Below are 229431 nucleotides of genomic sequence, written 5' to 3'. Positions count from 1 at the left end.
GTAGAGGCGCGCGATGCCGGGGTGGACGAGCCCGGCCAGGATGTTGCGCTCCGCCTCGAACCGGGCCGCCACCGTGGGTGCCAGGTCGGCGCGGACGCGCTTCAGGGCGACCGTCCGCTCGAAGAGCCCGTCGGCGCGCTCGGCGAGGTAGACCTCGCCCATGCCGCCGCGGCCCAGCAGCCGGACCACCCGGTACGGTCCGACGCGCGTGCCGGACGGTGCGGCCTCCGTCGTCTCGGCCTCGGCGCCGTCGCCACCGAGGCTGTCGAGCAGCACGGTTAGCGGCGCAGCGTCGAGGAAGCCACTGTCCGTGTCCGATTCCGCCTCCGCCTCGGCGTCGGCCTGGAGAAGGGCCCGGACCGCGTCGCGGAGGTCTGTGTCCACCGTGCCTTGCGAAGTGCGACAGGCGCGGTCGAGAAAGGTCGTTCGGTCACCGGGCGGCAGGTCCACCGCCGCGTCGAAGAGGCGCTTGATCTCGGACCAGCGGGCGGGATCAGCGGGTGGAGTCATGGGGCGGCCTGCGATCGGGGCGGACGGCGGGGATCACACCACCTCGTCGCCGTTGAGGGCGGCGAAGAGCCAGGCGCGCGCCATCCGCCAGTCGCGCTTGGCCGTCACCGCCGACACGCCGAGGGCCTCGGCTGTCTCCTCGAACGTGAGCCCCCCGAAGTAGCGGCACTCCACGACGGCGGCTTGCCGCGGGTCGAGTTCGGCCAGCCGGTCGAGCGCCGCGTCGAGGTCGAGGAGATCGATGGTGCGCCCGCCCGGCGCTGCGATCTCTGCCACCTCGGTGAGTGCGAGCGCCCGCTCGCCGCCTCCGCGCTTGAGCCGGTTGCGCTGGCGGGCGCGGTCGACCAGGATCTGGCGCATGGCCCGGGAGGCCGCGCCGAAGAAGTGGCCGCGGCCGTCGTAGGTCGGGCTCGGGCCGAGGGCCTTCTCGTAGGCCTCGTGGACCAGCTCGGTGGTCACGAGGGTCCGGGCCTGCTCCTTGCGGAGGTACGCCCGCGCGATGTCGCGAAGCTCGTCGTAGACGGCCGACACGAGGCGCTCGCGCGCGGCCTGGTCGCCGTCGCGGAGGGCGTCGAGCGCCTCGGTAACGCCAGGGGAGGACACGAGAGGCATACTGCGGGGAATGAGGATGTGGCGGGGGGCAGGTCCACAAGGGGGGCCGCCGATGCCTCCGAGGTTCTGTGTGGAGGGGGGTCACGAGATGGCTGAAAAAAGGCTCCGCGGCAGGGAGGCGGTCACGCGTCCTCACCCTGCAGCCTGGGTTGTCGGCGGTCCGGCGCCTCGCCACCGGCCTACCTTTGCACGTCTCACCGCCCCGCCCATGCTCGACAGGAGCGACATCCTCGCCCGTTCGCACCTCCTCCTCGGACCTGCCGAGGCAGCCCTCCGCGCACGCCTTGCGAGCGCGCCCGAGGACCTCGCCGCGCTGTGGCGCCTCGCCGGGGTCCTCCGCCAGCGCGGGGACCTCGCCGGAGCCGCCGAGGCGGCCCGCGCCGTCCTCGCCGCCGAGCCCGCTCACGCCGACGCCGCCCGCCTGCTCGCCCTGCTCGACGGGCGGCCGGTCGAACCCGCCGACGGCATCCAGCCCTCCCCGTTCGCTCTCGCCGAGTCCTTCCTCGACACCGCCGAGCAGGCCACGCTCTGGGCCGAGATCGAGGCCCACGCGGCGTCGTTCGCCGACGCGAAGGTGGGGACGGCGAAGGACCAGGGGGCCCAGGTCCGCACCGACCGGCGCGAGTCGAAGGTGCTCCTCGAAGACGCCTTCCCGGCCACCGCCGAGCGGTTTCGCACACGCGTTCCCGCCCTGGCACGCTCGGCCTGGGAGGCCCGCGGCCTCGACCCCGTGGACGTGAGCCGCGTCGAGTTTCTGCTCTCGGTCCACCTCGACGGCGGCTTCTTCAAGGTCCACCAGGATCACTCGCGCGAGGGCAAGCCGTCGACGCGCCTCGTCACGTTCGTGTACTACCTCCACCGCCACCCGAAGCGGTTCGAAGGTGGCGACCTGCTGCTGCTCGACACCGACCTGGCGCGCGGTCGGTTCGGCTCGGAGTACACGCGCATCACGCCCGATGACGGCCGGCTGGTCCTCTTCCCGAGCCCGTACTACCACCAGGTCACGCCGGTCACCTCGAAGGCGGACGACCTCATGGACGGACGCTTCGCGGTCACGGGCTGGCTCCACGGGCCTGCGTCGGACGCGTGAGGAGCGGTGCCGGGTCTCACTCTGGGGCGCTCGACATACCCGTCGAGCGCCCAGAGGTCTGCCGTGTGCGGATGGAACGATGGCATGACAAGAACGGAAGTTGAAGCGCTTCCAGGGAGGCTGGTAACGGGCGTTGCAAGGGGTCGGGCACGCATCACTTACACACCCGATCCCGCCCGCTTCATGTCACGCCCGTCCAAGTCCCCCGCCTACGTCGAGGCGATGATCCGTGAGGCCGTGGCCCACGTCGAGGCCTGCATCCGCACGCCCCTCGCCGACCTCGGCTACGCCGGTCCCGCCTCGGGGCTGACGCTCACCGACGGGCAACACGACTTCCTGGCGGGCTACGTCTGGGGCGGGCTCCAGCGACTCCTCGAGATGGGGGAGCTGACCTCCGAGGAGGACGTCGAGCGCGCCGCGAACCGCCTCTACGCGCGGCTCATCGGGCCGTTCGACCGCGACCTGCGGCCGTGGCACACGTGGATCGTCCGCGAGGGCCTGCAGCACATGCAGCGGCCGCACGCGCTGCTGGGCTACTGCGCGGGCCGCGGCGACGTGATGGAGCGGATGCGGGCCCACCAGTTCCGCACGGCCCTCGGTCCGGCACTCGCCAACCTGACCGGCGCCGACCTCGGGCCGGAGGACACGGACACCCAGATGAACCGGTAGCGAGCGCCGACAGGCTGGAAGAGGGAACGCGAACCGGCGTTCGCGGCTACGCGCCCGATGCCCGCCCCGCCCGCCTCGGTGTCCCCGTCGGCCCTCGCCGCCGCCCTCCGCCAGACCGGCACCGTCCTGCTGGACGGCCCGCGCCCCGACGCCGACTCCGGCCGCCGGGGCGCACGGCTGTTCGCCGACCCGGTCCGCACGCTGACCGCGCGGACGCTCGCCGAGGTCGGCCCGCTGCTCGGCGCCCTCGACGCGGCGCTCGCCGACGGCCTCCACGTGGCGGGGATGCTGGCCTACGAGGCGGGCTACGCGCTGGAGCCGACGCGCTTCGCGGATGTCCCCATCGACCCGACCGTGCCGCTCGGCTGGTTCGGCGTCTACCGTGCGCCCCTCGACGTGCCGACCGAGGTGGTGGAGGCCGCGCTGGCCGACGCGGGGCCGGCGCGCATCGAGGCGCCCACCTTCACGCTGTCCGAGGCAGCGTACCGCACACGGGTCGCGGCCGTCCGCGCCCACATCCGCGCGGGCGATGTGTACCAGATCAACCTGACCGCGCCCTTCCGGTTCGCGACCCAGGCGGATCCGCTCGCGCTGTTCGCCGCGCTCCGCCGCCGCCAGCAGGTCGCGTACGGCGCGTTCCTCCGCCTGCCCGATCTCGCGGTCGCCTCGGTCTCGCCCGAACTGTTCTTCCGCGTCGACGCCGAGGGCGAAGGGCGAACGATCACGGCGCGGCCGATGAAGGGAACGGCCCCGCGTGGCGCCACGCCCGACGCCGACGACGCCCTGGCCGATGCCCTCCGCGCCAGCCCGAAGGACCGCGCCGAGAACCTGATGATCGTGGACCTGTTGCGCAATGACCTCTCGCGGGTGACCGCGCCCGGCAGCGTCCGCGTGCCCGCGCTGTTCGATGCCGAGCGTTACGAGACGGTCACCCAGATGACCTCCACCGTCACCGGCGACCTCCGGGCGGACGCCGGGCTGGGCGACGTGCTCCGGGCGCTCTTCCCGTGCGGCTCCATCACGGGCGCCCCGAAGCTGCGCGCGATGGGCATCATCCGCGACCTGGAGATCGGGCCGCGGGGTGCGTACTGCGGCGCTATCGGCCACGCCGCGCCGGGCGGGACGGCCGCGTTCAGCGTGGCCATCCGCACCGCCGTCGTCGCCAACGGCGTGGGGCGGTACGACGTGGGCAGCGGGATCGTGTGGGACAGCGATGCCGACGCCGAGTTCGCCGAGTGCCTGCTCAAGGCGCGCGTCCTGACCGACCTCGCTGGGTGATGCGACTCCTGGAAACGATGCGCGCCGAAGGGGGAGAGGTGGGCCTGCTGCCCCGCCACCTCGCCCGGCTCGCGGCCAGCGCCGAGGCGTTCGGCATCCCCCTGGACGTACAGTCTGTGCGCGACCGCGTGGCGTCGGCCATCGGAACGGGCGTCGAGGGCGTCCGGCTGACGGTCGGGCGGTCGGGGGACGCGGCGGTCACGACGTGGCCCCTGGACGACGCGCCGTTCCGGACCGTGTGGATCGACCCCGAGCCGTTCGAAGACGCGGGGACGTGGCGCTGCACGCACAAGACCACGGACCGCGACCACTACCGCCGCCGGTTCGACCGCGCCCGCGCCCACGGCGCCGACGAGGCGCTTCTGGTGGACCTCCACGGGGAGGTCGTGGAGGGCACGCGGACGAGCGTGTGGATCCGAGACGGGGACCGCCTCTGGACGCCGCACCTCGCGGCGGGCGGGCTGCCCGGGGTCATGCGGGCGCACCTCCTCGCCACGCGCACGGACACGGGCGAGGACGCGCTGAGGCCGGACGACCTGCGTGCGGCCGACGCGATCTACCTGTCGAACGCCCTCCGCGGCTGGATGCCGGTCCGACTCGTCGAGTGACCGGTCCCGTACGTCCCTCTGGGCCGCGGGCACTGCGTCGGGCCGCGTGCGTACCCTGCCCGCCTCACCCTCTCACCCGTCTTTCCCTCATGAACAGCATCCTCGACCTCCTCGCCGACTCCATCGGCGGTGACAACATCGGCCAGATCGCGGGCGCCATCGGCGCCGACCCCCAGCAGACGCAGACGGCCGTGTCGGCCGCGCTCCCGGCCATCCTGGCGGCCCTCAACCAGAACACCAACACGGTCTCCGGCGCGCAGGGCCTCGCCAGTGCCCTCGACCGCGACCACGACGGCTCGCTGCTCGACCAGCTCGGCGGCTTCCTCGGCGGTCAGCTCTCGGGCAAGGCGGCGGACGGCGGGGGGATCCTCGGCCACATCCTCGGTGGTCAGCAGCAGGCGGTCGAGCAGGGCGTCGCGAAGGCGTCCGGCCTGAACATGCAGCAGGTGATGAAGCTGTTGCCCATCCTCGCGCCCATCGTGATGGCGGCGCTCGGGCGGCGGAAGCGCCAGTCCGGGCTGGACGAGGCCGGGCTCTCCGGTGTCCTCGCCGAAGACGCCACGCGTGCCCGCGAGGCGGCGCCGTCGAGCGTCCTGGACGCACTCTCGGGCGTCCTCGGCCAGGGCGGAAGCGGCGGCTCGCTCCAAAACCAGCTCATCGCGCAGGCGGGCAAGGCCGTTCTCGGCAAGCTGTTCGGCCGATAGCGAGTGACAAGGACAGAGTGATGGGTGACGCACGCTCACCCATTACTCGTCACCCCTGACCCTGTACCCATGACCGACCGCTACCGCATCGCGCCCGGCGCCTCCGTCTCTCTGGCCGACCGCACGACCGACGACGACGGCGGCCTCGATAAGGACGAGGGCGAGGACCGGCTGCGCGACAACATCGACCGTGCCCGCGACCTCCAGGAGCGTCTCTACGCCGAGGGCGAGCAGTCCATCCTGTTCGTCTTCCAGGCCATGGATGCCGGGGGCAAGGACTCGACGACGGAGCACGTGTTCGGGCCGATGAACCCGCAGGGCGTCCGCGTGGCCAGCTTCAAGGCGCCCTCGACGCTGGAGAAGAGCCACGACTTCCTGTGGCGCGTCCACGCGAAGGCGCCGCAAAAGGGCATGATCCGCGTCTTCAACCGGTCCCACTACGAGGACGTGCTGATCGTGAAGGTCCACGGCTGGGCCGAGGCGGACGTGATCGAGCGCCGCTACGACCACATCCGGCACTTTGAGGCGCTGCTGGCGGACGCCGGGACGCGCGTGGTCAAGGTGATGCTCAACATCTCCAAGGACTACCAGCTGGAGCGCTTCCGTCGCCGCCTGGAGCGGCCCGACAAGCACTGGAAGTTCAACCCGGGCGACCTCAAGGAGCGCGACCACTGGGAGGACTACATGCGGGCCTTCGAGGTCGCCATGGAGCGGACCTCGACGGAGGCCGCACCCTGGTACGTGGTGCCCGCCGAGACGCGCTGGTACCGCGACCTCGTCGTCAGCCAGATCCTGGTGGACACGCTGGAGGCGATGGACCCGCAGTACCCGGAGCCGGAGTTCGACCCGGCCGACTACCCACCGGGGAGCCTGAGCTAGCAGGTCGCGTCGGTCGTCCCGCCTCGGCGCCGAGGTGGGGCGCATCGCATTGGCCGTCCCAGTCACGCAGTGCGCTCCCGGAACAGGCGGCGCCAGTCCTCTGCGAACGTCGCCAGGTCGCCGCCGTCCACGTCGAGCGTCGCGCGCAGTTCGAGCGTTGCGTCTCCTCCCGTGGCGAGGTGACGGAGGCGGAGCAGGGAGACGGTGAGCCGGGCGTGTCCGCGGGAGCGGGCCTCGAGCGTCAGGGTGACCTCGTTGGTGGCGCCGGGGACACCGGTGTTGCAGATGAATGCAGTCCCGGAGCGCGTCTGCTCCAGCGCGCGCAGATCGGCCTCGAACCGGTCCAACGCCGCGCGCTGGAACCACACCGAGGAGACGCGGCCAGTGAATGCCTCCACGGCGACCTGGACGTCCACCGCCACGGCGCCCGTCACCGACTCCGCACCGGCGAAGGCGAACCCGAGGCGGTCCAGGCCACGCTCGGCGCGCAGGGTGAAGGCGTCGGACAGAGTGCGATCAGGTGGTTCGCCCGAGCGTCTGCGCCATCGCGAGCGCGCCGTCGGCGGGGGCAATCTCGCACCGAGCGACGGTCCAGCCCGGCAGGTGCCGGTCGAGGGCGGCCTCCAGCGCTCTCCGGTAGGTCGGCTCACCAGAGAGGCCCCCGACGGTCGCGAGGCGGTGGCGGAGGTTGTCTCCGGCGCGCGTGGCGAGCCAGCCCGCCTGCTTGGCGAGCCCGTTGGTCTCGGCGAGGAGGGCTGCCTCGGCGATCCAGTCGCCCGCGTCGACGGCGGCGAGCAGGAGCGGGGCGAACGTGCTCAGAGGGCGCTGGTCGGTGTAGATGGCCTCCAGCACGTCGGCGGCGGAGGTGAGGGCGAAGTGCTCCGCGGCGAGGTCGGGGAGGGCGGACGGCGGGCCACCGTCGAGCGCGGCCAGCAGCGCCCGGAGTGCGGCCCGGCCGAGCGCAGCTCCGCTGCCGTCGTCGCCGAGCGCGGTGCCCCAGCCGCCGGCGCGGACTGTCTCGCCCGTCTCGGTCCGCCCGAACACGAGCGACCCCGTGCCCGCGATCAGCAGGACGCCGCTCTCGGCGCCCCAGGCGGCGTGGTAGGCCACGTCGGCGTCGTGGGTGACGGTCAGGGGCACGTCGCCGAGCGCGGGCCGCAACGCCTCGGCGACCGCCTCGCGGACCGTGTCGCGCCCGGCGCCTGCGAGGCCGACCACCACGCCTGCCAGCGGGGCGTCGTCGAGCGAGGTGCGCGCCTCCCCCACGAGCGTCGCGACCACGCTGGCCGCAGCCTGTGGACCGTCACGGAGCGCCTGCGCCGCCGGGCCGACGAAGCGCTGGGTCTGGGTGCCCGAGGCGGCTACGGCGGCCGTCTTGGAGCCGCCGGCGTCGATGCCGATGAAGAGGGGGGTGGTCACGAAGAGGCGGGCGTCAGGGAGAGGAGGGCGGAGGGCATCGGCCCAGACGGGTCGACCTCGATCAGGAGGCTTCCGGGGCCGTCATCCGGGTCGGTGATGTCGGCGATGCGCGGCCGGAGCGCAGGCGAGCGGACGGCCACGCGGCCGGTCTGCAGATCGGTGCGGAGGGTCCAGACGGCGCGTCCGGGTCGGGGGCCCTCGAACACGACCGACGGGCCGGGGCGGAGCGCGGTCGGGTGCCCGCCGGGCGCCCCGAGGCCGTCGTGGAACCGCCGCGCCGCCGCGCCGCCGCGGTGCCCGAGCACCGGGTACTGGGGGCCGCCCTGGAGGCGTCCCCATCGCCAGTCCATGGGCCGCGCGCCGTAGCGGTCGCGCAACTCCGCGCGTGCGATCCGCAGCGACGATGGCAGGAGCGCCACGTCGAGCGAGTCCGAGGGGTCGGGCAGGTGACCGGTCAGGTCGCGGTGCGACGCGAGCCACCACTCGAACACGGACGGGGCGATGGCGTCGGCGCGGTAGCTGCCGTCCCAGCCGTTGAGGTAGGCGTAGGGGACCTGCAGCACGTCGTCGAGGGAGTCGCGGGCGCCGAGGCGGGCGAGGAGGGTGGGCAGTTGCTCGCGGGCCCAGGTGCTCGTGACCTCACGGTCGGCCGGGTCGCTCGCGCGGATCTCGCGGACCGCGCCGGAGTCGGGCGCAGCGGGCGGGGGCGTCCGGACGAGGAGGGAGGCGGCGAAGCGCGCGAGTGTGTCCTGAGCCGTCAGCGCTGCTGTGCCGTTCGTCATCGCGACGCGCGGGCGCCCGAGGACGCGCGTCTCGCTCGCCGTCGCGACCACGCCGTCGCCCGAGACGAGCGTGAACCGCGACGGCACGCGCCCGTCGCGGAGAGACTGGAACGCGCCCAGGTCGGTCCCCAGCGCGAAGCCCTGCCAGCGGACGCGCCAGCCGGTGTCGAGCGTGTCGGCGGGGGGGCCTACCGTCTGGGTGCCCTCTGCCTGCACCGGCGCGTCGCGGCCGGCACGGAGCACGAGGCCGGTGCTGTCGCGCGTGACCGCCAGCAGGGTCTCGTCGCCGTCGCGCTCGACGATGCGGCTGTAGAGGGCCGGAGGCGCCACGCCGCCATAGGGTTCGAGGCGGAGGGGCGAGCCCATCAGCAGGCCCCAGCCCGTTCCGCCACTCCACCCGCCGGGCGAGACGAGCGTGCCGGGAATCGTGAGAGCGACAGTCGAGCGGCCAGGGGTCTTGAGAACGGCGGGGGCGAGCAGGGCGAGCGCCGAGTTTCCTGCAGAGACCTGCTGCATCAGGTCGCGGCCAGCGGCCGTGGGCGCGACGTAGGCGCGGTCGAACCCGCCGCCCGGCATCCCCAGGAAGGCCCGGAACATGGAGTCGGCGGCGACGAACTGCGCGACGACCGTGTCGGCCATCGCGGCGCGGCGCCAGGTGGCGTCGGCAGTCAGCGCGGGCGCGGCGAGGTAGGCGTGGAGGCGCTCGATGGCGAGGGCGTCCCAGGGGTCCCACGGGGCCGGCACCACGTCGGCGACGATGAAGGCGTCACTCTGCGCCACGCCGGGCTGGGCGAAGGCCGCAGAGGTGCCGCGAGCGTAGGCGTCGAGGATCTCGCGGTCCGCCTCGGGGAGCGCCTCGTAGGTGCGGCGGCCGAGCGACGCGAATCCGAGCGTGCGGGCGTGGAGGTCGAGGTCGCGGGCCTCGTCGCCGAACCACTCGGCCAGGGTCCCGCGCGCGGCCTGCCGCCACAGGGCCGTGGCCCAGCCGTGGTCGGCGCTGTGGGCGTAGCCGAGACCCGCGGCGAGGGCTTCCGCGTCGGCGCCCTCGACCCAGACGGTGCCGTCGGCGCCCCATCCGAGGCGGACGGGCTCGGCGAGCCCGGCGACCTCGAGCGTCCCGTCACGGGGCGGCTCGGTGCCGTACGCGAGCACGCCCACCGCGGCGGCCAGCCCGGCGGCGAGCACGAGGAGGACGCCGATCGTCAGGAGTACGCGGACCACAGAGAAGAGGAGGGAGGAGCAAAGCTAGCGAGTCGCGGGGCTACTCGGTTGGGCCATTGGGGCTCCATCGGAGGAGTTCAGGGTTCACGGAGCCGAGGTCGGAGCTGACGAGGGGGAGCGCCTGGCCTTTATCCCGGCCGCCTCGCCGTCAGCCAGGCCCCGAGGTCATCGGCCGACTTGGAGGTGAGCGAGTCCGCCGCCGTCAGCCCACCCTTTTGCGCGCTGGCGACGCCCCAGCGCGTGTCGTCGAGGCCGTCGGTGGCGTGGGCGTCGGGGTTGATGGAGACCGGCACGCCGCGCTCGGTGGCGGCGCGCACGAAGCGCCAGTCGAGGTCGAGGCGGAACGGGTGGGCGTTCAACTCGACGGCCACGCCGTGCTCGGCGCAGGCGTCCAGCACGGCCTCGTGGTCGAGCGGGTAGCCCTCGCGGCGGAGCAGGAGTCGCCCCGTCGGGTGCCCCAGCACATCCACGTAGGGGTTCGAGACCGCGGCCACGACACGCGCCGTCGCCTCGTCCTCGGTCATGTTGAACCCGGTATGGACGCTCGCCACGACGAGGTCGAGGCGGGCCAGGAGGTCGTCCGGGTAGTCCATCGCGCCGTCCGAGAGGATGTCGACCTCGGAGCCCGCGAAGACGCGGAAGTCGACGCCCTCGTCGGCGTAGGCCGCGTTGAGCGCGTCGACGCGCGCGATCTGCTCCTCCATCTCGTCGAGGCTGAGGCCGTGCGCGATCTGGAGGCTCCGGCTGTGATCGCAGACGCCGAAGTACGTCAGCCCCCGTTCGCGGGCTGCGTCACACATCTCCCGGAGCGTGTGCGCGCCGTCCGAGGCCGTGGTGTGGTTGTGGATCGTGCCCCGCAGGTCGCCGGTGCGGACGAGCGTCGGCAGCGGCTCGCGGGCCACGGTCAGCCAGTGGGGATCGTCGCGGAGGGGCGCCGGGATCGGGTGGAGCCCGGCGGCGGTGTAGACCTCTTGTTCCTCGTCCACGTCCGTCGGGGCGCCGTGCGCCTCGGTGAACGCGTCGACGTGCTCGCGCGGGCCGGTACGCTCCCAGAGGACGCGCCCGTAGGTCTCCGCCGTCGCCGCGAAGACCGTCAGGGGGAGGCCTAGCGGGATCGCGCCCTCGACGCGGTCCGCCTCGGCCCGGCCCCCACCCAGCGCCTCGGCGATCTGCGCGGGCGTGCCCACGGCGACGAGGTCGAGTGCGTCGGCCACGTTGCACTGGCGACGAACCGCGCCCGCGAGGTCGGCCCGGAGTCCGGCGGCGCGCAGCCTCTGGCGGACGGCGAGCGCGGGCCCAACCGCGTCGCGGAGGTGAGCCTTTCCCCGGTAGGCCTTCAGGTGCTCGATCGCGTCGAGAAGGTTCTGGACCGTCTTCGCCCCGAAGCCGGGCAGTTCCGCCAGCCGCCCCGAGACGGCCGCGCCCTCCAGTTGGTCCAGCGAGGTCACCCCCGCGTCCTGCCACAGCGTCCGCACTTTCTTGACACCGAGCCCCTTGACCCGCATCACCTCCGGCAGCCCCGGCGGGAGCGACTGGAGCAGCGCGTCGGTGCTCGCCAGCGTGCCGGACGCCAGCAGTTCCTCGATGTCGGCCACGAGGCCCTTCCCGATGCCCTTGACCCCGGACAGCTCGCCCGAGGCGGCCAGGGTGGCGACAGGCGCCTCCAGCCGCTCGACCGTGCGGGCGCCCGATGCATAGGCGCGTGCGCGGAACGGGTTGCCGCCCGTCAGCTCGATCAGGTCGGCGGTGAGCGCCAGCTGGCGGGCGACGGCTTTGTTGGTCATGGACGACGGGGCGAGGGGGAGACGGGTTCAACGGAGGGCCGGGAAAGGTTCCGGTCCGCGATCCTGTTCCACACCTCCGCACCCGTCGCCGATGCCCTCCCCTCGGGGGTTCCGCCCGCGCGCCTATTTTGTGGACGAACGACGAACCGCCTCCGTGTTCCACCGTACTCGCACCAACGCCAGCCTCCGTCCGTTGGGCAGGCATTCGCACTCGCCGCACGCTATGCCCCGCATCCGCCTGACTCCCTTCCTCGGCGCCGGTCTACTGGCCGTCGGTCTTCTCGTCGGCGTCCAGGTCCAGGACGCCGTTTCCGGCTCCGAGGAGATGGAGCAACTCCGCAAGATCGAGGAGGCCTACGAGTACATCACCCGGGCCTACGTCGAGCAGGTCGACTCGTCGGAGCTGGCCGAGGATGCCATCGAGGGCATGCTCGCCGGACTCGACCCCCACTCGATCTACATCTCGTCCGACGAGATGCGCCGCGTGCGTGAGAGCTTCGACGCCAGCTTCGAGGGCGTCGGCATCTACTACGAGTTCGTCGAAGGCCGCGCGGAAGCCGACACGCTGGTCGTGCTAATGCCCATCGCGGGCGGACCGAGCGACGAGGCGGGCCTCCAGCCGGGCGACCGCATCATCGAGATCGACGGCGAGACCGCGGTCGGCATCGACGCCGACGGCGTGCAGAGCCGCCTCAAGGGGCCGCGCGGCACGTCCGTGGACATCGTCGTGAAGCGACCCGGCTACCGGGAGACGCTCGACTACAGCATCATCCGCGACCGGATTCCGCTGAACACGGTCATCGCGTCCTACATGGTCGATGACGAGACGGGCCTGATCAAGCTGCAGCGCTTCGCGCGGACCAGCCACGACGAGGTCCGCGACGCCATCCGCGACCTGCAGGGCCAGGGCATGACGCGCCTCGTGCTCGACCTCCGCGGCAACGCGGGCGGCCTGCTCGACCAGGCCTACGAGATCGCCGACGAGTTCCTGGGCGCGGGCGAGATGATCGTCTACACCGAGAGCCGCCACCCATCCAACCGCCGTCAGTACCGCGCCACCGCGGGCGGCATCTACGAGGGCGGCCCGGTGATCGTGCTGATCGACGAGAACTCGGCGAGTGCCAGCGAGATCGTCGCGGGCGCGCTGCAGGACCATGACCGCGCCTACCTGATCGGCCGCCGGTCGTTCGGCAAGGGCCTCGTCCAGCAGCAGTTCCCGATGACCGACGGCAGCGTCCTCCAGATGACCGTGTCGAGGTACTACACGCCGTCGGGACGCCTCATCCAGACGCCCTACGAGGTCGGCGAGAGCGACGAGGACTACTTCGCGTCCAAGGTCGAGCTCCGGGAAGGCATCGAGGGCGACCTGGTCGCGTCGGGCGGACGCGTGGATGCCGCCGTCTTCGGGGCGCAAGTCCCGGACTCGCTCACCTTCGCGACCGCCAACGGCCGCACCGTCTTCGGCGGTGGCGGCATCCTTCCGGACTACATCGTTGCCGTGGACACGCTCTCGGCGGCGCTCCGCACGGTGATCGGCAAGAACCTCGACAACAACTTCGCACGCGTGGACCTGGAGCGTCGCGGCGACGCGTTCCGGTCGCAGTGGGAGGGCCGCGAGGCCGAGTTCGTCCGCAACTACCGTCTGTCGGACGCCGACTTCAATCGCTTCCTGGACTTCGTCGAGCGCGAAGGGACGCCCGTCGTCGCCTCCCGGCCGGACGAGGAGGAGGAGGACGTGCTCGTGCGCAGCGAGGCGCTGGCTGCGCGCGTCGACATCGAGACCCGCATCCGGGCCTTCATGGCACGCCGTCTGTTCGACGCCGAGGCGTTCTACCCGGTTGTCGGCCAGATCGACCCGGCGATCCGCGAGGCGATGGCCCACTGGCGCGACGCGGACCAGCTCGCGCAGGTCTCGCGGTAGGGGATTCCATTGGTTGTCAGGTCTCGGGCCCCGGGAGAGCAACTCCTCCGGGGCCCGTGTGTCTGGGGTTTCGAGCGCGTCTGGGGTCTCTCTCGGAAGCGCCACCGACAGAGAGCCTTCGTGGCGCGTTGACATTCCAGGAGGGCGGAGGGATATTGCCGTCCACGTCTGGCGCCATCGCGTCGCCCTTTCCCGATCGTTCCGGGGCCAGCACCCGGCGGCCCTCCTGACCCCACCCGTTTCCCCACCCGAGGTACTCACCCATGACGCTTTCCGCCCTGCTCCTTCTGCAGGAGGCCGCCTCCAACGGCTTCGCCAACGACCTCGTCTACCGCTTCAACGAGGGCGGTAACTACATGTGGCCCGTGCTGATCTCGCTGATCATCGGCCTCGCCATCGCTTTCGAGCGCATCCTGTCGCTCAACCGTTCGGACATCAACGCGCCGAAGTTCATGGCGCGCGTCAAGGAGGCCCTCGACAGCGGGCCGCAGGGCGTCGCTGCAGCCGAGGAGATCTGCGCCAACACCCGCGGCCCGGTCGCGTCCGTCGTCCAAGCGGGCCTGACGCGCTTCGACGAGGGCATGGACGCCGTCGAGAAGGCGGTCGTCTCGTACGGCTCCATCGAGATGAGCTTCCTGGAGCGCGGCCTCGTGTGGCTCTCGCTCTTCATCTCCCTGGCGCCGATGTTCGGCTTCCTCGGGACGGTCGTCGGCATGGTCGAGGCGTTCGACGCCATCGAGGCGGCGGGCGACATCTCGCCGTCGCTCGTGGCCCGAGGCATCAAGATCGCCCTCCTCACGACCGTCTTCGGCCTCATCGCCGCCATCATCCTGCAGGTGTTCTACAACTACTGTGTCTCCAAGATCGACCGCATCACGGCCGACATGGAGGAGGCCTCGGTCGAGCTGATCGACTCGCTGGCGATGATGTCGGTCGGCCGCCCGGCCCTCTCGGGCCGCTCCGCCCGCGGCACGCTCCCGCGCGCCGGTGGCGAGCTGGGCACCGGCCCCGACATGACGGGCGCCGACCTCTCGTAAGCAAGCGGCTCTGCTCGCCTCGGCGGTGTCCCCGCCGAGGCCGAGCGGCCGCCTCCTCCAGCCCCTCCTTTCCTGATGGCTACTGCCCTCATCTATCTCGTCCTCGTCCTCATCGCGGTCTCGCTGCTGATGATGGTCGGGTTCGGGCTCAAGAACGCCGGCACCGTGCTCAGCCAGAGCAAGCTCGGCCTCGCTGCCTTCGCCCTCCCGGTCCTGATCTTCGTCATCGCGTACGCGGTCGACGGGACGGCCACCGGCGCCGCGGTTGCGACCGCGCTCTCGCTGACGCTCTCGGGCTTCCTCGCGCTCATCATCTCGGGCGCCCGGAGCCTGTTCTCGTAACCGATCGCGTGGAGGCACGTCGCTGCGCTCCACGCGACCGGCCCCGGCCCGCCGTTCTCTCCGCGGACTTCTCTCTTCGACCCCATGCCGCTCCTCAAGCCCCGCAAGAAGCGCGACGCTGAGATCCCATCGTCCTCGATGGCCGACATCGCGTTCCTGCTGCTGATCTTCTTCCTCGTCACGACGACGATCAACGCAGACAAGGGGATCTACATGCAGCTCCCGCCGAAGCTCGACGAGCAGGAGCCGCCGGAGATCAACCAGCGCAACCTCCTCAACGTCCTCGTCAACGCCAACGGCGTCGTGCTGATCGACAACGAGGTGACGAACGTCGCGGCCATCCGCGACATCGTGAAGCGCCACATCCTGAACAACGGGCGCGAGCCCCAGCTCTCGACCTCCCCCGACAAGGCGGTCACGTCGTTCAAGACCAAGCGTGGCCTCCCGTACGAGACCTACATCGCGGTCCTCGACGAGATCAAGTCGGCGTACAACGATGTCCGCGATCAGGCGGCGCAGCAGGAGTTCGGCATGCCGTACGGCGAGTACAAGGCCCGACTGGCCGAGGACCCGGACACCGGGGAGACCGAGCCGGACGTGATCGCGGAGCGCTACCCGCTCAAGATCTCCCTCGCCGAGCCGGATCCCGATTGAGTGAGGGGTGAAGGGATCGGGTGACTCGACGTCGCCTCGGCCCTTCATCGCTCCAACCCCGTCACTCATCACCTTTCACGCATCCCCTCTATGTCCGCCCACTTCAAGAAGAAGAGCGCCAACACGAAGCAGGAGATCCCGACAGCATCGCTGCCGGACATCATCTTCATGCTGCTGATCTTCTTCATGGTGACGACGGTGCTCCGCGAGACGGAGCTGCTCGTCAACGTCTCGATCCCTGCGGCCGAGGCCATCGAGAAGATCGACCAGAAGCGACTCATTCAGTACGTCTACATCGGGCCCGAGAAGCTGGAGTCCGGCCTCGGCGACCCAGCGGTGCAGATCGACGACGCCATCGTCCGCGAGCTGCCCCAGATTCGCCAGGCGATGTACGCCGCCCTCCGCACCGAGCCGCGGACCATCGTCTCGATGCGCGTCGACCGTGACGTGGAGACGGGTCTTCTCTACGATGTGCAGCAGGAGTTGCGCGAGGCCGAGGCGCTCCGCGTCAACTACTCGACCTCTCGCGAGGCCGAGTAGCACTCGACTCCGACCGATCCCGACCGGGGCGCTCCACGCGGGGCGTCCCGGTTTTCGTTTGTGGCTTCATGCTGCCGCTCGCCTCAGCAGGGGAGGCTGGCGACGAGCGCCTTCCCCGGCGAAGTCCGCGCACAGATGCTCGGGGCCGGGCACCGGAACTGGGACGCTGCGTTTCGCCCGGACTCCATGCCGAGGCCCCACAGGCCCCGTCTAGCTTCCTGTCTCCTCGTCTCGCATCCTATGGCCTACTCCGCAACTCTCATTCCTGGCGACGGCATCGGGCCTGAAGTCATTGACGCGGCCGTGAAGGTCATCGAGGCGACCGGGGTTGTCTTCGACTGGGACCGGCAGGAGGCGGGCATGGGAGCCTTCGAGGACGGTGGCGACCCGCTGCCTCAGGCCACGATCGACTCCATCGACCGGACGCGCCTCGCCTTCAAGGGGCCGCTCACGACGCCGGTCGGCACAGGATTCCGGAGCATCAACGTCCGCATCCGGCAGCACTTCGACCTGTACGCCAACATCCGTCCCTGCGAGACGCTGCCCAACACGCACGGGCCGTTCGAGGGCGTCGACTTGATGCTCTACCGTGAGAACACGGAGGGCCTCTACGCAGGCATCGAGTACTTCGACAAGAAGAACCAGATTGCCGACTCCATCGCGCGGGCGACGCGCGGCGGCTGCGAGCGCATCATCCGGTTCGCCTTCGAGGATGCCCAGCGGCGCGGCCGGAAGCGGCTCACGCTGGTCCACAAGGCCAACATCCTGAAGGAGACCGGCGGCATGTTCCTCTCCATCGGCAAGGAGATCGCGTCGGACTTCCCGGACATCGCTTTCGACGACCGCATCGTGGACAACATGGCGATGCAACTCGTGATCCATCCGCAGGACTTCGACTCGATCGTCACCACGAACCTGTTCGGCGACATCCTCTCCGACCTGATGTCCGGCCTCGTCGGCGGGCTCGGCGTGACCGGCTCGGCCAACATCGGTGCGGACTGCGCCGTGTTCGAGGCCGTCCACGGCTCCGCGCCCGACATCGCGGGGCAGGGAATCGCCAACCCGACTGCCGTCATCCGCTCCGGCGAGATGATGCTCAAGCACCTCGGCGAGGACGCCGCTGCCGAGGCGGTCCGTCTCGCCCTCCACGACGTGTATTCCGATCCGTCCAAGCTGACGGGCGACCTCGGCGGCACGGCCACGACGGCCGCGTTCGGCGACGCCGTAGCCGAGCGGGTCCGCGCCCACGTCGCGGCGTAGCCCGCCGCTCCTTCCCGCACGCTCTCCGCACATCGGCATGATCCAGCGCATCCAGACCCTCTATCTCGTCGCCGGCGCGCTCCTGCTGGCGCTCTTCGTCGGCCTCGGGGAGACCTGGGCCGCGGCCATCGCGGCCGAACGGGCGTGGCTCGGTGTGGTCGGATACGCCCTGGCGGGCGTGACCGCGCTCGTCGCCCTGGTGTCGGTCGCCCTCTACAAGAACCGCGAGCTGCAGCGCAAGGTGATCTACGCCGCGCAGTGGCTCGACCTCGTGTTGGTCGTGGTGGTGCTGGTGGGGCTCTACCTCGCCTTCGACAGCGGAGACTTCCAGGCCCCGGTGGGCTACTACCTCGTCGCCATGCAGCCGATCGTGGCCTACGTGCTGCTGCGGATGGCGCGGCAGGGCGTGACCAAGGACATCGAGAAGATCCGGTCGATGGACCGTCTCCGCTAGTGGCGAAGGCTCCGGCGCATGTCTGGATCCTGGTGGGGCTCGGACTGCTGGCCGTCGGCTCGTCGCCCATCCTGATCCGGCTCGCGGGCGACGTGCCGGCGCTGACGCTCGCCGCGTGGCGCACCATGGCCGTCACGGCGGTCTTCGCGCCAGTCGCGTTGGCCCAGTCGCGCGCCGAGGTGGCTGCGTTCTCGCTGCGCGAGTGGGCCCTGGTGCTCGGCGCGGGCGTCCTGCTGGGGCTCCACTTCATGGCCTGGATCGTGTCGGTCCAGCTGACGAGCGTCGCCAGCGCGTCGGTGCTGGTCACCACGAGTCCGGTCTTCATCGCGGTGTTGGGCGCCGTCTTCCTGTCGGAGCGTCCATCGCGGCGCACGGCGGCGGCCATCGGCGTCGCCGTGGTCGGTGCGGTGATGATCGGGCTCAGCGAAGGCTCCGGGTCCGGCATGTACCCGAACCCGGCGCTCGGCAACAGCCTCGCTCTCGGCGCGGCGGTGCTGGTGTCGGTCTACCTCCTCATCGGCCGTTCGGTCCGCCAGCGGACCTCATTCGTGGCTTACTTCGCGCTCCTCAACGGCGCCGCCGCGGTGACGTGTCTGGTGGGGGTGTGGGTGGCGGGCGTGCCGCTCGGGCTGCCCTGGCCCATCGCCTTGCTGGCCATCGCGATGGGAATTGGGCCGGGACTCCTCGGCCACGGGTCGTTCGCCTACGCGCTCAAGTACCTGCCCGCCGCGCTGATCGGCCTGCTGAGCCTCTCTGAGCCCGTGTTCGCGTCGACCGTCGCCCTGGTCGTCTTCAGTGAGGTGCCGACGTCGCTCGGCGTGGTCGGGATGGTGGTGGTGCTCGCGGCCATCGCGGCAGTGGTCACGTCGAAGGACGCCTGAGGACGCTGGTCCCGGTCGGGGCCTCCTGCCTCGTGAGGTGACCGGAGCGTGGGCGCTCTACCGTCGCCAGCCAGACGCGAACCGGCTTCCTGGAAGGTCCGAGAACCGCCGGAGTCCCCGCACGAACGCATCCAGCACGATGCTGCCTCGGTAGGGGGGGAGGACCGGCACCTCGTCTCTGGGGGGAGCGACCTGGGCGATGCGGGCGAGGGCCTCGCGGCGACCTCTGCGGATGGCGTCTGCCTCGGCGCGGTTGCCGCCGACCCACGCGCGTGTTGTGGCGACGGCGTCCAGCACGCGCCGGGCGCGGAAGACGCGCCGGGCCTCGGCGGCCGGGAGGTTCTTGGCCAGCATCACGAGCCCGTTGCGGATGTTGTAGAACATCTTCCGGGGATCGCCCTGCGGCAGCGAGGCACCGCCGAGGTGGTAAACCTCCGACGCGGGCTCGACGCGGATCCTCCCGCCTGCGCGCTGGAGGCGCCAGCACAGGTCGATCTCCTCCATGTGCATCCCGAACGATTCGTCGAACCCCCCCGCCGATTCGAACGCCTCGCGGCGAACCAGGAGCGCGGCGCCGGTCGCCCAGAAGACATCCCGCGCGTCGTCGTACTGGCCGATGTCGGGCTCCAGGGTGTCGAAGATGCGTCCGCGCGTGAACGGGTAGCCGAACGCGTCCAGGAAGCCGCCTGACGCGCCCGCGTACTCGAACCGGGTGCGGTCGCCGTGCTGGAGCAGCTTCGGCTGCACGGCGACGACCTCGGGGTCGTCCAGCGCAGCGACGAGGGGCGTCAGCCAGCTTGGCGGGACCTCCACGTCGTTGTTGAGGAAGCACAGCACGTCGCCCGAGGCGGACGGAACGGCGTCGTTGTTGCCCTTCGCGAACAGTCCGTTCTCTGCGTGGCGGACCACCACCACGTCGGGATACGTTTCGGCGAGCCAGGCTGCCGTCCCGTCCTCCGAGGCGTTGTCCGCCACTACCACTTCGAGGGCGGGGTAGTCCGTCGCGAGGACGCTGGGAAGGAAGCGCTCCAGCAGCGGCCGTCCATTCCAGGTGACGATGACGACCGAGACGAGGGGAGGAGACACGGAGGAGGGGGTCACCTCGAAAGGTACCCCCTCCCTCCGCCGTGCCGTCCCAAAACAAAACCGGCGCGACCCATCGACCCCACCACGGATCCAGGTCGCGCCGGCCACCACCATCAAGCCCGCGTGTCGCGATGCCCAACAGGCACGCACATAGACCCGGCACGGTCGTAGACGTAACCTCTCGTCTCGACTTTTTTTCTCGACCCCCTCCAGACCCGTCGAGAGCGGGGAGCCGAACGGGAGGAGCGCCGCCGCTAGCTTGGGCGCATGGCACCCGCGACCCCTGCGCCCGCGATCCCCGACGAGGTTCTCCGCACCCTCAACGAGGTGTGGGGCTATCCGGCGTTTCGTCCGGGCCAGGATGCGGCGGTGGCCGCCGTGCTCGCAGACCGCGACGTGCTCGCAGTCCTGCCGACGGGCGGAGGCAAGTCGCTCGTGTACCAGGTCCCGCCGGTTTCGCGGCGTGGCCTCGCGCTCGTCGTCTCGCCACTGGTGGCGCTGATGCAGGACCAGGTGGACGCGCTCGCACGGCGGGGCGTCCGCACGGCGGCGCTACACGGCGGCCTCAGCCGCCGCCAGTCGGATCAGGTGTGGACCGACGCCGAGCACGGCCTCTACCGGCTCGTCTACCTCACCCCGGAGCGTCTCCAGACGGAGCTGTTCGCCGCCCGCGCGCCCCGGCTGGATGTGACGTTGCTCGCCATCGACGAGGCGCACTGCATCTCGGAGTGGGGCCACGATTTCCGCCCCGCCTACCGCCAGATCGCCGCGGCCCGGCCTCTGATGACCACCGCCGAGGGCAACCCGGTCCCCGTCGTGGCGGTGACGGCGACCGCGACGCCCGAGGTCCGGCGTGACATCCTCGACCAACTCGCGCTTCGCGACCCGGCGGTCATCGTGCGCGGCTTCGACCGCCCGAACCTCGTGTGGAGCGTCCACCACGTGCAGGACCCGGTGCGGCAGGCGCTGGACGTGTTCCAGGCGGTGCCGGGCGCGGGGCTCGTGTACGCCGGGACGCGGCGTGCGACCGAGGCCGTCGCCGGGCGCCTCCGACGGGAGGGCATCTCCGCGGAGCCCTACCATGCCGGGCTCGACCGCGGCCTCCGCGACGCCACCCAGCGGCGGTGGCTGGCGGGCGAGACGCGCGTCGTCGCCGCCACGAGCGCGTTCGGGATGGGTATCGACAAGGCCGACGTGCGGGCCGTGGTCCACACAGCGCTGCCGCCGACGCTGGAGGCGTACTACCAGGAGGCTGGTCGGGCAGGGCGCGATGGGGACCGGAGCTACGCCGTCCTCGCCGTCGGCCCCGACGCGGAGTCGCTGCCACGCGACTTCGCCGATCGCGGCCACCCGACACCGGCGGACGTGCAGGCGGTCTACGCGGCGGCGGGAAGCCTCGGGCAGGTCGCGCTGGGAAGCGAGCCCGACGGGCTCGTCACGCTCGACCTGACGACGCTGGCGTCCGTCGCGGAGCGGCCGGTCGGCATCGTCCGTGCTGCCGTGGACCGGCTCGCGGCGGACGGTGCATGGTCGGTGGTCCGGCCGCGGCCGGGCGAGGTGCGGGTCCGCCTGCCTCGGGGGCGCGACGGGCTGATGCGGGCCGTCGAGTCGGAAGGGCTGGCCGTGCAGACGTTCGCCGACGCGCTGGTGCGTCGCCTGCCGGCCGAGGCGGGCGAGGGCGCGACGCTCCGGCTGGCGCCGCTGGCGGAGGCGCTGGGGTTGCCCGAAGCCCGCCTCGACGCGGGGCTCGACTACCTCGCCGCGCGTCGCCTGCTGGAAGTCAGTCGCCCCGAGGCTGGACTCACTCTCGCCTGGCACCACGCGCGCACACGCACCGTGCCTGTCGACGCGGCCGCGCTCGACCGGGGCCGCCAGCGCGCCCACGCCCGCCTGGACGACGTGGTCCGCTACGCCAACGCGCTCGGGTGCCGCCGCCAGCACCTGCTGGCCTACTTCGGCGAGCCCGCGCCGCCCCGCTGCGGACGTTGCGACGTGTGCCTCGGACGCCATCGCCCGGAGGTGATCACCCCGGCCGACGAGCCGCTCCTGCGCCGCATCCTCGACGCCGTCGACCGCGGCGACCAGCCCGCCGGGCCGGACGCGCCCCGGCGCACCCGCGTGCTGGCCGACTGGCTCGTGGAGGAAGGCCTGCTCCGACTGGTCGACCCGCTCGCGGTCCGGTTCGAGTTGACGCCTGCGGGTCAGCGGTACCTCACCCGGTAAGGCCTGCGGACGCGATCCGCCGTGCCCCTACGCGTCGTGGGTCACCGCGTCAGCACGAGGCGTCGCGAGGCCTGGAACGTCTCGCCGGCGACGCGGACCACGTAGACGCCCGCCGGGAGGCCTGCGCCGGAAACCGACAGCGTCAGGTCCGCGCCGGGGCTGGCTGTGCCGTCGTACACCGACGCCACGCGACGCCCGGCCACGTCGAACAACTCCGCACACACCGTCTGAACCGCGTCGACACGGAGCGTCAGTTGCGCGCCGCCGGACGTGGGGTTCGGGCGCGGCTCCGAGAGACGCGCCGTCGTCTCGGTCGGCGCCTCGCCTGAGGCGGAGGTGGCAAGCAGCGGGTCCACCTGGAGGACGAAGAAGCCCGTCTCGCCGTCGTTGGCGATCACGAGGCCGTCGCCGAAGTACGGGTAGTTGCTCCACTGGCCGGCGAAGTTGATCGATGTGTCGAGCGGGTACGTGTCGAACCACGCCACCTCCTCCAACTCACCGTCCGCGATGCGTGACAGGTCGAGGACCCGCAGGCCCGCCTCGTAGTTGCTCTCGTAGGCGAGGTTGCCGAGCACATAGAGGTTGTGGTCGATGGTCTGCATCCCCGAGTCGTAGATGAAGTCGAGTCCGGGGTCATCGAGATCCGCCACGTCCAGCACCAGCGTTCGCTGGGTGGCGACGCGGCCGTAGTACTCGTCCAGTTCGTCGTTGGCGAGGAAGTAGCGCCCATCCTCGGTGAGCCAGCCCTGGTGCGTGTACGCCGAGTTCGGGTAGGCGACCTTCGAGATCAGCACAGCGCGGGCCGGGTCGGTCGCGTCGAAGATCGAGACCGTGTTCTCGTTCGAGGCGAAGCAGATCTCGCGGCCCGTGTAGTCGGCATCCGGCCCGTCGTACGTGACGCACTGCGCGTCGTGCGTGTAGCCGGAGTCGCCGCCGTCGACGGCGTCGCTGAAGCACCCTGCAAATACCGGGTTGAGCGGGTCCGAGAAGTCGACGGCGTGGAGCCCGCGCGACGAGCACGCGGCTGGGAACGAGGTGCCGGCCACGCGCGAGCCGACGGCGTAGGCCATCTGGCTGCTCTCGTTGACCACCAGGTTGTGCGCCGAGCGGACGCCGGTGTAGCGCGCGTCGGCGGCGAACCGCCGGGCGGGGTCCTCGGAGAGGCCGCGGAGGCGCGTCAGGTCGAACACCTGGATGCCGTGGTCGCTCGCCTCGGCCACGACGAGGGCGACATCGCCCAGGGCCTTCACGTCGCGCCAGCTGGAGGGCACGGTGGCCGTCGGCAGCATGCCGAGGCGGACCGGCGCGCTCGGGGTAGTCACGTCCACGAACGCCGTCCCGACGGCCAGCCCGACGATGGCGTATCGCCGCCCGGTCTCTGAGTCCTCCCAGCCCCAGATATCGTTGGCGCACAGGCCGGGATAGGGACTGGGGCAGGCACCCTCGGGCGGGGCGCCCAACTCCTGGGGCGTGAAGTGGGCCACGAGGTCGATCCGGTCGCAAGCGTAGCCGCCTGCGGTCCCGTCCACGCAGGCGGCCGACTGGGCGACCGAGGCGGGTGCGGTCAGGGTGGCAATCAGGGCGAAGACGAGGACGGCGAGCGCGCGCAGCATCGGGCAGGGGAAGGGGAGACCGGAGCAACGTACGCCGCGCCGGGACCGTGCCTTCTCGTCCGTCGTCTTACCGCGTGAGCACGACTCGCTGGGACGCCTCGAACGCCTCGCCGACCACGCGGACCACGTAGACGCCCGCCGGGAGGTTCGTCCCGGAGACCGCTAGCGTGAGGCGCGTGCCCGGCGTCGCTGGACCAGAGTACAGCGAGGCCATGCGGCGGCCCGCCACGTCGAACAGCTCGGCGCGGACCTGCTGCGCGGTGTCGACCTGGAGCGTCAGCCGGGTGTCGCCGGCAGAGGGGTTCGGGCGCGGCGCGGAGAGCGAGAACCCGGACCGCGGCACGGGGCCGCCTGCGTTGGTAACGTCCAACGAGGCGTCAGGGCGGAGCACGAAGAGGCCGTAGTCGCCGTCGTTGGCGATCACCAGCCCGCTCTCGAAGTACGGGTAGTTGCTCCACTGGCCGTTGAACGAGACCGTGTTCGCGTCCGGGTACGTGTCGAAGAAGGCGGCCTCGGTGAGCGTCCCCTGGGCCACCTGGCTCAGGTCGAGAATCCGCAGCCCCGTCTCGTAGTTGCTCTGGAAGCTGTACCGGCCCCGGACGTACTGGTTGTGGTCGATCGACGGCAGGCCGGAGTCGTAGACGTAGGCGAACTCCGGATCGTCCAGGTCGAGGAAGTCCAGCACGATGGTCCGCTGGGTGGGCACGAGCCCGTTCCGCTCATCCAACTCGTCGTCGGTGAGGAAGAACCGCTGGTCGGCCGTGAGCCAGCCCTGGTGCGTGTACGAGGTGGACGGGTAGAACGCCTGCGAGACGATCGTGATGTCGCTCTTGTCGGTCACGTCGAAGACCGTCACCACGTCCTCGTTGGCGGCGAAGCACAGCTCGTGGTCCGTGTAGTCGGCGTCCGGTCCGTCGTAGACGACGCACTGCGCGTCGTGCGTGTAGCCGGGCGTGCGGGGGCCGACCTCGATGTCGGCGTCGGAGAAGCACGTCACGAAGGCCGGCGCGGCGGGGTCGGCGAGGTCGAGCACGTGGAAGCCGGGCAGGTCGCAGGAGGCAGGCAGCCCCAGCGCCTCCCGCTCGCCTGCCGGGTACCGAAACCCGACGACGTATGCGAAGCCGGTGTCCTCGTTGATCACGATGTTGTGCGCCGAGCGGATGCCCGGGTACACCGCGTCCGGGGCGAACGTGACCGGGTCGCCGGTGAGGCCGCGGAGGCGCGTCAGGTCGAACACCTGCACCCCGTGGTCGCGCGCATTGTCGGCCACGACGTAGGCGTGGTTGCGGTAGACCTTGATGTCGCGCCAGACCGGCGTCAGCTCGTTGCTGGTCGGCAGCTTGCCTACGAGGCGAGGGAACTGGGGCGTGGAGAGGTCCACGAAGGCCGTCCCGTTGGTCGTGCCCACCAGTGCGTATTCGGTGCCCGTCAGCGGGTCGGTCCAGCCCCAGATGTCGTTGTTGCCGGTGGCCGCCGGCGAGCCCGGGCTGCTGAACGAGCCGACAGAGAGGTACCCCACCAGGTCGACGCCGAGGCAGGGGAACGCGCCCACGTCCGGCAGCGCAGCCACGCCGCCGACGCAGTCGGCGCGGGCGTCCTGTGCGCCCGCCTCGGGGGGGGCGACAACGAGGCCGAGGGCGAGCAGGAGTGAGAGGCGGAGACGCATGGTCGGGCAGGAGGGGCGCGGCCAACCTACGCGCGCTCGGGCTCGTTCCTCGGGTCCCGGAAGGGCACAAACGAAGCGGGGGACCCGGCGCGATGCCGAGTCCCCCGCGGAGCCTGCACGAGCCCGAAGGCCGTCGGCTTACATGGTGATCGAGATGTTCGGGCGGAGCACGAAGAAGCCCGTGTTCGAGTCGCTCGCGATCACGAGGCCGCTCGGGAAGTACGGGTAGTTGCTCCACTGGCCGCCGAAGCTGATCTCCGTCGCTGCCGGGTAGGTGTCGAAGTAGCCGACCTCGACGAGGTTGCCGTTCAGCACGTCCGAGTGGTCGATGATCCGGAGGCCGGAGTGGTAGTTGCTCTGGTAGCTCAGGTCGCCCTTGACGTAGAGGTTGTGGTCGATCGTCGTGATGCCGGAGTCGTAGATGCCGATGAACTCGGGCTCGTCGAGGTTCTCGACGTTGAACAGCAGCGTCCGCTGGGTGCTGACGTAGCCGTTCGTCTCGTCGAGCTCGTCGTTGGCCATGAACGCGCGGCGGTCCTCGGTAAACCAGCCCTGGTGCGTGTAGGCGTCCTGCGGGTACTCGGCCATCGAGATGATGCGGACGTTCATCTTGTCGGTCACGTCGAAGAACGTCACGACGTCCTCGTTGGAGGCGGCGCAGATCTCACGGCCGGTGTAGTCCGCGTCCGGCCCGTCGTAGTTGATGCACTGGGCGTCGTGGGTGTAGCCCGGCGCCGAGACCGGCGACGTGTCCTTGGAGGCGTCCGAGAAGCAGTTCACGAACGTCGGGTTGGTCGGGTCCTGGATGTTGATCACGTGGAAGCCCGGCGCGCCGCACTCGGCGGGCAGGTCGTCGCCCTGGGAGCCCGAGCCGACCGCGTACGCGAAGCCCGAGTCCTCGTTGATCACGATGTTGTGGACGTTCGTGACCTTGTCGTAGTGGGCATCAGCCGTGAACTCCCCCTGGTCGGAGGTCAGGCCCCGGAGGCGCGTCAGGTCGAAGACCTGCATGCCGTGGTTGCGGGCCTCGGACACGATGAAGGCGTGGTCGCGGTAGACCTTGATGTCGCGCCAGACCGTCGAGACGGTCTGCGTGGGCAGCTTGCCCAGCAGGATCGGGTTGGTCGGGTTGGAGATGTCGATGAACTCCGTGCCGTTGGCGAGGCCAACGATCGCGTACTCCTTGCCGGTCTCCGAGTCGGTCCAGCCCCAGATGTCGTTGAGCTGGTCCGCGTCGAAGGCCTCGAGCGGGACGTAGGCGACGAGGTCGACGTTGGAGCACTCGAACGTGCTGCCTTCGGCCGAGGCCGCGCCGTCGACGCACTCCGAGACCATCGCCATGTCACCGGGCGTCGGCGCCGGGTCGGGCATGTCGTCCACCATGGTGACCGTGGTGGTCGAGCAGCCGGTGGCGAAAAGAGCGAGCGCGAGCGCGCCAGAGAGGGACAAACGGGTCATGGATCAGGGAGGTGGGGAGCAGGAAGAGGCCCCTACGGGGTCAGGCCGTCGGGGTGACAGGTTCGAACCGGTTGCGTTCCCGGTCCTTGCGTACGTGGTACGGGTCGAAGACGCGGCCGTTCATGGCAACGTACGCACCAGGCGGAAGCGTCTGTACAGCGGCCGACGCGAAGCCCACGTTGAACTCGGCGTCGCTGGCCTTGAACCGGGCCGGCGCGAGCGAGCCGACGAACACGACCGTGTGCTCAGCCTCCGCCTCGGCGAGCGCGTCGGCGACCACGCGGGCGGTGGCGGCCATCGTGTCGGTGCCGTGGGTCACGATCACGCAGCGGTGCGGGGAGGCCGCGACTCGCTCGGCGATGACCTGGCGGTCGGCCTCGGTGATGTCGAGCGAGTCCTTGCGCATGAGCGTCTCGACGGCGATCTCGAACGAGACCCCCGCCTCGCGGAGCAGCTCCACGATCTGCGGCTCGCCGATCTCGTAGGCGCTCTTCGCGTCGAAGTACTCCTTGTCGATGGTGCCGCCGGTGGTGAACACCTGCAAGGTTTCGATGAGGGCGGGGACGGGCATGCGGAGGGGGGAGGGCGAGCCGCTACGGCTGGAAGAAGGTGGCCCCGGAGTCCGGCGGCGGCCCCTGCCGCTCGCGGACGAGCCACGCGTCGACGGAATCATACGTCGCGCGGGCAACATCGGGGTCTGCCGCGAGCTGGTCGAGGCGGGCGGCGAGCGCCGCCGAGTCGAGGCCGTGGGCCGCCAGCGCGACCCGGCGGAGGCTGTCGGCCAGCGCCGGGCGACGAGCGTCCACGGTGTCGAGCGCCGCGCGGGCGTCGGCGAGGTGCAGTTCGGCGAGTGCGTCCACCAGCGCCGGGTCGACGCGAGGGGTGGACTCGCCGCAGCCCGCCAGCACGGCGAGCGCCACCAGTCCCAACGCTCGCCGAACGATCACGCGGCCACGGGCGGGGCCTCGACCTCCATCCGGAGCAGGTGCGCAGCGTACGTCTTGCCCTGCGCGTCGAGCTTCAGCGACACCGTGCCGCCGCCGCCGAGCGCGCCGTGCAGCATGAAGTTCAGCGCCGACAGGTTCGGCAGCTCGAACCGCTCCACCTCGCCGGTGCAGCGCGGGCCGAAGTGGGCTTTGACCACCTCCGCCGTGACGGTCTCGCGGAGCCAGTCGTAGTGCGCCGGGTCGCGAGCGATCAGGCCGACGTTGACGGCGTCGCCTTTGTCGCCGGAGCGGCCGAAGCAGAGGTCGAGGAGTTGCATAGCGTGGGTGGGTGTGCGTGGAGCGTGGGAAAGATCGCCTCCCCACGTCCTACGCCCGACGAACTAGGGAATCATCTTGTTGAGCGGGTACTCGATGATTCCCTCGGCGCCGAGGCGCTTCAGCTCGGGGATCAGCTTGCGGACCTGCCGTTCCTCGATGATCGTCTCGACGGCCACCCACTCGTCCGAAAAGAGTGGCGAGATGGTCGGGTTGCGGAGCGCCGGGAGCCGCTCCACGATCGAGGCGAGGTCGTCGCGGCGGACGTTCAGCTTCAGGCCCACCTTGCCCTCGGCGCGGATGGCGCCCTCCAAGAGCAGGGCAAGGTTCTCGATCTTCTCCCGCTTCCACGGGTCCTGCCACGCGTCGTGGTTGGCGACGAGCTGGGTGTTGGACGAGAGCAGCACGTCCACGATGCGAAGCTTGTTGGCGCGGAGCGAGTTGCCGGTCTCGGTTACCTCGACGATGGCGTCGACCAAGTCGGGGGCCTTCACCTCGGTGGCGCCCCACGAGAACTCGACGTCGGCGGTGACGCCGTGCTCGGCGAGCCAGCGCTCCGTGAGGCCGACCACCTCGGTCGCGATCCGCTTGCCCTCCAGGTCCTTCACCGAGTGGATGTCGGAGTCTTCGGGCACGGCGAGCACCCAGCGGACGGGTCGCATGGAGGCCTTCGAGTACACCAGGTCGGCGACCACGTGGACGTCGGCGCCGGTCTCGGCGATCCAGTCGAGGCCGGTGATGCCGGCGTCGAACACGCCGTCGGCGACGTACTTGCCCATCTCCTGGGCGCGGACGAGCATCGCCGTCAGCTCGTCGTCGTCGATGGACGGGAAGTAGCTCCGCGAGCGGACGGAGAAGCCGTAGCCAGCTTTCTCCAGCAGGTCGAACGTGGACTCTTGGAGGCTGCCCTTCGGCAGGCCGAGGCGGAGGATCTGGCCCTCGCCCTCGGGGGTGTCGGCGGGGGAAGGGGCGGTCTGGGTGGACATCAGGGGAAACGGTCTAGGCGAGAAAGGAAACGGTCAGGGAGATGCGGCAGCGGCATCCTGAGGCACGTCCGCAGCGGGGCGCAGGGTGTAGCCGATGGCTTCCATCTGGCGGAGGAACGCGCGCTTGTCGAGCGTGCGGTCGGGCGCGAACGTCATGCCGTAGTACAGGTAGAGCCGGTCGGCGGCCTCGTCGACGAAGGCGTAGCGGACGTACGAGCCGCCCATCGGGACGACGGTCGTCTGCCAGAAGCCGCGCTGCTCGACGGCGGCGCGCCCACCGATCGCGGTCGTGTCGCGGGTCTCGGCGCGGCTCTTCTCCAACTGGACGTACGAGCTGTCGATGGAGCCCTGTGCGAACTGGCGGAGGAGGTCGTTCGTGATCCCGTCCAACGCATCCTGCGACGGGAGCTGCTCCACGCCGTCCTGGGTGAACACGAAGAAGTCGCGCCAGGTGTCCGACAGGACGCGGCGGTAGCGGACGAAGGTGCCCTCGCGCCCGGCGGCCGTCGCGGTGGTGTCCTGCACCTGGACGTAGTCGTACTGGATGCGGATCTTGAAGCCGTGGTCGTCGAGGAGCTGCTGCTCCAGGTCGGTCTGCTCCAGGCGGGAGAACATCTCCTCGGTGGTCCGGTCCCGGGCGAGCCGCTCGTAGGCCGCCCGGATCTCGGCGCCGCGGCGGCGGATGTCGGTGGCGAGCGCGCTGTCAGAGGCTGCCGTCGCGATGGTCACGAGCTGGCGGTTCGACCACAGGTTCTCGCGCAGGTTGACCGCCGTGACGGTGCCCGACCGGACGGCGTCGAGGTTGTCGTCGCCGACGCGGGCCCGGAGGAAGTCGCCGATGTCGCCTTCGGCGTCGATGGGCGCCGCGAACACGAGGTTCGGCTGGACCTTCAGGCTTTCGAAGAAGCGCGACTGGAGGGGCTGGAAGCGGACCTGAAACGCTCCCTGGTTGCTCGGCAGCGTCGGGATGGGGCGGCCCAGTTCTTCTCGGAGCGCCTCGCCGACGGGGCCGGCCCAGGTCACGCTGTCGGTGATCACGATGATCTCCTCGGTGTTGCCACGGGCCTCAGCCTGCGGCATCTCCACCGTCTCGCAGCCGGTCACGGCGACGAGGGCGAGCAGGGCAACGAACGGAAGAAAGCGCGTCATGAGGTCGGGGCGTCACCGGTCTTCAACGTCCGCGCCCACTCGCCGACCCGCTCGCGACGTGCGGAATCGGTGAGATCCCGGTCGTCCCAGAGGCGCGCGGCCTCGCGGATGAGCGCGGACCCGACGATGAAGCCGTCGGTGTGGCGCGTCAGCCGCTCGGCGTCGGCGTGGGTCGAGATCCCGAAGCCGACGAGCAGCGGCTGCTCGACGAGGCCGCGGGCGCGGGCCAGGTAGGCGTCGGTCGCGTCGGTGTCGCCGAGCCCGGAGCCCGTCAGGCCCGTCACGCTGACGGCGTAGACGAAGCCGGTCGAGCGAGCGTCGACGAGGCGGACGCGGTCGTCGGAGGTGTTGGGTGCGATGAGGTGGGTGATGGAGAGGCCGTGGCGGGCGGCGGCCTCCTCCACCTCGGCGGCCTCCTCGGGAGGCACGTCGGGCAGGATGAGGCCGTCTACGCCGGAAGACGCGGCGTCGGCGCAAAAGTCGCCCACGCCGTAGCGCATCACGGGGTTGGCGTAGCCCATCAGCAGGAGCGGCGTGTCGGAGGTCTGCCGAAAGGCGGCGGCCGTCTCGAACGTGTGCGCCATCGTCGCGCCCTGCGCGAGCGCCCGCTCGGACGCTTGCTGGATGGGCAGCCCCTCGGCGACGGGGTCCGAGAACGGCATCCCCAACTCGATGAAGTCGGCCCCGGCGGTGTCGACGGCCTGGAGGATGGGCAGGGTCGCGGCGGGCGACGGGAAGCCGGCCGTGAGGAAGAGCCCCATGGCGGTCTCGCCGCGCTGGCGGAGGCCGTCGAGGTGGGCGCGAAGTCGAGTCATGGGGCGTCGGGGGTGCCTGCCTCGGTGCCGAGGCGGTACAGGTCGGGACGGTCGATGGTCATGAACCGCTCGGGGAAGGGGCAGCGTGCGAAGCCGAGGCGCTCGTAGAAGGCATGGGCGTCCTGCGTGGTGAGCAGCCAGCGGCGGAGGCCCTGGAGGTCGGGGTGGGCGCGGACGCAGCGCATCAGCCACGCGCCGAGGCCGCGGCCCTGGAGCGCGTCGAGGACGTACACGTCGCAGACGTAGGCGAACGTGGCGCGGTCGGTGACGACGCGGGCGTAGCCGACCTGCGCCCCCTCGGCGTCGTAGAGTCCGACCGGCAGCGACCCTGCCGCGGCCTGCTCGACCACCTCGCGCGGCACGCCGGGCGACCAGTAGGACTGGCTCAGGTAGCCGTGGACGGCGTCGAGGTCGAGCCGGGCTCGGTCGTCGGAGGCGGTGAAGCCGTCGGGGTGCGTCCAGGTCATCCCGCCTCGGGGCCGAGGGGGAGCGAGGGGACGTCGGCACGGGCGAGGCCGAGGATCGTGCGGGACACAGCGTTCATCCCTCGTCGCCGAAGAGGTGCGCCGAGATCGTCGCCATGTCCTTGTCGCCGCGGCCGGAGCAGTTGAACACGAGCGTCCCGCCCGCGCCGATCTCCTCGGCCACCGCGGCGAGGGCGTGGACCGCGTGGGCGGTCTCCAGCGCCGGGATGATGCCCTCGGTCTCGCTCAGCAGGCGCACGCCCGCCAGCGCCTCGGCGTCGGTCGCCGTGCGGACCTCGACGCGGCCCGTGCTCGCGCGGTAGGCGTGCTCCGGCCCGACGCCGGGGTAGTCGAGGCCCGCGGAGATCGAGTGCGCGATCTCGACCTGTCCGTCGGCGTCCTGCAGCAGGTAGGTCATGGTGCCGTGGAAGACGGCGGGCTCGCCCTTGGTCAGCGTCGCCGCGTGACGCCCGTCCAGCCCCTCGCCGCTCGCCTCGACTCCGATCAGGCGGACACCCTCGTCCTCGAAGAACGGTGCCCAGATGCCGATGGCGTTGGAGCCGCCGCCGACGCACGCCACGACGGCGTCGGGAAGCTCCGAGCCGGTCTGCTCCAGCAGTTGCGCCCGCGTCTCCTCACCGATGACGCGGTGCAGGTCGCGCACCATCATCGGGTACGGGTGCGGGCCGATCGCGGAGCCGATGATGTAGTACGTCGAGGTCGGGTTGGAGACCCAGTCGCGGAAGGCCTCGTTGGTCGCGTCCTTGAGCGTTTGGCTGCCGGACGTGGCCGAGCGCACCTCGGCGCCGAGCAGCCGCATCCGCTTCACGTTGAGGCTCTGCCGCTCGATGTCCTCGGCGCCCATGTACACGACGCACTCGATGCCGAACAGCGCGCACGCGGTCGCTGTGGCGACGCCGTGCTGGCCCGCGCCGGTCTCGGCGATGATCCGTTCTTTGCCCATCCGCCGCGCCAGCAGCACCTGGCCGATGGCGTTGTTGATCTTGTGCGCGCCGGTGTGGCAGAGGTCCTCGCGCTTGGCGTAGATCGTCGCCCCGCCGAGGCGCTCGGTGAGCCGGTCCAGCCGCGTCAGCGGGGTCGGCCGGCCGACGTAGTCGCGCAACAGGCGCCGGTACTCGGTCTGGTACTCGGGGTCGTCCCTGGCCGCTTCCCATGCCTCGCGCACGTCGGCGAGGACAGGGTGCAGGATCTCGGGAACGAACGCGCCGCCGAACGCGCCGAAGCGACCGTGAGCGTCAGGAAGGTCGGTACCGAGGACGGGGGACGCGGTAGGGGAGGCGAGAGTCGGCATGGGAGGAGGGGGACGGGTCGAGGTGGACGGGGGCGGACCTCGACCCTCTCGGAGTGGGCGCGTGCGGGGGCAGGGGCGCCGAGGCGGGCCTACCCGGCGGTGGCAGCGTGGAAGGCGTCGAAGAATGCGGCCATCTCGTCGAGGTCCTTGACGCCGGGCTCCGACTCGATGGAGGACGACAGGTCGACGGCGTACGGCTGCATCGTCTGGATGGCCTCGGCGACGTTGGCGGCCGAGATGCCACCTGCGAGGAACAGGTCCACGTCGGCCGAGAGGTCGCGGGCGACGCGCCAGTTGAAGCTCTCGCCGGTGCCGCCCCAGAGGCTCGTGTGGTGGGTGTCGAGGAGCACGAAGTCCACCACGTCGAGGTAGGGCTCGACCATCGCGCGGACCTGCTCCGAAGAGGCGTCGTGCTGGACGGAGATCGCCTTGATGACCGGCACGTCGACGGCCGCGCACGTCTCGGGCGACTCGTGGCCGTGGAGCTGGGCCAGCGTAAAGCCGACCCGCGTGCACGTCGCGTTGATCTCGTCGGCGTCGCGGTTGACGAACACGCCGACGGGCTCGGGGCCGCGGACCCACTCGATGATCTCCTTCGCCACGTCGGGCTTGACGTAGCGGGGGCTCTCCTCGTGCTGGATGAACCCCAGGAAGTCGGCCCCGGCGGCGGCGGCCGTGCGGGCGTCGTGGAGGCGTGTGAGGCCGCAGATTTTGACCTTCGTCATGGGGTGGCAGGCTGGCGGGAAGCGTCGGCGAGCGCGAGGGCCGTCTCGCGTCGGAACGCGGCGAGCGCGCGGCCGGGGTCGGGCTGGCGCATGAAGTGGGTGCCCACGAGGAAGGCGTCGGCGCCGTAGCCGCGGAGGCGGGCCGCGTCGTCGGCGGTCCGGATGCCGCTCTCGGCGACGCGGACGATGCGCTCCGGGAGGCGCGCGAAGATGCGCTCCGCCCGCCCGAGGTCCACCTCGAACGTCTGGAGGTCGCGACTGTTGACGCCGAGCACGCCGACGCGGTCGAGGTCGAAGCCGTCCACCTCGGCGTCGGCATGGACCTCCACCAAGACGCCCAGGCCGAGGTCGCGGGCGGCGTCCAGCAGGTCGGTCATCTCGGCCGGGTCGAGGGCGGCCGCGATCAGCAAGACCGCGTCGGCCCCGTACGCGCGGGCCTCGATAAGCTGGTAGGCGTCGACGACGAAGTCCTTCCGCAGCAGCGGCAGGTCGACGGCGGCGCGCACCTGGGCGAGGTGGTCGAGCGAGCCCTGGAAGTGGGTCGGCTCGGTGAGCACGGAGAGCGCGGCGGCGGCGGCCTGCTTGTAGCTCCGCGCGATGTCCGCCGGGGCGTACTCGCGCCGGATGACGCCCTCCGACGGGCTGGCGCGCTTGCACTCGGCGATGGTGGCCGGTCCGTCGGGGCGGCGCAGCGCACGGGCGAGCGACAGCGTCGGCGCGCGGAACGCGGAGCGGCGCTCCAGCGCGGCGGTCGGCGTGAGGGCCTTCCGCTCGGCGACGAGGGCGCGCGTGTCGGCGAGGATCTGGTCGAGGATGGTCGCCATCAGGCTGCCTCGGAGAGTTCGGTGGAGACGGCCACCAGCGCGTCCAGCTTGGCGAGGGCTCCTCCGCTGGCGACGCTCTCGCGCGCCGCCTCCAGGCAGGCGTCGAGGTCGTCGTACTCGCCGGATGCGAGCAGCGCGTAGGCTGCGTTGAGGAGTACCACGTCCGCCTGCGGACCGGCCTGGCCGCTCAGCACGCCGCGCACGATCTCGGCATTCTCATCCGGCGTGCCGCCCTGGAGCGCCGCCGCCGAGACGCGGGCCAGCCCGAACTTCTCGGGCACCACCTCCTGCTCCAGCAGGCCGCCGTCGAAGGCATGGCTGCCGGTCTGGTAGATCGTCGTCGGGCTCGTGGTCGAGAGCTCGTCCAGCCCGTCGTGGGCGTAGACCACCACGACGTGCTCGCTGCCGAGGCGCATCAGGATCTGCGCCATCTGCCGCGCCACCGGGTCCGAGAACGCGCCGATGAGCTGGCGCTTGACGCGCGCCGGGTTGCAGAGTGGCCCCAGGATGTTGAAGAAGGTCCGCACCCCCAGCGACCTCCGCACCGGGCCAACGTGCCGCAGGGCGGGGTGGAACTGGGGCGCGAACAGGAACGCGATGCCCGCCTCCTCCAGGCACCGCGACACGCCCTCGGCGTCGAGGTCGGCGCGGACGCCGAGCGCGGACAGCACGTCGGCCGAGCCGCTGGACGACGAGACGCCCTTGTTGCCGTGCTTGGCGACGGGCACGCCCGCGCCTGCGGCCACGAAGCTGGCCGCCGTCGAGATGTTGAACGTGCCGGAGTGGTCGCCACCCGTGCCGCACAGGTCGATCGGGTCGAGGTCGGTCTCGACCGGGATCGCGTACTCACGCATCACCTTCGTGAAGCCGACCAGCTCGTCGAGGGTCTCGCCGCGAGACCGGAGCCCCATCAGCAGCCCTGCGATCTGCGCGGGGTCGGCCTCGCCGGAGAGCATCACGTGCATCGCCGACTCGGCCTGCGCCTGCGTCAGCGTCTCACCTTCGGCGATGGCGGTCAGAATGGGTTTGAGAGTGGTCAATGGTTCGAGGTTCAGGGTTCAGGGTTCGTGTCCTGGAACGCCCACGATGCGTCGGGCTCGCGGACGGCGGGTGGGCTCGACGAGCGGAGGTAGCGGATCAGCGCGCTGCAGGAGCCGCCGATGCGCTGGGCGAGGCGATAGAGCCGGTCGAAGTCGTCTTGGCTGAGGTAGTTGAGGTCGAGCGCGAGGTAGAGCTGGGAGCAGACCTCGGCGGTGGACGCGCGGGCGATGGTTAGGAAGCGCGCGAAGTCGGCCGGGGAACGACGGGCGAAGCCCTCGGCGATATTCGAGGTGACGGATACTGAGGCTCTGCGGATCTGATCGCGCAGTCCGAAATCTTGGCCGAATGCACCGTGTCCTGAGACCGCATACACATCCCGGTTCAGCTCGCGGCCGAGCTTCCAGGCCTCGATCTCCTCGAATCGCTTGAACGACGGCATTAGCGCTCCTCTGTGGCCTCCGTTTCTGCGTCGCGTCCCTGCGAACCCTGAACCCTGAACCCTGAACCCTCCAGCGCCGCAGCCACCCAGTTCTGCACGATCCGCGGCCCCTCCGTCGTCAGGATCGACTCGGGGTGGAACTGGACGCCCTCGATGGGGAAGGACCGGTGGCGCAGGCCCATGACGACGCCGTCGGTGGTCTCAGCGGAGACCTCCAGCACGTCCGGCAGGGAGGCGCGGTCGACGACCAGCGAGTGGTAGCGGGTCGCGGTGAAGTCCTGCGTGACGCCCTCGAACACGGAGCTGCCGTCGTGGTGCACGGTTGACGTCTTGCCGTGCATCAGCGTCGGCGCGTGGACGACGCGCCCGCCGAAGACCTCCCCGATGGCCTGGTGCCCCAGGCAGACGCCGAAGATGGGGGTGGTCTCGCCGAACTGGCGGATGACGGCCTCGCTCACGCCCGCCTCGTCCGGTCGTCCGGGGCCGGGGGAGATCAGCACGCCCGCCGGGTCCAGCGCCGCGATCTCGTCGAGCCCGATCTGGTCGTTGCGCACGACCCGGTAGTCCATCGTCACCCCGCCGACGAGGTGGACGAGGTTGTACGTGAACGAGTCGTAGTTGTCGATGATCAGGATCATGGGGGGGACCGGGCTAGGCGTTCAGGAAGCCGACGGCGTCGCGGACCTCGGCCATCACCTCGGACGCCCGCGCGCGGGCCGCCTCGGCGCCCGCCTGGAGGATGTCGCGGACGTGCTCGGGGCGCTCAGCCAGCGCGCGGCGGCGCTCGCGGGCCTCGCCGAAGTGCCGGTCGATCATGCCCAGGAGCGCCTTCTTGGCGTGGCCGTAGCCGTAGCCGCCCGCGCGGTAGGCGGCGGCGATCTCCGCCCGCTCGTCGTCCGTCGCGAAGTGACGGATGAGCGCGAACGTGTGGTCGGCGTCGGGGTCCTTGGGGGCCTCCAGCGGCGTCGAGTCCGAGAGGATCGACATGACCTTCTTCTTGAGCGCCTTGCCCTCGTCGAAGATGCCGATCGTGTTGTCGTAGCTCTTCGACATCTTGCGCCCGTCGAGGCCGGGGATCACCGACACCTCGTCCAGGATGTGCGGGTCGGGGAGCGGGAAGAGCGGGGCGTCCTCGGGCCGGTAGGCCTGGTTGAAGCGCCCGGCGGTGTCGCGCGAGATCTCCAGGTTCTGCTTCTGGTCCGCGCCGACGGGCACCTTCAGGCCGCGGCCCGGCGCCGTGTAGGCCAGGATGTCGGCCGCCTGGAGGATCGGGTAGGTGAGCAGGCCACCGTTTGCCGTCAGCCCCTGCGCCACCTTGTCCTTGTACGAGACGCCCTTCTCCAGCTGCGACGAGGGCGTCAGGCAGAGGAAGATCCACGTCAGCTCGGTGAGCTGAGGGATGTCCGACTGGACGAACAGGCTCGCCTTGTCGGGGTCGAGGCCGAGCGCGAGGTAGTCCAGCGCCACGTCCATCGTGTAGCGCCGCAGCGCCTCTGGGTCGCGGAGCGTCGTCAGCGCGTGGTAGTCGACGATGAACAGGAACGCCTCGCTGCGCGCCGCCTCGTCGTTGGCGAGGGCGATGTTCTGACGGATGGCGCCGAGGTAGTTGCCCAGATGGAGCGTCCCCGACGGCTGGATGCCGGAGACGATGACGGGCAGGGAAGACGGAGAGTCAGGCATGTCGTAGCGCCGTCGCAGGCGACGGCGTCTCGGAGTCGGGGCGGGGTCTCGAGCGCGTGCCCGAGGCGGGCGCGGTCAGCGGGAGAGGTCGGCGGCGATCTCACGGAGGCGCTCGGTCCGCTTGTCGGAAACCTCGATGTTGAAGCCGAGGATGGCGCGCGACCGCTCCTGGTGGTGGACCGCGTCGGTCTCCTCACGGAGGGCGGCGCTGAAGTCGCGCTCGGCGTCCAGCAGGCTCTGGATGCGCTCGCGGTCCGAGTCGTGGGCGTCGGGCGCGAGGGCGCCCATCCCGGCGCCGGTCGGCGTGACGCCGCCGAGGCTGAGGATGGTCTCCGAGATCTTGGCCATCTCGGTCCGCAGGTTGGCCATCATGGCGTCCACCTGGGCGCGGATGCCCGCGTCGGCGATGGAGGCGCGCGTGGCGTCGTAGGTCCGCAGGAGGCGGAGCTGGCGCTCGGCGATGGGGATCAGGCGCTGGACGCTCTCCTCGCGGGAGATGTAGCGGCCGGCGCCACCCTTGTTGAGGATCGGTCGGAGGGCGGGGAACATGCGGAAGGAGGGATGGGGAGGGAGGCGAGGTGGAGGGATGGAATGCGCATGCCGCATCCCGTGTCCCTTCTACAGCAGGTCGGACGTGGCGGAGCGCATGGCGGCGAACAGGGCGGCGGCCTTGGCCTTCGTCTCGTCGTACTCGGCGGCCGGGTCCGAGTCGGCGACGACGCCCGCGCCCGCCTGGACGTAGGCCACGTCGTCCTTCACGATCATGGTGCGGATGGCGATGCAGGTGTCGAGCGCGCCGTCGAAGCCCGCGTAGCCGACCGCGCCCGCGTAGGGGCCGCGCTTGATCGGCTCCAGTTCGTCGATGATCTCCATCGCCCGCACCTTGGGGGCGCCGGAGACGGTGCCTGCCGGGAAGCAGGCCGCCAGCACGTCGGTCGCCGGGCGCTCGCCGACGGCGCCGGAGACCGACGAGACCAGGTGCATGACGTGGCTGAAGCGCTCCACCTCGGCGAAGCGGTCGACGGAGACGGTGCCCACGTCCGAGACGCGGCCCATGTCGTTGCGGCCGAGGTCGACCAGCATCAGGTGCTCGGCGCGCTCCTTGGGGTCGGCCAGGAGGTCGGCTTCGTTGTCGGCGTCCTCGGCGGGCGTCTCGCCGCGGCGGCGCGTTCCCGCGATGGGCAGCACGAGGGCGCGGCGCTCCGGCCCGCGGGGCTCGACGCGCGTCAGCACCTCGGGCGAGGAGCCGATCAGCGAGAAGCCCTCGCCGGGTGCGTCGAGGCCGTCCACGTCCAGGTAGAAGAGGTAGGGGCTCGGGTTGACCTGCCGGAGCGCGCGGTACAGGTTGAACTTGTCGCCCGCGAACGGCATCGCGAAGCGCTGGCTCAGGACCACCTGGAAGATGTCGCCCTCGACGATGTACTCCTTGCCGGTGCGGACGGCCGCCTCGTAGGTCGCCCGTTCCACCGAGGCGGCGGGCTCGGCGGCCAGCAGGCGCACCGGCTCGCCGGGGACGCCGCCCTGCAGCAGGTCGTCCTCCAACTCCACCAGCCGCTCGGTCGCCTCCGCGTAGGCGCCGTGCAGGTCGGTGTCGGCGTCGACGAAGACGGTCGCCATCAGGATCAGCTGGTGCTTGACCCGGTCGAAGGCGGCGACGGTGTCGTAGAAGCCCCAGACGGCGTCAGGCAGGCCGAGGAGGTCGGGCGGGCCCGGCGGGAGCGTCTCCAACTGGCGCACGGCGTCGTAGCCGACGTAGCCGACCGCGCCCGCGGTCAGGCGTGGCAGGCCCGGCACGACGGCCTGCTCGGTCTGGGCCAGGATCTCGCCGAGCGCCTCGAAGACGGTCCCCGAGAGCGGCTCCACCTCGTGCGGCGCACCGTCGCCCTCGTAGGTGCCCGCCGGACGGTGCGCCCAGACGCGGCTGCCGCGGTTCTCGATCACCAGGTACGGGCTCTTGCCGATGAACGAGTAGCGCCCCAGCCGCTCGCCGCCCTCGACCGACTCCAGCAGGAAGCCGAACTGCCCCTCGTCGCGGAGCGCGAGGAACGCCGAGACCGGCGTCAGCAAGTCGGCCGAGCGGCGGACGTAGACGGGCACCGCCAGCCGCCGCCCGTCGGTCGGGAGCTGCTCGCGGACGGTCGTCTCGAACTCGGTGAGGGTCATGGGAGCATCGGGGGGCGGAGGGCAGTTTCCGGTACGAGCGGGGCGCGGTGGGGGCGAGGGGATGAAAACGAGGCCGTCGACCGAAAACAAAAAAGCCCCCTGCTCGATCTGAACAGTGGGCTCGCGGAGGGATGCGCGTTCGCGTCAGGCCACAGTCCGTCTGCCCACTGAGGTCAGGGGGTGCCACCAGGGCCAGACGGAATGGGGCGCGCGGTGCGTCATGGGGCCAAGCTACTCGCGATCGTCCGGTGGGGCAACCGGCGAGGGGGAGCCGGACGATGTCGCTGCGAACGGGTCGCGCTCGAAGACGTCCGCCGGGATTGCCGGTGGAGGCTCCAGCCCGCGGTCGTCTGCGATGCCCTGGAGGGCCTCGGTGGTCAGGAAGAGCAACTCGCGCTCCAGGCTCGTGAACTCGCGCATCAGCGTCAGGAAGCGGGTGACCTGCCCGGGGTCCGTGCTGTTGAACTGGTCGAGCGCGATGGCGCGCATCCGGTCCTGCTCGTCGTCGATCTGCCGCTGGGCGTCGTAGAGCCGCCAGAGCAGGCTCGCGGTGTCGAAGTCCAGCAGGGCGATGTCGCCGGTCGCCGTGGCCGTCTGCCAGGCGGTGCCCGAGAGCGAGAGCGGGTTGAAGCCGGATACGTTCTCGATCTGGAACACGTCCGACAGCACGCGGACCCGCCCTGCCTCGGCCTCGGCACCGACCTCGCGGACGAGCCAGTGATGGTAGCTCCCCTTGCCGACCAGCCCGTCGCGGTTGGCGGCGATCTCCTGCGCAAAGGCCTCCAGCAGGTCGGCGCGGCGTCCCGCCTCGGCCCGCGCGTCACGCCACTCCGTGACCCCGAAGCCGAGCAGGACGCTCAGGAAGATGGCGAACGCCTCGACGCCCAACACGCCCCAGTCGATCCGACGCGGGGCGGTGGGCTCAGGCATCTGGGGTCGCGGTGGTCGGCAGGGGCGCCCCGAGGCCGAGCGCCTCGGCCAGACGAGCGTCGTAGTTGTACGGGTCGCTGTAGACCCGGAGCGAGCCGTCGGTCTCGGCCCAGGTCGTGAAGTAGGTGAACTGCGACAGGAACGGGCGGTCCAGCCGGACGCCCCGTCGCGGCCCGCGCTGCCACGCCGCGCGGGCCTGCCCTTCCTCCCAGCCGTTGACCGTCGTCAGCAGGTACTCGGCCAGCACGTCCGGGGCGCCGGCCTGCACGCAGCCGCTCGACATGGACGAGCCCGCCCCATCGTCGAACGTGTAGCGCTTGTTGGTGTCGTGGATGAGGATCGCGTACGGGTTGTGCATCAGGAATTTGACGCGTCCGAGCGGGTTGGCCGGGCCGGGTCGCTGCACGAACCGGAACTGGCCGACCGAGACCGAATCCCACGGCACCAGCCGCGAGTCGACCGCGGCGCCGTTCTGGTACACCTCGAAGCCCTGCCGCCACAGCGCGAGGCTGTCGCGGACCGCCATCGGAAACACGTTGGACGCCGCCAGCGAGCGCGGCACGTACCACACCGGCTGGAACTCGACGGTGTGGACCGAATCCGTGATCACGGGCGTCGTCCACCCGGCCGTCTGCGCGTTGCCGATGTTGACGGGCATCCGCAGCTTCTCGGCGTACGGCTCGTCCGGGCTGCCGGTCGAGTCGCGCTGGAGGACGCGGAGTTCGAAGGCGGGCAGGTTGACCCAGATGAAGTGGTCGCCGAGGTCGTCGGGCAGCCAGCGCCACCGCTCCAGGTTGAGGGCGATCTGGCGGCGCAGCGGCGCGAGGTCGGCGTTGAGCGCCTCGGTCGCGGTCGCGTCCAGCACGCTGTCGACCGGGAGCCGCTCGGCGGCCTCGAAGCGGCCGAGCGCGGCGGCCAGCGAATCGTCGAAGACGTAGGCGTCGGGGCGACTCCACGCGTCGAGCGTGTCGGCGGCGAGGTAGCCCCACGCCGTCAGCCGGTCGCGGAGGTGGGGCACGCGGACCGACCGCTGACCGGGCGCCAGGTCGGCGCCCTCGGGGACGGGCGCGAGGTCGCCCTGGAGGGCCGCAAGGCGGGCGCGGAGGCGCGCATAGCCGTCATGCGGCGGGCGCAGCGCGTCGAGGGCGCGGTCCACGCCCCGCACGTCGGACCGGCGGACGGCCTCGGCGAGAGCGGCGAACTGGGCGCCCGTCGAGTCGCGAACGGTCGGAAACCAGGAGTGCCGGTAGAGCTGCGTCGGGTCGGTGCGGCGCCCGCGAAGGGCGTCGCCGAAGCGCAGCAGGCCGTCGGTGATGGCGAGGTCGAGCGCGGCGAGGCGGGCCGGGCGCGGGTCGGCGAGCGTGTCGCGGGCCTCGCCGTCGAGGGCCGCCCACTCGCGCTCGGCGTCGGCCAGCGCCCGGCGGAGCGCAGGCAGCGCGTCGGCGTGGACCTCGATGTCGCGGACGCCGTCGGACGGGGCGGCGTCCAGCACGCGGACGAGCGCGGCGCGGGCGCGGGCATCGGCCCAGCGGAGGCCGGGCTCGGCGTAGAGATCGGCGGTCGCCGGGTGCAGGCTTCGCGCGCCGTCGATACGGGCGGCGACGGCCTCGGCGACGGCGTCGGGCGCGGGCGGCGCGACGGTCTCCGGACCGAACAGGTCGCCGAGGAAGCCCCAGCCGAGCAGGGCGGCCAGGGCGAGGGGAAGCAGAGGGGTGGGCACGAGGCTCAGTAGCGGGGACGGGGCGCCAACGGCGCGGGGGACCTCGAAAGTACCTCTCCCTCTCGGGTTCCCAGCGTATCCGATGGGCCGACGAGGCGACGGTCCGGTGCGGCCGTGCGGGCCTCCGGCGGCGGTGCCGGGGACGGCGCGGGGGCCTCTGTCTCCGCCTCCACGTCGGCGACGTCTTCGTCGGGGCCTGCTTCCTCTTCCTCCACCTCGTGTTCGTCCCCGATGGTGTCCGCGATGAGCGTCGCGAGGACCCGGCCGCGGGCGTCAGGCCGCTCCAGGCCGAGGGCGTCGGCGAGGCGGGCGTCGCGGCGGTACACGTCGTCGTAGACGCGAAGGCGGCCATCGGGGTCGACCTCGGCCGTGAAGTAGACGAGGTGGACCGGGACGGTCGCCTCGACGGTGACCGACTGGGTCGGTCCCCAAGGACCCTGGAAGATGGCGCGGACGCGCTCGGCGGTCCAGCCGTTGGTCCGCGTCAGCAGCTCGCGGGCCAGCGCCTCCGGGTTTCCGGCGCGGACGCAGCCGTGGGAGCGCGCCCGGTCGTCCACGCCGAAGGCCCACTTCGAGGGCGTGTCGTGGACGTAGACGGCGTGGTCGTTGGGAAAGAGAAATTTGACGCGCCCCATCGCATTGCCCGGCCCCGGCTGACGCTCGACGAAGCCGCGGACCTCGCCGTAGGACTCGCGCTGGATGGAGGCGGGCACGATCCACGTCGGGTTGAACACGATCGTCTCCATCGTGTCGGTGAAGGCCGGCGTTTCCCAGTCGTGGGCGCCGACGACGGTCACGAAGCGCGCCGCGTCGGACCAGTCGTCGCCCGCGCGCTCGCGGAGGGCCAGCTCGAAGCGGGGCACGTTGACCCAGACATGGAGGTCGCCGAGGTCACGCGGCAGCCAGCGCCACTTCTCCAGGTTGAGCGCGAGGAGCGGGATGAGCTCGGCGCGGCGCTCGTTCAACGCAGTCCGCGTCGGCGCGTCGAGGCGGCCGGTGGGGGAGAGGGCCCGGGCGCGCTGCACCCTCCGAAGCGCGTCGGCGAGGCTGCCGTCGAAGACGCGCGGCATGTCGGACGCCGGAGCCTCTCGCTCCAGGGCGAGCCGCTCGCGGAGGCGCACGACGGCAGCGCCGGAGTCGCCGGGGGCGAGGTCGGCGTCGAGGGCGAGGTCGGGGCGGTCGCGGAGGTCCAGCTCGCGGGCCAGCGCGGCGCGGAGACGACGGTAGCCGGGGTGCGGCGGACGCAGCCCATCCGCCCAGGCATCGAGCGCGGCGGGCGTGTCGGCGGCGGTCGCGAGCGCGGTGGCGAGGGGCGCGGCCAGGTCGGGTGGCGCCGAGGGCGCGGGCGTCCAGTTGATGCCGTAGAGCGCCCGCGCGTCGACGCGTGGCGAGGCGAGGGCGGCGCCGAACCGCATCAGGGCGTCCGTCAGCGCCACGTCGAGGTGGGCGAGGCCCGCCGAGGTCGCGGCGGTGTCGGCGAGCGCGCCGAGGTCGGCCAGGGCCGAGTCGAGCGGCAGCGCGTCGCGGTCGGCACGGCGGAGGGTGGCGAGGGCCGCCCCGCGGGCGGCCGGGGCGAACCAGACGGGTCGGCGCCCGAGCGAGTCGTAGAGGGCGTGCGTGGCCGGGTGCAGCGCGAGGCTGTCGGTCGTGAGCCGCTCGGCGACGAAAGGCGCGACGGTCGCAGGCGTGACGCGCTGGCTGCGCTGGTGGACGTAGGTCGCGGAGGCGCCTCCGGCGACGAGCACGAGCCCGGCGAAGAGCACCAGGCCGAGCGGGCGACGATAGGGTCGTTCGCTCATGGGGTCAGGGAGTGTGTGTCGGGCGGACCTGTGGGGGCGGGGCGTCGTTCTCCCCCGTCTCTTTCCCAGATCGCCTCCGCAAGATCGGGGGGCGGTCGTTCCCGAACAAGGACTTCCGTGGTCCTTTTTCGTGCCCTCCCTTCGCTCAGGTATGCCCTCACCGGTTTCGTTTCCTCGCCGCGTCGTCCTGGCCTTCGACCCCGCGCGAGACGGGTTTTCGTTCCGCAACCAGTACACCTGGACCGACGCCGACCTCGACGTCCTGTCGAAGCGTCTCCGTGCCGCGACCTCGGTCCCCGTCGCCCTCGGGGCCGGGCTAGGCGGTGCCGTCAGCGGACCCGTTGGCGGGGCGGTGGGGGTGGCCGTCGGCGCCGTGCTCGGGCGGTTCGGGCTGGGCGATGGGATCGTTCGGTCGGTGGCGCGGCGGTGGTCGTCGTTTGGCCTGTGCGGGGGCATGGCACTGGCCGCCATCGAGCGCTGGCCGCAGCGCGACGGCGGCACGCCGACCGCTGACCTTCAGCCCGGCCCGTTGCGCGCCCTCCTCCGCAAGCGCCAGGAGCGGACGCTCCGCGCCTCGCTGCCGCGGTTCGCCGGGTGGTGGCTCCGTGCCCTCGCCTCCCGCGACCCCGACAGTCCCTTCGCCGATGCGCTCGCGTCCGAGTTGGACCGGATCGAAGCCCGCCTCGGCGCTGGACGACCCGTGCTGCTGGGCCTCGTCGGCGACTCGCCGGACCCGTTTGCGCTCCATCAGGTGGTGGGCTTCGGGATCGAGCGGCGAGGGCCGCTCGCGGCGACGATCTCGGTCTACGATCCCAACGCGCCCGGTCAGACGCGGACCGTCACCACGGCGCCCTCCCCGAGGCCGGGGCGGACGGCCGTCTCGACGACGCTACCGACGGGCCGACGGGCGAGTGGGGGCGCCCACATCTCGACGCGTCCGAACCACCTCTCGCACGTGTTCGTGATCGACGCGGAGGGCTGAGCACGCGACCCGGTCGTCCTCGGTGCCGAGGCGGACGGGGCTAGGCGTCCCGGTCGTCCTCGCGAGACACGACCGGCGGCGGGTCGGTGGTGCCGTCGCCCCGGAGCGTGTCGGAGCCGAGCAGCGGGCGGGCGTCGCCCGTTTCCTCGCCGCGGCGTTCGCGGACGGTGGCGGCCCAGGAGACGGCGGCGGCGACCGTGATGCACGACACCACCACGAGCAGCGAGACCCACGTCGGGATCTCCAGCCCGCGCGGCTCCAGGAACGGCTCGGCGAGCATCTTGCCGCCGATGAACACCAGCACCGCCGCCAGACCGATGTGGAGGTACCGAATTCGCTCAATGACGCCGGCCAGCAGGAAGTAGAGCGCACGGAGCCCCACCACCGCCAGAATGTTGGACGCGTAGGCCAGGAACGGGTCCGTCGTGATCCCCAGGATGGCCGGGATCGAGTCGACCGCGAACACCACGTCGGTCAGTTCGATCATCACGAGCACGAGGAACAGCGGTGTGACCAGCGTCCGCCCCAGCTTGCGGACGAAGAAGTGCTCCTCGTGGTAGTTCTTGGTCACGGGCAGGACGCGCCGGAGCAGGCCGAGCACCCGGTTGTCCGTCAGGTCAGTCTCCTCGTCGGTGTCCCGGAACATCTTCAGGCCCGTCAGCACGAGGAAGGCGCCGAAGATGTAGAGCACCCAGTGGAAGCGGTCCACCAGCGCCACGCCGACGAGGATCATCACGGCCCGCATCACGATGGCGCCGAAGATGCCCCAGAACAACACGCGGTGCTGGTAGCGCGGCGGGACCGAGAAGTACCCGAACAGCACCGCGATCACGAACAGGTTGTCGACCGAGAGCGACTTCTCGACGAGGTAGGCGGTCAGGAACGTGACGCCCGCCGCGTGCCCGTAGGCCACCCAGACGACCGCGTTGACGGCCAGCGAGGCACCCACGAAGAAGGCCGACAGCCACGCCGCCTCCCGCCAGTGGATCTCGTGGGCCTTCTTGTTGAACCCGTACAGGTCGAGCAGCAGCAACCCCACGACGTACGCGTTGAACGCGATCCAGGCCCACGGGGGGACATCGAGGTGCGGCATGGTGGGGTCGTGGGGAGCCGCCTCAAAACGCGCCGGCCGCTCCGGGGTTCACGCGTCGCGCAGCTTCACGGGCTATCCCGACGGTCCCCCGGCAGCGGGTTAGTTCCGCCCCGATGCCTCACTCGCTCAGGTCGCGGTGGCCGAAGTAGTAGAGGCAAAACTTCAGCTTCGCCGCCTTCTGCGGGCCGAAGCCCGGGAGGGCCTTGACGCGCTTCTCGACCGTCGCGCAGTTGCCGTCGGCCCAGAGCCCGGCGGCGTCGCCGTCGTACTCGTCTGCGATCCTCCGGGCGACGGCCCGCGTCGTGTCGACCATCTTGTTGGTGAACCGGTGGACGGCGGGCGTCGTGGCGAAGACCTCGGCGAAGGCCTCCCGGTCCATGTCCGCGATCCGGCCCATGTCGAGGTGGCCGAGGCGCTCGCGGAGCTTGTACGGCCCGGCGAAGGCCGTCTCGGCGAGGACGCGCTGATCGTAGAGCAGCCCCAGCAGGACCGCGTTGGCGTCGTCGCGGAGGAACTGGTCGACGTCGCGGTCCTTGGTGGCGGTGCCTTCGGTCTGGAGCCGGTCCAGCATGCGGACGAGCCCGCCTTCGAGGGCGGAATAGTCGGAGGCGTCGAGGGGCATGGGATGGGGGAGAGAGCGGGGGAGGGGCGCGAGGGCAGACGCAAAGATCTCCACGCGCCACGCGCTGCGCCCGGTCCGCGTCTCGGTACCGAGGCGGGGAGACCTACGGTTCGTACCCCGCGTCTTCCGGGTGCTGGGGCCGGACGAGCGCCAGCAGCGCGCCGTGTGGCACGATCAGGTAGCTCGCGTCGTCGTACTCCACCTCGACGGCCTTCTCGCGCAGGAACAGGGCCAGATCGCCCACGCGCGCCTGGAGCGGCAGGTAGCGGACCGGTTCGCCGTCGCTCGTCCACGGCTCCGAGGCCGAGTAGTCCGGGTTGGGCACCGCGTGGCCTGGCCCGACGCGCACCACCCGGCCCGTCCGCACGGTCTCCTTCGAGCGGACGCTCGCGGGCAGGTAGAGACCCCCCGACGACCGCTCGGCGTCGTCGCTCGGTCGGATCAGCACACGGTCGCCGACCACGTGGACGGCGTCGAGGGAGGGAAACGGGTCCATCACGGGGATTGAGGCGGGAGCGGCATCCTTTTGCGGGAGGTGGCGTAGGATAGCGCTCTCCTCTGACCCTCCCTGGCTCCCACCATGCGAAGCACCGGCGCGATTGTCCTCCTCGTCCTCGTCCTCCTCGTCGGCTTCGCCGGCTGTGCGGGCTGCGGCACCTACAACAGCCTCGTCCAGCAGGACGAGCGGGTCACCGAGGCCTGGGCCAACGTCGAGACCCAGTACCAGCGCCGGGCCGACCTGATCGATCAGGTGGTCTCCACCGTCCAGGGCCAGGCTGACTTCGAGTCGGAGACCCTCCAGAACGTCATCGAGGCGCGCAGCCGCGCGACCAGCATCCAGGTCTCGGCCGACGACCTCGACGACCCGCAGGCGCTCGCGCGCTACCAGGAGGCGCAGTCGGCGCTCGGCGCCTCGCTCGGCCGCCTGCTCGCCGTCTCCGAGGCGTACCCGACGCTCGGCACCAACGAGGGCTTCCTGAACCTGCAGACGCAGATCGAGGGCAACGAGAACCGCATCGCGACGGCCCGCCGGGACTACAACGGCGCTGTCGCGGGTCTCAACGGCCGCATCCGCACGTTCCCGACCGCGCTCATCGCACCGATCGCGGGCGTCACGCCCCGTGCGCCCTTCGAGGCCGAGGCGGGCGCGGAGCAGGCCCCGGAGATCACGTTCGACTGAGCGGCAAGGCGTGAGGTGTGAGGCGTGGGGTCTGAGGGCCCTGCGCAGCGTTTCCGTCGTGTCCATCCTGTTCCCGCCTCGTCTCGTGCGCCTCCGTTCCGTCTTCGTCGCCGCCGTCCTGTTCGCCACCGCCGTCGGCGCGGCCGCGCAGAACGGCCAGCCTTACGAGTCGCGGTTCGACATCCCGGCGCGGCCCAGCCCGGCGCGTCTCGTCAACGACTTCACGGGCACGCTCTCCCCGGCGGAGCGCGACGCGCTGGAGCGCAAGCTGGTCGCCTTCGACGACTCGACGGGGGCCCAGGTGGCCGTCGTCCTCGTGGCGACCACGGATGGCGTCGCGCCGGTCGACTATGCCACCGAGATCCTTCGCGAGTGGGGCGTCGGCCGGGCAGGCATTGACGACGGCGTCGTGCTGCTCGTCGCCACGGCCGACCGGGAGGTGTTCATCACGACCGGCTTCGGCGCCGAGGGGGCGTTGCCGGACGCGACAGCGGGCACGATCATCCGGCAGATCATCGTGCCCCGGTTCCGCGAGGGCGCCTTCTACGCCGGCATCGACGAGGCGACAGACGCCATCACGGCATCTCTGTCCGGTGAGTTCGTGGCCCCGTCCGCCTCGGGGGGTGGGGGGGAAGATGCCATCGGCTCCGTGCTGTGCTTCCTGCTGCTGATCTTCGTCGTGCTGGTCGTGCTCGCGTCCCGTCACCAGGCGCCCCCGTCGTCGGGGTCCGGGGGAGGGGGCCGTCGTCGTCGTCGGAGCGGACCGGGCGTGATTGTGATCCCCGGCGGCGGCTGGGGCGGCGGCGGCGGCTTCGGGGGGGGCGGCTTCGGCGGCTTCGGGGGTGGTTTCGGCGGTGGCGGTGGCGCAGGGGGAAGCTGGTAGGCCCGCCGTACCGGTGGGAGGCGGGGGCGGGCCGATGGCCTGTCCCACCTCGGTGCCGAGGCGGGGAGGCGCCGCTCGCGCCGCACGTCTCGTGCCCCGGCTATCTTCCCGTCATGGACCGACTCGCCACCCTCCAGGAGTTCCTCCGCGACGACCCCGACGACCCGTTCACGCGGTTCGCCCTCGCGCAGGAGCACGCCAAGCGCGGCGAGGCAGAGGTGGCCCGGACGTACTACGAGGGCCTCGTCCGCGACCGCCCCGACTACGTGGGGACGTATTTCCACCTCGGCGCGTTGTACCGCACCCTCGGCCGCGACGCCGATGCCCTGGCGACCTACCGCGCCGGCATCGCCGCAGCCACCGCCGCGGGCGACACGCACGCCCGCGCCGAGCTTCAGAGCGCCCTCCTCGAGGCCGACGGCCTCGGCTTCGACGACTAGACTGCCATGATCCGCCGCCTCGTCCTTCTCGTCGCGCTGACGCCCCTCGTGGCGCTCGCCCAGTCGGCCACGACCTACGTCGTGCAGCCCGGCGACACGCTCTACCGGATCTCCCGCGCCCACGACCTCACCGTCGACCGGCTGCGTGCGCTCAACGGCATCGACGGGACCTACATCTCGGTCGGGCAGACGCTCCGCCTCACCGACCGTGTGCCGATGCCTGCGCAGACGGCCCCGCCGCCCGGGCCCGTCGAGGGCGTCGGCGAGTCGATCCCGACGCTGCCCCGCCCCGAGACGCCTCGCCCGCCCGTCGTGACGCCCGTCACCCCGGCCCCGCCGCCCGCGCGCGGCCCAGCGGCCGGAGGCGTCGTCCACGTGGTGACGGCCGGGGAGACGCTCTTCCGTATCGCGCTCCGCTACGACACCTCGGTTGAGGAGCTGCGGCGTCTCAACGGCATCTCCGGCGACACCATCGAGGTCGGGCAGCGGCTCGTGGTCGGCGGCGGCGGCACCGGCCCGGCGACGGCGGGGGCCCCGGTCCCCCTCGGCCCCCCGCGCGCGTGGTCCATCACCGACACCACCGTCCCGGCCGATCTCGTCCACTTCGTCGAGCCCGGCGAGACGCTCTACTCGATCGCGTTCGGCCTCGGGCTGAGCGTCGACGAACTCGCTCGCATCAACTCCCTCTCGACCGCGCCCTTGCAGCCCGGGACGCTGCTGCGCCTGCCCGCCGCGGTCAACCCGGCCATCGCCTCGCGCATGGAGATGGGCCCGGCCGACGAGGACGGCCTCGCGCTCGTCTACCCCGACGTGATGCGTGGGCGCCCGACCGAGAGTGGCGAGCCCTACGACCCGCTCGCGTTCACCCTGAGCCATCGCACGTTGCCCTTCGGGACGGTCGTGCTGGTGACCAACCCGGCCTCCGGGCGGAGCACGTTCGCACGCGTCACCGACCGCGGCCCCGTGAGCCGGTCCTACCTCGTCGAACTGTCGGCCGCCGCCGCGACCGCGCTGTCGCTCGATCCGAATGCGGCCCGCCGCGTCGAGATCCGGAGCCTGCCCTGACCCCGTCCGCCTCGGCGCGACGCCCGAGGCAGGACACCCCAGGGCGTCCGCGGTGAACCGAGAAGTCTCCCGGAGGCCCGTCGCAGCGGGGTAGAGGCGTCAGGGGCCGTTCGCATCCTCGCGCCTGCCCCGCGCGTAGGTCGGCTTTCCCCGCCCCGCCATGGAGTCCCCCGCCGACGCCGTCGCCCGGCTCGCCGCCGAGATGGACGCCCTCGCGTCCCCGTCCGCCGCGGCCCCCGCGCCGTCGCCCCGCCCGACCGGCTACTTCGACGCCACGAAGACGGCCACGTACGGCTTCCTCGCCGCGCTCCCTCTCTTCGTGCTCTACGAGGTCGGCGTCTTGCTCGCCAACCCCGGCAGCGGCGGCCAGATCCGCGTCGGGGCGGACGTGTGGCTGAAGACGCTCCTGGCGGCCCTCGGCGGCGTCGGGTGGGCGGCCGTCGGTGCGGTCGTGCTCGCCATCGGAGGCTACGTGTACTGGCGCGAGCGCGAGCGGCGTCCGCCGCTCGTGCCCCGCTACTTCGGACTCCTCCTCGTTGAGTCCCTGGTGTACGCCGTCGTGCTGGCGTTCCTCGTCGGCGGGACCGTCGGCGCCTTGTTCGGCGGCTGGCTGCTCCCGGACCTCGCGCTGGCCCAGCTCTCGCAACTTGGCCTCGGGCTCCAGCTGGCCCTCAGCATTGGCGCGGGGCTGTACGAGGAACTCGTCTTCCGCGTGATCCTCGTCGGCGGTCTGTTCTGGGCGATCCAGCGCATCGGGACGCCGGACCGGCGGCGAGCCTACATCATCGCCGCGGTCGTCGGCGCGGTCGTGTTCAGCGCCGTGCATCACATCGGGGCGTTCGGCGACCCGTTCACGCTGCCCGTGTTCACGTTCCGGTTCCTGTTCGGGCTCGCGCTCAACGCCGTCTTCCTGCTGCGCGGCTTCGCCCTCGCGGCGTGGACGCACGCCCTCTATGACGTGCTCGTGGTCACCGGCGGCCTGTAGGGCGCAGCGTCGGCTGTGGGGAAGGGGATGCCACGCCGCGCCCTACCGATCCGCTACCCGATGGTCCAGCGCCAGCTCGAGTCGGTGATGTTGGCGTTGCGGCGCACCACGTCCGTGTCGTCGGAGAAGACAGCCTTGAAGTCCCAGCAGCCGGTCGTCATCGTGAACGCGACCGTCTGGCCGGACGAGATGACCTGGTCCGAGTCGAGACGGTCCGAGCCCCACGACGTGCTGGAGCACGGGGAGGCGTAGAGGTAGTAGATCGTCTTGGGAGAGTTGTTGACGACCACCAGCGAGGCGCGGCCGTCGCTGGCGCGGGCCGACCGGGACGAGCCGCTGGAGAAGCAGCCCGAGAACAGGACGATGGCGAGGAGCGGGAGGGCAAAGCGGACGAGAGTCTTCATCGTCTGGTTGGGTGGAGGAGGTACAGGAGCCTAAAACCCAACGGGTTGAGTCGCCATCCCCTGTTCCGGGGAGGTGCCCGGAGCCGGATTCGTGGAAAAGGGAGCGAGGGGCGCACGACTCCCCTCCACAGGGAGACCTTGCGGACGCGCTCTCTCTCCGCCCATGTCCGACTCTCTCCACCCCGACAGCCTCGCCGTCCACGCCGGTCGAGACGACCTCCGCCGCCTCGGCGTCCACGCGCCCCCCATCGACCTCTCCACGACGTACCCGTTCGAGTCGCTCGACGCGGCCGTCGGCAGCCTGGACGCGATGATGGCCGGCGGCGGCCCCACCGAGGCGGGCGGGGCCATCTACTCGCGCCTCTACAACCCGACCGTGGGTCGCTTCGAGGAGGGGCTGGCCGCGCTCGAAGGCGCCGACGCGGCGGTCGCGTTCGCCAGCGGCATGGCGGCGCTCACGGCGATCTTCCTCGCCGCCAAGGCGGACCACAAGCGGCACGTCGTCGGCGTCCGGCCCATCTATGGCACCACCGACCGGCTCCTGACTTCCGGCCTGCTGGGCCTGACGGTGACCTGGACCGACGAGTCGGGCGTGGCCGACGCGATCCAGGACGACACCTGCCTCGTGATGATCGAGACGCCCGTCAACCCGACCCTCGACCTGATCGACATCGCCGCCGTCGCCGCCGTCGCCGCTGTGGCGGGCGAGATCCCCGTCGCCGTCGACGCGACGTTCGGGACGCCGGTGCTCCAGCAGCCGCTCAGGCTCGGCGCGGCGCTGGTCATGCACAGCGCCACCAAGTTCATCGGCGGCCACGGCGACGTGCTGGCAGGCGTCGTGGCGTGCTCCGAGGCGTGGGCCGAGCGGCTCCGGCAGGTCCGCATCCTGACCGGCGCCAACCTCCACCCGGAGGCCGCCTACGCGCTCCACCGCGGGCTGGCGACGCTGCCCCTGCGCGTCCGCCGCGCCCAGGAGACGGCGTCGGCGCTCGCGACGCACCTCGTCGCGCACCCCGGCGTCGGCGCGGTGTACCACCCCAGCGTGGCCGGTCGCGACCCGCGCGGGCTCGTCGGCACCCAGATGGCCGGGCCGGGCGCGATGCTGTCGTTCGAGGTCCTCGGCGCCGACGGGGCGGCCGACGGCCCCGAAGCGTTCGCCGCTGCCGACGGCTTCCTCCGCTCGCTCCGCCTCGCGACGCCCGCCGTCAGCCTCGGCTCCACCGACACGCTCGCGCAGCATCCGGCCGGCCTCACCCAGCGCGTCTCGACCGGCGAGGCCCGCTCGAAGGGCGGCATCACCACCGGGCTTGTCCGCGTCTCCGTCGGCCTCGAAGATGCCGACGACCTTTGGGCCGACCTCCGCCAGGCCATCGAGCAGGGACGGCGTCAGGACTGAGACGGCGCGGCCCGCCTCGGCGCCGAGGCGGGCCGTGTCACCAACGCTGGGAGCCGACGACTCCATCCCCGTGTCACGCCACCATTCCCCTCAGGCGGGGTGAGGCCCGGTGAAGAGGCCGTGGCGCAGAGACTGGAGGCGAGCGGTCCTCGTTCTCTCGCCCGCTCACCGCGTCCTCGTGCCGACCGTAGTCCTTCACCGGTTCGGAACGTAGAGGGGGCGCGAAAACCGAACTGTTAAGGAACTCCGCCCCGGAGTGCCGATAGGACGGTGGTTCGCCTGATGCCGGCCCGAGGCGAATCCTTACACTCCCAAGCTTGTGACCGCGCCCCGGAGGGCGGCCGGTCGGCCGAGGGCCGCCACTTTTGTACCGCTAACCCACGAACCGCCGATGTACGTCCCCCGCAGTCAGCGGATGCTGGACCAGTATCTCCAGGAGATCGGGCAGGTCCCGCTCCTGACCCCCGACCAGGAGGTCGACCTCGCGCAGAAGATCAAGCAGGGTGACCAGCTCGCGCTGCACCAGCTCGTGCGCGCGAACCTTCGGTTCGTGGTCTCCGTCGCCAAGAAGTATCAGGGCCAGGGCCTGTCCCTCGCCGACCTCATCTCCGAGGGCAACTACGGCCTCGTGAAGGCCGCCCAGCGCTTCGACGAGACGCGCGGGTTCAAGTTCATCTCGTACGCCGTCTGGTGGGTTCGCCAGTCGATCCTGAAGGCACTCTCCGATCAGGTCCGCACGGTGCGCCTGCCGCTCAACCGCGTCGGCACGCTGTCGAAGATGCGGAAGGCCTCGGCGCGGCTCGCGCAGCAGCTCGGCCGCCAGCCCACCCCCGACGAGATCGCGCAGGAGCTCGACCTCAAGGAGGAGAAGGTGGTCGAGGGCCTGCAGCACTCGCGCCACTCCCTCTCGATGGACGCCCCGTTCGACGACGACGACGGCAACAGCCTCCTCGACGTCCTCGCCGACGACAACTTCGAGCAGCCGGACGAGGACCTCACCAACGAGAGCCTCAACATCGACATCGAGCGCGCGCTCGCCACGCTGCACCCGCGCGAGGCCGAGATTACGCGCCTCTACTTCGGCATCGGCCACGAGCAGCCGCTCACGCTCGTCGAGGTCGGCCAGCGGTTCGGGCTCACCCGTGAGCGCGTCCGCCAGATCAAGGAGAAGGCGCTCCGCAAGCTCCGTCAGAAGCACCGCCGCGAGGAGCTGGTCGCCCACCTCAACTAGGTGGCCCGCACCGTCCCGTTCGCGGGACGAGCAGACCCCGGGGCCCGGCCGACGCAGTTCGGCCGGGCCTCGCTGCGTCAGAAGCCGAACCGGGCGAGCGCGTTGGCCGCGCCGCGCGTGGGCCGGAGCCCCTCCGTCCAGTTGGCGCGCTCGCCGTCCGGCAGCAGACCGGACGACTGCCCTGGCACCTGGGGACCGTACGGCCGGACGTCGTAGACGCGTGGCGGGTTCTTATTGCGCAGAACCACCACGACGACCTCGCCGCCCAGCTGATCGAGAACGAGGCGTCCGGGCGTCTCGTCGGCGACCCAGAAGTCGCCCACCCGGCGGGCCTGTACCCACTCGGAGAGCGTGCGATCGGGGTCGTCAGTGACTAGGACGGAACGGATGCCGAGGCGGTTGATGGTCTCGACCCATCCGTCGGCGCCCGTCGTGAACACCTCATTGGCGACGGAGATATGGGACACGGGCCGGTTCGGAGCGCCGGGCGTCGGGGCAATCAGCCCTCGGAAGAGGTCGAAATCGCGGTACTGGGCGAACTCGCCAATCTGCCGGCTCCGCCCGTCGGGGTACGAGCCGAACGAGAACACGTCCGGGTCGTCGGGGAGGGCTCCCACATCCAGGTCCACGAGCGGGACGCCGCTGAGGCTCTCCAGCACCACCGGCCCACGTTGCAGAGTCGCCGCGACGCGCACCACCGTAAACCCGAACCCCGCGATGGACTGCCCGGCCGGAATCGTCGCCCGGTCCGCCCCGACGGCGACCCGGTAGCCGCCGATCGGCAACGTCTCGGGCGTCGGGTTGTAGAGCTCGACCCAGCCCCCGCCGCTCACCTCATTGATCGTCAGCACCGAGGCGGGGTCGGCCTCTACCAGGAAGCCCGCGCGGGACTGCGTGGCCAGCGACGGCGTCCAGCGCGTCGAGGCCCAGAACCCGGAGCCGACGAAGCCGAAGCCGCCCATTACGTTCGAGAACGTCCCCGGTTCGATGATGCGGTCCTCGTCGAGCCCCGCGGGCGGTACGGCCCACTGGGGGCCGGTGACGAACACCTGCGCGGTCACGTCCACCAGGCGTGGCGTCGCGCCACGGACCTGCGGCGACGCGAGGAAGGCCCGCGCCGTCGGCAGAAAGTCGAGGTCGAGGGCCCACACGCCGCCCCCGACGTCGGCGAACGGTGCGACGTCGGCGAAGGGCACGGCGACGGTGTCGAGGGGCGCCTCCGCAAGGCCGACGACGCGGAACACCAACTCGGTCGTCAGCACGCGCGGAGCCTGGATCTGGATCGGGTAGGTCACGGCCGCACCGGTCGTGAGGACCGTGCCCAGCACCGGCCGCTGAAGCGGGGCCACCTCGACCTCGACACGCGTGACCCGGCGCTCGCCGGTGGTCTCCTCGACGCGCACCTCGACCGTCTCGCCCGGCGTCGGCGTGTAGTCCGCCACGAAGACGTGCCCCGTGGAGCCGTCGCGGAAGGTGAACGCCGAGTCGCGCCACGAGGCGGTCCGCCCGGTGCCACGCTCCACCGAGGTGACCTCGACGGGCAGCGCGCTCAGCGTGTCGCCGTCGATGGCACCGACGATGGGCACCACGCGGAGGGCCTGCCGGCTGGCCGTCGGGTCGAGGAAGCCGTAGAGCGAGAACGCCTGCTCGGTACCGAGCGTCGGGTCGACGGAGTCCGCGCACGCCCCGAGGTGGAGGGCCATGAGCAGGAGAACCGCGACGACGCGCATGCGTGCCCTAGAAGCTGACGAAGCGTGCGGCGGCGTTGGGCGCGGCGCGGGTGGGCAGGAGGCCCTCGCTCCAGGTGCCGCCCGGACCGTCGGGCAGGTAGCCCAGCGAACGGCTCAGGGCCTGCGGGCCGAACGTGCGGACGTCCACGACGCGGTAGCCAGACGGCTCGGTGGGGGTCTCCGAGCTGCCGTAGTCCACCAGCAGGTAGACCGTCCCGCCGGTCTGCTCCAGCGTGAGCGTCCCGCCTTCGTCGGCCACGACGTAGCGGCCCTCGCGGGACGCGTCGACTCCGTTGAAGGCGAGCTCGCGCGAGACGGAGGAGAGCCGCGCCGAGTTGAAGCCCAGGTCAGTCGGCAGCACCTCCACGAAGCCGTCGCCGGAGGTCGAGATCTCGTTGATCACCGCGGGCCGGAAGAGCGGCTGGTTCGGGCCGCCCGGCGACGGCTGGAGGGGGCCGCGGAAGATGTCCGGGCCGCCCTGCGGGAGGACGAACGAGAGGCCGTCCGGGTACGCGCCCCAGACCTGGGCGTCCGCCTCGGGGTAGTTGCGGGCGATCAGGCGGCCGGAGGAACTGAGGAACTGGACGGGCTTGTCCACGACCACCGAGAACGGGCCATCCACCACCAGGAAACCCCCCGGAGGCACGGTGCTGGGGTTGGGGATGATGACGCCCTCCTGCGGCGCGCCCATCGTGAGCACGTAGCCTCCCACCTCGACGGCCTCTGCCGACGGGTTGTACAGTTCGGTGTAGCCCGGCCCGACCTCGTTGACGGCGATGAGGGCCGCCGGGTCGCCGCTGATCGCCAGCCCCGCCCGCGACTGGGTCCCCGGCGACGGCAGCCAGCGGACCGGCGCCTCGTAGCCCGCGCCCACGAAGCCGAAGCCGCCCGTGACGTTTGAGAACGTCCCCGGCTCGATGATGGCATCCTCGTCCAGGCCGCCCGGCGGGACGTTCCACACGTCGTTGGCGATGAAGGCACCGAACTCCGCCTCGACGAGCGTCAGCCCGACGCCGAACAGGTTGCGGGCGCGCAGAAACGACTGGGTGGCCTCCACGAACGGGACCACCACCACCCAGTCCGGCCCGCTCTGCTGGATGTCATAGGCGCGGACCGGGATCTCCAACTCCGTCGTGTCGGCGGGCGCCGTCGGCAAGCCGGTCACGCGGAGTCGGAGCGTGCCGCCGATCACGCGCGGCACGTCGCGCACCGTCACCGGGAAGGTGGTGAAGCCGTTGACGTTCTCGGGGGCTCCGACGGTGGCGGACGAGAGCGGCGGCACCGCGATGCTCACCGTCGCCGCTCGGCCGTCGCTGGCGGTGGCTGTGAGCGTCACCTGCGCGTTGGGCGTCGGTGTGTAGTCGGCCAGGAAGACGTGCCCTGTGGCGCCGTTGGCGAACGTCACCAGCGAATCGCGCCACGTCGTGGTGACGGCCGAGCCGGCCTCGGTCGAGGTGACGACCGCGTCGATGGTGCTCAGCGTATCCGATCCGATGGTGCGCCCGATCTCGATGATGCGGAGCGCCTGGCGGTCGGAGGACGGGTCGAGGTACCCGTACATCGAGAACACCTGGTCCGTGCCGACCGTCGGGTCGACGCTGTCAGAGCAGCCGGCGGCCGAGGCCAGGGCCGCCAGGACGACGGCGGAGAGGACGAGGCGGCGCCCGGCGAGCAGGGTCGAGGACATGGAGGCGAGAGCGTGCATCGAGAGAGGCTAGCGAGATGCGAGCCGAGAGGGAGCGGCGTTGGGTGACGCTCGGGTCGGGAGAAGGTCGAGCCTCCACGCGTCGCGGTCGCCGTCGGGCAGCGTGCCCGAGGACCGTTCTGGCGTCTGCGGGCCGTACGTCCGGGTATCATAGACTCGCGGGGGCACATCCCGCACGAGCACGGCCACGTACACCTCGCCGCCCGTCTGCGGAAGATCGAACCGCCCGGGGGTCTCGTTCGCGATCCACCGGTCGCCCTCCCGAACGGCGGGCACCCACATCGAAAGGGGGCGCTCGGGGTCGTCGGTGACCAAGATGGCCGTCACGCCGGGAGGCGCCAGGATCTCCGCCCACCCGTCGGTGCCAGCGGAGAAGACCTCGTTGATCATCGCCAGGAACGACAGGGGGCGGTTCGGCGCGCCGGGCGTCGCGACGAGGCGGTTCTGGAACAGGTTGAAGCCGCGGAACTCCGGGAACTCTCCGATGAGCCGGGTGCGGCCGTCGGGGAACGACCCGATGGTGATCGAGGTGATCTCAGAGAGGCCCCGGATCCCTGTCTCCACGATCTCGACGGCAGCGGGGCTTTCGAGCACCACGCGTCCGTCGGCGAGGGACGGCGCGACCTGCAAGACCTGGAAGCCGAGCGGGGGGACGGCCGTTCCGCTCGGGAAGGCATTCGCCTGGCCCTCCGAGGAGATCCGGTAGCCCCCGATGGGGACGAACTCCAGCGTCGGGTTGTAGAGTTCGACCCACCCCTGGGCGCTGACTTCGTTGATCCGGAGCACCGAGGCCGGGTCGGTGTCGACGAGGAAGCCGGCTCGCGATTGTGTGGTGAGTGACGGCGTCCAGCGCGACTCGGTCCAGTAGCCGGACCCCACGAAGCCGAAGCCCCCAGTCACGTTGGAGAACGTCCCCGGCTCCACGATCCGGTCCTCGTCGAGCCCGCCCGCCGGGATGTCCCACTCGGGCCCGGTCACGAACGCCCGGACGGCGACGTCCACCAGGCGGAGCGTCGCGCCTTCGGCCGCGGGCGAGGACAGGAACGCGCGACTCGTGGCGACAAAGGGGAGGTCCAGGCCCCACGTCCCACCCCCTGCGTCCTCGAACGGCGCGAAGTCGGAGAAGGAGACGGCCACGGTGTCCATCGGCGCCGAGCGCAACCCGACGACCCGGTAGACGAGGCTGGTGGTGAGCACGCGCGGGGCGCGGACTCGGATCGGGTACGTCACCTCGGCACTCGTCCCGAGGAACGAGCCGATTTCCGGACGGTCGAGCGTCGGCACGGAGATCCGCACCGCGGTGACCCGTTCCTCGCCGGTGGTCTCGGCGACGCGGACCTCGACCGTCGCGCCTGGCGTCGGCGTGTAGTCGGCCACGAAGACGTGCCCCGTCGAGCCGTCGCGGTAGGTCACGAACGAGTCGCGCCAGGCGACCGTCCGGCCTGTGCCCAGCTCCTCCGAGGTGACCGTCGCCGCGAGCGTGCGCGCGGTGTCGGCCACGATGGTGCCCACGATCGGGGCGACGCGGAGGGCCTGCCGGTCGGCGCTGGGGTCGAGGTAGCCGTAGAGCGAGAACGCCTGCTCGGTGCCGAGCGTCGGGTCCACGGAGTCCGAGCACGCTCCGAGGGCGAGCATCGCCAGGAGGAGAAGCGGCGTCAGGCGTGTCATTCGGAGCGGGTCGCGAGCCGCCCGCTTGCAGCGTTGGGGCGGCCACGGGTGGGGAAAAGGTCCACCTGCCAGCCGCGGTCTGAATCCCGCGGGTCGGCGAGACCGTCGGGCACGAAGCCGACCGAGCGCCCTGGGCTCTGCGGACCGTAAGCGCGTGCGTCCACCACCCGTCGCGGTCGGGTCTGGCCGGGGTCGGGGCGCGGGCCGTAGGTCGCGAGCAGGTACAGCGTGCCTCCGGTCTGTTCCAACTCGAAGTGCTCCGTCTCGTCGGCCACGAAGAAGTCGCCTTCGACCTGCGTGGCTTCGGCGAGCCCGAGGTTGCGGGGGGTCGTTCCCAGCGAGACGCGGGCGAGCAGGGAGCTCTGGCGCAGCACCTCGACGAAGCCGTCGCCGGAGGTCGAGATCTCGTTGATCACGGCCGGGACGGTATACGGTCGGTTCGGCGCGCCGGGAGTGAGCAGCAGGGGGCCATGGAACAGGTCGTGGCCGTCGTCGCCCGGGAAGGCGCCGCGGATCGGGGCCGAGAGACCGTCCGGGTACGACCCCCAGGCGGGGCCGCGCGGCTCGGCATTGATGTCCTGGTCGATGTAGAGCCGGTGCACCTCCTGTCCCGACAGGTTGGTGAGCGTGATGGTGGTGCTGGCGGTGACCGAAAAGGGGCCCTCGATCACGAGGAAGGCCTTGCCGTCGAGGATGGTCGGCGGCAGCCGGACGCCCGCCTCGGGGGCCCCGGCCGAGACCGCATAGCCACCGAGGCTGACCGGCTCGATCGACGAGTTGTACAGCTCCACGAACCCTGTGCCGACCTCGTTCACCACCACGAGACCCGCCGGATCGCCCTCGACGGCGAACCCGGCGCGAGCCTGCGTGCCCGGCGAGGGCACCCACCGCACGGGCGCCTCGAAGCCGGACCCCACGAAGCCGAAGCCGCCGACCACGTTCGAGAACGTCCCCGGCTCCACGATGGCGTCGTCGTCGAGGCCGTCGGGAGGGATGGCCCAGGCGGTGCTCGTGACGAATGGTGCGAACTCGGCCTCGACCAGCGTCAGCCCGACGCCGAAGAGATCCTCGGCCTCGAGGAAGTCGCGTGTGGCTTCGAGAAACGGGACGCGGGCGGTCCATTCGCCGCCGCGGTCGGTGAGTTCCAGCTCCCCGGGCTCGATCGGCACCACGAGCGCGCTCGTGTCGGCCGGCGCCGAGGGGAGGCCTGTCACGAAGAGCCGGAGCGTGCCCCCGATCACGCGCGGCGCGCGGACGGTCACCGTGTAGGTCGTCATGCCCGCGACGACCGTCGGCTCGCCGATGGCGGACTGGGTCAGGGGCGGGACTTCGACGGTGGCCGTGGTGACGCGTCCCTCGCCGGTGGTCTCGGCGACGCGGACCTCGACCGTCGCGCCCGGCGTCGGCGTGTAGTCGGCCACGAAGACATGCCCCGTCGAGCCGTCGCGGTAGGTCACGAACGAGTCGCGCCAGGCGACCGTCCGGCCCGTGCCCAGCTCCTCCGAGGTGACCGTCGCCGCGAGCGTGCGCGCGGTGTCGGCCACGATGGTGCCCACGATCGGGGCGACGCGGAGGGCCTGCCGGTCGGCGCTGGGGTCGAGGTAGCCGTAGAGCGAGAACGCCTGCTCGGTGCCGAGCGTCGGGTCCACGGAGTCCGAGCACGCTCCGAGGAAGGCGAGCGCAGCCAGGCCGAGCAGCAGGCGAGGGGCGGTGCGCAGCATCTAGTCGTTGACGGCGATTTTGAGGCCGAAGGACGGGATGAGCGGCAGCTGGTCGACGCGCTGGAGCGTGAACGTGTCGTAGTAGAACACGTTGGCCCGGTCGTAGGCATTGATCAGCGCCAGCTGGGCCGTCAGGTCGAGGCCCGAGCGGAGCGTGAACGTGCGGTCCGCCGAGAGGTCCAGCCGGTGGAAGGTGGGCAGGCGGCCGTTGTAGGGGCGCTCGTAGATCACGCGGGAGGTGCCCGGCGTCTCGAACACGTCCGGGGGCGTGTTGGGCGAGATGAAGCGGTCGAAGCCGAGCGCCCGCGTGAACGGAAGCCCTGAGCCGAACTGGAAGCGGGCCGACAGGTCCACGCCTGCGACGGTCGTGCTGACGAGCGCGTTGAGCTGGTGGCGGCGGTCGTGCGGCGGGTTGAAGCGGAGCGACTCGCTGCCGTACCACAGCTCCAGGTTCGGGCCCTGCGCGTCGTAGGTGACCTCCGAGAGGCCGTAGCTGACGTACGCGTAGAGGGCGTCCCCGGCGCGGACCTCCACGCGGGTGTCGAGGCCGTAGACCTCGCCGTCGGCGGGCTGGGTGCCGGTCGAGAAGCGCGGGAAGGCGGTCCACTCGGCCACCTGCAGGTTCTGGAGGTACTTGTAGTAGCCCTCCGCGACGAGCTCCAGCCACGGGGTCGGCGTGACGCGGTAGCCCACGATGCCGTGCCAGGCCGACGGCACCTCCTCGGAGCGGGCGCGCGTCCACGCCGTGAACACGTTGGCCACGTCGCGGCGGTCGTTGACGCCGATCACCTCCTGGTGGTAGAGGCCGCCCGCCGCCGAGATCTCCTGGCCGCGGCCCGACCACACGATCCGCGCGCGGGGCTCCAGGTACGTCCGGCCGTCGTTGGGGTAGCTCTGCACGCGAACGCCGCCCTGCACCGAGAGCCCGCCCAGCCGGAGCTCCGGCTCGATGTAGGCGCCCGCCTCGGTGTAGAACTCCCGCAGGTTGTCGCCGCCGACCAGCCGCAGGTCGCTCGTGAGGCGGTTCGTGCGGACGAAGACACCCGTCTTCAGGTCCACCGACGGGAGGTAGAACGTCAGGTTGGTCTCGGCGTTGATCCGGCCGATGCTGGACGCCCGCAGCGGCACGTTGCGCAGCGTGTCCAGCCCCTGGTCGCTCTCCAGGCTCGACGCGTTGACCAGGATCTCGGCGCGCAGCGCGGACACGTTCGGCAGGTACAGGAAGCGGAGCCCGGCCGCCGTGTTGCGGTAGCTCACCTCCTCGGGGACCGTCCCGCCGACGTCTTCGCCGATGGTACCGCGGTCGTACGTGTGGATGCCCTGCACCGAGAGCTGCGCGTTGGGCGTCAGCACGGAGTGGACCTTGCCAAACACGTCGCCGAAGTCGAACGGCAGGTCACGGTCGACGAGCCGAGCGGCGCCCTCCTCAACCACGCTCACGCGGCCCGACGCCACGAAGGAGGTGGTCCCCTGTACGATCGGGCCCTCGACGCGGGCCGCGCTCACGAACGGCGCCACCGAGGCCGCCGCGGCCAGCTGGCGCTTGTTGCCGTTGCGCGTCTGGATGTCCAGCACCGACGAGACCTGCCCGCCGTAGCGCGCCGGGAAGCCACCCGCGTAGAGGTCCGCCCCGGCCAGGATGTCCGATGGGAACGCCGAGTAGAAGCCGAGCACGTGGAACGGCTGGTAGAGCGCCATGCCGTCGAGCAGGACGAGGTTCTGGCTTGGCTCGCCGCCGCGAACGAACAACTGCCCGCCGCGGTCGCCGGTCGTGACGACGCCCGGCGAGGTGGTGAGGTAGCTCGCGAGGTCGCCCGAGACATCCGGCGCGGGCACGATGTCGATGTCGCGCGGGTCGATGGCCTGCACACCCGCCGTGACACGCGCGCCGCCCGTCGAGCGCTCGCTCTCCACCACGACCTCCAGGCCGCCCGTCTCCACGCGGAGCGCGACGTCGTACGACCGCAGCGGGCCCGCGTCGATGGTGAGCGTGTCGATCTCCGTCTCGTAGCCGACGTAGCTCACGCGGACGAGGTAGCGCCCCACCGACAGGCGCGGGATCACGTAGAGGCCGTCGACATCGGCGGCGGCGCCACGGGGCTCCCCATCCAGCGAGCCGTCTGCGGCGAGAGGCGCGGCGAGCACCGTCGCACCGATGAGGGGCTGGCCGTCGTCGGCGCCGGTGACGAAGCCGCGCAGGCCGCCCGTCTGGGCCCAGGCGCTGCTAGTGGCAAGGAGGAGCGCAGTGAGTGCGACGAGCGAGCGGAGCGAAGGGGCCATCGAGCGGGAGGGGACAGGCGGTCGGGGACAGCGGCGGTGAAGCTAGCCGCTGGCCCTCGCGGAAATCAGGTCGGTTCCCGTGCCCTGCCCGCCTACCCGGCCTCCAGACCGTGGGCTGCCGCAGTCGTCTGGAGGAGGGCCCGCTCGTCCTCCGTGAGAGACCGCTCCCGCCGGGCCATCACCGCCTCCGCTACCCGAAAGGCCTTTTCCGTGCGGTATGGCACCAGACCGTCAGCACCGCCCCAGGCGAAGCTCGGCACGTGGCGGGGGGGGAAGCCTGCCCCGAAGAGGTTGCAGGACACCCCCACCACGGTCCCCGTGTTAAACATGGTACCGATGGCGCATTTGGAGTGATCCCCCATGACTAGCCCCATGAACTGGCGTCCCGTGGGCCGGAAGGCGCCTGCCTCGGGGTCCCAGAGGGAGACCTCGCCGTAGTCATTGCGCAGGTTGGACGTGTTGGTGTCGGCGCCGAGGTTGCACCACCGGCCCAGCGTGCTGTTGCCCAGGTAGCCGTCGTGGCCCTTCGAGGACAGGCTGTGGAGGACGCTCGCATGGACCTGGCCGCCCACCTTGGACCAGTACCCGAGCGCGCTCTCGTCCACCCGTGCAGCAGCGTGCACGACGGCCTTCGGTCCCAGGTACACCGGCCCCTTTACGACCGCATTCTCGCCCACCTCGGCGTCGGCCCCGATCCACACCGGTCCGTCGTCGGCGCGGACGATCGCCCCTGCGCGGACGACGGCGCCCGCGGCCAGGTGGATCCGGTCGGGCTCGATCAGGATCGCGCCGTCCTCGACCGTGCCCGCGTGCGTCCCGAGGCCGCCCATCGCCTCGGCGTCGTGGGCGATGCGAGCCCCGAGGTCAGTGATCATGTCCTCCAGTTCGCCGACCAGCACCTCGCCCTCGACGCGCTCCTCCGGGACCCCCGCCGCCTGTTCGATGCCGATCGCGTCGCGGCTCAGGAGGGCGGCGGGCGGGTCGGGGTGGACGAGGGCCAGCAGTACGCCGTCCTGCACGAAGGCCCGCGCCTCCCCCGTCCGCTCGGCGGCTTTCACGGCGTCCGCGACCTCGCCTCTGCGAACGAGCCACCGGCCGTTGACGAACAGCGTTCCCCCGAGCGTCGCCTCGCGGACCGCCGTCTCGGGATGCTCCTGCGCCGTTACGCCCGCGAGCAGGGTTCGCGTCTGCAGCACGAGGCGGCTCGGCTGGAATACGTCGACGGCGCTCTCCAGAAGCGTCCGCGCCCCGACGCGGAGGTCGAACACCGCGCGGGTCAGCGTGAGCGGGGCGAGGCGGCCGACGCGGTCGTCCTCGAAGAGACGGAGAGGCATGGCGGAGAGAGGAGGGAATGGAGGGATGGAGGGAGGGGGAGAAAAGATCCTGCAACCCGGATCGGTGGCGGTGGGTGCTGCGGGGGCATCGCGTTCCTGACTCCCACGCCCTCGTCCATGGATTCTCTCACGCAGGCCGTGCTCGGTGCCACCGTCGGCGAGGCGGTGGCCGGGCCGCGTATCGGGCGCCGAGCGGCGCTCTGGGGTGCCGTGGCGGGAACGCTTCCCGACCTCGACATCCTCACGTACCCGTTTCTCGACACGGCCGGCCAACTGCTCGTGCATCGCGGCGTGACGCACGGGCTGGCGTTCGGGCTCGTCGGCGGGGCGGTGCTCGGGTGGGCGGGCTGGCGGCTCTCGCGATGGCGGGCGGAGCGGACCGGGCGGGACCCCGGAACGCCCGGCCTCTGGATCGCGCTGTGGATCCTCGCTCTCGTGACGCACCCGTTGCTGGACGTGTTCACGATCTACGGCACCCAACTGCTGGCACCGTTCTCGACGCACCCGTTCGCCGTCGGGAGCGTGTTCATCATCGACCCGCTGGTGACGATCTCGCTGGCCGTCGCGCTCGGCGTGGCGCTGTGGGCAGGCGCCCGGGCACTGGCGCGGCGCGCGGCGCTGGTGGGGCTGGTCGCGGCGGTCGCCTATCTGGCGCTGGGCGTCGGGATGCAGGCGCACGCGCGCGAGACCGTCGACGTGGCGCTGGCCGACCGCGGCATCGCCGCCCAGCGCGTCCTGGTGGTGGCCGGCCCCCTCTCCTCGTTCGCGTGGCGCGGCGTCGCAGAGGCCGACGGCCAGATCCACCCGTTCGCGCTGCACGTCTTCGATCCGTCGTGGGACGTGCGGTTCGCCGCGCCGCTGCCCGTGGCCGGTCTCCCGCCGGACCTCGCCGCCAGCCGCACCGGCGAGACGCTGGCCTGGTTCTCGCGCGGCTGGCTCGCCCGCGTCCCCGAGGCGGACGGGCTCGTCGTGGCCGACACCCGGTTCGGCCGCCTCGGGCTCGGCGCCGACGCGCCGTGGGTCTTTCGGTGGCGCATCGACCCGGCCCCGCCGTACGCGTTCTCGCAGCTCCCGTCCGAGGTCGCGTTCGAGGAGGGCGAGCTGCTCCGCGTCGTCCGCAACGCGTACCGCCTGACGCGGTCCGTCCGCGACGATTGAGGGCGGAGCGGCCGGACCCGCTCCCCTACAGGTTCGTATCACGCCTCCCTCTCCCGACTCACCCCCCGCCATGAAGTTCTTCATCGACACCGCCGTCCTCGACGAGATCCAGGAAGCCGCCGACATGGGCGTGCTCGACGGCGTCACCACCAACCCGTCCCTGATGAAGAAGGTCGGGGTGAAGGACTTCCACGGCCACATCGCCAAGATCTGCGAGATCGTCGACGGCGACGTGTCGGCGGAGGTCACGGCGACCGACTACGAGGGCATCCTGGCCGAGGGCCGCGAGGTCGCGCAGATCGCCGACAACGTGGTCGTCAAGGTGCCGCTCATCCTCGACGGCATCAAGGCCATCAAGACGTTCTCGCAGGAGGGCATCAAGACCAACTGCACGCTCTGCTTCAGCCCGACGCAGGCGCTCGTGGCCGCCAAGGCGGGCGCGACCTACATCAGCCCCTTCATCGGTCGCCTGGACGACATCTCGTCCAACGGCATGGACCTGATCCGCCAGATCGTCGAGATCTACGCCATCTACGGCTTCGAGACCGAGGTGCTGGCCGCCTCCATCCGCCACCCGATGCACGTCGTCGAGTGCGCGATGGCGGGCGCCGACGTGGGCACGATGCCGCTGGACGTGATCAAGAAGCTCATCCAGCACCCGCTGACGGACAACGGCCTCGCCAAATTCCTGGCCGACTGGGAGGCGCTGCAGAACTCGTAGGCCTGTGATGTGACCCCGCCCGCCTCGGCACCGAGGCGCGCGGAGCGAGGTCGCCCCGCCGATGCGGCCCGTCGGCGGGGCGAACTCATTGAAAGCACAGAACACGAGAGGCCGTCGCGCGGGTAGCCTCCGGGACCAGATCTCCCCGGAATGAAATACCTCTCCCTCGGCGATACCGACGACATCGCCGCGTCCTGCCACTACCTCACGTTTGGCGGCACGGGCCTGATTCTCGACGCGGGCATGGACCCCGACCAGGACGGATACGCCGCGCTGCCGCCCTTCGAACTGCTCAAGGACCGCCCCGTGGACCACATCGTGGTGACGCACGCGCACCACGACCACCTGGGCGCGCTGCCGGTGCTCTCGCGCGAGGTCCCGCACGCCCAGATCCACATGTCGCGGCCGACCGCCATGCTGGCCGAGATGCTGCTCCCGTCGTCCGCGCGGCTCCAGAAGCGGCGCAACCGGGAGGGCTCGTCGAGCGCCGCGCCGGTGTTCGACGTCGAGACGGCCGAGGCGCTCAGCTACGTCTACGACACACACGTGCTGGACGCGCCCTTCAGCCTGGCCGGCCGCAAGGCCGAGGGGCCGCTCGCGGGCACCTTCTACCATGCCAGCCACGTGCTCGGCGCGGTCGGGCTGATGGTGGAGGGCTACGAGAACGGCCAGCGCCGCCGCCTCTTCTACACGTCCGACACGAGCCTCCAGCCGCAGACCATCCTCCCCGAGGCGGACTACCCCGACGGCCCCGTCGACGTGCTCCTGCTGGAGTCGACGCTCGGCGCCGACGAGGACGCGGAGACGACCTCCCGCAAGGCCGAGGAGAAGCGTCTCGGGCAGGCCATGGCGGACGTGCTGAACGGCGGCGGGGCGGTCCTGCTGCCCGTCTTCGCGCTCGGCCGTAGCCAGGACATGCTGGCGCTCATCGACCGCTTCAAGCGGCGCGGCCTCATCGACGCCGACGTGCCGGTCTACACGGCGGGCTCCATGCGCGGCGTGTCCGAGATCTACGACAAGACCCGCGAGTCCACGCCGCGGCTCGACGCCGACTTCGAGGTCTACGGCGTCGACCAGGAGCGCTACCCGCGCTCGCAGAAGCGCAAGACCGAGGCGCTCGCCAAGCCGGGCATCTTCGTCCTCACGTCCGGCATGCTCTTCGAGCGGACGCCGTCGTTCGACCTCGCCCGCCAGATCGTCTCCGACGAGCGCCACGGCATCTTCTTCGTCGGCTACTCCAAGGAGGGCTCCCCAGGCGACCGCCTCCAGATCGCAGCGGCGGCGGGCGAGAAGATGACCTTCGACCCCGACGAGGGGCCGGTCACGGTCAACGCCCGCGTCGAGCGCTTCCGCTTCTCGGGACACAGCCACCGCCGCGACCTCATCGAGGTCGTCGACCGCATCAAGCCGCGCACCGTCGTGCTGGTCCACGGCGAGACGGCGGCCAAGACCTGGATGAAGGAGAACATCGAGTTCTTCCACCCGGACGTGCGGGTCATCATCCCGGAGCAGGGCCAGGAGATCGAACTCTGACGATGACGCCGCTCACCCCGGAGCCCGGCTGGAAGCCCCTGACGCCATTCTGGGAGTCGATGGGCACGCGCTCCTTCGTCTCGTCGGACGACGACCCCGACCGCATCCGCGTCCGCTACTTCGCCGCCGACGCCGGGACGGTCTGGGCGCGGGCGGTCTTCGGGCCTGGCGCGGAGGGGCCGCCCGGGCACGCCCACGGGGGGGCGCTCGCGGCGCTCCTCGACGAGGCGATGGGCATGGCAGCCCTCGCCACCGGTCGCATCGTGGTCGCCGCGCGCATCGAGGTCGACTTCCGCGCGCTCGTGCCGCTGGGCGACGTCGTCACGGTCGAACTCGTCGCCGAGGCGGGGGAGGGGGCGAAGGTGCCGGTCCGCGCCACGCTCCGCCTGTCCGACGGCCGCACGGCCACCGAGGCCGCGGGCCTGTTCGTCGACATCGGCGCCGAGCGGATGGGCCGCGCGGCCGAGCAGGCCAGAGCCTGACCGTCCCGGCCGCTGGCCGCGCGCCTCGGTGAAGCTCTGGAGGGAGCCGGAGATGCAGGAGACCCAACGCAGGTCGCGGCGTAAGAGCGCGCCCCGACGACCCCGTCTGTCCGCCCCCACCCGCCGACCGCATGCCCGCGAGCACCCACTTCGACCCCGCCACCCGAGGCACCGACCGCACCGCCGACTGGGACGCTGCCGTCCCCTTCGAGCCCTGGCTCGCCGCCGCCGAGGACCTCGTCGAACTCTGGACCTCAGCCTACGGCCGCGCCTCTGCGGACCCGGCGATGGTCGCCCGCGCCGAGGACGTGGTGGGCGAGTGGAAGCTGATCGTGCTCACCGAGGACTGGTGCCTCGACGCGACCGCCACCGTGCCGCCCGTCGCCCGGCTGGCGGAGGCGGCCCGCAACGTGGAGTTGCGTGTGCTCGACCGCGACGACCACCTCGACCTGATGGACGCGCATCTCACCAACGGCCGTGCGCGCTCTATCCCCGTCGTCATCCTGCTGGACGCCTCCGGCGCCGAGCGGGCCTGGTGGGGGCCGCGCCCGTCCGATCTCCAGGCGTGGTTCGAGGGTGCGGGGCAGGAGGTCGAAAAGGAGGCGCGCTACCGCGAACTCCGCAAGTGGTACGCCCGAGACCGCGGCGCCTCGACCGTCCGCGAGGTCGTCGAGATGATCGAGCGCGCGGGCGGCGGCGGAGCCATCGGATAGGGGCAGACGGCGAGTGCAGGGGAGTCCGGTGGTCTCCACAGCGTACTCGCGTCGTCGTCCCTCACACACTCGCCCCTCCAACGATGCCTCTCGACCCGCCCCTTTCGTCTGCCGACCACATCGCTGGCCCAGACGACGCCCTCGTCACGCTCGTCCACTACGGCGACTTCGAGTGTCCGTACTCGAAGGACGTCCACGACCTCGTGGCCGACATCCGGGAGCACCATCCGATGGGCATCCGGTTCGTGTTCCGGCACTTTCCCCTGCGTCCGCACCCGAACGCGCTCGCCGCGGCGCTGGCGTCCGAGGAGGCCGCGCGGCAGGGTGGTTTCTGGCTTCTCCACGACCGGATGTACGCCCACCAGATGGCGCTGCGCCCGGCGCAGCTCGCCGAGCACGCCGAGGCGGTCGGCCTCGACGGCGCCGCCGTCCTGAAGGCGGTCGAGAGCGGCGACGACACGGCGGCCATCCTGGCGCAGAAGCGCGCGGGCGTGAGGTCCGGGGTTCGGTCGACGCTCGGGCTGTGGATCGACGGCGAGTGGATCGAGGAGGACGCGCTGGAGGAGGCCGTCATCCAGCGGGTGATCTACCCGCTCCGCGACGCGGGGGTGTAGCTAGTCCGACCGGACCAGACGGACGGGGCGGGGGAGGGCGAGGTTGGAGGTCTCACTGCCTCCGACCAATGCGTCTCGCCCTGATCCTTTCGGTGCTCGCCCTGCTCTCCTCCGCACAGGCGCAGGGCGGGCCAGAGCCTGGCCGCCTCACTGTGTCGCCTGCCGCCATCGTTCCGCTGTTCGGCATGGCGGACGCCTACGCCGTTGGCACAGGCGTGCGGGTGGGGCGGAGCTTCGGGAGCGACGCCCGGCGGGTTCGCTGGGCGGTCGGCCTCGAAGGGGCATGGTTCGACGACGTTCCGCCTCGATTCGGCTCCCCCTCGGGAGCCGGGCTGAGTGTCGGCGCGACCCTGGACGCGAGGATCCGGGTGCGGTCCGGAGAGGCCCCGGCCCATGCGTCCGTGGGCATCGGCGCCTTCCACGAGCGTGCGGGCGACCACGCTCCGTACGCCGTCGTTCCGGAGGTCCACCTGCGGTCGGGCATCGTCGTCCCTGCGGGGCGCGTCCACTTCGTGCCCGAGGTGAGCCTCCAGGTCGTCCTGTCAGACCTCCTGTCCGGAGGGGAATTCCAGCCGTCGGTCCGCCTGCCCGTCTCCGTCGGCGTCCGCTTCTAGCCGCCGTCCCTCGCCTCGGTGGACCTACCGGGGTGGAGAGACCCGAGGCGTCGTCACGCTCGCCGCGCGGGCAACACCCGCCGCCAGCGGGCGTGCAGCGCGGGCTGCGACGCGGCGACCTCCCGCAGCGTCCGCCGGACCCCCGCGTCCGTCTCCCGAAGCGCCTCCCAGTCCGGGTTGGCGAGCAGCCAGGGCGCGTTGTGGTTGCCCAGGTGGACTGCCGTCCGGAGCCAGTGGAGCGCCGCCTCGGGGTCCTCGGCGACCGCGAAGTACGTCCCGACGCGGTAGGCCATCTCGCAGTCGGCCGCGGCCATCGCCAGCAGGTCGTCGGTCATGAGCGATCGGGCGCGCTCGGGGTCGCCGGTGCGGTGGGCGGCGATGGCGAGCGTCGGGTGCGCCAGCCGCAGCAGCGGGTCGTCGGCCACGACCGACGCGAGCCGCTCCACGGCGTCGCCGAGGTGGCCGTGGCGGAGGTGCCAGACGGCGTCGGTCGTCCGCAGCAGCGTGTGCGCCGGGGCCACCGAGAGGCCGCGGTCGATCTCGACCCGCGCCGCCTCGGGCCGCTGCTGGTACAGGTGGACGCGCGCCCGCAGGTTGTAGACCCGCGGCCCGATGCCGGGCGCCAGCCGGAGCGCCGTGCCGAGCGCGTCGAGCGCCTCGTCCAGCAGGCCGTCCAACTGGAGAACGACGCCCGCGCCGACCTGCACCTCGGCGTCGTCGGGGGCCGTGTGGAGGAGGTGCTGCACGTCCTGGCGGGCCCGTTCGGTCTCGCCGCTCCACAGGCGCGTGTAGGCGCGGTACAGGGTCGCCTCGATGTGGGACGGGTCCAGCGCGAGCGCCCGGTCCAGGTGCCGCTGCGCCGCCAGCAGGTGCCCCACGCCCCCGTAGCCGAAGCGGACGCCCCGCGTGAGCGCGATGCCCAGCCCCGCCTGCGCCGGGGCGAAGTCGGGCGCCTCCGCGACCACCCGCTCGAACGCCTCCGTCGCCCGGATCAGGTCCGCGTGCAGGCCCGACCGCGACGCCTGTCCGTCCATCAGCGATCGGGCGCCGAGGTAGTCCTCCACGAGCGCGTCCGGCAGCGCCGCCTCGTCCACCGCGTCGACCGGGCGAAACTGGGGCGCCGGAGCGATGGGGAGCGCGCCCGACGCCGCGAGCGACGCGAACACATCGTCCCCGAGTCGCCGCTGGGCCTCGATGAGGTCACCCGCCACCTCGACCGTCCCGCCCTGCACGACCGCCTCGGTGGCGACGGCGACGAGCGTCCAGCCGAGGTGGAAGCCGTCGGGCGTCCGCGCGAACTGGCCCGTCAGCACGAATGCCGCTGCGGCCTGCCGCCCGGCCTCGACGGGTGTGTCGGCTCCCCGGAGCGCACGGGGAGGGCGGACCCTCAGGGTCGGCGCGCCGGCCAGTCGCGTCGCCACAGCGTCCGCCAGTGCGAAGCCGACGTAGGCCGGGCCCGGCGCCTCGCTCGCGTCTGCGAACGGCACCACCGCGACCGCGTTGTCGGGCGCCGTGCCGCGCGCGGGCAGGAGGCGGTCGGCGAGCGCGCCCAGCAGGCCGCGGCGCGGCGCGGCGTCCTCGGACGGGGGGAGGGGGACCGGCGGCGCGATCCCGACCGCCGCCACGCCCGGCTCCGGGACGAGCGCCTGCGCCACCGTCCGCAGCGCGTCCCGCACCTCGCTCGCATGGTGGTACCGGTCGTCCGGCAACCGCGCGAGCGCCTTCGCGATCACCGCGCCGAACGCCGGGTCCAGATCTGGCCGGACGCCTGTCGGCGACGGCACCGGGTACGACTGGATCGCGCTCGGCAACTGCGCCGGGTTCATCGACCGCATCCAGAACGGGTGCTGCCCGGTCGCCATCTGGAACAGGATCACCCCCAGCGCCCATACGTCGCTCTGCTCGGTGCTCCGGCGCGTCGCGAACTGCTCGGGCGCCATGTAGGCCGTCGTGCCGAAGCGCGACGACATCGCCGTGTCGGCACGGTCTGCAGCATCGGCGCGGTCTGCAGGCGGCAGGTCCTCCGGCGCGGCGCCGGGAGCCGTCCGCCGCGCCAGCCCGAAGTCCAGCACCTTCGCCACGCCCTCGTCGGTCACCATCACGTTGGACGGTTTCAGGTCGCGGTGGAGGACCCCGTAGCGGTGCGCTGCCGCCAGCCCGTCGGCGATCTGGATGCCGAGCGAGAGCGCCAACGCGTCGTCCAGGCGGCCGTCCTCCAGCAGCGCGTCGAGCGTCCGGCCGGGGACGTACTGCATGACGAGGAACGACTGCCCGTCGGCCTCGCCCGCCTCGTAGACCGCGCACACGTTGGGGTGGTCCACCGCCGATGCGAGACGGGCCTCCTCCAGGAGCCGCGCCGTCTGTGCTGCCGGGTCGCCTGCGGTGTGGAGCAGCTTCACCACCACCGTCCGCAGCAGATGCGTGTCGACGGCCCGGTAGACCGTGCCCCACGATCCCTTGCCGAGCGTGGCCTCCAGTCGGTACTGGCGGAGCGTGTGTGGGAGAGAGAGAGGAGGGGGCATCGGCAGGGAGGGGGCCTCGCGTGAATCGTCCCCGCTCCGGAGGGTTTCCGCCGCGTCCGTTCGCAAGCGCTTTCGCCGCGGTGTCTTAACGCATCCCCCTCTCCATCCGCCCTGCTCGCCTCGGGCCCGAGGCGGGATCAGAAAAAGCGCCCGGCCTCCACGCGGAGACCGGGCGCTCAGTCTGTCGACCGATGGCCGTGCTACTGCACCGCCACCTCTGCCGTCGTCGGGACGACCTCTGCCACCGGGGCGGCCTCCGGCTCCACGGTCTCGGTCACGACCGTCTCCGACGGGACCAGCTCCACCACGTCCGCGTCGGGGGCGGCCACGCCGAGGTCGATCTCCTCGATCTGGAGCGTCTCGTCGACTTCCGTCGTGCCGGCGTCGCCCGTGCCCGCGATCAGCGGCGCGATGACGAGCGCCACCACCGAGATCAGCTTGACGAGGATGTTGAGCGACGGGCCCGAGGTGTCCTTGAGCGGGTCGCCGACCGTGTCACCCACGACCGCCGCCTTGTGGACGTCCGAGCCCTTGCCGTAGGTCACGCCGTCGAACGTGACGCCGCTCTCGATGCGCTTCTTCGCATTGTCCCACGCGCCACCGGCGTTGGACTGGAAGATGGCCATCAGGACGCCCGTCACCGTCACGCCCACCAGCAGGCCGCCGAGCATGTTCTTGTCGTAGAAGCCGATCGCGACCGGCACCACCACCGCGAGGACGCCCGGCAGGATCATCTCCCGCAGCGCCGCCTTCGTCGAGATGTCCACGCAGCGCGCGTGGTCGGCCTTGGCCGTGCCCTCGCGCAGGCCCGGGATCTCGGCGAACTGGCGCCCGACCTCCTTGATCATGTCCGCCGCGGCGCGACCGACCGCGTTCATGGCCATCGCCGAGAACACGAACGGCAGCATGCCGCCGATCAGGACGCCCGCCAGGATGCGCGGGTCGGCCACGTTGATCGCCTCGATGCCCGCCTGCTGCATGAACGCCGCGAACAGCGCCAGCGCCGTCAGCGCCGCCGAGCCGATCGCGAAGCCCTTGCCGATGGCCGCCGTCGTGTTGCCGACCGCGTCCAGCAGGTCGGTCCGCTCGCGGACCTCCGGCGGAAGCTCCGCCATCTCCGCGATGCCGCCCGCGTTGTCCGAGATCGGACCGTAGGCATCGACGGCGAGCTGGATGCCCGTCACCGACAGCATGCCGAGGGCCGCGATCGCGATGCCGTACAGGCCTGCGAACGTGAACGCGCCGATGATGGCCAGCGCCAGCACGATCGTCGGGAGGCCCGTCGAGTACATCCCGACGCCGAGGCCCGAGATGATGTTGGTCGCCGCGCCCGTCACCGAGGCCTTCGCGATGCCGGTCACCGGCGCCGTGTGGGTCGCCGTGTAGTACTCCGTGATGAGGCCGATCGCCGTGCCCGAGGCGAGGCCGATCAGCACCGCCCAGAAGACGCCCAGCGACGAGTACGTGAACGTGCCCACGATGGGGGTCGTCGCCGTGAACTCGCTCGGCAGCATGAACGCGATGATGAAGTACGCCAGCACCGCCATCAGGCCGGCCGCGCCGAACTCGCCGATGTTGAGCGCCCGCTGCGGGTTGCCGCCCTCCTTCACCTTGACGAAGAACGAGCCCAGGATGGAGACCACGATGCCGACCGCCGCGATGACCAGCGGGAGCAGGACTGCGCCCAGCTCCATGCCGCCCGCGTCGACCAGGGCCGCCGCGAACGCCGCGCCGAGCACCATCGCGCCGATGATCGAGCCGACGTACGACTCGAACAGGTCCGCGCCCATGCCTGCCACGTCACCGACGTTGTCGCCCACGTTGTCGGCGATGGTGGCCGGGTTGCGCGGGTCGTCCTCCGGGATGCCCTCGTAGACCTTGCCCGCGAGGTCGGCGCCCACGTCGGCCGCCTTCGTGTAGATGCCGCCGCCGACGCGCGCGAACAGCGCGATCGAGGAGGCGCCCAGCGAGAAGCCCGCCAGCACGTTCAGCACGCGCGTGACCTCCAGCGGCTGCAGCACGCCGTCGGTGCCGTCGAACATGCCCGAGTAGACGACGAACAGCGTGCCCAGCCCGAGCAGGCCCAGTCCGACGACCGAGAGGCCCATCACGAGGCCGCCCGAGAAGGCGACGTTGAGGGCGCTGCCGAGCGACGTCCGCGCCGCGTTCGTCGTCCGCACGTTGGCCTTCGTCGCCACGCGCATGCCGAAGAAGCCCGCCAGCGCCGAGCAGAGCGCGCCGACGGTGAACGACAGCGCGATCAGCGGGCTCGAGTCCGCACGGCCGAGGTTGGCCAGCAGCAGCAGCGCCGCCACCACGATGACGAAGAGGGCCAGCACGCGGTACTCGCGGCGGAGGAAGGCGTTGGCGCCCTCCTGAATGTCGGCGGCGATCTCCGCCATGCGCTCGGTGCCGACCGGCTGTGCGGTGACCCAGCGGGAGCGGAGGAAGGCGTATCCCAGCGCGAGAATCCCCGCGATGGGGACGAGCAGGGCGAGAGTGGATTCCATGATGTGGGGGTGAGCGAGTCGGTGCCCTGGCGGGCGGTTCGTCGGGTGAGGGGCCGTCGGGCGCCTAGCGGCGGTTGTGCCGGTTCATGGCGGCCGTCAGGCCATCGCGGGCGAAGGTGAGCGCGGCGTCGGCCGCGTCGTCGAGGGCGGCCGAGACCGCCTCTTCCTCCGCATCGTCGAAAGGCGACAGGACGAAATCGACCTGCCTGCCGGGGGGGAAACTATTCCCCACCCCTACGCGCAACCGGGGAAACTCGGTGGAGCCGAGGGTCTGGATGAGGTCGCGGATGCCGTTGTGGCCGCCGTGGGAGCCCTTTCCGCGCAGTCGCAGCCCGCCGACGGGCAGCGCGAGGTCGTCGTAGACGATCAGCAGGTCGTCCACGTCGAGGCCGTACCGGTCGAGCAGGGCCGTCACCGCGCGCGCGCTCCGGTTCATGAACGTGAGCGGCTTCGCCAGCGCGAGCACCACCGCCTCGGCGTCGCCCTCGGCGGGCACCGTCACCTCGCCGACGAACGCGTGGGCGGCCTCCGTGGACAGGTCCGCGCCCAGGCGCTCGGCGAGACGGTCGACGACCATGAAGCCCGCGTTGTGGCGCGTGCCCACGTAGTCGGGGCCGGGGTTGCCGAGCCCCACGATCAGTCGCGACGGGGCCAGGGCGGGCGGTGGCGGGCCGCCGAAGAGGCGAGAGAGCCAGGACATCGCAGGGGGGCTGAAACGAACGCAGGGGCACGGCGCCGGGCCGTGCCCCTACGGGGATCGTGCGTGCCGACGAGACGCCTACGCGTCCTCGGTCGCCTCGGGTGCCTCCTCGGCGCCCTCGAGGTCGGCCTCCAGGGCCTCGGCCTCCTCGTCGTCGGTCGCGACCACCTTCGGCGCGGTGACCGACGCGATGGTGCGCTCGGGGTCGGTGAGGACCGTGATGGCGTCGCCGAGGGCGAGGTCCGAGACGTGGAGCGACTCGCCCATCTCCAGGGCGGTCACGTCGATGGAGACGTGGCCCGGGATGTCCTTCGGGAGGGCCCGGATCTGGAGGTCGTTGAGCGGCTGCGACAGCGCGCCGCCGGCCTTGACGCCGCGCGCGGTGCCCTCCAGATGGATCGGAATCGTCATCGTCAGGTCCTCGCCCGGCGTCAGCGCCAGGAAGTCGACGTGGAGCGGCTGGTCGGTGACCGGGTGGAAGTCGACCTGCTTGAGGATCGCCTCGTAGTCCTCGCCGCCGACCGACACCGCCACGCGGTACGTCTCGGTGGTGAAGATGAGCGGGCGGAGGCTCAGCGTCTCCGTGGCGAAGTGGACGGGCTCCGTGTGGGTGCCGTAGAGGACGCACGGGACGAGGCCCTCGCGGCGGACGGCCTTCGTGGCGACCTTGCCGGTCTCGCGCGGCTGGACGTCGAGCGTGATGGACTGCATGATTCGGTTCGGATGCGGGGGTCGGGGACCGAGGACCGTCCCGGGGTCGGGCCTGTCTCGCGGATCGAACCCGAAGCCTACGGCGGGGCACGGGGGGCGTACCGCGACAAATCGGCGAAGAGCCGCCGCGCAGGCTACCCTCCGATCCCCGCCAGCGCAGCCTTGTCGATGCGGGCTGAGACGCTGATCCAGGGCTGCACGAGGTCGGGGATGTCGTACCGAAGCGCGGTGCCCATCACGAGTGCGGTCTCGGTGTCCGTCAGCCCGTAGGCCTCCCCCAGCCAGCGCACGAGGTCGGAGGTCGCCTGTTCGACCGCCCGGTCCAGCGAGCCCGCGATGCCGACGCTCACCAGCGCGTCCTCGGTCTCGACGCGCGGCACCTGGTAGAACCGGTACCGCAACACCTCGACCGAGAAGGTCACGTCGAGGCTCGTCTCCAGCGCGTCGCCGGTCAGCTCGCCGTCCCCCTGGGCGGCGTGGCCGTCGCCGAGGTAGAGGTAGGCGCCCTCCTCGCCGACGGGCAGGTACACGGTCGCCCCCTCGCGCACGGCCGACAGCTCCATGTTGCCGCCGTACGGGCCCGAGTCGCGCGAACTCGGCGTCACGCCGCCTCCAGGCGCGACCGCGATGCTCCCCAAGAACGGCGTCAGCGGGGTCTCGTACGCGCCCAGCGTCGGCAGGGGCTCGGCCAGCCGGGCGACGCCCGCGTCGGGGTCGAGCACCCACTGGACGAGGGTGCCCCCTACCTCGCGGTCGGCGAGGGCCTGCGGGTCGAGGACGCTCGACAGGATCGCGTCGCCGCTGTAGGCCCAGTCGCGGTTGAGGCGGACCCGGTGGAGCGTCACCGCCAGCACGTCGCCGGGAAGCGTCCCCTCCACCACGAACGGTCCCGTGAGGGGATTCCCGCCGCGCGTGACGCGGTTGCCGGGCTCCCGGTAGCCGCCCGTGCTCCAGCCCGCCGCGTCGACGGTCGTGGTGCGGACGGTGTCGCCCGCGTAGAGGCGGAGCGCGGGCTCAGCGTCGGAGCCGACGAGCCGGTGGTACGTGGTGGGCGTCACCTCGAACGTGCGCGGCGAGGCCGGGGCGCGGAAGCGGTCGCCCGACCACCGACTGGAGTCTCCGTCTGACACGATCCAGCCCTCCAGGCGGTCGCCGTCCTGCGTGCCGCTCCACGCGTACCCGCTGACGTCGAAGGCCAGCATGGCGCCTGTCATCGTGCCTTCGAAGGGCGAGCCGTAAACGCGTCCACGGATCAGATCGCCGTCGGCCGTCAGGGCGACGCGCTGGGGCGTCGGGTCGCCCTCCATCCGGAAGACCCAGTCGCCCGCGATGGAAGACGGCGGCCCGGCCTGAGCGAGGGCGAGGACGGGAACGGCCAGGACGAGGACGAGGAGACGACGCATCGGATCGCGAGGGCCAAAGCACCATGATGGCGACCGCTCCTCAATCCAGGCAACCCCGAGCCGCCGAGCGGAGGCACGCGCGGCCGCCCGGCGGCCCCATCCGAGCGGGGGCCGTCACTCCACGAACAGCGTCGAGATGGACTCGTCGGAGCCGATGCGGTGGATCGACTCGGCGAAGAGCGGCGCCACCGAGATGACCTCGATCTTGTCGGACGTGCGCGCCAGCGGCACCGAGTCGGTCACGATGACGCGGCTGAGCGGGCTCGCCTCGATGCGGTCGACGGCCGGGCCGGAGAGCAGTGGGTGGGAGCAGAACGCCTGCACGCTCAGCGCGCCCGCGTCGGAGAGCGCCTTCGCGCCCGACGTGAGCGTGCCCGCCGTATCGCACAGGTCGTCGATCACCAGGCAGTTCTTGCCCTTCACGTCGCCGATGATGTTCATCACCTCGGCCACGTTGGCCTCCGGCCGCCGCTTGTCGATGAGCGCCAGCCCGGCCTTGAAGCGCTTGGCGTAGGCCCGCGCGATCTTCGACGCGCCCACGTCCGGGGCGACCACCACGAGGTTCTGACGGAAGTCCTCGACCGTCTGGCCGTTGGAGCCCGCCAGCATCAGCGTGTTCTCGTCGAGCCACGTCTCGAACACCGCCGAGCCATAGAGGTGGTCGACCGGGATGTCGAAGAAGCCCTGGATCTGGGCCGCGTGGAGGTCCATCGTCAGCACCCGGTCCACGCCCGCGTCCTGGAGCATCTTCGCGATCATGCGGGCCGCGATGGACACGCGGGGCTGGTCCTTTCGGTCCTGCCGCGCGTAGCCGAAGTACGGCAGCACCGCCGTGATGCGCGCCGCCGAGGCCCGCCGCGCGGCGTCGATCATCAGGAAGAGCTCCATCCAGTGCTCCGCTGGCGGCGGGGTCGACTGGATGATGAACAGGTCGGTGCCCCGGATCGACTCCTCGTAGCGAACGTAGATCTCGCCATCGGAGAAGTCCTTGAGGGTCACCTCGCCCAGGGTCCAACCGCCTTCCTCGGCGATCCGTTGGGCCAGCGCAGGGTTGGAGCGCCCGGCAAAGATCGAGACAGGCAGCGTCGAGGCGGGCACGAGGAGGGCCACGGTCGGGGAGGGGAGGGAGGACCGGCAGTCGCCCCGGGGGAGCGACCAGGAGTTGCCCCAGGAGGATTCGAACCTCCACAACCACTTCCAAAGAGTGGTGTGCTGCCATTACACCATGGGGCAGGCGGCACCGGTCGCGACAGGCGGCGTAGGCTGTCGTCCCGGCCGGGCACGCCCCAAGCTAGGCGGATCCGGCCGCGCGGACCACGACTCTCTCCGCTCCCGCCCCTCCCTCGCCGGTCGTCAGCGGGTCTTGCTTCTCTTTTCACCCGATCCCGTGCCCTCGACGCTCGACCCCGCCCTCTCCGCTCTCAACGGCGCGCCCTCTGCCGACGAGCGCTCTGCCATCGGCGTCCTGGGCGGCCTCGGTCCGTACGCCGGCCTCGACCTCGTCCGCGCGATTTTCGACGAGACCGAGGCGCACGCCGACCAGGAGCACCTGCCGGTGGCGCTCATCTCGTACTCCAACCGCATCCCCGACCGGGCGGCATGGCTGGCCGACGAGACGGCGCCGAGCCCGATCCCGGCCATGATGGAGGTCCTCCGTCGGCTCGACGATGCGGGGTGCGCCGTCGCGGGCATCCCCTGCAACACGGCCCACGCTCCGGCCATCTACGACCGCCTGCACGAGGGGCTGCTCGCCGACGGCCGGGAGATACGCCTGCTCCATATCGTGGACGCGATCGTGCAGAACGTGTCCGAGGTGGCGCCCGGCGCGTCGCACATCGGGGTGCTGGCGACCTCGTCGTCCGTCTCGAACCGGCTCCACCAGATCGGGCTGGAGGCGGCCGGCCTCCAGGCGGTCGTGCCCGACACCGCCCACCAGACGGCCGTCCAGGAGACCATCTACGGCCCGTGGGGGCTGAAGGCGCAGAGCGCGCCGCCCGATCCGCGCTCCCGCGAGGCGCTGCTGGCCGCCACCGAGCACCTCGCCGCCCGTGGGGCGGACGCCGTGATCCTGGGCTGCACCGAACTCCCGCTGGCGATCCCGGAGCGGCGCCACGAGGGAACGCCCTTCGTCAACTCGACGCGGGCGCTGGCGCGGGCGCTCATCCGGGCGACGCACCCGGAGAAGCTGCGCTTCGCTCGCACCGTCGCTGCCTGACCCCGCCTCGGTCCCTCCGCGGACGCGCCGAGGCGGACCGGGCTACGGCTCGACGATCTCAGTCTGGTTGCTCACCCGCGCGTACGACCCGAACAGGCCCAGCCCGCCCACGACGTTGGTGGTCACGTTGGGGATCTCGCCCGGCGAGAGGGTGCTGCCGCCGAGCTGGACGGCCTGTGTCTGGACGAACGCCTGGAGCGCCGCGTCGAGCGACACCAGCGACACCCGACTGGGGCCGTAGTAGCCGAACGCGAGGAACGGCACCTGCACCAGCAGCGACCCGTCGCCGAGGTCGATGTAGCTGGCCTCGTTGATGACGGGCGACGTGCCGGAGCGGATGCCGTCGTCGCGCGGGTCCTCGGCGCACAGGATCGTGCCGCCCTCCTCGTCCTCGCAGTCAAGGATGCGCGCGTAGATGGGCGTCAGGAGGAAGCCGGACCCGGGGACGCTCCGGTAGAACGTCTCGCCGTCCACGTCCACCTCGACGAAGTCGGCCGGGTCGAGGGCGCGCGTGGTGGCGACGAACGTGGCCTGTCGCTCCGCCGTCGAGGTCCGGTTGACGCGCACCTCGGGTCCCTGGCCGACGCCGTAGACGACCGACACCTGCGGCTCGCCGACGGTGAGCAGCGTCGGCGGCACCGTGGTCTCGGCGGTGACCGTCTCGCCGTCGGCCTCGACGCGGAGCCGGTACGTCGTCCCGGCGGTCACGGTCACGGACGCGTCGGCGGGCGCGTAGACGCCCGGCGTCTGGGTGGGGACGTAGGCGTAGACCGCCTCGTCGGCTCCGGTGCGCGTCACCGTGACCGTAGCCCCGACGATGCCGAGGTCGGTCGGGTCGTACACGTCGAGGAAGGGCGACGTGCGTGTCAGGCGAACCGACGGCAGCGGCTCGCCCGCGCCCAACTGGGCCGCGACCACGAGCTGCGGCGTGAAGCCGTCGTCGGTGGTGCCGTCGCACGCGCCGAGGGCGAGCGCCAGGACGGCGAGGAGGAGGGAGATGCGCATATGAGTTCGTGGTTCAGGGTTCGGGGTTCAGGGTTCGCCAGGACCCGCACCTCTGCGAACCCAGAACCCCGAACCCTGAACTCAAAACGCCAGCGAGATGGACACGTTGGGGAGGATCGGGAGCTGACGCACCTCGGTCACCCCGATGGGGTTCTCGCCGCGGTCGTAGTTCAAAAACCACAGGTTGCGGCGGTTGTAGACGTTGACGAGCTGGAGCTGCAACTCGTAGTCCGCCCAGGACCAGGCGCCGGTCTTGGTGAAGCCGAGGTCGGCGCGGTGGTAGGGCTCCAGGCGCGCGCTGTTGAGCGCGTTCGTCTGCGAGACCACCAGGTCCGGGTCCTCGAACGGCAACCCGTCGATGACGTAGAGGCCCGACGGCGAGGTGTAGGCCTGCCCGGTCGCGTAGGCGCCGACGGCGGTCGCCTTCCAGCCGCGGCCCAGGTCGTAGTTGGCGACCAGCGTCAGGTCGTGGAGGCGGTCGTACTTGGGCGGGAAGTACACGTCGAACTGCTGCTCGGCCGGGTAGCGCCGCCGCGTCACGCCGATGGTGTAGCTGACCAGGCCCGTCAGGCGTCCGAGGCCGCGCTCCAGCAGGACCTCGGCGCCGTAGGCGTAGCCGCGGCCGAAGCGGAACAGGTCCTGGTAGTCCAGCCCTGCCACGTCCTGCACCTCGGGGCGCGTGTCGAACAGGTCGCGTAGCGTCCGGCCGTAGACCTCCACGTCGAGCCGGTAGGCCGGGCCGAGGTTCGTCTTGACGCCGAGCACCAGCTGGTCCGACTCCTGCGGCGGCACGCCCACGCCCGTCGTCACCCAGGTGTCGAAGCCCGAGAAGGCCTCGTTGGTGATGAGCGACAGGAACTGGTGGTAGCGCCCGGCCGCGGCCTGCAGCACGAGGTTCTCGCCCATCGTCTTCTCGACCTGCACCTGCGGCGAGACCCGCACGTAGCTCGCCGGCACCGACGGATCGTCGTCGAGGAGGTCGTCAGTCTCGCTCCGGAAGTACTCCGCGCGGACGCCGCCGGTCAGGATCCAGCCGTTGCCGGGCTTCAGGCGACCCTGCACGTAGCCCGAGGCGTAGCGCGACGGGTTGCGGTAGTCGGTCTGCGTGGAGCCGTTGAAGGAACTCGACAAGCCGAGGTCGAGGAGCCCGGCCCAGGCGCCCGTCTTGAGCTCCACGCCGCCCGTCGGGAACCACTCCACGTCGGAGCGGACCGAGTAGTCGGTGATCGTGTTGGGCCGCTCGAAGCCCGTCTCGCCGAACTCGCCGGTGGGGTAGCTGAAGTAGCGGCTCGCGGTCAGGCGTGTCTGCGCGAACGCCGTCCCCGAGAGGACGCGGTTGTAGGCGATCGAGCCGGTCCGGTTGCCGTAGTCGAGGTCGAAGCGGGCATCGTCGCCGAAGGGCACCACCACCTGATCGCGGCCCGCGTACGACGCGACGCTGATGCGGTCGTTGGGCGAGAGGTCCACCGAGACCTTGCCGTTGAGGTCGTAGAAGTAGAAGCTCTCCGGGATGCCGTCCTCGTCGAGCTGCTCGCGCAGGACCGCCAGCAGCGGCTCCAGCGTGCTCCGCCGCGCGTTGAACGAGTAGGAGCCCGGCACGCCCGGAATCGGCCCCTCCACGCCGACCCGGCTCGCCAGCAGCCCGAGGCTGAGCGACCCGTGCGTTTCGTTGCGGTTGCCGTCGCGGTTGTAGACATCCACCACCGACCCCAGCCGCCCGCCGTAGGTGCTCGGGTAGGCGCCCTTGTAGAGGCGCACGTCCTTGATGGCCTCGGTGTTGAACGTCGAGAAGAAGCCGAAGAAGTGGGTCGGGTTGTAGACCGTCGTGCCGTCGAGCAGGATGAGCGTCTGGTCCGGCGAGCCGCCGCGGATGTAGAGGGCCGACGAGAAGTCGCTCGACGCCTTGACGCCCGGCAGCAACTGGATGGACCGGAAGAGGTCGGCCTCGAAGACGGTCGGCAGCGCCTCCACCAGGTCGATGGAGACCGTGGTCGTACCCGGCGCGCGCTCCTCCTCGATGGGTTCCTCCGCCTCCACGACCACCTCGTCGGTGGTGACGCCCTCGGGCGCCAGGTCGATGTCGAGGCGCGTCGTCTCGCCCGCCGTCAGCGTGACCGTCCGCCGGACGGGCTGGTAGCCGAGGTAGCTGGCCGTGATGGTGGCCTCGCCGGGCGGCAGGTCGCCGAGGGTGTAGAAGCCGGATACGTTGGTGGCCGCGCCGCGTGCGGTGCCCTCCACGCGGACCGTCGCCTGGAGCAGCGTCTCGCCGGACTGGGCATCGCGCACGAACCCATTGAGAGCCGCCGTCTGCGCCGAGGCGGAGCCAGCGAGGGACGCCAGGAGGGCGAGGAGAAGCAGTCGGCGGGCCATCGGCAGGGGGGAAGACCGGCGGTGGATGCGGAAGGGGCGGCGGGGTTCGGTCTCCGGCGTGGGGAACCCGCGAAATGCCCGAGACTCAGGTCGTTCCCATGCCGCCGCTGGCCCCGACGGGGCAACAGCCGACGAGGTTGCGCTTCCGTGCCGGGCGGCCTCTCGCCATCGACGCGCGGACCGGTCGCCTTACCGCACCCGGTCCAGCCACGGTCGCTCGCCCAGGCAGAACGTCGACGAGTCGGCCTCCAGGCGGCGCGGGTCCGCGCTGGCAGGGTAGCGCGAGGTGGCGCTGCCCAGGTTCCACCGCAACAGCAGCTCGCCGTCCTCGACGGCCCACGAGTGGACGGTGTCGCGGCGCACCGAGTCGGGGTGGGCGTAGCTCCAGGCCATCTGCCCGTCGGCGTCGAGGCGGACGTAGGCGGTCGCGATCTCGGGCGCGGGGCAGACCTCCCGCCACGTGGTGCCCACGAGGTCGGCGCGGGAGAGGCGAGCCGCACCGGCGCATCCGGCCACGACGGCAGCGGACAGGAGGAGGGCGCGGCGCATGGAGAAAGCTAGACCCGGACGCAGCGGACTCGTTGCCCGGCGGCGAGCGTGGACAGGAGCGCGAGTGTGCAAAGGCATGTGGGGGCATTCGAGCGCTCTCCCTCCCCTGTGCGGCCCGGCCCGGCTAATTTGCTCGTCCGCCCCCCTGGTTTCCATGTCCGTGCGTCAGGTTTTCGCCCTCTGCGCCGTGGTGTGCGCGCTCCTCGCGCCGGCCGTCGCCCAGCCCAACGTGGTCCTCATCGTGGCCGATGACATGGGTTTCGGGGATGTGGGCTACAACGGCTCCGAGATCGCCACGCCCCACCTCGACCAACTCGCGGCCGAGGGCGTCGTGCTGGACCGCTTCTACACGTCGCCGCTGTGCTCGCCGTCGCGCGCGGGCCTGCTGACGGGCCGCTACCCGATCCGGATGGGCATCAACGAGCCCGTCACGCGCGCCGACACGGTCGGTCTGCCGCAGGCCGAGACGACGCTCGCGGAGGCGCTCAAGGCCTCCGGCTACGAGACCTCGATGGTGGGCAAGTGGCACCTCGGCGACGATTGCCCCTACCACCCCGGCCTCCACGGCTTCGACGCCTTCCTCGGCATGCTCGGCGGCGGGGCCAACTACTACAACCGGCTCACGATCGTCGGCCCGGACTGGTGGCGAGGCGTGGCGCCCGTGGACACGGGCGGCTACACCACCGACCTGATCGCCGACGAGGCCGTGGAGGTGCTCTCGGTCCCCAGGCTGAAACCGCTCTTCCTGTACCTGCCCTTCACGGCGCCCCACACGCCGCTGCAGGCCCCCGAGGAGGACATCGCGCTGTACGCGTCGCTGCCCGAGCCGCGCCGCACGTACGCGGCGATGGTCACCAACCTCGACCGGTCCATCGGGCGGATCATGGAGACCATCCGGGCGTCGAGTTCCGAGCGCGAGACGGTCGTGTGGTTCCTCTCCGACAACGGCGGGGCCGCCGAGCTGGGGGGCGACAACGGGCCCCTGCGGGGGAAGAAGGGCCAGTCGTGGGAGGGGGGGATCCGTGTGCCGTCGGTCGTGTGGGCGCCCCAGCGGTTCGAGCCGCGCGTCATCGACCACCCGGTGTGGTACCTCGACGTGTTTCCGACCGTGATGGGGCTCGTGCCTGGCGCCTCGCCGCCGCTCCTTCCGCTCGACGGAGCCAACCAGGGGCCTCAACTCGCGGGCGAGCGGCCGACCGACACCCTCCTGGAGCGCCTGCTGTACTCGTACCGGCGCACGGGCAGCGACGGCTCGTGGCTCGGCGTCCAGAACGCCACCTGGAAGTACACGTCGCGCCGTACCTCCGAGAACGTCGCCCAGGGGTTCTTCCGCATCGACCTCGACCCCTCCGAGCAGAGCGACAGCCTCTCCACGTATCGGCCGATGGCCCAGGCGTTCCAGGAGGCCGGGCTCGCGTTCGCCGATCTGACCCTGCCCGGTGCGTCCAGCGACATCACGCTGGAGACGGAGCAGCCCGCGGACCTCTCGGACTGCCCCGGCATCCTCTCGGTGCCATCGCCTCCGGGAGCCTCTGACCTGGGGCTGAGGGTCGGGCCGAACCCGTTCTCGACCTCGGCGACGATCGAGGTGACGAGCAAGGAGACGCGCTTCGTGATCGTCGAGCTGATGGACGTCGTGGGCCGACGCGTGCGGACGCTCTACGAGGGCGCGGTCACGGCGAACGTGCCGCGCGGCGTCGCGCTCCGGCGCGGCGGACTGCCGAGCGGCACCTACTTCGTCCGCGTGACGGGCGGAGGCGGGTCGGCGCTGGCGCAGGTGACGCTGGCGCGGTAGCGGCTACTCGCCGTGGGGCAGCCGCTCGGGCATCTCCGCGGCCACGTAGAGCAGGATGGCCGTCATGGCGACGGCCCGCTGGACGTGGTTCGCGTCCAGCTTGTCGAGCGTGTCGGCGGGCGTGTGGTGGTAGACGAAGTAGTCGCCGTTGTCGGTGCGGAGGCTGAGGCCGGGCACGCCGTCGCGCATCATCGGCCCGATGTCGGCCCCGCCGCCGCCGAGCGTGACGCCGGGCGGCCCCGCCTCGGCGTCGTGGGCGACCACCCCGGCGATGAGCGGGTCGACGCGTGCCGCGAGCATCGCCTGTCCCTCGGCCGAGCCGCCGTAGCCGAAGCCGACCGGCTCGAAGACGCCGCTGTCGCTCTCCAGTGCGAGCTGGATGTGCGACACGTCCGTCCCGAGGGAGTCGCGGAAGGTGGTGGCGCCGCGGAGGCCGTTCTCCTCGTTGGTCCAGAGGGCCACCTGGACCGTCCGCCGCGGGCGGAGGCCGAGGCGGTTCAGCAGCCGCACGGCCTCCCAGGTGACGACGCACCCGGCCAGGTCGTCGTGGACCCCCTGGCCCACGTCCCACGAGTCGATGTGGCCGCCCGCGATCACCACCTCGTCGGGCATCTCGCGCCCGCGCAGCTCACCGATCACGTTGCGCGAGAGGCGGTCCTCCAGGGTCTGGGCGGCCATCTCCAGGCGGACCACCGGCCGGTCGCCGCGGTCCTGGATGCGGCGCAGGATCTCGGCCGCCTCGATGGTGACGGCGGCATGCGGGATCTCGGGGAGGCCCTCGCCATAGCGCATCGTGCCCGTGTGGGGCGTGCTCAGGCCCGTCGGCCCGACCGAGCGGACCAGGCTGGCGACGGCCCCGACCTCGGCGGCCGCGGCGGCGCCCCCGACGCGGTAGGCGACCGTCGCGCCGTAGGTCGTGAACGGCACGTCGAACAGCACGATGCGGCCCTGCGCCTCGTCGGCGCGGTTGGTCAGCTCCTCGAACGAGCCGACGACCAGCACCTCCGCCTCGACGGTCCCGCCGACGCTCCCGCCCAAGCCGAGCATGGGGAGGTCTACGCCGCCGGAGGGCGTCACCAGCGTGGCCGACTCGGCGCCGCGCACCCAGGTGGGCACCCTCGCGGGCTGGCCGCGGACGTTCTCCAGGCCGTCGGCTCGCATGGCGTCGAGGATCCAGTCGATGGAGGCCTCCAGCGCGTCGGAGCCGCTCAGGCGCGGGCCGAACGTGTCGGCGAGATAGGCGACGCGGTCGTAGCCGGCGCTGTCGGCCAGGGCGGCCTGGACGATGCGCGCGGCGGCGGCGGCGTACGGCTCGGCGGGAGACGGCGCCTGGGCCCGGGCAGCGCTTGCGGTGACGAGGAGGGCGAGGAGAAGGGAGGCGGCGCGCATCGGGAGAGGGGAGCGGGACGGCAAGCTAGCGTCCGGCCCCCGCTCCCCGGGTACGGCCTCAGCCGCCGAAGGCGCGGAGCTTGTAGGAGAGGTTGAGCAGCACGTACCGGCCGAGGGCCGTCGCCTGGGCGTCCTCGATGTACGCCTCGGTCACCGTCCGCTCCACGTCGCGCTGCTGGTCGAGCAGGTCGAAGACGCTCAGGCTGACCTCCGCGAGATCGCCCGGCAGGAACTTGTAGCCGACGCGCCCGCCGAGCAGCACCTGGGTCGGGTCCACGCTGGCGTCGAGGCCGGCGTAGTGGAGCGCGCTCAGGTCGCCGCTCACCACGAGCCCGTGCCAGGGCAGCCAGGTCAGCTTGGCGCCCGCGAGGTGGCGCACGTAGGTGTCGTCCAGCGTCGGCGCGGCCGAGTTGGTGACGGCCGTGTAGCGGGCGCCGTACTCCAGCGACAGGTCGAAGCGCGGGCTGAGCGCGCTGCCCAGGAAGACGCGCCCGTCGACGCCGAGCTGGTCGGACGTGTTGTCGACGCCGTCGACCAGGCCGGGCGTCCGCGTGAAGCTGGTCCCGAGCGAGGCGTTGGCGTTGCTGCCCAAGAACGGCACCGGCCGGCCGTAGGACACGAGCGCCCGCGTGTTCCACGCGCCGTCCACGTTGACGGGCGTGATCAGCTGCGACCCGGCCGGGAGCACGACGCCCGACGGCAGCGGCGTGTCGACGGTCGCCGTCGTGGTGGACGTGCCGATGGCGTTGACGCCGTACGAGGCACTCAGGAAGCCCGCCAGCACCGAGCCGCCCTCGGCGTCCGTCCCGTTGAAGCGGGCGCGGACCGAGTGGGTCGTGGCCGGGTCGAGGTCGGGGTTGCCGGACGTGAGCCGGAGCGGGTTCGTGTTGTCGACCACGTTCTGAAGCTGCGTCGCCGACGGCGTCTGCGTCCGCGCGCGGTAGTCGAGGTCGAGCCGCTGGCCCTCGGCGAGCGGGACTCGTAGGCGGGCCGAGGGGAGGACCGACCAGAACGTCCGGTCGACCTCGAAAGCCGTCGCGGCGGTCTGCTCGCCCTGGAGCCTCTCGTGCTGGAGGTCGACGCCGAGTTGCGCCGAGAGCGCGTCGCGGCCCCGCCCGCCGTACCGGTAGGAGACGCCGCCCCGTTGGATCACGGACTGCTGGCTGAACAGGCTCGTGTAGGCTGCGTCCGGGACCGTGTAGGCGCCCGCGTCGTCGGCCAGGAAGGCGCGCTGGTCGGACGTGCTCCGCGACACCTGCGGACGGTAGCTGACCTGGAGCTGCCCGTTCTCGCCGATCGGCTCGGTGTAGCGGACCGACGCGCCGAGCGACCGCGTGACGGCGTCGGTGTCGAAGAGCTGGTCGGCCGCGTCGGCCGCGATGCCGTCCGAGAACGAGTCGAGCGTGTAGGCCTGCCGGCTCTCGCCCGTCTGGTCCTCCACCCCGCCGTCGATGCCGAACGAGAGCGTCCGGCCCCGCGTCTCGAAGCGGTGCTGGAGGCGGACGCTCGTCTGGCCCGAGAGCGCCGACGCGTCCGAGTCGGTCGTCGTCAGGCTCTGGGCGAGGGCGTCGCCGGACGGGAGGGCGGTGAGCCCGAGGAGCGTACCGGTGGAGGCGTTGCTCTGGACCGTCAGCCGGGGCTGGACGACGAGCTGCGTCCGCTCCGTGACGTCGTACTGGGCCCGGAGCGAGAGCTGGTGGTTCGCGTTGGTGCCGTCGGCCTGGTCCGCCTCGGTGTAGCGCTGGGAGACCGTGCCGCCGGACGTGTACTCGCGCGTGAGCGCCGCGTCGAGGTCGGTGTCGGTGGTGTTGAAGACGTAGCTGCCGGTCAGGCGGAGGTCGCCGCCCAGGAGCACGTCCGAGTAGTTGACGCCGAGGGCGTTGGTCGTGGAGAGGCCGTCCTGGTCGGGGACGAGCAGCGAGCTCACGTCGGAGCTGCCGCCGCCGCGCCGTCCGCCGCCACCGCCGCCGCGCCCTCCGCGGCGACCCGTGCTGCTGCCGACGACGCCGAGCAGGTCCTCAGTCGCGAAGTTCTGCTGGTCGACGTTGTTGGACAGCCCCACGATGGTGATCCGGCGGTCGCCGTTGAGCAGGCTGACGTTGCCACCCGCGAGGTACTCGCCCTCGGGGCCCGCCCCGGCGTAGGCCCGCCCGAACTGCCCGTTCTGCATGCCCGGTCGCGTGACGATGTTGATCGTCTTCTCCGCGTCGCCGTCGTCGAAGCCCGAGAAGCGCGACGCTTCGCTGGCGCGGTCGAACACCTGGATCTCCTGGATCATCTCGGCGGGGAGGCTGTTGAGCGCGCCCTGCACGTCGGTCCCGAAGAACTCGCGGCCGTCGACGAGCACGCGCTGGACGGTCTCGCCCTGGGCCGTGACGGTGCCGTCCTCGACGGTGACGCCGGGCAGCTTCGTGAGCAGGTCCTGCGCGCTGGCGTCCGGGTTGACGGCGAACGCGTCGGCGTTGAAGGCCGTCGTGTCGCCGCGGACCTCGACGCGCTGGCGGGTGGCGGCCACCTCGACCTCGCCGAGCGCCTCGTTGTCCGGCTGGAGCGCGAGCGTCCCCAGCGCCAGCGTCCCCCGGCCGACCGTCACGTCGCGGTCGAGCGTCTGGTAGCCGACGAACGAGACGCGGAGGCGGTAGGCGCCCGCCTCGGCTGCGATCTGGAACGACCCGTCGAGGCCCGCCGCGGCTCCCGCGCGGGCGCTGTCGGGCGCCGCGCTCACCAGGAACACCGTGGCGCCGGGGAGCGGCTGCCCGTCGGCGGCGTCGAGCACGGTGCCGGTCACGGCCGACGACTGGGCCGAGGCGGACGGGGCCAGGGCCAGGAGCAGGGCGAGGAGGAGAGGGGCGCGTGACATGGAAGGAGGGGATGGGCTTCGGCGGCGGGGCGGGCGAGAAGAGCGGTCAGTCGGAGCCGCCGCGGCGTCCGCGGCTCCGGCGCTCGGGCTGCGAGGCGCGCCACGCGCGGTAGCGCTCCACCTGGGCGGGCGTCAGGATGGCTTCGATCTGGCGCTCGGTCTCGGCGCGGCGCTGCTGCGTCTGGGCGCGGCGGGCGTCGCGGTCGGCCGGGCCGCCGCTGCGTCGCTCGCCCCGGGCCGGACGGTCGGCGGCCTGGGCCTGGAAGACGGCCCGGAGCTCGGCCGTCTGGGCGTCCGTCAGGTCGAGGGTCTGGCGGAGCTCGTCGAGGCGCTGCTCGGCGCGGTCGCCGCCGTCGCGGGTCGGCTGGGACTGGGCGCAGGCGGAGACCGACAGCGAGAGCGTGGCGAGGAGCGCGAGGGTGCGGAAGGGAGAGGCGGTCAGAGCATTCATGGGGAGGGGGAGGCGATGGGCGTCCGGGGAGGGGGGAAGCGGATGGTCCACAGGTTCGGGGATTTCCGGGCCGGGTTCATGGCAGAGCCGTCACGGCCGCTCGAAGAGTCACGAGATGCCGCCGGGCGTGTCACGAACTGCAGATCCACGGCCCCACCTGCACGGACGCGGCTTGTAGATCCCGTCCCACAGCCCGCCTCGGGGACCGGATCGGGCGAGGTGTCCCCATTCTGTGTCGATGCCAGGAGCCGCACAGGCGCGGAGGCGGCCGGGCGCAGCCGTCGGCCGGGTCTAGCTTGCGTCCGTGCTCCGCTCCCTCGCCACCGTGCTCGCCGTCTGCGTCGTCCTCTGGGCGGCGGTGACGACCTCCGACGAGGCCGTGTCGGTGCTGGCGGTCGCGGTGGGCGTGCTCGTGCTGCTGCGCCTCGGCGACCAGCGGCGCATCGAGCGGCTGGAGGACCGCTTCGACGCGCTCGTGCAGCGTCTCCGCGAGGTGCGCGCGTCCGCCCCGATGCCGTCCGTCCATCCCTCCCGCGAGGGCACCGAGGCGGACGACGTGCCGCGTCCGGCTCTGCCGGATGTCGAGGCGGTCCCGGTCGTCGAGCCGTCCTCGCCGACCCCGCGCCCGGCGGCCCGCACCGTGGATCCGTCGGACGACCGGCCTGCGACGCGCCCCGCGCCTCGGTCGCTGGGGCAGGACCGGCCCGTCCCGCGCGACCGTCCGGCGCTGCCGGGGGTCTCCCTCGACGACCTGCCGCCGCCGCTCCAGCGGGCGTGGGCGTTCGCGACCGGCGGCAACCTGGTCGCGCGCATCAGCCTGCTGGTGCTGTTCGTCGGGCTGGGGCTGGGCATCCGGTACGCCGTCGAGGAAGGGTTTTTGTCGGTCGAGATCCGTCTCGCGTTCGCGGCCGTGGCGGGGCTGGTGCTGATCGGCGTCGGGTGGCGGCTGCGGGACGGCACGCCCGGCTTCGGGCTGACGCTCCAGGGCGGCGGCGTGGCGACGCTCTACCTGACCATCTACGCCGCGTACGCGCTCTACGGGCTGATCCCGTCGCTCCCCGCCATCGTGCTGATGGGCGCCGTCGCGGTGGCGTGCGGCGGGCTGGCGTTCCTCCAGAACGCGCCGGGGCTGGCCGTGCTCGGGGTGACGGGCGGCTTCGCGGCGCCGGTGCTCGCGGGGACCGCCGAGGGCAACCACGTGCTGCTGCTGAGCTACTACGCGCTCCTCAACGTCGGCGTGCTGGTGTCGTCGTGGGCGAAGGGGTGGCGGTCGGTGGCCGTCGTCGGCTTCCTGTCGACGTTTGTGACGGGGACGCTCTGGGGCGGGCTGAGCTACCGGCCCGAGTGGTACGGCAGCGTCCAGCCGTTCGTGGTGGTCAGCTTCGCGATCTACCTCGCGCTGGCGGTCCGCTTCGCGCTGCGGACGGCGACGCGGGAGACGCCCGAGCGGGCGCTCGCGGTCGACGGCGCGCTCGTGTTCGGCCTCCCGGCGGCGACGTTCGTGCTGCAGGCGGGGCTGGTGGAGGGCGTCGTGCCGTACGGGCGGGCGTGGAGCGCGGCGGCGCTGGCGGCGGTCTACCTGCTCGGGGCGGGCGTGCTCCGCCAGCGGTCCGGCGTGCGGCTCCTCGCGGACGCGTTCCTCGCCATCGGGCTGGCCTTCGCGACGCTGGCGCTCCCGCTGGCCTTCGAGCGCGTCGTGTTCGGGGCGATGTGGGTGCTGGAGGGCGCCGGGCTCGTCTGGGTCGGCGCGCGGCAGCGGAAGGGCTGGATGCGGCTGGGCGGGCTCGTGCTCCAGGGCGCCGCCGCGGCCGTCCTGTTCGCCGAGGGCGTCTTGCGGCCGTCCACCACGTTCAGCCCCGAGTCGCTGACGGGCTGGATCGTGGCCGTCGGGCTGGGCCTCTCGGCCTACGTCCTGCGCGGCCTCTACGCGTCTCCCGACCCCGCCCGCCTCGGGGCCGAGGCGGAGGAGGGCGGCGAACGGTGGGCGCCCGCCGAGCGCGCCGCAGGGCGCGGCTTCCTCGCCTTCGCGCTCTTCTGGTGGACCACCACGGCGGCGGTCCACGTGCTCGACCTCGCCCCGGAGCGGTATGAGATCGCCGGGCTGCTGGGCGCCGCGGCGGCCTCGGGCGCCCTCTTCCTCGGGCTGGGGCGCGTGCTGCGCTGGCCCGCGCTCGGCGTGGCGGCGTTCGGCGTCGTCGGCGCGGGGTGGCTCCTCTGGATGGTGTCGCTGATCGACGACTGGGAACCGGTCGTGGCGTGGCGCGGCGTGGGCTGGGCGGCGCTGTTCGCCGTCGCCGCGGTCGCCCTGCGGACGTACCCGCACCACCGGTTCCGCACGTCGGCGTTCGTAGGGGCCGTGTGGCTGGCCGTCGCCGTGGTCGCGTGGGGGCTGGCGGACGCGCTCTCGGGGCTCGCAGGAGCCTGGGCGCTCGGGGCCGCCGGCGCGGTGATTGTGGCGGGGCTGGTGCTGTCCATCGCCCTGCCCGCCTCGTGGGCGTCGGCGCGAGAGCGCGGCCTGAGCGTCGGCGGGCTCGCCGTGGCCGTGGCCGTCTGGATGGGCCTCTCGTGGACGCACCCCGGCACGGCGACCCCGCTGCCGACCGTCCCGCCGCTCGATCCCATCGGCCTGCCCACCATCGCGGGCCTGCTCGGGCTCGTCGCTGCCCGCCGCGTGTCGGACGCGAGGCGCGAGGCGCTGACCGTCGCCGTCGGCGCGCTCGGCTTCGGGGCGCTGACGGCCGCGGTCCTGCGCGCGGCTCACGCCGCCGGGGCCTCCGCGTGGGATGCCGAGGCCCTCTTCGCCTCGTCCACCGTCCAGGCCGCGCTGGCGGTCGTGTGGACGCTGCTGGCGGTCGTGCTGACGGTCTGGGCCGTGCGGCGCGAGAGCCGCGGGCTGTGGTTCTTCGGCGTCGGCGTGCTGGGGCTGGTGGTGGTGAAGCTGTTCCTGGTGGACCTGTCGCAGGCCGAGGCGCTCGTCCGCATCGGCGCGTTCCTGGTGGTGGGCGTGCTGGGGCTTCTCATCGGCTACCAAGCGCCGCTGCCGCCGAAGCGCGAGGAGGCCGACTAGGTCCGCCTCGGCGTCGAGGTGGGGCACCCACGGACGGGGAATGAGGCCAGTCGGAGACGCCACAGCCAGGACGCCAGCCCCCCGACTCCTCTTCATGCACTACCCGATTCCCGCGCGGTGCTTCATTGCCCGGCGATACGGTGGACGGGTAGGTTCGGTGGCCCACCCCTCTAACTCGTGCTGCCATTCTTTCGCCTCCGGGTCCTCGTGTTCGCGGCGTTGTGCGTAAGTGGAATTGGGTCAGCAGTTGGCGCTTCGGCGCAGGTCGTCATTCGCGAGCGCGTCGAGGTCGCGAGGCAGCCCATCCGGGCTGAGGCGCCGCAGGCCCAGGCGTCAACGTACTGCTTCGGGCCCGTCGTCGGGTATGCCGTTTACACACCCATCAGCGCCTGGTCGCGCGTCAATTCGCTCAGCGGCACGCTCGATGTCGAGACCTCCTGCGGGGTCACCACCGCCACCTTCGACAGCTTCTTCGCGCTCGACGGCGTCATAACGAGCGGCGGCTACGACCGCTACGCGTACGTCTCCGCAGGGCCGACGGCCGTCCTGCGGGTCCCGCTGCGCGCCGTCGAGTCGTTGGACCGGCAGGTCTTCCGCTCCCTCGGCGAGGAGTGGATCCGAAACGGCTCGGGAGGCACGGGGGAGTTCACGGCCCAGTTCGGGTGCGCGCTCTATTCCGGCTGCACCGACGACCCCCCGCATGCTGCCGAGACCGAGATTCACCGAACGTGGGAGGGCGCGGCCACGCAGGTCGCCGTGCTCCAGCCGGAGTGGCCGGACGAACTCGTGTGCGGCACGACCGCCCCCGCGCCGCTGGTCGCCATCCGGCCCGGCCCGACGGAGGGCTGGCTGTCGGCCGACGCGCAGGCTTCGATCGGTCTCTCGGACGAGGGGGGGCAGCCCGCCGCGGCCCGGGTGATGCTGGAGGAACTGGGCGGCACGGGCCCTACGCTCTCGGTGGACACCGACTACGCCACCGTGCGGATGGGGGAGGTGTCCATGGTGGCGCCGCCGTGCACCGAGGTGCCGGTACCTCGGTCGGTCAAGGTTCGCATCGCGGCAGGGGGCCGCATGGACTACGTCTGGGTGCGTCTGATCCCGCCACCGCCGGTGGCGCTGGACCTGAGCGCGGAGCGGGACACAGTGTGGGTGTCGGGTCCGGTGGGCTCGCGGATCCGGGCGACGGCGATCCAGGCGGATTCGACGGTGACGATGATGGACCCGACAAACACGCCGATCACGTTCACGGCGGTGAGCGAGTGGCTGGAGGTGCGGCAGGCGAACCTGCAGCAGGGGGGGCCGACGCGGACAGTGCCGTACTGGTACACCGGGGGCGACGACGCGTCCGAGGAGGGCGTGGTGGTGCGGGTGCCGGTCGCCCAGCGGAGCGGGCCGGGTCCGGTGTGCGATACGCCAGTCGAGGTGACGGCGAGCGGCGGCGGCATCTCCGGGGCGAGGACCATCATCGTGGCAGGACACAGCACGGCGACTGCGCCGGACTCGCTCACCGTCTCCGTCGCGCCGGACTCGCTCGCCGCTGGCGGCGTCGCCTCCGTCGCCGTACGGCTCTTCACGGCAGACCAGTGCGACGTGCCCGATAGTGCCGACGACACACCGGTCACGCTCTCCGTCACGCGGCCGTCGCTCGGCGAGTTGCGGCGGCTCGACACCGACGAGGCAGGCGCCGTCTTGGCCGACGTGCCCTACGCGGTAGCCCGGGATCGTGTCGTCTTCGAGTCGTTCGGTCGGCAGGAGACGCCGCCGGCCTTCACGAGCCGTCGGGAGGCTGTCCGCTGGCGCGGTGCGGCGTTCTCCGACTCGACCTCGGCCGACTCGGTGCGCGCGCAGACCTGGATCGTGGCGTCCACGGCGGGTCTGGCCTCCGACAGTGCCTCGGTGGTGGTCGGAGGCGTCTCGCGACTGGTCGCTACCGTCGTGGCCAACGCGGACAGCACGGTCACGCTGCGGGTGGAGGTGCCGGGCGGCTGCACGGCCGGGAGCCCGGACATCCGCCTGGTGGTGCGGGGCGTTCCGGGACAGTTCGACCTGCCGGGTAGCACTCCGCTCGGGACGGAGGGGGGCTCGGTCGTGGTGCCGTGCGTGGTGGCCGAGGCGGGCGTGGGGTTCGTCCCGGACGGGTCCGGGGGGATGGTGTTTATCGGGTCGTTCAGCGCAGAGTTCGTGTCGGTGGCCTACGGGCCGGACGGCGAGCCGATCCTGCCCTCGGAGGCGGTCGCGCTGACGAACCAGCCCGCGGGAGGCCCGGGGTGCCTGGATGGATGCGAGGAACCTGCCGCGGTCCAGGTCCAGCTGAGAGGCGTAAACGATGCGCCGTATCCGCTCGGGTACGTCATGGTGAGCCGGTTCCCGACGGACCAGCGACTTCCCAGCGGTGGTCGGTACTCGACAGATCAGTACAACGAGGACCCACAGCGTGATTTCTACACGGCTGAACTGACGGGGAATGCAAAGGCAGGCGACCGATTCGTCGTGCGAGGATCGATTCCCTCTGCTCTGGAGTTCGGGCCTGAGGTGGACTGCAAGGATGTCAAGTTCCAGCTTCGTGTCCGTCGCAACGGCAACTACGTGACATTCCGAGCTGGTGACGGTCAGCAGGGGGTTGGAAGCCCACAGGGTGAGTATTACAGCTACGACAGCGAATTTCACGTCTCAGACCGGCAGGGCCAGTGCCGAATGAACCGCTTCATCCGATTTGTCTCGAACGCGGAGCCAGGACAGGGAGGCTCACCTGGAACTGCTAACTCGAATGGAGGCACCTACGATGACCAGTACCAGGGGAGCCAAACAGTTCGAGTCCAGCTCGGTGACATCGTTGAGATCGTGGCGGTTGCGACCGTGGGCGTTCAGGACGTGTCTTCGGAGACGCTGTCGGTGCCGGTCGGGAACGTTGAGGGGAACCTGACAGACCCGGACACGCCTGCCCTCGTCAACGTTCGGTGGGCAACTCTCCCAGGGGGAATTGCAGATGCTAGTGTAAGCACAATGCGTCTGAGCGAAGATTATGCCCAGGTTGCTATCGAGTTTCGTCAGATGGGGCCTCCTGTCGAGTACAGTGAGGTGCAGAACGTATTTTCTATCTCGCCATTCTCTGGGGCTTCATCTGGAAGCTCTTGGGTGTCATCAAATCAAGAATCGATAGGTATCTCATTTGATATAGTGAATACGGATGGGTCTCATATAGGCCCATTTAACGTGTCATACGAATATAGTGTAGGTATGAGCATTGAAACTATAGCTTTGCTATTTCGTAGAGAGATCGCAATCGCCGTCGCAGGAGATGAAGATTGGGCATACGGTAACACGGCACATCTCTGGGCAAGCTCTGGTGAATTGATGGTTCTTGTTGCTAAGGGTAAAACCATTTTGGTCCATTCGTTTATGTCTTCTAGTGAATTGAGCCTGGCTACTGTATCTATTCCATACAACCATCTATATGTTGAATTTATTGATATACTCCGAATGAATGCTAGAGCTGGAAATGCAGTTGAGTCTCTCGATATCGTAGTGGCGAGGGGAAGCAGTCTCTGGACAGGCCCTCCTGGATCGTCTCCTGGCGCGATTTGGGGCCAAGCCAGTTCTTACGTCTCTGGAGAACTGCGGCCTGACGAACTCTCTCCGGTGAACACGGTAGTCGTCGAGCCTGTGGCAGCAAACGCCCCCGACGATCTCCCCTTCGTGCTAGGGCACGAAGCAGGCCACGTATTGATAGCAGGAACAGAGCCTGGTCCTACTCCGCCGGTGGCAGACTGTGCGGAGTGGAATAGACACTCGGCACGAGCCACCAACTTTCTCAAGTGTGGCTCCCCGCCGAACAGTATCGAGGGGTATGGAGAATCAAAGCGATTCCTTGACGTTCAGGCACTACAGATGCGCTCTCGGCACGTTTTCGAAACCCTGCCTGCCTCAACTGTGCCGCGCGAGCCCCGCCTTCTGAGAGTACGGCAGAGTCTTTAGTCAGCAGCCCCGAACCGATTTTCAGCACCGATCCTATGAAGTCGTCCACCCTTCTTCTCTGCCTGATTTGTGCCCCTGCCGTAGCTCAACCTGGAGCTCCCTCGCCACCCAAGGCCCCTCTTCCCGCAGAGATGGCCCTTAGTGAGGAGCGACAACCAGCCCTCGTCGACCTCTCGCTACAGGCTAGTCTTGATCTAGTGCGCCGCGGTGAGCTCTCAAACGGAGACGTCATGACGGTTCTTGAGCGTACATCGATAGAGAGGGATACTTTCGCAGTCGCCGAGTTGTGGAGTATTGTGGATGCCTATCGACTTACTGCATACTGGGGCTTCTCGGCGCAGGCCTTTCTTGCTATGATCCGGGTCGGCGTCCCGCCCGAAGCTTTAGTGGATTACGCTGAGAGTCGGCGAACAGCAGAGGGTTGCAGCGACTCACTCACTCCGGCATGGCGTCACCTCGGACTTACGTTGAGACAGGCAATCATGACTGCCTCCGTACGGCCCGACTCATCGATGCTGCCCAGAATTCGTGCCTTGGGCTGGGGATGTCCGACGCTTCAGGTGGCCGTCTCGGCGTATGAGACGGGCCTTCGGTACCAGGCACGTTGGGAGGGGCTGCCTCTCGATCAAGCGACTTACGAGATGGCCTCCCATGCGGACTCGTTCATCCTCCCCCAAGAAAGTGGGTCGTCCTCTCATCCGTACTTCGGGCCTCAGGTCCCTGGAAGCGTAGCCGTTGGGCGGACACCGACCCAAGCGGCGGAGGCCCTTGCCGCGCTGGCCGCCCGTGAGCCCGTCGCGGTCTACGCCGGGATCGATCGATGGGCCGGGGAGCGGGTCGCGCGTCTGACCCCGTGGCAGCGCGAGCGCTACTCGACCTACGAGGGCGTCCCTCTCCGAGAGGCGATCCGGACGGCGATTCTCGACTTCGCCGGGCTCCCGGACCAGGGCCTGTAGCTCCCTATCCCAGACACCATGCGGCTTGTCCTGATCGCGCTCCTCACCCTGTCCGCCTCGGCGCAGGCTCCGGCCCCCCACGCCGTCCCGTTCGCCTCGCACGACAACGCCCTCGAACTGGCCGTCGCCGGGGAGGCGGGCGCCGGGCTGACCGTCGCCGTCGCCGAGGCGCCCGCATGGCTCACCTTCGCCCAGTCCGTCGCCGACGCGGTCCGCCTCGACGATGAGCCCGAGCCCGTCGCCCGGCTCGCCTTCGACGTGGCGCGGACCGCCCCGGTCGGCGAGGTCGGCGAGGTCGTCGTCGAGGTCCGCGACGGGGAGGCCGTCGTCGCCACGCACACGGTCCGGCTGGAGGTCGCGCCGCCGGAGGCGCTGGCGCTCGACGCGCCGTACCCGAACCCGTCGCGCGGCACGATCACGGTCCCGTTCGTGGTGCCCCGGGACGGCCCGGTGCGTCTGGCGGCCTACGATGTGCTGGGCCGCGAGGTGGGCGTGCTGGCCGAGGGCGACACCGAGGCGGGCGCCCACGAGGTCCGCTGGCCGACGGCGGGGCTGGCGCCGGGCGTGTACCTCGTCCGCGTGGTGGCGGGGGCCGAGGCGCAGGTGCGGCGGGTGACGGTGGTGCGGTAGGGCTCGCTGGCGCTCGCGGAACGGGGAACGCGGGACGAGGAACGGGCAGAGCGAGTCGGCCCGCCTCGGTGCCAAGGTGGAGCCGCTGACTGACGCACCGACGCACTGACCCACCGCGCCCCTGCGTATCCTCCGCACGACCGGCCGACGGCCGCCCGTTCCGCCGCCCCCCACCGCGCAGGCATGCTCCCCCCCGACCCCACCGTCCCCGCCCCGCAGCCGCCCGAGGCGGCCACCCCCGACCTCGGCGCTCTCACCGCCCGCGTCGCCGAGCAGGCCCGCTTCGTGCCCGCGCTGCTGGAGTCCGTCGGCCGCGTGGTCGTCGGGCAGGCCCACATGGTCGAGCGGCTGCTGATCGGGATGCTGACCGGCGGCCACGTGCTGCTGGAGGGCGTCCCCGGCCTCGCCAAGACGCTCACCGTCTCGACGCTCGCGAAGGCCATCGACGCGCGCTTCCAGCGCATCCAGTTCACACCGGACCTCCTCCCGGCCGACCTGCTGGGCACGCTCATCTACAACCAGGCGGACGCCAGCTTCCAGGTCAAGAAGGGCCCCATCTTCGCCAACGTCATCCTGGCCGACGAGGTCAACCGCGCGCCCGCGAAGGTCCAGAGCGCGCTGCTGGAGGCGATGCAGGAGCGGCAGGTCACCATCGGCGAGACGACCTACCCGCTGCCGCGGCCGTTCCTCGTGCTCGCCACCCAGAACCCGATCGAGCAAGAGGGGACCTACCCGCTGCCCGAGGCCCAGGTGGACCGCTTCATGCTGAAGGTGGTCGTCGGCTACCCGTCGCGCGAGGAGGAGATCGAGATCATGCGTCGGATGTCGCACGGGACGGCGCTCCCGGCCGTGGCGCCGGTGGTCACGCCCGCCCAGATCCTGTCCGCCCGCGCCGTCGTCGGCGAGATCTACTTGGACGCGCGCGTCGAGGAGTACATCGTGGACCTGGTGCTGGCGACGCGGGAGCCGCAGAAATACAAGCTGTCGGACCTGCGGGGGCTCGTGGCCTACGGCGCCAGCCCGCGCGCGTCCATCGCGCTCGCGCTCGCCGCCCGCGCCCACGCCTTCCTCCAGGGCCGCGCCTACGCCACGCCCGACGACGTCCGCGCCATCGCGCTCGACGTGCTGCGTCACCGCGTGGCCGTCACCTACGAGGCCGAGGCGGAGGACGTGACCTCCGAGCAGATCGTCCGCCGCGTCCTCTCGGCCGTCGAAGTCCCCTGAGCCGGCCGGGGCGTGGGACGCCACGCCTCACGCTCCACTCCCCATGCGCCCACCTGCCCCGTTCCGCCACGAGTCGATCGCGCTGCCCGCGCTCGTCGAGCGCCTCCGCGACCGCGTCGGCATCGCCATCGAGGCGATCGGGGGCGGCCCCCCGGAGGGTCGCGAGGTGACCGTCCGCCACGTCCACCGGCCGGGGCTGGTGCTGGCGGGCTACACGGAGCACTTCGAGCACCGCCGCGTCCAGATCCTCGGCAACACCGAGTGCCGCTACCTGATGTGGCTCTCCCCGGAGCAGGCGGCTGAGGCGTTCGGCCTCCTGCTGTCCTTCGACCCGCCCGCCATCGTGCTGACGGCAGGCAACCGGCTCCCGGACGCGCTCGAAGCGCTCGCCGCCGAGCACGGCGTGCCGCTGTTCCAGACGCCCGACCCGACGGTCCCCTTCATGGGGCTCCTGCGCGACGTGCTGGAGGACCACTTCGCCGAGCAACTCACCGTCCACGGCTCGCTGGTGGACGTGTACGGGGTGGGGCTCTTGCTGACCGGCCCGGCGGGCATCGGCAAGTCCGAGATGGCCCTCGACCTCGTCGAGCGCGGCCACCGCCTCGTGGCCGACGACGTGGTGATGGCGACGCGCAAGGGCGACAGTGTGGTGATGGGCGCCGGGACGACGCTCGCGGAGCACTTCATGGAGATCCGCGGGCTGGGCATCATCGACGTGCGCGCCATGTTCGGCGTCCGCGCGATCCGGTTCCAGAAGCGGATCGAACTGGTGGTGAGCATCCACCCGTGGGACGAGGACGAGGAGTACACGCGGATCGGGATGGTGACCGAGATGCGGTCGATCCTGGGCGTCGACCTGCCGCTCGTGAAGCTGCCCATCACGCCGGGCAAGAACGTGACCGTCATCTGCGAGGTGATCGCGATGAACCACCTCCTGCGGCACTACGGCAACGACCCCGCCGAGGCGTTCTCGAAGCGCCTCCGCGACCGGATCGACACGAAGGCCGGGCCTGCGATGGGGCGCGGCATCAGCTGGTTCGAGAACGACATCGAGTGAGGGGGAGGGTGAGCGTGTAGGGGTCTCCCCCGCACGGTGGCGGGGGGACGCACGCCCCGTGCACCCGCAGGCGGCTGGCAGGACGGGGGCCTGGAGCGGGCGAACCTGGGGAGACCCACCGCCCTCCACACCATGCGTCTCCTCCTCCTCGCGGCCTGCTTCCTCGCCACCTCAGCGGGCGGCGCGGCCCAGACGGCCGCCCCCGTCACCGCCGACCCGGCCGACCTTGCGGCGTTCGTCGGAGAGTGGGCGGGCGGCTACGTCGGCGAGGACAGCGGGCGGCAGGGCACCGTGGTGTTCCGCCTCGCCGCGACCGCCGACTCCGTCCGCGCGCTCGTGCTGATGGTGCCGCGCCCGACCGCCGACGACCCGATGCCCGCGCCCGTCCCGCTGGCCGTCCACCACGTGACCGTCGAGGACCGGACGGTGCGCGGCACGCTCGTCCGCTACGACGACCCCGCGTGGGGCCTTCCGCTGGAGACCGAGTTCCGCGGCACCCTGTCCGACGACGGCCGCCTGGAGGGCTGGTTCCGCAGCGTCGGCACGCGGATCGACACGATCCCGGAGGTGGGCCACTGGTGGGCGCTCCGTGCCGCCGACGCCCCCCTCGCTCTGTAGCCCCTCCCTGTCATGCTGTCTCTCCGCACCGTCGTCGCCGCCATCGACTTCTCTCCCGGCGCTGCCGTCGCGCTCGTGCGTGCGGCCGACCTCGCCCGCCGGTCGGGGGCCGTCCTCCACCTGCTCCACGCCGACGTGCTGTTCCACGCGTCGGGTGATGGCGCCGCACCCGACGCCGTGCCCGCGAGCGCGCTCCGCGTCCGCGTCGAGCGCTTCGCGATGGAGACGCTGGGGCTCCGCGATGCTGACGGTCTGGACCGCCTCGAGCCGACAGTGGCCGTGGTCCGCGACGTGTCGGTCCACGCGGCTGTGCTGCGCTACCTCGGCGCCGTCAATCCGGACCTGCTGGTCGTCGGCACGCACGGTCGGTCGGGGCTGTCGAGGGCGCTGCTCGGCAGCGTCGCCGAGGCGCTCGTGGCGAGCGCCCCCTGCCCGGTGCTGACCGTCCCCGAGCGCGGCGCCGTCGACGGACCGGGGCCCGAGGCGCCCGTGCTGGTGGGCGTCGACTTCTCGGAGCGCAGCCGGGGGGCGCTGGCGGCGGGCTGCGTGCTCGCCGAGGCGACCGGAGCGCCGGTCGAGGTGGTCCACGTCGTCCGCGACGCCGGGCCGTACCCGGGGCTGGCGCCTCACATCCTGTCGCTGGTCGACTTCGACCCGGAGCAGGGGGCCGCCGTGCGCGAGCGCCTGGAGCGGTTCGCGGCGACGGTGTGCTCCCCGGCTGCGCTCCACGTCGGGCTCGGCGCACCCGGTCGGCTGGTGGCCGCGCTGGCCAGTGAGCGCGGCGCCGGGGCCGTGGTCCTCGGCACCCACGGCCGCACCGGGCTCGCGCGCCTGATCGGCAGCGTCTCCGAGGCCGTGATCCGTCGGGCGCCCTGCCCCGTGCTGACGCTCCAGGAGGCCGCGTCGCTTCGGTCTTCGCCCCGACCGGTCGCGGCGACGGCGCCGCCGCTCCCGTTCTAACCCTCAACTCCCTCCTCCCATGCTGCACGTCCAGACGGTTCTCTTCCCCACCGACGACTCGTCCGCGGCCGAGGCGGCCCGGCCCCTGGCCGAGCGTTTCGCGACGCGCCACGGCGCTACCCTGCACGTCCTCCGGGTGGATGCGGCGGCGACCGGGAGCGTGGCGCCCGCCTCCGCCGCCCCGCGCATCGAGGCGGACGGTGTCGTCCAGGTCCGTCGCCGCTTCCCCATGCCCGCCGACGCGATCCTGGCGTACGCCGAGGAGATCGGCGCCGACCTGCTGGTCATGGGCACGCACGGGCGGACCGGGATCGACCGGCTCACCCTCGGCTCGACGGTCGAGTCTGTGCTCCGGCGGGCCCCGTGCCCGGTGCTGACCGTGAGTCCGCGCGCCGCGGGAGCCGCGGTGGGGCCGGTGCTCGCGCCGCTCGCGTTCGACTCGGCGTCGGATGTGAGCCTGGAGACCGCGGCGGCCCTGGCGGAGGCGCTCGGCACGCATGGGGTGGCGCTGCACGTGATCGAACCGATCGACGTGCCGGTGCCCTACATGATGGCGCTGCCGCCGCTCGACACGCGGGACCTGGCGGAGGGCGTCGAGGCCACGCTCGACACCTGGGTCGCTCCCTTCGCCGAGCGCGTCCCGATCGAGACGGCGGTGCGCTACGGGGACGCGGCTCACGAGATCGTGACCGCCGCCCACGCGCTGTCCGCCGGGCTCGTCGTCCAGGCCAGCCACGGGCGGCGCGGGCTCAGCCGCTGGCTGCTGGGAAGCGTCGCCGAGGACGTGGTGCGCGAGGCCTCCTGTCCCGTGCTGACGCTCCGCATGGGCGCCCGCTCGCTCATCCGTCCCGATCGCCCGTCGGCGCCGGCCGTGCCCCGCGAGGACTGGCCCGACCTGTTCGACGCTCTCTCGCGCCATGCCGCGGCGTCGCCGCACGAGGTGTCGGTCGACGTCGTCTCGTCCGACGCTGTGGGGCCGGTCTTCCGCGCCGCCCCGTTCGTCGGCATGACGTACGACCCGCGGGCGGACACGCTCGACATCGCTGTGACGGGGGGCGAGCACCACGTCGTCCGCCCGTTCGCGGTCCGGTCGGAGGCGGGCGCCTGGGCCGCGGAGGGGGTGAGCGACCCGGAGGCTCCGGGGCCGTGGACGTTCGACGTGGTCGGTGCGAACGGCGCCCGGGAGCGGGTGACCGTCCGTTCCGTGCGGACGCCCGTGGTCGCGTGAGCCCGACTGCCGGGGGGCCTAGCTTGCATCCCCTTCCTGCCATGCCGTGACCCGGACCCTCCCTCCCGACCTAGCCGCGCCGCTGGCCGAGCTCGCCCTGCGAGAGCTCGGTCAGGCCGGGTTCGGGTCTGTCGACGCGACCGGCCGCTCGGAGGCCGCCATCATCGCCGACGCGCTCGGCGCAGGTGCCGCCCTGTTTGCGTTCGACGACGAGGAGCCCGAGGCGCTCCGGGCGTCGGTGGTGGCGGGGTGGGAGGCGCCGCCCGGCCCGGTCCCGGTCGAGGGCGTGCTGCGAGAGGCGCTCGACCGAGCCACCTGCGTCGAACTCCGGCCGGTGCCCCCCGCGCTGGCGGCAGCGGGTGTCGGCGGGGGCCTCGTGGTCCGCGTCGGGACGGAGCACCGGCCGTTCGCGCTGCTGGCGGCGCTGTCGCCCGAGGCCGACGCGTTCCCGCCCGAGGCGTGGGCGTTCCTGCGCGCCGCCGCCGGGGCTCTGCATGCCCGCTTCGCCCTGGACGACACGCGCCACGCCCTCGAAGAGAGCCGCGCCCGCGCGCTGTCGGTGTTCGAGACGACGGTCGACGGCGTCATCACGATCGACACGCGGGGCCGCATCGAGACGTTCAACGCCGGTGCCGAGCGGATCTTCGGCTACGCCCCCGACGAGGTGATCGGGCGGAACGTGACCGTGCTCATGCCGGAGCCGTTCCACTCGGAGCACGACGGGTACATGGAGAACTACCGCGAGTCCGGCGTCCGGCGCATCATCGGCATCGGGCGCGAGGTGGTGGGGCGGCGCAAGTCGGGCGCGACGTTCCCGATGGACCTGGCCGTGAGCGAGGTGCCGCTGCACGGCGGCGGCGTCGTGTTCACGGGCATCGTGCGCGACATCTCGGAACGGCGGCTGCTGGAGCGCGAGGTGCTCCGCGTGGCCGAGGCCGAGCGCCGCCGCATCGGGCAGGACCTCCACGACGGACTGGGCCAGCAGCTGACCGCCATCGGCCTGTTCCTGCGCGGGCTCGCCAAGAACCTCGACGCCGACGACTCCGAGCACGCGGCCGAGGCGCACCGCCTCGTCGGCCTCGTCGCCGATGCGGACGCCGACGCGCGCGGGCTGGCGCGCTCGCTGGTGCCGGTCGAACTGGAGCAGAACGGCCTGGAGGCGGCCCTCGGCCGCCTCGCCCGACGCGCGGCGTCGCTCTACGGCGCCGCGGTGACGGCCGAGACGACGGGCTCTGGGCCTGCCGAGGCGAGCGCGCTCCACGCCGACGCCGCCACCAACCTGTTCTGGATCGCGCAGGAGGCCATCTCGAATGCCGTCCAGCATGGCCGCGCCGCCCACGTCCGCGTGGTCCTCGTCCGTGGCACGACCCAGCTCCGCCTCCGGGTCGAGGACGACGGCTCGGGCTTCGCACCCTCCGCCCGGCCGCCCGACGCCTCGCCCGAGGCCGCTGCCGAGGCGAGCCTCTCTGCCCCCATCCGGCCGACCGACGCCCGGGGCATGGGCCTCCGCATCATGCACTACCGCGCTCGTCTCGCGGGCGGCGCCCTCGACATCCGCCCGGGGGCGGAGGGCGGAACCGTCGTGACCTGCACCGTCCCGCTGCGCGGCCCCGGCTTCCACTCCTACGCCTCCCCCTCATGACCCGCATCCTTCTCGTCGACGACCACCCCCTTCTGCGCCAGGGCATCGCCATGACGCTCGACGCCGAGCCCGACTTCGAGGTCGCCGGGCAGGCCAGTGACGCCGAGGAGGCGCTCGCCACCTTCGACGCGGTCGCGCCGGACCTCGTGGTGACCGACATCTCGCTGCCCGGCATGAACGGCCTGGAGCTGATGAAGAACCTCCTCGCGCTCCACCCGGACCTGCCCGTGCTCGTCGTCTCGCGTCACGACGAGGACCTCTACGCCGAGCGCGCCGTCCGGGCCGGGGCGCGGGGGTACGTCTCGAAGCTGGCCGCGGGCGACCAGATCGTGACGGCCGTCCGCCGCGTGCTCCGCGGGGGCATCCACCTCTCCGAGGACCTCAAGGACAAGCTGCTCTTCGGCGCCGCCGCAGGCGTCAAGGATGCCACCCAGACGCCGCTGGAGGTGCTCTCGGACCGCGAGTTGGAGGTGTTCGAGATGACCGGCCGCGGCATCCCGACGCGCGAGATATCGGAGCGCCTCCACCTCTCCGTCAAGACGGTCGAGAGCTACCGCTCGCGGATCAAGACCAAGCTGGGGCTCGCCAACGGCACCGAGCTGATGAAGCACGCCGTGACCTGGGTCGAGGGCGAAGGCGCCGGGCGCTGACTGCCACTCGCGAGAGGCTACGCGTCGTCGCCGAGATGGTCCACCACGTCGCGGACGCCGCGGCGGCTGGTCGCGGGCTCCACCTGCGGGGCGCCGACCCGGAAGACGGCCTGTGACACCTGCCCGCCGACGAGGCTGCTGACCCGGGAGCGGAGGGCATCCACCTCGACCGGTTCGTTGGCGTACGACGCCGCGAGCCCGTGGTCGGCGGCGGTCACGAGGACGCGTGCGAGCGCCTGTCCCGCCGCCAGCCAGTCCGCCTCGGTGTCGCCGTCCGTGGTGAGCACGAGCGCGGCGGGGGTCTCGCGGATGAGTCGGCTCTTGTAGGCGGCCACCGACGAGGGCGGGGTCCGCATGGCGGCGTGGCGGTCCCAGATCCCCTGGACGCCGTCGCGGACGCCGTCGGGGCGCGGGTCGCCGTCCGGGCGCAGCCAGCGCTCGATGTCGGCGGTCACCTCTCGGTCGCTGCCCTGCGTCAGCACGCCGTCGCGGACGAGGTCGGCCAGGGCATCTTTCTCGTCCTGCGTGTCCAGGATGGCCAGCGAGGCGCCTTCGGCGGCGGCGGCCTGCGCCAGCTCGACCAGGACCGGGAGGGGGACCGGCGCGTCGGCGAAGGGACGACGGTTCGTGTGGCGCGCGAAGAGTGCCCGGTAGTGCCGGTCGTCGGCCGACGGCGGAGCGGTGGGTTCGAAGGTGACGGCCGCGAGCAGGTCCGCGTCGCCACTGGGGAAGGGGAGGACGCCGGGCGCCCAGCCCGCGTGCCGGGCCGCGACGCGGAGGTAGTAGAGCGCCGCGCCGCAGCTCATCGTCAACTCGCGGCCGTCCGGGTCGAGTGCGGAAAGCTGACGCTCGCGGTCGGCGAAGAGCAGCACGCCGGTGCCTGAGACGACGAAGCGCCAGGGTTGGGAGTTGAGGAGGCTCGGAGCGCGGACGGCGACCTCGAGGAGCGCGTCGAGGTCGGAAGGGGCGGGGGCGTCGCGGTGGAGGTCGGGCATGGGAGGGGGGCGGTAGGTGGGGGACAGGCTAGCGGTCTCCGGGCGCGTGCGGCGACCGCGTCGGCCCGGAGGCCGCGCCCGGCCGTCTCGGCGGCCGGTGCCGGGCGGACCCCTACACGGCATGGCGGGGCCTGCCGTCGGAGGCGCCGAGTCCGGGCGCGTAGCCTCGTGCGGTACCCCCTGTCCGTGTCGTCCATGACCCCCCTCGACCTCGCCGCCGTCTTCGCCGCTGGCCTCCTGGGCAGCGCCCACTGCGTCGGGATGTGCGGCGGGTTCGTGGTGTGGCTCGGCGCGGGCGCCCGGCGTGAGGTCGCCGCCCGGCAGGCCGCTTACTTCGGTGGGAAGACGGCCACCTACGCCCTCTTCGGCGCGCTGGCGGGCGCCTTCGGCGCGTCGCTGGCGGATCTGTTCGGCGCCTTCGGCGGGGTGGTGAGCGTCGGCCTCGGCGCCGCGATGGTCGGGCTCGGGCTGGGCCTGTGCGGCGTCGGGTGGGCGCGCGGCACGGCCCCTGGCGGACGGCTGGCCGCGCGGCTGTCGTCCGTCATCGCCCGGCTCCTGGCGTCGCCGAGGCGGGGGGCGCTGGTCGCTCTCGGCATGGTGAACGGGCTCTTGCCGTGCGGCCTCGTCTATGGCATGCTGGCCGTCGCCGCGACCACGGGCGGGGCGGCCACGGGGGCGCTCACGATGGCTGTGTTCGGGCTCGGGACGGTCCCCGCGCTGGCGCTGGCGGGCGTCCTCAGCGGGCGCCTCCGTCCGACCAGCCGCCGCAGGATGCAGCAGCTCGCGGGCGTGCTCGTCGTCGCCATCGGCGTGCTGACCGTCGCGCGCGGGGCGTCGGCCCTCACGCCGGGGCCTGCGGCGGCCCACCACGGCGTCGAGGTCTGCCTCCCGACGCCGTAGCGGGAGCGCCGGGACACGTCCGACGCGCGACTCTACAGCCAGACGGCGGCGAACACGGCGGCGAGGGCGATCAGCAGGCCGCTCGACACCACCATCGCCAGGATCGCGGTCACCATCGCCTGCGAGGTCACCGCGTCCGGGCGCTCGTGGAGCGGGATCAGGTCCATCTCCCGTTGCTGCACGCGCCGGGCATGGTCGCGTTGGAGTCGCTGCGCGGTGCGCGCACGGTCCATCGCCAGCGAGAAGCGCTCCGCCGTGTCGGCGTCGGCGGGGTAGAAGCGGCCGTAGCGGCTCCATGCCGTCGCGCCTCTGCCGACGTGCGCGCGGACGCGCCAGAGCATCTTGTGCCCGGCGGCCGGGACCACGCCCGGCAGCACCAGCTCGGTCGCGCCCCCCGCGTCGAGCGTCAGCACGTCGGCGTCGAAGCGGGTCCGAGGCGACAGTTCCACCTCGTAGCGGTCGGCGCCGGGCACGCTGGTCCAGCGGAGGGCCACGGTCCCGGCGTCGGCCACCTCCCCGCCCAGCGGACCGAGCAGGGTGGGGGCGGCGGCACCGGCGCGGGGGAGCGCCGCGCGCGCCGGGGCGCCGAAGCCGGGCACGCGCGCCCAGTCCACCTCGGGCGCGCCGTCGAGGGCGTCGCCGGTGGCGTAGGGCCAGACCGGGGCGGGCGGGGGCGCGTCCGGGATGTCGGACGCCTGGGCGGCTCGCTCGGACGCGCGACGGCGCGCGGCGGCCTCCGCTTCGGCGCGGTGGGCGATCTCGACATCGGCCTGCGTTCCTGCGTGGAAGCGCGCCGGGGCACTCCAGGCGCCGCCCTCCTGGCGGACCCACCACAGCAGGTCGCCCGCGGGCAAGGCGCCGGCCAGCGTCGCCTCGGTCGAGGGGAGGCCGGTCACTTCGAAGAGGGCGTCGGAGGGCGCCGCAGCGGTGGCCACGCGGAGGTCGAACACGCGGGTGCCGGGCGGCGCGGTCCACCGAAACACGACGGCGTCGAGGGGCGCGACGGCGCCGTCGACGGGCGCGGTCGGGACGGGGCGCGCGGAGGCGGCGCGGGCAGAAGCGTCAGTCATCGGGGTCGGAGAGGTCGTCGAGGAGGATGCGGAGGGCGGGCGTTTCGACATCGTCGAACTGGCCGTCGCGGACGGCCCAGCGGAAGGCGGCCACGGCGGCGAGCGCGAGGCCGAGGGCGAGGGGGACGAGGACGTAGAGGACGTTCACGGTCGGCGGCGCCGGAAGGACGGCTGGGTGAGGGCGAGCCCGACGACGGCGAGCGACGAGACCGGCATCGCGGCGGCGGCGACGAGCGGCGTCACCAGGCCGGCGAGGGCCGCGGAGGCGCCCAGGACGTTGTAGGCGAGCGAGAGCGCGAGAAGCCGGCGGACCGTCTGCATGGCCTGCCCGGCGCCGTCGAGGGTCTCGACGAGCGCGCCGATGCCGGGTCGCGTGAGGAACACGTCGGCGGCGACCAGGGCGGCGGTCGAGCCGCCACCGACGGCCACCCCCACGTCTGCCTGACGGAGCGCCGCGGCGTCGTTGACGCCGTCGCCGACCATCGCCACGACGCGTCCCTCGGCTTGGAGCGCGGCGATGCGGTCGCGCTTGGCCTCGGGCGAGACGCCTCCGTGTGCCTCGGCGATGCCCAGTTCGCGGGCCACGGCGGCGACCACGGCCGGGTCATCGCCGGAGAGCAGGTGGACGGCGGTCCCATCGGCCTGGAGGCGGCGGACGAGCGCGGCGGCCTCGGGACGAAGCCGGTCGCCGACGCCGACGCCACCCGCCCATGCCCCGTCGACGACGATGGCGACGGGCGTTCGTCCGCGCTCGGCGGCCCCCCGGAAGGCGTGCCGGAGGTCGGCAGGGAGAGGGCTCGGCGTCTGCCCGGCGACCCAGTCCGGCCGTCCGACGACGACGGCGTGGCCGGCGACCACGCCGCGGATCCCCGCCCCGGCCTCCGCCTCGACGCAGGTCACCGGCCCGGCCCCGGCGCCGCGAGCGCGCACGAAGGCGTCCGCGACGGGGTGCGTGGCGTGGGCTTCGAGCGCCGCCGCGAGGTCGATGGCGGCCTCCGAGCCGTGTGTCTCCGCCAGGTCCATCCGGCCCTCCGTGAGCGTGCCCGTTTTGTCGAGCACGACCGTGTCCACCTCGGTGAGCCGCTGGACGGCCTCCTCGGACTTGACGAACACGCCCGCGCGGGCGGCGCGGCCCGAGGCGACCGAAAGCGCGAGGGGCGTCGCCATGCCGAGGGCGCACGGGCAGGTGATGACGAGCAGCGCGGCGAGGTGGGACGGCATCTGCGCCGGGTCGAGGACTGCCCACAGAGCCGCCGTCGCCGCGGCCAGCGCGAGCACGGCCAGCACGAAGGCGCCCCCGAGGCGGTCGGCCCAGAGGACCACGGGCGCGCGCCGCACCTCGCCGCGCTCGACCCACGCCAGCAGGCGCCCCACGCGCGTCGCCTCGCCGACGGCGACCGCCCGCACGCGCAGCGGCGCCGTCAGGTTGGTCGTCCCCGCCTCGACGGCGTCGCCGGGGCGGACGGGCTCGGGTCGGGCCTCGCCGGTCAGCGCGGCTCGGTCGAGGCGGCTGGCGCCCGTCTCCACGGCGCCGTCGACCGGCACCACCTCGCCGGGGGGAACCTCCACGAGGTCGCCGGGGCGGATCTCGCCCAGGTCCACGGCGGACGCCGTGCCGTCGGGTCCGACGCGGCGGGCCACGCGGGGCACGAGCGCGAGCAGCCGCTCGGACGCCTCGCCCGCCCGACGGCGGCTCCGGAGCTGGAGCCAGCGGGCCGTCAGCAGCGCCGCGATCAGGACGGCGACCGAGTCGAACCAGACCTCGCCGCGGCCGGTCACCGTCGCCCACGCGCTCTGCCCGGCGCCGACGGCGATGCCCAGCGCGATCGGCGTGTCGAGGTGGAGGTGCCGCACGCTGCGTGCCCGCCACGCCGCCTGCGCTGAGGCCCACGCGCGCAGGAAGAAGGGAGCGGCCCCGTACCCGACCGCCGGCACGATCAGCGCGAGGCTGAGCCACCGGGCGGCGCTCGCCAGCGGCGCCGTCGGGTCGGCGTCGAGGCCGCTGTAGAGGGCGAAGGCGATCAGCATCACGTTGCCCGCCAGCGCCCACGCGATCCCCATCCGCACCAGCAGAGCCCGCTCGGCGTCCGTCGCCGTGCCCGCCTCGGGCCGGGAGGGACGCGCAGCGTAGCCGAACCGCGCCAGCCACCGCCCGACCTCGCTCAGGCGCACCCGCTCGGGGTCGAAGGTCAGCGTGAGGCGGGCGCGCGGGAGGTCCAGTCGGGCAGCCGTCACGCCCGGCATCTCGTGTGGCAGCCGCTCGACGACCCACACGCAGGCCGCGCAGTGGACGCCGTCCACGAACAGGTCTGCCTCGCGCCCACCGTCGACGGGGCGGGTGGAGGATTCCAGAAAGGCCGCGTGGTCGAGTTCGGCCAGCGCCAGCGCCTCGGGTGTCTGGGGGCGCTCCCGCCGCCCGGGCGCGACCTCGCGGAGCCGGTCTACCGTTGCCTGGAAGCCCGCCTCGGCGAGCGCGTCGCGGACGACCGCGCAGCCGGTGCAGCAGCACGCCTCGCCCGCTGCCGTCCGCGCAGGTCGGGGGCCGACGGGCAGGGCGCAGTGCGCGCACGGCGCGTCCGCCTCTGCGTCGCGGGGAGGGGAGAGGACGGTCGTGGTCACGGAGCCGCGTGCGTCGGCGTCTCGACCATGCGGACTCCGCCGTCGGAGCGGGCCGCGATCAGGGTGCCCACGGCAGCCACGACGCTGATGACCAGCAACAGGATGACGAACGCGGGCCACGCGATGTGCGGCGGCACGAGCGGGGGGCGGCGATCGGAGGGAGGCGGCGTCATAGAGAGAGGGGCACCGGCCAGGAGGCGAGGTGCGACGCAGGATCGCCCAGCCGCGGGGCGGGGCTCGCCCGCCGGTCCCGTCGCCCCGGGCCGGGCCGCCCCGTCAGCCCGTGTAGGGGGCGGCCCCACAGGGCCGGCGCGGTCAGCGGCTGGGGCCGAGCAGCGTGAACGGCACGTCGCGCGTGCTCCCGTCGGCGAACGTCAGGCGGACGACCGCCGGGGTCTGCGCGTCGCCCCCGAACGCCGCCTCGGGGACGACGAGGAAGCCCTCTACGCGCGCCATCGCGCGTGACGCCACCGGCACCGGTTGGACGGCCCCCACGCGGAGCGTTCCGCCCTCGGGCGCCAGCAGGTCCAGCCGCACGCTGCCGTCGGTCGCGGTCTGGTTGCGGACCCGCAGCCGGAAGCGGTTGGCGACCGTCCCGTCGGCCAGCTCCACGAAGGGGTCGCCCACCGCCCGCCCGAGGTCGATGTCGTACGGCTGGCGCGTGGCCAGCGCGATCGTGAACACGGTCCCGACGGCCAGCAGCAGCAGCCCGTACGCCACCGTCCGCCCGCGGACGACGCGCGTCGGGGCGCCCTCCAGCGCGCGCTCGGACGTGTAGCGGATCAGCCCGCGGCGCAGGTCCAGCCGGTCCATGATGGCGTCGCAGGCGTCGATGCACTGCGTGCAGGCGATGCACTCCATCTGGAGCCCGTCGCGGATGTCGATGCCCGTCGGGCACGTCCGCACACAGGCGGCGCAGTCGATGCAGTCGCCCAGGGGGGGCGCCTCGCCCGTCGCCTCCGCCGCGAGCGCCTTCTTGCCCCGCTTCGCCCGAGGCTCCCCGCGCGCCGGGTCGTAGGACACGATCAGCGAGTCCGGGTCCAGCAGCACCGACTGGAAGCGAGCGTACGGGCAGGTGATGGTGCACATCTGCTCGCGGAAGATGCCGAAGTCGAACAGCACGAGCCCGGTCGTGAGCGTCGCCATCACGAAGTAGGGCCAGTGCTCGGTCGGCGGGCCGGTCATCCACCCGATCAGCCGCTCCCACCCGACGACGTACGCGGTGAAGGTGTGGGCGAGGAACGCAGAGACGACCACGTAGACCCCCCACTTGGCGGCCTTCCGCCAGGCCTTGTCGAGCGTCCAGCCGCCCGCGTCGCGCCGCGCGCGGACGTGCTCCGGACCCTCGATGAACCGCTCGACGGGGCGGTACAGGAACTCCAGATACACCGTCTGCGGACAGCCCCAGCCGCACCAGACGCGCCCGAGCAGCGCCGTCAGCAGGGCCACCGACACCAGCAGCGCGATGCCGAGCAGCATCAGGAAGAACGTGTCGGTGGGGTAGAAGGTGAAGCCGAAGAACGTGAACTCGCGCGCCGCCACGTCCAGCAGCACCGCCGGCCGCCCCCCGATCTTGACGATGGGCAGCGCGACGAAGAACGCGATCAGGCCCCAGCCGACGAGCAGCCGGCGGCGCCAGAAGCGCCCGGTGCTGGGCGTCGGGTAGAGCCAGCGGCGCGAGCCGTCGGCGTGGAGCGTGGACAGGACGTCCTCGGGCGAGTCGAGGATGCCGACGGCGTCGGCCGGGATGAATGCAGACATGAGGGGCTCCGCCTCGGGGCCGAGGCGGCGGGTCAGAGCGCGAGGTCGCCCTCGGGCGCCTTCGGGTTGGGCGGGTCGGTGCCCTGGAGCGAGAGGACGTAGGCCATCGCCTGCGCCTGCTCCTCTTCCGAGAGCGACGCGTCCCAGGCGGGCATCCCCTTGTCCAGCACCCCCTCCGAGATCACGCGGTAGATGTCGCTCGGCGTGTTGCCGTGGACCCAGTAGGCGTCGGTCAGGTTGGGCCCGACGAGCCCCTCGCCCTGGGTGCCGTGGCACGTCGCGCAGGTCGAGGCGAACGTGGCCGCGCCCGCGGCAGCGAAGGCCGGGTCGTCGGCGTACTCGCGGAGGGCGCCCTCGTCGGTCTTGAAGGACGGCCCGGTGGCCGCATAGACCGCGCGGACCTCCTCCAGCCGCTGGCCCGCCTCGGCAAAGTCCTCCTCGTAGGTGTCGATCCAGTCGAACACGTGGATGCCTAGCATGTAGACCGGCGCGAACAGGACGCAGGCCCAGAACAGGCCCACCCACCAGCCGGGCATCGGGTTGTCGTACTCCCGGATGCCGTCGTAGGTGTGGCCCTGGATGACGAGGTCGTCGGTGCCCTCGCCCACGGCGACGGTGGGCAGGACGTCGGCGTCGGCGTCGCGGAGCGGGGAGGCCGGGTCGGGGACGGCCGGGCCGTCGGGCTCGGCAGCGGGGAGGGGCTCAGACATGGTCGGGGGCGGACTCGGGGAAGAACTCGCCGTCGTCGGCGAGCGGCTGCTGCTTCAGGTCCTCACGCTGGCGCTTGGACATCGTGAGGGCGTAGGCCACGACCAGCACGAAGGCGACCACGAAGGCGACCACGGCCACCTCGGCGAGGGCGCCGGTCTGGAGGGCTCGGACGGTGTCTTTCCACATGGCTCAGCGGGTGAGGGCGACGGTGGCGGTGTCGGGTGACGTGACGGGCTCGGGCTCGGCGGCCCGGGCCGCGTCCACGCCGAGGCGCTGGAGGTAGGCCACCAGGGCGACGATCTCGCGGTCGGCCAGCCGGTCCGGCCCGCCCTGGGCGACGATCTGCGCCGCGACCGAGTCGGCCTGGGCGCGGGCGGTGGCGACGGCGCCCGCCGCGTCGGCCTGGGAGTAGGGCACGCCGAGGCGGGCGAGGCCGCGCAGCTTCGCCGGCAGGCCGTCCAGGTCCAGCTCGGTCGTGAGCAGGTGCGGGTACGGCGGCATGATGGAGCCCGGCGACGTGGACGTCGGCTCCTCCATGTGGCGCACGTGCCACAGATGCGGGTACTTGCCGCCCAGGCGGGCGAGGTCGGGGCCGGTCCGCTTCGAGCCCCACAGGAAGGGCGTCTCGTAGGCCCCCTCGGCGGCCGTCGAGGCCGGGCCGTAGCGCAGCGCCTCGTCCTGGAACGGCCGCACCATCTGGCTGTGGCAGTTGTTGCAGCCCTCGGCGATGTAGAGGTCGCGGCCGGCCAGCTCCAGCGGGGTGTAGGGTTCCAGCGTCTCCAGCGGCTCGACGGCGCCGCCGACGAGGAAGATGGGCGCGAACTCGACCACAGTACCGACGAGGATCGCGAGCGTGGTCAGGACGGTGAAGACCAGCGGCCAGCCTTCGAGGCGGCGATGGGCGCCGTTGGCGGAGAGGAAGCGGCTCATGGGGAGGGGAGGAGGGCCAGGGACCGGGCGGAGGGCGCCAGGAGCAGAGAGGCGGTGGGGAGGACCATCGGGCTCGGCCACCGGCCGTTCGCTGCGACCTAGCTGGCGAGGACGGGGGACGAGGCGGCGTGCCCGTCGCCCCCGAGGCGGGGCACCGCGACGGCCGGGTCGGGCAGGCTGCTCGGCGCCTTCCGGATGGTCATGAACAGGTTGACCATCATGAACACCACGCCGACGAGGTACATCGTCCCGCCGATCAGGCGGACCCAGTACATCGGGCGGATCTGGACGACGGTCTCGATGAAGTCAGGGTAGAGCAGGCGCCCGGCGTCGTCGAAGGCGCGCCACATGAGGCCCTGCGTGACGCCCGAGGTGTACATCGCGATCACGTACAGCAGGATGCCGATCGTCCCGATCCAGAAGTGCCACGTGGCCAGCTTCTGGCTCCACAGCGGCGTCCGCCACAGGCGCGGCGCGAGCCAGTAGATCATCCCGAAGGTCATGAACCCGTTCCAGCCGAGCGCCCCCGAGTGGACGTGCGCGATGTTCCAGTCCGTGTAGTGGCTCAGCGCGTTGACCGTCTTGATGGACAGCATCGGGCCCTCGAAGGTGGCCATCCCGTAGAAGGTGATCCCCACCACGAACATCTTCAGCACCACGCTGTCGCGCAGCTTGTGCCACGCGCCGCGGAGCGTGAACAGGCCGTTGATCATGCCGCCCCAACTGGGCATCCACAGCATCACGGAGAACACCATGCCCAGCGTCGCGGCCCACTCCGGGACGGCGGTGTACTGGAGGTGGTGCGGCCCGGCCCAGATGTAGATGAACACCAGGCTCCAGAAGTGGACGATCGAGAGCCGGTACGAGAACACCGGGCGCTCGGCCGCCTTCGGGAGGAAGTAGTACATCAGCCCCAGGAAGGGCGTCGTCAGGAAGAAGGCGACCGCGTTGTGGCCGTACCACCACTGCACGAGCGCGTCCTGGACGCCCTTGTAGATCGGGTAGCTCTTCGTCAGCGAGATCGGCAGCGCCATCGAGTTGCCGATGTGCAGCACGGCGACCGTCACGATGGTGGCGATGTAGAACCAGAGCGCGACGTACATGTGCTTCTCGCGGCGCCGGTAGAGCGTCCCGAAGAAGTTGACCGCGAACACGACCCAGATGACGGTGATCGCGAGGTCGATGGGCCACTCCAGCTCGGCGTACTCCTTCGAGGTCGTGATGCCGAGCGGCAGCGTGATCGCGGCGCTCACGATGATGGCCTGCCAGCCCCAGAAGTGGACCTTGCTCATCAGGTCCGAGAACATCCGGGCCTTGCACAGCCGCTGTGTGCTGTAGTAGATGGCCGCGAAGATGGCGTTGCCGGCGAAGGCGAAGATGACGGCGTTCGTGTGGAGCGGGCGCAGCCGCCCGAACGACAGGTACTCGCCGAGGTTGGCCTCGGGGAAGGGCAGCTGGAGCGCCAGCAGCGCGCCCACCAGCATCCCGACGAAGCCCCAGACCGTCGTCGCGATGACGAACTGGCGCACGATCCGGTCGTCGTAGGTGAACACCTCGAACCGGGAGGCGTCCGGTGCAGTGCCGGGGAGGACGGGCGCCGCGACGGCGGCGGACGAATCGGACATCGGGGGCGAAGGGGGTGACGGCTCCAAGTGACCCACGCGAGGGGAGGGGGCGGGACGGTCGGCCCCGCAGGCCCCGGCCGGGCGCTCGCGGTCGGGCCTGTAGGGGCATGCCTTACAGCCGGCTCTCCGCCTCGGGCGTGCCGCCAGGACCGCGACGGCGCCCACACGCGGGACGCTGCCTCATTTCGCTCGTGCCTCCGACCGCGCGGCTCGCCGATACAGAGAGGGGCGACGGCCCCGCTGCCGCCGCCCCGCGTCTGCCGCCGTGCCGAGGCGGACGGGGTCAGTCCCTGGTGAGGGTGAACGTGACCGGGACGGCGTAGCGGACCCGGACGGGGCGGCCCTGCTGCTGGCCGGGCCGGAACTGGCTCGCGAGGATGGCTTCCACCGCGGCGTCCGAGAGCAGCTGGTTGGGGCTCCGCAGGACGACCGGGTCGATCACGTTCCCGCGCTCGTCGACGACGAACTGGACGACGACCTGGCCCTCGATGCCCGCGCGGATGGCGAACTCGGGGTACTCGACCCGTGCCTGGAGTCCGGCCAGGCCACCGATCAACTCGGGCTGGATTTCGGCGACCTCGAAGATCTCGGGCTCGGTGGACTCCACGACGGGCGGCGGAGGCGGTGGCGGCGGCGCGATCGGCGTCGGAGGAGGCTCGGGCGGCGGCGGGGGCGCGGCGGGGGGAGTCGGCGGGGGCGCGACGCTCCTGTCGAGGTCGAGCACGACCTCCTCGATCATCTCCTCCTCGATCTGGAGGTCGTCGGCCACCTCCACGGGCGGCGGAAGCGCGGCGGGTGGGGGCGGCGGGGGCTGGACCTGCTGCGTCTGCTCGATGTCTTGCAGCTCGATTACTTCGTTCGTGCCTTCGATCACGGTCACGTTCTCGCCAGTCGGGAGCGGGACGGTGAAGGCGACGATGGCGATGCCGAGGGACGCGATGAAGCCGATCTGGCGGTGGACGACGAGCCAGCGGGCGGAGTCGGCGGACGGGGCTTTGCGGAGGGCCATGGTGCCGGAGGCGAGAGGAGGCCCGCAACGTCGGCCGGGCGGCGCCGGCGGTCTGCAGGGAGGCTCCACGTCTCGCGCTCGGGCTTCATCCCTCTGATACGTAAGGCATGGCCCCACGGTCGGTCATGGCCGGCCGGGTGCCGGAATGGTGAGTGGAAAAACCGGCGGGTTGTATGGCGAGGCGTGGCCGGGCAGATGTGCGGGGGCAGGCCCCACAGGGGGGTGAGGTCCGCGGCCTACGGACCATCGCGGACCGTCGCTGGCAAAGAGCGGGACGGCCGACGGGCACCTTGGCGTCGTCCGCTCTCGCCCCCCTCCAGCCATGACTCTCCGCACTCGTTCCCTCCTCCTCGTGACGGTCCTCGTCCTCGGCGTCGCCGGGTGGCAGGCGCTCCCCCGCTTCACGTTCGCCTCCGGCAGCCGCATCTGGGTGGAGGGCACGTCCAACGTCCACGACTGGTCGTGCGACGCCGGTCAGACCTCCGCCACGCTCGACGCCGCCCTGTCCGGCAGCGCCATCTCCGGCCTCAGCGCCCTCACGGTCACCGTGCCGGTCGCCGGGCTGGACTGCGACAACGGCATCATGAACGGCAAGCTGCGCGACGCGCTCGGCTCGTCGCCGATACGCTTCACGCTCACCAGCGCGCGGGTGGGGTCGCCCAACAACGGCCGCTTCCTCATCGAGGCGGACGGCCAGCTCTCGATCCACGGCACGACCCGCACCCAGCGCGTCCGCGCCAACGGGCAGGCGCTCAGCGGCGGTCGGTTCCGCTTCACCGGCGAGGTGCCGGTCACGATGAGCCAGTTCGGCGTCGCCCCGCCGCGCGCCATGGCCGGTGCCCTGCGGACCGGCGACGCCGTCACGGTCCGCTTCGACGTAACGGCCACTCGCTAGACCGTCTGCTCTCGCCGCTCCCGCCATGCTCCGCCTCGGTCTCCTCGTCTCCATCCTCGTCGGCGTCACGGCCACCGCGCCGCCTCGCTACGAGGTCGCCTCGGGCAGTCGCGTCTGGATCGACGGCACCGCGACGACGGGTGCCTGGACGTGCGAGGCCGACGAGGTCCGGGGCCACGGTCTGGTGGCCGACGGCGCCGACCTCGCGGCCGAGGGCACGGTGCCGGTGCGCGACTTCGACTGCGGCTCGGGCCCGATGAACCGGGACCTGTACCGCGCCCTCCAGGCCGACGCTCACCCGACCATCGCCTTCGTGCTCACCCACGCCGACGCCCCTCGGGCCGGCGCCGTGGGCGCCTGGGCGCCGGTCCGGGCCACCGGCACCCTTCAGATCGCGGGCGCCACGCGGCGCGTGTCGGTCGCCGCCGAAGGGCGCCGCCTGGGCGACGGCCGCGTCGCCCTCCGGGGCGAGCACGCGCTCCGCATGACCGACTTCGGCATCCGGCCCCCTTCCCACGCGCTCGGCCTCGTCCGCGCGCACGACGCCATCGTCGCCCGCTTCGACCTCGTCGCCGTCGCTCGCTGACGGCCCCTCACCCCCCATCCCCTCCTTCCCATGACCTTCCTCCGCTTCCTGCTCCTGGGCGCGCTCGCCTCGCTGGCCGTCGCCCCCTCGGCCCAGATCGCCGACAACACTGGGGAGCCCGCGCCCCGCACCGAGGCACCCCAGCCTGAGGCCAGCGTGCAGACCGGTCCCTCGCTGCAGTACTACCGGGAGCCGGGGCAGAACGGCATCAACGTCTTCGAGGCCCCCAAGGAGGCCGGGGCGCGCTTCGACGGCCTGGCCGTGCACGTCGGCGGTGACTTCGCGATCCAGTTCCAGGGACTCTCCCAGTCGAACGACACCAACTCGTTGGTCGACCTCGCGCCCAACTTCAACCTGCCGTCGGCGAACCTGAACCTCGATGTCCAGATCGCGAACGGCATGCGGATGCACCTCCGCACCTACCTCTCTTCGCGCCACCACACCGAGTCGTACGTGAAGGGCGGCTACTTCCAGATGGACAACCTGGACTTCATCCAGGAGGGCTTCCTGTCGAGCGTCATGGACGTGACCACGCTGCGGTTCGGCATGGACGAGATCAACTACGGCGACGCGCACTTCCGCCGCTCGGACAACGCCGCTGTGATCTACAACCCGTTCGTGGGGAACTACATCATGGACTCGTTCACGACGGAGCCGTACGCGGAAGTGACCGTGCAGACCTCCGGCTTCATCGGCGTCGCCGGTCTCTCGAACGGGCGCCTCAACCAGAGCCCGCTCTCGGGCGACAACGGCGTCGCGATGTACGGCAAGGTGGGGTATGACACCCAGGTCAACGAGACGATGCGGGCGCGTCTGACGGCCTCCGTCTACCACAGCACCGACGGCGGGACGCGGGACTACCTCTACGGCGGCGACCGCGCCGGGGCCCGGTACTACAACATCCTCCAGGTCCAGGGCGAGGACGCCAGCGACTTCCTGCCCCGCTTCAACCCGCGCTTCGCGACGCAGACGGCGGTCCAGGTCAACCCGTTCGTGAAGGTGATGGGCGCCGAGTTCTTCGGCGTCTTCGAGCGGGCCATGGGGGGCGGCGACACCGACGGCGGCTACACCCAGCTCGGTGGCGAGCTGCTCTACCGCTTCGGCGCGGACGAGAGCTTCTACGTGGGGGGGCGCTTCAACACGGTCAGCGGGGAGCAGACCGACGGCGGCGCCGAGGTGGACATCCAGCGCGTCAACGTGGGCGGCGGGTGGTTCCTGACGCCCAACGTGCTGGCCAAGGCCGAGTACGTGTCGCAGACCTACGACGGGGCGGCCTACGACGGCAACGCCCAGTTCCAGGGCGCCGAGTTCAGTGGTGCGATGCTCGAAGCGACCATCAGCTTCTAGACCATCGTTCGGGTAGGTATCGGACCCCCCGTACCCGCCTGCGATTCGCTCTCGCCTCTGCCTCCGGTTGGTTCTCGAGGGGTCGGCTCCAGGTGAGCCGGCCCCTTTCTCTGTGTCCGGGGTGCCGTCGTAGGGGAGCACCCGGCAGCCGGGCGGGGCCGATGCCGACGCCGGCCGACCGGCAGCCACGGCATGGGCGCAGCTCCGGAGCGGGTACGCTGGGGCATCGCTTCGCCTCCTTCTCCCATGCTGTCCCTTCGCACCCTCCTCTGCGCGTTCGACGACTCCGTGCCGTCGGCGCAGGCCCTCGTCGCCGCGGCCGACCTCGCCGAGCGCGTGCACGCCACGCTCCACATCGTCCAGGTGGACCCGCTGTTCCACGCCCCGAAGTCGCACGCCGACGGGACCGACCTGAAGGCGCTGTATCGCAGTCGGATTCAGGTGGCGGTGGACCGTCTCCTGGGGGAGGGGGCCTTCGACGTCCTCGCCCCGGTCCTCCACGTCCTCCAGAGCGAGACGCCGGCCGATGGCATCCTGCGCTGCGCGGCCGAGGTGGGCGCGGACCTGGTGGTGCTCGGCACACACCGCCGCCGCGGACTCGAGCGACTGCTGGCAGGGAGCGTCGCGGCGGAGGTGCTCCGCCGGTCCTCGGTGCCGGTCCTCGTCGCGTCTGCGTCGACCGTGCCGGGCCCAGAGGCGCCGGTGGTCGCCGCGGTAGATCTGGAGGACCCGAGCCTGCGGGCACTCGAAGTGGCCCGCGACGTCGCGGCGGTGTTCGGCGCGTCGCTCCAGTTGGCCACCGTCCGCGCCGTGACGCCCGACACCCTGGTCGGCACCGGGCCGCATCGGAAGCGGCTGGCGCCCTCCCCGGAGAAGGTCTCACGCGAGGCGGCGCACGCGGCCCTCGGCACGGTCGCCGAGGCGGTGTCGGTGGTCGGCGCCGAGACGCACGTGCTTCCCGGCGTCCCCGTACCGGATCTGGTGCACCTCGCCGAGCGGACCCGCGCCGGTCTGCTGGTGGTCGGGACACACGGACGGCACGGGTGGGACCGGCTCCGCCTCGGCAGCGTGGCCGAGGGCGTCGTGACGGAGGCGCCGTGCTCGGTGCTGGTCGTTCCCCTCGCGGCTCGCCCCGCTGCGGCGGCGTCCGGGGGGATCGTGGCATTGCATGAGGATTAGTTACGGTGGGATGCGTAGCCTATGGCCCTCCTCTCCACCCACCCCAGGACGTCATGGCTCGCATCCACTGGTACTTCTTCGGCGACATCGACTGCTTCATGAGAGGCACCCCGTCAGGGACGGACGCCGTCCTCGCCAACGAACTCGCCCAACTCCCCAACGATGGCCAGGGCGTCGTCGACGACACCGGCGCGGGGGGGACGGTCCCCGGCATCGCCGCCATGGTCGGCACCATCCTCCAGTCGTACACGCGCGACCCCGGGGTGCCCACCTGGACGGGCGCCGACTGGCCCCTCGGCTGGGCGGTCAACTTCGTGCCGGCGACCCAGCCGGACGTCGACGACCTGATCCTGCAGCCGGGCGTGGTCGCGTTCCAGTGGCCGCCGGTCGGGGGCGGCTCGCTCGGTGTCTCCATCGCCAACGTCCAGCCCAACCTGTCGGACGTGCACACGATCCGCTACGGGGATCTGCTGATGCAGACCATCGACTGCCTCGTGACGAGTGCCAGCGGCCGTGCCGCCGTCCAGGCCGCCGCGGGCGGAGGGGCCATCGACGACATCGACCTGGTGGATCTGATCAAGAAGACCCAGCCCGAGCTGGCGTCGGGGCCGAAGGCGCTGCCGGCCAGCTTTACGGCCGAGTTCCAGGAGGTCCGCCAGACCACCAAGACCTACCTCGACGTGAACCCGGCGGGCGGCATCCACATGGTGCTCGGCTTCAAGATGGTGCCCGGCACCTCGCCGACGACCGGGCCGTGCCCTCCTGCGATGAGTGAGACCGAGGAGCCTGGGAACGTCATGCTCAGCGCGTATCCCTGCGGCGGCTTCGTGCTGGATCCGAGCGGGGCGTGATCGCAGGATGAGAAGGAGACAGGGGGGCCGCGCTGCCCCTATGTTCGCGGACTCCCTGTCTCTGACTGCCCATGCGCCTCGTCGTCTGGCTGGCGCTCCTCCTGCTCCCCCTTTGCGCGAAGGCTCAGCCTCCGCTCCAGTTCCGTCATCTCGGCTTGTCGGACGGCCTCAGCAGCAGCGTCGTCACAGCGGTCGAGGTAGACGCCAGAGGCTTCATCTGGTTCGGCTCGATGGGGGCGGCAGATCGGTACGATGGTGCTCGGCTTCGACCATTCGCGCTTGGGCCGGGCGTGGACGATGCCTACACCTTCGCTCTTGCTGAGAGCTCAGACGGCACGGTGTGGGCCGGGGGGGCAGATGGCCTGTGGCGCCGCCTCCCACGGGCTGCGGACTTCCGACGCGTCCGCCTTGGGTCCCTCGCCGACGTGTCCGTCCGGGCCCTGGAGGCGGGCGAGGAGACGCTCTGGGTGGGGACGCTGGGCGACGGCTTGCTTCGGATCGAGGGCGGTCGGGTCCGGCGCTACACGGCCCGAGGTGGGCACCTGGCCTCCGACACCGTCCGCGCGGTGGTCCGGCTCGCCTCGGGCGGCGTGGCGGTGGCGACGGTCGGCGGGGTGACTCGGATCGAGCAGGGGCGCGTGCGCGTGGACCGGTCGGTCGAGGACGCGACCACGCTGGCGGAGGCGGGCGGGCGAGTGTGGGCCGGGCGCCAGTCGGGCGAGGTGGTCGGCCTCGGACCCGGCGGCGTGCGCCTCGGGGGGGGCGGGGCGCCGGTCTCGGCCCTGGCGCCGTCGGGTGTGCGCCCGGACGAGGTCTGGGTGGGCTACCGCGGCGGCGGCGTCCGTGTGCTCGACGCGCGGGCGGGCACGCTCGCGCCGATGCCGCTCGCCGAGGGGCTGCCGGAGCCGTTCGACCGGGTGGAGGTGCTGTCCCTGGTCGAGCGCAACGGGGTGCTGTGGGTCGGGACGACGCGCGGCGTCTACCACGCGGCGGTGGGGCGTCCGCGCTTTACGGCATTTCGCAGCGGACCGGGCGAGCCGCTCGCCGTGCCGGATGTCGTCAGTGTCCACGTCTCCAGGCGCGACTCGTCGACGGTCTGGGCAGGGACCATCCAGGGCGGCCTCCACCGGATCGACCGCCAGACGGGGCAGGCCGAGCGGTGGTTCGATGCGCCCCATCCGCTCGCGGTGGTCTTCGCGATTCAGGAGGTGGCGGACGGGTCCGTCTGGCTGGGCGGGCGCGGGGCGACGCTGTGGCGGTTCCGCCCCGAGACGGGGCAGGCCGAGCCGTTGCCCCTCGCGTCCGACCGCGGCGGGCTCGTCGCCGATCTCACCCCGAGCCGACGCTATCCGGGCCAGCTCTGGGTGAGCACGAGTGAGGCCGGCCTGGTCCGGGTCGACGCGCTGAGCGGGCGTGTCGTCCGGCGGTACGACAGCGTCGAGGGGGCCGACCGGATCCCCGCCGACAACGTCTGGCAGGTGGTGGAGGCCGAGGGCGTCCTCTGGGTCGCGACGGCCCGGCTCGGCCTCTGGCGGCTCGACCTCGGCACCGGGCGGGCGGAGCGCGTCGCGCCGGACTGCCCGATGGGCGACGTGCTGCTCTCGCTGGCCGTCGCGCCGGGGGGGGCGCTCTGGATCGGCGGGCGCGACAACCAGCTGGTTCGCTACGACCGGGAGACGGGCGCCTGCCGCGTCTACACCCCGGACGACGGCCTGCTGCCGGAGGCGGTCGGGGGGCTCTTCACGGATGCGTCCGGCACGGTCTGGATGAGCACCAACCTCGGACTCGTCCGGTTCGACCCCGAGGCGGAGGTGTTCACGCCGTTCACGGCCGCCGACGGCCTCGCGTCGACGGAACTCTACTGGTACGCCCGCGACCAGTCGCCCTCCGGCGAGATTGCCGTCGGCGGCGCGGGCGGGCTGACCGTGTTCGACCCCGCGCGGATCGGCGTGGACGACACCCCCTCGCCGGTGGTGCTGACCGGCGTCGTGGTCGATGGGGTGGAGCGCCCGATGCCCGCAGGCGACCTCGCCCTCGACCTCCGCCACCGCGAGAACGATGTCGCGTTCCGGTATGCGGCGCTGGACCTCCGGCAGTCCGGCCAGACGCGCTACCGCGTTCGGCTGCTCGGCGCCTCGGAGGCGTGGGCCGCGGCCGGGCCCGAGGCGCGCTACCCCGCGCTGGCGCCGGGGCGCTACACGTTCGAAGTGACCGCGACCAACCGCGACGGCTACTGGAGCCCCACGCTCCGCGTGCCGGTCCGCGTGCGCCCTCCGTTCTGGCAGACGGTCCCGTTCTGGCTGCTCATCGCGAGCCTTCTCGGGAGCCTCGGGTACGCGGGCCACCGCTACCGGATCGCGCAGATCCATCGCATCGAGCAGACCCGCCGACGCATCGCGGACGACCTCCACGACGGCATCGGCAGCAAGATCTCCAGCGTCGCGCTCCGCCTCGACATGGTCGGGCGGACGGCCGCGATGCCGGAGTCCGCGCGGGAGACCCTCGCGACGTTGTCCTCGACGGCGCGCTCGGTCGTCGGCGACCTGCGGGACACCGTCTGGCTCGTCGACGCCGACCACGACGACCTCGCCTCGGTGGTCTCACGGATGGAGCAGTTCGCCGTGGCGACGCTGGCGGGCCGCGGCCACGTCACGGCGCCTGCGGAGCCGCCGCCGCCACGGCTGCTGACGATGGAGGCCCGCCGGGACCTGTACATGCTGTTCACCGAGGCGCTCCACAACGCCGTCCGGCACGCTCGCGCGTCGTGCGTCGCCGTCCGCATCGAGGCCAGCGCGGACCGCGTCGCGTTCGACGTGGAGGACGACGGGGTCGGGTTCGATCCGTCCGAGGTGGCGCGGGGCCGCGGCCTCACCACCATGACCCGTCGCGCCGAGGCGCTCGGCGGCGCCATCACCTGGACGCCCCGCGAGGGCGGCGGAACCATCGTCCGCTTCGAGACCGATCTCGGGTAATTCCGCGAGGGCGTTCACCGCGAGGACAAATACCTTTTTCTCCCCACCCATCCGCAGCTCCATGTTCACCTCAGACCTCTCGGAGTCCATCGTCTGGCTCGTCGAAGACGACGCTCACTACCGGGAGGCCGTCGCCGAACTGGTGGCGACGCACGTCCGGTCTGTGGAGGCCTTCGGGAGCGTGGAGGCGGTGCTGGCGCGCGTCGACAGCGTCGGCAAGGGCGAGCCGGAGGGGGGCTGGCCCGAGGTGGTGTTGCTGGACGTCAACCTGCCCGGTCTGTCGGGCATCGAGGGGCTGAGCCAGCTCAAGTCGCGCCTGCCGGGCTCGGTGGTCGTGATGCTCACCATCCGCGACGACGCCGAGACCATCTATGCGGCGCTGGGCGCCGGGGCGAGCGGCTACCTCCTCAAGAGCGCCTCGCCGGACGAGCTGCTGGCGGCGATCCGCGAGGCCCGCGCCGGGGGGATGCTGATGCAGCGCCAGGTGGCCCGCCTCGTGCTGGCTTCCTTCGAGGCCCGCGCCACCGTCCCCGACTACGGCCTGACGCCTCGCGAGACGGAGGTGCTCGGGGAGATGGTGGCCGGGCACACCCAGCCTCAGATCGCCGACCGGCTGTTCGTGAGCCTGAGCACGGTCAACAGCCACGTGCAAAACATCTATGCCAAGCTCCACGTGCACAACGGCAGCGCGGCGGTCGCGAAGGCCGTCCGCGAGCGGCTGGTCGGGGAGTAGTCGCGCCCGTCGGGTGTGCCACGAGGGAGGGCTGTTCTGGGGCCAATTCCTGTTCGCCGGCGGGGCCCGACGTGCGAAGGAAACAATGGGGGCGACCGTCGCGAACGGCAGGTTGGACGTGCTGGACGTCACCCGTGCGTACCACGCACCTTTGTCATCCTCAGGATGAGCTGGATGGGTGCTGATTTGCAGGCATCGACATCGCGTCCTCCTGGTGTTTCATGCGCTGGTTCTCCACGTTCCTGCTCCTGGCCCTCTCCGCCCCCTTTGCGGGTGCCCAGCGGGTCGCGGCCCCGACGGCCTCCGCGGCGATGACGCCCGACCTGGGGAAGTTCTACCTCGAAGACGCTGTCGACGCGACGTTCGCCGGCCCCGTCGCGGTCGCGTTCGCGCCCGGCGGGCGGATGTTCGTGGTCGAAAAGCGGGGCATGGTCTGGGTGGTCGAGAACGGCGTGCGTCAGCCCCAGCCGTTCGTCGACCTGCGGAACGAGGTGCTGGACCAGCACGACCGCGGGCTGCTCGGCATCGCCGTCGACCCGGACTTCGAGGCCAACCGGCGCGTCTACCTCTCGTACACCGTCGACCACAACTCGACGGCGGACGCGCCGCGCCTGGATGCCTTCGCGCGGGTGACGCGCTTCGCGGGCCGGGCCGACAACCCGTCCGTGGCCGATCTCTCGACCCGCCGCGTCTTGCTGGGCGAGACCTTCGGCACCGGCATCCCGTCGTGCTACTACAGCCACACCATCGGGACGCTCGCCTTCGGGTCGGACGGCTCGCTGCTGGTCGGCGCGGGCGACGGCGCGAGCTACTACGCGGTCGATCCGGGGGGGCAGTACGACGCGTGTTTCGGCGCGGGCAGGCTGGACGCCAGCGAGGACATCGGCGCGTTCCGGAGCCAGCGGCTGGAGAGTCTGGCGGGCAAGATCCTGCGCATCGACCCACGCAACGGCCGCGGCTACGCCTCGAACCCGTTCTACACCGGCGACCTGAACGACAACGCGTCGCGCGTCTGGGCGCTCGGCGTCCGCAACCCGTACCGGTTCGTGGTGGACCCACGGGGCGGGCGCTCGCACCCCGGCCAGGGCAACCCCGGCCGCGTCTACGTCGGCGACGTGGGATGGGCAGCGTGGGAGGACCTGCACCGCGTCCGCGGCGGGGAGAACCTGGGATGGCCGTGCTTCGAAGGCCCCGCCCCCAACGACGGCTACCAGCAGGCCTCGCCCGCCACCAACGGCTGCGGCACGCCGCTGGCGGGCGTCCTCACGCCGCCCGACTTCACCTGGCACCACGACGACCCGGCGATGTCCTCCCCGTCGGGCCGGACGGCGCGGGCCATCGTCGGCGGGGCGATCTACAACGGCACCCGCTACCCCGAGGTGTACCGGGGCTCGCTCTTCTACGGCGACTACGTGATGGGCTGGACGGCGATGGTGCCGCTGGCGCCGGGGGGCGGGCTGCGGCGGGACCGGCTGGTAGGGACCGGCATGGGGCCGGTCGTGGCGTATGCCTACGACGCCCAGACGGAGTACCTCTACCTGGTCGATGTGGGGGTAGGCCGCATCCGGCGTCTCCGGCACGAGAATGAGACCGTCCCCGGCCCGCCGGTCGCCTACGTGGCGGCGTCGCCGATGCAGGGGAGCCGCGGGGCGAATGGCCTCCGCGTCCAGTTCTCGCCCGACGGCTCGTTCTCGCCGCGCGGTGCGGCGCTGACGTATGCCTGGACGTTCGGAGACGGCGCGACCTCGTCCGAGCGAGCGCCCGTCCACACGTTCACCGAGGCGGGCACCTACACCGCGACCCTGACGGTGAGCGACGGCGCGACCACGGCGCAGGCCGCGACCCAGGTCCTGGTCCGTGGCGGCAGCCCCCCGTCGATCCGCATCACGTCGCCGTCGGCCGTCACCCGCGGCGCGGCCGGCCAGTCGGTCCGCCTCGCGGCCGACGTGAGCGACCCCGACCAGGACCCCGCCGACCTGTTCGTCCGGTGGCGCGTGGTGCAGGTGCACAACGAGCACATCCACTTCGACGTGTTCGAGGGCGCCGACGCCGAGACGGCGTTCGTCGTGCCGGACCACGGAGCGCCGGGCGACCGCGTCTACTACCGCGTTCGCGCCGAGGTACGGGACGCTTCCGGCATGACGGGCACCGACGAAGTCGTGCTCTCCCTCGCCGGGGACGTCGGCGAGGTGGATGTGTCGGCCACCAGCGTGCTCTCGGCGTCTGTCGCGGCGCCCGCGCCGGGCCGTGGGAGCAGCGACCTGAACGTCCTGACGGATGGCGTCACGCCCCTGCCCGGCGCCGATGCGTCCCGCCAGTTCGCCACCTACACGGGCACGCGGGACCGGGCGGAGGACTGGGTCCAGGCCGATCTCGGGCAGGTCCGGCGCGTCATGCGCCTCTCGTTCCAGGAGGGCCTCCATTGGGCCGACGGCGGCTGGTTCGAGGCCCCCCCGCGAGCGCAGGTCCGCCGCGGCGGGGCGTGGCACGACGTCACCGACCTCCGCATCTCACCGGCGTACCGGGCCGACGACGGGCGGCCGTTCGACCGGTACGAGATCGCGTTCGCACCCGCTGAAGGCGACGCGGTCCGTCTGATCGGGCCGCCCGGGGGCACCGCCGGGTTCGTGTCTGCCAGCGAGCTGCGCGTCTGGGCACAGGGGGATGCGGACGACATTGCCGGGGTGCCCGCCCCGTGGACCGTCTCCGCCGTCGGGCCGCCGGGGGGCAGTGCGGCACGCGTCGGTGACGCGATCGGGATCGAGGCGGCAGGCCGGGTGGCCGGTACGGCGGACCGGTTCTCCTTCGTCTGGCAGCCGCTCGACGCCGACGGATCGCTGGTGGTCCGCGTAGACGCACTCACGCCCGATCTGCCCGGCGCCATGTCGGGCGTGATGCTGCGGGCGTCGCTCGACCCCGGCGCCGTCTATGGGGCGCTGGTGCAGACCGATCAGGGCCTGCTCGTCCAGGCTCGCCTGGACCCCGACGGCCCCACGACGCCCGTGATCGACCCCGACGGGCAGACGGCGCCGATCTGGCTGCGCGTCGACCGGGCCGGGAGCCGGCTCTCGGCGTTCACATCTGTGGACGGCGAGACCTGGGACCTCCTGGCCGAGGGCGACGTGCCCGCCCTCGGAGGACCGATCCTGGCGGGTCTGTTCGTGGCATCGGGCGACGACGGCGAGACGGCTGCCACGTTGCTCCGTCACGTTGCCCTCACGTCGTCGGCGTTTACTGACGGACCGATCGTGGGATCGCGGCCGGCCTCGGCAGAGGCGGAGTTCGGGATGGAGGCGGTGTACCCGAACCCCGCCCGTGCCCGCGCGAGCGTCCGTGTGGCGGTGGGTGCCGAAACGGAGCTGAGCGTGGTCGATCTGCTCGGCCGTCGCCTGACGGAGGTCCCGGTTTCGACGTCGGGGGTGGTCTCGCTGGACCTCCGCGCGCTTCCGGCGGGCACGTACGTCCTCCGCCTGCCAGACCCGGTCACCGGTCGCATCGCCACCCGTCCGGTGACGGTGGTGCGCTGACGGCCGGAATCAGGGACGCGGCGTCCCGGACGGGACCTCCAGCACGAGCCGGGCGCCTGCACCCGGGGCGGACACGATGTCGAGCCGGCCGCCGACCAGGGTGAGCCGATCCCACACGCTCGACAGCCCGAGCCCGCGACCTTCCTGAAGCTCGATGAGGGAGGGAGGCGTGAATCCGACCCCGTCGTCCTCGACGACGATGCGGATGACCTCCTCGTCGGCCTCGGCCCGGATCCGCGCCGTCCGGGTCCGGGCGTGCTTGGCGACGTTGAAGAGCAACTCGCGGACGAGCTGGTAGAGCAGGATCCGAAGGTGCTCCTCGTGGACCACCACCGTGTCCGGCACGTCGACGGTCACGGTCAGGCCGTAGAGGGCGCCCTGGTTGTCGGCGAGCCAGGTCATCAGGGGGCCCAGGCCCGTGTCGCTGAGGAGCGGCGGGCTGAGCTCGTGGGCCAGGAGGCGGGTGAGCGAGAGCGCCCGGTCGAGCAGGCCTTCGAGTCGATCGGCGTCCCGGACCTGAGTGGCGATCTGGGCGCCGTGGAGGACCTGCTGCAGGTCGTCGTGGAGCACGTGGGCGATCCGGCGGCGGACCTCCTGCTCGGCCATCGTGAGGGCTCGGGCCAGGGCTCGCAGCTCTCGCGTTCGGGTCTCGACCTCCTCTTCGAGCGTCTCGTTGGCCTGGCGCAGCGCGGCCTCGGCCTGGAGGCGCTCCGTGATGTCGGAGAAGAGGATGGCGACGCGGTGGTCTGCGGCGTCGCCCATCGGGAAGGCCTGCACCCGAAAGGTGCGGCCCAGCGCGTCGGCGGGCTGCTGGAAGCGCGTCGGCTCGCCTGTCTGCGCGACCCGACCGTAGGTCTCGATCCACCGAGGCTCGATGTCGGGCACGACCTCCAGGATGGTTCGCCCCACCACCTCGCTCAGCCCCGTGTGCGCTTCGAAGGCCGGGTTGGTCTCGATGAACCGGTAGTCGCCCACGGCCCCGTCGGCGTCGAAGATCATCTCGAGGACGCCGAACCCCTCAGCGATCGACTGGAACAGGTCGTGGTACGCCGTGTCTGTCGAGGCAGGCTGGAGGTCCTGAGCGCGCACCGGGCGGCCGGCGCGGGCGAGGGCGTCGGCGAGCGTATCGAGCGAGAGGGTGTCCGCGCGCCCGGTTCGGACCGCGACCTGCTCCGCCTCGGACAGCCCGAGGGTGTGCCCGTCGTCCAGGAGAGGGGCGAGCCGCGCCGCGAGGTCGCGACGGAGGAGAGCAGACATGCTGAGGGAACCGGCCAGGAGGCAGAGGAACAGTGGGGAGAGGGTAGCGCCGCGACTCGCGCGTTCGCGTAGGGCGGAACCGGGGGCGAGGGTGGGACAGACCCGAGTCGTGGCCCGAGAGGTATCCTTGACGTGTCCTTCGCCCCGTCGCCGTGACTCTCCGCCTCCTCGCCCTTGTTCTGATCGCCGGTCTCGGCGCGTGCAGCACCCCCTCGCCGACGAGCCCGGTCGGTCCGGTGACGGCGGCTCGCCCGCACACGCCGGCGCCTCCCGGATGGCGGCAGCACGACATCGAGCGCCCGCAGCCGCCACGCGTGGAGCCGGCCGCCGCCGCGCTGCCCGTCGCTCCGCCGTCCGACGCGGTGGTGCTGATCGGGCCCGACGGCTCCGGCGCGGAGAACTGGGAGACGGCCAGCGGCGGCGCCATCCCGTGGACGACCGAGGCGGGCGCCCTCGTCGTCGCTCCGGGCACGGGGGGCATCCAGACGAAGGAGGCCTTCGGCGACGTGCAGGTCCACATCGAGTGGATGCCTGCCGACGAGCCCGAGAAGACGAGCCAGGACCGCAGCAATTCGGGTCTGTTCCTCGTCGACGGCCGTTACGAGGTCCAGATCCTCGACGTGTGGAACAACCGGACCTACGCCGACGGCCGCGCTGCCGCCATCTACGGCCAGTTCCCGCCCCTCTTCGACGCGACCCGCCCGCCGACCGAGTGGCAGGCCTACGACGTCTTCTTCCGCCTCCCGCGCTTCGCCGCCGACGGGAGCCTGCTGGAAGAGGCCCGCCTGACGGTCGTCCACAACGGCGTGCTGGTGCAGAACAACGAGGTCCTGCCCGCGATGACGATCTGGCTGGAGTCGCTCCCGTACGAGGCCCACGGGCCGGGCGTGATCGGGCTCCAGGACCACGGCAGCCCGGTCCGCTTCCGCAACCTATGGGTCCGCCGCCTCCCCGAGCGCGCGGCCCCGCCCGCCGACTACGCCCTGCCCGCCGCCACCGACCTGAGCCCCGCCGAGCGCGACCGGCTCGTCGGGCGCTACGCGCGGGACGGCGGCGGCACGTTCGTCATCGAGCGCCTCGGCGAGGGGCTCGGCCTGTCGATGCCGTGGCGTTCCGGCGTGCTGGAACTGGTCCCGCTCTCGCCGACCCGCCTCCACCTCCGCAACACCGACGGCGTATTCGATGTGGCCCTCGGCGCCGACGGCGCGGTGACGGGCCTGACGTTCACGATGGGCGGCGGCACCTACACGGCGGTCCCGGAGTAGACCGCCGCCCTGCTCCCGATCCATGTCGTTCTTCTCCCGCCCTCCCGCGGCACCTGTCCTCGCTCCGTCCGACTTCGTCGCCCAGCGCGCGCCCGGGTCTCCTGTTCTCGACGTCCGCACGCCGGAGGAGTTCGCTGAGGGCCACCTCGCGGGCGCCGTCAACGTGGACGTGTTCGCGCCCGACTTCGCGCAGCAGGTTCAGGCGATGGAGCTGCCGACCGAGGAGCCGGTGTACCTCTACTGCCGGTCCGGCCAGCGCTCTGGTTCCGCCGCAGGCATCCTCCAGTCGATGGGGCTCACGGGCGCCGTCAACGTGGGCGGCTTCGACGCGCTCGTCCGGGCGGGCGCCGAGCCCGCCTAGGCGGGCCTCACGTTCCGACCGGGCGGGATCTGCCGATCCACCAGACTGCACGCTTCTCCCGAGATGGCCGACCGCTTTCAGACCGAGGTCCTCGACAAGAGCCACGACAAGCCCGTCGTGGTCGACTTCTGGGCGCCGTGGTGCGCTCCCTGCCGCGCCCTCGGGCCGACCCTGGAGGCGCTGGCGCGCGAGAGCGGGGGGCGGTGGCGCCTCGTCAAGATCAACACCGACCGGCACCCTGATCTGATGCGCCGATTCGGGATCCGCGGCATCCCGGCGGTCAAGCTGTTCGTCGACGGCGCGGTCGCGGCCCAGTTCACCGGCGCGCTCCCCGAGGCAGAGGTGCGGCTCTGGCTCGACGCGCACCTGCCGGTGTGACGAACCCCACGCCGACTCCGGGCACGGCGGGCCGCGAACCACACGGCGTCGGGGAGGAATGAAGGGGTAGATTCCGGGCGTTCCCCCCATGCCATGTCCGGACTGCGCGCCCGCCTCCTCGTCAGCGGCGATCTCCACCTCGGCCGGTACCCGAGCCGCGTGCCGCCCGGCGACCCGGCCCTGGAGATCCAGGCCGTCGTGCGGGCCCTCGTGGACCAGGCCATCGAGCGCCACGTCGACGCGGTGATCCTCACGGGCGACGTGGCGGACCAGAGCAACAAGTACTTCGAGGCCTTCGGCGTGCTGGAGCGGGCGCTCCACCGGCTCGTCGAGGCGGGCATCCCGGTGGTCGCGGTCGCGGGCAACCACGACCACGACGTGCTGGGGTCCGTGGCCGATGCTGTGGGCGAGGGCGTCACCGTGCTCGGCCGCGGTGAGACGTGGGCGTCGATGCCGCTGGAGAAGAACGGGCGCGAGGTGCTTCGCCTTTGGGGCTGGTCGTTCGCCGGACCGAGCGTCCACACGTCGCCGCTGGACACCTTTCCCGGCGTCTCCGGCGACGTGCCGACGGTGGGCCTACTCCACGCCGACCTGGACGTGGCTGGGAGTCGCTACGCGCCCGTCACCGCGGACCGACTCTGGGAGACGGGCGCCTCGGCGTGGCTGCTCGGCCACATCCACGCGCCCGACCTGCGGACGCGCGACGGCCGCCTGATCCTGTACCCCGGCTCGCCGCAGCCGCTCGACCCCGGCGAGCCCGGCCCCCACGGCGCCTGGCTGGTGGACGTGGCCGGTGATGGCACCGCGACCGCCGAGGCGGTGCCCCTCGCCACCGTCCGCTACGACGCCCTCTCCATCGACCTCGGGGGAGCCGCCGACGCGACCGAGATCCGCGAGCGCGTCGCGGTCGGGATTCGCGAGCACGCCGACGCGCTCCGCGACGAGAACCCGGCGCTCCGCCGCGCCGTGGTCCGCCTGACACTGCGCGGCCGGACGCCCGCGTACCGATCCGTCGAGGCGGTCGCGAGCGAACTGCTCGACACCGTCGAGACGGCGGCGTCCGGGCTAACGGTTTCCGTGGACCGCGTCGAGGAGCGCGCCCGCCCGGCGCTCGACCTGGACGGGCTGGCCGAGGGCAGCGGCCCGGTGGCCACGCTGGCGGCCCTCGCCGGTCGGCTGGAGGCGGGCACGCCGTCCGAAGGCGACCTCGCGCTGATCCGCCGCAGTGTCGAGGCGCTCCAGCAAGCCCGCCGGGCGCGCGTCTTCACCCCCCTCGGCCGCTCCGGCCGCTTTCCCGAGGACCTGCGAGAGGAGGCCGTCCTCCGCCTCCGCCGCCAGACGTTCCGGCTGCTGGAGGAGGCCCTCGCCCAGACGCCGACCGCCTCTGCGGGCGCCTCGGACTGATCGCTTGCGGGAGATCGAGAGGCGCGTGTCCTCCGGCCGTCCCGACTCCTGCCCCCCGTACCCTGTACCGCCCGATGGACCGCTTCGAGCTGACCGCCGTCACCGTCCGCACGTTCTACGGGCACCCGCAGACAGGCATCGCCGCGCCCGACCTGGGGCCCGGCGTCAACGTGGTCTACGGGCCGAACGGGCAGGGCAAGACGACGCTCGCGCGCGCCATCCACGGCGTCCTCTGGCCTGAGACGGTCGAGACCCACCGGCCGACCTACACGGCCGCGTTCCACTTCGGCGGCGACGACTGGCAGGTGGACATCGAGAGCGGCGTGGCGCGCTACCGCCGCGGGGGCGACCCGGCAGACCGCCTGCCCCTGCCCGACAAGTCGTACCGCGACCGCTACGAGTTTTCCCTCGCCGACCTCCTCCTGGCCGACGGCGACTCCTTCGCCGACGTGGTCCGCCGCGACGCCGCCGGGGGCGTGGACCTGGACGCAGCGCGCGAGCGCCTCGGCTTCATGGCTGCGCCGTCGAAGCGGAAGAAGGAGACAGTCCAGGCCGAGGAGGCCGCCGCCGCCGTGATGCGCCGCCAGCATGAGCTGGACGCGCTCCGCCGCCGCGAGCAGGACTTGGCCGACCTCGCCGACCGCGCCACCGAGGCGACCGACGCCGCCGAACGGGCCGAGCTGTACCGCCTGCTCGAAGAGGCCGCAGCCGCGGCCGCCTCCGCCGAAGCAGCCGCCCGCATGGTGGCTGAGTTCCCCGACGCGCTGGCCGCCGTCGCACCCGACACCCAGGAGCGGTATGACGACCTCGGCATCGCGGTCCGCAAGGCCGAGGCGCGGCTGTCGGACGTGGGCGCGAAGCGGGAGGAGGCGCGCGCGGCCCTCGCGGAGCACGGCTGGGACGCGGTCACGCTCCCCGAAGAGGCCGAGCTGCGCGCCCGCGCCGCCGACGTGGAGGCCGCCACGCGCGGGCTGGAGGTGGCCGACCAGGCCCGCGCCGCCGCCGCCGAGCGCGAGCGCCGCACCCGCGATGCCCTCGGCGGCCACGTCGAGACGGCGCCGACGGTCGACCTCGCCGCCCTCGGCGACATCGCGGCCTTCGCCCAGCGCGCCGGGCGCGTCCGCGGCAAGGTGGAGGAGTTCGAGGGCAAGCGGCTCGCTGCAAAGGCACGCCTCAACGCCATCCGCTTCCACGACGCCGACGAACTGGCGCGGGCGGCCGACCTGCTGCGCCGCTGGCTGGCGAACACCACCGAGATCGAGCGGATGCCGACCGGCCTCCCCCCGTTCCCGGTATGGGTCGGCGCCGCCGTGCTGGCCGTCGTCGCGCTCGCGCTGGGCGTCTTCCTGACGCCGGGCGCGTACTGGCTGCTGCTCGGCGTGCTGGCGCTCGCCGTGGTGGCGGTCGCGCTGGGGCGGACCGTGCAGAGCGTCGAGAGCCCCGCTGCCGCCGCGCGCCAGGCGTTCGCCGCGATGCCCGTCGCCGAGCCGTCCGAGTGGTCCATTCCGGTCGTCCAGAAGCGACTCGACGAGATCGAACGCCAGACCGTCGCGCAGAAGGAGCGCCTGCTGTGGCAGGACGCCGTCGACGAGATCGACCGCGCGCTGGTCGCGCTCGAAGACGACCGGTCGGCGCTGGACGCCGAGGGGGCCCGCCTCGGCGACGCGCTCGGCCTGGCCGTTCCCGAGTCCCCCGACGGCCTCCTGCTGCTCTCGCGCAACATCGAGGCGTGGCAGGTCGCCGCCCGCGACCTCGGCGTCGCCGACGCGCAGCGCGACCGCGCGCGCGGTGCCCTGGCGACCGCGCTCGACCTGTTTGCCCACATCCTCGACGGGGTCCCGGTGGAGCCCGCCACGGACGCACCCACCGCAGCCGGCGTGGTGGCCCGCCTCGAACGGGAGGCCGCCGAGCGCGCCCGCCTCCGCGCCGAGGTGGCCCGCCTCGACGACGCCACCGGGGTGGCTGCCGAGACGCTCGCCGAGGCCGAGGCCGCGCGCGACGCCTTCCTCGCCCGTCTCGGGCTGGCCGAGCCCGCCAGCGACGAGGTCGCCGCCCTCTGTGCCGACCTGCCCGCCTACACCGCCGCCGTCGAGCAGGCCGCCCGCGCCCGCACGCTGGCCGACGAGGCCGCCGCCCGGGCGCGCGCCCACGCCCGCTACGCCGAGGAGGAGGCCGCGCTCTCGGCCGCCGAACTCGCCGACGCCCGCGCGAAGGACGAGGCCCGCGCCGGACGCCGCGACGAGTGGCTCGAAGAGCGCGCCCGCACGCAGGCGCTCGTCGCCCAGGCTCGCAGCGGCAACGAGATGGCCGTCGCCCACGCCGAGCATGCCCACGCGCTCGATGCCCTGGAGGCCGTCTACGAGGAGCAGGCCGACGCCCTCGTGGGCCATGCCCTGGCCGACTTCGTAGCCGCGGAGACGCGCGATCAGCACCTGCCGCAGGTCTTCAAGCGCGCTCGCGAGGTCCTGGCCGACATCACCGACGACCGCTTCCGCCTCGACTTCGCCGACGGCTCGTTCCGTGCCTTCGACACGGCGCAGGGGCGCAGCTTCGGGCTCGACGAGCTGTCGTCGGGGACGCGAGTGCAGCTGCTCCTGGCGGTCCGCCTCGCGTTCGCCGAGCAGCAGGAGGTCGGCGTCCGGCTGCCGCTGCTGCTGGACGAGGCGCTCGCCAACTCGGACGACGAGCGCGCGGGGGCCATCGTGGACGCCGTCCTCCGGCTGTGCCGCCAGGGGCGGCAGGTGTTCTACTTCACCGCCCAGGCCGAGGAGGTCGCCAAGTGGCGGCGCCTCGCCGACGACCACCCGGACGTGGATTGCCGCTTCGTGGGCCTCCCGGACGCCTCCGCGCTCGTGGCCATCGACCTGGAGGCGACCCCCACCGCCGAGACCACCCGCCGCGTCCCCGAGGCGGACGGGCTCTCGATGGACGCCTATGCGGACGCCGTCGGCGTGGCGCCCTGGAGCGGCTGGGACGCCCTGGACGCGCTCCACCTCTGGTACCTGCTCGACACCCCCGCCGAGCTGGAGGCGTGCCTCCGCCGCGGCTACGCGACCTGGGGCCAGCTTCGCGCCGCCGTCGAGCGCGGCAAGCACGTGCCCCTGGCGGATGTGGCCCACGCCCGCGAGCGGGCCCGCGCCATCGCTGCGTGGCAGGCCGCGTGGCGGCAGGGGAGGGGGCGGCGTGTGGACCGGGCCGTCCTCGACGCCTCGGGCGCGGTCTCCAGCGCCTTCATCGACGACGTGACGGCTCTCTGTGGGGACTGCGACGGCGACGCCGAGGCGCTCGTGGCGTGCCTCCAGAACGGCGACGTGCAGCGCTTTCAGTCGCGCCAGGTCGAGCGCCTGGAGACGTTCCTCCTGGAGGAGGGCTACCTCACCCCCGACGACCGGCTCTCCGACGACGAGATCCGCCGACGCGTCGCCGAGGCGGGGCCGCCGGGCGCCCTCGACGACGCTCTCGCCGTCCTCGCCCGCATCCGCCAGCGCAACGACGCGGTCGCCGCCTGACGGTCCCGCGTGCACGGCGTGGGGGAATGCCCGACCTTGCGACCCCTGGCTCTCGATCTCATGCTCCGCAACGCCTTCACCCCGCCCTGCGGGTTTGATCTCATGACCACGACCGTCGACTCGCCTGAGGGGCTGGCGGCGATCGCATTCTGGGGCTACCGCCTCGTCGTCCACCCCGACGGGACGTTCTTCGTCCACGAGACCTACTACGATGACCGCGAGGGCGTGCTCGGGATCGCCCGGGAGCCTGCGCGGCCGTGCGGCGAGGCCGCCTCAGACGTCCACGACGAGCTGAAGCGAATGGCCGAGGGCTTGCAGGAGCGTCCGCTCCGCCTGCTCGACTACGCCCCCGAGACGCCCTCCGGCCCGAGCGGTGACGGCGCGGGCGGAGGCGCCCCCAGCCTCAACTAGCGCCATGGCCGACCTCGACGCCCTGCTCGACGCCCTCGACACGATCTACGCGCACCGGGGGACCAGCGCGGTCGTGGTCTCGGTCGACGGACGAGACGGGCTCTACGCCGAGTTCTGGGCGGACCGTGGCAGCGAGGGGCTCACCGCCGACATCGTCGGCAACGAGGACCTGCCGCCGGAAGCGCAGCTCTCGCCGGAGCAGGAGGAGGCCCTCCGCGCTCGCGGCTGGGACGATGCCACGACGATGTGGCGCCGCGAGTGGCCCTCGACGCCGACCCGTGCCGACCGCCAGCGGGTCGCGTACGAGACGCTCCGAGTCATCGGCGAGGTGTACGGCGCCTCGGGGGCGGTCCGTGTCGAGGAGGTGATCCTGCCTGAGGACGCTCCGGCGGGTCCGAAGGCCTCCATCGTGGTCGCGATCGCGGCGGCGCTGCTCGCGCTCGCAGGCGCGCTGGCGGCCCTGATGAGCGGAGGGTAGAGCGCGCCACCCTCCGCCCAGGCCACCGGGCTTCAGAACGTCCCGCCCAGGTAGACCGCGTTGAGCAGCAGCCCGTCGGTGCCGTACCAGAAGGCGCGGAAGGCCGGGTTGAAGTCCATCAGCACGACGCGCCCGGCGCCGAGGCGCCCCGCCTTGAGCCCGGCGGCACCCGGCAGGCGGGCCAGGGTCTGCCGCGACGCGTAGCCGCTCAGCATCGGCGTCGCAGCGTAGACGCCTACGTCGGTGCTGGCTCCCGCCTCGGCGGGCTCGAACAGCGCCGTGCCCGACTTGAAGACGGCGACGGACGGCCCGTAGCCGTACGTGAGCGGGTGCGTGGGATCGAGCGTCAGGTCGAGGATGGAGCCGCCGAGAGCCTGCGCACCGCGTGCCGCGTCGCGGTCGGCGTAGTCGTAGCGCGTCGAGTCGGCCGGCGTGTCGCGGAGGGGGGCGGCCAGGAAGCCCTCCCGCGCCGCCCACCGCGCGCCGCCCTGGATGCCGATCAGCACGCCCCCGCCGCGCACCCAGGCGCGGACGCGCGCCGTGGCCGTCGAGTCGAGCGATCCGTAGCCGCCCTCGGCCAGGATCAGGGTCGTGTAGCCGTCGAGCGACGGCAGCGCCGCCGGGTCGATCAGCGAGACCGGCTGCCCGAAGCGCTCCGAGAGCAGGTGCCACACCTCGCCTACTCCGTAGGGCGACGTGCCCTCGCCCGCCAGCAGCGCGATGCGCGGCGCCTGCAGGACCGGCCACGAACGACTCCCCAGGTCCGCGCCCGAGGGTGTGGAACCCGACGCGAGCGCAAGCACCTCGACGTGGTCTTCGGCGACAGCCTCCCGCACGGCCGCATGAACCGCCTCGGCGTCGACGCCGGACTGGCGGACCGCCACGATCAGCGTCCCGCGGTCGAACCGCTGCACCGCCCCGCCGGACGGGGCCTCGAAGGGCGACTGCGCCAGCCGCACGCGGGCACCGGTGGCCTGGATCCGTGCCAGCGCGCGGGGGGCGAAGTAGCGGTCCCAGCGGATGGCATACGCCACGTCCGCCCGGCCGCCGACGAGCCGCCCGCCGTCCATCACCACGTCCACCTCGGCGCCGAGGCGGGGAGAGCGGGCCATCTCGGCCACCTCGGCGCCGTAGGCGAGCGGGAAGGTCCACGCCGAGACGTCGTAGAAGAGGCTGTCGGTGTAGGTCAGCGTCCGCTCCATGGCCGCGCGCACGAGGCGCCCCTGCGGCTGGTCGAGTGGCACCACGAGCGCGTCGCCCGGCTGGACCGTCCGCCCGTCCACGCGGACCGCCTCGGCGGGGGCGTGGACGCGGACGCGGCTTCGGGCCAGCGTCTGGGCGAGCGCCTGCCCGCGCGTCCGGTGCCGGTCGAGGGCGATCACGTAGGCGCCGTTCAGCCCGTCCGCGTAGAAGCCGCGCATGTGGCGCAGCATCCGGTCGCGGAGGGCGACGGCGGCGCGGAGCGTCGAGACCGAGGTCGCGAGCTGGTTGCGGACCGTGAAGGCATACGTCAGCCGCCCGTTCTCGTCCGTGTCGCGCAGCAGCGCCCGGCTCGACGCCTGCTCGAAGAGGATGCCGACCGCGCCGTTGATGTCCGGGTACGTCGAGCCCTTGCCGTAGTAAAAGTCGTCGAAGCTCTCCTCGGAGTAGTAGAGGCTTCCGATGCGGTCCAGCTCGGCAGCGTGATACGTGGCGATGGCGCCGGTCAGCTCCACGGTCGCCGCGGGCGTGTTGGGATTGTTGCGGGACGGGATGCCGGGCTGGAAGAAGAACGTCGCCTCGGGCCCCATCTCGTGGTGGTCGGTCGAGATCTGGGGGCGCCACGTGTGCCACCACGCCATCCGGCCGCGGCTCTCGCGCAACTCCGTCGGCAGCCAGTCGCGGTTGATGTCGAAGAAGTAGTGGTTGGTGCGTCCGGCGGGCCAGACCTCGCGGTGCTCGCGGTCGGCGCCGTCGGCCACGGGCGTGGTGCCGCGCCAGCCGTTCACCCAGTCCACGAAGCGGTCGCGGCCATCGGGGTTGAGCATCGGATCGAGGAGGACCACCGCCTCGGCCAACTGGCGGTCGATCTCCGGCCCCTGCGCCGCAGCGAGGTGGTAGAGCCACACGAGCGCCGCCTCGGTCCCGGACGCCTCGTTGCCGTGCACCGAGTACCCCTGGTAGACCACGATCGGCATCGCGGCGAGCTCGGCGTCGGAGACGCTGCCCGGGTCCTCGCTCAGGCGGACGTTGGCGGCCTGGATGGCGTCCAGCCGGGCGTGGTTGGCGGGCGTCGTGACGATGGCGTGGACCAGCCGCCGCCCTTCATACGTCGTCCCGTGGAAGCCGAGCGCCACGCGCGGCGACGCCGCCGCGACGGCCTCGACGTAGCGGACGACCTCCTCGGGCCGCGTGTGCCGCTCGCCGATCGTGTAGCCGAGCACGTCCTCGGGCGTCGGGATCGCCGGGTCGTAGGACGCCGTCCCGTCGATGGCGTAGTCGATGGCGAGAGGCACCGCCGGCTGGGCGTTCGCGGCGACGGCAAGGAGGGCGAGGAGGAGAGCGAGGCGGGGCATGGGCGAGAGGGGAGACGGACAGAACCTATCGCCACACGCCCCCCTGCGGGGCGTCAGCCCGGCGGCCACAGCCCCAACTGGCGCCGCAGGCTCACGACCTGCCCCAGGTGGTGCGCGTTGTGGTCGGCCGCGACCAGGATCTGGCGGAGCATCGTGTAGCCGGGCGCGTGCGGCAACTCGGCCGTGAGGTCGGCGGTCTCGGCCAGGCGCACCAGCGCGTCGAGGTCGGCGCGGAAGTTGGTGAGCGCGGCGTCCCACTCGACCGGCTGAGCCTCCCAGTCTGGCCAGTAGGCATCCGGCCAGTCTTTCTTCTGGTAGCCGGGGTCGACGGCGTACTCCAGGATGTCGGCCTGGGAGAAGCGAAGGTGTTCGAGAAGGTCCCACAGCGAGTGGGGGAGGCCGTCGACGCGCTCGTTGACGCGCTCGGGCGGGAGGCCGTCGAGGGCGTGCAGACCCACGTGGGCCTGACCCCCACGCAGGAGGGCGACCAGTTCGTGTCGGAGGCGAGCGTCGGCGCCGAGGCCGGTGGGAGGACGAGTCATGTTCGAAGGGACGGCGAAGCCGGAAAGGTCGTTGGAACGAGGATACGGTTGAGGGCTTGAAGCCCTTCCATGAAGCGCTGGATTCCTCTGCTCGTCCTCACGCTCCTCGCCGCCATCGGTGGAGGGGTGCTCGTGTGGACAGGCGAGGTGGACCCGGTCGCCGTGGAGGTGCCCGTCACGAGCGACACCCCGTTGCCGGGTGACGTGTCGTTCGAGGAGGCCGAAGAAGAGGAAGCGGTCGACTCTGACCGGCTGCTGGCATCGACCCAGCAGGGCGTGGTGCGCTCCGCGTCGATCACCGCCGCGACACGACGGGCGGTTCCGCCGGTCCCGCCCCCGCGCTAGGCCCGGGCTCGCACGTCGCAGCCCTTCCCCAGGATGCCGTTGCCCTGAGTCGTGCGCTCGGAGGCGAGGCGTCCGCCTGTGGTATTCCTGCCCGTGCCGGTCGGCACGGGTGTCCCCTCGTGTCGACCGGCACAACCCTCGCGCTCCGGCCGGAGTGCGCCCACCCCTTTCCGTCATGACCTCCCGATTCTTCCATACCCTCCCCCTCCTCGCGCTCCTCCTCGTCGGCACGACAGCCTGTGCGCAGACGTCCACGCTGGCGAGCGAGCGTGACCCCGCCATCGCGCTGACGGCGGAGACGCAGGCCGCCCTGACCCCGATGGACGTCCTTCAGGCCTTGAAGGACGGCAACGAGCGCTTCCTCGCCGGAACTCCCGTCTCCCGTGACTTCCTCGGCCAGGTCCGCGAGACGGCGGGCGGCCAGTTCCCGATGGCGGCCATCCTGGGCTGCATCGACAGCCGCGTGCCGCACGAGATCATCTTCGACAAGGGCGTCGGCGACATCTTCTCGGCGCGCGTGGCGGGCAACTTCGTCAACACCGACATCCTCGGCTCGCTGGAGTTCGCGACGGCTGCGGCTGGCTCGAAGGTGATCGTGGTGCTGGGCCACACCGAGTGCGGCGCGGTCAAGGGCGCCTGCGACCACGTCGAACTCGGCAACCTGACGAGCACCCTCGCCAACATCGCCCCGGCGGTCTATGCCGTCGGCGACCTGATCCCGGGGGAGCGCTCGTCGGCCAACAAGGACTACGTCCAGGCCGTGGCGCACGAGAACGTGGAGATGACGGTCCGCAACATGGTCGAGCGGAGCCCGGTGATGCACGGCCTCGTGGAGGAAGGCAAGCTGATCGTGATCGGCGCGATGCACGACGTCGCGACCGGCGAGGTCCTCTTTATGGAGGAGTCCATGATCACGGCCGAAACGCTCTAGCCCGCACTGCCCGCTTCTCGACGTGCCGACGGCCCGGGCTCTCCTGAGGGTCCGGGCCGTCGCATTTCCCCTCGACCCATGTACCGATTGACCGTTTTCCTGGCTGCCGCCGTCCTGGCCCTGACCTCGTCCGCCAGCGCGCAGCGGATCGCACTGGCCCCTGACCTCGACCTCGAGTTGGCGGGGGGCGTCCAGCCTCGCGTCTCGCTGGGTGTCCAGGAAGCACCCGGCGGCGATGCCGTCCGCTACGGGACCGGTCTCCGGCGGGCGCGCATCCAGGCGCGGGTGCTCTACCGCGACCGTGCGGGCGTCGAGTACGACGTCGACGGCGCGTCCGGGTCGGTCGAGAGTGTCGACCTGTTCGCCTTCGCCACGCTCGCCGACGGCGTACAGATGCGCGTGGGCTACTTCCCCATGGCCCAGCCGCGAGGCGGCGTCCTGACGCCGTACATCGTGCTCGACGCCGTCGACCGGGCGGCCGTCGTCGAGCGGTGGCTCGGAGGGACGCTCGGAGGCGACGGCCGCGACCTCGGGGTCGACGTGACGTATTCCCGCGGCCCGGCTCTCGCGACGGTGGCGCTGCACAACGGCGCGGGCACGTTCGGGAGGGCGGAGGGCAACTACCGGGAGGGCCTGTCCAGCCCCGACCTCATCAACGGGCCGGAGACGGCCGGGGTGGCGGGGTCCGCGGCCGTAGCCGTCCACCTCGGGGCGGGCGTCGAGGTGGGCGCATTCGGGAGCGTCAACGGGGCTGCCCCGGCCCGGACGGACCGGGGCGACGGGGGGCGGGCCTACGTGACGGGCGGGGGGCACCTCTACTGGGGCGCCGAGCCGGGCAGCCAGCCGGTTCGCCTCAAGCTGGACGCGCTCGCGCTGCGGTACGCGGACGACGGCGCGGGCGTCCAGGAGGACGCCGGCGTCTCGGCGCTCGGGGCGGTCCGGGTGCTCGGGGCGGGCGAGGTGTTCGTGCGCGGCGAGCAGTACACCTCCAGCCGCGTGACCGATCGCTACCTCACGGCCGGGCTGAGCTACAGCCCCAGCGCCGCGCTCGGCGGCCCCTACCAGCGGGCCCGCCTGACGCTGGCCTACCAGCTCCGCGACGGCGACGCGGTGCCCGACGCCCATCTGGTGATTCTTCAAGGGCAGATCGCATTCTAGCCACGGCGGGCAGGGGTCTTCGCGCGGGCAGGGGGTGTATGTATTCACCTCCTCCCGCTCGCTCCAGATCCATGCCTGACGCCACGACCGACTCCCGCACCCCGATCGCTGTCGCCCACGGGGACGGCATCGGCCCCGAGATCATGGAGGCCACCCTCCGGATCCTGGACGCCGCCGAGGCCCCGCTCCGGTACGACACCGTCGAGGTGGGGGAGAACGTCTATCGCGCCGGCCACACGTCGGGAATCGCGCCCGAGACGTGGGACACGATCCGCTCGCATCGCCTCCTGCTCAAGGCGCCGATCACGACGCCGCAGGGAGGAGGCTACAAGAGCCTCAACGTGACGCTGCGGAAGTCGCTCGGCATGTTCGCGAACGTCCGGCCGGTGCGCAGCTACGCGCCCTACGTGGCCTCGCCGCACCCGGACATGGACCTCGTCATCATCCGCGAGAACGAGGAGGACACGTACGCGGGCATCGAGCACCGGCAGACGACCGAGGTCACCCAGACCCTCAAGCTGATCACGCGGCCGGGGTCGGAGGCCATCGTCCGCTACGCGTTCGAGTACGCACGGGCCCAGGGGCGCTCGCGCGTGACCTGTATGACGAAGGACAACATCATGAAGCTCACCGACGGGCTCTTCCACCGCGTGTTCGACGAGATCGCGGCGGAGTACCCGGAGATCGAGGCCGAGCACCGGATCATCGACATCGGCGCGGCGCTCGTCGGCGCCCGGCCCGACATGTTCGACGTGATCGTGGCGCCGAACCTCTACGGCGACATCATCTCCGACATCGCCGCGGAGGCGTCCGGGTCGGTCGGGCTGGCGGGCTCCTCGAACGTGGGAACCGATATCGCGATGTTCGAGGCCGTCCATGGGAGCGCGCCGGACATCGCCGGGCAGGGCATCGCGAACCCGTCGGGCCTGTTGCGCGGCGCGCTCATGCTGCTGGACCACCTGAACCTCGACCGCGTCGCGGAGACGGTCGAGAACGCGTGGCTGGCGACGCTGGAGGCGGGCATCCACACGGCCGACGTGTACGGCGCGTCGAGCACGCGGAAAGTCTCGACGTCTGAGTTCGCCGATGCCGTCATCGAGCGGCTCGGCGAGCGTCCCCAGACGCTGACCGAGGCGCGGTACACCGACACCGAGGTCTCCGTGACCGTCCGGCCGACCCCGCGGGCCGAGAAGGCGCTCGTGGGCGTCGACGTGTTCCTGGACTGGGACGAGGACGGCCGCCGCCCCGACACCCTCGGCGCCCGCCTGGACGCTCTCGGCGGCGACGGGCTCCGGCTGAAGCTGATCACCAACCGCGGCGTGAAGGTCTACCCCGGCGGCCTCCCGGAGACGTTCTGGACCGACCACTGGCGGTGCCGCTACGTCGCCACGGGCGACGCTGTGAGCGCCGCGCAGGTGGTCGCGTTGCAGGGCCGCCTCGTCGAGGCCGGGCTGGACGTGATCAAGACGGAGAACCTCTACACGTTCGACGGCGAACGGGCCTACTCGCTGGCGCAGGGCGAGTAGCGCGGTCGCCGGCCAGAGAGGAGGGGCGCTAGTTTCGGGCGCGCCCTCCCCTTGCCGATGATCGAGATCCTGCTCGCCAGCCTGCTGTCCCCGGTCGTGCTGGCCTTCGTGCTGGGGGCGCTGGCGGTCGCCATCAAGAGCGATCTGGAGATCCCAGAGCCACTGTACCAGGCGCTCTCGATATACCTCCTCCTCGCGATCGGGCTGAAGGGCGGGGTGGCGCTCAGCAAGACCCCCCTGGTCGAGGTCGCCGGGCCAGTGTTGGGCACGTTCGCCCTCGGCGTGTTGACCCCGCTGATCGCGTACAACGTGCTCCGGCGGCTGGGACGGATCGACCGGACGAACGCGGCGGCGCTGGCGGCTCACTACGGCTCGGTCTCGGCCGTGACGTTCATCGCGGCGCAGTCGGTGGCCGCCTACGCCGGGACGCCGTCGGAGGGCTTCATGCCTGCGCTGGTGGCCGTCCTCGAAGTGCCCGCGATCATCGTCGGGCTGATGATCGCGTACGCGCGCGGCGAGCGGGCGGGCTCGTGGAAGGAGGCGCTCCGCGAAGTGGCGACGGGCCGCAGCATCGTCCTCCTGGTGGGCGGGATGGCCATCGGGTGGATCGCGGGCGAGCAAGGGACGGCCAAGGTGGCGCCGTTCTTCGTGTCGGGCTTCCAGGGCGCGCTGGTGCTCTTCCTGCTGGACATGGGGATGACCGCTGCGCGGCGGCTCCGCGACCTGCGGGCCGTCGGACCGTTCCTCGTCGCTTTCGGCATCCTGATGCCGATCGTCCACGGCGCCCTCGGCGTGTTCGTGGGGCACGAGGTCGGGCTGTCCGTCGGGGGCGCGGCCGTGCTCGGCGCGATGGTCTCCAGCGCATCCTACATCGCAGCCCCGGCGGCCATCCGGGTCGGGCTCCCGGAGGCCAATCCGGCGTACTACCTGACGGCCTCGCTCGGCATCACCTTCCCCTTCAACCTGACGCTCGGCATCCCGATCTACCTCGCGATGGCCCAGTGGCTCGGCTAGGACCCCGATCATGCAGACCGTCACCCTCCGCCTCGTCACCATCGTCACCGAGCGCAGCCTGCGCGACCGGATCATCGACGCCATCCACGACCTCGGCGCGTCCGGGCACACGCTCTCGGACATCCACGGCGAGGGGTCTCGGGGCGTCCGCGTGGCGCGCGGCGGGCCGAGTGTCAAGATCGAGACCATCGTGACGGAGGCAGTCGCCGAGCGGATCGCGACGCACGTCGAGGACCGGTATTTCGCTCACTACTCGGTGATCCTCTATCTCCAGAACGTGGAGGTGCTGCGCGGCAGCAAGTACGCGCCCCAGAACGAGGGAGTCTGAGGCCCCGGTCGAGGACGCGAGCACGACGGGTCGCGGCGAAGGGCCTCCCCGCCTGAGCGGCCAGGCCGACGCTCCTTCCGCGCTCTCCACGCGGAGCGCTGGCACCCCGCCCGCCTCGGGGCGTAGGCGAGCCTCCCCGCCGACGCTCCGCATGCCGACCGACTCCACGCCGTCCGAAACCACCTCCGGCCTCGCCGTCCCCGCCGTCGCCACCGAGGCCGACCTGCCCGCCGACCTCGGGGACCGGCTGGGCACGCCCGGCGCGTTCCCGTTCACGCGCGGCGTCTACCCGGAGATGTACCGCAGCCGCCTTTGGACGATGCGCCAGTACGCGGGCTTCTCGACGGCCGAGGCGTCCAACGAGCGTTACCACGCGCTCCTCAACGCGGGCGCCCGCGGCCTGTCGGTCGCCTTCGACCTGCCGACCCAGATCGGCTACGACCCGGACGACCCGATGGCCGAGGGCGAGGTGGGCAAGGTTGGCGTGAGCATCGCCTCCATCGCCGACATGCGGCGGCTGTTCGACGGCATCGACCTGGAGAGCGTGACCACGTCGATGACCATCAACGCGACCGCGCCCATCCTGCTGGCCCTCTACGTGGCCGTCGCCAGGGAGCAGGGCGCTGACCCTCGGAAGCTGGGCGGCACCATCCAGAACGACATCCTCAAGGAGTACGCCGCGCGCGGGACGTACATCTACCCGCCGCGCCCGTCGATGCGCTTCATCACGGACACCTTCGCGTGGTGCGCCGACGAGACGCCGCGCTGGAATACGATCTCCATCAGCGGCTACCACATCCGCGAGGCGGGCGCGACGGCCGTCGAGGAACTGGCGTTCACCCTCTCCGACGGCATCGCCTACGTCCAGGCTGCCCTCGACGCGGGGCTCGACGTGGACACGTTCGGCGCGCGGCTGAGCTTCTTCTTCAACGCCCACAACGACTTCTTCGAGGAGGTCGCCAAGTTCCGCGCCGCGCGCACGCTCTGGGCCGAGATCATGCGCGACCGCTTCGGCGCGACCTCGCCCAAGGCGCAGATGCTGCGCTTCCACACCCAGACGGCCGGGTCGACGCTGGCGGCCCAGCAGCCGCTCGTCAACGTGCCGCGCGTGACCCTCCAGGCGCTCGCGGCCGTCCTCGGCGGCACCCAGTCGCTCCACACCAACGGCTACGACGAGGCGCTCGCGCTGCCCACCGAGGCCGCGGCGACGCTCGCGCTCCGCACGCAGCAGGTGATCGGCTACGAGTCCGGCGTGACCGAGACCGTGGACCCCCTCGCGGGCTCGTTCTTCGTCGAGCGCCTCACGGCCGACATCGAGGCGGCGGCCCGCGCGCTCATCGAGGAGGTGGACGCGATGGGCGGGGCGGTCGCGGCCATCGAGGACGGCTACTACCAGGACCGCATCGCGACCTCCGCATACCGAGCCCAGCGTGAGATCGAGGCGGGCGAGCAGGTCGTCGTCGGCGTCAACCGGTTTCAGGCGGAGGGAGACGAGGCGGACGTGGAGTTGCTCCGCGTGTCGGACGCCGTCCGCGAGCAGCAGATCGCCCGCATCCAGGCGCTCCGCGAGGCGCGCGACGCCGATCGCTGGTCGGCCGCGATGGACGCCGTCGAGGCCGCTGCGCGGGGCGATGAGAACGTGGTGCCGCGCGTGCTGGACGCCGTCGAGGCCGAGGCGACGGTCGGCGAGATCGCCGGTCGGTTGCGGACCGTCTGGGGCGAGTACGAGGGCTGACCTCGACCGACCTCGGACCGAGGCGAGCGGGTTCGTCGACCCTCGACGTGCTTTTCACCGGGCGTCTGCGGCGGGGGCGGAGGGAGCGCGTCGTTGGGTCTCTGCTCCGTTCCGCCATGGCCGACTTCACCCGCCTCCCGCACACTGCCCTTGACACCTTCGACGACCGGGTCGCTCGGTTCATGCGACGCCACGGGGTCCGCCTGCTGCGCTATGCCGTCGGGGTGGTGTTCGTGTGGTTCGGGGCGCTGAAGCTGGTGCCCGGCCTGAGCCCCGCCGAAGCGCTGGTCAAGGCCACGGTCCCGTTCGTGGACGCGGACCTGTTCTACCCGGTGCTGGCGGTCTGGGAGATCCTGATCGGGGTGATGCTGCTGATCCGGCCGCTGACGCGCGGGGCGCTGCTGCTGCTGGCGCTCCAGATGCCAGGCACGTTCCTGCCGTTCCTCGTGCTGCCCGCGGTCTGCTTCTCCGTGTGGCCGTTCACGTCACCCCTGGACGTGTTCGCGCTGACGCTGGAGGGCCAGTACATCGTCAAGAACATCGTCTTGATCGCGGCGGGGCTGGTCGTGGGCGGGACTGTCCGGCGGGCGTCGAGCGTCGAGCAGCGCCTGTAGCGAGCCGTCCGATGTGACCGTTTCGAGAGGACTTGAGGGGGCCTCGCGGGGGACCCTGTGGGACCGCACCCGGCGACATCGGGCGCGGGACCCTTTTTCCCTGCCGCGCTCTGCGCCCTCTCGTCATGTCTCGATTCTCGTCTCTGCTCACCGTCGCCGCGCTGGCGCTCACGCTCGCCGCCTGCGACGCCTCCGAACCGGCCCTCGACGACGCCCCCGCCACGGCCGATGTGGCGATGTCGGCCGACCGGATGCTCGACGCGTCCGTCCTCGGCGAGTCCCTCCTCGCCAGCCTGCCGCTCCAGGCCGCGCTCGACCGCATCGGCGGCCCGCTGAAGACGCGCGCCAACGGCGCCGTCTACACGCTCAGCGACGCGGCCGGCGCCAACGAGGTCCTCGTCTTCTCCCGCGACGCGAGCGGTGCGCTCACCGAGGCGGGCCGCGTCGCCACCGGCGGCACCGGCTCCGGGGGCGGCCTCGGCGCCGCCACCGACCCCGTCGTGCTGAGCCCCGACGGCCGCTTCCTCTACGCCATCAACCGCGGCAGCGACGACATCTCGGTCTTCCGCGTCACCGGCTCCGGGCTGACGCTCGTGGAGGTGGTCCCCTCAGGCGGCGCAGGTCCGCTCAGCCTCGCCGTCAGCCAGCGGCTCGTGTACGTGCTCAACACGGGCGACGGCGGCTCCATCGCAGGCTTCCGGCGCCTCGGCAACGGGCGGCTCTCGGCGCTCGCCGGCGGCACGGCCCCGCTCCCCGCGGGCATCGGCGGGCCGCCGCAGATCGGCTTCTCGCCCAAGGCACGGACGCTCGTCGTGACCGACCGCCCGTCGGACCAGATCGTGGTCTACCCGGTCCGCCCGAATGGGACGCCCGGGGCGCCCGTCGTCCATCCGTCGGCTGGCGTGACGCCGTTCGGCTTCGACTTCGACCGGTTCGGACGGCTGTTCGTCAGCGACGCCAACGCGCCCGCCGGGCCCGTCGCCGACGGCTCGACGGTGTCGGCGTACAGCCTCAGCGGGACCGCGCTCTCCGTGATCGACGGCGCCGTGCCGACCACCGAGACGGCCGCCTGCTGGGTCCGCACGCTCGGCGACCTCCTCTACGTCACCAACACGGCCAGCGGCACCATCACGGGCTTCCGGATCCAGCCCGACGGCTCGCTCCAGATCCTCGACGACGACGGCGTGACGGCCACCACGGGCCCCAACCCGCGGGACCTCAACATCACGCTGCGCTTCGTCTACGCCCAGAGCGACGAGCAGCTGGACGCCTTCCGCATCGAAGCGGACGGCAGCCTGACGCCCGTCGGCACGGTGGCGGTCCCGGCGACGGCCCGCGGCGTGGCAGCCCAGTAGACCGGTCCTCCGGGTCTGCGGCCTCTGTCTCTCTCGCGAGGGGCGGAGGCCGCGTCTGGCTTGGGCGCCTCCGACGCGAGGGCCTACTTTGAGTCGTCGCTGCTCTCCTCCTCACGCCTCCGAGCCCATGACCCCGCTCCGCATCCTCACCCGCTCCGCCCTTCTGCTCGCTCTCCTCACGGGCACCGCGCTGGCCCAGGACGCGCCCACCGACCCCGTCATGGCGAGCCTGAAGGGGCTGCACGGCATCACGGCGACCAACCTGATGCGTACGGCCGAGATGCTCGACGAAGACCTGTACGCCTACCGGCCGACCGAGGAGGTGCGCACCGTGGGCGGGCTGCTCGCCCACGTCGCCAACGCTCAGTACATGTTCTGCTCGTCGGCAGCAGGGGAGGAGAACCCCAACACGCAGAACATCGAGGAGGCCGCCACCACGAAGGCCGACATCGTCGCCGCGCTCGGCGCTGCGTTCGCGTACTGCGAGGGCGTCTACGACGCGATGACGGACGCGCAGGGCGCCACCGTGCGGTCCTTCTTCGGCAACGACATGGCCGCGTCGGGCATCCTGGCCTTCAACTCGACGCACAACTTCGAGCACTACGGCAACCTCGTCACCTACATGCGGATGAACGGGATCACGCCGCCCTCGTCGATGCAGTAGCCGAGGGGGCGGTCCGCCTCGGGACCGAGGCGGGCCGAGTCAGAGCTCCGGCTGGACCTCGGCGTCGGCGGGGGTGCCGAACGCGGCGTCGAGGGTTTCCGGCGCCGATGCGACCTCGGTCACCGTGCCGCGCGCCTTCGGCTGGCCGGTCGCCGAGAGGAACGAGCGGAAGCCCTCCTGGAGGGTCACCCCGCCGACCGTCTGCTCGCCGTCGTAGATCATGAGCGTCTCCGGCGTGTGCCCACCGTCCGGGTTGAAGGCGGCGTACGACACCACGTAGCGGAGGCCGCGGACGCGGTGCGTCTCGGGGTCGAGCAGGAGGTCGTAGTAGTCGTCCGGCGCGTCGCCCGTGCCCGCGGCGAACGTCGCGTGGACCACGTCCACCGGGCGGCCCTCTAGCGAGTCGGGATCGGCGAGCGTCAGGGTGACGCCGGGGTCGGCGAACACGAACGGCATGGAGACGAAGTAGTAGGGCGTCAGTGCCCAGAAGCGGGGGTTGGTGGGCACGTCGGCGCCTGCCGGGCGCACCCAGGCCTCGGCACCGGTCCACCCGAACGAGACCGACGGGTCGGCTGCGAGCGTGTGGACGGCCCGCGCGGACCACGTGTCGACGAGCTGGCGCGTGTCGAGGGCGTCGCCCGCGGGCTCGCCGAGGCTGTCGAGGCGGGTGTAGGCGTAGCGGTAGCGGAGCGGACCGGTGCGGTACCACGCGGCCAGTCCGCCATGCGCCTCGATGGCTTGGGCCACGAGCTGGCCGCCCGCGCTCGCCGCCAGTCGGGCCTCGGCGTCGGCGACGCGCGCCTTGACCTCCCGGTCAGACGGCGCGGCGAGGTCGGGCCCACAGCCGACAGCGAACAGGAGGGCGACGAGCGGGAGGAGACGGATCACGGGGCAGGGTAAGAGGACGGGAGGAGGGACGCTGCAGCGCCCCTCCGGCTTACTGGCCTCGGACCGCCGACCCCGCTATACCACCTCTTGCAGCGCTTCCAGGACCTGGCGGGGCGACGCCCGCTGCGTGTAGTCGGCCTCGACGAAGGCGGCGCGGATGATGCCAGACGGGTCGATGACGTAGGTCGCCGGGACGGGGAGCGCCCACGCGGCATCGGTGTCGCCGCCATTGTAGCGCGCGAGGTCGATGCCGACCGCCTCGTACCGGGCCCGCGTCTCGGCATCGACCCGGAAGACGAGGCCGTACTGCTGAGAAACCTGCCCGCCGGTGTCAGAGAGGACCGAGTAGGCGAGGGCGTTGCGCTCGGCCATCGACATCGAGCTGTCCGGCGCCTGCGGGGAGATGGCGACGAGGCGGGCCCCGGTCGCCTCGAACGAGCCCAGCGCCTGCTGGTAGTCGCGGAGCTGGGTGTTGCAGTAAGGGCACCACGCGCCCCGGTAGAACGTCACCACGACGGGCCCGTCCAGCAGCAGGTCGCTCAGGCGGACCGTCTCGCCGGTCGCGTCCGGGAGCGCGAAGTCGGGCGCGCGGTCGCCGACGCCGAGGGCGCGGTTGGCGGCGACCTCGGCGTCGATGGCGACCGCCTGCTCGGTCGGGCCGTCCGCCCGCGGAGCCGTCTCGGCAGCGGGCGACTCCGGGTCAGGGGCGCAGGCGCCGAGGGCGACGAGCAGGGCGAGGCAGAGCAGACGCATGGCGAGCAGGGAAGCGGCCTCCGCCCGACACGGGCAGGGACCAGGGGGTTACGCCTCCTCCGCGGGCACGTTCGCCTCCTGTCCGTCCCAGACCGGATAGTCGGTGTAGCCGTGGGCGCCGCCCCCGTAGAACGTGTCCGAGTCGGGTTCGTTGAGCGGCGCGCCGAGGCCGGCAGCCTGAGCGGCGTAGCGGATCGGCAGGTCCGGATTGGCGAGGAACGGGCGGCCGTAGGCCACGAGGTCCGCCGTGCCCGCCTCGATGACCGCGTCGCCGTCCTCGCGGCCGTAGCCGCCGTTGGCGATCACCGCGCCGTCGAAGTGGTCGCGCATGAGCTGGATCGGGTCGAAGGAGGCCGCCGCGCCCATCCGGTCGTTGGAGCGGATGCCGTGGAGGTAGACCAGCCCGGCCTTCGAGAGCGTCTCGGCGACCGCCGCGAACGTGGTCTGCGGGTCCTCGTCCACGACGCCGTTGATCCCGGCGCCGAACGAGAGGCGCGCGCCGACGCGGTCGGCGTCCCACTCGGAGAGCACCGCCTCGGTGACCTCGCGGAGGAAGCGGAGCCGGTTGTCGACCGAGCCGCCGTAGCCGTCCGTCCGCTGGTTGGAGCCCGACGACAGGAATTGCTCGATCAGGTAGCCGTTGGCCGCGTGGATCTCGACTGCGTCGAACCCGGCCTCCTTGGCCTTGCGCGCGCCGAGGCGGTAGGCCTCGACGGTCTCGGCGATCTCGTCGGCCGTGAGCGCGTGCGGCGTCTCGAAGTCGACGAACTGGAAGTCGGGCGTCATCGCCTTGCCGGTCGCGGGGATCGCCGAGGGGGCCACGGGCGGCTTCCCGTCGTGGTACGCCGAGTGCGACACGCGGCCGACGTGCCACAGCTGGAGCGCGATCCGCCCGCCGACGGCGTGGACGAGGTCGGTGACGCGCCGCCACGCCGCCACCTGCGCGTCGGTGTAGATGCCGGGCGTCTGCGGGTAGCCCTGGCCGCGCGGCATCACCTGCGTCGCCTCGGCGATGAGGAGGCCCGCCGAGGCACGCTGGGCGTAGTAGGTCGGCGCGAGGTCCGTCGGGATCTGGTCCACGTGGCGGCTGCGCGTCAGCGGCGCCAGCACCATGCGGTTGGGGAGGGCCAGCGGGCCGAGGGCGAACGGGGAGAGGAGAGCCATGGGAGAGGGGTATCTGTTGCAACAAGTAACGCGATGCCGCCACCCTGGTTCCGGACCCGCGGACCCCGTCGCGCAGCGCGCCGTTCCTCCGCGCCGACCGTCTCCGGCCATGCCCGACCCCACCGCCTCCGACGACCTGCTCGACGCCGTCCACCGCGCCTCGTTCGCCTACTTCGCGCGCAAGACGAACTGGGCGAACGGGCTCGTCGTGGACAGCACCATGCCCGACAGCCCCGCGTCGATCGCGGCGGTCGGCTTCGGCCTCTCGGCGCTGCCCATCGCCGTGTCGCGAGGATGGGTGTCCCGCGAGGCCGCCCGCGAGATCGCGCTTGCTGCGGTCCGCTTCTTCCGCGACGCGCCCCAGGACGGCGCGAAAGACGGCGTCGGGCACCGGGGCTTCTTCTACCACTTCCTCGACATGGTGGATGGCCGCCGCGCCTGGACGAGCGAGCTCTCGACCATCGACACGGCGCTCCTGGTCGCGGGCCTCCTCTGCGCCGCCGCCTTCTTCGACGACCCCGACGACGCACACGAGGCGGAGATCCGCGACGGCGCCGACGCCCTCTACCACGCCGTCGACTGGGAGTGGGCGATGGACGAAGGAGAGACGGTCACGATGGGGTGGACCCCCGAGCGCGGCTTCCTCCGCTACCGCTGGGAAGGCTACACGGAGGCGCTGATCCTGTACGCCCTCGCAGTCGGCTCGCCGACGCACCCGATCCCGGCGTCCGCCTTCGAGGCGACGACGCGCACCTACAAGTGGAAGCGGATCTACGGTCACGACGTGCTGTACGCCGGGCCGCTGTTCATCCACCAGTTCTCGCACCTGTGGATCGACTTTCGGGGCATCCAGGACGCCGCGATGCGCGCCCAGTCCGCCCGCCTCGGGGCGCCGACGGACTACTTCGAGAACAGCCGTCGGGCGACGCTCATCCAGCGCGAGTACGCCGTCCGCAACCCGCGCGGCTTCGTGGGCTACGGCCCGACCGCGTGGGGCCTCACGGCGAGCGACGGCCCCGGTCCGGCCGTCCGCACCCTCGATAGGGAGACGCAGCGGTTCTGGGGCTACCGCGCCCGCGGCGTCCCGTTCGGTCCGGACGACGGGACGCTGGCGCCCTGGGCCGCTCTCGCCAGCCTGCCGTTCGCCCCCGACGCCGTGCTGGAGTGCCTCGCGGGCCTCGCCGTGTCGCACGCCAGCCGTGAGGACCGGTTCGGCTTCGAGGCGTCCTACAACCCCTCCTTCCCGAATGGCGACGAGGACCTCGGGTGGGTGTCGGATCATCACTACGCGCTCAACCAGGGTCCCATCGTGCTCGCCATCGAGAACCACCGCTCGGGCCAGATCTGGGACCTCATGCGGACGTGCGCTCCGCTGGTGGACGGTCTCCGCCGATGCGGCTTCGAGGGGGGCTGGCTGGAGTGAGGCGAGCAGCGCCGTGCTCCGCCGCTGCCCTGCCCCTGGCGGTTCTCCCCACCTGGGCTCCGGTGCGCGTGCTTCGGGACCGCGCGGCGATGCCCGGCGTTGAGGGAGCCTCCCACCTCCACGCCCCGTGCCCGGATCGTCCGTCGAGAGCCTCTTCAAGCCGACCCACCTCGCGGAGCACGCTCGCCGACTCGCCCGGACCCAGGCCGTCGAGACGGAGCCGTCGCGGGGGCGCCCGCTGCGTCCGCTGGTCCGCGACGCGCTGGGCGACCTGACGGCGGCCTACCGTGACCTCGCCGAGGCGGGCCGGGCCGGCGAGACGCTGACGCCCGCCGCCGAGTGGCTCCTCGACAACTACCACATCGTCCGCGACCAGGCGCGGGAGGCCGAGGCAGCGATGCCGCGCGCCTACTACCGCGTCCTCCCGAAGCTCACCGCGGGGCCCTACCAGGGTCTGCCACGCGCCTACGAGCTGGTCGAGAACCTGGCCGACCTGACCGACAACGACCTCAGCGTCGAGCACCTGCGTGGGTTCGTGGCCGGGTACCAGGAGGTCGAGTTGCTGACGCTGGCCGAGCTGTGGGCGCTGCCGCTCCTCCTGCGGGTCGTGCTCGCGCAGCGTGTGGCCGCGCTCGCGCGTCCCCTCCGCGAGGCGCGGGCCGACCGGCTGTCCGCCGCAACCTGGGCGGAGACGCTGGCCGCCCACGACGACCCGGCCGAGGTCAGCGCCGACCTGGCGGCCATCGCGCGCGAGCAGGCGCCCCTCTCCGGTCCGTTCGCGATGACCTTCGCGGCGGCCCTCCCGGCGGCCGGCGGCCGGGGCACGGCGATGGAGTGGCTGGAGCACCGCCTCCGGGCGCGTCGCCTCACCCTGGACGATGTCGAGCGCATCGAGACGCAGCGCGAGACGCAGTGGCGCGGCTCCATCGCCAACGCAGTCCTCGCCCTCCGCGCAGCCGCCGACACCGACTGGGTGGACATCGTCGAGGACCTCTCGGCGGTCGAGCACACCCTCCGGGAGGACCCCGCAGGGGTGTACGCCGCGATGAGCGAGGGGACGCGCGACGCGTACCGACACGTGACCGAGCGGATCGCGCGACGCTCGCCCGAGACCGAGTTCGGCGTCGCCGAGCGCGCGCTGGCGCTGGCCCGTCAGGCGGCCACCCAGGACGACGCCGACGCTGCGGCCGACCACGTCGGCTACTGGCTCCTCGGGCCGGGCGTCCGCACGCTCGGCAAGGCGGCGGGGTACCGGCCGAAGCTGTCGCGCCGCCTCTACTGGACTGCCGAGCGGCACCCGACCGCCGTGTACCTGGGCAGCATCGCCGCGGTCACCGGCCTCGGGCTGCTCGCGGCCGTCCTCGTGGCCGACGCGGGCGGGGCGACCGCCAACTGGCTCGCGCTGACCGTCGCGGCGGCATTTCTGCCGCTGCTCGACTTCGCCGTCACGTTCGTCAACTGGAACGTGGTCCGCTTCCTGCCGCCGCGCCAGCTGCCTCGCCTCGCCTTCGAGGACGGCGTGCCCGCCGAGCACCAGACGTTCGTCGTCGTGCCGACGCTCATCACGTCGCCCGCGCACAGCCGGGAGATGGTCGAGCGGCTGGAGGTCCACGCGCTCGCCAACCCCGACGCCGCGCTGCGCTACGCGCTCCTGACCGACTGGGCCGACGCCGAGGCGAAGGAGGTGCCCGGCGACGAGGCCACGCTCGACGCCGCGCGCCAGGCCATCCGTACGCTCAACGAACGATCTCGCGCCGCCCGGGCGCAGGGGGACGGAGCGCCCGGCGGCGACCGCTTCTTCCTGCTCCACCGCGAGCGCCTGTGGAACGAAGCCCAGGGCGTCTGGATGGGCTGGGAGCGCAAGCGCGGCAAGCTGGAGGAGTTCAACGAACTCCTCCGCGACCCCGACGCGCAGACCAGCTACACGGACATCGAGGGCGACCTCCGGGCCGCCACCGAGGGCGATGCCATCCGCTACGTCCTGACCCTCGACGCCGACACGCGGACGACGCCCGACGGTGCGCGGGCGCTCGTGGCGACGGCCGCGCACCCGCTCAACCGACCCCGCTACTCGGCCGACCGGGGCCGGGTGACCCGCGGCTACGGCGTCCTCCAGCCGCGCGTCTCGATCTCGCCCGAGAGCGGCCGCACGACGCTCTTCGCCCGCATCTACGCCGGCCGGCCGGGCGTCGACCCGTACACGACGGCCGTGTCGGACGCGTACATGGACCTTTTCGGCGAGGGCATCTACACCGGCAAGGGGCTCTACGACGTGGACGCGTTCCGCCACACGCTGGACGGGGCGCTGCCCGAGAACACGGTGCTCTCGCACGACCTCCTGGAAGGCAACCACGCCCGCGCGGCGCTCGCGACCGGTGTGGAAGTGTTCGACGACTTTCCGTCGCGCTACGCCTCGTTCGCGCTCCGCCAGCACCGCTGGGTGCGCGGCGACTGGCAGCTGCTGCCGTGGCTGATGCCGCGCGTCCGCGACGCCGCGGGCACGAAGCGGAAGAACCCGCTCTCGGTCGTCGGCCGCTGGAAGCTGTTCGACAACCTCCGCCGGAGCCTGACGCCGCCCGCGCTGCTCGTCTTCCTGCTGCTCGCGTGGACGGTCCTGCCCGGCTCGCCGTTCGTGTGGACGCTGATTGCGCTGTTCGTGCTCGCGTTCCCGATCTACGCGCCCGCCGCGCACGGCTTCCTGTTTCAGCCGCCCGACACGGTCACGTCGAGCTGGCTCCGCGTGGTCTGGGCGGACGTCCAGATGCACGCCCGCCAGATCGGCCTGTCGGTCGTCTTCCTGGCCCACCAGTCGGTGGTCATGCTGGATGCCATCGGGCGGACGCTCTGGCGGACGGCGGTGTCGAAGAAGAACCTCTTGGAGTGGACGACCGCCCAGCAGGCCGAGGAGTCGACCCGAGACGTGCCGCACTCGATGTGGGCGTCGGTGGCGTGGGGCGCGGTCGTGCTGGCGTCGGTGACGCTCACCGAGCCCATCGCGTGGTTCACCGCGCTGCCCTTCGCGGCGGCCTGGATCGCGGCGCCCTGGGTGGCGCGGTACGTCAGCCGCGACATCGACCGGGACGAGTACACGCTGACGACGAACGACCGCATCCGCCTGCGGACGGTCGCCCGGCGGACGTGGCGCTTCTTCGACACCATCCTCACCGAACGCGACCGCTGGCTGCCGCCGGACAACCTCCAGGTGCAGCCCGCGCAGGGCCTCGCCCGCCGCACGTCGCCGACCAACATCGGCCTGGCGCTCAACGCCGTCCAGGCGGCGCGCGACCTCGGCTACATCCCGCGCGGCGACGAGCTGGTCCGCCTCGGCACGATGCTGGACTCGGTCGAGAGCCTGGAGCGCTACCAGGGGCACCTCTACAACTGGTACAGCACCGAGACGGGCGCCGTGATGGCGCCGCGCTACGTGTCCACGGTCGACTCCGGTAACCTCGCGGGGGCGCTGGTGACGCTCAAGCAGGGGCTTCTCGAAACCGCCGACGCGCCGTGGCCTGGACTGCGGGTGCTGGATGGGTTCCGCGACACGCTCGCCGAGGTGCCCGAGTTCGCGACCGGCCCGGCGCGCGACGCCCGCGACACGGTCGCCCAGGTCCTGTCCGAGCGGGCGCCCCGCGGCATCGCGGCGTGGCACGCCCGCGTCACCCGCCTGCTCGCCGCCGGGCAGGCGCTCGCCGACGCCGTCGCCGAGGAGCCGCAGGCGGTGCGAGACCCGGCGGCCGAGTTCGTGGCCCAGGCGGCGCTCTACGTCGCCGAGGTGGAGGCGGTCGCCCCGTGGCTACGCGACGGCGTCGCGCTGACGCCCGGTGTCGCCGCCGACCTGGACGCGTGCACCTCGCTCGGCGCCCTCGCCGGCCGGCTGGCGACGGCGCTGGACGACGACCTCGGCGCCGAAGCGCGGGCGGCGCTCGCCGAGGCCCAGGCCACCGTCGGATGGCTCATCGACCACGCTGCTGGCCTCGCCGCACGCGCCGACCAGCTGGTGCGCGACATGGACTTCCGGCCGCTCTATGACCCCGAGCGCGACCTCTTTCGCATCGGCTACGACGCGGGCATGGCGCGGCAGGACCCGTTCACCTACGACCTGCTCGCGTCCGAGGCGCGGCTGACCTCGCTGCTCGCCATCGCCAAGGGCGAGGTGCCGCCCGAGCACTGGTTCCACCTCTCGCGCCCGACGCGCGTCACGCGGGCTCGCCGGGCGCTCCTCTCGTGGAGCGGGACCATGTTCGAGTACCTCATGCCGGTCCTCTACACGCGCCTCTACGACCGGACGCTGCTCTACGACGCGTGCTACAACGCGGTCTCGCTGCAGCGCATCTACGGGCGCGCGAAGGACCGCCCGTGGGGCATCTCGGAGAGCGGCTACTCGCTCCTCAACCTCCACCTGACGTACCAGTACCGCGCCTTCGGCGTGCCCTACCTGGGCCTGAAGCGCGGGCTGGGGGAGGACTACGTGGTGTCGCCGTACTCGACGCTGCTCGCGCTGCTGATCCGCCCCGAGCGCGCCCTGTCCAACCTGACGAAGCTGGACGCGACGGGCGCCTTCGGGCGCTTCGGCTACATGGAGGCCATCGACTACACGCCGGGGCGGGTGGCGGCTGCGGAGGAGGGGGCGTCGTTCTCGCTCGTCAACTCGTACATGGCCCACCACCAGGGGATGGGGCTGCTCGCGCTGGCCCACGTGCTGGACGGCGGGCGCTTCCAGGCGCGCTTCCACCGCGACCCGCTCGTCCGCTCGGTCGAGATCCTGCTCCAGGAGCGCGTGCCGACGGTGGTCGAGAAGATCGACCCGCACCCGCTCGACGACGCCGAGGTGGACGCGGTCGAGATCACGCCGGTCGAGGCGCGCGTGGAGCATTTCGGCCGCGACAGCACCGCCGACGTGATGCCGCACGGCGCGCTCCTCTCCAACGGCCGGTACTCGACGCTGCTCACGACCTCCGGCACCGGCTACTCCCGCCTCGACGGCGTCGCGCTGACCCGCTGGCATGGCGACCGCACCCGCGACGCCGACGGCCTGTTCATCTACGTCCGCGACGTGGAGTCCGGGCGCGTCTGGTCGAGCGCCGAGCAGCCGGTCACCTCGGCGCAGCCGCCGGACCGCTACGACGTGTGGGTCCACCTCAACAAGGTCGAGACGGCCCGCGTGGACGACTGGATCGAGACGTTCACCGAGACGGTCGTGTCGCCGGAGGACAACGTCGAGGTCCGCCGCGTGACGCTGACCAACTACGCCGACCGTCCGCGCACCATCGAGCTGACGAGCTACGCCGAGGTCGTCCTCCAGTCGGCCGCGGCGGACCTCGGCCACCCGGCCTTCTCGAAGCTGTTCGTCGAGACCGAGTACCTCTCCAAGAACAACGCGCTCCTGGCGACGCGCCGGCCGCGCGCGGAAGACGACGTGCGCCGATGGCTCGTCCATGCCGTGGCCGACAAGGGCCTGGCACGGGCCGTCCGCTCCCCCCGCACGCAGCTCCAGTACGAGACCGACCGGATGCGCTTCGTCGGCCGGGGGCGGACGCTCGACGCGCCCGCGGCGCTCGACCCCGGCGCTCGCCTCTCGCGCACCGCCGGGGCTGTCCTGGACCCCATCGTCTCGCTCCGTCGCGTCGTGGAGTTGCGCCCGAAGGAGAGCGTGCAGGTCGTGTTCTCGCTCGCCGTGGCCGACTCCCGCGAGGAGGCCGAGCGGCTGGCCGAGCGCTACGACCACCCGGACGCCGCACAGCGCGCCTTCGAACTGGCGTCCACCTACGGGCTGGTCGAGCTGAGCCACCTCGGCATGACGGGCGAGGAGGCGCTCGCGGCGCAGGAGATCGCGAGCCGCCTGCTCTACGGCGACCCGCGCGTGGCCGCGCCCGCGAGTGTCCGCGACCGCAACACGCGCCCCCAGTCGGGCCTGTGGGCGTACGGCATCTCGGGCGACCTCCCGATCCTGCTGTTCCGCCTCTCGAAGATGGAGGAACTGGACGCCGTCCGCGGGCTGTTGCGAATGCACGCCTTCTGGCGCCGCCGCGGCCTAGAGGTCGACGTCGTGATCCTGAACGACCATCCGCCGAGCTACGCCGACTCGCTGCAGGAAGCGCTCACGCAGGCCGTCGAGGGCTCGCCGCTGCGCGGACTCATTGGCCAGCGCGGCGGCGTCTTCCTGCGCCGCTCCGACGGGATGCCGGAGGAGGACGTGACGCTGCTGCTCACCGCCGCGCGTGCCGTCTTCCACGGCGAGGTGCCCTCGCTGCTGACCTCCGCGACGGTCGGGGAGGGGGACGCGGTGGCCGAGGCCCACGAAGTGGAGCAGGACGACCGCGCCGCCCAACTGCTCTCCGATGCGGTTCCAGCGACCCACCCGGCCGCCGACGAGCGCATGGCCGCGGCACGCTTTCCATCGGCCGCGGTCACGCCGGCACCGGAGTCGCTCCAGTTCGAGAACGGCTACGGCGGGTTCTCGGAGGACGGCCGCAGCTACATCGTCCGCCAGACCGGCGGCGAGGCGACGACGCGGACGCCGCTGCCATGGATCAACGTGGTCGCCAACCCGGCGGTCGGCTTCACCGCCACCGAGAGTGGGGAGGGCTACACGTGGGCTCGCAACTCGCAGCAGAACAAGCTCACGCCCTGGTCCAACGACCCCGTCACCGACCCGGCGGGCGAGGCGCTCTACCTCCGCGACGACGACGCGGACGTGTTCTGGACGCCCACGCCGCGCCCGGCCCCCGCCCCCGCGCCCATCGAGACGCGCCACGGCTGGGGCTTCACGTCGTGGACGACCGCCTGGGGCGGCCTGGAGACCGAGACGACGGCCTTCGTGCCGCGCCGCGACCCCGTCAAGCTGGTCCGCCTGCGGATCACCAACCGGACCGAGGTCGAGCGGAGCCTGTCGCTGTATCGCTACGCCGAACTCGTGCTGGGCGAGCGGCGCGAGCCCAACGCGCCGTACGTGATCGTGGAGCGCGACCGCGACTCGGGCGCGCTCCTGGCGCACAACCCGTACAACCAGACGTTCGGCAACCGGCTGGCGTTCGTCGCCGTGGCCGGCGCCGAGGTGGACTCGGTGACCGCGCGGCGGGGCGCCTTCCTCGGGCGCAACGGCCACGCGAGTGCACCCGCCTCGGTGGTCGCGGGCGGACCGCTGGACGGCTCTCTCGACACCGACCTCGACCCGTGCGCCGCCGTCCGCGTGCCGCTGGCGCTGGCGCCCGGCGAGACCCGCGAGGTCGTCTTCCTGCTCGGGCAGGCCAAGACCGTCGCCGACGTGCGGACGCTCGTCACCCGCTACGCGACGCCCGAGGCGGCTGACCTCGCGCTCGCCGACGTGACCGCGTTCTGGGAGGAGACCCTCGGCGCCGTCCAGATCGAGACCCCCGCGCCAGACCTCGACGTGCTCGTCAACGGCTGGCTGCTCTACCAGAACCTGTCGTGCCGCCTATGGGGCCGCTCGGCGTTCTACCAGAGCGGGGGCGCCTATGGCTTCCGCGACCAGCTCCAGGACAGCCTCGCGCTCGTCTACACCCGCCCCGACCTCACGCGGGCGCAGATCCTCATCAACGCCGCCAACCAGTTCGAGGAGGGCGACGTGCTCCACTGGTGGCACCCGATCACCGGCGCGGGCATCCGGACCCGCTTCTCGGACGACCTCCTCTGGCTGCCCTACGCAGTCGCCTTCACGCTCGCGTCCACCGGCGACGAGACGCTCCTCGACGAGGAGGCGCCGTTCCTCACCGCGCGCGCGCTGGAGCCGGGCGAAGACGAGGTGTTTCTCACACCCCAACCGTCCGGCGAGACGGGCTCGGTGTACGAGCACGCCGCTCGCGCCCTCGACATCTCCCTCACCGCCGGCCGCCACGGCATCCCGCTGATGGGCTCCGGCGACTGGAACGACGGCATGAACCGGGTCGGCAATGAGGGCGAGGGCGAGTCGGTCTGGCTGGGCTTCTTCCTGGCCCACATCCTGGAGCGGTTCATCCCCATCGCTGAGGCCCGCGGCGACCGCCAGCGCGCCGAGCGCTACACGGCCTACCGCGCCGATCTCGTCCGCGCCCTCGACGCCGACGGGTGGGACGGCGCGTGGTACCGCCGCGCGTTCTACGACGATGGCACGCCGCTCGGCTCGGCACAGAACGACGAGTGCCGCATCGACGCCATCGCCCAGGGCTGGTCGATCCTGTCGGGCGTCGCGGGCGACCGCACCGACCAGGTGCTCGACGCCGTCGACCGGTACCTCGTCGACGAGCGCGCGGGGATGATCCGCCTGCTGACCCCGCCGTTCGACGTGACCGACCACGACCCGGGCTACATCAAGGGCTACCTGCCGGGCGTCCGCGAGAACGGCGGGCAGTACACGCACGGCGTGCTCTGGGCCGTCCGCGCGTTCGCCGAGGGCGGCCGGCCGGGCCGCGCGCTGGACCTGCTCCGGATGATTCTGCCGGTCAACCACACCCGCTCGCAGGCCGCCGCCGATCGCTACAAGACCGAGCCGTTCGCCGTCGCGGCGGACGTGTACTCCGTCGAGCCCCACGTCGGGCGCGGCGGGTGGACGTGGTACACCGGCTCGGCCGGGTGGATGTGGCGCGTGGCCGTCGAGTCGGTCCTCGGCCTCCGCCGTGAGGCGGACGCGCTGGTCCTCACGCCCCGCGTGCCGGACGACTGGGACGGGTACACGCTCCGCTACCGCACCGACAGCCGGGGCACGGTCTACGTGGTCCAGGTGGTCCGCGACGGTCCGGGAGGCGCCACGTCCGCCGAGGCAGATGGGGTGGGCGCTCCGGTCGAGGGCGGCACCGCCCGCATCCCGCTCGTGTCCGACGGCGCCGCGCACGCCGTGACAGTCCGCCTCGGGGGAGCGCCGGGGTAGGGAACCGAGGGGTACCTGGGCGGATCCTTCCTCGGGTCGTCGGCATCTTGCAAGCCCTCCGACTCCGTCGGCAGCGGCCTCCCCACTTCGTGTCTCCAGACGAGCCCGATGGCGAACACCACCTCCCGTGATCTCACCCGCGAGGTGCTCGCGGCTCTCTCCCCGCTGGACGCCGAGGACTGGCACGCCATCGACGACTGCCTCCGCGTCCGTCGGGTGCCCGCAGGCGGGTTTCTGCTCCGTCAGGGCGACGTGTGCGATTACCTCGGCGTGCTCACGCGCGGCGCCCTCCGCACCTACAACGTCTCCTACACTGGCGAGGAGCGGACGGGGTGGCTCACGGTCAGGGGCATGGTCTCGACCGAGGTCCTCAGCTTCTACTCGCGCGAGCCGTCGCTCGAGTTCGTCGAGGCGGCCCGCGACACCGAACTCCTCTATCTCACCCATGCCGATCTCGAGGCCCTCTCCCTCGCGCGTCCGGCCGTGGAGCGGCTCGCCCGGCGGGTCGCCGAGCACATCCTGACCGACCTGAAGGGCCACCTCCTGTCGCACATCCACGACCCGGCCCCCGAGCGGTACGCTCGCCTCCTGCGCGTGAGGCCCGAGTTCGTCGAACAGGTCCCGCTCAAGGACGTCGCCTCGTTTCTCGGCATCGACCCGAGCACGCTCAGTCGCATTCGCGCGCTCGGCCGGCTCGACTGACTCGGGCCGGTTGATCTAGGTCAAGGCCGGGTCCGACCGCGGTCCGTACCCTGTCGGCCTCTGCCGATCCACCGTCTGGACCATACGCCGATGACCACCGCGCAACTCGGGCCCCGAGGGCCGGTCGTGTCCCGTCTCGCCCTCGGAACCATGACCTTCGGCGTCGAAACGCCGGAGGCGGACGCTCATGCCCAACTCGACGCGTTCGTCGAGGCCGGGGGGACGCTCATCGACACCGCCGACGTCTACGGCGACGGGGCGTCCGAGCGAATCCTCGGCCGCTGGCTCGCCGACCGTCGGCACGACCACGTGCTGGTGGCGACCAAGGGGCGTTTCGCACCGCCGCCGGGCTCCCGAGGCGCCTCCCGCCGCTCGCTGGTGCGCTCCCTGGACGCGTCCCTCGACCGCCTCGGAGTCGACGCCGTCGACGTCTACTTCGTCCACGGCTGGGACGAGGACACGCCGGTCGAGGAGACCCTGGACGCGCTCAGCGCCGAGGCCCGCAAGGGAAAACTCCACAGCATCGGCTGGTCCAACGTGACGGGCTGGCAACTCGCCCGGATCATGACGACAGCGCGGCTGGGCGGGTACGTCGTCCCGACCGTGGTGCAGCCCCAGTACAACCTGCTGGACCGGTCCATCGAGGTGGAAGTCCTGCCGTGCGCGCTGGAGGAGGGGCTCGCCATCACGCCGTGGTCGCCCCTCGGCGGCGGCTGGCTGACGGGCAAGTACGCCCGCGACGAGCGGCCGACCGGGGCGACGCGGCTGGGCGAGGACCCGGACCGTGGCGTCGAGGCCTACGACACGCGCAACACGGAGGCGACGTGGCGGGTGCTGGAGGTGGTCTCGGCAGTGGCGAAGCGGCACGACCGGACGATGGCGCAGGTGGCGGTGGCATGGCTCCTGTCCCGGCCGGGCGTCGCGTCGGTACTCCTCGGTGCCCGCACGCCCGTCCAACTGTCCGACGTCCTCGCGTCCACCTCGCTGTCTCTCACCGAGGCCGACCTCGCCGCGTTGGGCCAGGCGAGCGCGCCGGGGCTCCCAGCCTATCCGTACGGCATGCTCGAGGCGTTCAGTGCGATGACGGTATGGGATCACCTCGGGACCGCTGGAGACACCGCCGGCTAGCCGACGACCTCCCGGCAAGACGACTCGTTCGAACACCACACCACGCGCTCCCGATGCGGACCTTCTCCTTCCTCACGGCATGTCTTGCCACCACGCTCTCCCTGCTCGGCTGCGCCGAAAGGCCGCCGGATCGCTCCCCCGTCGCGGGCCATGAGGCGTCCGCCCTCGATCAGGAGACGGCGCGAATCCTCGGCGTGCTCAACGCAGAGACGCGGGACGCGCTCAGCCGTGACTACGAGGGCTGGAGAGAGCACTGGGTCCATGCGTCGTACGTGCAGAAGACCTACATGAACATGGTGGACAGCAGCTTCTCCGAGACGAGAGGCTGGGACCGGGTGGATGCATTCGTCAGGACTTACATCGAGGCCCATCCCGACCCCGAGCCGCTGCCGCCCACTCTGGAGAGCGCCGACGTGCGCCTCTACGGGGAGGGCGCGTGGGTGAGCTACGAGCAGGAGGACGCCGACCAGGGACGAAAGCGGGAGTCCAGACTGATGGAGAAGGTGGACGGCGAGTGGAGAATCGCGGGCATGCACACCACGATCTACGGATCGGCGCCGCGCACGCCGTGACGGTCCGCCTCGGCGGCGCAACCGGGTAGGTCGGTGAGGCGACCGAGGCGAGGGGTCAGCTTCCCGTCACGTGCCGGCGGACGAACAGCTCTACCTGCCCGTTGCCGACGCTCGGGAAGTACGGCTTCGGCTGCGGGTCGCCTTCGCGGAACGACGAGAACATCGGGCACCGCCCGGCGGGCACCTCGAACGTTTGCTTGTCGATCACGTCGGCCGTGCGCGCGTTGCGGACGACGTACTCGTAGGTCGCGTCGTGGATCTGGACGGTCCATTCCTGGCCGCTGTCGTCGTCCTCGTAGCCCTCGCAAACCTGGCCGGGGGTGGCAGAGAGGCGCTGGATGCAGGTCACCAGTTGGGTCCGTGCGAGGTCGGGCCAGGCGGCGCTCCAGCCCTCGGGGAGCGTCACGCTGCGGCTGTGGTAGGCGGCGCCGTCGTCGGTGTAGAGGAAGAGGACCGGGTGGACGCCCGGGCCGGCGACGAACTCGGCGGCGGCGGGCTGGCCGGTGCCCCGGCAGACCTGCCCGAACTGGGTGTCGAACAGCTGGTCTCCGGAGGCGGGCGCGGCCTCGGCGACCGGGTCGGCGTCGGGCGTCGGGGTGTCGGGGGCGTCGCCGCAGGCGAGGCCGAGCAGGCCGACGGCCAGGAGCGCCGCCATCGCGCGCAGTCGGGTGAAAGAGGGACGCATGGGAAGGCAGGGGAGGAGGGAGGGGCGTCGTATCGTCCCTCCGGCTTTTGCGGGCCGTCAGGGTCGCCCGCCTCGGGCATGAGGCGGGGCGTCGCGGGACCGAGGCGGGGTCAGAGGATGTCGTACGCCGGCAGCGCCTCCGGGTCGGCGCGGACGAAGCCCTGGCCGGCGCGGTACGTGTAGGTCGCGCCCGCGGCCGTGAGCGACATGCCGACGACGCCCCAGCGGCCGTTCTGCTTGAAGCCAACGATGTAGAGCGTCCCGGACGCCGCCTCGCCTCGGAGACGCGTGGACCACGAGCCGCGGGTCGTGCCGCCGTCGCCCTCGATGGCGCCGTTGAGGAACCAACTCTCCCGGACGGGGCCCCCGAGGGTCTCCTGCACGAGAGGATCGGCGAGGGCGGTCGCGAGGCCGCGTTCGTAGGCCTCGTTGTTCTTGAGGAAGGCGCCGCAGCCTGCCCAGATCACGCTCATGAAGAGCGCGAACCCGACGATCGCCATCAGCACCCCGAGGACGTTCCGCATCGGTCAGCCGGTCGTGAAGGGGCAACATAGGGCGCGCGGCCAGACCGTCGGTTTCGAGTCCGCGGAGGGGAGAGCCGAGGCGGGCGGAGGCGCCGAGACGGAGCGAGACCTCGCTGCACCATCCAGAGAACTCCTCGCTATTCTAGGGCGGCGCCTCGAGCGCCTGGCTCCACCCGGTAGCGGTTCCGCGTCGCTGCCCTCGTCTCGCCCCTCACCCTCCCACACGCATGGACTTCGCACTCATCGACTATGTCGTCTTCGCGGCCTACGCCGCGCTCATCATCGGCGTGGGCCTCTGGGTCTCGCGCGAGAAGGACGGCCACGTCAAGGACTCGGAGGACTACTTCCTGGCGGGCAAGTCGCTGCCGTGGTGGGCCATCGGCGCGTCGCTGATCGCGTCCAACATCTCCGCCGAGCAGTTCATCGGGATGTCGGGCTCCGGCTTCCGACTGGGCCTGGCCATCGCCACGTACGAGTGGATGGCTGCGGTGACGCTGCTGGTGGTGGCCTACTTCTTCCTGCCGATCTACCTCCAGAAGGGCATCTTCACGATGCCGCAGTTCCTGGAGAAGCGGTTCGACGGCCGCGTGCGGACGCTGCTGGCGGTCTTCTGGCTGCTCGTCTACGTGTTCGTCAACCTGACGGCGGTGCTCTACCTGGGCGCGCTCGCGCTGGAGGGCATCATGGGCGTGCCGCTGTTCTGGGGCATCGCCGGGCTGGCGATCTTCGCGACCGTCTACTCGATCTACGGCGGCCTGGAGGCGGTCGCGTGGACCGATGTGGTCCAGGTGTTCGTGCTCATCGGCGGCGGCCTGCTGACGACAGTCCTCGCCCTGGACGCCTACGCGGGTGATGGCGGCGGCGCGATCGCGGGCTTCGGCAAGCTCGTGACCGATCTGCCGGAGCGGTTCAACATGATCCTGGGGCCGGGCGAGTTGATCTACAACGACGACGCGGGCGCGGCGCAGGACGCCTACCAACTGCTGCCCGGCCTGGGCGTGCTGCTTGGCGGGATGTGGGTCGCGAACCTGTTCTACTGGGGCTGCAACCAGTACATCATCCAGCGCGCGCTGGCGGGCAAGTCGCTCAAGGAGGCCCAGCGCGGGCTGGCGTTCGCGGGCGGGCTCAAGATGATCCTGCCGCTGATCGTGGTCATCCCGGGCATCGTGGCGTTCGGCCTGGACGCGCCCATCGACAAGGCCGACCAGGCGTACCCGTGGCTCCTGGGCACCTACATCGGGCCCGGCTTGAAGGGCCTGGCGTTCGCCGCGCTGGCCGCGGCCATCGTCTCCAGCCTGGCGTCGATGATGAACTCGACGGCGACCATCTTCACCATCGACCTCTACAAGTCCCGCAACCCGGACACGTCGGAGACGAAGCTGGTCACCATCGGGCGGCTCGTGAGCCTGGCGGCCATCACCATCGCGGCGATCACGGCGTACCCGCTGCTTGGCGCCATCGACCAGGCGTTCCAGTACATCCAGGAGTACACCGGCTTCATCAGCCCCGGCGTGCTGGCGGTCTTCATGATGGGCCTCTTCTGGCGCAAGGCGACGGCCAACGCGGCGCTCGTGACGGCGGTCCTCTCGATCCCGCTCTCGGCGCTGGCGAAGGTGCTGCTGCCGGCGATGCCGTTCCTGAACCGGATGGGCTACGTGTTCTTGCTCTCGGTGGCGCTGATCGTGGTGATCTCGCTGATCGAGGGCAAGGGCGCCGACAGCCCCAAGGCCATCCGCGTGGCCGACGTAGACCGCGGCAAGGACCCCGTCTTCCTGGTCTCGGCGTTCGCCATCCTGGGCGTGACGGCGGTGCTCTACGCCATGTTCTGGTAGGCTGCGCCTGCGAGATCCGTACGGGGGAGCCGGCACCGCGCCCGGCTCCCCCGTCTTCGTTCGGCCCGCCTCGGTGCCGAGGCGGGCCGGTCAGTCGATGAGCAGTGCGATGTCGAACGCAGCCGTGTAGGCGCCATCCGTCTCCGACACGTCGAGCAGCATCCGCGCGCCGCCCCGGCGGTAGATGCCGTCGCTGGCGTTGGAGCGGTCCTGCACCCCGCGTGTGGCGTAAGGCGCCGCGGACGTGTAGATCTCCCGCGACAGGGCATCGTCGAAGAAGAGCTGGGACGTGAACTCGTACGCCGAGGCAGACGGGGCCGGGGACCGCACCTTGAAGTGGATGTGGGGCGTGCGGCCTGCGTACCAGCCGGGGTAGATCGTCGTGAACCGCGCCGCGCCGTCGGCGCCGGTCTGCTGGCTGCCGCGCAGGAAGCGGGTGCCGCTCTGGCTGCCCACCCCGGAGTAGGCGCCCGACGCGTCGGCGTGCCAGACGTCCACGATGGCACCAGGAAGCAACTCGCAGGCGGACCCCGCGACGCGCGAGACGCTGAACGCCAGGGCCAGCGGAACGCCCGCCCGGTCCTCGCGGATGTCGCTCCTCAGCAATTCTGCGTCGACGTAGAAAGGGCCCTCGGTCAGCTCCGGGCGGACGACGCACGAGCCGGAGAGAGGCTCGTCTTCGCCAGCCGTCGTCTCCTCGCACCCGGCGAAGGCGAGCAGGAACGGGGTCGTGAACAGGCCGAGCGCCTCCCGGCGTGTGAGCACCGAGCCGACGTCGCCGTGGCCGAGAGGATGTGGATGGTCGTGCATGGGATCGGGGCGGGGAGAGGCGTCACGAAGGACCGTGCCCGCCTCGGCGCCGAGGTGGGCTGGGCTACGTTCAGGCGCTCGCGAGCCGTCGGCGGCGGCGGCGCCACGCGCGGAACCGCCGCCACGAGAGCGCGAGGCCCGTCCACACCAGCAGCGCCGAGCCGAGGCTGACGAGCCCGGCGACGGTCTGGCCGACGACCCCGAGCACCTCGCCCGTGTGGGCGAATCGGAGGATGACGCGTGCCCGCCGCGCCGCAGACTCGGCCTCGAAGGGCTCCCAGGCGACCTCCGCCCCCGTCCGGCGGTCCACGACGAGTTCGGCCCGGTGCTGGGGCTGGCCGCCGGTTCCGCGGTCGAGGTCCAGTGTGACCGTCGAGTCGGACTCGGCAGGCACCTGGAGGGTGAGGCGCCGCCAGCCGGGCAGGCGCGCGTCCGCCCGTGCGAGGAACACAGCGAGGGTGGCCTCGGCCTGCGTGGAGTCGGGGACCTCGGGCGCCATGCCGGGGTCGGGAGGGCCGGGCTGTCCCGGCCCAGCCGGGCCGTTCTCGCCGACGACCGCGTACACGAGGTCGCTCGCCCACGGGTACGAGATGACCACGCCGGAGCCCACGATCACCACCAGCGGCAGGACCGACCACAGCCCGATCACGTTGTGCCAGTTGAAGTCGCGGGCCTTCGGCGAGAGCCCGCGCCGGAACCACGTCACGTTGCGGAGCACCTTGCGGGTCCAGTTCCGGGGCCACCACAGGTAGAACCCGCTCAGGACGAGGAACAGGAAGCCCAGATTGCAGGCGCCCGTGATGGCCCGCCCGACGCGTCGTCCGTCGTCGCCGGCGCCCAGCCAACGGTGCCAGCCCGTGACGGCGTCGAAGAACGCCCGGGTGCCCGCGTCTCCCTCGCCCAGCACGGCGCCGGTGTAGGGATTCGCGAAGCGCGTCCGGTCTCGGCCGTAGGCGACGGCGACCGGCGCGTCGGGGTCGGCGCGCCAGGTGAGGGCGGACGGCGAGGCGGGATCAAGGCCCTGCCGCTGGTCCGCCTCGGCGATGCGCTGGAGGAGGTCGCCCGCGTCCAGGAGGGTGGCTTCGGGCGTCGGCGGCGCCGCGTCCAGGCCGCGCGTATCCGCCCAGTCGATCATCTGGCGTTCGTACGTCAGCAGAACGCCCGTCACGGACATGATCAGGACGATGGCCGCGACCCCCACCCCGACGACGAGATGGCACCAGAACAGAACCGTGCGAAACCGCTTCATGGATCGAGTCTTCGGGATCGGGGGATGGGTCCGGGTCTAGCGAGCCCGGCGGAGACAGGTTCCGCTCCTGAACGCCCTCGCCGCTTCCACCCCGACGGGGCCCTCGCCCCCGCAGCGTCGCGCCTGAGACGGGGCCCCCGAAACAGACGCGGCCGCCCCCCCGAGATGGGAGGACGGCCGCAGAACCGGTCGAGGCGGGGGCGCTACGGGAGCGAGACCGAGGTGGAGGTCGTCGCCTGGACGCCGCCTTCGGTGCCGCGGTGGGTCGCGGAGACCGTGCCGCGGAAGTCCGAGCCACCCGCCGCGGCCTTGTAGATCCGGAGGAGGATGTACGAGTTGGAGGCGGTGTGGGTGACCGTGGTGGCCGCCGGGAGGGCGCCGCCGCCGGCGACGACGCGGTGGGTGCCCGTCAGCACGAGCGCGTCACCCTTCGTCGGGAGGTAGAGGAACCACCACTTCTTGAGGACCTTCGTGGAGGCGCCCGCCGAGTGCAGGACCCAGGGCCAGTTGGTGATGAACGACGTGCCGCAGGTCTTGTAGGACTTGCCGCCCGCGCTGAAGGCGCTGCTGCAGCGGAGCTGGAAGGCGCTCGCGCTGGACGCCGTGGTCGTCCGCTGGATGGGGGCGGACTCGTAGCGGCTGCCCAACTCCGCCTCGGTCTTCGTGTTGAAATCGGCCACGCTGGCGGTGGTGCCGCTGAAGACCTTCGTCTCGCCGATCTTGTAGACGGCCGACCCGATCTGGATGACGCCGGTGGGCGACAGCATCGACGCGAGGTACGTGTCCTCGACGATGCTCACCCGCACCTGCTCTTCCTTGATCTCGCCACGCTCCAGGGCCTCCACGTCGGCGATCTCCGCACCGGCCATCGAGAGGAAGGACGCGGCGGCGCCGAAGCTGGTCTGGCTCGGGGTGCCGCCGCTCGGGATCGTCGCGGAGGCCTGGTCGGCCGAGAGCTTGGCCTGGTTCTGATACGCCTCGTCGAACGCGGCCTGCGACGAGAACACCATGTACGGGGTCGAGGGGGCCGACTGGGCCAAGGCAGGCGACGCGCTGGAGGCGGCGTCGGGGCCGGCGGTGTCACACGCGGTGACGGAGAGAGCGAGGATCGCGACGAACGCGAAGGTGCGAGTCAGACGAATCATCTGAGAAGGGGGTCGGCAGAACCGACGGCATCGAGAGAAATGTCGGCGGGAGCCGACCGTCCGAGGAGTGCAGGTGCCGGGGTGGCATGTCTGTGTCCTCGTCGTGATGCAAAGGTCCGCTGTCACGAACATGCGTCGCATGGAGCCAGGATTAGAGTTGATGACGAGTGGATTAGAGAGGATGGAGTCGGGGTTAAGCCGTATGCTCTCCCTTCGCCGAGGGTGCGTGTCGTCGTTTTCTCACCACATCTATGACTGGCTCCTCGTCCCTCCGCACCATTCTCGTCGCCGACTCGCCCGAGGTCGTCAATGCAGTCCGGCGCTCCTTCCCCTCGCCGCACACGGTCAGTCACCATCCGTTCGACGCGGTGTCCGACGGGACGGGGCCCTCGAACCGGCTGATGGCTGCCATCGCCGAGGCGGACGCGGTGCTGGTCGAGTGGGACCTCTACCGCGCGCCCGCCATCGGGTCCCTCGCGCGGGGGCGCACCGAGCGCGCTCCGCTGGTCGCCGTCGGCGCCGACGCGGCCGTCGAGCACGGCCCCGCGCTCGCGGTCGGGGCGGACCGCTACCACGCGCTCCCGGTGGACCTCTCGTTGCTCCGCGCCCAGGTGGTCGCGCACCGACGGGCCGGGTGTCATCGCCCGACGCCGGATCGCCCGGCATGGTCGCGCGACCAGCCGACCGCCTCGGGCGCGCTCGTGATCGACTGGCCCGCCCGGCAGGCGCGAGTGGGGGCCGCCTCGCTGCCGCTGACGCCCCGCCAGTTCGAGGTGCTGGCTTTCTTCGTGGCCCACCGCGGCCAGTGCGTTTCCCGAGACAGCGTGCTGGAAGGCGTCTGGGGCTACACCTTCGAGACCGGCACCAACCTCGTCGACGTGTACGTTCACCACCTGAAGCGTCGGCTGGCGGCGCACGGGGTGGCGAACCCCTTCGAGGCCGTCCGGGGGCGGGGCTACCGGTTCGGGATCGAGGCGGAGGCGTAGCGGGCCTCCGGGCGGACGAAACGGCGGTGACGGAAGGGACGGCCGAACGCCCCCATTCCCGGCGCGTTCACCGGAGTGGACCGCCCGCCCGCCTACCTTTCGGAAGCCCTTCCGACGCCCCGATGTACACCCCCACGCACCCCGTCCGCTTCGTCACCGCCGCGAGCCTGTTCGACGGCCACGACGCGGCCATCAACATCATGCGGCGGATCCTGCAGGCGCAGGGCGTCGAGGTGATCCACCTCGGGCACGACCGGAGCGTGGACGATGTCGTTCGCACGGCCATCGAGGAGGACGCGCAGGGCATCGCGATCTCGTCGTACCAGGGCGGCCACGTCGAGTACTTCAAATACATGGTGGACCTGCTCCGCGAGCGGGGCGCGGGCCACGTCAAGGTGTTCGGCGGCGGCGGCGGCGTCATCGTCCCCGAGGAGATCGAGGAGCTGGAGGCCTACGGCGTCGCCAAGATCTTCTCCCCGGAGGACGGCATGCGGATGGGCCTGGAGGGCATGATCGCGTCGATGGTGGAGGCATGCGACGTCGACCCGCTGCGCGGATCGGGGACCGGGGGGTGGGGAGCGGAGAACGAGCAGAACGCCGACGAGCCTGGGGTCGCGACGACCGCGGCCCGCGCCACGGACGTGCAGAGCGTCGCTCGGGCGCTGACCGCCGTGGAGCAGCGTGCGGCCGAGCCGACCGGCGACGGCGCGGTGCCGGCGGTGCAGCCCACGCCCGACGCCCCACGCACGACGGTCCCCGTCCTCGGCATCACCGGCACTGGCGGCGCGGGCAAGTCGACGCTGACGGACGAACTGGTGCGGCGCGTCCTGAACGACTTCGACGACGTGCACGTCGCCGTCCTGTCCGTCGACCCGACGCGCGGGCGAACGGGCGGCGCGCTCCTGGGCGACCGCATCCGGATGAACAGCCTGTACGGCGAGCACGCGGACCGCGTCTACATGCGCTCGTTCGCGACGCGCCAGGCGCACCGCGCCACCTCGGGCGCACTCCGCGACGCCGTCGACGTGTGCCGTGCGGCGGGCTTCGACCTGGTCATCGTCGAGACGGCCGGCATTGGCCAGTCCGACACCGAGGTGGCCGAGCTGGTCGACGTGTCGCTCTACGTCATGACCTCCGACTTCGGCGCGCCGACGCAGCTGGAGAAGATCGGGATGCTCGACGTGGCCGATCTGGTGGCGCTCAACAAGTTCGAGAAGCGCGGCGCGCAGGACGCCCTCCGCGACGTCAAGAAGCAGGTCCAGCGCAACCGCGGCCAGTTCTCGACGCCGCCCGCCGACATGCCGGTCTATCCGACGATGGCGGCGCAGTTCAACGACCCGGGCGTGTCGGCGCTCTACCTCGCCCTCCTGGATCAGCTCCGCGCCCACGGCTTCGACCGGACCTCGTCGCTGTTCGACGCCGCCACGCTGCCCGAACTGGACCCGTCCGAGCTGGCCGTCATCCCGCCTGCGCGCCAGCGCTACCTCGCCGAGATCGCCGACACGTGCCGCACCTACCGCGGCTGGGCCGAGGCCGAGGTGGCGACGGCCCGCAAGTGGGGCCAGGCGGTCGGCGCCCAGAAGCAGGTCGCGTCCTGGGGCCCCGAGGACCGCGACGCGCTGGAGGCCCGCCTCGGGCAGATGGCGGACCACTGGTGGGGCCGCCTCGACGCGCGCAGCCGCGCCATCCTGGAGAACTGGGACGCCGTCGCCGCGCAGTACGCGGGCGACGAGCTGGTCTACACCGTCCGCGGGCGCGACATCCGCCAGCCGCTGACGCGCGAGACGCTGAGCGGGACGAAGGTGCCGCGCGTGGCGCTGCCCCGGAGCGAGGACCCGGGCGAGCGGCTCCGCTACGCGCTGCTCGAGAACCTGCCCGGCCACTTCCCCTTCACCGCGGGCGTCTTCCCGCTCAAGCGCGAGGGCGAGGACCCGACCCGCATGTTCGCGGGCGAGGGCACGCCGGAGCGGACCAACAAGCGGTTTCACCTGGTCAGCCTCGGGCTGCCCGCGAAGCGTCTCAGCACGGCCTTCGACAGCGTCACCCTCTACGGCCGCGACCCCGACCCGCGTCCCGACGTCTACGGCAAGGTGGGCACGTCGGGCGTGAGCATCGCGACGCTGGACGACATGAAGAAGCTCTACTCGGGCTTCGACCTGTGCGCGCCGACGACGAGCGTCTCGATGACGATCAATGGCCCGGCCCCGGCCATCCTGGCCATGTTCATGAACACGGCCGTCGACCAGCAGGTCGAGACGTTCCTCAAGGCCGAGGGGCGGTGGGAGGCCGCGGCGGCGCGGATCGCCGACGAGTTGGGTGACGACCGGCCGCACTACACGCCCTACGTCGCCGACGACGCGGCCGACTCCGGCGCCGGGGCGGGCCTGCCCGAGGGGCACGACGGGACGGGCCTCGGCCTGCTCGGCACGTCGGGCGCGGAGCTGGTGACGTGGGGGCTGCTCTCCGAGGACGAATACCAGGCCATCCGGACGCGGGCGCTGCAGTCGGTGCGCGGGACTGTTCAGGCCGACATCCTGAAGGAAGACCAGGCCCAGAACACCTGCATCTTCTCGACTGAGTTCTCGCTCCGCTGCATGGCCGACGTGCAGCAGGCGTTCATCGACGAGGGCGTCCGCAACTTCTACTCGGTGTCCATCTCGGGCTACCACATCGCCGAGGCGGGCGCGAATCCGATCTCGCAGCTGGCGTTCACGCTGGCCAACGGCTTCACCTACGTCGAGGCGTATCGGGCGCGCGGGATGGACGTGGCGGCCTTCGCGCCCAACCTGTCGTTCTTCTTCTCGAACGGCATGGACGCCGAGTACGCCGTCATCGGCCGCGTCGCCCGGCGCATCTGGTCGGTCGCCATGAGGGAGCTCTACGGGGCCGACGAGCGCAGCCAGAAGCTCAAGTACCACATCCAGACCTCGGGCCGCAGCCTCCATGCGCAGGAGATCCAGTTCAACGACATCCGGACGACGCTCCAGGCGCTGCTGGCGATCTACGACAACTGCAACTCGCTGCACACCAACGCTTACGATGAGGCCATCACGACGCCGACCGAGGAGAGCGTCCGCCGGGCCATGGCGATCCAGCTCATCATCAACCGCGAGCTGGGGCTGGCGCAGAACGAGAACCCGATCCAGGGCGCCTACATCATCGACACACTCACCGACCTCGTGGAGGAGGCCGTACTGATGGAGTTCGAGCGCATCTCCGACCGCGGCGGCGTCCTCGGCGCGATGGAGTCGATGTACCAGCGCGGCAAGATCCAGGAGGAGTCGATGCTCTACGAGCACCGCAAGCACTCGGGCGAGCTGCCGGTCGTGGGCGTCAACACGTTCCTCCCGCCCGAGGGCGCCGAGACGACCACCGAGGTGGAGCTGATGCGCGGCACGGACGCCGAGAAGCAGCGCCAGCTCGACGGCGTCGCCCGCTTCCACCGCCGCCACGCCGACGAGTCGGCGGCGGCGCTCACCGAGCTGCAGCGCGTGGCCCGGGAGGGGGAGAATGTGTTCGAGTCGCTGCTGGAGACGGTCCGCGTGGCGTCGCTGGGGCAGATCACGGCGGCGCTCTTCGAGGTCGGCGGGCAGTACCGGAGGAACATGTGACCTCGGCCCCGAGGGGCAGGGGGGGGCACTCTGTACGCCCTCGTTCCGTTTCTCGCCGCCGCTGCTCAGGCGCAGACACCGCCGCCGAGGCTCGCATCCGGCCGACGTTCTGGGACGCACCCAGCCGACCGCACGCCGAGCGCTCTCAACCTGATCATCGGGCGTGGAGGGAACGGATGGAGTCCCCCCTCGGCCCGTCGTCGAGGCGAGCGGGGAAGCGGCCGCACATGCGAGCGAGCGGCGCCAACATCCAGCGATTCAAGGACGGACGGGGTATTACGAATTGACCCCGTGACACCGGGGATGATGGAGAGATAAGGGAATCCCGGGGGGAGGAGTTGTGGAATGCCTGGCTCTCCCTCTATGTTTGCCCCCGCTGTGAAGCGCTTTCCCCACCCGGAGTGGCCTCCCCCGGCCGCCCGAGCGCTCCACCCCGGGTCTCGGCCCGGTTGTTGCGTTTCGGAAGCGCGTGCACGGACGCGCACACTCTCCCCAGTACGGCCCCTCCCCCGGCGAGGGGCCGCACTGGGGAGCCACCACCGCCTCCCACTCGTCCGCATGCCCGACAACCGCTTCTTCTACTACGACCACGACGCCTGCACCTTCGTCGAGGTCGAGCCCAGCCGGAAAGGGTTGTGGCTGAAGGCCGGCGCCATTCTCTGCCTCTCGCTCGTGCTGAGCGCCGTCGGCATCGGAGTGCTCTCCACCGTGACCACCTCGCCCGCGGAGGTCGCCCAGGCCGAGGAGATCGACGCGCTGCGCGGCCAGCTCGCCTCGGCGCACTCGCAGTTGACGTCGTTCTCGGATGAGCTGGAGGACCTCGCCGAGACCGACCGCGAGATTTACCGCACCGTCCTCAACGCGGAGCCGATCTCGGAGGACGAGTTCCAGCTCGGCGTCGGCGGCGCAGAGGACTCGCGCTTCGCCCGCTTCTCGACGCCCACCGCCGAGCTGCTCACGGAGACCGCGGAGACGTTCGACCGCCTGGAGCGTCAGCTGCAGCTCCAGAGCCGCTCTTACCAGGAGATCCGGACGCTCGCCAGCCAGCGCGATGCCGTCCTGCGCCAGCAGCCCGCCATCCTGCCCCTCAAGGGCGCGCGGCTCACGTCCGGCTTCGGGATGCGCTTCCACCCCATCCTGCGCGTCTCGCGCATGCACGCCGGCGTCGACTTCCCGACGCCCGTCGGCACGCCCCTCTACGCGGCGGGCGACGGCCGGGTCAGCTTCGTCGGCACGAAGAGCGGCTACGGCAACGTGATCGAGATCGACCACCCGCTCGCGGGCAAGGTGACGCGCTACGCCCACCTCTCGCGTGCCGCCGACGGCATCCGCGAGGGCTCGCTCGTCCGCCGCGGCCAGACCGTCGCCTACAGTGGCAACACCGGCCTTTCGACGGCGCCGCACCTGCACTACGAGGTCCGCCTGCTCAACGAGGAGCGGACGCCCATCAACCCGGTCTCGACGTTCGTGCCGGACGTGACGCCGGCCCAGTACCGCGAACTCGTCGAGGCGGCGCGCTCCCAGACCATCTCGTTCGACTAGCGTCGTCCGAGTGACGGGGCCGGGCCGAGGGGCTCGGCCTCGGCTTTCGCATCGAGGAGGGCGCTCCGAGACGCACATCTGCGCGGCACAGCCCAGCAGGAGCGCTCGGCCTCCCCTCCGTTCCGAGGACGGACGACCGCCAGTGTTCAGACGATGCGCGAGGCGGGCGCGCCAGCCTTCGCACGTTCCGCAGGAACCTTCCCAGCCTGCGCCGTTGCATTTCCGCGGGCTCGGGTCTATCGTGCCCCGCCGACGTATTCCCCTCTCCTGACCCCTTAGATCCGTATGTATTGGACGCTCGAACTGGCCGCGACGCTGGAGGACGCGCCCTGGCCGGCGACCAAGGATGAACTCGTGGACTACGCCGACCGGACGGGCGCGCCCGCGGAGGTCATCCAGAACCTCGAAGAGATGGAGGACGACGGCGCCCCCTACGAGAGCATCGAGGAAGTCTGGCCGGACTACCCGACCCACAACGACGACTTCTACTTCGAGGACGACTGATCGTCGTCTCCCGGTTCGCTAAACGGCGACGAGCCTCCGGTCCGTGGTGGACCGGAGGCTCGTCGCTGTCTGGACGACAGGGGCTGGCGCCCGACGCGTCGCCTCTGTTCGCGTGCAGGGCCGCAGTCGTCTCCCATGACCGCTCTGCACTGCCCGAAGGCGAGATCAGGCGGCGAGACGTGCCGAGGCGACATCGAACGCCCCCAGGGCGTCGTCGACGAAGCGGCGACCGGCGCGCTCGGCGGCGTGTGGCGTGCGATAGCCCGCGTCGGACGCGTGCAGCATCAGGTCGTGATGTCCGATCTCGAAGGCGAACGCGTCCTCGGCAGCGCGGAGCCGGAGCTCGAAGCCACGGTGCACGAACACGGAGCGGGCAGGAGTCACGATGGGGGAGAGGGAGGCGGTGGGCATCAGTCCGGAGGGAGTATCGGAGGAACGAGCACCCCCATTGAGAAACCGGTGCCCACATCCGGTACACACCTTCCGGTCGCCGGATTTGTCCGGACTGGCGTGACGCTGGGCCCAGGTGTTCGGCGCGCGATCCCATCGTGAGACGTGCGTCTCAGGCGCAATCCCGCCTCGACAGAGGGCCGACGGCGACTCCTGAGGCCGGGTCGGCTACGCCGGAGCGGCGAGAAGCGCCAGGGCGGCCTCGGCCGTCGCGTGGAACCGATCGAGGGCGTCGAGGAGCGCATCGCGTGCGTCCGTCACGTCCTCGCCCGCGCGTCCGCGACGCTCGATCTCGAACGCCGCATGGGCGAGCGCGTCTGCACCGAGCGTCCCGAAAGCGGCCTTCAGTTTGTGCGCCGCCGGGGCCGGGTCCGCCCCGGCCAACTCGTCCCGGAGCGTGGGCTCGGTGCGCAGGTAGGCGTCCAGGATCTCCGCGGCGAGGGCGCCGTCGCCATCGGCGAGGGCGCGGAGGTGGTCGGCGATGGCCTCCGGTGTGGGGGCGTCGGGCCGGAGCGCGCCGGGGCCGGGCTCCGGGAGAGCGGAGGGCGCCGGACGATGCGCGTCCTCGCCGCCACGAACCTCCCCGTGCCGGGCCTGGTCGATGGCTTCCTGAAGATCGTCGAGGCGGACCGGCTTGGAGAGGAAGCCGTCCATGCCTGCCTCGCGGCAGCGAGCCTGGTCCTCGGCGAAGGCATTGGCTGTCAGCGCGACGACGACGGGCTGGCGCTCGGGGGGGAGCGTGGCGCGGAGCCGCCGGGTGGCTTCGAGGCCGTCCAGCACGGGCATCTGGAGGTCCATCAGCACGAGGTCGTAGGTCGCGCGGTCGAGCGCGTCGAGGGCCTGCTGGCCGTCTTCGGCCACGTCGGGGACGACGCCGAGGCGGGAGAGCAGGCCCACCGCCACCTTTCGGTTGACCTCGTGGTCCTCGACCAGCAGCACGCGGACGGGGCCGGTGTCGGGCCGCGACGCCCGCACCTCGGGTACGTCCTCGGCCAGTCCGGTCAGCCGGGTCGTCACGTCGCGGAATCGATCCGACCGGACCGGCTTGGTCAGCACCGCGTCGAAGAGGCCCGCCGTGACGACGTGGCTTCCGAGCGGGGCGAGCAGCAGGATGGGGCGCCCCCCGCGCGCGATGTCGGCGCGGAGGTCGTCGGCGAGGCGGACCGCGCCGTCGGCCAGCGCGATGGCTGCGAGATCGTACCGGCCGCCGTCGGCCAGCCACGCCCGCGCCTCGTCTGGGGTGGCGACGGGGTAGACCGTGAAGCCGCACTCCTCTCCGAGCGCGGTGACCGCCTCGCGGGCGTCGGCGTGCGGGTCGACCAGCAGCAGGACCCCCGCCGAGACCTCCGGGGGCGGGGGCGGCCCCTGGACCTCGGGCAGCGGGACGGTCACGGTGAACGCCGAGCCGGCGCCCACGGCGCTCTCGACCTGGACCGCTCCTCCCATCTGTTCGACGAGTCGCTTCGAGATGGCCAGCCCGAGCCCCGTCCCCCCGAACCGCCGCGTGGTGGAGGCGTCGACCTGGGTGAACGACTCGAAGAGCAACGGCTGGTACGCCTCCGGGATGCCGATCCCGGTGTCTGAGACGCGGATCGTCAGGTCGGTGAGGCCGCGGCGGGTGCGGGCGTCCAGCCGGAGGGTGACCCCGCCCGCCTCGGTGAACTTGACCGCGTTGGAGAGGAGGTTGAGGACGACCTGTCGGAGGCGGGCACCGTCGGCCAGGACCACCGCGGGGACGTCGGGCTCCACGTGGCAGACCACCTCGACGCCCTTCTGGGTGGCCGCCTGTGCGACCACCGCCACGGCGTCGTCGGCGAGGGCGCGGAGGGCGACGGGCTCGGCCTCCAGGTCTAACCGCCCGGCCTCGATCTTCGAGAAGTCGAGCACGTCGTTGATGACGCCGAGGAGGGCGCGCCCGGAGGCCTGGATGGTGTGGACGTAGTCCCGCTGGTCCGACGAGAGCGCCGTCGTGGCCAGCACGTCGGTCATGCCGATGACGCCGTTGAGGGGCGTCCGGATCTCGTGGCTCATCGCGGCCAGGAACTCGGACTTGGCGCGCGCGGCGGCCAGCGCCGTCTCCTTGGCGTCCTGGAGGGTCTGGATTGACTCCTGGCGCGCTCGGGACACGAACACCCCGAGCGCCCCGAGGGTGCCGAGGGTGGCCAGGAAGGCCCCCGGTGGGACGCCCGGCCTCCCGATCGAGTACACGCCCACGGCCGACGCGCTGACGAACACGACAGTGTAGGCGGCCAGCAGACGAGGCGTCTGGATCCCCGCCGAGCACCCTAGGAACACCAGCAGCATTCCGAACGCCGCCGTCGGCGTGAGGCCGCTCGCGGTGGCGACCGTGATCTGCCACGCCGAGATCGCGAAGAAGAGGGCGTAGACGAGCAGGTAGGCCCGGCGGCGGACCGTCGCGCTCGTGAACGTCAGCACGCCGAGCGACAGTGCCGACAGGCCGATCGCCAGGCGCCCCGCGCGGGGGTCGACGGCCTCGGGCGCTCCGAACTGGTACACCCAGCCGATGCCCACCAGCGCCGCGCCGCCGACGAACAGCAGCACACGGTAGATCCAGAGAGGGAGCGAGGAGGCGTCGGTCGGCACGGGGTGTTTCGGAGCAGACCGGGCGATTTGGTAACCGTCCGGCCCCGCGGAGGGGATGGGGTGAGCCCACAGACGGTGTGGCAAACGCCGGTCCACACCGGAGGCGGTGCCGGACGCCGCGCCCGGCCGGTCGCCGTACCAGACTCCCGCGTTCCTCACCCGCCGCGCCCTCGCCGGGCAGGATCTTGCAGGTTGTTCCTCCTCCGCGCCCATGTCCACCGCTCCCCTCATCCCGTCCGATCTCAAGCGCGGCCGGGAGGTCGTGCTCACGCTGGAGGCCTTCGCCGACCGCGGCAAGAGCCTCGCCCGCGTGGCGGGGCCGGACGGCGGACGCGGCTACGTCGTGTTCGTGGCCGGGGCCGTCCCCGGCGACCGCGTCCGCGCCCGCGTCATCAAGCGGAAGAAGGGGTTCGCGGAGGCGCGCCTGCTGGAGGTGCTGGAGGGCAGCGACCTCCGCACCGAGCCGCGCTGCGAGTACTTCGACGCCTGCGGCGGGTGCAAGTGGCAGCATGTCCAGTACCCGGCCCAACTGGCGATGAAGGGCGAGGCCGCCGTCTCGGCGCTGACGCGCGCCGGGCTGGACCTGGGCGCCGCCGACGTGCGCCCGCCGATGGGAGCCGCCGATCACGACGGCTCGGGCGGGGTCTACTTCTACCGCAACAAGATGGAGTTCTCCTTCTCCGCCATGCGCTGGCTGACGGACTGGGAGATCGCCTCGGGCGAGGCGCACGACAAGGACTTCGCGCTCGGCCTGCACGTGCCCGGCCGGTTCGACAAGGTGCTTGATCTGAAGGCGTGCTACCTCCAGAGCGAGTGGAGCGCACGGCTCGTCAATGGCGTCCGCGCGTTCGCGAAGCGCCACCACTGGGCGCCGCTGCACCCGCGCGAGCACTCCGGCTACCTCAAGATCCTCGGCCTGCGGACGCCCGCGCACACGGACGACAAGATGGTCAACCTCGTCACGTCGCACTACGACGAGGAACGCATGGCCGCCTTCGCGGACTTCCTGAAGGCGGACTTCCCCGAGGTCACCACGCTCGTCAACACGATCAACTCGGGCGTCGCGCAGACGGCCTACGGCGAGGCGGTGCACACCATCTTCGGGCCGGGCCTCGTGCGCGACCGGATCGGGCCGCACACGTTCGAGATCGCGTCGAACGCCTTCTTCCAGACCAACACGGTCGCGGCCGAGGCGCTCTACGCGGTCGCGAAGGACTTCGCCAGCCTGCAGCCGACCGACGTGGTCTACGACCTCTACTGCGGCGCCGGGACGATCTCGCTGTTCGTGGCCGACGCGGTCGAGAAGGTGGTCGGGGTGGAACTGGTGGAGGAGGCGGTCGAGAACGCCCGCGCGAGCGCCGAGGCGAACGGGGTAGACAACTGCACCTTCGTCGCGGGCGACATGCTGGAGCTGTTCAAGCCCGAACTGATCGACGAGCACGGCCGCCCGGACGTGTTGATCGTGGACCCGCCGCGTGCCGGGATGCACCCGAAGGTGGTCGGACAGATCGCGCACCTGCGTCCGGAGCGGATCGTGTACGTGTCCTGCAACCCACAGACGCAGGCGCGCGACCTCGCCATGCTCCAGGAGGCCGCGGCCTACACCATCGAAGCGGTCCAGCCGGTCGACATGTTCCCGCACACGCACCACGTCGAGAGCGTGGTCGGCCTGCGGCTGGCGTAGCGGAGCGCGCGTGCGGCCCGGTCTCCCTCGGCGCCGAGGGGGCGGGGGGACGCGGCAGGTCCTGTTCCTGTGAGGGATACGGCGGGCCGGGAACTTTGCTTGTTGCAACAGATATGCGGACCGTCTCCGCACCCCGCTGGGCGCGGCCCGACTGCATTCACCTCACCCCCCTTGATCATGATCACTCGCACTCTGCTCGTCGGCGTCCTCGCGCTGGGCCTCGCCGCCTGCGCCTCCGAGACCGACGCTCCTGCCTCCGAGACGGGCGACGTCTCCGTCGCCGGTTCCTTCGAGGATGCCCCTGCCGTCCCGGCGGGCACCTACACCATCGACGCGTCGCACTCGCGCGCCGAGTTCCGCGTCAAGCACCTCGGCATCTCGACCGTCACCGGCCGCTTCGACGGCGTCAACGGCACGGTCACCGTCACCGACGGCCTCGGCTCGCTCGCGACGACCGCCACCATTGACGCCTCGACCATCTCGACGGGCAACGACCAGCGCGACGGCCACCTCCAGAGCCCCGACTTCTTCGACGTCGCCCAGTACCCCGAGATCACGTTCACGAGCACCGGCGTTCGCCCCGGCGAGGGCAGCGCATTCACGCTCCTCGGCGACCTGACCATGCACGGCGTCACGCGCCCGGTCGAGCTGGCCGCCGAGTACGTCGGCTCGTCGAGCATGATGGGCACCCCGAAGGTCGGCTTCACGGCGACCGGCGAGATCACCCGCCAGGACTTCGGTCTGACGTGGGCCGAGACCAACGAGGCCGGTGAGGCCCTCGTCGGCGACACGGTCACCCTGATGATCGAGGTCGAGGCCGACGGCGCCGCCGCCGAGGCCCCGGCCGACACGACGGTCGCCGAGTAACGGAGTCCGTCCGCCGGAAATCCGTTCGTCGGAAACAGGAGTCGGGGTGCACAGCGTCTGTGCCGCCCCGACTCCTGCTTCGTTTATGTCCGACTCTGCCGCCCCGCTCGCGTTCGTCACCGGCGGCACGGGCTTCGTCGGCAGCCACCTCGCCGAGGAACTGATCCGGCGCGGCTACCGGGTCCGCGCGCTCGTGCGGAGCGACCCGAAGTGGCTGGACGGCCTGGACGTAGAGACGGTCCCCGGCGGGCTCCACGACGCCGACGCCCTCCGACGCGGCATGGACGGGGCCGATCTCGTGGCGCACGTCGCCGGGATGACGCGCGCCCGCACGCAGGAGCCCCTGGACCACGCCAACGTGGAGGGGACGCGCGCCGTGCTGGAGGCGGTCCGCGACACCGGCATCCCGCGTGTGCTGGTGACGAGCAGCCTGGAGGCGATGGGACCCAACCGGCTCCGCCCCGACGGCACGCCCGTGCCCGCCACCGAGGCCGACGCCCCGCAGCCGATCTCGATGTACGGGATCAGCAAGGCCCGTATGGAGGACGTGGTCCGCCGCGACTTCGCCGACCTCGGCGTCACGGTGGTCCGCCCGCCCGCCGTGTACGGCCCGCGCGAGGCCGACCTGTACGAGATGGTGAAGGGCGCCGCCCGCGGCCTGTTTCCCATCGTCGGCGACGCGCACCAGCCGCGTGTGTCGATGGTCTACGTGGCCGATCTCGTGCGCGGCATGGCCGACCTCGCCGAGGCGCCCGAGGCGGCGGGAGAGACGTTCTTCGTCGGGACGCCGGGCTTTTCGTGGGCGGAGGTGCGTGCGGCCGTCGAGGCGGCGGTCGGGCGGAAGACGCTCACGCTGCCGATCCCGGGGCGCGTGATCGGCGCGGTCGGCGCGCTGGCCGAGTGGGGCGGCGGGCTCGTCGGGACGCTGCCGCCGCTGACGCGCGACAAGGCCGAGGCGGCGCGGCACGCCTGGGTGTGCTCGTCGGAGAAGGCGGCCGGGATGGTCGGGTACGCGCCCGAGGTGGGGCTGGCCGAGGGCTTCGCGGCGACGGTGGCGTGGTACCGGGCGGAGGGGTGGCTGTAGGGGGAACGCGCCGGTGCAGATAGTGCAAACGATTCAGGGCGCCCGCCGTGCCGGGTGATACTCTGCGTCCGCCGCTCGCGGCTGGCTCTCCCACACACTCTCCCTGGTCCATGGCTCGCTTCCTCTCGCTGTTTCTGCTCCTGGTCGTCCTCGCCACGGCTGCCGAGGCCCAGACGCCCGAGCCGCAGCGCATCCTCCTCGTCAATGGCGACGTGTACGTCGGCGTGGTGATCGACGGCGACAGCGACCCCATCGTGGTCCGCTCCAGCGACGGCATCGAGCGGCGCTTCGCACGCGACCAGGTGGCCGACATCCTGCCGCTCATCAACGGCCGCTTCTACCGTACCGACCCCGTCCGCACGCGCTTCTTCATCGCCCCGACCGCGCGGACGCTCGGCGGCGGCGAGTTCCGCGGCGACCTGACGTACTTCTACCCGTCCGTGACGGCAGGCCTGAGCGACCGCGTCGACCTGCTGGCGTCGGGCTTCGTGACCATCGGCGAGGGCGCCGTCGCGACGCCCCTGATCGGGCTGAAGGGCCAGCTCCTCTCCACCGAGACGGCCCAGATCGCGGGCGGCGTGAGCGCGCTGTTCGCCTTCGGCGACGACACCGACGGGGCCTTCGTCGGCGTGCCCTACGTGGTCGGCACCTTCGGCGACGAGACGCAGGCCGTCACGGTGGGCGTCGGCGGCTTCTTCGGCGGCGATCTGGGGGGCGCGGACATCGAACTGGCGAACCTCGTCGTGGCCGGGCTCGGCGCCGAGAAGCAGCTCAACAACGGCGTCAAGATCTTCGTCGAGACCCTCGCGGGCTTCGGCGAGGGCGACTCCGGCCTGCTCGTCCTGCCCGGCGTCCGCTTCTTCGGCGACCGCTTTGCCTTCGACGTGATCGGCTTCGTGGCGACCGACTTCGAGACCGTCGTCGGCTTTGCGCCCATCGGCGCGCGAGTCGGGTACACGTTCTGATCCGAGGCACGGCGGCGGCAGTGGGGGCGTTCTCGCTTGCCGCCGCCCGTGCTCGGGCCTACCCTGTCTCGTCCCCGACGTCGTCTATGCCCCGCGCCCTGCGCCTGCTCGCCCTGCTGACGCTCGCCGCCGTCGGCGTGGCGCCCGCCCACGCGCAGTACTTCGGCTTCGGCAAGAACCGGGTCCAGTACCGCGAGGCCGACTGGCAGACGGTCCGCACGAGCCACTTCGACGTCTACTTCTACGAGCGCGACGCGGCGCCGGGCGGGCGCGTCCTGGCCGAGTTCGCCGCCGAGGCGGCCGAGGAGGCCTACCGCGAGGTCTCGGCGTTGTTCGGCACCGACGTGGCCCGGCGCATCCCGATGCTGGTCTATCCGACGCACAGCGACTTCGCCGTCACCAACGCCGTCGACCTGCCGATCTACTCCGAGGGCATCGGCGGCGTCACGGAGCTGTTCAAGAACCGGATCGCGATCCCGTTCACGGGCGACTGGCGCGACTTTCGGCGCGTCGTCCACCACGAACTGGTCCACGCGGTCATCAACGACCTCTACTACGGCGGCACCGTCCAGAGCCTGATCCGCAGCGGCAACCGGCTCCGCATTCCCGGTTGGTTCAACGAAGGCCTCGCCGAGTACAGCGCCCAGGGCTGGGACACGCAGTCCGACATGTACGTCCGCGAGGCGATCCTGGAGGACCGCCTGCCCGACATCCCGCGCCTCGGCGGCTACTTCGCCTACCGCGGCGGGCAGGGCGTGTGGGACTTCGTCGCCGAGGAGTACGGCCGCGAGAAAGTCACCGAGGTGCTCGACCGCATCCGCCTCGGGCGCAGCGTCGACGGCGCCTTCCGACGCGCCACCGGCCTCGGCCTGGACGACCTCTCGGACCGCTGGAAGCGGACCCTGCGGACGGTCTACTACCCCGAGGTCGCCGCCCGCGAGGCCACCGACGCCGTCGCCCGGCCCCTCGCCACGCGCGAGGTCGGCGGAGCAGGCTACCACGCGAGCCCGGCGCTCTCGCCCCAGGGCGACCGCGTCGCCTACATCGCCACCGAGGACGGCCTGTTCGACGTCTACGTCGCGCCGACCGCCGGGCGGGGGGCGCCGCGGAAGGTCATCGACGGGCAGGACAACGTCCAGTTCGAGAGCCTCCGCATCCTCTCGCCCGGCCTCGCGTGGAGCCCCGACGGCCAGCGCCTCGCCGTCGCCCTGACCAGCCGCGGCCAGGATGGCATCGCCCTCGTCACCGTCCGTACCGGCGAGGTCGAGACCGTCCGCCCGGCGGGCGTCGACGCGGTCGTGTCGGTGGCCTGGAGCCCCGACGGCACGCGCCTCGCCTTCGAGGGCACCGCCGGGGCGCACTCCGACCTCTACACCGTCGACCTGGCGACGGGCAACGTCGCCAACCTGACGCGCGACCTGTTCTCGGACCACGCGCCCGCCTGGAGCCCCGACGGCCGCTCGCTCGTGTTCCACTCCGACCGCGGCGGCGCGCTCGTGCCCGGCCTCGCCACCGCCCCCGCCGCCTTCCGTGGCTCCTTCGACGCCCGGACGCTCGGTCGCTCGTCGTTCGACCTCTACCGCCTGGATCTGGACGCGCCCGGCCGCCTGACGCGCCTCACCGACGATCCGGTCTGGGACGAGACCGACGCCGCCTTCGCGACCGGTTCCGACAGCACCGCCCGGTTGCTGTTCGTCAGTGACCGCAACGGCATCCCCAACCTGTACGCGAAAGACCTCGCGACCGGCGCCGAACGCCCACTGACCGACCTCCAGACGGGCGTCCTCGACGTGTCGCTTTCGGCCGACGGCAGCCGCGCCGTCTTCCTCGCTCTCGACGAGGGCACGCCGAGCGTCTTCTTCCTCCGCGATCCCTTTGGCCGCGACGACCTGCCGGAGACGCTCACGCCGACCATCTGGGCGCAGCGGCGGACCGGGGCGAGGGGAGCCGCTCCGGCGCTCCAACTCGCCTCGCAGACCACGCGCGAGCGCAACCCCCTCCTCCGCGACGCTGCCGACGGCCGCCCGCCGATGCCGCCGCCGCGCCGCGCGGGCCCGCCCACGCCCGAAGAGCTGGCCTTCGCCGACTCCGTGCTGGCCCTCCTCGGTCCACCGCCGGACCTGCTCGCCTCCGCCGACACGCTCGTCCTCGACCCCGCCGATCCGTCCCGCGGCCCGCGTGTCGACGTGCGCGAGTACACCTTCTCCGACGCCTTCGACGACGGCCAGCGGTCGCGCACCGGCGCCCCCGAGGACCCGTTCCGCCCGGCCTTCAACCGCGACTCGACCGGCGCGCTGCTCGCCCGCGACTACAAGCTCCGCTTCACGCTCGACCTCGTCTACGCGGCCGGCGGCTACGACACCATCTACGGCGTTCAGAGCGTGACCCAGTTGCTGTTCTCGGACATGCTGGGCAACCACCGGATCGGGCTGTCCACCAACCTCGTCCTCGACCTCCGCAACGCCGACTACGTGCTGTCCTACCAGGACCGCTCCCGGCGGACGCAGTTCGGCGTGCAGGGCTTCCACCTCGCGCGCCAACTCCGCGACCCGGCTAACGCGACCATCTACCGGTACCGCAACTACGGCCTCGTCGGGACGGCGCGCTACCCGCTCGACAAGTTCCGCCGCGTCGATGCCGAGGTGGGCCTGCTGGGCGTCTCGCTGACCGACCTCTCCAACCTCGGCGAGCGCGCCCGGAGCCGCCTCTTCGCCGTCCCCCGCGTGACCTACACCGTCGACCAGACGGTGCCGGGCTTCCTCGGGCCGCGCTCGGGCGCCCGCTGGGCCGCCAGCCTGTCGGGGTCGCCCGGGCCGGACGCCGCCTTCGCCACCGTCCTCGCGGATGGGCGACGCTACTGGTCGGTCGGGCCGGGCTACGCGGTCGCGCTCCGCGGCTCGGCGGGCCTCAGCCTCGGGCCCAACCCGCAGCGGTTCTACGCCGCGGGCGTCCAGAACTGGGTCCAGACCGAGTTCGACAGCCTTCCGGTGGAGGGGCCGGACGACTTCGTGTTCGCGACGCCTGTGCTGCCGGTTCGCGGGTTCGGGTTCAACGAGGCCGCGGGCGACCGCTTCGCGCTCGTCAACGCCGAGGCGCGGGTGCCGCTCATCGCGGCGCTCCTGCCCGGCCCGATCCCGCTCGCGCCGCTCTACAACATCCAGACGGTCGCCTTCGTGGACGCGGGCGTGATCGCCAACGGCGGCCTCGACGTCTGGAAGACGGACCTCGTGGACGCCGACGGCGACCCGGGGACGCCCGACGTGGAGGTGCGCTCCTTCGACGATGTGCTCCTCGGCGCCGGCGTCGGCCTGCGGACGCTGGTGCTCGGCTACCCGGTCCGCGTGGACTGGGGCTGGCCGTTCGAGGGCACCGAGTTCGGCGAGCGGCGGCTGTACTTCTCGGTCGGGCTCGACTTCTGATCGGCAGGAGGTCCGCGAGTCCCTCGTACCCGCTAGCCTCACGCCTTCCTCACCCCCTCGGGGGAGCGAATCGGGTACGTTCTCGTATCCCCCCGTGCGCGGTGCCCGTCCGAGGCGCCGCGCACGTTGCATTTCCAGACCCCAAGCGAACCGATGCAGACCGACGTCCGAGCCGTCAACGACGTGGACTACGTCCTCGACGTGACCGTCCCCGCCGAAGACCTCCAGCCCCAGATCGACGCCGCGCTCAAGCGCGAGCGCGCCCAGATGAACCTGAAGGGCTTCCGCCCGGGCAAGGTGCCGCTCAACGTGGTCCGCAAGATGGTCGGCCCGCAGGTCTCGATCGAGGTCGCCGAGCGGGCCATCGGCGAGGCGTACCGCACGGCCGTCGCCGAGAACGAGGAGTACGAGCCGATCGGCCAGCCGCGCCTCGTGGAGCTGGACTTCGACCTCGACAAGCCCGAGGAGCCGCTCAAGGCCGTCGTCCAGTTCGGGGTCCGCCCCGAGTTCGACCTCGCCGACCTGTCCAACGTGCCCGTGACGCGCGTCGTCCGCGTGTTCACCGACGAGGACATCGAGGCGGACGTGCAGCGCCGCCGCGACCTCGCCGCCGAGGAGGAGGACACGCCGGAGGGCACCGCGATCACGTCCGAGCACGTCGCGATGATCGACATCCAGCCGGTCGACGCGGACGGCAACCCGTCGGGCGTCAAGCAGAACGCCGCGCGCATCGTGATGGCCAACCCGGACCTCCGGCCCGAGATGGTCGAGGCCCTCACCGGCCTCACCGTCGGCGACGAAGCGCCGGTCGCGCTGCCCCACCTCCACGCCCACGACGAGGAGACGGACCACGACGACCACGTCGACCGCTACCTGCTGACCGTCGTCGACGTGCTGGAGCGCGTCCTCCCGGAGGTCGACGAGGACTTCATCAAGGCGCAGACGCGTGGCGAGGCCGAGGATCTCGACGGCCTCAACGCCCACATCCGCCAGGAGCTTGAGACGTCGTGGGCCAACCGCGCCAACCAGGCGCTGGAGCAGAAGATGGTCGAGCAGTTCGTGCTCGCCCACCGCGACGTAGTGGCCGTCCCCGAGACGCTCACGGAGGCCTCGCTGGACGCGCTCTTCGAGGACGTCCGCAAGCAGTTCCAGGGCGAGATCCCGCCGACGTTCGACTACGACGCCTGGCGCGACGAGAACCGCCAGCAGGCCGAGGACCAGGTCCGCTGGCTCCTCGTCAAGGACCGCCTCATCGAGGACGAGGGCCTGGAGCTGACCAACGAGGACTTCGAGGCCGAGTTCGAGAAGCTGGCCGGGGAGGGTGCCGACATGGCCCTCATCAAGCAGTACTTCGAGTCGCAGCCCCAGATGATGGAGCAGATGGGCGACCAGCTGATGAACCAGCGCCTCTTCGGGGCGATGGAGAGCCGCTTCGAGGTCGTCGAGAAGTCGGCCGACGAGATCCGCGAGGAGGCGGAGGCCCGCCGTGCCGCGCTCGCCGAGGCCCAGGCCAACGCGCCCGTCGAGCTGACGCCGACCTTCGAGACCGAGGACGAAGACGCGGCCGACGAGGAGGCGTAGGGGGCGGCGCGCATCCGCGCGGACGGCGTCCGCCCGGAGGTCCTGCCCATCCCACCTCGGTCCCGAGGCCGACCGAGCGGCGCCCTCTCCCAGCGATGGGGGAGGGCGCCGTCGCGTTCGGCCGGAACCGCGCCCGCGCGGCCGGGTGCCAGCGACCGATCCCCTTTCGCACCGCGAGACCCCAGCATGAGCCAGATCAAAGACTTCGTCACCTTCTCCCGGAGCCTCACCTCGCTCCCGGATGACATCTACTCCGGGCCGCAGCAGAACGCGCCCATCAACGCCCTCGTCCCGATGGTCGTCGAGCAGACGACGCGCGGCGAGCGCTCCTACGACATCTTCAGCCGCCTGCTGAAGGACCGCATCATCCTGTTCGGGACGCCGGTCAACGACACGACCGCCAACCTCGCCGTGGCCCAACTCCTGTTCCTCGCCGCCGAGGACCCGGAGAAGGACATCAACATCTACGTCAACTCGCCCGGCGGCCAGGTCTACTCCGGCATGGCGGTCTACGACACCATGCAGTTCGTCAAGCCCGACGTGGCGACGATCTGCGTCGGGCTGGCGGCCTCGATGGGATCGGTGTTTCTGCTCGGCGGGGCCGCTGGCAAGCGCGCCGCGCTTCCCAACAGCCGCATCATGATCCACCAGCCGTCGTCCGGCGCGCAGGGGCAGGCCTCCGACATCCAGATCCAGGCCGAGGAGATCCTCTACATCAAGAAGCGGATGAACGAGGTCATCTCGCACCACACCGGCCAGCCGGTCGACAAGGTGGAGCGCGACACCGACCGGGACAACTTCATGAGCCCGCAGCAGGCCAAGGAGTACGGCATCATCGACGCCGTCCTCGGGGCGGGTACCGGCGAGCCGGCGGAGAACATCGAGACGATGGAGGAGGCCAGCGGGGAGACGCCCGACGCCTCCTAGCGCACCCGCGCTCCGACCCAGGCGGGCTCGTCCTTCGGGATGGGCCCGCTTTTTTGGTCCGCTGGCGCCCAGGGCCACGCCGAGAGTGAAGACACGCGGGAGGCTGCGGCTTGTCTGGACCGGATCCAGATAGCCGACTAGTTTGGACTCAGTCCAGACAGCCTCTCTCATGCGTCTCTCCCTCTGCCTCCTCCTCTCGCTGCTGGCCCTCGGCGCCAGCGCGCAGACGGCCACCCTCGCCGGCCGCGTCGTCGGTACCGACGGGGGCGCCCTCCCTGGTGCCAGCGTCGTCCTCGACGGCACCACGCGTGGTGCCGCGGCCGACCGGGACGGTCGCTTCGAGATCGTCGGCCTCGGTGACGGAACCGTCGAGGTCGTCGCGACGCTGATCGGCTACACCACCGCCCGCGAGCGCGTGACGCTGACTCGCGGCGAGCGGACTGAGGTGACCCTGGTGCTGGCCGAGGCGACGCTGGACGCGGGCGAAGTCGTGGTCACGGCGCGCGAGACGCTGACCGGGCGCGGCACGCTCGACCTGCCCGGCTCCGGCCACTACATCGGGCCCCGCGCGATCGAGCAGATCGGCGGTAGCGACGTGCACCGTGTGCTGCGCGAGGTGCCCGGCGTCACGATCCAGGAGGAGGATGGCTACGGCCTTCGGCCCAACATCGGCCTGCGCGGCAGCGGCGCCGAGCGCTCCAGCACGATCACGCTGATGGAGGACGGCGTGCTGATCGCGCCCGCCCCCTACGCCGCCCCGGCCGCCTACTACTTCCCCTCGGTCGGCCGCATGGACGGCGTCGAGGTGCGGACCGGCGCGGGCCAGATCAAGTACGGCCCGCAGACCACCGGCGGCGCCATCAACCTGCTCGCGGCGCGCATCCCCGACGGCACCGCCGCGCAGGGCGACGTGGTGCTGGGGCCGAACGACCAGCGGACGCTCCATGCGCGCGTCGGCTCGTCGACGCCCTCGGCGAACTGGCTCGGCGGCCTGGGCGTCGGCGTGGTGGCGGAGGTCCGCTCGGACAACGTCGACGGGTTCAAGACCGTCACCGGGCCGGGGGGGACCGCCCTCGTCCGGCCGGGGGGGGAGGCGTTCGAGACGGGCTTCGACAAGGTGGACCTGTTCGGGCGCGTGCGCCTCGCGACGGCCCCCGATGCGTCGGTCTTCCAGAGCCTGACGCTCACCGCGAGCCGCACCGACGAGGTCTCGGACGAGACCTACCTCGGCCTCACCGAGGCGGACTTCGCGGCGACCCCGTACACCCGCTACGCGGCCAGCCAGCGGGACGAGATGAACGCCGAGCACGCGGCGCTGCGCGCCCGCCACGTGGCCGTCTTCTCGGACCGCCTCGACCTCACGACGACGGTCTACCGCAACGACTTCGCGCGCAACTGGTACAAGCTCGACCGCGTGACCGCCGCTGGAAGCGCGGTCCGCATCGCGTCGCTCCTGGACGACCCGGACGCCTACGCCGACGAACTGGCGGTCGTCCGCGGCGAGGCGACGGGCACGCTCGCCGTGAAGGCCAACAACCGGACGTACCTCAGCGAGGGCGTCCAGACCGTCGCCGGGGTCCGCCTGGGCCGCGAGGGCGCCGGGGCGCTCGTCGAGGCGGGCCTGCGCCTCCACGCCGACCACATCGACTTCTTCCAGTGGGTGGACGGCTACAGCATCGACGGGGGGCAGATGGCGCTCGTCTCTGAGGGGCAGCCGGGGACCGACGCCAACCGGGTCGACCGTGCCCGCGCCGTGGCCGGCTTCGTGCAGGCGGACGCCCAGTGGGGCCCGCTCACCCTGACGCCCGGCCTGCGCCTGGAGTCGGTGCGCCTCCGCCGTGAGGACTTCGGCACGGCCGACGTCACGCGAACCGGCGCCGACCTCACGGAGCGGGAGAACAACGTGACGGCCCTCATCCCCGGCCTCGGGGCCATCGTGGAGGTGGCCGACGGCTGGCGCGTGTTCGGAGGCCTCCACCGCGGCTTCGCGCCCCCGGACAGCCGTTCGGAGACCGAGCCCGAGTCGAGCGTCAACGGCGAGATCGGCGTGCGCTACGGCGGCCCGGCCATCGAGGTCCAGGTGGCGGCCTACCGGACCGCCTACCGGAACCTGCTCGGCAGCGACCTCGCCGCGTCCGGCGGCGGCGGAACGTCCGACCAGTTCAACGGGGGGCGCGTGGACGTGTCGGGCCTCGAAGTCGGCGCCTCCGCAGATCTGGCCCGTGTCGTGCGCCGCAGCGCATGGTCGGTGCCCGTGCGCGTCGCCTACACCTACACCGACGCGCGCTTCCAGAGCGCCTTCGAGAGCGACTTCGGCCCGTGGGGCACGGTCGCCGTCGGCGACGAACTGCCGTACCAGGCGAGCCACCGCCTCTACGTCCGGGCGGGCGTCGAGCGCGACGGGTGGGCGCTGGCATTGCTGGCCAACGCCGTCTCGGACATGCGGGCCGTCGCCGGGCAGGGGACCATCCCGGACACCGAGCGGATCGGAGCGCACGCCATCCTGGACCTCGTCGCCGAGGCCCCACTCCCCGGCGGGCTGTCGCTGACGGGCCGCGTCGTCAACCTGACCGACGAGGCCTACCTGGTGGCGCGTCGGCCGGCGGGCCTTCGTCCGGGCCTCCCGCGGACGGTCACGGTCGGTCTCCGCGCTCGCCTGGGCCGGTAGCCTGCCTCTCTCCTCGACCCCGACCATGCGATCCGCCTTCCTGCTCGCCCTTCTGGCGAGTGCCGCCCACGCCCAGGGCCTCCCGGCCGACACCGCGTCGGTCGCTTCCGAGTCCTCCGCACGCTTCGAGGTGCGCGGCTACGGCGTCGTCAACTACGCGGCGTACGACTGGGACACCGACCCGGCGCGGCGGACGGCGATGGACGTGGAGCGACTGGTGCTCTACCCGTCGGTCCGCCTGGCCGACCGCGTGACGCTGCGGGCCGAGTTCGAGATCGAGCACGCGGGCACCGGCTCGACGCTGGAGTTCGACGTGCAGGAGGAGTTCGGCGAGTTCGAGCAGGAGATCGAAGCGGGCGGCGAGGTCGTGCTGGAGCAGTTGAACGTCGACTTCGCGGTCCGCCCGTCGTTCGGCGTCCGCGTCGGCAAGGTGAAGGTGCCGATGGGCCTGGCGGCCGTCAACGACGAGCCGAACGAGTACTACACCACGACGCGGGCCGAGGCCGAGGCCACGATGATCCCGAGCAACTGGTACGAGGTGGGCGTCCAGGCGTACGGCCGGGCCGGCGCGTTCGCCTACGTGCTGTCCGTCGTCAACGGGCTCGATTCGAGCGGCTTCAGCTCGGCCAACTGGGTCCAGCGGGGCGGGCAGAGCCGGTTCGAGACCGTGACCGCCGAGAACCTCGCCGTCCACGCCCGCCTCGACGTGGCGCTGGCCGACGAGACGAGCGTCGGCGTGAGCGGCTACGTCGGCGACAGCGCCGACAACCGGCCGCGGCCCGACCTGGAGGGCTCGGCGGTGGTCGGCATCGTGGACGTACACGGGCAGGTCGAGCGCGGTCCGCTGACGGTCCGCGGGGCGGCCCTCGTCGGCTGGCTCGGCAACGCCGACGCCGTGTCGCGCGCCAACCGCAATCTGCCCAACGCCCTCGGCGTGCGCCGGACGCCCGTCGGCAGCCAGGCCTACGGGGCCGGCATCGAGGCTGGCGTCGACCTGGTCCGGCTGGTGCCGTCGCTCGGCGGCGTGGGCGACCGCCTCGACGTGTTCGGGCGGATCGACACCTACGACACGATGGCGTCCGTCACGGGCGACGTGTTCGACAACCCGCGCTGGCAGCGCACCACGTACACCGCCGGCCTCAACTGGCGCCCGGTCGGCCCCGTCGTCTTGAAGGCGCACTGGAGCCACCGGCTGCTGGGGACGACGGAGGACCGTGTCGAGAACACGGCCTCGCTCGGCCTCGGCTTCGAGTTTTAACCCATCCCACCCCCATGACCCTGTCCCGCACCCTCCTCGTCGCCGCCCTCGGCCTCTCCCTCGCCGCCTGCGACTCGTCGACCGGTCCCGAGAGCGAGTCCGACGCCGCGCCGGTTCTCTCCAACGTCGCCACCGACGTGATCACGGCCACCTACGCCGACCTGGCCGCCGAGGCGGCCGACCTCGTGACGGCCGTCGGTGCGTTCGCGGACGATCGCAGCGCGGGGCGGCTCGAGGCGGCCCGCCAGCAGTGGCGCGACACGCGGGCCCCGTGGGAGCTCTCGGAGGGCTTCCTCTTCGGACCCGTCGACACGGAGGGCCTGGACCCGTCGCTCGACAGCTGGCCCGTCAACCGGACCGACCTCGACGCCGTGCTGGCCTCGTCGTCGGACCTGACCCCCGCGACGGTCGCCGGGCTGGAGGCGACGCTCCGCGGCTTCCACACCATCGAGTACCTGCTCTACGGAGAGGACGGGACCAAGCAGGCGGCCGACTTCACCGACCGTGAGGTCCAGTACCTCGTCTCGGCAACGGCCGTGCTGCGGGACGATGCCGGGACGCTGGCGACCCTGTGGAACCCGACCGGCGGCGGCTACGCGCTCCAGATCGCGAACGCGGGCACGTCGGGCAGCATCTACGTCAGCCAGAACGCGGCGGTGCAGGAGTTGGTCGGTGGCCTGGTGACCATCACCGACGAGGTGGGCGCGGGCAAGCTGGGCGGTCCGTTCGGCGACCGCTCGACGGCCGAGGAGGAGTCCCGCTTCAGCGGCAACTCGCTGGCCGACTTCGCCGACAACATCCGGAGCGTCCGCAACGTGTACCTCGGCGATTACGCCGGGGCGACGGGCCCGGGCCTGACGGATCTGGTCGCGGAGGTGGACGCCGACCTGGATGCGCGCGTGCTCGCCGAGATCGACGCCGCCATCGCGGCCATCGAGGCGATCCCGGGCCCGTTCTCGGACGCCATCTTCAACGCGCGGCCGACGGTCCAGGCGGCCATCGACGCCGTCCTCGACCTGCGTGCGACGCTGGAGGGGCCCGTCACGGCCGCGCTCCGCTAGCATGCTGCGTCCCGTCCTCCTGCTCGCTGTCGTCGTCGCGCTCTCCGCGTGCGACGCCTCCGACCCGGAGGACGCGGACGCCGATGCGGCCCGTGCGGGCGGGGCGACGACGGTCTTCGACGCGTCGGGCAATGCCTTCTCGACACCCGCCCCGAACCTGACAGCCGATGCGCTCGCGCTCCACCTGGAGGGAGACGTCGAGTTCGAGGCGACGTTCGTGACGGCGCCCGCCCCGGTCAACGCCGGGCTGGGGCCGGTCTTCAACCAGACGTCTTGCATCGCCTGCCACGCGCGCGACGGGCGGAGCCGCGAGTCGCTGCTGCTTCGCCTGAGCGCAGGAGGACGGGGGCCGCACGGCGGACCCGCCCCGGTCCCCGGCCTGGGCCTCCAACTCCAGGACCGCGCCGTCGTCGGGGCGACGCCCGAGGGGCGCATCGTGGTCACCTGGGACGAGCGCGCTGAGACGCTGGCCGACGGCGAGGTCGTCTTGCTCCGCGCGCCGACGTACCGAATCGAGGGCGACGCAGGCGTGCTGGCGGGCGTCGCCGAGATCTCGCCTCGCTTCTCGCGTCCGGTCTTCGGCCTCGGCCTGCTCGAAGCCGTTCCTGAGGCCGACGTGCTGGCGCTGGTCCAGGCGCAGGCGGCGGCGGGCGAGGTGTCCGGCCGGGCCAACTACGTCTGGGACCCCGTCACCGAGTCGGTCCGCCTCGGGCGCTTCGGGTGGAAGGCCAACCAGCCGAGCCTGCGGGCGCAGACGGTGACCGCGTACGCCGAGGACATGGGCGTCGCGTCGTCGGTCTTTCCCAACGCCGACGGCTCGGTCGAGGTGGACGAGGCGACCGTCGAGGCGGTCACGTTCTACACGCAGACGCTGGGCGTCCCGGCGCGGCGCGGCCTCGGCGACCCCCAGGTGCGCGAGGGCGAGCGTTTGTTCGCCTCTGTCGGGTGCGCCTCGTGCCACGTCCCGCGCCTGACGACCGGCACGCTGCCGGGCGTCCCCGCGGTGGGCGGGCAGACGATCCGTCCGTACACCGACCTGCTGCTGCACGACATGGGCCCGGGACTGGCCGATGGCCGACCGGACTTCCGGGCGAGTGGCTCGGAGTGGCGTACGCCGCCGTTGTGGGGGCTGGGCCTGACGAGCGTCGTCAACGGGCGGGAGGAGTTGCTGCACGACGGCCGGGCGCGGGGTGTCGTGGAGGCCATCCTGTGGCATGGCGGTGAGGCGGAGGTCGCGCGCGAGCGGTTCCGCCAGTTGAACCGAGCCGAGCGCGAGGCGCTGGTCGCCTTCCTGCGTTCGCTCTGACCTCGGTCGGGGAGTGTCGGCGAAGGTCGGGCCGTGGGCGCAACCCGGCACGGGAGCGACCGTTGCACCCTGCCGATGACGCTCCGCTGGTCCCTGCTCGCCCTGGTGCTCCTCGTCCTTTGCGGCGGAGTCGAGCTGGTGTGGGCGGCGATGCCGGCAGAGGTGGCGACGGAGTGCCCGGTCGCTCCCGAGGCCCCGGCCGACGCCGAGCCGGAGACCGGGGGAGAGGAGGCCATCGTCTGGCCCTGCGTGGCCACTGGCCGGGACGACCGCATCGAGATGCAGGGGGAGCGCACGACCGCCGTGTCGGCGGAGCGGACGGTCGGGACGCCACCGCCGCGTGCGTAGTGGCCCCGCGCGTGGCGCGGGGTGCCTGATTCCTGGGTCGCCCCGAGGTGGGGCGGCTACCCTCTTTCGCCGACCTTGCCGGCGCCCCCTCCGCCCCGTGTCTCCGACGCGCGGGCGCGTCCTTCCGACTCTCTCATGCAGACCCTTCTTCGACCGTTCCAGTCCTTCTTCAAGACCGAGGCCGCAGGCGGCATCCTCTTGCTCGCCGCTGCCGCCGTCGCCCTCGTCTGGGCCAACAGCCCGCTGGTGGGCGCCTACAACGACCTGTGGGGCACGTACGTGACCGTGGGCGCGGGGAGCTTCGAAATCTCGAAGCCCCTCCTTCTGTGGGTCAACGACGGGCTGATGGCCATCTTCTTCTTCGTCGTCGGCCTGGAGATCAAGCGCGAGGTGCTGGCCGGGGAACTGGCCGAGCCGCGCAAGGCGGCGCTCGCCATCGCGGCGGCACTCGGCGGCATGGTGGTGCCGGCGCTGCTCTACACGGTGGTCAACCTGGGCTCTGACAAGGTCACGGGCTGGGGCATCCCGATGGCGACCGACATCGCGTTCGCGCTGGGCGTGCTGGCGCTGCTGGGCAGCCGCGCGCCGCTGGCGCTGAAGGTGTTCCTGACGGCCGTCGCCATCGTGGACGACCTCGGCGCGGTCGTCGTGATCGCGCTGTTCTACACCGCCGAGCTGAACCTGGCGGCGCTGGTGGGCTCGCTGGTGCTGGTGGGCGTGCTGGTGGTCGTCAACCGGCTGGGCATCCAGCGCCCGGCGGTGTACGGGCTGATCGGCCTCGCGGTCTGGGTGCTGATGCTGAAGTCGGGCGTCCACGCGACCATCGCGGGCGTGCTGGTGGCGCTCACGATCCCGGCGACGCGCAAGATCGACGAGGTCGAGTTCGCCGAGCGGGCGGACGGCCTGCTGGCGCAGTTCGCGGCCGGGCTCACCGTCGGGGGCTCCACGCCGACGCCGGACCAGATGCACGCCGTCCACAGCCTGGAGAAGGCGTGCGAGCAGATCGAGACGCCACTGCAGCGGCTGGAGCACGGGCTCCACGGACTGGTGGCCTTTTTCATCATGCCCGTGTTCGCGCTCGCCAACGCGGGGGTCGCGCTCGGCGCGGGCGCGGCGGCGCTCGTCACCGACACCGTCGCCCTCGGCGTGATGCTGGGCCTGGTCGTCGGCAAGCCGCTGGGCGTGATGGCGCTGGCGTACCTGGCCGTCAAGACCGGGCTGGCGGCGCTGCCGTCGGGCGTGACGTGGCGGCACGTGATGGGCGTCAGCTTCCTGACCGGCATCGGGTTCACGATGTCCATCTTCATCGCCAACCTAGCGTTCGGCGCCGGGCCGCTGCTGGACAGCGCGAAGGTGGGCATCCTGGCCGCGTCGGTGGTATCGGGCGTGCTGGGCGCCGTCGTGCTGATCGGCGTGGCGAAGTCGGCCAATGTGAACGCCGAGGGAGTGTCGGCGGCCTGACCGGTCGATGCAGACGGTCTCGCCGGGCGCCGGTCTTCTTCGGAGGATCGGCGCTCGGTCTTGTATGTGGACCTTTTGCGTCTCGGTGTGCCGATGTGTAGACCCTTCGGTCTAGCTTGGAATCGACGCACACGCGATGCACGCCATGGCTGCCGACTGGTCCGCCGACCGCCGCCTCGACATTCTCGTCCTCGGCCCTATGGGGGAGGACGAGCGCGGGCCGACCTCCACGCTCCCGATCCGCGACGCGCTGGTCGCGCTGCTGGCCGAGGACGAGGCCCGAGCCCTGCTCGACGAGCGCGCCATCGTCAGCACGAACGTCAGGGTGCCCGAGGGCCAGAGCCAGGCCGAGATCGTCGAGAACGTGCTCAGCCTGCTCGACACGGCCGATCTGGTGGTGTTCAACCTGACGCCGAAGGAGAGCAACCCGGACCGCGCCAACGTCTTCTACGAGCTGGGGCTGGTCCACGCGCTGGGGATCCCGTCGATGGCGGTCGTGCTGGACGGCGCGGCGGTGCCGTTCTACGCCTGGACGATGAGCCAGAGCCGCGTGCCCGACTTCGATGTCGCGACGCTGGCCGACGCCCTCCGGGCTCCGCTCCGGGACTTTCTCCGGCGCGAGGTCTCGTTCGTCAACGACCGGGTGTCGCAGTTCTACCGCAACGTGCCCATCGTCAACATCTCGGCGGCGGTGGGGCTGGCGGCGGGCTACTACTTCAACTTCCTCGCGCGGCTCATCACCGAGGGCGGCTTTCTTGGGCACTACCCGAATGCGTACCGCCACGTCGTGTACGTCCGCCCGTCGTCACTGGAGACAACCTACCAGGCCGATCAGGAGCGGCTGCGCCGAGCGCTCGGGGAGGAGGGGCTGACGCTGGAAAAGGGGAGTCTCGACGCCGTTCCGAGCGACAACAAGGGACCGCTCTGGTACGACCACGTGGGGGACATCGTGGTGGACATCCCGCGCGCCATCTACCCGCTCCGGCGGTCGCCCCGGCTGCTGTCGTTTCTGGCGCGACGGCCGAGCAGCGCCGCTCAGACGGAGGCGTACGAGCAGCGGCTCCAGCAGATCGGCGAGAGCCTGCTCTCGGACGTGGAGAACGCGCTCCGGTATCAGGTGCGGGAGGACGGCCCCCGCGTGCGCAGTGAGATCCTGCACTACACCACCATCGCGGAGGCGCCTGCGCTCGTGCAGGAGCTTCTGGCCGGGTAGCCCGCCTCGGGGCGTTCGCGGGCGGGGATCCCCGGCGCGAATCCTGGGGGGGAGAGGCCCGTCGGACGGGCTTTCGCGCTTGCTGCCATGCCCGATCTCCCCGCTGGCCTCCTCCTGGGATGGGCCGACGCCGCGCCCTCCACGGCGCCGCTCGGCTTCGCCTCCGACACGCCCGACGCGCCGACCGAGGCGGAGCCCCGGCCGCTCTGGGCCGACGACGAGGGCCACCTCGTCTCCATCGGGCCGACGGGCTCGGGGAAGGGGCGCTCGGCCATCCTGCCGGCGCTGCTGACGTACCCCGGCCCGGTGCTCGTGATCGACCCGAAGGGCGAGGCGTGCGCGGTGACGGCGCGCTACCGCGAGACGCTGGGGCCGGTGGTCCGGCTGGACCCGTACCACGTGGCCTCCGAGGCGTCCGGCTCGCTCAACCCGTTCGACCTCGTGCGCCAGACCGACATGGGGACGACGGAGGCGGCGTTGCTGCTGGCCGACATCCTCGCGCCGCGGACATTCGCGAAGGACCCGTTCTGGGACAACCGCGCGACCTCGCTGCTGTCGGCCTTGATCGAGGTGATCCTGCTCACGGGCGAGGAGGAGCAGAAGCACCCGGCGCGGCTCCGCGAGATGATGATGTCGGACGACCTGACGTACAGCCTGGCGGTGCTGCTGGACACGCAGAAGGGGCTCAAGGGGACGTACGCGTACGAGGAGATCGGGCAGTTCCTCCAGCTTCCCGACCGCGAGACGCGGCCGAGCGTGCAGGCGACGGCGACGCAGCACACGGTGCTGCTGGGCGACCCGGCGGTGGCCGAGGCGCTGCGGACGACCTCGTTCGACCTGGAGGCGGTGCGCCGGGGCGACCCGCTGACGATCTACCTCGTCCTGCCGCCGTCGAAGCTGCGCTCGCACGCGCGCCTGCTGCGGCTCTGGGTGGCGACGCTGCTGCGCGTGTTGATGGCGCGCACCGAGCGCCCGGCGCTCCCGACGCTGTTCCTGCTGGACGAGGCCGCCCAACTGGACACGCTGGAGGATCTGGTGACGGCGATGACGCTGCTGCGCGGCTACGGCGTGCGGGTGTGGAGCTTCTGGCAGGACCTCCAGCAGATGCAGCGCCTCTACCCGAGCGACTGGCAGACGATGGTGGCGAACGCGGGCGTGCTGCAGGTCTTCGGGAGCCACTGGCTGGGGCGCGCGGCGCTGGCGAAGTTGCTGGACGTGGTGCCGGGGGCGCTCTCGGTCCCGCCGGGCCGCCAGCTGCTGGTCATGGCCGACGGCACGCGGACGCTGGCCCGCAAGGCGGATGTCTTGCGCGACGCGCTGTTCGAGGAGCGCCGGGATGACAACCCGATGTTCCGCGCCCGCTGAGCCCGCCTCGAGGGCTCGGTGGGGGCCGTCCCAGGGTGGGGCGCGGGCGTCCCAGGCGTGGGCGCGGCGGTCCCGGGCCGGGTGGCGGGCGTCCCAGGGTCGCTGACGGTTGTCCGAGGCGGGCGCGCAGGCGTCCCAGGGCGTCGCGCAGGCGTCCCAGGCGAGGTGGCGAGCGTCCGACGCTCTGTCGCGGCCGTGCCATGCCGTCTCGCAGGCGTCCCAGGCGATCTCGCACTCGTCCGATGCCTCCTCGCAGGCGTCCCACGCCATGTCGCAAGCCCTTCACAATCGGGGGCGGACGGCCTCGGTGGGCGTGCCGGCGGGGTCACCGAGGTGGGCGGGGGAGGTGCTCCAGCGGGTCGATGCGGCCTGCCTTGACGCCCTCGACCCAGACGGGGTCGTAGGTGTGGAGGTCTCCCCACGCGATGTTGACATAGGGGTGCTCTGGACCAAGCCGGTGAAGGAAGATGGCGAAAGCCGTCTTTACAAGCCGACGCGCCTCTCCCCGATCACCCAAGTGCCAAAGCACTTGGCCCAGATTTCCATACTTGAGAGCCAGGTTTGGATGGTCGGGGTCGAAGGCCCTCTCGTCGATCTCGATGGCGCGCCCGAGCAGCCGACGGGCGGTGGCGAGGTCGCCCTGGTCCTTCACCACGGTGGCGAGGTTGGAGTAGCTCGTCGCGAGGGTGGGGTGGTCGGCATCGAAGGCCTTCTCCTCGATCTCGATGGCGCGCTCCAGCAGGCGGCGGGCTTCGATCAACTGCCCCAGCGTAATCAACGGCTCAACAATCCAGTTGGCGAGGGGCCCCGCGCGCACATCCTCATCAAGCGCGAGCCACGTCACGGCCTCCGCCAGCGGGGCAAGTTCCCACCGTGCTTCGCGTTCCCGCCAGCCGTCGTTGTACAGATGCTTCGCTCGGTCGAGCATCACGCCGTACGCCGCCGCGTCGGCCCCTTCCGCCTCGGCGCCGAGGCGGGCGCGGACGACCTCGCGGACGAGGCGGTGCATCCGGGAGATGCGGGCCTCGTCGATGGGGGTGAGCAGGCGGAGGCCGTGGAGGCGGTCCTTGAGGGTGAGCCACGGGTCGGGGTCGCCCTCGACGTGCTCGGGGATCAGGCCGGGGTGGGTCTGCGCCACGAGCGTCCGCAGCCACGGCCAGACCACGGCGTCGGGCGGGAGGACGGCGGCGAGCCCGAGCACGGCCGCCTCGGCCTCGGTGAGGAGGTCGAGGGTGGGGGCGAGGAGCGCGGGCAGGCGCGTTTCGGCGTGCAGGGCGAGTTCCAGTCCGGGCGTGGCGCCGGTGCGGTCGAGGCGGGGAAAGCCTTCCTCGCGGAGGCGGTCGCTGTAGCCGGGGTAGCTCACGCCCCGATGCCGGTGCTGCCACAGGTAAACCGCCACCACTTCGAGGGCCAGCGTGTAGCCGCCGAGTCGGGCCACGATGTCGCGGGCGGCCTCGCGGGCGGCGTCCGGGTCCGGCTCGTCGTGGAACGGGCGGTACCGGTCGAGGAGCGCGAGCGCGTCCTCGTCGGGCAGCGGCCCCACCTCCTGGCAGGCCGCGTCGTCGAGGTGCAGCTCCGCTGCGGTGCGCCGGGACGTGGCAAGCACATGGACGCCGGTGGGGGGGAGCGCGCGGGCGACCTGGTGCGGCGCCAGCAGGGCCGGGTCCGAGACGTTGTCGAGCACGACGAGCGCCTGCCCCTCGGCCGTGAGGGCGGCGTGGACCTTGCGGAGCGCCACGTCGGTCTGGCGGCTCTCCTCGGGGGAGAACTCGACGCCGAGGCTGGGCGCCAGCGAGAGGACGGCGGCCTGGAGGTCGGTCTGGCCTTCGACCGAGACGAGGTAGCGCCCGCCGGGGTAGTCGGCGGCGTAGGACCGGGCGTACTCGAAGGCGAGGGCGCTCTTGCCCATCCCGCCGAGGCCCTGCGCGGCCACGAGCGACCCGACGCGCGTGTCGAGGAGGCGGTCGCGCAGTTCCTTGAGGTCCACCGAGCGGCCGACGAAGTACTTGCTCGGGCGGGGGACGGTGGAGCGCGAGCCCAGCACCCGCTCGCCGTGCTCGACGAGCACCGTCAGCTCCTGGCGGATCTTCTCGATGAAGCCGGGGGCCTCGTCGCGGTCCCACATGGCCGGGCCGAGGCGCCACAGGCCGCTCACGTCGGTGATCCACTGGCGGCGGGCGAGGTCCTTCATCCAGGTGCCGTCCACCTGCGCCGGGTCGAAGGTGAAGCCGGGGATCTCGACGGCGTACAGGTTGAGGATGGCGCCGTCGCTGTGGGCCAGTTCGCGCTCGCGTTCGGTGAACAGCTCCCACTCGGCGCGGCAGAAGTCGCTCGCGAAGTAGGCGGGCGAGAGGACGATGAGCATGGCCTTGGCCTCGCCGATCTTCTGGTAGATCCGGTGCCGCCAGTCGTGGCGCGCGTGGATGTCGCGGCGGTCGTAGAACACGACGGGCGCGCGGGGCTCGAAGTCGAGCTGGAGCGTCTGGAAGCGCTGGACGAGGTCGCGGACGGCGCCGAACTCGTCGTCGTCGGTGTGGGCGTAGGAGACGAAGAGGTCCGCCTCGGGCTCGCCGGGCGGCGGGGGCGTGGCGACGGCGCGGAGGTCGGGGCCGTCCTCGGTGGCGACCCCGTCGAGGACCAGCCCGCTGCGGACGTGGGCGGCCAGCGCCTCGTTGCCGTCGCAGAGGGCGCGGAGGGCGTCGGCGGAGAGCGTGCCGTCGGTGCGGAGGTGGCGGAGGGCAGCGGCGCGGGCGTCCTGGGAGGTCATGGCGCGTCGGGCGGGAGGATGGTGTAGCCGAGGGCGAGGACGGCCTTCAGGGTGCCCTCGGCGGTGCGGCGGTCGTAGTCCTTCTCGGCCTCGCTGAGGTCGGCGTAGGGGACGAGGCCGGGGTGCGTCTTCGCCTCGTCGTCGCGGCGCTCGCCGTACGTCCAGCCCTCGGCCAGTCGGCCCTCGGCCCAGACGTCGTGGACGTGCTTGGCGAGCTGCTCGGCGAGGCCGACGAGGCGGGAAGGGAGGGCGACGTGGTCGGTGGGGATCGGGCGGGGTGTGTAGGGCATGGTCAGCGGCGAGAGGTGCCCGGCCGGTCGAGGCGGTGGGAGGGGACGGGCTCCGGGATCGTACGGAACGGCCAGCGCATCCGCTTGGGGGCCACGCCCTCGGGCGCGACGACGGTGACGGGAAGCGCGTTGAAGGTCTCCCAGTGCCAGTACTTCGCGGCCGGGTGCACCTCGCCCGCCTCGTCGGGCAGGTCACGGCCCAGCGTCGGCGTGAAGTCCAGGTGCTCCTGGAGGAAGGGGTGGATCTCGAGGGCGCCGAGCCCGTCGGAGTCGCGGTACCGGCTGATGGCCTGGCTGACCTGGCTGGGCGTCCGCCACAGCACCCGCGTGGTCTCTCGGGGCTGCGCGCACCACTCATAGACGGCGTCGACGCGGTCTGCCGAGATGGGATGGTTCACGAGGGTGGCCTCCACATGCTGACTGTTGGGCAGCACGCCGAACGAGGCGCCCGACCGGCGGCGCTCGATTTCGAGCTGGTCGGCGAGCAGGAGGAGGATGCTCACCATGCGCGCCGTGAAGTCGGAGTCGGCGAGCACGGCGCCGTCCTCCCCGAGGATCTCGACCCGGCACCGCGCCTGGTGACCGCGCGTGAGCCAGACGCGGATCGCCGCCGGGGAGCCGACCACATTGTAGTTGGAGAGCACCTCGATGACGTTCCGCAGCCCGTACTTCTCGCCGATGCGCTTGAAGAACGGGTCCGTGATCACCGGCCGGAGGCGCGGATACGGTACCCAGGTGAGGTCTACGGTGAGCCGCTCGCCGCCGTCGCCGGGCCAGAACGCGGGCGCGAGCCCGGCAGGGTCGGCCTGTTCGTGGATGTGGACGAGGCGGTCGACGGGGCGTCCGCAGAGGGCGAAGGCCGAGGTGAGCTGGGCGCCCATGGTCCGCCGCCCGCCTGCGATGGAACCGACCACGGGCAGGTCGGCGGGCTCGTCGGTGAGGTGGCGCACCTGCTGGTAGGCCATCTGTCCGAAGTCGAGGTCGTCGTCGCGGGTGCGGACGTCGGCGAGGGTGAGACCGTCGCGCTGGGCGACGTGGAGGTGGAGGTCCAGGTCGTCGTCGAGGCCGAGGACCTCGCGGGAGAGGCGGCTCCAGCGCGACGAGACCCCGCCCCGCTGGAGCGTCTCGCGGATCCGCTCGGCGCCCCGGCCGGTGGTGAGCACGTGGACGGCGGCGGGCGTGTGCCCGGCCCGCGCCAGCGCCCAGGCGACCCGTGTGAGCGACGTGGGGTCCAACCCGACGGTGGCGACGAGGTGGTAGGGTGAGGACATCTGGGCAGAAGAAGGTGGCGCAACGTACACGCGCGAACAGTGGCCGGTGCACAGGGTCGGGATTCCCCGACATCGGCGACGGACCGGCGGTGACCGTGGCCGTGGGGGAATGTGGCAGGGGCTCACTCGGGCTTACTCGAAGCATTGGCGCGTCCGTATGTCGTGTGGGAGAGGGGCTTATCCCTAGCTTCGCGGCACGCGATTTCGTGCGTGCTGTCCAGGCCTGCGGGCTATCGGCTCGCACGCTGCGCTGGGGGCTCGCATCGTGACCCGCCCTGGCAGTCGCCGTCTTCCACATCCTTCGCCGTGATGTCTCGTCCCCCTCGCCTGCTCGCCATCGCATTTCTGGCAGGTCTGACCGCGTTCGTCCTCGCCTGGGTCGGCTTCGGCGAGGTGGAAGGAATGGGGTGGGTCGAGCGTGCGTTCACGGCCGCCGACGTGCTCACGTTCGGTATGCACGACGCGGCCCCGGCCGCAAGTGGATGGCTCGATGGGGCCCGGCTGTTCGCGCTCCTGGGGGGGCTCGCGACGGTGCTCGGGGTCGCCTACGAGATCTCGCCAGGCGTGCGCGTATGGTTTCGTCGTGTGGCGCTTCGTGGGCGAATGGAGCCGGTCGTGGTGATCGGTCTGGGGTGGGTCGGCGGGGCGTTGGCTGCGGAAGTGCGGCGTGAACACCGCGCCGTGTACGCGCTCGCCCTGGACCCGAGCGGCCCGCGGGCGCAGGCTGCCAGCCGCCTCGGAGTGCTCGTCGAGGAAGGCGACGCCACCACCGAAGAGGGCCTGGACCGGCTTCCGCTGGCTCGGGCGGCCGAGGTCTTCATCGCCACCGGCGACGACGTGCGCAATCTGGAGATCGCGGGCGCCATCAAGAAGCGCCAGGACGCCGTGGAGACCGAGCGGCGCGTCTACGTCCATGTCGGCGACCCCAGCGTGGGGGTGACGGTGGCTCAGCGCGAGGTGCTGCCGTCCGAGCGAGTGGGCGACACGTGGTACCGGGTGTTCAGCGTCCACGAGAACGCCGCCGGGAGCGTCGTCGCCCGCATCCACAGGTCGGCGTCCTGGGCCGATGATGAGGCGGTCCACGTGGTGCTGGTGGGCTTCGGCAATCTGGGGCGGACGCTCGCGCTCCGCTGTGCGCGAGGGCTCCACGGTACGAACCGCCGGCGTCTCCGGATGACGGTGCTCCACTCGCCTGCCGAGCGAGACGCCGTCGCCCGCTTCCGGGCCCTCCACCCCGGATTCGCCCCCGCGCCTGGGTTTTCGCTGGACGCGTGGGACCCGCTCCAAGACTTCTGGCACGCTCGCGCGGCGCGGCCCCAGGCGACGGCCTGGCGGACACGCGACCATGACCCCCACGCCGTCGAGGTGGCTGTACTGGCCGAGTTCGTGGAGACCGCGACGCCCGTGTCGCCCGACGTGACGGCGCTGTTGCTGGAGCGCTTCCGCACCCGAAACGGCGTGTCCGTTCAGCCTGTGGTGGTGGTCGCCACGGACGACGAGGGGCTCAACGCGCGGTACGCCGTCGGCCTTCAGGATGCCCTGGCAACCGAACGGGGATGGCCTGCGGACCCGACCAGGAGGGGGGACGGGACGCTTGATCTGGCCGTGTCGGCTCCTCCCACAGATGGCCTGCCCGCCGAGGTCGCGATCTACCCGTTCCTGTTCGATGAGTCCGGCCTCGCTGCACTCGTCAAGCCAGAGCCCACGGAGGACGAACTGCCGACCTCCCGTGCCGACTGGTTCGCGTATCACATCGGTATCACGTACCCGGTTCGGCCCTTCGGATACCGTGGGGAGTCCGCCAGCTACGCGGTCGTCACGGGCCGTCAGGAACAGGAGGACGCGCGGAGACTGCACGAGATGTATCGCCTGCTCTCCGATACACCCGAGGCGCCGATCCCGTCTGCTTTCGAAACCTCGAACCTGGACGCGGTGGCCCTGGCCTACCTGACCCTGGAGCGCTACTTCCTGGCAGTGCCTCGGCGACTGTCGCTGCAGGAAGCCACGAAACTCGACGTGATCTGGCAGCCGACGCTGGGCTTGGAGGACCCGGTCATGTTCGACCCGGACGAGGCCGTCGGTGGGGAGGCGAACAGTCCGTCGCAACTACCCAGTGGGCAGAGGCGGTCGTTCCCGGTGCTGGAACCTGCGATGCGCCCGTACGAGTGGCTGGGCGTCGTCGCCCGCGCGTCCGAGACCGCAGATCTGGAGGTGCTCCGGGCCCTGGAGGGCAAGTGGGCGCATCGACTGCATCCTTACTTGCGCGCCCATCCGACCGAAACGACGGCAAACGCGGTGTGTCGCCAGCAGCGGATTCAGGAGGTCGCCTGCTGGGCACAGCGCTGCGTCGAGCGAGACCTCCGCTATCGGGCGATGGTCGGCGAGCAAAAACGCTACGCCCCGTTCGTGGAGGCGACCCAGACGCGGAAGGTGCTCCGAGCGTTCAAGGGCGAACTCGACGAGGTGTGCTGCGGACTGGCGGACCGGCTCGCGGAGATGGAGCACAATCGCTGGATGGCCGAGCGGCTCGTGTTCGGGTGGCGCGCCGGCACGCGGTCGTATATGGGGCGGCGTCGCGACACGTTCCGCGTGTGGGAGCGACTGTCTGATGAGGAACGGCTCTACGACCGGGCCCACCTGCCGCGGCTGATTATCGAGCGGATGGCGCGTCTCGGGGAGCGTCGTACCGGGACGCTCTACTACCTCCGACGGTCGGCGGAGACCTTCACCGAAGGCATCGACCTGTCGGCCCAGCCCATGTTCACAGGCGACTGAGCCTCCACAAACACGAAAGCCGCCGACCCTCGTGCGAGAGCCGGCGGCTTCAGTACCGCGTACGGGATTCGAACCCGTGTTACCGCCGTGAGAGGGCAGCGTCCTAGGCCTCTAGACGAACGCGGCATCGTGAGGCGCCCGGCGTCCGGCCGGGCAGGACGAAAAAGGTAGCCAGCGAATCCGCCCCTAGCCAGTCTCCAACGCCATCTTCACGTGCTCGATGCCCGCCTCGTCGAAGACGCCGCCGACGGGCTGGAATCCGAACGACGCGTAGAGGCCGGTCACGTAGGTCTGCGCGTGGAGCACAAACCGACGGTGCCCGGCGGCGCGTGCGGCGTCCAGGGCATGAGTCACGAGGGCGCGCGCGAGCCCCCGTCCACGGGCCTCCGGGACGACCGCGAACCGCTCCAGCTTCACCGTGTCGCCGACGAGCCGCCAGCGGGCAACTCCGACCGGCACGCCGGCCTCGGTGGCGAGCAGGTGGTGGACCGTCCGCCCGCGTGCCTCTGCGGCGTCGGCGGCGTCCCACTCTTCCTCCGGGGCGCAACCCTGCTCCTCGATGAAGACCCGCGTGCGGACCGCCTGCACCGCCGCCCAGTCGGCCTCGGTGATCGCTTCGCGGAGGTGGATCGACGGGGTCACAGCGTCTGGCCGAAGAACGCCGCGATCTGGCTCTGGACGGTGGGCACGTCGAGTAGGCCGTCGTGCGACGTGTCCTCCACGAGGAGCGTACCGCGAGGCGTATCTGAGGACGAGGTGAGCACGGCGCCCAGGCTCGCGAGCTGGTCGTCGCCGACGACACGATCGCCGACGGCGTGGAGCGCGAAGATGGCTGGGAGAGGCCGCCCGGCGGCAAGGCGTGCAGGGGAGACCTCCAGAAGGGACTGGCGAGTCACGTCGCGTGGGGTGACCCCGTCGCGTAGCTGGAGGACGGGCGCCACGAGGGACTGGAATGCAGGAAACGGGTCCGTCGGCGTTTGTCCCAGAAGCTCGGTCCGGACATCCGCGCGGAACGACGCCGCGAAGAGGTCGGTCGGTGCACCGAGCGTGACGACGGACTCGACGGGCGCCCCATAGAGCGCCGCCAGCAGGGCGACCGTTCCCCCCCGACCGATCCCCACGACACCGACCCGCCCGGCGTCCGCCCGGGGGACCGTCGGGAGGGCGGCGAGCAGCGCCCCCAGGTCGGCCACGTCGGCGCGGTACGGGGCCGGCGCTACGTCCGAGTCGATGGGGGGCGGGCCGAAGAGGCCGAGGGCCTCGCCGCGGTAGGCGACCACGATCTGAACCGCATCCGTGACCAGAGAACCGAACGACGCATCCGTGAGGAGGTCCGCCTCGGCCGCGCCGTCGGTGCCGTCGGTCAGGATGACGAGGGTGCGGAGGCGGGTCGTCTGGTCGGCGCCGCCCGGCACGCGCACGAAGGCGGTGAAGAGGCGCTCGCCCCCCTGGTCGAACGCCAGGGTGAAGCGCCGGTAGGTGTCGAAGGCGACGAGCTGCGTGAGCGTCGCGGTCGCGGTGGTGGGGGCTGGGGCCTGCCGTGCGGCGGCCACCTCTTCGGTGGTGGGGGAGGCGAACAGCGCCGTCAGGTTGACGCCCGCCACGATCTGGTCCCCCGGCGTCGGCGTCTCACAGGTCGGGTCGACGCCGGGGACGCACTCGGACACGAGGGGGGCATCGTCGCATCCCGTCGCGGCAGCCAGCGCCAAGACGGCGGCGATCGATGGGAGGGACAGAACGACGCGACGCATGGAAGCCAGGAGAACGGGCCTTTTCAACGGCACGAGATGGAGCCTGGTGCCCGAGCCCACATGACCCTCCGCCCCCTCTCCGGCGAAGATCCACAACAAGCCCGTGGCGGGAGCCGTATACATCGGTAGACCGACAAACCGCTGGCCGACGACCCCGTGTTTCTGGGGCCGCGCCCGCTTTCGAACCCGACCGCATGCCGACGCCGATCTACCTCGACTACAACGCGACGACGCCCGTGGACCCCCAGGCGCTGGACGCGATGCTGCCCTTCTTCAGGGATCACTTCGGAAACGCTTCCAGCGAGCACAGTTTCGGGTGGACCGCCGACGAGGCCGTCAAGCAGGCCCGCGAGCGAACCGCCCGCCTGATCGGGGCGACGCCGCGGACGATGGTGTTCACGAGCGGCGCCACCGAGTCGGTGTCGCTGGCCATCCGGGGGGCGGGCGAGGTCTACGGTGGACGTCGGCACCGGATCGTGACCGTCTGCACGGAGCACCGCGCCGTGCTCGCGACGTGCGAGGCGATGGAGCGGGAGGGATACGAGACGACCTACCTGTCCGTCGGCCCGAACGGCCTGGTCGACCTCGATGAACTGGAGGCGGCTCTGAACGAGGAGACGTTCCTGGTGAGCGTGATGTGGGCCAACAACGAGACGGGCGTGCTCCAGCCGATCCCGGAGATCGCCGAGCTGGCCCACCGTGCGGGCGCGCTCATGATGACCGACGCCACACAGGCCGTCGGCAAGGTGCCCATCTCGGTCAACCACGACGGTGTGGACCTGCTGGCATTCTCGGGACACAAGCTGTACGGGCCGAAGGGTGTGGGCGCGCTGTACGTCCGTCAGCGGGGGCCGCGCGTGAAGCTGGCGCCTCAGGTCACCGGCGGCGGGCAGGAGCAGGGTCTTCGGGGAGGGACGCTCAACGTGCCGGGCATCGTCGGCCTCGGGATGGCTTCGTACATCGCGCGCCGCCGTCAGGCGGACGACGCCGAGCGAATGGAGGCGCTTCGAGATCGGTTCGAAGCAGCCGTCTGCGAGGCCGTGCCGGGCACCTCGGTCAACGGCGCCGGTGCACCGCGCCTGCCCAACACGTCCAGCCTCCGGTTCGAGGGGGCGCAGGCGGCGCAACTGCTGCCCGTCCTGTACGACGTCGCCGCGTCGGCTGGCTCTGCCTGCCACTCGCGCCGGGACGCGCCGAGCCACGTCCTGACGGCCATGGGCCTGACACCGGAGCAGGCCCGCGCGACGGTCCGCTTCAGCCTCGGCCGCCCCACCACCGAGGCGGAGGTCGACGCCGCGGTCGAAAACGTCGTCGAGGCGGTCCACCTCGTCCGACGCCGGGCCGCGGCGTAAGGTCGAGGGCCTGTGCAGAGTCCACCTCGCTCCCGACGTCCAGCCCTGAACCCCCCATGGAGATCGCACCCCTCAGCGACGACGGCCTGATCGTGAATCGCGTCGCCGAGAGCGCCATCGAGACGCTCGACCTCGCCGCGCTGGCCCCGCCGGAGCCGGTCGCCTTCGACCTCGCGCCGCACCTGTACCGCGGGCTCGTGCTCCGGGAGCGGGAGTTTCGGCAGGGCCTCAAGGCGACCGACTGGTCCGCGTACGACGGCGCCGACGTGGCCGTCTTCTGCTCGGCCGACGCGCTGGTCCCGACGTGGGCGTACATGCTGGTCGCCGCCCGCCTGGACGGCATCGCGGCGTCGGTGACGGCGGGGACGCCCGCGGAGATCCGCCAGGCCCGCCTCGTGGCCGCGCTCGCCGAGGTGGACTGGGAGCGGTACCGCGACGCGCCGGTCGTGCTGAAGGGATGTGGCAACGACCTCGTCCCGCTGGACGCGTTCGTGCAGGCGACGCGCCGACTCCAGCGGGTGGCGGGCAAGATCATGTATGGCGAGCCATGTTCGTCGGTGCCCGTCTGGCGGCGCCCCCAGGCCGCGCCCGCGGCGAATGCGGCGAAGCCTCTGGGAGCGAAGCCTGCCGGACCGCCTCGGGCCACGTAGGACGGTCCCGAATCAGGCGAACCCGGCGGACCTACAGGGCGTGAAAGTCCTCCCCTCTGGTTCGCCTGTGGTCTCTCGGCTCATCCTGTTCGGCGTTTTTCTCCTCGCGCCCGCTGCCGCGGCGCAGGATGCGCCCGACGTGGTCGGCACGTGGGAGTTGGTCGATGCCGAGAACGTGCCGTACGACGACCTGCTCGTCTTCGCTCGCCTCACCTTCACGCCCGACCGCCTCGACGCGGTGTACGTCTTCCTCGACCCCGACGACGGCGAACTGTCGGGCCGGTTCGAGGACGCGCGGGTCCAGGCGTCCGCGGGCCAACTGGTGGTCCGCGACGGCGCCGAGGTGACGGTGCTCGACGTGACGCGCGATGCGACGTTGCTGCGCGTCCTCGACCTCGAGACCGGCATCGTTCTGAATCTCCGGGCCGCCGACCCCGAGGGCGCGCTCGACCCCGACCTGGTCGGCGGGTGGAGCGGGACCCGTTTCGGACGTCCGTTCGGTGTTCGGTTCGGCGCCGACGGTCGCGCCGAGGTCCGCGAGGGTGACGACCGGGACGAGGGCACCTACGTCGTCGCCGGGCCCTACGTGCTTCTCGGGGACGACCCGGCGCGCTACACCTTCCGCCGGGATGCCTCCGGCCAGCGCCAGCTGGTGGTCGAGGCCGATGGCGAGGAGAGCGTCCTCTCGCGGATCCCGTGAGTCCGGTACGAAGCCCACGACGCTGTCCGTTCGATCTCCACACTCCCTCTCTCCCCATGCGCCTCTTCGCCCTCACCGCCGTCGCCGTGCTGGCCGGTCCGGTCTTCGCCCAGTCCGACGCCGAGCCCGCGCCGCTCCCGGAGCCCGTCGCGCCGCCGGTGACAGACGTGACCGTGCCCGACACGCTCGATGCCGACCTCGTCGGCGAGTGGACGCTGGAGGAGGTCGCCGAGGCCGGCCGCCTCGGGGATCTGGGCGTCGCGGTCGAGGCCATGACGTGTGCCTTCAGCGCGGAAGGGACGGCGACCGTCGAGATGGAAATGGTGCAGGACCTCGACCCGATGAGCATGGAGCGCACGTTCCCGTATGACACGGAGGATGGGCGCATCATGGTCGAAGGCGACGAGCCGGTCCGCTACCAGATTCTGGAGGACGGCCGTCTGGAGATGGCCACCGTCGACGGTCTCGTGGTGCGTCTCGTGCGGACGCGGTCGTGACCCTCGATCTGGAAGGCCGGGTCGCGCTCGTGACGGGAGCGAGCCGGGGGATCGGGCGGGCCATCGCTGTTCGGCTCGGCACCGCCGGGGCGACCGTCGGCGTCCACTACGGACGCAACGCGGAGGCTGCGGGGACGCTGGCCGCGGACCTACGGAACGGCAGCCGTGCCTTCGGCGCCGACCTCGCCGCGCCCGGCGCTGCCGACGCACTGTTCGAGGCGGTAAAGGCGGTCTACGGGCGCGTGGACGTGGTGATCGCCAACGCCGGGACGTTCGAGGAGGCCCCGCTGGACGCGCCCCTCGACGACTGGCTCGCCGCCTGGGATCGGACAATGGCCGTCAACCTGCGCTCGGTAGCCGAACTCGGGCGCGCGGCGTCTCGGCACGCGACCGAGCGGAGAGCGGCGGGGGAGAGCGGCGTCTCGGTCCGCCTCGTGACCGTCTCCAGCCGGGCTGCCTTCCGTGGCGACGACCCCGAGTACCTCGCCTACGCAGCCTCCAAGGGCGGGGTCGTGGCGCTGACGAAGACGTTGGCGCGGGCGGGGGGAGGGCTGGTAGCGTTCGGAGTCGCACCGGGCTTCACGCGCACGGACATGGCGACGCCCTACATCGCCCAGCACGGCGAGGCAGCGGCGCTGCGAGGCGCGGCCCTCGACCGCCTCACCGAGCCAGACGACGTCGCCCCGACGGTCGTCTTCCTGGCCTCCGGCCTCGCCGACCACGCGACGGGCACGACGGTGGACGTGAACGCGGCGTCGTACGTGCGGTGAGGCAGTCGCTCGTCGCTCTGGGGACCACCTGCGGTGGATCTCGGGGGCGGTCGTTTCGCTCATCGTCGGGCTGGCGGCGCTGGTCGGCTGGAGCCGGGGGGTGACCCGTGGGCCTCGTGATCTGGCTCGGCGTAGCGACATCTGAAGGGACGGATGGCGTCATGGGGGCTGTCGGAGGTCCGCCACGAGGTACCGACTCTGGGGCATGCGATCCGGATCGGGCGGGCGGCGAAACCGCCCTCCCGCACCACCTCGGATGCACCTCCGGCCGTGCCGGGTCCGTAGGTTCAGGGCGTCCCCTCCGCCCATGTCCGACCGCTTTTCCGCCGACGAGGCCCGCCGCATCTTCGCCCGCGCCGCGCGCCGCCAGCACGCCGCGTCCGCCACCGACGGCCTGACGGTCGCCGAGCTGACTGCCATCGGGAAGGAGGCCGGGCTCGACCCTGCGCTCGTCGCCGCCGAGGCCGCGTCGGAGCGGGCGGCGCAGCAGGCTCAGGCGACGTGGCACGGCGTCCCCGTCGGGATCCGCCGCTCCCGTCTGCTCCCGGCTCGCCTCTCGGACGCCGAGTGGGAGCGCGTCGTGGACCTGCTCCGGGCCGAGTGCAAGACGCCGGGGACGGCGGAGCAGATCGGGAGACGCCGCGAGTGGACCGGGCACTCCGGCTCCTCGTCCAGTTCGTCGTCGTCCCTCCGCGTGCGGGTCGAGGATCGTCCCGAAGGCGACCTCGTGACCATCGAGGCGCCCGACGTGAACCGCCTCCTCGGCCTAGCGCTGGGCGGGACGTTTGCGGGCATGGGCGCGCTGACAGGTGCAGGGCTGGCAGCGGTGGTACCTGAGAAAACGACCTCGCTGATGGTGGCGGTTCTCATGATGCTGGTCGGCATCGTCTGCTACGCGGGCGCGTTCCTGTCCGCGAAGCTCGCCGCTGCGCGGACCCCCGACCGACTGGAAGGCCTCCTCGACCGCATCGACCTGATCTCTCGCCTGGACGACGTCTCGCTTCCGACCGCCACAGAGGGCCGCATCGACCCCGCCCACCTCGACGCCGAGGTCGAGGACCGGGGCACCGTCCCCTCTCGCTCGCGCATCCGCGCCTGACCATGCCCCGTCGCTATTCCGAAGAGGAGGCCCAGCGCATCTTCGCCCTCGTCGCCGACCGCCAGCGGATGACCTCCGGAGCCGATGGGCTCTCGCTCTCCGAACTGGAGGAGGCCGCGCAGGCGGCAGGCCTGGACCCCGGCCTCGTCGCCATCGCCGCAGCGGAACTGGACTCGGCGCCGCAGGCCGAGAAGACGCTCCTCGGCACGCCCATCGAGGTGGTCCGCTCGCGCGTGTTCGACGGCCCCGTCGACGACGACGCGTGGGCGTCGATGGTCACGGCCGCGCGCCGCGAGTTCGGCCAGCCGGGCATGGCGGGCCAGATCGGGCGCCTCCGCGAGTGGACCGTCATCAGCGGCGGCACCAAGAACGGCATCACGACGCGCCTGACGCTGGAGCCCGCGGGCGACGGGTCGCGCGTCACGCTCTCGCGCTCGATCCGTGACACGGTCTTCGGGTTCACCATCGCCGCTGCGGTCCAGGGCGCCATGGCGCTTCTCTTCCTCACCCTCTGGCTGGCGGGCGCCGACCCCGAGCTGTGGGTCCCGGCCGTCATCATGGCGGGAATGGGGGTGATGTTCGGGGCTGGCGCTCAGATCGGGACGCGCGTGTGGCGGCGGCGCGAGGCGCGACGGTTCGAGTCGCTGCTGGACCGTCTGGACCTGATCGCGCGCGACGCAACGCCGGGCCCGTTCGTGCGCGCGACGCGCGAGACTACCGCCCCGCGCATCGACCCGGTCCACCTCGACATCGAGGAGGACGAGGCGGAGAGGGCATCGGCACACCGGCCCCGCACCCGGTCCTGATGGCGCGCCACTTCTCCGAGGAGGAGGCCAAGCGCATCTTCGCCCGCGCCGCCGAGCGTCAGCACCGCAGGCCGGCGCTGGGCGAGGGGCTCACGCTGGAGGACCTGCAGGCCATCGGGCGGGAGGCGGGCATCGACCCGGCGCACGTGGCGGCGGCGGCGGCCGAGGATGCGACTCCCTATCAGCCGCCGATGTGGGCAGGCGTGCCGCTGCGCACGCAGCGCGTCCGCCGTCTGGTCGGTCCGGTGGACGATGCGGCGTGGGGACGTGTCCTGGATGTCCTCCGGGAGCGCCACCAGACGCCGGGTGCCGTGGAGCACATCGGCGACCGCCGCTCGTGGACGGCCTACGAGGGCAGCCTCCAGGGCGAGCGCGTCCGCATCGAGACGACGCCTGAAGGGACGGAGCTAACCGTCGAGTCCGGGGTGGCCTCAGAGAAGGGCGCCGCCTATGGGTTGTCCGGCATGATGGTCTCGCTCGGGGCGCTGATGGGTGTGGGGGGAGCTGCGACGGGCAAGACGGGACTGCTCTGGTTCGCGCTGGCAATGGCCGTGATGACGGTCGCGGTCCTCCTCGTCACGCGCGTCAGCGCGCGCCGCCGCGCCATGACCCGTCCCCTGGAGATGGACGCTCTCGCTGATCGGATCGAACGGATCGCCGCGTCTGCAGCACCGTCCCTCCCTGACGAGGCGCCCGGAGCGCGCCTCGATCCCCTCCACCTCGACGTCGCGCCTGAGCTGGGGGAGGTGGCCCCGCAGCCTCGTTCCCGGACCCGCACCTAGATGGACCACCAGTTCACCGAAGACGAAGCCCGTGAGGTGTTCGCGCGCGCCGCCGAGCGGCAGCACGCGGTCCGGTCCAAGGGCGAGGGGCTCTCGCTCGACGAACTCCGCGCCATCGGCCGCGAGGCGGGGCTGGACCCCGAGCACGTCGAGGCCGCCGCCCGCGCCGTCGCCACGGGCGAGCCCGAGACGGGGCGGACGGGACTCGGGCCGTTGCCGAGTGGTGTGTTTCGGACGGAGGTCCTGCCCGGCCCTCCCGCGGAGGTGCTTTGGGACCACGTCGTCGCGGACGCGCGCCGGACGTTCTCCGCCCGCGGCAAGGTCTCCGACACCGGGCGCGCCCGAGAATGGCGCAACGGCAACCTCCGCGTGACGCTCGAGGCCGAGGGAGCCGATGCGAGCCGTCTGTCCCTCCAAACGCGGCGTCAGGAGCGCGCCCAGATGTCGATCGGCGCGGGCGTCGTCGGCGTGTTTGCGCTCCTCTCCGCGATCGTCGGTTCCATCGACCTGCTGGCAGACGGCGGCGACATGTGGAGCGTGCTGCTGCTGGGCCTGGGGATGCTGCTGGGGGCCCTCGGCCTGGGCGCCGAGCAGCGGCGGTGGGCGACCCTCCGGGAGGAGCAGTTCGCCGATGTCGCCCGTCGCGCCGCCGAGGCGGTAGAGACGCCCCTTCCGGACGCGCACCAGCGGGAGGCCTCGCCACGCCTGGATCTCGACGCGCTCCCCGACCTGGACGAGTCGTCCGATCCGGTCTCCTCCCGCTCTCGCACCCGCTCCTAGCCGATGCGCACGTACTCCGAAGCAGAAGTCGCCTCCATCATCGAGCGCGCCGTCGAGCGGCAGCGCGCCGTCGAGGCGGGGGTCGGCGAGGCGGGGCTGACGCTCGACGAGATCGAGCGCATCGGGCGCGAGGCGGGCATCGACCCGGCCCACCTCCGCGCCGCCGCCGCCGAGGTGGACGACCTCGGGCGGACGCTCGCTCGGCAGTCCGGCCAGACGCGCACCGAGGTCTACGTCGAGCGATGGCTCGACACACCCTTCGCGCTCGACGGCTGGGAAGATGCCGTCTCGCATCTCCGCATGACCTTCGGCGCCCCGATGGGCGCCCCCTTCGGGGAAACCGCCGGCGAGTCGGTCCAGCAGGTCGGCCGGTCGTTCGAGTGGTCGCACACCAACTCGCTGGGCGTGCGAACGCGCGTCGTGGTGAGCCCGCGGGGCGACCGGACGCGGCTCCGCATCACCCAACTCGTGGGCCTCTCCAGCCCGACCGTCGAGGGCCTGTTCTACGGGGCTGCGATCGCGCTGCTTCTAGCCATGGTGGCCGGGGGCATCGGGGGGGAGGCGTCGGGCGCCGGGTCGATGGGCGCCGTGATCGGGGTGGTGACGTTTCTGGTCGCCTGGGCCGTCGCGGCTCCGCTCGTCGCCGCTGCAGACCGTCGCTGGCGCGCCCGCAAGCACGCCGACCTCGGCACGCTGGCCGACGACCTCACGCCGCTCCTCCACGGATCCCAGGCCCGAGACGTGGAGCCGGTCGGGGAGGCCGCCGCGCCGCGCGGTCGCCTCGACCTCGACGCTCTAGACGATGACCTCCCCGCGACAGAAGAGACGGGCGTTGCGCGCCAACGCATCCGGGGATGACCGGGACCGACAGCAGGACTACCTTTCCGTCCGTTCTCGCCCGTGCCGGTGCCGTTCCCGACTCCCGACTCTCTCGCCGAAGGCGCTGGCTGGCGTGAGGTCCCCGAGCCTCCCATTCCGACGGTACGTCCCGGGGGGCGGCGGGCTCCGCGCGTGGGTCAGTGGGCGGCCCGCCTGTCCGGGGTCGACACGGCCCGGTGGACGGCGGCGGTGGCGGAGGCGGAGCGCGTCTTCGGGTCCCGCGGTCTCCACGAGGACACGGCGTCGGGCCGTCTCTGGAGTCTCCTCACTGCCCGGCGGCGCGTGCTGCTGCACGCCGAGGAGCGCCCCGACGAGGCCATCCTCACCGTCACGGTCGCGTGGTCGCCGCCGCGCCCCTGGGTCGTCGCGCTGGCCTGGCTCTGCCTGCCGACGGCGGTGGTGACGGCGGTCGTCCTGTTGTCGAGGCCCTCGGCGGCCGCCGAGTGGCTGGCCCCGCTGGCACTCGTGGGCCTGCCCGTGGGGGTAGCCGTGCTCGTCCGCGCCGCCGAGTGGATCCGACTGGGGGCGACGCGCTGGCGGATCCGACGCGTGCTCCGGGTCGATGCCTCGGAGGAGCCCGCTGCCGCTCCGACGGAAGCACTCTGGGCGGAGACGCTGGAGGTCGACGATGAGCCAGAGCCGACCCGGGCAATCCTGCCCCAGAACATCGGGCTGGCGGAGTGGCTCACAGCCGAGGAGGTCGAAGGACTGGTCGACGCGCGCCCGGCCCGTATCGCCCCGGAGAATCTGCGGCGGGCGCACCGGGTGGTCGCGCGAGCGACGGCCGAGCGGCGCGGAGGCGTTCTCCTGCCCGACGGCTTCTCGGAGTGGCGACCGCGGCGGACCCCATGAGCCGTTCGCTGCGGGTGGGCCTCTGCTACGACCGCTTCGGCGACGCGCCTGCCCCGCCCGGCGCGCCCCCCGACTGGGACGCCGAGTATGAGCCCGAAGAGACCGTCGCCGCGCTGGAGGCGGCGCTCCAGCGGCTCGGCCACATGCCCGTTCGCATCGGCAACGCGCAGGCGCTGCTCGCGGCGATAGGGGGGGGGGCGCTGCTCCTCGACGCGGCCCTCACGATCGCGGAGAGCTACGGCAGCCGCAACCGGGAGGCGCACGTGCCGGTTCTTCTGGAGCTGGCGGGCGTGCCGTGCATCGGGAGCGACGCGCTGGCGCTGTCGGTCTCGCTCGACAAGCACCTCACCAAGACCGTCGTCGCGGCAGCGGGCGGGGCCGTGCCCACGGGCGTGGTGGTCGGCCTCGGGCAGGACGCGGCCGAGGTGGCCGCCGGGCTTCCGTTCCCGCTGATGGTGAAGCCGCGCTACGAGGGGACCGCCAAGGGGATCACTCGGTCCAGTCGCTGCGAGACGACGAAGGCGCTCCGGGCGGAGGCCGCCCGTCAGCACGCGCTGTACAGGCAGGACGTGGTCGTAGAGGCGTTCGTGGACGGCTCTGAGTTCACGGTCGGGGTGGTGGGGACGGGCGCCGGGGCGCGGGCGCTGCCGCCGCTGCAACGCGCCATCGAGCCGGTGTCCGGGATCGGCGTCCACGCGCTGCCAGGCGACCCGGACTTCGTCGTGGAGGGGGACCTCTCGACCGACCTCGACCGCGCGCTCGCCGAGGCGGCCCTTCTCGCGCACCGCGCGCTGGAGTGCCGAGACTTCTCGCGCTCCGACTTCCGCGTCGGCGCCGACGGGGTGCCGGTGTTCATCGAGATCAACCCGCTCCCGACGTTCGCGCCCGACGGCACGTTCGCCATCCTCGCCGAACTGGACGGCCAGCCCTACGACGCCTTCCTCGCGGACGTGTTGGGCGCGGCGCTGAGGCGGGCGCTGGGGTGAGCCCGGAATCCACGCACCGTCCGCGAACGCGGGGCGAGGTGAGGGGTACGCTGCGGCATGGACCCCCGCCCGACCTGCTCCTGCGGACACGACCGCTACCACCACGCCACGCGTGCCGACCTGACGCACGGCGGCGGTGGCTGGTTCGCCCTCTTCAATGGCATGTCGAGCACGCCCAAGCGGATCGTGTTCTCGTGCGCCGTCTGCGGAGAGACCTTCGAGGACACCACCGACTCGCAGGTGCTGGAGCAGTACCGTCGCTATCCGTACGTCCGCAAGCCCGACGACGAATGACGCGCTGGCTGCTCCTGCTTCTGTTCGCCTCTGCGGCCCACGCTCAGGACGCGCCCGCCGTGGGCGACCTCGCGCCGGACATTGAGGCGGTGACGCTCGTCCGCGACACCCTCCGCCTCGGCGACCTCCGCGACCGGCACGTGCTGGTCGAGTTCTGGGGGACGTGGTGCAGCCCGTGCGTCGCCGACGCGCCTCGGCTCGCCGCGCTCTACGCCCGCCACCCGCGCGACCGGTTCGAGATCGTCGGCGTGGCGCTCGACGCAGCCGACGATGTCCGCGCGTTCACCGAGGCGCACGGACTGACGTGGCCGCAGATCGTGGAGCCGACCCGCGACGGGCGACCGGTGACGGAGGCGTTCGGAGTGACGGGGTACCCGACCTCGTTCGTGATCGACCCGGACGGGGTGATCGTGCACCGGGGCGACGGGGCCGGAGCGGATGTCGTCACTGTGCTCTCTGAGATTCTCGAATGACCGCCCTTCCGCAGCACAACGCGTCCGACGCCGAGTGGAACGACTGGCGCTGGCAGATGCGTCACCGCGTCTCGACCGCCGAGGCGCTGGAGCGTTACATCCGCCCGACTGCCGACGAGCGCCACGCCATTGAGGCCACGGCCGACGTGTTCCGCTGGACCATCACGCCGTACTACGCGAGCCTGATGGACCCTGTCGACCCGGCCTGCCCGATCCGCCAGCACGTCGTTCCGCAGGCGGGCGAGGTCGCGCCGGACATCGTGGGCGTCGTGGACCCGCTCGACGAGGTGGGGCACAGCCCCGTCAAGAACCTCGTCCACAACTACCCGGACAAGGTGGCCTTCTGCGTCACGTCCGAGTGCGCGGTGTACTGCCGCTACTGCCTCCGCAAGCGCATGGTCGGCGACGCCGACTTCATGATGCGGAAGGACGAACTGCGCGAGGGGCTGGCCTACCTCCGCGCCACGCCCGCCATCCGCGACGTCCTGCTGACTGGCGGCGACCCGCTGGTGTTCTCGGATGCCAACCTGGACTGGCTGCTGTCCGAGCTTCGGAGCATCCCCCACATCGAGGTGGTCCGCCTCGGGAGCCGGCTGCCGGTCGTCAACCCGATGCGCATCACCGACGACCTGTGCGCGGTGCTGGCGCGGCACCACCCGGTCTGGCTCAACACCCACTTCAACCACCCGCGCGAGCTGACGCCCGAGGCCGTCGCGGCCTGCGAGCGGCTGGCGGACGCAGGCGTGCCGGTGGGCAACCAGACCGTCCTGCTGGCGGGCATCAACGACGACGCCGACACGATGCGGGCGCTCTGCGAGCGCCTCGTCGCCGCCCGCGTCCGGCCCTACTACATCTACCAGGCGCAGCTCATCGGCGGGACGGCCCACCTGCGGACGCCCATCGAGACGGGCATGGACATCATGCGCCGGTTGCGCGGCCACACGTCCGGGTTCGCCGTTCCGACCTACGTCCTCGACACGCCCGACGGCAAGGTGCCCCTCACGCGCGACTACGTGCTCGGACGCGCAGGCGACCATGTGCTGATGGAGACGACGCGCGGCACGCTCTGGGCCGAGCCGAACCCGCTGCCTCCGGGCTTCGAGTCGGCCCACCCGCTGCCCGAGGTCGGGATGCCGGAGGGCGTGCGGACGGTGCCGACCGGGGCGCCACGGTTCGTCTACGGCGAGCCCGCCTAGGGTCACGCGTAGCGGTCCTCGGGCACCGGGCCATCCATCAGAGACGCCGCCGCGCGCCGTGCCGTCAGTCGCGACAGGCCCGCGACGACGCTCGCAGAGACCGTCCACACGAGGGCCTCGGTCCAGGCCGTCTCGGAGGAGGCCGGGTTGAGCGGCGGGTCCTCGCCCGCAGCGGCGTGCCAGCCACGACGCAGCAGGGAGCGGGTGACGAAGGCCGTGCCGGTGGCGGCGAGGCCGGAGAGGAGGATCCAGCGGGTTTTCTGAGACAGCATCGAAGCGTGGGAATCGGTCTCGGGTGTACGGCCTGGGCCGCACGGAGGTCGCTCCGCGCGCCGACTCCGGGATCTCCCCACGCAGGTCCCGAGGCGGGATCGGTCGCGATCCCGTGACAGCGGCGACGGCTGAAAGGGGGCTGGGAGCCACCCGGCGTCCGCGCCGTGTGAGGCGGCCCCTCTCCCTACCATCATGTCTTCCCTCTCTGTCTACCTCCTCGGCTTCCTCGTCCTCACCGCGGGCCTCGCAATGGTCGCCCACCTGGCGGGCATCCCGGCGGCCTGGATCGGCGCCGGGGGCATCGTCATGCTCGGCCTCGGCATCCTGCTGGCCGTCACCAAGACGCGCCGCCGCGACGCCTCGCCGACCGAGTACTAGGCGCTAGCGGAAGCGGACTCGGATCGTTCCCGGCGCCGGCACCTGGACGCCGTCGACCTCGCCGATCTGCTCCAACAGGGCCGGGAAGTTGGACGGGTCGCTGGGCATGCCGGACTCGCTCCCGGCCATCGCGTCGATCACCGCGAGAAAGGGGACATCGTAGAGCGTCACGCGGGCGCCGTCCACCACGGTGGCGTTCGTGTCGACGATGTCACCCTCGACCTCGACCGACACCGTGACGCGCGCGTCGCCGACGAAGCTCCGCATCATGCCGAGCGCCATCGCTTCCGCCTCGGCGTCGGTCTCCTCGGCCTCACCCTCTGACTTTGCGGGAGGCGGCTTGGGCACGAGCACGCGTAGGACCGCTGGGTCGCCCGCTTCGAAGTCGAACGCCAGTGGGATGCCGTTGGCGTTGCCGGATGGCGAGTCGGAGTCGCCGGCGCCCGGCGATCCATAGCGGAACGTTCGGATGTCGTCGATGGCATAGACCGCCGTGTAGCCGTCCTCGCGCTCCTCGAATGCCAGCAGGCGAACGCCTTCGCCCAGGCTGTCGGCCCGGGCGGCCATGGTGGCCTCGTCGAAAAGAGGCTCGCCACCCTCGGCGGCCTCGGCGAGCGCCATCAGCCCGAACCCGGACAGCGTGATCTGGTCGCGGAGCGTCGCCGAGCCGTCGGCGTGGACGGTGATCAGCGAGGTCACCTGGAAGCAGCCGCTCAGGACGAGCGTGGTGACGAAGAGGAGGGCGAGACGCATGGTGGGAAAGGCCAGGGGCTAGCGGAAGCGGATGCGGGTCGTGCCCGGCGTGGAGATGACGACGCCCTCGATGGCATTCATCTCGGCCATCCGAGACGCCGGGCTGGATGCACTCTCGGCGAGCGCGGGGTTCTCCTCCATCGCGTCGAGGATGGCCATGAACGGGAGATCCAGGATCGTGACGTGGCCTCCATCGCGCGCGGCCGCATTCGAGTCGATGACCTCGCCCTCCACCTCGACGGCCATCGTGAGGCGGGCGTCACCGATCATGCTTCGCATCATCCCGAGCATCTGGGCGCCCATCTCGTCTTCGCCGTTCTCCTCGGACTCGGCAGACGAGGTGGACTTCGATGGAGCGGGCTTGGGGACCAGAATCCGCAGCACTGCCGGGTCGCCGGCATCGAAGTCGAACGAGACAGAGAGCTCCTCGGCTTCGCCCGGGGACCCGGCGGGCGGTCCGAGCGTGAGGCCCCCGACGTCGTCGATGTCGTAGATCGCGGTGTACCCGTCCTCTCGTGCTTCGAAGGACCGGAGGCGTGCGCCGCCCCCCATGGCAGCCGCGCGGGCTTCACTCTCAGAGGCGTTGAACGCAGGATCGTCGGACTGGCCGATCGCCATCAGCGCCATCCCTGAGAGGGTGACCTCGTCGCGCAACGTGGCGGTCCCGTCCGAGCGGACCGTCAGGACGGAGGAGGACTGGAAGCAGCCGCTGAGAACGAGCAGCAGGCACGCGGCGAGAACAGGGCGCATGGATGGTGTCGGGGGGAGAGGGAGGATACCGCCACGAACGAAGGCGGCCCTGCCCCCCGAAGGGAGCAGGGCCGCTGGCGGAAGACCGATCGGTCGCGGGGACCGGTCGGCCCCGAACGCCCGCCAGCCTAGTAGGGGTCGTAGGAGGGGTTCTCCAGCAGGAAGCGGAACCGCTCGCAGTCGACCGGGAGCGACTCGACGCGCCGGTTGCGCTCGCAGCCCGGCCCCGGATCCTCCTTGTCGCAGTCCGGCGCGGCGACGCCGCGGTTGCGGATCTGGAGGCGGCTCGCGCCGACACCCTGGCTCAGGTAGTAGTCGTAGACGGCCTGTGCCCGGCGGCCTGCGAGGCCCATGCCGAAGCTGTTGCCTTCCGGCGTGTCGGTGTAGCCGTCGATGAAGACGCAGCAGGCCGAGTTCGAGAGCAGCAGCTCCACGTTCTCGTCGAGCAGCGTCCGCGCGCGGCGGTCCAGCGTGCCGGTGCCGTAATCGAAGTAGATCGAGTTGAGCTCGACGAGGTCACACACCATCGGCGTCTCGACGACCGGCGGCGGCGGCGGCGTGTACGGCGTCTCCGGGACGACCGGTGGCGGGATGTAAGCCACCGGGGCGGGGCCGCCGCCGAAGCCGAGGCGAAGGCCGCCCAGGATCAGGCCCGAGTTGAATCGCGTGTCGAAGTTCGAGTCGCCGTCGGGCCGGGTGACGGGGCAGCGATCCTGGGTGGGGTCCTCGTCGCAGGTCGGGATGGGCGTGCCACCCTTGTTGCGGCAGGCCTCCTCGTCATACGCGGAGCTCTTCTTGTCGCAGACGTCGTCCGACATCGACGCGCTGGCGAAGGCCTGCGCCAGCGGCCCGCCCACCTCGGTGATGCCGAAGCGGTAGCTGCCCTCGGCGAAGAGCGACAGGTTGCGCGACACACCGTACTCGACGCCCAGGCCGACCGGGATGGCCAGCGACGTCGTCTCGACGCCCGGTGCGGCGTCGCCCGTGGCGAAGAGACCGCTCAGGCCAGAGAACACGTAGGGAGAGAGGGCCCCCGTGTGCGGGCGCGTCAGGTAGTAGAGGAGGTCTGCCTCCGCGAGGAAAG

General features: G+C 71.9%; 195 protein-coding genes and 2 tRNA genes (2 of these 197 running past the window's edge). 111 read left to right on the top strand and 86 right to left on the bottom strand.

Features of this window, described 5'->3' with window-relative positions; all coding sequences use genetic code 11:
- Positions 1-510: the 5' end (the start) of a serine/threonine-protein kinase gene (locus tag B1759_RS04950; RefSeq protein ID WP_095513921.1), read on the bottom strand. 2382 nt of this gene lie to the left of the window's left edge; 510 of the gene's 2892 nt are visible here — the first part of the coding sequence; it begins with the start codon at positions 508-510; the stop codon falls past the left edge of the window.
- Between the two features lie 33 nt (positions 511-543).
- On the bottom strand, positions 544-1122 hold the full coding sequence (locus B1759_RS04945) for an ECF-type sigma factor (RefSeq protein ID WP_095513920.1): 579 nt from the start codon (positions 1120-1122) through the stop codon (positions 544-546).
- 208 nt (positions 1123-1330) lie between these two features.
- Here B1759_RS04945 and B1759_RS04940 point away from each other — a divergent pair, with 208 nt between their 5' ends.
- The 6 genes from B1759_RS04940 to B1759_RS04920 all read left to right on the top strand — a co-directional run bounded on the left by B1759_RS04940 (position 1331) and on the right by B1759_RS04920 (position 6350).
- Positions 1331-2212 (top strand): 2OG-Fe(II) oxygenase, encoded by an 882-nt coding sequence (locus B1759_RS04940; protein ID WP_158225126.1) that lies wholly within the window; start codon positions 1331-1333, stop codon positions 2210-2212.
- Between the two features lie 183 nt (positions 2213-2395).
- Positions 2396-2881 (top strand): hypothetical protein, encoded by a 486-nt coding sequence (locus tag B1759_RS04935; RefSeq protein WP_095513918.1) that lies wholly within the window; start codon positions 2396-2398, stop codon positions 2879-2881.
- A 57-nt stretch (positions 2882-2938) separates the two neighbouring features.
- Entirely contained in the window at positions 2939-4159 is a 1221-nt protein-coding gene (gene pabB, locus B1759_RS04930; protein ID WP_198948753.1) for an aminodeoxychorismate synthase component I, read from the top strand.
- Entirely contained in the window at positions 4159-4767 is a 609-nt protein-coding gene (locus tag B1759_RS19920) for an aminotransferase class IV (protein ID WP_198948752.1), read from the top strand. Before pabB ends, B1759_RS19920 begins: the two co-directional genes overlap by 1 nt.
- An 89-nt stretch (positions 4768-4856) precedes the next feature.
- Complete coding sequence (locus B1759_RS04925) at positions 4857-5471, top strand: DUF937 domain-containing protein (RefSeq protein WP_095513917.1); 615 nt, start codon at positions 4857-4859, stop codon at positions 5469-5471.
- A 69-nt stretch (positions 5472-5540) separates the two neighbouring features.
- Positions 5541-6350 (top strand): polyphosphate kinase 2 family protein, encoded by an 810-nt coding sequence (locus B1759_RS04920; protein ID WP_095513916.1) that lies wholly within the window; start codon positions 5541-5543, stop codon positions 6348-6350.
- 62 nt (positions 6351-6412) lie between these two features.
- Here the strand turns inward: B1759_RS04920 and B1759_RS04915 are convergent, their stop codons facing one another.
- The 4 genes from B1759_RS04915 to B1759_RS04900 all read right to left on the bottom strand — a co-directional run bounded on the left by B1759_RS04915 (position 6413) and on the right by B1759_RS04900 (position 11556).
- Positions 6413-6748 carry a hypothetical protein gene (locus tag B1759_RS04915; RefSeq protein WP_143537267.1) on the bottom strand — a complete coding sequence of 112 codons (336 nt, stop codon included), beginning with the start codon at positions 6746-6748 and terminating at the stop codon, positions 6413-6415.
- Positions 6749-6866: 118 nt separating this feature from the next.
- Positions 6867-7769 carry a BadF/BadG/BcrA/BcrD ATPase family protein gene (locus B1759_RS04910; RefSeq protein ID WP_095513914.1) on the bottom strand — a complete coding sequence of 301 codons (903 nt, stop codon included), beginning with the start codon at positions 7767-7769 and terminating at the stop codon, positions 6867-6869.
- Positions 7766-9772 carry a penicillin acylase family protein gene (locus B1759_RS04905; RefSeq protein WP_095513913.1) on the bottom strand — a complete coding sequence of 669 codons (2007 nt, stop codon included), beginning with the start codon at positions 9770-9772 and terminating at the stop codon, positions 7766-7768. Before B1759_RS04905 ends, B1759_RS04910 begins: the two co-directional genes overlap by 4 nt.
- A 128-nt stretch (positions 9773-9900) precedes the next feature.
- On the bottom strand, positions 9901-11556 hold the full coding sequence (locus B1759_RS04900; protein ID WP_095513912.1) for a DNA polymerase/3'-5' exonuclease PolX: 1656 nt from the start codon (positions 11554-11556) through the stop codon (positions 9901-9903).
- 223 nt (positions 11557-11779) lie between these two features.
- Between B1759_RS04900 and B1759_RS04895 the strand changes: the two genes are divergently transcribed.
- The 8 genes from B1759_RS04895 to B1759_RS04860 all read left to right on the top strand — a co-directional run bounded on the left by B1759_RS04895 (position 11780) and on the right by B1759_RS04860 (position 18645).
- Positions 11780-13477, top strand: a complete 1698-nt coding sequence (locus B1759_RS04895) for a S41 family peptidase (protein WP_095513911.1) — start codon at positions 11780-11782, stop codon at positions 13475-13477.
- A 263-nt stretch (positions 13478-13740) separates the two neighbouring features.
- Positions 13741-14514, top strand: coding sequence for a MotA/TolQ/ExbB proton channel family protein (locus tag B1759_RS04890; RefSeq protein ID WP_095513910.1), 774 nt, complete (start codon positions 13741-13743; stop codon positions 14512-14514).
- Between the two features lie 75 nt (positions 14515-14589).
- Positions 14590-14856, top strand: coding sequence for a hypothetical protein (locus B1759_RS04885; RefSeq protein WP_095513909.1), 267 nt, complete (start codon positions 14590-14592; stop codon positions 14854-14856).
- An 84-nt stretch (positions 14857-14940) separates the two neighbouring features.
- On the top strand, positions 14941-15510 hold the full coding sequence (locus B1759_RS04880; RefSeq protein WP_095513908.1) for a biopolymer transporter ExbD: 570 nt from the start codon (positions 14941-14943) through the stop codon (positions 15508-15510).
- 90 nt (positions 15511-15600) lie between these two features.
- Entirely contained in the window at positions 15601-16050 is a 450-nt protein-coding gene (locus B1759_RS04875) for a biopolymer transporter ExbD (RefSeq protein ID WP_095513907.1), read from the top strand.
- A gap of 240 nt (positions 16051-16290) precedes the next feature.
- A complete protein-coding gene (locus B1759_RS04870) occupies positions 16291-17310 on the top strand; it encodes an isocitrate/isopropylmalate dehydrogenase family protein (protein WP_095513906.1) in 1020 nt (339 codons plus the stop codon).
- 37 nt (positions 17311-17347) lie between these two features.
- Positions 17348-17764 carry a DUF4293 family protein gene (locus B1759_RS04865; RefSeq protein ID WP_095513905.1) on the top strand — a complete coding sequence of 139 codons (417 nt, stop codon included), beginning with the start codon at positions 17348-17350 and terminating at the stop codon, positions 17762-17764.
- Positions 17764-18645 carry a DMT family transporter gene (locus tag B1759_RS04860; RefSeq protein WP_095513904.1) on the top strand — a complete coding sequence of 294 codons (882 nt, stop codon included), beginning with the start codon at positions 17764-17766 and terminating at the stop codon, positions 18643-18645. The genes B1759_RS04865 and B1759_RS04860 overlap by 1 nt, the downstream gene beginning before the upstream one ends.
- A 57-nt stretch (positions 18646-18702) precedes the next feature.
- Here the strand turns inward: B1759_RS04860 and B1759_RS04855 are convergent, their stop codons facing one another.
- Positions 18703-19731 (bottom strand): glycosyltransferase family 2 protein, encoded by a 1029-nt coding sequence (locus B1759_RS04855; RefSeq protein WP_198948751.1) that lies wholly within the window; start codon positions 19729-19731, stop codon positions 18703-18705.
- Positions 19732-19998: 267 nt separating this feature from the next.
- Between B1759_RS04855 and B1759_RS04850 the strand changes: the two genes are divergently transcribed.
- Positions 19999-21954 (top strand): RecQ family ATP-dependent DNA helicase, encoded by a 1956-nt coding sequence (locus B1759_RS04850; protein WP_095513902.1) that lies wholly within the window; start codon positions 19999-20001, stop codon positions 21952-21954.
- Between the two features lie 41 nt (positions 21955-21995).
- On the opposite strand, the gene B1759_RS04845 is transcribed toward B1759_RS04850, so the two are convergent.
- From B1759_RS04845 to B1759_RS04740, 22 genes are all read right to left on the bottom strand, one after another.
- Positions 21996-23567: a choice-of-anchor B family protein gene (locus B1759_RS04845; protein WP_095513901.1), complete on the bottom strand. Its 1572-nt coding sequence runs from the start codon at positions 23565-23567 to the stop codon at positions 21996-21998.
- Positions 23568-23634: 67 nt separating this feature from the next.
- Positions 23635-25233 carry a choice-of-anchor B family protein gene (locus tag B1759_RS04840; RefSeq protein WP_158225125.1) on the bottom strand — a complete coding sequence of 533 codons (1599 nt, stop codon included), beginning with the start codon at positions 25231-25233 and terminating at the stop codon, positions 23635-23637.
- A 138-nt stretch (positions 25234-25371) separates the two neighbouring features.
- Positions 25372-26691, bottom strand: a complete 1320-nt coding sequence (locus B1759_RS04835; protein ID WP_095513900.1) for a choice-of-anchor B family protein — start codon at positions 26689-26691, stop codon at positions 25372-25374.
- 40 nt (positions 26692-26731) lie between these two features.
- Positions 26732-27244, bottom strand: coding sequence for an asparaginase domain-containing protein (locus B1759_RS04830; RefSeq protein ID WP_095515055.1), 513 nt, complete (start codon positions 27242-27244; stop codon positions 26732-26734).
- A 40-nt stretch (positions 27245-27284) separates the two neighbouring features.
- A complete protein-coding gene (locus B1759_RS04825) occupies positions 27285-27638 on the bottom strand; it encodes a hypothetical protein (protein WP_143537266.1) in 354 nt (117 codons plus the stop codon).
- Positions 27635-27955, bottom strand: coding sequence for a hypothetical protein (locus B1759_RS04820; RefSeq protein WP_095513898.1), 321 nt, complete (start codon positions 27953-27955; stop codon positions 27635-27637). The genes B1759_RS04825 and B1759_RS04820 overlap by 4 nt, the downstream gene beginning before the upstream one ends.
- A gap of 63 nt (positions 27956-28018) precedes the next feature.
- On the bottom strand, positions 28019-28939 hold the full coding sequence (hisG, locus tag B1759_RS04815; protein WP_095513897.1) for an ATP phosphoribosyltransferase: 921 nt from the start codon (positions 28937-28939) through the stop codon (positions 28019-28021).
- Between the two features lie 33 nt (positions 28940-28972).
- Positions 28973-30088 carry a DUF4837 family protein gene (locus tag B1759_RS04810; protein ID WP_095513896.1) on the bottom strand — a complete coding sequence of 372 codons (1116 nt, stop codon included), beginning with the start codon at positions 30086-30088 and terminating at the stop codon, positions 28973-28975.
- Positions 30085-30903: a tryptophan synthase subunit alpha gene (gene trpA, locus B1759_RS04805; RefSeq protein ID WP_095513895.1), complete on the bottom strand. Its 819-nt coding sequence runs from the start codon at positions 30901-30903 to the stop codon at positions 30085-30087. Before trpA ends, B1759_RS04810 begins: the two co-directional genes overlap by 4 nt.
- Complete coding sequence (locus B1759_RS04800; RefSeq protein WP_095513894.1) at positions 30900-31370, bottom strand: GNAT family N-acetyltransferase; 471 nt, start codon at positions 31368-31370, stop codon at positions 30900-30902. The genes trpA and B1759_RS04800 overlap by 4 nt, the downstream gene beginning before the upstream one ends.
- A 73-nt stretch (positions 31371-31443) precedes the next feature.
- Positions 31444-32679, bottom strand: coding sequence for a tryptophan synthase subunit beta (gene trpB / locus B1759_RS04795; protein ID WP_095513893.1), 1236 nt, complete (start codon positions 32677-32679; stop codon positions 31444-31446).
- 89 nt (positions 32680-32768) lie between these two features.
- Positions 32769-33404 carry a phosphoribosylanthranilate isomerase gene (locus tag B1759_RS04790; RefSeq protein WP_095513892.1) on the bottom strand — a complete coding sequence of 212 codons (636 nt, stop codon included), beginning with the start codon at positions 33402-33404 and terminating at the stop codon, positions 32769-32771.
- Entirely contained in the window at positions 33401-34228 is an 828-nt protein-coding gene (trpC, locus tag B1759_RS04785; RefSeq protein WP_095513891.1) for an indole-3-glycerol phosphate synthase TrpC, read from the bottom strand. The genes B1759_RS04790 and trpC overlap by 4 nt, the downstream gene beginning before the upstream one ends.
- Positions 34228-35268 carry an anthranilate phosphoribosyltransferase gene (trpD, locus tag B1759_RS04780; RefSeq protein ID WP_095513890.1) on the bottom strand — a complete coding sequence of 347 codons (1041 nt, stop codon included), beginning with the start codon at positions 35266-35268 and terminating at the stop codon, positions 34228-34230. The genes trpC and trpD overlap by 1 nt, the downstream gene beginning before the upstream one ends.
- A gap of 11 nt (positions 35269-35279) precedes the next feature.
- On the bottom strand, positions 35280-35708 hold the full coding sequence (locus B1759_RS04775) for a four helix bundle protein (RefSeq protein ID WP_095513889.1): 429 nt from the start codon (positions 35706-35708) through the stop codon (positions 35280-35282).
- Positions 35708-36346: an aminodeoxychorismate/anthranilate synthase component II gene (locus B1759_RS04770; RefSeq protein WP_095513888.1), complete on the bottom strand. Its 639-nt coding sequence runs from the start codon at positions 36344-36346 to the stop codon at positions 35708-35710. Before B1759_RS04770 ends, B1759_RS04775 begins: the two co-directional genes overlap by 1 nt.
- 13 nt (positions 36347-36359) lie before the next feature.
- Positions 36360-37388, bottom strand: coding sequence for a tryptophan--tRNA ligase (gene trpS, locus B1759_RS04765; protein WP_095513887.1), 1029 nt, complete (start codon positions 37386-37388; stop codon positions 36360-36362).
- Between the two features lie 75 nt (positions 37389-37463).
- Complete coding sequence (locus B1759_RS04760; RefSeq protein WP_095513886.1) at positions 37464-37937, bottom strand: hypothetical protein; 474 nt, start codon at positions 37935-37937, stop codon at positions 37464-37466.
- A gap of 69 nt (positions 37938-38006) precedes the next feature.
- Positions 38007-39551, bottom strand: a complete 1545-nt coding sequence (gene trpE / locus B1759_RS04755; protein WP_095513885.1) for an anthranilate synthase component I — start codon at positions 39549-39551, stop codon at positions 38007-38009.
- A gap of 231 nt (positions 39552-39782) precedes the next feature.
- The gene (locus B1759_RS04750; protein ID WP_095513884.1) at positions 39783-40481 is read right to left on the bottom strand and encodes a hypothetical protein; all 699 of its coding nucleotides are present in this window, start codon (positions 40479-40481) and stop codon (positions 39783-39785) included.
- Positions 40474-42201 carry a L,D-transpeptidase family protein gene (locus tag B1759_RS04745; RefSeq protein ID WP_095513883.1) on the bottom strand — a complete coding sequence of 576 codons (1728 nt, stop codon included), beginning with the start codon at positions 42199-42201 and terminating at the stop codon, positions 40474-40476. Before B1759_RS04745 ends, B1759_RS04750 begins: the two co-directional genes overlap by 8 nt.
- 5 nt (positions 42202-42206) lie before the next feature.
- On the bottom strand, positions 42207-44000 hold the full coding sequence (locus tag B1759_RS04740) for a L,D-transpeptidase family protein (RefSeq protein ID WP_143537265.1): 1794 nt from the start codon (positions 43998-44000) through the stop codon (positions 42207-42209).
- 151 nt (positions 44001-44151) lie between these two features.
- Between B1759_RS04740 and B1759_RS04735 the strand changes: the two genes are divergently transcribed.
- Positions 44152-44982 (top strand): hypothetical protein, encoded by an 831-nt coding sequence (locus B1759_RS04735; protein ID WP_095513881.1) that lies wholly within the window; start codon positions 44152-44154, stop codon positions 44980-44982.
- Positions 44983-45022: 40 nt separating this feature from the next.
- Here the strand turns inward: B1759_RS04735 and B1759_RS04730 are convergent, their stop codons facing one another.
- The 3 genes from B1759_RS04730 to B1759_RS04720 form a co-directional block, all read right to left on the bottom strand.
- Positions 45023-46075 (bottom strand): TerC family protein, encoded by a 1053-nt coding sequence (locus B1759_RS04730; RefSeq protein WP_095513880.1) that lies wholly within the window; start codon positions 46073-46075, stop codon positions 45023-45025.
- A gap of 118 nt (positions 46076-46193) precedes the next feature.
- Positions 46194-46697, bottom strand: coding sequence for a hypothetical protein (locus B1759_RS04725; protein ID WP_095513879.1), 504 nt, complete (start codon positions 46695-46697; stop codon positions 46194-46196).
- 103 nt (positions 46698-46800) lie between these two features.
- Positions 46801-47193 (bottom strand): co-chaperone GroES family protein, encoded by a 393-nt coding sequence (locus B1759_RS04720; RefSeq protein WP_095513878.1) that lies wholly within the window; start codon positions 47191-47193, stop codon positions 46801-46803.
- An 84-nt stretch (positions 47194-47277) separates the two neighbouring features.
- Here B1759_RS04720 and B1759_RS04715 point away from each other — a divergent pair, with 84 nt between their 5' ends.
- From B1759_RS04715 to B1759_RS04695, 5 genes are all read left to right on the top strand, one after another.
- Positions 47278-47877: a LemA family protein gene (locus tag B1759_RS04715; RefSeq protein ID WP_095513877.1), complete on the top strand. Its 600-nt coding sequence runs from the start codon at positions 47278-47280 to the stop codon at positions 47875-47877.
- Positions 47878-47962: 85 nt separating this feature from the next.
- Positions 47963-48760 carry a YgcG family protein gene (locus B1759_RS04710; RefSeq protein ID WP_198948749.1) on the top strand — a complete coding sequence of 266 codons (798 nt, stop codon included), beginning with the start codon at positions 47963-47965 and terminating at the stop codon, positions 48758-48760.
- Between the two features lie 113 nt (positions 48761-48873).
- Positions 48874-49200, top strand: coding sequence for a tetratricopeptide repeat protein (locus B1759_RS04705; RefSeq protein WP_095513875.1), 327 nt, complete (start codon positions 48874-48876; stop codon positions 49198-49200).
- Between the two features lie 6 nt (positions 49201-49206).
- Positions 49207-50265 carry a LysM peptidoglycan-binding domain-containing protein gene (locus tag B1759_RS04700; RefSeq protein WP_095513874.1) on the top strand — a complete coding sequence of 353 codons (1059 nt, stop codon included), beginning with the start codon at positions 49207-49209 and terminating at the stop codon, positions 50263-50265.
- A gap of 160 nt (positions 50266-50425) precedes the next feature.
- The gene (locus B1759_RS04695; protein WP_095513873.1) at positions 50426-51250 is read left to right on the top strand and encodes a type II CAAX prenyl endopeptidase Rce1 family protein; all 825 of its coding nucleotides are present in this window, start codon (positions 50426-50428) and stop codon (positions 51248-51250) included.
- Positions 51251-51303: 53 nt separating this feature from the next.
- Here B1759_RS04695 and B1759_RS04690 read toward each other — a convergent pair whose 3' ends face one another.
- Positions 51304-51654: a hypothetical protein gene (locus B1759_RS04690; RefSeq protein WP_095513872.1), complete on the bottom strand. Its 351-nt coding sequence runs from the start codon at positions 51652-51654 to the stop codon at positions 51304-51306.
- Positions 51655-51817: 163 nt separating this feature from the next.
- Here B1759_RS04690 and B1759_RS04685 point away from each other — a divergent pair, with 163 nt between their 5' ends.
- Together B1759_RS04685 and B1759_RS04680 are read left to right on the top strand one after the other, a co-directional pair.
- The gene (locus tag B1759_RS04685) at positions 51818-53050 is read left to right on the top strand and encodes a PLP-dependent aspartate aminotransferase family protein (RefSeq protein ID WP_095513871.1); all 1233 of its coding nucleotides are present in this window, start codon (positions 51818-51820) and stop codon (positions 53048-53050) included.
- 391 nt (positions 53051-53441) lie between these two features.
- Positions 53442-54281 carry an RNA polymerase sigma factor RpoD/SigA gene (locus B1759_RS04680; RefSeq protein WP_095513870.1) on the top strand — a complete coding sequence of 280 codons (840 nt, stop codon included), beginning with the start codon at positions 53442-53444 and terminating at the stop codon, positions 54279-54281.
- 77 nt (positions 54282-54358) lie between these two features.
- Here the strand turns inward: B1759_RS04680 and B1759_RS04675 are convergent, their stop codons facing one another.
- From B1759_RS04675 to B1759_RS04650, 6 genes are all read right to left on the bottom strand, one after another.
- A complete protein-coding gene (locus B1759_RS04675; RefSeq protein WP_095513869.1) occupies positions 54359-56011 on the bottom strand; it encodes a lamin tail domain-containing protein in 1653 nt (550 codons plus the stop codon).
- A gap of 7 nt (positions 56012-56018) precedes the next feature.
- The gene (locus B1759_RS04670; protein ID WP_143537264.1) at positions 56019-57698 is read right to left on the bottom strand and encodes a lamin tail domain-containing protein; all 1680 of its coding nucleotides are present in this window, start codon (positions 57696-57698) and stop codon (positions 56019-56021) included.
- A gap of 27 nt (positions 57699-57725) precedes the next feature.
- Entirely contained in the window at positions 57726-59384 is a 1659-nt protein-coding gene (locus B1759_RS04665) for a lamin tail domain-containing protein (protein WP_095513867.1), read from the bottom strand.
- Positions 59381-61105, bottom strand: a complete 1725-nt coding sequence (locus B1759_RS04660) for a hypothetical protein (RefSeq protein ID WP_095513866.1) — start codon at positions 61103-61105, stop codon at positions 59381-59383. The genes B1759_RS04665 and B1759_RS04660 overlap by 4 nt, the downstream gene beginning before the upstream one ends.
- Positions 61106-63385, bottom strand: a complete 2280-nt coding sequence (locus B1759_RS04655) for a carboxypeptidase regulatory-like domain-containing protein (protein ID WP_095513865.1) — start codon at positions 63383-63385, stop codon at positions 61106-61108. It abuts the gene before it with no gap.
- Between the two features lie 92 nt (positions 63386-63477).
- Entirely contained in the window at positions 63478-64719 is a 1242-nt protein-coding gene (locus B1759_RS04650; protein WP_095513864.1) for a putative sugar nucleotidyl transferase, read from the bottom strand.
- 117 nt (positions 64720-64836) lie between these two features.
- Between B1759_RS04650 and B1759_RS04645 the strand changes: the two genes are divergently transcribed.
- The 7 genes from B1759_RS04645 (at position 64837) to B1759_RS04615 (ending at position 70554) form a co-directional block, all read left to right on the top strand.
- Positions 64837-65877, top strand: coding sequence for a metal-dependent hydrolase (locus B1759_RS04645; protein ID WP_095513863.1), 1041 nt, complete (start codon positions 64837-64839; stop codon positions 65875-65877).
- A 70-nt stretch (positions 65878-65947) separates the two neighbouring features.
- A complete protein-coding gene (gene fsa / locus B1759_RS04640; RefSeq protein WP_095513862.1) occupies positions 65948-66598 on the top strand; it encodes a fructose-6-phosphate aldolase in 651 nt (216 codons plus the stop codon).
- Positions 66599-66748: 150 nt separating this feature from the next.
- On the top strand, positions 66749-68131 hold the full coding sequence (locus B1759_RS04635; RefSeq protein WP_095513861.1) for an MBL fold metallo-hydrolase: 1383 nt from the start codon (positions 66749-66751) through the stop codon (positions 68129-68131).
- A 2-nt stretch (positions 68132-68133) separates the two neighbouring features.
- Entirely contained in the window at positions 68134-68613 is a 480-nt protein-coding gene (locus B1759_RS04630; RefSeq protein WP_095513860.1) for a PaaI family thioesterase, read from the top strand.
- 131 nt (positions 68614-68744) lie between these two features.
- Entirely contained in the window at positions 68745-69326 is a 582-nt protein-coding gene (locus B1759_RS04625; protein WP_095513859.1) for a thioredoxin family protein, read from the top strand.
- A gap of 83 nt (positions 69327-69409) precedes the next feature.
- Entirely contained in the window at positions 69410-69940 is a 531-nt protein-coding gene (locus tag B1759_RS04620; RefSeq protein ID WP_095513858.1) for a thioredoxin domain-containing protein, read from the top strand.
- A 68-nt stretch (positions 69941-70008) separates the two neighbouring features.
- Positions 70009-70554, top strand: a complete 546-nt coding sequence (locus tag B1759_RS04615) for a hypothetical protein (RefSeq protein WP_095513857.1) — start codon at positions 70009-70011, stop codon at positions 70552-70554.
- A 53-nt stretch (positions 70555-70607) separates the two neighbouring features.
- Here B1759_RS04615 and B1759_RS20430 read toward each other — a convergent pair whose 3' ends face one another.
- The 7 genes from B1759_RS20430 to B1759_RS04580 all read right to left on the bottom strand — a co-directional run bounded on the left by B1759_RS20430 (position 70608) and on the right by B1759_RS04580 (position 79633).
- A complete protein-coding gene (locus B1759_RS20430; protein WP_095513856.1) occupies positions 70608-73076 on the bottom strand; it encodes a serine/threonine-protein kinase in 2469 nt (822 codons plus the stop codon).
- 200 nt (positions 73077-73276) lie between these two features.
- A complete protein-coding gene (locus B1759_RS04605) occupies positions 73277-75586 on the bottom strand; it encodes a sodium-translocating pyrophosphatase (protein WP_095513855.1) in 2310 nt (769 codons plus the stop codon).
- A gap of 64 nt (positions 75587-75650) precedes the next feature.
- Positions 75651-76286, bottom strand: coding sequence for an aminoacyl-tRNA hydrolase (gene pth / locus B1759_RS04600; RefSeq protein ID WP_198948748.1), 636 nt, complete (start codon positions 76284-76286; stop codon positions 75651-75653).
- A 78-nt stretch (positions 76287-76364) separates the two neighbouring features.
- Entirely contained in the window at positions 76365-76997 is a 633-nt protein-coding gene (locus tag B1759_RS04595; protein ID WP_095513854.1) for a 50S ribosomal protein L25, read from the bottom strand.
- A 134-nt stretch (positions 76998-77131) separates the two neighbouring features.
- Positions 77132-78400, bottom strand: a complete 1269-nt coding sequence (locus B1759_RS04590; RefSeq protein ID WP_095513853.1) for an acetamidase/formamidase family protein — start codon at positions 78398-78400, stop codon at positions 77132-77134.
- Between the two features lie 114 nt (positions 78401-78514).
- Complete coding sequence (locus B1759_RS04585) at positions 78515-79510, bottom strand: ribose-phosphate pyrophosphokinase (protein ID WP_233134385.1); 996 nt, start codon at positions 79508-79510, stop codon at positions 78515-78517.
- Positions 79511-79562: 52 nt separating this feature from the next.
- Positions 79563-79633 (bottom strand) — tRNA-Gln (locus tag B1759_RS04580).
- Between the two features lie 154 nt (positions 79634-79787).
- On the opposite strand from B1759_RS04580, the gene B1759_RS04575 reads away from it, so the two are divergent.
- Positions 79788-80615 carry an aspartate/glutamate racemase family protein gene (locus tag B1759_RS04575; protein ID WP_158225124.1) on the top strand — a complete coding sequence of 276 codons (828 nt, stop codon included), beginning with the start codon at positions 79788-79790 and terminating at the stop codon, positions 80613-80615.
- Between the two features lie 42 nt (positions 80616-80657).
- Here B1759_RS04575 and B1759_RS04570 read toward each other — a convergent pair whose 3' ends face one another.
- The 3 genes from B1759_RS04570 to B1759_RS04560 form a co-directional block, all read right to left on the bottom strand.
- The gene (locus tag B1759_RS04570) at positions 80658-81620 is read right to left on the bottom strand and encodes a DUF4249 family protein (RefSeq protein ID WP_095513851.1); all 963 of its coding nucleotides are present in this window, start codon (positions 81618-81620) and stop codon (positions 80658-80660) included.
- 81 nt (positions 81621-81701) lie between these two features.
- Complete coding sequence (locus tag B1759_RS04565) at positions 81702-83990, bottom strand: TonB-dependent receptor (RefSeq protein WP_095513850.1); 2289 nt, start codon at positions 83988-83990, stop codon at positions 81702-81704.
- Between the two features lie 189 nt (positions 83991-84179).
- On the bottom strand, positions 84180-84539 hold the full coding sequence (locus B1759_RS04560; protein WP_095513849.1) for a hypothetical protein: 360 nt from the start codon (positions 84537-84539) through the stop codon (positions 84180-84182).
- A gap of 154 nt (positions 84540-84693) precedes the next feature.
- On the opposite strand from B1759_RS04560, the gene B1759_RS04555 reads away from it, so the two are divergent.
- Positions 84694-86334: a sulfatase-like hydrolase/transferase gene (locus B1759_RS04555; RefSeq protein WP_233134384.1), complete on the top strand. Its 1641-nt coding sequence runs from the start codon at positions 84694-84696 to the stop codon at positions 86332-86334.
- 3 nt (positions 86335-86337) lie between these two features.
- On the opposite strand, the gene B1759_RS04550 is transcribed toward B1759_RS04555, so the two are convergent.
- From B1759_RS04550 to B1759_RS04540, 3 genes are read right to left on the bottom strand one after another with little or no spacing between them, the layout of a single operon-like run.
- Positions 86338-87723, bottom strand: a complete 1386-nt coding sequence (locus B1759_RS04550) for a M28 family peptidase (RefSeq protein ID WP_095513847.1) — start codon at positions 87721-87723, stop codon at positions 86338-86340.
- Positions 87724-87781: 58 nt separating this feature from the next.
- Complete coding sequence (locus B1759_RS04545) at positions 87782-90583, bottom strand: outer membrane beta-barrel protein (RefSeq protein ID WP_095513846.1); 2802 nt, start codon at positions 90581-90583, stop codon at positions 87782-87784.
- A 46-nt stretch (positions 90584-90629) separates the two neighbouring features.
- Complete coding sequence (locus tag B1759_RS04540) at positions 90630-91034, bottom strand: hypothetical protein (protein WP_095513845.1); 405 nt, start codon at positions 91032-91034, stop codon at positions 90630-90632.
- A gap of 304 nt (positions 91035-91338) precedes the next feature.
- Here B1759_RS04540 and B1759_RS04535 point away from each other — a divergent pair, with 304 nt between their 5' ends.
- The 11 genes from B1759_RS04535 (at position 91339) to B1759_RS04485 (ending at position 107041) form a co-directional block, all read left to right on the top strand.
- The gene (locus tag B1759_RS04535; protein WP_095513844.1) at positions 91339-94101 is read left to right on the top strand and encodes a DUF2339 domain-containing protein; all 2763 of its coding nucleotides are present in this window, start codon (positions 91339-91341) and stop codon (positions 94099-94101) included.
- Between the two features lie 177 nt (positions 94102-94278).
- Positions 94279-98076, top strand: a complete 3798-nt coding sequence (locus B1759_RS04530) for a hypothetical protein (RefSeq protein ID WP_095513843.1) — start codon at positions 94279-94281, stop codon at positions 98074-98076.
- A gap of 641 nt (positions 98077-98717) precedes the next feature.
- A complete protein-coding gene (locus B1759_RS04525) occupies positions 98718-99032 on the top strand; it encodes a hypothetical protein (protein ID WP_143537262.1) in 315 nt (104 codons plus the stop codon).
- Positions 99033-99050: 18 nt separating this feature from the next.
- Entirely contained in the window at positions 99051-99662 is a 612-nt protein-coding gene (locus B1759_RS19630) for a T9SS type A sorting domain-containing protein (RefSeq protein ID WP_095513841.1), read from the top strand.
- A 183-nt stretch (positions 99663-99845) separates the two neighbouring features.
- A complete protein-coding gene (locus tag B1759_RS04515; RefSeq protein ID WP_095513840.1) occupies positions 99846-100886 on the top strand; it encodes a MoxR family ATPase in 1041 nt (346 codons plus the stop codon).
- A gap of 43 nt (positions 100887-100929) precedes the next feature.
- The gene (gene hprK, locus B1759_RS04510; protein ID WP_095513839.1) at positions 100930-101943 is read left to right on the top strand and encodes an HPr(Ser) kinase/phosphatase; all 1014 of its coding nucleotides are present in this window, start codon (positions 100930-100932) and stop codon (positions 101941-101943) included.
- A gap of 132 nt (positions 101944-102075) precedes the next feature.
- On the top strand, positions 102076-102561 hold the full coding sequence (locus B1759_RS04505) for a hypothetical protein (RefSeq protein ID WP_095513838.1): 486 nt from the start codon (positions 102076-102078) through the stop codon (positions 102559-102561).
- Between the two features lie 12 nt (positions 102562-102573).
- A complete protein-coding gene (locus tag B1759_RS19195) occupies positions 102574-103521 on the top strand; it encodes a universal stress protein (RefSeq protein ID WP_143537260.1) in 948 nt (315 codons plus the stop codon).
- Between the two features lie 19 nt (positions 103522-103540).
- Entirely contained in the window at positions 103541-104749 is a 1209-nt protein-coding gene (locus B1759_RS04495; protein ID WP_095513837.1) for a universal stress protein, read from the top strand.
- A gap of 46 nt (positions 104750-104795) precedes the next feature.
- A complete protein-coding gene (locus B1759_RS04490; RefSeq protein ID WP_095513836.1) occupies positions 104796-106391 on the top strand; it encodes a PAS domain S-box protein in 1596 nt (531 codons plus the stop codon).
- Positions 106388-107041: a response regulator transcription factor gene (locus tag B1759_RS04485; RefSeq protein WP_095513835.1), complete on the top strand. Its 654-nt coding sequence runs from the start codon at positions 106388-106390 to the stop codon at positions 107039-107041. The genes B1759_RS04490 and B1759_RS04485 overlap by 4 nt, the downstream gene beginning before the upstream one ends.
- A gap of 17 nt (positions 107042-107058) precedes the next feature.
- Here B1759_RS04485 and B1759_RS04480 read toward each other — a convergent pair whose 3' ends face one another.
- Positions 107059-108036, bottom strand: coding sequence for a nitroreductase family protein (locus B1759_RS04480; RefSeq protein ID WP_095513834.1), 978 nt, complete (start codon positions 108034-108036; stop codon positions 107059-107061).
- 195 nt (positions 108037-108231) lie between these two features.
- Here B1759_RS04480 and B1759_RS04475 point away from each other — a divergent pair, with 195 nt between their 5' ends.
- Positions 108232-108936: a sulfite exporter TauE/SafE family protein gene (locus tag B1759_RS04475; protein ID WP_095513833.1), complete on the top strand. Its 705-nt coding sequence runs from the start codon at positions 108232-108234 to the stop codon at positions 108934-108936.
- Between the two features lie 32 nt (positions 108937-108968).
- Here the strand turns inward: B1759_RS04475 and B1759_RS04470 are convergent, their stop codons facing one another.
- The 10 genes from B1759_RS04470 to B1759_RS20425 form a co-directional block, all read right to left on the bottom strand.
- On the bottom strand, positions 108969-110006 hold the full coding sequence (locus B1759_RS04470; protein ID WP_095513832.1) for a hypothetical protein: 1038 nt from the start codon (positions 110004-110006) through the stop codon (positions 108969-108971).
- Positions 109999-110154, bottom strand: a complete 156-nt coding sequence (gene ccoS, locus B1759_RS04465; protein WP_095513831.1) for a cbb3-type cytochrome oxidase assembly protein CcoS — start codon at positions 110152-110154, stop codon at positions 109999-110001. Before ccoS ends, B1759_RS04470 begins: the two co-directional genes overlap by 8 nt.
- A complete protein-coding gene (locus B1759_RS04460; protein WP_143537259.1) occupies positions 110151-112625 on the bottom strand; it encodes a heavy metal translocating P-type ATPase in 2475 nt (824 codons plus the stop codon). Before B1759_RS04460 ends, ccoS begins: the two co-directional genes overlap by 4 nt.
- Complete coding sequence (locus B1759_RS19625; RefSeq protein ID WP_158225122.1) at positions 112622-112798, bottom strand: hypothetical protein; 177 nt, start codon at positions 112796-112798, stop codon at positions 112622-112624. Before B1759_RS19625 ends, B1759_RS04460 begins: the two co-directional genes overlap by 4 nt.
- 142 nt (positions 112799-112940) lie before the next feature.
- A complete protein-coding gene (gene ccoG, locus B1759_RS04455; RefSeq protein WP_095513829.1) occupies positions 112941-114386 on the bottom strand; it encodes a cytochrome c oxidase accessory protein CcoG in 1446 nt (481 codons plus the stop codon).
- A 32-nt stretch (positions 114387-114418) separates the two neighbouring features.
- Positions 114419-115096, bottom strand: a complete 678-nt coding sequence (locus B1759_RS04450) for a c-type cytochrome (RefSeq protein WP_095513828.1) — start codon at positions 115094-115096, stop codon at positions 114419-114421.
- Entirely contained in the window at positions 115089-115283 is a 195-nt protein-coding gene (locus B1759_RS04445) for a CcoQ/FixQ family Cbb3-type cytochrome c oxidase assembly chaperone (protein ID WP_095513827.1), read from the bottom strand. Before B1759_RS04445 ends, B1759_RS04450 begins: the two co-directional genes overlap by 8 nt.
- A 3-nt stretch (positions 115284-115286) precedes the next feature.
- Entirely contained in the window at positions 115287-116027 is a 741-nt protein-coding gene (ccoO, locus tag B1759_RS04440; protein ID WP_095513826.1) for a cytochrome-c oxidase, cbb3-type subunit II, read from the bottom strand.
- Positions 116028-116125: 98 nt separating this feature from the next.
- Positions 116126-117652 carry a cytochrome-c oxidase, cbb3-type subunit I gene (ccoN, locus tag B1759_RS04435; RefSeq protein WP_095513825.1) on the bottom strand — a complete coding sequence of 509 codons (1527 nt, stop codon included), beginning with the start codon at positions 117650-117652 and terminating at the stop codon, positions 116126-116128.
- Positions 117653-117935: 283 nt separating this feature from the next.
- Positions 117936-118661, bottom strand: a complete 726-nt coding sequence (locus B1759_RS20425; protein ID WP_095513824.1) for an energy transducer TonB — start codon at positions 118659-118661, stop codon at positions 117936-117938.
- A 322-nt stretch (positions 118662-118983) separates the two neighbouring features.
- On the opposite strand from B1759_RS20425, the gene B1759_RS04425 reads away from it, so the two are divergent.
- From B1759_RS04425 to B1759_RS04390, 8 genes are all read left to right on the top strand, one after another.
- A complete protein-coding gene (locus B1759_RS04425) occupies positions 118984-119556 on the top strand; it encodes a YceI family protein (protein WP_095513823.1) in 573 nt (190 codons plus the stop codon).
- Positions 119557-119581: 25 nt separating this feature from the next.
- Positions 119582-120142, top strand: a complete 561-nt coding sequence (locus B1759_RS04420; protein ID WP_095513822.1) for a YceI family protein — start codon at positions 119582-119584, stop codon at positions 120140-120142.
- Positions 120143-120172: 30 nt separating this feature from the next.
- Positions 120173-121489, top strand: a complete 1317-nt coding sequence (locus B1759_RS04415; protein WP_095513821.1) for a hypothetical protein — start codon at positions 120173-120175, stop codon at positions 121487-121489.
- 246 nt (positions 121490-121735) lie between these two features.
- Positions 121736-122668 carry a universal stress protein gene (locus tag B1759_RS04410; protein WP_158225121.1) on the top strand — a complete coding sequence of 311 codons (933 nt, stop codon included), beginning with the start codon at positions 121736-121738 and terminating at the stop codon, positions 122666-122668.
- A 53-nt stretch (positions 122669-122721) separates the two neighbouring features.
- Complete coding sequence (locus B1759_RS04405) at positions 122722-123519, top strand: hypothetical protein (RefSeq protein ID WP_095513819.1); 798 nt, start codon at positions 122722-122724, stop codon at positions 123517-123519.
- A 71-nt stretch (positions 123520-123590) separates the two neighbouring features.
- Positions 123591-126491, top strand: coding sequence for a sensor histidine kinase (locus tag B1759_RS04400; RefSeq protein ID WP_095513818.1), 2901 nt, complete (start codon positions 123591-123593; stop codon positions 126489-126491).
- 61 nt (positions 126492-126552) lie between these two features.
- A complete protein-coding gene (locus B1759_RS04395; protein WP_095513817.1) occupies positions 126553-127224 on the top strand; it encodes a response regulator transcription factor in 672 nt (223 codons plus the stop codon).
- A gap of 221 nt (positions 127225-127445) precedes the next feature.
- Positions 127446-130751 (top strand): PQQ-dependent sugar dehydrogenase, encoded by a 3306-nt coding sequence (locus tag B1759_RS04390; RefSeq protein ID WP_095513816.1) that lies wholly within the window; start codon positions 127446-127448, stop codon positions 130749-130751.
- Positions 130752-130760: 9 nt separating this feature from the next.
- Here B1759_RS04390 and B1759_RS04385 read toward each other — a convergent pair whose 3' ends face one another.
- Positions 130761-132008, bottom strand: coding sequence for an ATP-binding protein (locus B1759_RS04385; RefSeq protein ID WP_095513815.1), 1248 nt, complete (start codon positions 132006-132008; stop codon positions 130761-130763).
- Positions 132009-132160: 152 nt separating this feature from the next.
- On the opposite strand from B1759_RS04385, the gene B1759_RS04380 reads away from it, so the two are divergent.
- The 7 genes from B1759_RS04380 to B1759_RS04350 all read left to right on the top strand — a co-directional run bounded on the left by B1759_RS04380 (position 132161) and on the right by B1759_RS04350 (position 139814).
- The gene (locus B1759_RS04380; RefSeq protein WP_095513814.1) at positions 132161-133273 is read left to right on the top strand and encodes a DUF1080 domain-containing protein; all 1113 of its coding nucleotides are present in this window, start codon (positions 132161-132163) and stop codon (positions 133271-133273) included.
- A 22-nt stretch (positions 133274-133295) separates the two neighbouring features.
- Entirely contained in the window at positions 133296-133634 is a 339-nt protein-coding gene (locus tag B1759_RS04375) for a rhodanese-like domain-containing protein (protein ID WP_095513813.1), read from the top strand.
- 63 nt (positions 133635-133697) lie between these two features.
- Complete coding sequence (locus tag B1759_RS04370) at positions 133698-134012, top strand: co-chaperone YbbN (protein WP_095513812.1); 315 nt, start codon at positions 133698-133700, stop codon at positions 134010-134012.
- Positions 134013-134105: 93 nt separating this feature from the next.
- The gene (locus B1759_RS04365; protein WP_095513811.1) at positions 134106-135416 is read left to right on the top strand and encodes a DNA repair exonuclease; all 1311 of its coding nucleotides are present in this window, start codon (positions 134106-134108) and stop codon (positions 135414-135416) included.
- Positions 135417-135490: 74 nt separating this feature from the next.
- On the top strand, positions 135491-138925 hold the full coding sequence (locus B1759_RS04360; RefSeq protein WP_095513810.1) for an ATP-binding protein: 3435 nt from the start codon (positions 135491-135493) through the stop codon (positions 138923-138925).
- A gap of 102 nt (positions 138926-139027) precedes the next feature.
- Positions 139028-139336, top strand: a complete 309-nt coding sequence (locus tag B1759_RS04355; RefSeq protein WP_143537258.1) for a hypothetical protein — start codon at positions 139028-139030, stop codon at positions 139334-139336.
- Positions 139337-139340: 4 nt separating this feature from the next.
- Positions 139341-139814, top strand: coding sequence for a hypothetical protein (locus B1759_RS04350; protein WP_095513808.1), 474 nt, complete (start codon positions 139341-139343; stop codon positions 139812-139814).
- A gap of 32 nt (positions 139815-139846) precedes the next feature.
- On the opposite strand, the gene B1759_RS04345 is transcribed toward B1759_RS04350, so the two are convergent.
- On the bottom strand, positions 139847-142369 hold the full coding sequence (locus tag B1759_RS04345) for a M14 family zinc carboxypeptidase (RefSeq protein ID WP_095513807.1): 2523 nt from the start codon (positions 142367-142369) through the stop codon (positions 139847-139849).
- A gap of 53 nt (positions 142370-142422) precedes the next feature.
- Positions 142423-142911 carry a DinB family protein gene (locus B1759_RS19615; RefSeq protein WP_158225120.1) on the bottom strand — a complete coding sequence of 163 codons (489 nt, stop codon included), beginning with the start codon at positions 142909-142911 and terminating at the stop codon, positions 142423-142425.
- Between the two features lie 69 nt (positions 142912-142980).
- Here B1759_RS19615 and B1759_RS19610 point away from each other — a divergent pair, with 69 nt between their 5' ends.
- The 10 genes from B1759_RS19610 to B1759_RS04295 all read left to right on the top strand — a co-directional run bounded on the left by B1759_RS19610 (position 142981) and on the right by B1759_RS04295 (position 152581).
- Positions 142981-143256 carry a hypothetical protein gene (locus B1759_RS19610; protein ID WP_158225119.1) on the top strand — a complete coding sequence of 92 codons (276 nt, stop codon included), beginning with the start codon at positions 142981-142983 and terminating at the stop codon, positions 143254-143256.
- A gap of 175 nt (positions 143257-143431) precedes the next feature.
- Positions 143432-144187 (top strand): carbonic anhydrase family protein, encoded by a 756-nt coding sequence (locus tag B1759_RS04335; RefSeq protein WP_095513805.1) that lies wholly within the window; start codon positions 143432-143434, stop codon positions 144185-144187.
- A gap of 78 nt (positions 144188-144265) precedes the next feature.
- Entirely contained in the window at positions 144266-145345 is a 1080-nt protein-coding gene (locus tag B1759_RS04330; RefSeq protein ID WP_095513804.1) for a hypothetical protein, read from the top strand.
- A 71-nt stretch (positions 145346-145416) separates the two neighbouring features.
- Complete coding sequence (locus B1759_RS04325; RefSeq protein ID WP_095513803.1) at positions 145417-146871, top strand: NADP-dependent isocitrate dehydrogenase; 1455 nt, start codon at positions 145417-145419, stop codon at positions 146869-146871.
- A gap of 51 nt (positions 146872-146922) precedes the next feature.
- Complete coding sequence (locus B1759_RS04320; protein WP_369811355.1) at positions 146923-147885, top strand: sodium-dependent bicarbonate transport family permease; 963 nt, start codon at positions 146923-146925, stop codon at positions 147883-147885.
- A gap of 10 nt (positions 147886-147895) precedes the next feature.
- Entirely contained in the window at positions 147896-148213 is a 318-nt protein-coding gene (locus tag B1759_RS04315) for a DUF3240 family protein (RefSeq protein WP_095513801.1), read from the top strand.
- 151 nt (positions 148214-148364) lie between these two features.
- Complete coding sequence (locus B1759_RS04310) at positions 148365-149948, top strand: methylmalonyl-CoA mutase (RefSeq protein ID WP_095513800.1); 1584 nt, start codon at positions 148365-148367, stop codon at positions 149946-149948.
- A gap of 116 nt (positions 149949-150064) precedes the next feature.
- On the top strand, positions 150065-150562 hold the full coding sequence (locus tag B1759_RS04305; RefSeq protein ID WP_095513799.1) for a hypothetical protein: 498 nt from the start codon (positions 150065-150067) through the stop codon (positions 150560-150562).
- A gap of 125 nt (positions 150563-150687) precedes the next feature.
- Positions 150688-151917, top strand: coding sequence for a beta-propeller fold lactonase family protein (locus B1759_RS04300; RefSeq protein ID WP_095513798.1), 1230 nt, complete (start codon positions 150688-150690; stop codon positions 151915-151917).
- Between the two features lie 127 nt (positions 151918-152044).
- Entirely contained in the window at positions 152045-152581 is a 537-nt protein-coding gene (locus B1759_RS04295; RefSeq protein ID WP_095513797.1) for a DinB family protein, read from the top strand.
- Positions 152582-152620: 39 nt separating this feature from the next.
- On the opposite strand, the gene B1759_RS04290 is transcribed toward B1759_RS04295, so the two are convergent.
- The 3 genes from B1759_RS04290 to B1759_RS04280 all read right to left on the bottom strand — a co-directional run bounded on the left by B1759_RS04290 (position 152621) and on the right by B1759_RS04280 (position 155386).
- Entirely contained in the window at positions 152621-153469 is an 849-nt protein-coding gene (locus B1759_RS04290; protein ID WP_095513796.1) for a hypothetical protein, read from the bottom strand.
- Between the two features lie 75 nt (positions 153470-153544).
- Entirely contained in the window at positions 153545-154222 is a 678-nt protein-coding gene (locus B1759_RS04285) for a peroxiredoxin-like family protein (RefSeq protein WP_095513795.1), read from the bottom strand.
- A gap of 48 nt (positions 154223-154270) precedes the next feature.
- The gene (locus B1759_RS04280; protein ID WP_095513794.1) at positions 154271-155386 is read right to left on the bottom strand and encodes an alkene reductase; all 1116 of its coding nucleotides are present in this window, start codon (positions 155384-155386) and stop codon (positions 154271-154273) included.
- Between the two features lie 109 nt (positions 155387-155495).
- Between B1759_RS04280 and B1759_RS04275 the strand changes: the two genes are divergently transcribed.
- The 5 genes from B1759_RS04275 to B1759_RS04255 all read left to right on the top strand — a co-directional run bounded on the left by B1759_RS04275 (position 155496) and on the right by B1759_RS04255 (position 168074).
- Positions 155496-156809: a glucoamylase family protein gene (locus B1759_RS04275; RefSeq protein WP_095513793.1), complete on the top strand. Its 1314-nt coding sequence runs from the start codon at positions 155496-155498 to the stop codon at positions 156807-156809.
- Positions 156810-156936: 127 nt separating this feature from the next.
- On the top strand, positions 156937-165672 hold the full coding sequence (locus B1759_RS04270) for a GH36-type glycosyl hydrolase domain-containing protein (RefSeq protein ID WP_095513792.1): 8736 nt from the start codon (positions 156937-156939) through the stop codon (positions 165670-165672).
- 108 nt (positions 165673-165780) lie between these two features.
- Positions 165781-166374, top strand: a complete 594-nt coding sequence (locus B1759_RS04265; protein ID WP_095513791.1) for a Crp/Fnr family transcriptional regulator — start codon at positions 165781-165783, stop codon at positions 166372-166374.
- Positions 166375-166500: 126 nt separating this feature from the next.
- Positions 166501-167502 (top strand): aldo/keto reductase, encoded by a 1002-nt coding sequence (locus B1759_RS04260; RefSeq protein ID WP_198948747.1) that lies wholly within the window; start codon positions 166501-166503, stop codon positions 167500-167502.
- 53 nt (positions 167503-167555) lie between these two features.
- Positions 167556-168074 carry a hypothetical protein gene (locus tag B1759_RS04255; protein ID WP_095513789.1) on the top strand — a complete coding sequence of 173 codons (519 nt, stop codon included), beginning with the start codon at positions 167556-167558 and terminating at the stop codon, positions 168072-168074.
- A 55-nt stretch (positions 168075-168129) separates the two neighbouring features.
- Here the strand turns inward: B1759_RS04255 and B1759_RS04250 are convergent, their stop codons facing one another.
- Complete coding sequence (locus tag B1759_RS04250) at positions 168130-168759, bottom strand: hypothetical protein (RefSeq protein WP_143537257.1); 630 nt, start codon at positions 168757-168759, stop codon at positions 168130-168132.
- Positions 168760-168869: 110 nt separating this feature from the next.
- Positions 168870-169283 carry a cytochrome c oxidase assembly factor Coa1 family protein gene (locus B1759_RS04245; RefSeq protein WP_095513787.1) on the bottom strand — a complete coding sequence of 138 codons (414 nt, stop codon included), beginning with the start codon at positions 169281-169283 and terminating at the stop codon, positions 168870-168872.
- 227 nt (positions 169284-169510) lie between these two features.
- Here B1759_RS04245 and B1759_RS04240 point away from each other — a divergent pair, with 227 nt between their 5' ends.
- Positions 169511-171115 (top strand): sodium/sugar symporter, encoded by a 1605-nt coding sequence (locus B1759_RS04240; RefSeq protein WP_095513786.1) that lies wholly within the window; start codon positions 169511-169513, stop codon positions 171113-171115.
- Positions 171116-171205: 90 nt separating this feature from the next.
- Here B1759_RS04240 and B1759_RS04235 read toward each other — a convergent pair whose 3' ends face one another.
- The 3 genes from B1759_RS04235 to B1759_RS04225 form a co-directional block, all read right to left on the bottom strand.
- Complete coding sequence (locus B1759_RS04235; RefSeq protein ID WP_095513785.1) at positions 171206-171925, bottom strand: intradiol ring-cleavage dioxygenase; 720 nt, start codon at positions 171923-171925, stop codon at positions 171206-171208.
- A gap of 70 nt (positions 171926-171995) precedes the next feature.
- Complete coding sequence (locus tag B1759_RS04230; protein WP_095513784.1) at positions 171996-173174, bottom strand: PepSY domain-containing protein; 1179 nt, start codon at positions 173172-173174, stop codon at positions 171996-171998.
- Between the two features lie 203 nt (positions 173175-173377).
- The gene (locus B1759_RS04225) at positions 173378-174319 is read right to left on the bottom strand and encodes a hypothetical protein (RefSeq protein WP_095513783.1); all 942 of its coding nucleotides are present in this window, start codon (positions 174317-174319) and stop codon (positions 173378-173380) included.
- Between the two features lie 251 nt (positions 174320-174570).
- Here B1759_RS04225 and B1759_RS04220 point away from each other — a divergent pair, with 251 nt between their 5' ends.
- The 4 genes from B1759_RS04220 (at position 174571) to B1759_RS04205 (ending at position 180962) form a co-directional block, all read left to right on the top strand.
- Entirely contained in the window at positions 174571-175305 is a 735-nt protein-coding gene (locus tag B1759_RS04220; RefSeq protein ID WP_095513782.1) for a winged-helix domain-containing protein, read from the top strand.
- A gap of 122 nt (positions 175306-175427) precedes the next feature.
- Positions 175428-178916, top strand: coding sequence for a methylmalonyl-CoA mutase family protein (locus tag B1759_RS04215; RefSeq protein ID WP_095513781.1), 3489 nt, complete (start codon positions 175428-175430; stop codon positions 178914-178916).
- A 558-nt stretch (positions 178917-179474) separates the two neighbouring features.
- Positions 179475-180458 carry a M23 family metallopeptidase gene (locus tag B1759_RS04210; protein ID WP_095513780.1) on the top strand — a complete coding sequence of 328 codons (984 nt, stop codon included), beginning with the start codon at positions 179475-179477 and terminating at the stop codon, positions 180456-180458.
- A gap of 285 nt (positions 180459-180743) precedes the next feature.
- On the top strand, positions 180744-180962 hold the full coding sequence (locus tag B1759_RS04205) for a DUF2795 domain-containing protein (protein WP_095513779.1): 219 nt from the start codon (positions 180744-180746) through the stop codon (positions 180960-180962).
- Positions 180963-181127: 165 nt separating this feature from the next.
- Here B1759_RS04205 and B1759_RS04200 read toward each other — a convergent pair whose 3' ends face one another.
- Complete coding sequence (locus B1759_RS04200; RefSeq protein WP_095513778.1) at positions 181128-181373, bottom strand: hypothetical protein; 246 nt, start codon at positions 181371-181373, stop codon at positions 181128-181130.
- Positions 181374-181580: 207 nt separating this feature from the next.
- Positions 181581-184016, bottom strand: a complete 2436-nt coding sequence (locus B1759_RS04195) for an ATP-binding protein (protein ID WP_095513777.1) — start codon at positions 184014-184016, stop codon at positions 181581-181583.
- A gap of 211 nt (positions 184017-184227) precedes the next feature.
- Between B1759_RS04195 and rlmD the strand changes: the two genes are divergently transcribed.
- From rlmD to B1759_RS04120, 15 genes are all read left to right on the top strand, one after another.
- On the top strand, positions 184228-185700 hold the full coding sequence (gene rlmD, locus B1759_RS04190) for a 23S rRNA (uracil(1939)-C(5))-methyltransferase RlmD (RefSeq protein ID WP_095513776.1): 1473 nt from the start codon (positions 184228-184230) through the stop codon (positions 185698-185700).
- Between the two features lie 177 nt (positions 185701-185877).
- Entirely contained in the window at positions 185878-186567 is a 690-nt protein-coding gene (locus B1759_RS04185; RefSeq protein ID WP_143537256.1) for a YceI family protein, read from the top strand.
- Between the two features lie 85 nt (positions 186568-186652).
- Positions 186653-187651 (top strand): NAD(P)-dependent oxidoreductase, encoded by a 999-nt coding sequence (locus tag B1759_RS04180; protein WP_095513775.1) that lies wholly within the window; start codon positions 186653-186655, stop codon positions 187649-187651.
- 110 nt (positions 187652-187761) lie between these two features.
- A complete protein-coding gene (locus B1759_RS04175) occupies positions 187762-188616 on the top strand; it encodes a hypothetical protein (protein ID WP_095513774.1) in 855 nt (284 codons plus the stop codon).
- A gap of 86 nt (positions 188617-188702) precedes the next feature.
- On the top strand, positions 188703-192035 hold the full coding sequence (locus B1759_RS04170; RefSeq protein WP_095513773.1) for a BamA/TamA family outer membrane protein: 3333 nt from the start codon (positions 188703-188705) through the stop codon (positions 192033-192035).
- Between the two features lie 153 nt (positions 192036-192188).
- Positions 192189-193616 (top strand): trigger factor, encoded by a 1428-nt coding sequence (tig, locus tag B1759_RS04165; protein WP_095513772.1) that lies wholly within the window; start codon positions 192189-192191, stop codon positions 193614-193616.
- Between the two features lie 186 nt (positions 193617-193802).
- Complete coding sequence (clpP, locus tag B1759_RS04160) at positions 193803-194543, top strand: ATP-dependent Clp endopeptidase proteolytic subunit ClpP (protein ID WP_095513771.1); 741 nt, start codon at positions 193803-193805, stop codon at positions 194541-194543.
- A gap of 169 nt (positions 194544-194712) precedes the next feature.
- Positions 194713-197211, top strand: coding sequence for a TonB-dependent receptor (locus B1759_RS04155; protein ID WP_095513770.1), 2499 nt, complete (start codon positions 194713-194715; stop codon positions 197209-197211).
- A gap of 25 nt (positions 197212-197236) precedes the next feature.
- Complete coding sequence (locus B1759_RS04150; RefSeq protein WP_095513769.1) at positions 197237-198469, top strand: hypothetical protein; 1233 nt, start codon at positions 197237-197239, stop codon at positions 198467-198469.
- Between the two features lie 14 nt (positions 198470-198483).
- Positions 198484-199530 carry an imelysin family protein gene (locus B1759_RS04145; protein WP_095513768.1) on the top strand — a complete coding sequence of 349 codons (1047 nt, stop codon included), beginning with the start codon at positions 198484-198486 and terminating at the stop codon, positions 199528-199530.
- Between the two features lies 1 nt (position 199531).
- Positions 199532-200836: a di-heme oxidoredictase family protein gene (locus tag B1759_RS04140; protein ID WP_095513767.1), complete on the top strand. Its 1305-nt coding sequence runs from the start codon at positions 199532-199534 to the stop codon at positions 200834-200836.
- 75 nt (positions 200837-200911) lie between these two features.
- The gene (locus B1759_RS04135; RefSeq protein ID WP_095513766.1) at positions 200912-201184 is read left to right on the top strand and encodes a hypothetical protein; all 273 of its coding nucleotides are present in this window, start codon (positions 200912-200914) and stop codon (positions 201182-201184) included.
- A 135-nt stretch (positions 201185-201319) separates the two neighbouring features.
- Positions 201320-202645 (top strand): Na+/H+ antiporter NhaA, encoded by a 1326-nt coding sequence (gene nhaA, locus B1759_RS04130; RefSeq protein WP_095513765.1) that lies wholly within the window; start codon positions 201320-201322, stop codon positions 202643-202645.
- A 145-nt stretch (positions 202646-202790) separates the two neighbouring features.
- A complete protein-coding gene (locus tag B1759_RS04125; RefSeq protein ID WP_158225118.1) occupies positions 202791-203858 on the top strand; it encodes an STING domain-containing protein in 1068 nt (355 codons plus the stop codon).
- Positions 203859-203945: 87 nt separating this feature from the next.
- A complete protein-coding gene (locus B1759_RS04120; RefSeq protein WP_095513763.1) occupies positions 203946-205223 on the top strand; it encodes a type IV secretory system conjugative DNA transfer family protein in 1278 nt (425 codons plus the stop codon).
- A 325-nt stretch (positions 205224-205548) separates the two neighbouring features.
- Here B1759_RS04120 and B1759_RS04115 read toward each other — a convergent pair whose 3' ends face one another.
- From B1759_RS04115 to csm6, 3 genes are read right to left on the bottom strand one after another with little or no spacing between them, the layout of a single operon-like run.
- Positions 205549-207990: a tetratricopeptide repeat protein gene (locus B1759_RS04115; RefSeq protein ID WP_095513762.1), complete on the bottom strand. Its 2442-nt coding sequence runs from the start codon at positions 207988-207990 to the stop codon at positions 205549-205551.
- Positions 207987-208280, bottom strand: a complete 294-nt coding sequence (locus tag B1759_RS04110) for a RyR domain-containing protein (RefSeq protein WP_095513761.1) — start codon at positions 208278-208280, stop codon at positions 207987-207989. The genes B1759_RS04115 and B1759_RS04110 overlap by 4 nt, the downstream gene beginning before the upstream one ends.
- Positions 208281-208282: 2 nt before the next feature.
- Entirely contained in the window at positions 208283-209551 is a 1269-nt protein-coding gene (gene csm6, locus B1759_RS04105) for a CRISPR-associated ring nuclease Csm6 (RefSeq protein WP_095513760.1), read from the bottom strand.
- Between the two features lie 309 nt (positions 209552-209860).
- Between csm6 and B1759_RS04100 the strand changes: the two genes are divergently transcribed.
- The gene (locus B1759_RS04100; protein WP_095513759.1) at positions 209861-212326 is read left to right on the top strand and encodes an NAD-binding protein; all 2466 of its coding nucleotides are present in this window, start codon (positions 209861-209863) and stop codon (positions 212324-212326) included.
- Between the two features lie 53 nt (positions 212327-212379).
- Here B1759_RS04100 and B1759_RS04095 read toward each other — a convergent pair.
- The 3 genes from B1759_RS04095 to B1759_RS04085 all read right to left on the bottom strand — a co-directional run bounded on the left by B1759_RS04095 (position 212380) and on the right by B1759_RS04085 (position 214077).
- A tRNA-Glu gene (locus B1759_RS04095) sits at positions 212380-212452 on the bottom strand.
- Positions 212453-212512: 60 nt separating this feature from the next.
- Positions 212513-212968 (bottom strand): GNAT family N-acetyltransferase, encoded by a 456-nt coding sequence (locus B1759_RS04090; protein ID WP_095513758.1) that lies wholly within the window; start codon positions 212966-212968, stop codon positions 212513-212515.
- Entirely contained in the window at positions 212965-214077 is a 1113-nt protein-coding gene (locus B1759_RS04085; protein WP_095513757.1) for a hypothetical protein, read from the bottom strand. Before B1759_RS04085 ends, B1759_RS04090 begins: the two co-directional genes overlap by 4 nt.
- A 194-nt stretch (positions 214078-214271) precedes the next feature.
- Here B1759_RS04085 and B1759_RS04080 point away from each other — a divergent pair, with 194 nt between their 5' ends.
- The 15 genes from B1759_RS04080 to B1759_RS04010 all read left to right on the top strand — a co-directional run bounded on the left by B1759_RS04080 (position 214272) and on the right by B1759_RS04010 (position 226193).
- Complete coding sequence (locus tag B1759_RS04080) at positions 214272-215429, top strand: cysteine desulfurase family protein (RefSeq protein WP_095513756.1); 1158 nt, start codon at positions 214272-214274, stop codon at positions 215427-215429.
- 56 nt (positions 215430-215485) lie between these two features.
- On the top strand, positions 215486-216079 hold the full coding sequence (locus B1759_RS04075) for a DUF2480 family protein (RefSeq protein ID WP_095513755.1): 594 nt from the start codon (positions 215486-215488) through the stop codon (positions 216077-216079).
- A gap of 40 nt (positions 216080-216119) precedes the next feature.
- The gene (locus B1759_RS04070; protein WP_143537255.1) at positions 216120-216779 is read left to right on the top strand and encodes a hypothetical protein; all 660 of its coding nucleotides are present in this window, start codon (positions 216120-216122) and stop codon (positions 216777-216779) included.
- Positions 216780-216835: 56 nt separating this feature from the next.
- Entirely contained in the window at positions 216836-217276 is a 441-nt protein-coding gene (locus B1759_RS04065; protein ID WP_095513753.1) for a hypothetical protein, read from the top strand.
- Entirely contained in the window at positions 217273-218046 is a 774-nt protein-coding gene (locus B1759_RS04060; protein WP_095513752.1) for an SDR family NAD(P)-dependent oxidoreductase, read from the top strand. The genes B1759_RS04065 and B1759_RS04060 overlap by 4 nt, the downstream gene beginning before the upstream one ends.
- 307 nt (positions 218047-218353) lie before the next feature.
- Positions 218354-219145 carry a hypothetical protein gene (locus tag B1759_RS04055; RefSeq protein ID WP_095513751.1) on the top strand — a complete coding sequence of 264 codons (792 nt, stop codon included), beginning with the start codon at positions 218354-218356 and terminating at the stop codon, positions 219143-219145.
- A gap of 2 nt (positions 219146-219147) precedes the next feature.
- Entirely contained in the window at positions 219148-219951 is an 804-nt protein-coding gene (locus tag B1759_RS04050; RefSeq protein ID WP_095513750.1) for a hypothetical protein, read from the top strand.
- On the top strand, positions 219951-220733 hold the full coding sequence (locus B1759_RS04045; RefSeq protein WP_095513749.1) for a hypothetical protein: 783 nt from the start codon (positions 219951-219953) through the stop codon (positions 220731-220733). Before B1759_RS04050 ends, B1759_RS04045 begins: the two co-directional genes overlap by 1 nt.
- Positions 220734-221513 carry a hypothetical protein gene (locus B1759_RS04040; RefSeq protein ID WP_095513748.1) on the top strand — a complete coding sequence of 260 codons (780 nt, stop codon included), beginning with the start codon at positions 220734-220736 and terminating at the stop codon, positions 221511-221513.
- A 3-nt stretch (positions 221514-221516) separates the two neighbouring features.
- A complete protein-coding gene (locus tag B1759_RS04035) occupies positions 221517-222371 on the top strand; it encodes a hypothetical protein (RefSeq protein WP_095513747.1) in 855 nt (284 codons plus the stop codon).
- 153 nt (positions 222372-222524) lie between these two features.
- Entirely contained in the window at positions 222525-223244 is a 720-nt protein-coding gene (locus tag B1759_RS04030; protein ID WP_095513746.1) for a hypothetical protein, read from the top strand.
- The gene (locus B1759_RS04025) at positions 223241-224230 is read left to right on the top strand and encodes a hypothetical protein (RefSeq protein ID WP_095515050.1); all 990 of its coding nucleotides are present in this window, start codon (positions 223241-223243) and stop codon (positions 224228-224230) included. Before B1759_RS04030 ends, B1759_RS04025 begins: the two co-directional genes overlap by 4 nt.
- Before the next feature lie 57 nt (positions 224231-224287).
- Positions 224288-224524: a hypothetical protein gene (locus B1759_RS04020; protein ID WP_095513745.1), complete on the top strand. Its 237-nt coding sequence runs from the start codon at positions 224288-224290 to the stop codon at positions 224522-224524.
- The gene (locus B1759_RS04015; protein WP_095513744.1) at positions 224521-224997 is read left to right on the top strand and encodes a peroxiredoxin; all 477 of its coding nucleotides are present in this window, start codon (positions 224521-224523) and stop codon (positions 224995-224997) included. Before B1759_RS04020 ends, B1759_RS04015 begins: the two co-directional genes overlap by 4 nt.
- On the top strand, positions 224994-226193 hold the full coding sequence (locus tag B1759_RS04010; protein ID WP_095513743.1) for a KamA family radical SAM protein: 1200 nt from the start codon (positions 224994-224996) through the stop codon (positions 226191-226193). The genes B1759_RS04015 and B1759_RS04010 overlap by 4 nt, the downstream gene beginning before the upstream one ends.
- A 2-nt stretch (positions 226194-226195) precedes the next feature.
- Here B1759_RS04010 and B1759_RS19605 read toward each other — a convergent pair whose 3' ends face one another.
- Complete coding sequence (locus tag B1759_RS19605; protein WP_158225117.1) at positions 226196-226465, bottom strand: DUF4235 domain-containing protein; 270 nt, start codon at positions 226463-226465, stop codon at positions 226196-226198.
- Between the two features lie 193 nt (positions 226466-226658).
- Here B1759_RS19605 and B1759_RS04000 point away from each other — a divergent pair, with 193 nt between their 5' ends.
- Positions 226659-226844 (top strand): hypothetical protein, encoded by a 186-nt coding sequence (locus tag B1759_RS04000; RefSeq protein WP_095513741.1) that lies wholly within the window; start codon positions 226659-226661, stop codon positions 226842-226844.
- Between the two features lie 3 nt (positions 226845-226847).
- Here the strand turns inward: B1759_RS04000 and B1759_RS03995 are convergent, their stop codons facing one another.
- The 3 genes from B1759_RS03995 to B1759_RS03985 form a co-directional block, all read right to left on the bottom strand.
- Positions 226848-227597 (bottom strand): hypothetical protein, encoded by a 750-nt coding sequence (locus B1759_RS03995; RefSeq protein ID WP_095513740.1) that lies wholly within the window; start codon positions 227595-227597, stop codon positions 226848-226850.
- Positions 227598-227615: 18 nt separating this feature from the next.
- Positions 227616-228347, bottom strand: coding sequence for a hypothetical protein (locus tag B1759_RS03990; RefSeq protein ID WP_095513739.1), 732 nt, complete (start codon positions 228345-228347; stop codon positions 227616-227618).
- 128 nt (positions 228348-228475) lie between these two features.
- Positions 228476-229431: the 3' portion of an OmpA family protein gene (locus B1759_RS03985; RefSeq protein WP_095513738.1), read on the bottom strand. Its footprint extends 382 nt past the window's final position; 956 of the gene's 1338 nt are visible here — the last part of the coding sequence; its start codon lies beyond the right edge, outside the window; the stop codon is at positions 228476-228478.

The sequence above is a fragment of the Rubrivirga sp. SAORIC476 genome (genome assembly GCF_002283555.1).
In the GTDB taxonomy this organism is placed as follows: Bacteria; Bacteroidota; Rhodothermia; order Rhodothermales; family Rubricoccaceae; genus Rubrivirga.
The sequence above is the reverse complement of the archived record's forward strand: the minus strand, read 5'-3'. Positions and strand labels throughout refer to the sequence as shown.

Bases quoted from the DNA above. Each gene is read 5' to 3' on its own strand.
- B1759_RS04215 (WP_095513781.1), top strand. From the start codon at position 175,428: ATGTACACCCCCACGCACCCCGTCCGCTTCGTCACCGCCGCGAGCCTG.
- B1759_RS04870 (WP_095513906.1), top strand. From the start codon at position 16,291: ATGGCCTACTCCGCAACTCTCATTCCTGGCGACGGCATCGGGCCTGAA.
- B1759_RS04505 (WP_095513838.1), top strand. From the start codon at position 102,076: ATGCGTCTCCTCCTCCTCGCGGCCTGCTTCCTCGCCACCTCAGCGGGC.
- B1759_RS04735 (WP_095513881.1), top strand. From the start codon at position 44,152: ATGCCCTCACCGGTTTCGTTTCCTCGCCGCGTCGTCCTGGCCTTCGAC.
- B1759_RS04845 (WP_095513901.1), bottom strand. From the start codon at position 23,567: ATGCTGCGCGCGCTCGCCGTCCTCGTCTTCGCCCTGATTGCCACCCTG.
- B1759_RS04310 (WP_095513800.1), top strand. From the start codon at position 148,365: ATGCCGACCGACTCCACGCCGTCCGAAACCACCTCCGGCCTCGCCGTC.
- B1759_RS04355 (WP_143537258.1), top strand. From the start codon at position 139,028: ATGACCACGACCGTCGACTCGCCTGAGGGGCTGGCGGCGATCGCATTC.
- B1759_RS04475 (WP_095513833.1), top strand. From the start codon at position 108,232: ATGACCCCCCTCGACCTCGCCGCCGTCTTCGCCGCTGGCCTCCTGGGC.
- B1759_RS04810 (WP_095513896.1), bottom strand. From the start codon at position 30,088: ATGACGCGCTTTCTTCCGTTCGTTGCCCTGCTCGCCCTCGTCGCCGTG.
- B1759_RS04295 (WP_095513797.1), top strand. From the start codon at position 152,045: ATGACCCCGCTCCGCATCCTCACCCGCTCCGCCCTTCTGCTCGCTCTC.
- B1759_RS04125 (WP_158225118.1), top strand. From the start codon at position 202,791: ATGGCTGCCGACTGGTCCGCCGACCGCCGCCTCGACATTCTCGTCCTC.
- B1759_RS04675 (WP_095513869.1), bottom strand. From the start codon at position 56,011: ATGCGCGTCGTCGCGGTTCTCCTGCTCATGGCCCTCCACCTCGGGGCG.
- tig (WP_095513772.1), top strand. From the start codon at position 192,189: ATGCAGACCGACGTCCGAGCCGTCAACGACGTGGACTACGTCCTCGAC.
- B1759_RS04180 (WP_095513775.1), top strand. From the start codon at position 186,653: ATGTCCGACTCTGCCGCCCCGCTCGCGTTCGTCACCGGCGGCACGGGC.
- B1759_RS04110 (WP_095513761.1), bottom strand. From the start codon at position 208,280: ATGCCCTACACACCCCGCCCGATCCCCACCGACCACGTCGCCCTCCCT.
- B1759_RS04100 (WP_095513759.1), top strand. From the start codon at position 209,861: ATGTCTCGTCCCCCTCGCCTGCTCGCCATCGCATTTCTGGCAGGTCTG.
- B1759_RS04800 (WP_095513894.1), bottom strand. From the start codon at position 31,370: ATGACCTGGACGCACCCCGACGGCTTCACCGCCTCCGACGACCGAGCC.
- B1759_RS04140 (WP_095513767.1), top strand. From the start codon at position 199,532: ATGCTGCGTCCCGTCCTCCTGCTCGCTGTCGTCGTCGCGCTCTCCGCG.
- B1759_RS04925 (WP_095513917.1), top strand. From the start codon at position 4,857: ATGAACAGCATCCTCGACCTCCTCGCCGACTCCATCGGCGGTGACAAC.
- B1759_RS04420 (WP_095513822.1), top strand. From the start codon at position 119,582: ATGCTCCGCCTCGGTCTCCTCGTCTCCATCCTCGTCGGCGTCACGGCC.
- B1759_RS04075 (WP_095513755.1), top strand. From the start codon at position 215,486: ATGGAGATCGCACCCCTCAGCGACGACGGCCTGATCGTGAATCGCGTC.
- B1759_RS04000 (WP_095513741.1), top strand. From the start codon at position 226,659: ATGTCTTCCCTCTCTGTCTACCTCCTCGGCTTCCTCGTCCTCACCGCG.
- B1759_RS04875 (WP_095513907.1), top strand. From the start codon at position 15,601: ATGTCCGCCCACTTCAAGAAGAAGAGCGCCAACACGAAGCAGGAGATC.
- pabB (WP_198948753.1), top strand. From the start codon at position 2,939: ATGCCCGCCCCGCCCGCCTCGGTGTCCCCGTCGGCCCTCGCCGCCGCC.
- B1759_RS04225 (WP_095513783.1), bottom strand. From the start codon at position 174,319: ATGATTCGTCTGACTCGCACCTTCGCGTTCGTCGCGATCCTCGCTCTC.
- B1759_RS20430 (WP_095513856.1), bottom strand. From the start codon at position 73,076: ATGCCCCCTCCTCTCTCTCTCCCACACACGCTCCGCCAGTACCGACTG.
- B1759_RS04425 (WP_095513823.1), top strand. From the start codon at position 118,984: ATGACTCTCCGCACTCGTTCCCTCCTCCTCGTGACGGTCCTCGTCCTC.
- B1759_RS19920 (WP_198948752.1), top strand. From the start codon at position 4,159: ATGCGACTCCTGGAAACGATGCGCGCCGAAGGGGGAGAGGTGGGCCTG.
- B1759_RS04050 (WP_095513750.1), top strand. From the start codon at position 219,148: ATGCCCCGTCGCTATTCCGAAGAGGAGGCCCAGCGCATCTTCGCCCTC.
- B1759_RS04570 (WP_095513851.1), bottom strand. From the start codon at position 81,620: ATGCGCATCTCCCTCCTCCTCGCCGTCCTGGCGCTCGCCCTCGGCGCG.
- B1759_RS04835 (WP_095513900.1), bottom strand. From the start codon at position 26,691: ATGACCCGTTTGTCCCTCTCTGGCGCGCTCGCGCTCGCTCTTTTCGCC.
- B1759_RS04010 (WP_095513743.1), top strand. From the start codon at position 224,994: ATGACCGCCCTTCCGCAGCACAACGCGTCCGACGCCGAGTGGAACGAC.
- rlmD (WP_095513776.1), top strand. From the start codon at position 184,228: ATGTCCACCGCTCCCCTCATCCCGTCCGATCTCAAGCGCGGCCGGGAG.
- B1759_RS04345 (WP_095513807.1), bottom strand. From the start codon at position 142,369: ATGCCCCGCCTCGCTCTCCTCCTCGCCCTCCTTGCCGTCGCCGCGAAC.
- B1759_RS04635 (WP_095513861.1), top strand. From the start codon at position 66,749: ATGAAATACCTCTCCCTCGGCGATACCGACGACATCGCCGCGTCCTGC.
- B1759_RS04885 (WP_095513909.1), top strand. From the start codon at position 14,590: ATGGCTACTGCCCTCATCTATCTCGTCCTCGTCCTCATCGCGGTCTCG.
- B1759_RS04840 (WP_158225125.1), bottom strand. From the start codon at position 25,233: ATGCGTCTCCGCCTCTCACTCCTGCTCGCCCTCGGCCTCGTTGTCGCC.
- B1759_RS04865 (WP_095513905.1), top strand. From the start codon at position 17,348: ATGATCCAGCGCATCCAGACCCTCTATCTCGTCGCCGGCGCGCTCCTG.
- B1759_RS04565 (WP_095513850.1), bottom strand. From the start codon at position 83,990: ATGGCCCGCCGACTGCTTCTCCTCGCCCTCCTGGCGTCCCTCGCTGGC.
- B1759_RS04895 (WP_095513911.1), top strand. From the start codon at position 11,780: ATGCCCCGCATCCGCCTGACTCCCTTCCTCGGCGCCGGTCTACTGGCC.
- B1759_RS04770 (WP_095513888.1), bottom strand. From the start codon at position 36,346: ATGATCCTGATCATCGACAACTACGACTCGTTCACGTACAACCTCGTC.
- hisG (WP_095513897.1), bottom strand. From the start codon at position 28,939: ATGTCCACCCAGACCGCCCCTTCCCCCGCCGACACCCCCGAGGGCGAG.
- B1759_RS04700 (WP_095513874.1), top strand. From the start codon at position 49,207: ATGATCCGCCGCCTCGTCCTTCTCGTCGCGCTGACGCCCCTCGTGGCG.
- B1759_RS04040 (WP_095513748.1), top strand. From the start codon at position 220,734: ATGGACCACCAGTTCACCGAAGACGAAGCCCGTGAGGTGTTCGCGCGC.
- B1759_RS04685 (WP_095513871.1), top strand. From the start codon at position 51,818: ATGTCCGACTCTCTCCACCCCGACAGCCTCGCCGTCCACGCCGGTCGA.
- ccoG (WP_095513829.1), bottom strand. From the start codon at position 114,386: ATGTCTGCATTCATCCCGGCCGACGCCGTCGGCATCCTCGACTCGCCC.
- nhaA (WP_095513765.1), top strand. From the start codon at position 201,320: ATGCAGACCCTTCTTCGACCGTTCCAGTCCTTCTTCAAGACCGAGGCC.
- B1759_RS04680 (WP_095513870.1), top strand. From the start codon at position 53,442: ATGTACGTCCCCCGCAGTCAGCGGATGCTGGACCAGTATCTCCAGGAG.
- B1759_RS04395 (WP_095513817.1), top strand. From the start codon at position 126,553: ATGTTCACCTCAGACCTCTCGGAGTCCATCGTCTGGCTCGTCGAAGAC.
- B1759_RS04150 (WP_095513769.1), top strand. From the start codon at position 197,237: ATGCGATCCGCCTTCCTGCTCGCCCTTCTGGCGAGTGCCGCCCACGCC.
- fsa (WP_095513862.1), top strand. From the start codon at position 65,948: ATGAAGTTCTTCATCGACACCGCCGTCCTCGACGAGATCCAGGAAGCC.
- B1759_RS04720 (WP_095513878.1), bottom strand. From the start codon at position 47,193: ATGGACCCGTTTCCCTCCCTCGACGCCGTCCACGTGGTCGGCGACCGT.
- B1759_RS04940 (WP_158225126.1), top strand. From the start codon at position 1,331: ATGCTCGACAGGAGCGACATCCTCGCCCGTTCGCACCTCCTCCTCGGA.
- B1759_RS04230 (WP_095513784.1), bottom strand. From the start codon at position 173,174: ATGAAGCGGTTTCGCACGGTTCTGTTCTGGTGCCATCTCGTCGTCGGG.
- B1759_RS04235 (WP_095513785.1), bottom strand. From the start codon at position 171,925: ATGCACGACCATCCACATCCTCTCGGCCACGGCGACGTCGGCTCGGTG.
- B1759_RS04145 (WP_095513768.1), top strand. From the start codon at position 198,484: ATGACCCTGTCCCGCACCCTCCTCGTCGCCGCCCTCGGCCTCTCCCTC.
- B1759_RS19630 (WP_095513841.1), top strand. From the start codon at position 99,051: ATGCGGCTTGTCCTGATCGCGCTCCTCACCCTGTCCGCCTCGGCGCAG.
- B1759_RS04555 (WP_233134384.1), top strand. From the start codon at position 84,694: ATGTCCGTGCGTCAGGTTTTCGCCCTCTGCGCCGTGGTGTGCGCGCTC.
- B1759_RS04560 (WP_095513849.1), bottom strand. From the start codon at position 84,539: ATGCGCCGCGCCCTCCTCCTGTCCGCTGCCGTCGTGGCCGGATGCGCC.
- B1759_RS04595 (WP_095513854.1), bottom strand. From the start codon at position 76,997: ATGCAGTCCATCACGCTCGACGTCCAGCCGCGCGAGACCGGCAAGGTC.
- B1759_RS04900 (WP_095513912.1), bottom strand. From the start codon at position 11,556: ATGACCAACAAAGCCGTCGCCCGCCAGCTGGCGCTCACCGCCGACCTG.
- B1759_RS04135 (WP_095513766.1), top strand. From the start codon at position 200,912: ATGACGCTCCGCTGGTCCCTGCTCGCCCTGGTGCTCCTCGTCCTTTGC.
- B1759_RS20425 (WP_095513824.1), bottom strand. From the start codon at position 118,661: ATGGCCCTCCGCAAAGCCCCGTCCGCCGACTCCGCCCGCTGGCTCGTC.
- B1759_RS04365 (WP_095513811.1), top strand. From the start codon at position 134,106: ATGTCCGGACTGCGCGCCCGCCTCCTCGTCAGCGGCGATCTCCACCTC.
- B1759_RS04205 (WP_095513779.1), top strand. From the start codon at position 180,744: ATGTATTGGACGCTCGAACTGGCCGCGACGCTGGAGGACGCGCCCTGG.
- B1759_RS04615 (WP_095513857.1), top strand. From the start codon at position 70,009: ATGCGTCTCGCCCTGATCCTTTCGGTGCTCGCCCTGCTCTCCTCCGCA.
- B1759_RS04725 (WP_095513879.1), bottom strand. From the start codon at position 46,697: ATGCCCCTCGACGCCTCCGACTATTCCGCCCTCGAAGGCGGGCTCGTC.
- B1759_RS04035 (WP_095513747.1), top strand. From the start codon at position 221,517: ATGCGCACGTACTCCGAAGCAGAAGTCGCCTCCATCATCGAGCGCGCC.
- B1759_RS04390 (WP_095513816.1), top strand. From the start codon at position 127,446: ATGCGCTGGTTCTCCACGTTCCTGCTCCTGGCCCTCTCCGCCCCCTTT.
- B1759_RS04705 (WP_095513875.1), top strand. From the start codon at position 48,874: ATGGACCGACTCGCCACCCTCCAGGAGTTCCTCCGCGACGACCCCGAC.
- B1759_RS04920 (WP_095513916.1), top strand. From the start codon at position 5,541: ATGACCGACCGCTACCGCATCGCGCCCGGCGCCTCCGTCTCTCTGGCC.
- B1759_RS04250 (WP_143537257.1), bottom strand. From the start codon at position 168,759: ATGCGTCCCTCTTTCACCCGACTGCGCGCGATGGCGGCGCTCCTGGCC.
- B1759_RS04405 (WP_095513819.1), top strand. From the start codon at position 122,722: ATGGCTCGCATCCACTGGTACTTCTTCGGCGACATCGACTGCTTCATG.
- B1759_RS04115 (WP_095513762.1), bottom strand. From the start codon at position 207,990: ATGACCTCCCAGGACGCCCGCGCCGCTGCCCTCCGCCACCTCCGCACC.
- B1759_RS19625 (WP_158225122.1), bottom strand. From the start codon at position 112,798: ATGACGCCGCCTCCCTCCGATCGCCGCCCCCCGCTCGTGCCGCCGCAC.
- B1759_RS04730 (WP_095513880.1), bottom strand. From the start codon at position 46,075: ATGCCGCACCTCGATGTCCCCCCGTGGGCCTGGATCGCGTTCAACGCG.
- B1759_RS04385 (WP_095513815.1), bottom strand. From the start codon at position 132,008: ATGTCTGCTCTCCTCCGTCGCGACCTCGCGGCGCGGCTCGCCCCTCTC.
- B1759_RS19610 (WP_158225119.1), top strand. From the start codon at position 142,981: ATGAAGCGCTGGATTCCTCTGCTCGTCCTCACGCTCCTCGCCGCCATC.
- B1759_RS04020 (WP_095513745.1), top strand. From the start codon at position 224,288: ATGGACCCCCGCCCGACCTGCTCCTGCGGACACGACCGCTACCACCAC.
- ccoN (WP_095513825.1), bottom strand. From the start codon at position 117,652: ATGTCCGATTCGTCCGCCGCCGTCGCGGCGCCCGTCCTCCCCGGCACT.
- B1759_RS04525 (WP_143537262.1), top strand. From the start codon at position 98,718: ATGGCCTCCCATGCGGACTCGTTCATCCTCCCCCAAGAAAGTGGGTCG.
- B1759_RS04325 (WP_095513803.1), top strand. From the start codon at position 145,417: ATGCCTGACGCCACGACCGACTCCCGCACCCCGATCGCTGTCGCCCAC.
- B1759_RS04370 (WP_095513812.1), top strand. From the start codon at position 133,698: ATGGCCGACCGCTTTCAGACCGAGGTCCTCGACAAGAGCCACGACAAG.
- ccoO (WP_095513826.1), bottom strand. From the start codon at position 116,027: ATGAGCCGCTTCCTCTCCGCCAACGGCGCCCATCGCCGCCTCGAAGGC.
- B1759_RS04880 (WP_095513908.1), top strand. From the start codon at position 14,941: ATGCCGCTCCTCAAGCCCCGCAAGAAGCGCGACGCTGAGATCCCATCG.
- B1759_RS04045 (WP_095513749.1), top strand. From the start codon at position 219,951: ATGGCGCGCCACTTCTCCGAGGAGGAGGCCAAGCGCATCTTCGCCCGC.
- B1759_RS04245 (WP_095513787.1), bottom strand. From the start codon at position 169,283: ATGCGGAACGTCCTCGGGGTGCTGATGGCGATCGTCGGGTTCGCGCTC.
- B1759_RS04540 (WP_095513845.1), bottom strand. From the start codon at position 91,034: ATGAATGCTCTGACCGCCTCTCCCTTCCGCACCCTCGCGCTCCTCGCC.
- B1759_RS04760 (WP_095513886.1), bottom strand. From the start codon at position 37,937: ATGTTCCCCGCCCTCCGACCGATCCTCAACAAGGGTGGCGCCGGCCGC.
- B1759_RS04285 (WP_095513795.1), bottom strand. From the start codon at position 154,222: ATGCGTCTGCTCTGCCTCGCCCTGCTCGTCGCCCTCGGCGCCTGCGCC.
- B1759_RS04255 (WP_095513789.1), top strand. From the start codon at position 167,556: ATGCGGACCTTCTCCTTCCTCACGGCATGTCTTGCCACCACGCTCTCC.
- B1759_RS04690 (WP_095513872.1), bottom strand. From the start codon at position 51,654: ATGAAGACTCTCGTCCGCTTTGCCCTCCCGCTCCTCGCCATCGTCCTG.
- B1759_RS04415 (WP_095513821.1), top strand. From the start codon at position 120,173: ATGACCTTCCTCCGCTTCCTGCTCCTGGGCGCGCTCGCCTCGCTGGCC.
- B1759_RS04625 (WP_095513859.1), top strand. From the start codon at position 68,745: ATGCCCGCGAGCACCCACTTCGACCCCGCCACCCGAGGCACCGACCGC.
- B1759_RS04080 (WP_095513756.1), top strand. From the start codon at position 214,272: ATGCCGACGCCGATCTACCTCGACTACAACGCGACGACGCCCGTGGAC.
- B1759_RS04890 (WP_095513910.1), top strand. From the start codon at position 13,741: ATGACGCTTTCCGCCCTGCTCCTTCTGCAGGAGGCCGCCTCCAACGGC.
- trpS (WP_095513887.1), bottom strand. From the start codon at position 37,388: ATGCCTGACTCTCCGTCTTCCCTGCCCGTCATCGTCTCCGGCATCCAG.
- B1759_RS04495 (WP_095513837.1), top strand. From the start codon at position 103,541: ATGCTGCACGTCCAGACGGTTCTCTTCCCCACCGACGACTCGTCCGCG.
- B1759_RS04220 (WP_095513782.1), top strand. From the start codon at position 174,571: ATGACTGGCTCCTCGTCCCTCCGCACCATTCTCGTCGCCGACTCGCCC.
- B1759_RS04335 (WP_095513805.1), top strand. From the start codon at position 143,432: ATGACCTCCCGATTCTTCCATACCCTCCCCCTCCTCGCGCTCCTCCTC.
- trpE (WP_095513885.1), bottom strand. From the start codon at position 39,551: ATGACCCTCACCGAGTTCGAGACGACCGTCCGCGAGCAGCTCCCGACC.
- B1759_RS04065 (WP_095513753.1), top strand. From the start codon at position 216,836: ATGCGCCTCTTCGCCCTCACCGCCGTCGCCGTGCTGGCCGGTCCGGTC.
- B1759_RS04375 (WP_095513813.1), top strand. From the start codon at position 133,296: ATGTCGTTCTTCTCCCGCCCTCCCGCGGCACCTGTCCTCGCTCCGTCC.
- B1759_RS04330 (WP_095513804.1), top strand. From the start codon at position 144,266: ATGTACCGATTGACCGTTTTCCTGGCTGCCGCCGTCCTGGCCCTGACC.
- B1759_RS04305 (WP_095513799.1), top strand. From the start codon at position 150,065: ATGGCCGACTTCACCCGCCTCCCGCACACTGCCCTTGACACCTTCGAC.
- B1759_RS04265 (WP_095513791.1), top strand. From the start codon at position 165,781: ATGGCGAACACCACCTCCCGTGATCTCACCCGCGAGGTGCTCGCGGCT.
- B1759_RS04715 (WP_095513877.1), top strand. From the start codon at position 47,278: ATGCGAAGCACCGGCGCGATTGTCCTCCTCGTCCTCGTCCTCCTCGTC.
- B1759_RS03990 (WP_095513739.1), bottom strand. From the start codon at position 228,347: ATGCGCCCTGTTCTCGCCGCGTGCCTGCTGCTCGTTCTCAGCGGCTGC.
- B1759_RS04185 (WP_143537256.1), top strand. From the start codon at position 185,878: ATGATCACTCGCACTCTGCTCGTCGGCGTCCTCGCGCTGGGCCTCGCC.
- B1759_RS04665 (WP_095513867.1), bottom strand. From the start codon at position 59,384: ATGACACGCCTGACGCCGCTTCTCCTCCTGGCGATGCTCGCCCTCGGA.
- B1759_RS04280 (WP_095513794.1), bottom strand. From the start codon at position 155,386: ATGGCTCTCCTCTCCCCGTTCGCCCTCGGCCCGCTGGCCCTCCCCAAC.
- B1759_RS19605 (WP_158225117.1), bottom strand. From the start codon at position 226,465: ATGCTGTCTCAGAAAACCCGCTGGATCCTCCTCTCCGGCCTCGCCGCC.
- B1759_RS04480 (WP_095513834.1), bottom strand. From the start codon at position 108,036: ATGCCCGACCTCCACCGCGACGCCCCCGCCCCTTCCGACCTCGACGCG.
- B1759_RS04820 (WP_095513898.1), bottom strand. From the start codon at position 27,955: ATGCAACTCCTCGACCTCTGCTTCGGCCGCTCCGGCGACAAAGGCGAC.
- trpA (WP_095513895.1), bottom strand. From the start codon at position 30,903: ATGACTCGACTTCGCGCCCACCTCGACGGCCTCCGCCAGCGCGGCGAG.
- B1759_RS04620 (WP_095513858.1), top strand. From the start codon at position 69,410: ATGCCTCTCGACCCGCCCCTTTCGTCTGCCGACCACATCGCTGGCCCA.
- clpP (WP_095513771.1), top strand. From the start codon at position 193,803: ATGAGCCAGATCAAAGACTTCGTCACCTTCTCCCGGAGCCTCACCTCG.
- B1759_RS03995 (WP_095513740.1), bottom strand. From the start codon at position 227,597: ATGCGTCTCGCCCTCCTCTTCGTCACCACGCTCGTCCTGAGCGGCTGC.
- B1759_RS04350 (WP_095513808.1), top strand. From the start codon at position 139,341: ATGGCCGACCTCGACGCCCTGCTCGACGCCCTCGACACGATCTACGCG.
- B1759_RS04515 (WP_095513840.1), top strand. From the start codon at position 99,846: ATGCTCCCCCCCGACCCCACCGTCCCCGCCCCGCAGCCGCCCGAGGCG.
- B1759_RS04775 (WP_095513889.1), bottom strand. From the start codon at position 35,708: ATGCCGTCGTTCAAGCGATTCGAGGAGATCGAGGCCTGGAAGCTCGGC.
- B1759_RS04740 (WP_143537265.1), bottom strand. From the start codon at position 44,000: ATGAGCGAACGACCCTATCGTCGCCCGCTCGGCCTGGTGCTCTTCGCC.
- hprK (WP_095513839.1), top strand. From the start codon at position 100,930: ATGCGCCCACCTGCCCCGTTCCGCCACGAGTCGATCGCGCTGCCCGCG.
- B1759_RS04660 (WP_095513866.1), bottom strand. From the start codon at position 61,105: ATGCTGCGCACCGCCCCTCGCCTGCTGCTCGGCCTGGCTGCGCTCGCC.
- trpB (WP_095513893.1), bottom strand. From the start codon at position 32,679: ATGCCGACTCTCGCCTCCCCTACCGCGTCCCCCGTCCTCGGTACCGAC.
- B1759_RS04650 (WP_095513864.1), bottom strand. From the start codon at position 64,719: ATGCCTCTCCGTCTCTTCGAGGACGACCGCGTCGGCCGCCTCGCCCCG.
- B1759_RS04790 (WP_095513892.1), bottom strand. From the start codon at position 33,404: ATGACGAAGGTCAAAATCTGCGGCCTCACACGCCTCCACGACGCCCGC.
- B1759_RS04450 (WP_095513828.1), bottom strand. From the start codon at position 115,096: ATGTCTGAGCCCCTCCCCGCTGCCGAGCCCGACGGCCCGGCCGTCCCC.
- B1759_RS04935 (WP_095513918.1), top strand. From the start codon at position 2,396: ATGTCACGCCCGTCCAAGTCCCCCGCCTACGTCGAGGCGATGATCCGT.
- B1759_RS04240 (WP_095513786.1), top strand. From the start codon at position 169,511: ATGGACTTCGCACTCATCGACTATGTCGTCTTCGCGGCCTACGCCGCG.
- B1759_RS04655 (WP_095513865.1), bottom strand. From the start codon at position 63,385: ATGGCCCCTTCGCTCCGCTCGCTCGTCGCACTCACTGCGCTCCTCCTT.
- B1759_RS19615 (WP_158225120.1), bottom strand. From the start codon at position 142,911: ATGACTCGTCCTCCCACCGGCCTCGGCGCCGACGCTCGCCTCCGACAC.
- B1759_RS04630 (WP_095513860.1), top strand. From the start codon at position 68,134: ATGACGCCGCTCACCCCGGAGCCCGGCTGGAAGCCCCTGACGCCATTC.
- B1759_RS04055 (WP_095513751.1), top strand. From the start codon at position 218,354: ATGTCCGACCGCTTTTCCGCCGACGAGGCCCGCCGCATCTTCGCCCGC.
- B1759_RS04200 (WP_095513778.1), bottom strand. From the start codon at position 181,373: ATGCCCACCGCCTCCCTCTCCCCCATCGTGACTCCTGCCCGCTCCGTG.
- B1759_RS04300 (WP_095513798.1), top strand. From the start codon at position 150,688: ATGTCTCGATTCTCGTCTCTGCTCACCGTCGCCGCGCTGGCGCTCACG.
- B1759_RS04015 (WP_095513744.1), top strand. From the start codon at position 224,521: ATGACGCGCTGGCTGCTCCTGCTTCTGTTCGCCTCTGCGGCCCACGCT.
- B1759_RS04695 (WP_095513873.1), top strand. From the start codon at position 50,426: ATGGAGTCCCCCGCCGACGCCGTCGCCCGGCTCGCCGCCGAGATGGAC.
- B1759_RS04445 (WP_095513827.1), bottom strand. From the start codon at position 115,283: ATGTGGAAAGACACCGTCCGAGCCCTCCAGACCGGCGCCCTCGCCGAG.
- B1759_RS04605 (WP_095513855.1), bottom strand. From the start codon at position 75,586: ATGGAATCCACTCTCGCCCTGCTCGTCCCCATCGCGGGGATTCTCGCG.
- B1759_RS04670 (WP_143537264.1), bottom strand. From the start codon at position 57,698: ATGTCCTCGACCCTGCTCGCCGGGCGCCGCCTCGTCCTCTCCGCCGTC.
- B1759_RS04850 (WP_095513902.1), top strand. From the start codon at position 19,999: ATGGCACCCGCGACCCCTGCGCCCGCGATCCCCGACGAGGTTCTCCGC.
- B1759_RS04025 (WP_095515050.1), top strand. From the start codon at position 223,241: ATGAGCCGTTCGCTGCGGGTGGGCCTCTGCTACGACCGCTTCGGCGAC.
- B1759_RS04315 (WP_095513801.1), top strand. From the start codon at position 147,896: ATGCAGACCGTCACCCTCCGCCTCGTCACCATCGTCACCGAGCGCAGC.
- trpC (WP_095513891.1), bottom strand. From the start codon at position 34,228: ATGGCGACCATCCTCGACCAGATCCTCGCCGACACGCGCGCCCTCGTC.
- B1759_RS04155 (WP_095513770.1), top strand. From the start codon at position 194,713: ATGCGTCTCTCCCTCTGCCTCCTCCTCTCGCTGCTGGCCCTCGGCGCC.
- B1759_RS04170 (WP_095513773.1), top strand. From the start codon at position 188,703: ATGCCCCGCGCCCTGCGCCTGCTCGCCCTGCTGACGCTCGCCGCCGTC.
- B1759_RS04410 (WP_158225121.1), top strand. From the start codon at position 121,736: ATGCTGTCCCTTCGCACCCTCCTCTGCGCGTTCGACGACTCCGTGCCG.
- B1759_RS04175 (WP_095513774.1), top strand. From the start codon at position 187,762: ATGGCTCGCTTCCTCTCGCTGTTTCTGCTCCTGGTCGTCCTCGCCACG.
- B1759_RS04360 (WP_095513810.1), top strand. From the start codon at position 135,491: ATGGACCGCTTCGAGCTGACCGCCGTCACCGTCCGCACGTTCTACGGG.
- B1759_RS04590 (WP_095513853.1), bottom strand. From the start codon at position 78,400: ATGCGTCGTCTCCTCGTCCTCGTCCTGGCCGTTCCCGTCCTCGCCCTC.
- B1759_RS04485 (WP_095513835.1), top strand. From the start codon at position 106,388: ATGACCCGCATCCTTCTCGTCGACGACCACCCCCTTCTGCGCCAGGGC.
- B1759_RS04545 (WP_095513846.1), bottom strand. From the start codon at position 90,583: ATGTCACGCGCCCCTCTCCTCCTCGCCCTGCTCCTGGCCCTGGCCCCG.
- csm6 (WP_095513760.1), bottom strand. From the start codon at position 209,551: ATGTCCTCACCCTACCACCTCGTCGCCACCGTCGGGTTGGACCCCACG.
- B1759_RS04550 (WP_095513847.1), bottom strand. From the start codon at position 87,723: ATGCGCGCCGCCTCCCTTCTCCTCGCCCTCCTCGTCACCGCAAGCGCT.
- B1759_RS04470 (WP_095513832.1), bottom strand. From the start codon at position 110,006: ATGACTGACGCTTCTGCCCGCGCCGCCTCCGCGCGCCCCGTCCCGACC.
- B1759_RS04210 (WP_095513780.1), top strand. From the start codon at position 179,475: ATGCCCGACAACCGCTTCTTCTACTACGACCACGACGCCTGCACCTTC.
- B1759_RS04645 (WP_095513863.1), top strand. From the start codon at position 64,837: ATGGATTCTCTCACGCAGGCCGTGCTCGGTGCCACCGTCGGCGAGGCG.
- B1759_RS04085 (WP_095513757.1), bottom strand. From the start codon at position 214,077: ATGCGTCGCGTCGTTCTGTCCCTCCCATCGATCGCCGCCGTCTTGGCG.
- B1759_RS04945 (WP_095513920.1), bottom strand. From the start codon at position 1,122: ATGCCTCTCGTGTCCTCCCCTGGCGTTACCGAGGCGCTCGACGCCCTC.
- B1759_RS04750 (WP_095513884.1), bottom strand. From the start codon at position 40,481: ATGCCTGAGCCCACCGCCCCGCGTCGGATCGACTGGGGCGTGTTGGGC.
- B1759_RS04275 (WP_095513793.1), top strand. From the start codon at position 155,496: ATGCCCGACCCCACCGCCTCCGACGACCTGCTCGACGCCGTCCACCGC.
- B1759_RS04400 (WP_095513818.1), top strand. From the start codon at position 123,591: ATGCGCCTCGTCGTCTGGCTGGCGCTCCTCCTGCTCCCCCTTTGCGCG.
- B1759_RS04120 (WP_095513763.1), top strand. From the start codon at position 203,946: ATGCCCGATCTCCCCGCTGGCCTCCTCCTGGGATGGGCCGACGCCGCG.
- B1759_RS19195 (WP_143537260.1), top strand. From the start codon at position 102,574: ATGCTGTCTCTCCGCACCGTCGTCGCCGCCATCGACTTCTCTCCCGGC.
- pth (WP_198948748.1), bottom strand. From the start codon at position 76,286: ATGTCCTGGCTCTCTCGCCTCTTCGGCGGCCCGCCACCGCCCGCCCTG.